At 64.2% G+C, this 224,426-nt stretch carries 214 protein-coding genes, 4 tRNA genes, 1 other RNA gene and 3 pseudogenes (2 of these 222 only partly in view); 91 read left to right on the top strand and 131 right to left on the bottom strand.

The features are described 5' to 3' along the window. The 4 genes from AN401_RS05720 to AN401_RS05705 form a co-directional block, all read left to right on the top strand. Nucleotides 1–557, top strand: the 3' portion of a protein-coding gene (locus AN401_RS05720; protein ID WP_096778755.1) for an ornithine cyclodeaminase. Its footprint begins 493 nt before the window's first position; 557 of the gene's 1,050 nt are visible here — the last part of the coding sequence; the start codon falls outside the window, past its left edge; the stop codon is at nt 555–557. Nucleotides 558–587: 30 nt separating this feature from the next. Further along, entirely contained in the window at nt 588–1,904 is a 1,317-nt protein-coding gene (locus AN401_RS05715; RefSeq protein WP_198401813.1) for an amidohydrolase, read from the top strand. Nucleotides 1,905–2,106: 202 nt separating this feature from the next. Beyond that, complete coding sequence (locus tag AN401_RS05710; RefSeq protein WP_096778753.1) at nt 2,107–3,468, top strand: OprD family outer membrane porin; 1,362 nt, start codon at nt 2,107–2,109, stop codon at nt 3,466–3,468. 107 nt (nt 3,469–3,575) lie between these two features. Then, the gene (locus AN401_RS05705) at nt 3,576–4,043 is read left to right on the top strand and encodes an Lrp/AsnC family transcriptional regulator (protein ID WP_096778752.1); all 468 of its coding nucleotides are present in this window, start codon (nt 3,576–3,578) and stop codon (nt 4,041–4,043) included. A gap of 10 nt (nt 4,044–4,053) precedes the next feature. On the opposite strand, the gene AN401_RS05700 is transcribed toward AN401_RS05705, so the two are convergent. The 6 genes from AN401_RS05700 to AN401_RS05675 all read right to left on the bottom strand — a co-directional run bounded on the left by AN401_RS05700 (nt 4,054) and on the right by AN401_RS05675 (nt 13,238). Beyond that, entirely contained in the window at nt 4,054–7,476 is a 3,423-nt protein-coding gene (locus AN401_RS05700; protein WP_198401812.1) for a mechanosensitive ion channel domain-containing protein, read from the bottom strand. Nucleotides 7,477–7,689: 213 nt separating this feature from the next. Then, nucleotides 7,690–9,633, bottom strand: a complete 1,944-nt coding sequence (locus AN401_RS05695) for a bifunctional metallophosphatase/5'-nucleotidase (RefSeq protein ID WP_096778750.1) — start codon at nt 9,631–9,633, stop codon at nt 7,690–7,692. 187 nt (nt 9,634–9,820) lie between these two features. Beyond that, nucleotides 9,821–10,690 carry a formyltetrahydrofolate deformylase gene (gene purU, locus AN401_RS05690; protein ID WP_094040643.1) on the bottom strand — a complete coding sequence of 290 codons (870 nt, stop codon included), beginning with the start codon at nt 10,688–10,690 and terminating at the stop codon, nt 9,821–9,823. Nucleotides 10,691–10,776: 86 nt separating this feature from the next. Then, nucleotides 10,777–11,259 carry a GNAT family N-acetyltransferase gene (locus tag AN401_RS05685; RefSeq protein ID WP_094040644.1) on the bottom strand — a complete coding sequence of 161 codons (483 nt, stop codon included), beginning with the start codon at nt 11,257–11,259 and terminating at the stop codon, nt 10,777–10,779. 36 nt (nt 11,260–11,295) lie between these two features. Further along, nucleotides 11,296–11,610 (bottom strand): hypothetical protein, encoded by a 315-nt coding sequence (locus AN401_RS05680; protein ID WP_142995643.1) that lies wholly within the window; start codon nt 11,608–11,610, stop codon nt 11,296–11,298. Then, a complete protein-coding gene (locus AN401_RS05675) occupies nt 11,607–13,238 on the bottom strand; it encodes a Na/Pi cotransporter family protein (protein ID WP_142995644.1) in 1,632 nt (543 codons plus the stop codon). The genes AN401_RS05680 and AN401_RS05675 overlap by 4 nt, the downstream gene beginning before the upstream one ends. 158 nt (nt 13,239–13,396) lie before the next feature. Here AN401_RS05675 and AN401_RS05670 point away from each other — a divergent pair, with 158 nt between their 5' ends. Then, nucleotides 13,397–14,047: a phosphoribosyltransferase gene (locus tag AN401_RS05670; protein WP_096778749.1), complete on the top strand. Its 651-nt coding sequence runs from the start codon at nt 13,397–13,399 to the stop codon at nt 14,045–14,047. 17 nt (nt 14,048–14,064) lie between these two features. On the opposite strand, the gene AN401_RS05665 is transcribed toward AN401_RS05670, so the two are convergent. Further along, complete coding sequence (locus AN401_RS05665; protein ID WP_094040653.1) at nt 14,065–14,748, bottom strand: type 1 glutamine amidotransferase domain-containing protein; 684 nt, start codon at nt 14,746–14,748, stop codon at nt 14,065–14,067. A 191-nt stretch (nt 14,749–14,939) separates the two neighbouring features. Here AN401_RS05665 and AN401_RS05660 point away from each other — a divergent pair, with 191 nt between their 5' ends. Next, entirely contained in the window at nt 14,940–16,202 is a 1,263-nt protein-coding gene (locus AN401_RS05660; RefSeq protein ID WP_096778748.1) for a lytic murein transglycosylase, read from the top strand. Nucleotides 16,203–16,402: 200 nt separating this feature from the next. On the opposite strand, the gene AN401_RS05655 is transcribed toward AN401_RS05660, so the two are convergent. Both AN401_RS05655 and AN401_RS05650 read right to left on the bottom strand, forming a co-directional pair. Beyond that, nucleotides 16,403–18,223 (bottom strand): methyl-accepting chemotaxis protein, encoded by a 1,821-nt coding sequence (locus AN401_RS05655; RefSeq protein WP_198401811.1) that lies wholly within the window; start codon nt 18,221–18,223, stop codon nt 16,403–16,405. Nucleotides 18,224–18,333: 110 nt separating this feature from the next. Further along, nucleotides 18,334–18,951, bottom strand: coding sequence for a LysE family translocator (locus AN401_RS05650; RefSeq protein WP_096778746.1), 618 nt, complete (start codon nt 18,949–18,951; stop codon nt 18,334–18,336). A 105-nt stretch (nt 18,952–19,056) separates the two neighbouring features. Here AN401_RS05650 and AN401_RS05645 point away from each other — a divergent pair, with 105 nt between their 5' ends. After that, nucleotides 19,057–20,070, top strand: coding sequence for a GlxA family transcriptional regulator (locus AN401_RS05645; RefSeq protein WP_096778745.1), 1,014 nt, complete (start codon nt 19,057–19,059; stop codon nt 20,068–20,070). Here AN401_RS05645 and AN401_RS05640 read toward each other — a convergent pair. Next, the gene (locus tag AN401_RS05640; protein WP_096778744.1) at nt 19,979–20,338 is read right to left on the bottom strand and encodes a cupin domain-containing protein; all 360 of its coding nucleotides are present in this window, start codon (nt 20,336–20,338) and stop codon (nt 19,979–19,981) included. The two genes, AN401_RS05645 and AN401_RS05640, sit on opposite strands and share 92 nt — an antisense overlap. A gap of 99 nt (nt 20,339–20,437) precedes the next feature. Here AN401_RS05640 and AN401_RS05635 point away from each other — a divergent pair, with 99 nt between their 5' ends. After that, on the top strand, nt 20,438–20,641 hold the full coding sequence (locus AN401_RS05635; protein ID WP_094040434.1) for a hypothetical protein: 204 nt from the start codon (nt 20,438–20,440) through the stop codon (nt 20,639–20,641). Here AN401_RS05635 and AN401_RS05630 read toward each other — a convergent pair. Next, nucleotides 20,638–21,543, bottom strand: coding sequence for a LysR substrate-binding domain-containing protein (locus AN401_RS05630; protein ID WP_198401810.1), 906 nt, complete (start codon nt 21,541–21,543; stop codon nt 20,638–20,640). The genes AN401_RS05635 and AN401_RS05630 overlap by 4 nt on opposite strands. Nucleotides 21,544–21,807: 264 nt before the next feature. On the opposite strand from AN401_RS05630, the gene trhO reads away from it, so the two are divergent. Together trhO and AN401_RS05620 are read left to right on the top strand one after the other, a co-directional pair. After that, on the top strand, nt 21,808–22,791 hold the full coding sequence (gene trhO, locus AN401_RS05625) for an oxygen-dependent tRNA uridine(34) hydroxylase TrhO (protein WP_094040435.1): 984 nt from the start codon (nt 21,808–21,810) through the stop codon (nt 22,789–22,791). 147 nt (nt 22,792–22,938) lie between these two features. After that, on the top strand, nt 22,939–23,823 hold the full coding sequence (locus AN401_RS05620; protein ID WP_096778743.1) for a DMT family transporter: 885 nt from the start codon (nt 22,939–22,941) through the stop codon (nt 23,821–23,823). 474 nt (nt 23,824–24,297) lie between these two features. Here the strand turns inward: AN401_RS05620 and AN401_RS05615 are convergent, their stop codons facing one another. Together AN401_RS05615 and rarD are read right to left on the bottom strand one after the other, a co-directional pair. Continuing rightward, a complete protein-coding gene (locus AN401_RS05615) occupies nt 24,298–25,164 on the bottom strand; it encodes an oxygenase MpaB family protein (protein WP_096778742.1) in 867 nt (288 codons plus the stop codon). Between the two features lies 1 nt (nt 25,165). Further along, nucleotides 25,166–26,056: an EamA family transporter RarD gene (gene rarD, locus AN401_RS05610; protein ID WP_094040438.1), complete on the bottom strand. Its 891-nt coding sequence runs from the start codon at nt 26,054–26,056 to the stop codon at nt 25,166–25,168. A 286-nt stretch (nt 26,057–26,342) separates the two neighbouring features. On the opposite strand from rarD, the gene AN401_RS05605 reads away from it, so the two are divergent. After that, on the top strand, nt 26,343–27,194 hold the full coding sequence (locus AN401_RS05605) for a hypothetical protein (protein ID WP_096778741.1): 852 nt from the start codon (nt 26,343–26,345) through the stop codon (nt 27,192–27,194). Between the two features lie 7 nt (nt 27,195–27,201). On the opposite strand, the gene AN401_RS05600 is transcribed toward AN401_RS05605, so the two are convergent. From AN401_RS05600 to AN401_RS05585, 4 genes are all read right to left on the bottom strand, one after another. After that, entirely contained in the window at nt 27,202–27,912 is a 711-nt protein-coding gene (locus AN401_RS05600) for a GNAT family N-acetyltransferase (protein WP_096778740.1), read from the bottom strand. 3 nt (nt 27,913–27,915) lie between these two features. Next, a complete protein-coding gene (locus tag AN401_RS05595) occupies nt 27,916–28,356 on the bottom strand; it encodes a DMT family transporter (RefSeq protein WP_096778739.1) in 441 nt (146 codons plus the stop codon). Nucleotides 28,357–28,517: 161 nt separating this feature from the next. Beyond that, nucleotides 28,518–29,129, bottom strand: a complete 612-nt coding sequence (locus AN401_RS05590; protein ID WP_198401809.1) for a Crp/Fnr family transcriptional regulator — start codon at nt 29,127–29,129, stop codon at nt 28,518–28,520. A 142-nt stretch (nt 29,130–29,271) separates the two neighbouring features. After that, nucleotides 29,272–30,027, bottom strand: a complete 756-nt coding sequence (locus AN401_RS05585; protein ID WP_096778738.1) for a UTRA domain-containing protein — start codon at nt 30,025–30,027, stop codon at nt 29,272–29,274. A gap of 184 nt (nt 30,028–30,211) precedes the next feature. Here AN401_RS05585 and AN401_RS05580 point away from each other — a divergent pair, with 184 nt between their 5' ends. The 13 genes from AN401_RS05580 (at nt 30,212) to AN401_RS05520 (ending at nt 43,418) form a co-directional block, all read left to right on the top strand. Further along, complete coding sequence (locus AN401_RS05580; protein ID WP_096778737.1) at nt 30,212–31,258, top strand: ABC transporter substrate-binding protein; 1,047 nt, start codon at nt 30,212–30,214, stop codon at nt 31,256–31,258. A gap of 2 nt (nt 31,259–31,260) precedes the next feature. Further along, nucleotides 31,261–32,064, top strand: coding sequence for an alkaline phosphatase family protein (locus AN401_RS05575; protein WP_198401808.1), 804 nt, complete (start codon nt 31,261–31,263; stop codon nt 32,062–32,064). Between the two features lie 23 nt (nt 32,065–32,087). Beyond that, on the top strand, nt 32,088–33,020 hold the full coding sequence (locus AN401_RS05570) for an ABC transporter permease (protein ID WP_408645771.1): 933 nt from the start codon (nt 32,088–32,090) through the stop codon (nt 33,018–33,020). After that, nucleotides 33,013–33,795 carry an ABC transporter permease gene (locus AN401_RS05565; protein WP_096778735.1) on the top strand — a complete coding sequence of 261 codons (783 nt, stop codon included), beginning with the start codon at nt 33,013–33,015 and terminating at the stop codon, nt 33,793–33,795. Before AN401_RS05570 ends, AN401_RS05565 begins: the two co-directional genes overlap by 8 nt. Beyond that, the gene (locus AN401_RS05560) at nt 33,795–34,811 is read left to right on the top strand and encodes an ABC transporter ATP-binding protein (protein ID WP_096778734.1); all 1,017 of its coding nucleotides are present in this window, start codon (nt 33,795–33,797) and stop codon (nt 34,809–34,811) included. Before AN401_RS05565 ends, AN401_RS05560 begins: the two co-directional genes overlap by 1 nt. Beyond that, complete coding sequence (locus AN401_RS05555) at nt 34,811–35,464, top strand: HAD family hydrolase (RefSeq protein ID WP_096778733.1); 654 nt, start codon at nt 34,811–34,813, stop codon at nt 35,462–35,464. Before AN401_RS05560 ends, AN401_RS05555 begins: the two co-directional genes overlap by 1 nt. A 289-nt stretch (nt 35,465–35,753) precedes the next feature. Further along, a complete protein-coding gene (locus tag AN401_RS05550; protein WP_096778732.1) occupies nt 35,754–37,490 on the top strand; it encodes a bifunctional diguanylate cyclase/phosphodiesterase in 1,737 nt (578 codons plus the stop codon). A gap of 252 nt (nt 37,491–37,742) precedes the next feature. Next, a complete protein-coding gene (locus AN401_RS05545; RefSeq protein ID WP_096778731.1) occupies nt 37,743–38,762 on the top strand; it encodes an amino acid ABC transporter substrate-binding protein in 1,020 nt (339 codons plus the stop codon). 69 nt (nt 38,763–38,831) lie between these two features. Continuing rightward, complete coding sequence (locus AN401_RS05540; protein WP_096778730.1) at nt 38,832–40,016, top strand: amino acid ABC transporter permease; 1,185 nt, start codon at nt 38,832–38,834, stop codon at nt 40,014–40,016. 1 nt (nt 40,017) lies between these two features. Beyond that, nucleotides 40,018–41,118: an amino acid ABC transporter permease gene (locus tag AN401_RS05535; protein ID WP_096778729.1), complete on the top strand. Its 1,101-nt coding sequence runs from the start codon at nt 40,018–40,020 to the stop codon at nt 41,116–41,118. 27 nt (nt 41,119–41,145) lie between these two features. After that, complete coding sequence (locus AN401_RS05530) at nt 41,146–41,898, top strand: amino acid ABC transporter ATP-binding protein (RefSeq protein WP_456300615.1); 753 nt, start codon at nt 41,146–41,148, stop codon at nt 41,896–41,898. Between the two features lie 242 nt (nt 41,899–42,140). Next, nucleotides 42,141–43,091 carry a collagen-like domain-containing protein gene (locus AN401_RS20260; protein WP_269769027.1) on the top strand — a complete coding sequence of 317 codons (951 nt, stop codon included), beginning with the start codon at nt 42,141–42,143 and terminating at the stop codon, nt 43,089–43,091. Nucleotides 43,092–43,112: 21 nt separating this feature from the next. After that, complete coding sequence (locus tag AN401_RS05520) at nt 43,113–43,418, top strand: hypothetical protein (protein WP_094040447.1); 306 nt, start codon at nt 43,113–43,115, stop codon at nt 43,416–43,418. Nucleotides 43,419–43,544: 126 nt separating this feature from the next. On the opposite strand, the gene yiaY is transcribed toward AN401_RS05520, so the two are convergent. Both yiaY and exaC read right to left on the bottom strand, forming a co-directional pair. Then, nucleotides 43,545–44,696 carry an L-threonine dehydrogenase gene (yiaY, locus tag AN401_RS05515; protein ID WP_096778727.1) on the bottom strand — a complete coding sequence of 384 codons (1,152 nt, stop codon included), beginning with the start codon at nt 44,694–44,696 and terminating at the stop codon, nt 43,545–43,547. 304 nt (nt 44,697–45,000) lie between these two features. Continuing rightward, a complete protein-coding gene (gene exaC, locus AN401_RS05510; RefSeq protein ID WP_094040449.1) occupies nt 45,001–46,518 on the bottom strand; it encodes an acetaldehyde dehydrogenase ExaC in 1,518 nt (505 codons plus the stop codon). A gap of 239 nt (nt 46,519–46,757) precedes the next feature. Here exaC and AN401_RS05505 point away from each other — a divergent pair, with 239 nt between their 5' ends. Further along, entirely contained in the window at nt 46,758–48,482 is a 1,725-nt protein-coding gene (locus AN401_RS05505; RefSeq protein ID WP_096778726.1) for a sigma-54-dependent Fis family transcriptional regulator, read from the top strand. Here AN401_RS05505 and AN401_RS20385 read toward each other — a convergent pair. From AN401_RS20385 to AN401_RS05495, 3 genes and pseudogenes are all read right to left on the bottom strand, one after another. Then, on the bottom strand, nt 48,479–48,853 hold the full coding sequence (locus AN401_RS20385; RefSeq protein ID WP_232513438.1) for a CZB domain-containing protein: 375 nt from the start codon (nt 48,851–48,853) through the stop codon (nt 48,479–48,481). The genes AN401_RS05505 and AN401_RS20385 overlap by 4 nt on opposite strands. A 33-nt stretch (nt 48,854–48,886) precedes the next feature. Further along, nucleotides 48,887–49,294 (bottom strand): annotated as a pseudogene (locus tag AN401_RS20380) (methyl-accepting chemotaxis protein); the annotation flags it as partial. A gap of 452 nt (nt 49,295–49,746) precedes the next feature. Next, a complete protein-coding gene (locus AN401_RS05495; protein WP_232513393.1) occupies nt 49,747–50,397 on the bottom strand; it encodes a L,D-transpeptidase family protein in 651 nt (216 codons plus the stop codon). Between the two features lie 253 nt (nt 50,398–50,650). Between AN401_RS05495 and AN401_RS05490 the strand changes: the two genes are divergently transcribed. Further along, nucleotides 50,651–51,217 carry a hypothetical protein gene (locus AN401_RS05490; protein ID WP_096778724.1) on the top strand — a complete coding sequence of 189 codons (567 nt, stop codon included), beginning with the start codon at nt 50,651–50,653 and terminating at the stop codon, nt 51,215–51,217. 31 nt (nt 51,218–51,248) lie between these two features. On the opposite strand, the gene AN401_RS05485 is transcribed toward AN401_RS05490, so the two are convergent. The 19 genes from AN401_RS05485 to AN401_RS05395 all read right to left on the bottom strand — a co-directional run bounded on the left by AN401_RS05485 (nt 51,249) and on the right by AN401_RS05395 (nt 75,471). Further along, nucleotides 51,249–51,335: transfer RNA gene (locus AN401_RS05485), tRNA-Leu, on the bottom strand. Nucleotides 51,336–51,358: 23 nt separating this feature from the next. Next, nucleotides 51,359–51,432: transfer RNA gene (locus AN401_RS05480), tRNA-Cys, on the bottom strand. Nucleotides 51,433–51,589: 157 nt separating this feature from the next. After that, on the bottom strand, nt 51,590–52,138 hold the full coding sequence (pgsA, locus tag AN401_RS05475) for a CDP-diacylglycerol--glycerol-3-phosphate 3-phosphatidyltransferase (protein ID WP_094041283.1): 549 nt from the start codon (nt 52,136–52,138) through the stop codon (nt 51,590–51,592). Nucleotides 52,139–52,186: 48 nt separating this feature from the next. Next, complete coding sequence (uvrC, locus tag AN401_RS05470) at nt 52,187–54,016, bottom strand: excinuclease ABC subunit UvrC (RefSeq protein ID WP_096778723.1); 1,830 nt, start codon at nt 54,014–54,016, stop codon at nt 52,187–52,189. 6 nt (nt 54,017–54,022) lie between these two features. After that, nucleotides 54,023–54,664, bottom strand: coding sequence for a UvrY/SirA/GacA family response regulator transcription factor (gene uvrY, locus AN401_RS05465; RefSeq protein WP_094041281.1), 642 nt, complete (start codon nt 54,662–54,664; stop codon nt 54,023–54,025). Nucleotides 54,665–54,869: 205 nt separating this feature from the next. Then, entirely contained in the window at nt 54,870–56,765 is a 1,896-nt protein-coding gene (locus AN401_RS05460; protein ID WP_096778722.1) for a SurA N-terminal domain-containing protein, read from the bottom strand. Between the two features lie 119 nt (nt 56,766–56,884). Then, the gene (gene hupB, locus AN401_RS05455) at nt 56,885–57,241 is read right to left on the bottom strand and encodes a nucleoid-associated protein HU-beta (RefSeq protein ID WP_269769026.1); all 357 of its coding nucleotides are present in this window, start codon (nt 57,239–57,241) and stop codon (nt 56,885–56,887) included. Nucleotides 57,242–57,366: 125 nt separating this feature from the next. Beyond that, nucleotides 57,367–59,718: an endopeptidase La gene (gene lon, locus AN401_RS05450; RefSeq protein WP_094040430.1), complete on the bottom strand. Its 2,352-nt coding sequence runs from the start codon at nt 59,716–59,718 to the stop codon at nt 57,367–57,369. A 137-nt stretch (nt 59,719–59,855) separates the two neighbouring features. Then, entirely contained in the window at nt 59,856–61,136 is a 1,281-nt protein-coding gene (clpX, locus tag AN401_RS05445) for an ATP-dependent protease ATP-binding subunit ClpX (RefSeq protein WP_094040429.1), read from the bottom strand. 80 nt (nt 61,137–61,216) lie between these two features. Continuing rightward, the gene (clpP, locus tag AN401_RS05440) at nt 61,217–61,840 is read right to left on the bottom strand and encodes an ATP-dependent Clp endopeptidase proteolytic subunit ClpP (protein WP_094040428.1); all 624 of its coding nucleotides are present in this window, start codon (nt 61,838–61,840) and stop codon (nt 61,217–61,219) included. An 87-nt stretch (nt 61,841–61,927) separates the two neighbouring features. Next, nucleotides 61,928–63,238 (bottom strand): trigger factor, encoded by a 1,311-nt coding sequence (gene tig / locus AN401_RS05435; protein ID WP_094040427.1) that lies wholly within the window; start codon nt 63,236–63,238, stop codon nt 61,928–61,930. Nucleotides 63,239–63,453: 215 nt separating this feature from the next. After that, nucleotides 63,454–64,434, bottom strand: a complete 981-nt coding sequence (gene oppF, locus AN401_RS05430) for a murein tripeptide/oligopeptide ABC transporter ATP binding protein OppF (protein WP_096778721.1) — start codon at nt 64,432–64,434, stop codon at nt 63,454–63,456. Next, nucleotides 64,427–65,398, bottom strand: a complete 972-nt coding sequence (gene oppD / locus AN401_RS05425; protein ID WP_096778720.1) for an oligopeptide ABC transporter ATP-binding protein OppD — start codon at nt 65,396–65,398, stop codon at nt 64,427–64,429. Before oppD ends, oppF begins: the two co-directional genes overlap by 8 nt. A 10-nt stretch (nt 65,399–65,408) precedes the next feature. Continuing rightward, on the bottom strand, nt 65,409–66,317 hold the full coding sequence (gene oppC, locus AN401_RS05420; protein WP_096778719.1) for an oligopeptide ABC transporter permease OppC: 909 nt from the start codon (nt 66,315–66,317) through the stop codon (nt 65,409–65,411). Nucleotides 66,318–66,330: 13 nt separating this feature from the next. Next, nucleotides 66,331–67,251, bottom strand: coding sequence for an oligopeptide ABC transporter permease OppB (oppB, locus tag AN401_RS05415; protein ID WP_094040423.1), 921 nt, complete (start codon nt 67,249–67,251; stop codon nt 66,331–66,333). Between the two features lie 416 nt (nt 67,252–67,667). Next, a complete protein-coding gene (locus AN401_RS05410) occupies nt 67,668–69,293 on the bottom strand; it encodes an ABC transporter substrate-binding protein (RefSeq protein ID WP_096778718.1) in 1,626 nt (541 codons plus the stop codon). Nucleotides 69,294–69,539: 246 nt separating this feature from the next. Beyond that, a complete protein-coding gene (adhE, locus tag AN401_RS05405) occupies nt 69,540–72,206 on the bottom strand; it encodes a bifunctional acetaldehyde-CoA/alcohol dehydrogenase (RefSeq protein WP_094040421.1) in 2,667 nt (888 codons plus the stop codon). Between the two features lie 374 nt (nt 72,207–72,580). Continuing rightward, nucleotides 72,581–74,278, bottom strand: a complete 1,698-nt coding sequence (locus tag AN401_RS05400) for an NAD-dependent malic enzyme (protein ID WP_094040420.1) — start codon at nt 74,276–74,278, stop codon at nt 72,581–72,583. Between the two features lie 107 nt (nt 74,279–74,385). Further along, nucleotides 74,386–75,471 (bottom strand): GGDEF domain-containing protein, encoded by a 1,086-nt coding sequence (locus AN401_RS05395; RefSeq protein ID WP_094040419.1) that lies wholly within the window; start codon nt 75,469–75,471, stop codon nt 74,386–74,388. 221 nt (nt 75,472–75,692) lie between these two features. On the opposite strand from AN401_RS05395, the gene AN401_RS05390 reads away from it, so the two are divergent. Genes AN401_RS05390 through AN401_RS05375 form a run of 4 tightly spaced genes read left to right on the top strand, consistent with a single transcriptional unit; the run spans nt 75,693 to nt 78,088 of the window. Next, nucleotides 75,693–76,043 carry an ArsC family reductase gene (locus AN401_RS05390; RefSeq protein ID WP_096778717.1) on the top strand — a complete coding sequence of 117 codons (351 nt, stop codon included), beginning with the start codon at nt 75,693–75,695 and terminating at the stop codon, nt 76,041–76,043. Nucleotides 76,044–76,055: 12 nt separating this feature from the next. After that, nucleotides 76,056–77,189: a succinyl-diaminopimelate desuccinylase gene (gene dapE, locus AN401_RS05385; protein ID WP_096778716.1), complete on the top strand. Its 1,134-nt coding sequence runs from the start codon at nt 76,056–76,058 to the stop codon at nt 77,187–77,189. After that, nucleotides 77,186–77,860 (top strand): M15 family metallopeptidase, encoded by a 675-nt coding sequence (locus tag AN401_RS05380; RefSeq protein WP_096778715.1) that lies wholly within the window; start codon nt 77,186–77,188, stop codon nt 77,858–77,860. Before dapE ends, AN401_RS05380 begins: the two co-directional genes overlap by 4 nt. Before the next feature lie 3 nt (nt 77,861–77,863). Then, the gene (locus AN401_RS05375; protein ID WP_096778714.1) at nt 77,864–78,088 is read left to right on the top strand and encodes a hypothetical protein; all 225 of its coding nucleotides are present in this window, start codon (nt 77,864–77,866) and stop codon (nt 78,086–78,088) included. Nucleotides 78,089–78,134: 46 nt separating this feature from the next. On the opposite strand, the gene AN401_RS05370 is transcribed toward AN401_RS05375, so the two are convergent. The 3 genes from AN401_RS05370 to dapA form a co-directional block, all read right to left on the bottom strand. Beyond that, nucleotides 78,135–80,483, bottom strand: coding sequence for a DNA polymerase II (locus tag AN401_RS05370; RefSeq protein WP_096778713.1), 2,349 nt, complete (start codon nt 80,481–80,483; stop codon nt 78,135–78,137). Between the two features lie 102 nt (nt 80,484–80,585). After that, entirely contained in the window at nt 80,586–81,578 is a 993-nt protein-coding gene (gene bamC / locus AN401_RS05365) for an outer membrane protein assembly factor BamC (RefSeq protein ID WP_232513392.1), read from the bottom strand. A 4-nt stretch (nt 81,579–81,582) separates the two neighbouring features. After that, nucleotides 81,583–82,470, bottom strand: a complete 888-nt coding sequence (gene dapA / locus AN401_RS05360) for a 4-hydroxy-tetrahydrodipicolinate synthase (protein WP_094038059.1) — start codon at nt 82,468–82,470, stop codon at nt 81,583–81,585. A 130-nt stretch (nt 82,471–82,600) separates the two neighbouring features. Here dapA and AN401_RS05355 point away from each other — a divergent pair, with 130 nt between their 5' ends. Both AN401_RS05355 and bcp read left to right on the top strand, forming a co-directional pair. After that, the gene (locus AN401_RS05355; RefSeq protein ID WP_094038058.1) at nt 82,601–83,128 is read left to right on the top strand and encodes a glycine cleavage system protein R; all 528 of its coding nucleotides are present in this window, start codon (nt 82,601–82,603) and stop codon (nt 83,126–83,128) included. Nucleotides 83,129–83,145: 17 nt separating this feature from the next. Next, on the top strand, nt 83,146–83,613 hold the full coding sequence (bcp, locus tag AN401_RS05350) for a thioredoxin-dependent thiol peroxidase (protein WP_096778711.1): 468 nt from the start codon (nt 83,146–83,148) through the stop codon (nt 83,611–83,613). A gap of 378 nt (nt 83,614–83,991) precedes the next feature. On the opposite strand, the gene AN401_RS05345 is transcribed toward bcp, so the two are convergent. After that, complete coding sequence (locus tag AN401_RS05345; RefSeq protein ID WP_094038056.1) at nt 83,992–84,435, bottom strand: DUF6691 family protein; 444 nt, start codon at nt 84,433–84,435, stop codon at nt 83,992–83,994. A 2-nt stretch (nt 84,436–84,437) separates the two neighbouring features. Then, complete coding sequence (locus AN401_RS05340) at nt 84,438–84,857, bottom strand: YeeE/YedE family protein (RefSeq protein ID WP_094038055.1); 420 nt, start codon at nt 84,855–84,857, stop codon at nt 84,438–84,440. A 171-nt stretch (nt 84,858–85,028) separates the two neighbouring features. Between AN401_RS05340 and AN401_RS05335 the strand changes: the two genes are divergently transcribed. After that, the gene (locus AN401_RS05335; protein WP_096778710.1) at nt 85,029–88,001 is read left to right on the top strand and encodes a sensor domain-containing phosphodiesterase; all 2,973 of its coding nucleotides are present in this window, start codon (nt 85,029–85,031) and stop codon (nt 87,999–88,001) included. On the opposite strand, the gene AN401_RS05330 is transcribed toward AN401_RS05335, so the two are convergent. Then, nucleotides 87,982–88,452 carry a GlcG/HbpS family heme-binding protein gene (locus AN401_RS05330; RefSeq protein ID WP_096778709.1) on the bottom strand — a complete coding sequence of 157 codons (471 nt, stop codon included), beginning with the start codon at nt 88,450–88,452 and terminating at the stop codon, nt 87,982–87,984. The two genes, AN401_RS05335 and AN401_RS05330, sit on opposite strands and share 20 nt — an antisense overlap. A gap of 150 nt (nt 88,453–88,602) precedes the next feature. Here AN401_RS05330 and AN401_RS05325 point away from each other — a divergent pair, with 150 nt between their 5' ends. Beyond that, the gene (locus AN401_RS05325; protein WP_094038052.1) at nt 88,603–89,277 is read left to right on the top strand and encodes a winged helix-turn-helix domain-containing protein; all 675 of its coding nucleotides are present in this window, start codon (nt 88,603–88,605) and stop codon (nt 89,275–89,277) included. After that, nucleotides 89,258–90,595, top strand: a complete 1,338-nt coding sequence (locus AN401_RS05320; protein ID WP_096778708.1) for a sensor histidine kinase — start codon at nt 89,258–89,260, stop codon at nt 90,593–90,595. Before AN401_RS05325 ends, AN401_RS05320 begins: the two co-directional genes overlap by 20 nt. A gap of 136 nt (nt 90,596–90,731) precedes the next feature. On the opposite strand, the gene tkt is transcribed toward AN401_RS05320, so the two are convergent. Further along, the gene (tkt, locus tag AN401_RS05315) at nt 90,732–92,729 is read right to left on the bottom strand and encodes a transketolase (RefSeq protein WP_096778707.1); all 1,998 of its coding nucleotides are present in this window, start codon (nt 92,727–92,729) and stop codon (nt 90,732–90,734) included. A gap of 228 nt (nt 92,730–92,957) precedes the next feature. On the opposite strand from tkt, the gene metK reads away from it, so the two are divergent. From metK to ruvX, 8 genes are all read left to right on the top strand, one after another. Next, nucleotides 92,958–94,115: a methionine adenosyltransferase gene (gene metK / locus AN401_RS05310; RefSeq protein WP_094038049.1), complete on the top strand. Its 1,158-nt coding sequence runs from the start codon at nt 92,958–92,960 to the stop codon at nt 94,113–94,115. 426 nt (nt 94,116–94,541) lie between these two features. Then, complete coding sequence (locus AN401_RS05305; RefSeq protein WP_094038069.1) at nt 94,542–95,054, top strand: SprT family zinc-dependent metalloprotease; 513 nt, start codon at nt 94,542–94,544, stop codon at nt 95,052–95,054. Further along, nucleotides 95,051–95,521 (top strand): peroxiredoxin, encoded by a 471-nt coding sequence (locus AN401_RS05300; RefSeq protein ID WP_094038048.1) that lies wholly within the window; start codon nt 95,051–95,053, stop codon nt 95,519–95,521. Before AN401_RS05305 ends, AN401_RS05300 begins: the two co-directional genes overlap by 4 nt. 172 nt (nt 95,522–95,693) lie before the next feature. Then, nucleotides 95,694–96,341 carry an endonuclease gene (locus tag AN401_RS05295; protein ID WP_408645770.1) on the top strand — a complete coding sequence of 216 codons (648 nt, stop codon included), beginning with the start codon at nt 95,694–95,696 and terminating at the stop codon, nt 96,339–96,341. Beyond that, nucleotides 96,319–97,050 (top strand): 16S rRNA (uracil(1498)-N(3))-methyltransferase, encoded by a 732-nt coding sequence (gene rsmE, locus AN401_RS05290; protein ID WP_096778706.1) that lies wholly within the window; start codon nt 96,319–96,321, stop codon nt 97,048–97,050. The genes AN401_RS05295 and rsmE overlap by 23 nt, the downstream gene beginning before the upstream one ends. Beyond that, nucleotides 97,047–97,994, top strand: coding sequence for a glutathione synthase (gene gshB / locus AN401_RS05285; RefSeq protein ID WP_094038045.1), 948 nt, complete (start codon nt 97,047–97,049; stop codon nt 97,992–97,994). The genes rsmE and gshB overlap by 4 nt, the downstream gene beginning before the upstream one ends. Before the next feature lie 65 nt (nt 97,995–98,059). Continuing rightward, nucleotides 98,060–98,614 carry a YqgE/AlgH family protein gene (locus AN401_RS05280; RefSeq protein ID WP_094038044.1) on the top strand — a complete coding sequence of 185 codons (555 nt, stop codon included), beginning with the start codon at nt 98,060–98,062 and terminating at the stop codon, nt 98,612–98,614. Beyond that, entirely contained in the window at nt 98,611–99,027 is a 417-nt protein-coding gene (gene ruvX, locus AN401_RS05275; RefSeq protein ID WP_094038043.1) for a Holliday junction resolvase RuvX, read from the top strand. The genes AN401_RS05280 and ruvX overlap by 4 nt, the downstream gene beginning before the upstream one ends. Nucleotides 99,028–99,225: 198 nt before the next feature. Here the strand turns inward: ruvX and AN401_RS05265 are convergent, their stop codons facing one another. From AN401_RS05265 to AN401_RS05230, 8 genes are all read right to left on the bottom strand, one after another. Continuing rightward, nucleotides 99,226–99,429 (bottom strand): cold-shock protein, encoded by a 204-nt coding sequence (locus AN401_RS05265; protein ID WP_094038042.1) that lies wholly within the window; start codon nt 99,427–99,429, stop codon nt 99,226–99,228. Between the two features lie 272 nt (nt 99,430–99,701). After that, nucleotides 99,702–102,929, bottom strand: coding sequence for a carbamoyl-phosphate synthase large subunit (gene carB, locus AN401_RS05260; RefSeq protein WP_094038041.1), 3,228 nt, complete (start codon nt 102,927–102,929; stop codon nt 99,702–99,704). 19 nt (nt 102,930–102,948) lie between these two features. Next, nucleotides 102,949–104,085: a glutamine-hydrolyzing carbamoyl-phosphate synthase small subunit gene (carA, locus tag AN401_RS05255; RefSeq protein WP_096778704.1), complete on the bottom strand. Its 1,137-nt coding sequence runs from the start codon at nt 104,083–104,085 to the stop codon at nt 102,949–102,951. A 418-nt stretch (nt 104,086–104,503) separates the two neighbouring features. Continuing rightward, the gene (gene dapB / locus AN401_RS05250) at nt 104,504–105,316 is read right to left on the bottom strand and encodes a 4-hydroxy-tetrahydrodipicolinate reductase (RefSeq protein WP_096778703.1); all 813 of its coding nucleotides are present in this window, start codon (nt 105,314–105,316) and stop codon (nt 104,504–104,506) included. Between the two features lie 128 nt (nt 105,317–105,444). Then, on the bottom strand, nt 105,445–106,056 hold the full coding sequence (locus tag AN401_RS05245; RefSeq protein WP_094038038.1) for an FKBP-type peptidyl-prolyl cis-trans isomerase: 612 nt from the start codon (nt 106,054–106,056) through the stop codon (nt 105,445–105,447). Between the two features lie 51 nt (nt 106,057–106,107). After that, on the bottom strand, nt 106,108–107,028 hold the full coding sequence (locus AN401_RS05240; RefSeq protein ID WP_096778702.1) for an ROK family protein: 921 nt from the start codon (nt 107,026–107,028) through the stop codon (nt 106,108–106,110). A gap of 8 nt (nt 107,029–107,036) precedes the next feature. Next, a complete protein-coding gene (locus AN401_RS05235) occupies nt 107,037–107,828 on the bottom strand; it encodes a M48 family metallopeptidase (protein ID WP_232513391.1) in 792 nt (263 codons plus the stop codon). 86 nt (nt 107,829–107,914) lie between these two features. Further along, nucleotides 107,915–108,175 carry a helix-turn-helix domain-containing protein gene (locus tag AN401_RS05230; RefSeq protein WP_094038036.1) on the bottom strand — a complete coding sequence of 87 codons (261 nt, stop codon included), beginning with the start codon at nt 108,173–108,175 and terminating at the stop codon, nt 107,915–107,917. Between the two features lie 396 nt (nt 108,176–108,571). On the opposite strand from AN401_RS05230, the gene AN401_RS05225 reads away from it, so the two are divergent. The 3 genes from AN401_RS05225 (at nt 108,572) to purU (AN401_RS05215) (ending at nt 110,970) form a co-directional block, all read left to right on the top strand. Next, nucleotides 108,572–109,525, top strand: a complete 954-nt coding sequence (locus AN401_RS05225; RefSeq protein WP_096778701.1) for an OmpA family protein — start codon at nt 108,572–108,574, stop codon at nt 109,523–109,525. 108 nt (nt 109,526–109,633) lie between these two features. Continuing rightward, nucleotides 109,634–110,092, top strand: coding sequence for a YchJ family protein (locus AN401_RS05220; RefSeq protein WP_096778700.1), 459 nt, complete (start codon nt 109,634–109,636; stop codon nt 110,090–110,092). Nucleotides 110,093–110,133: 41 nt separating this feature from the next. After that, nucleotides 110,134–110,970, top strand: a complete 837-nt coding sequence (gene purU, locus AN401_RS05215; RefSeq protein WP_094038033.1) for a formyltetrahydrofolate deformylase — start codon at nt 110,134–110,136, stop codon at nt 110,968–110,970. A 655-nt stretch (nt 110,971–111,625) separates the two neighbouring features. Here the strand turns inward: purU (AN401_RS05215) and AN401_RS05210 are convergent. Then, nucleotides 111,626–111,916 carry a DUF1244 domain-containing protein gene (locus tag AN401_RS05210; RefSeq protein ID WP_094038032.1) on the bottom strand — a complete coding sequence of 97 codons (291 nt, stop codon included), beginning with the start codon at nt 111,914–111,916 and terminating at the stop codon, nt 111,626–111,628. Nucleotides 111,917–111,984: 68 nt separating this feature from the next. Here AN401_RS05210 and yfbR point away from each other — a divergent pair, with 68 nt between their 5' ends. Further along, nucleotides 111,985–112,578: a 5'-deoxynucleotidase gene (gene yfbR / locus AN401_RS05205; protein ID WP_096778699.1), complete on the top strand. Its 594-nt coding sequence runs from the start codon at nt 111,985–111,987 to the stop codon at nt 112,576–112,578. Here yfbR and AN401_RS05200 read toward each other — a convergent pair. The 13 genes from AN401_RS05200 to AN401_RS05140 all read right to left on the bottom strand — a co-directional run bounded on the left by AN401_RS05200 (nt 112,575) and on the right by AN401_RS05140 (nt 123,534). After that, on the bottom strand, nt 112,575–113,096 hold the full coding sequence (locus AN401_RS05200; protein ID WP_094038030.1) for a DUF3833 domain-containing protein: 522 nt from the start codon (nt 113,094–113,096) through the stop codon (nt 112,575–112,577). The two genes, yfbR and AN401_RS05200, sit on opposite strands and share 4 nt — an antisense overlap. Nucleotide 113,097: 1 nt before the next feature. Next, nucleotides 113,098–113,580 (bottom strand): chalcone isomerase family protein, encoded by a 483-nt coding sequence (locus AN401_RS05195; RefSeq protein ID WP_094038029.1) that lies wholly within the window; start codon nt 113,578–113,580, stop codon nt 113,098–113,100. A 2-nt stretch (nt 113,581–113,582) separates the two neighbouring features. After that, nucleotides 113,583–114,065 (bottom strand): DUF2878 domain-containing protein, encoded by a 483-nt coding sequence (locus AN401_RS05190; RefSeq protein WP_094038028.1) that lies wholly within the window; start codon nt 114,063–114,065, stop codon nt 113,583–113,585. Next, the gene (locus AN401_RS05185) at nt 114,035–115,288 is read right to left on the bottom strand and encodes an SAM-dependent methyltransferase (protein WP_096778698.1); all 1,254 of its coding nucleotides are present in this window, start codon (nt 115,286–115,288) and stop codon (nt 114,035–114,037) included. The genes AN401_RS05190 and AN401_RS05185 overlap by 31 nt, the downstream gene beginning before the upstream one ends. A gap of 10 nt (nt 115,289–115,298) precedes the next feature. Continuing rightward, complete coding sequence (locus AN401_RS05180) at nt 115,299–116,018, bottom strand: DUF1365 domain-containing protein (protein ID WP_096778697.1); 720 nt, start codon at nt 116,016–116,018, stop codon at nt 115,299–115,301. Further along, nucleotides 116,015–117,262, bottom strand: coding sequence for an NAD(P)/FAD-dependent oxidoreductase (locus AN401_RS05175; RefSeq protein WP_096778696.1), 1,248 nt, complete (start codon nt 117,260–117,262; stop codon nt 116,015–116,017). Before AN401_RS05175 ends, AN401_RS05180 begins: the two co-directional genes overlap by 4 nt. After that, a complete protein-coding gene (locus AN401_RS05170) occupies nt 117,259–117,987 on the bottom strand; it encodes an SDR family NAD(P)-dependent oxidoreductase (protein ID WP_096778695.1) in 729 nt (242 codons plus the stop codon). The genes AN401_RS05175 and AN401_RS05170 overlap by 4 nt, the downstream gene beginning before the upstream one ends. Beyond that, nucleotides 117,984–118,406, bottom strand: a complete 423-nt coding sequence (locus tag AN401_RS05165; protein ID WP_094038023.1) for a nuclear transport factor 2 family protein — start codon at nt 118,404–118,406, stop codon at nt 117,984–117,986. Before AN401_RS05165 ends, AN401_RS05170 begins: the two co-directional genes overlap by 4 nt. Beyond that, nucleotides 118,403–119,812, bottom strand: a complete 1,410-nt coding sequence (gene phrB / locus AN401_RS05160; RefSeq protein WP_096778694.1) for a deoxyribodipyrimidine photo-lyase — start codon at nt 119,810–119,812, stop codon at nt 118,403–118,405. Before phrB ends, AN401_RS05165 begins: the two co-directional genes overlap by 4 nt. Then, nucleotides 119,784–120,629, bottom strand: a complete 846-nt coding sequence (locus AN401_RS05155) for a MerR family transcriptional regulator (RefSeq protein WP_096778693.1) — start codon at nt 120,627–120,629, stop codon at nt 119,784–119,786. Before AN401_RS05155 ends, phrB begins: the two co-directional genes overlap by 29 nt. Continuing rightward, nucleotides 120,619–121,572, bottom strand: coding sequence for a YbgA family protein (locus AN401_RS05150; RefSeq protein WP_094038020.1), 954 nt, complete (start codon nt 121,570–121,572; stop codon nt 120,619–120,621). The genes AN401_RS05155 and AN401_RS05150 overlap by 11 nt, the downstream gene beginning before the upstream one ends. 149 nt (nt 121,573–121,721) lie before the next feature. After that, nucleotides 121,722–122,000: a YeaC family protein gene (locus AN401_RS05145; protein ID WP_096778692.1), complete on the bottom strand. Its 279-nt coding sequence runs from the start codon at nt 121,998–122,000 to the stop codon at nt 121,722–121,724. A gap of 103 nt (nt 122,001–122,103) precedes the next feature. After that, complete coding sequence (locus AN401_RS05140) at nt 122,104–123,534, bottom strand: glyceraldehyde-3-phosphate dehydrogenase (protein ID WP_094038018.1); 1,431 nt, start codon at nt 123,532–123,534, stop codon at nt 122,104–122,106. 58 nt (nt 123,535–123,592) lie between these two features. Between AN401_RS05140 and AN401_RS05135 the strand changes: the two genes are divergently transcribed. From AN401_RS05135 to trhP, 7 genes are all read left to right on the top strand, one after another. Further along, on the top strand, nt 123,593–124,474 hold the full coding sequence (locus AN401_RS05135) for a DUF2989 domain-containing protein (RefSeq protein ID WP_094038017.1): 882 nt from the start codon (nt 123,593–123,595) through the stop codon (nt 124,472–124,474). A gap of 259 nt (nt 124,475–124,733) precedes the next feature. Then, nucleotides 124,734–125,729 (top strand): glyceraldehyde-3-phosphate dehydrogenase, encoded by a 996-nt coding sequence (gene gapA, locus AN401_RS05130; protein ID WP_094038016.1) that lies wholly within the window; start codon nt 124,734–124,736, stop codon nt 125,727–125,729. 76 nt (nt 125,730–125,805) lie between these two features. Next, complete coding sequence (locus AN401_RS05125) at nt 125,806–126,654, top strand: aldose epimerase family protein (RefSeq protein WP_096778691.1); 849 nt, start codon at nt 125,806–125,808, stop codon at nt 126,652–126,654. Next, nucleotides 126,635–127,291 (top strand): response regulator, encoded by a 657-nt coding sequence (locus AN401_RS05120; RefSeq protein WP_094038014.1) that lies wholly within the window; start codon nt 126,635–126,637, stop codon nt 127,289–127,291. Before AN401_RS05125 ends, AN401_RS05120 begins: the two co-directional genes overlap by 20 nt. Continuing rightward, nucleotides 127,288–128,592: an ATP-binding protein gene (locus tag AN401_RS05115; protein WP_094038013.1), complete on the top strand. Its 1,305-nt coding sequence runs from the start codon at nt 127,288–127,290 to the stop codon at nt 128,590–128,592. The genes AN401_RS05120 and AN401_RS05115 overlap by 4 nt, the downstream gene beginning before the upstream one ends. A gap of 56 nt (nt 128,593–128,648) precedes the next feature. Next, nucleotides 128,649–129,011 carry a YgiW/YdeI family stress tolerance OB fold protein gene (locus tag AN401_RS05110; protein ID WP_232513390.1) on the top strand — a complete coding sequence of 121 codons (363 nt, stop codon included), beginning with the start codon at nt 128,649–128,651 and terminating at the stop codon, nt 129,009–129,011. Between the two features lie 92 nt (nt 129,012–129,103). Continuing rightward, nucleotides 129,104–130,480, top strand: coding sequence for a prephenate-dependent tRNA uridine(34) hydroxylase TrhP (trhP, locus tag AN401_RS05105; RefSeq protein WP_096778689.1), 1,377 nt, complete (start codon nt 129,104–129,106; stop codon nt 130,478–130,480). Nucleotides 130,481–130,583: 103 nt separating this feature from the next. Here trhP and pnp read toward each other — a convergent pair whose 3' ends face one another. From pnp to rlmE, 15 genes are all read right to left on the bottom strand, one after another. Continuing rightward, nucleotides 130,584–132,731, bottom strand: coding sequence for a polyribonucleotide nucleotidyltransferase (pnp, locus tag AN401_RS05100; protein WP_094038010.1), 2,148 nt, complete (start codon nt 132,729–132,731; stop codon nt 130,584–130,586). Nucleotides 132,732–132,832: 101 nt separating this feature from the next. Then, the gene (locus tag AN401_RS05095) at nt 132,833–133,606 is read right to left on the bottom strand and encodes a dioxygenase family protein (protein WP_096778688.1); all 774 of its coding nucleotides are present in this window, start codon (nt 133,604–133,606) and stop codon (nt 132,833–132,835) included. Between the two features lie 165 nt (nt 133,607–133,771). After that, the gene (rpsO, locus tag AN401_RS05090) at nt 133,772–134,041 is read right to left on the bottom strand and encodes a 30S ribosomal protein S15 (protein ID WP_094038008.1); all 270 of its coding nucleotides are present in this window, start codon (nt 134,039–134,041) and stop codon (nt 133,772–133,774) included. Nucleotides 134,042–134,191: 150 nt separating this feature from the next. Further along, the gene (gene truB / locus AN401_RS05085; protein WP_094038007.1) at nt 134,192–135,127 is read right to left on the bottom strand and encodes a tRNA pseudouridine(55) synthase TruB; all 936 of its coding nucleotides are present in this window, start codon (nt 135,125–135,127) and stop codon (nt 134,192–134,194) included. A 1-nt stretch (nt 135,128) separates the two neighbouring features. Next, nucleotides 135,129–135,530: a 30S ribosome-binding factor RbfA gene (rbfA, locus tag AN401_RS05080; RefSeq protein WP_094038006.1), complete on the bottom strand. Its 402-nt coding sequence runs from the start codon at nt 135,528–135,530 to the stop codon at nt 135,129–135,131. A gap of 79 nt (nt 135,531–135,609) precedes the next feature. Beyond that, on the bottom strand, nt 135,610–138,309 hold the full coding sequence (infB, locus tag AN401_RS05075; protein WP_094038005.1) for a translation initiation factor IF-2: 2,700 nt from the start codon (nt 138,307–138,309) through the stop codon (nt 135,610–135,612). A gap of 19 nt (nt 138,310–138,328) precedes the next feature. After that, nucleotides 138,329–139,831 (bottom strand): transcription termination factor NusA, encoded by a 1,503-nt coding sequence (nusA, locus tag AN401_RS05070; protein WP_094038004.1) that lies wholly within the window; start codon nt 139,829–139,831, stop codon nt 138,329–138,331. Between the two features lie 14 nt (nt 139,832–139,845). Next, nucleotides 139,846–140,304: a ribosome maturation factor RimP gene (gene rimP, locus AN401_RS05065; RefSeq protein ID WP_096778687.1), complete on the bottom strand. Its 459-nt coding sequence runs from the start codon at nt 140,302–140,304 to the stop codon at nt 139,846–139,848. Between the two features lie 177 nt (nt 140,305–140,481). Continuing rightward, nucleotides 140,482–140,558, bottom strand: a tRNA-Met gene (locus AN401_RS05060). Nucleotides 140,559–140,616: 58 nt separating this feature from the next. Further along, nucleotides 140,617–140,703 (bottom strand) — tRNA-Leu (locus tag AN401_RS05055). 7 nt (nt 140,704–140,710) lie between these two features. Next, nucleotides 140,711–141,046, bottom strand: a complete 336-nt coding sequence (secG, locus tag AN401_RS05050; RefSeq protein ID WP_096778686.1) for a preprotein translocase subunit SecG — start codon at nt 141,044–141,046, stop codon at nt 140,711–140,713. Between the two features lie 319 nt (nt 141,047–141,365). Next, complete coding sequence (glmM, locus tag AN401_RS05045; protein WP_096778685.1) at nt 141,366–142,691, bottom strand: phosphoglucosamine mutase; 1,326 nt, start codon at nt 142,689–142,691, stop codon at nt 141,366–141,368. Nucleotides 142,692–142,696: 5 nt separating this feature from the next. Then, on the bottom strand, nt 142,697–143,530 hold the full coding sequence (folP, locus tag AN401_RS05040) for a dihydropteroate synthase (RefSeq protein WP_096778684.1): 834 nt from the start codon (nt 143,528–143,530) through the stop codon (nt 142,697–142,699). A 68-nt stretch (nt 143,531–143,598) separates the two neighbouring features. Continuing rightward, nucleotides 143,599–145,548, bottom strand: a complete 1,950-nt coding sequence (gene ftsH, locus AN401_RS05035) for an ATP-dependent zinc metalloprotease FtsH (RefSeq protein ID WP_094037999.1) — start codon at nt 145,546–145,548, stop codon at nt 143,599–143,601. A 44-nt stretch (nt 145,549–145,592) separates the two neighbouring features. Further along, entirely contained in the window at nt 145,593–146,222 is a 630-nt protein-coding gene (gene rlmE / locus AN401_RS05030; protein WP_094037998.1) for a 23S rRNA (uridine(2552)-2'-O)-methyltransferase RlmE, read from the bottom strand. A gap of 85 nt (nt 146,223–146,307) precedes the next feature. Between rlmE and yhbY the strand changes: the two genes are divergently transcribed. Both yhbY and AN401_RS05020 read left to right on the top strand, forming a co-directional pair. Beyond that, a complete protein-coding gene (yhbY, locus tag AN401_RS05025) occupies nt 146,308–146,604 on the top strand; it encodes a ribosome assembly RNA-binding protein YhbY (RefSeq protein WP_094037997.1) in 297 nt (98 codons plus the stop codon). A gap of 158 nt (nt 146,605–146,762) precedes the next feature. Then, nucleotides 146,763–147,365, top strand: a complete 603-nt coding sequence (locus AN401_RS05020; protein ID WP_094037996.1) for a PilZ domain-containing protein — start codon at nt 146,763–146,765, stop codon at nt 147,363–147,365. A gap of 35 nt (nt 147,366–147,400) precedes the next feature. Here the strand turns inward: AN401_RS05020 and greA are convergent, their stop codons facing one another. The 4 genes from greA to grpE all read right to left on the bottom strand — a co-directional run bounded on the left by greA (nt 147,401) and on the right by grpE (nt 151,876). Continuing rightward, on the bottom strand, nt 147,401–147,877 hold the full coding sequence (gene greA, locus AN401_RS05015) for a transcription elongation factor GreA (protein WP_094037995.1): 477 nt from the start codon (nt 147,875–147,877) through the stop codon (nt 147,401–147,403). Between the two features lie 135 nt (nt 147,878–148,012). Continuing rightward, nucleotides 148,013–149,143, bottom strand: coding sequence for a molecular chaperone DnaJ (dnaJ, locus tag AN401_RS05010; RefSeq protein ID WP_094037994.1), 1,131 nt, complete (start codon nt 149,141–149,143; stop codon nt 148,013–148,015). Between the two features lie 90 nt (nt 149,144–149,233). Continuing rightward, complete coding sequence (gene dnaK / locus AN401_RS05005) at nt 149,234–151,153, bottom strand: molecular chaperone DnaK (protein WP_094037993.1); 1,920 nt, start codon at nt 151,151–151,153, stop codon at nt 149,234–149,236. A 120-nt stretch (nt 151,154–151,273) separates the two neighbouring features. After that, nucleotides 151,274–151,876, bottom strand: a complete 603-nt coding sequence (grpE, locus tag AN401_RS05000; protein ID WP_096778683.1) for a nucleotide exchange factor GrpE — start codon at nt 151,874–151,876, stop codon at nt 151,274–151,276. Between the two features lie 190 nt (nt 151,877–152,066). Between grpE and nadK the strand changes: the two genes are divergently transcribed. Together nadK and recN are read left to right on the top strand one after the other, a co-directional pair. Next, nucleotides 152,067–152,951, top strand: a complete 885-nt coding sequence (gene nadK / locus AN401_RS04995; RefSeq protein ID WP_094037991.1) for an NAD(+) kinase — start codon at nt 152,067–152,069, stop codon at nt 152,949–152,951. Nucleotides 152,952–153,031: 80 nt separating this feature from the next. Continuing rightward, nucleotides 153,032–154,705, top strand: a complete 1,674-nt coding sequence (gene recN, locus AN401_RS04990) for a DNA repair protein RecN (RefSeq protein ID WP_094037990.1) — start codon at nt 153,032–153,034, stop codon at nt 154,703–154,705. Between the two features lie 32 nt (nt 154,706–154,737). Here recN and udp read toward each other — a convergent pair whose 3' ends face one another. Further along, on the bottom strand, nt 154,738–155,496 hold the full coding sequence (gene udp / locus AN401_RS04985; RefSeq protein ID WP_094037989.1) for a uridine phosphorylase: 759 nt from the start codon (nt 155,494–155,496) through the stop codon (nt 154,738–154,740). Between the two features lie 166 nt (nt 155,497–155,662). Here udp and AN401_RS04980 point away from each other — a divergent pair, with 166 nt between their 5' ends. Then, a complete protein-coding gene (locus tag AN401_RS04980; protein ID WP_094037988.1) occupies nt 155,663–156,001 on the top strand; it encodes an outer membrane protein assembly factor BamE in 339 nt (112 codons plus the stop codon). Nucleotides 156,002–156,041: 40 nt separating this feature from the next. Here AN401_RS04980 and AN401_RS04975 read toward each other — a convergent pair whose 3' ends face one another. Both AN401_RS04975 and AN401_RS04970 read right to left on the bottom strand, forming a co-directional pair. Beyond that, nucleotides 156,042–156,389 (bottom strand): RnfH family protein, encoded by a 348-nt coding sequence (locus tag AN401_RS04975; RefSeq protein WP_094038067.1) that lies wholly within the window; start codon nt 156,387–156,389, stop codon nt 156,042–156,044. Further along, nucleotides 156,370–156,813, bottom strand: coding sequence for an SRPBCC family protein (locus AN401_RS04970; RefSeq protein WP_094037987.1), 444 nt, complete (start codon nt 156,811–156,813; stop codon nt 156,370–156,372). The genes AN401_RS04975 and AN401_RS04970 overlap by 20 nt, the downstream gene beginning before the upstream one ends. 136 nt (nt 156,814–156,949) lie before the next feature. Between AN401_RS04970 and smpB the strand changes: the two genes are divergently transcribed. Both smpB and ssrA read left to right on the top strand, forming a co-directional pair. Then, the gene (gene smpB / locus AN401_RS04965; RefSeq protein WP_094037986.1) at nt 156,950–157,435 is read left to right on the top strand and encodes an SsrA-binding protein SmpB; all 486 of its coding nucleotides are present in this window, start codon (nt 156,950–156,952) and stop codon (nt 157,433–157,435) included. 45 nt (nt 157,436–157,480) lie between these two features. Continuing rightward, nucleotides 157,481–157,841, top strand: a transfer-messenger RNA (tmRNA) gene (ssrA, locus tag AN401_RS04960). 124 nt (nt 157,842–157,965) lie between these two features. Here ssrA and AN401_RS04955 read toward each other — a convergent pair. Next, on the bottom strand, nt 157,966–158,181 hold the full coding sequence (locus AN401_RS04955) for a helix-turn-helix transcriptional regulator (protein ID WP_096780301.1): 216 nt from the start codon (nt 158,179–158,181) through the stop codon (nt 157,966–157,968). A gap of 83 nt (nt 158,182–158,264) precedes the next feature. Beyond that, nucleotides 158,265–159,389 (bottom strand): Fic family protein, encoded by a 1,125-nt coding sequence (locus AN401_RS04950; protein ID WP_096778682.1) that lies wholly within the window; start codon nt 159,387–159,389, stop codon nt 158,265–158,267. 222 nt (nt 159,390–159,611) lie between these two features. On the opposite strand from AN401_RS04950, the gene AN401_RS04945 reads away from it, so the two are divergent. Together AN401_RS04945 and AN401_RS04940 are read left to right on the top strand one after the other, a co-directional pair. Continuing rightward, entirely contained in the window at nt 159,612–161,705 is a 2,094-nt protein-coding gene (locus AN401_RS04945) for an AAA family ATPase (RefSeq protein ID WP_198401806.1), read from the top strand. A 120-nt stretch (nt 161,706–161,825) separates the two neighbouring features. Continuing rightward, the gene (locus AN401_RS04940; protein ID WP_096778680.1) at nt 161,826–162,845 is read left to right on the top strand and encodes a helix-turn-helix transcriptional regulator; all 1,020 of its coding nucleotides are present in this window, start codon (nt 161,826–161,828) and stop codon (nt 162,843–162,845) included. Here AN401_RS04940 and AN401_RS04935 read toward each other — a convergent pair. Then, nucleotides 162,827–163,477: a HEPN domain-containing protein gene (locus AN401_RS04935; RefSeq protein ID WP_198401805.1), complete on the bottom strand. Its 651-nt coding sequence runs from the start codon at nt 163,475–163,477 to the stop codon at nt 162,827–162,829. The two genes, AN401_RS04940 and AN401_RS04935, sit on opposite strands and share 19 nt — an antisense overlap. Nucleotides 163,478–163,608: 131 nt before the next feature. Between AN401_RS04935 and AN401_RS04930 the strand changes: the two genes are divergently transcribed. Continuing rightward, entirely contained in the window at nt 163,609–163,920 is a 312-nt protein-coding gene (locus AN401_RS04930) for a hypothetical protein (RefSeq protein WP_096778679.1), read from the top strand. Further along, nucleotides 163,902–164,516: pseudogene (locus AN401_RS04925) on the top strand (transposase); the annotation flags it as partial. The gene AN401_RS04930 and the pseudogene AN401_RS04925, both read left to right, overlap by 19 nt. A gap of 58 nt (nt 164,517–164,574) precedes the next feature. On the opposite strand, the gene AN401_RS04920 reads toward AN401_RS04925, so the two are convergent. After that, on the bottom strand, nt 164,575–167,256 hold the full coding sequence (locus AN401_RS04920) for an EAL domain-containing protein (protein WP_096778678.1): 2,682 nt from the start codon (nt 167,254–167,256) through the stop codon (nt 164,575–164,577). Nucleotides 167,257–167,534: 278 nt separating this feature from the next. Here AN401_RS04920 and AN401_RS04915 point away from each other — a divergent pair, with 278 nt between their 5' ends. The 4 genes from AN401_RS04915 (at nt 167,535) to AN401_RS04900 (ending at nt 170,852) form a co-directional block, all read left to right on the top strand. Further along, the gene (locus AN401_RS04915; protein WP_096778677.1) at nt 167,535–168,560 is read left to right on the top strand and encodes a DUF2817 domain-containing protein; all 1,026 of its coding nucleotides are present in this window, start codon (nt 167,535–167,537) and stop codon (nt 168,558–168,560) included. After that, entirely contained in the window at nt 168,557–169,330 is a 774-nt protein-coding gene (locus AN401_RS04910) for an alpha/beta fold hydrolase (RefSeq protein ID WP_096778676.1), read from the top strand. Before AN401_RS04915 ends, AN401_RS04910 begins: the two co-directional genes overlap by 4 nt. Nucleotides 169,331–169,371: 41 nt before the next feature. Then, nucleotides 169,372–170,019 (top strand): hypothetical protein, encoded by a 648-nt coding sequence (locus AN401_RS04905; protein ID WP_096778675.1) that lies wholly within the window; start codon nt 169,372–169,374, stop codon nt 170,017–170,019. Between the two features lie 233 nt (nt 170,020–170,252). Continuing rightward, nucleotides 170,253–170,852 (top strand): Yip1 family protein, encoded by a 600-nt coding sequence (locus AN401_RS04900; protein WP_094037965.1) that lies wholly within the window; start codon nt 170,253–170,255, stop codon nt 170,850–170,852. A gap of 78 nt (nt 170,853–170,930) precedes the next feature. On the opposite strand, the gene purF is transcribed toward AN401_RS04900, so the two are convergent. From purF to AN401_RS04885, 3 genes are all read right to left on the bottom strand, one after another. Then, nucleotides 170,931–172,451 carry an amidophosphoribosyltransferase gene (gene purF / locus AN401_RS04895; protein ID WP_094037964.1) on the bottom strand — a complete coding sequence of 507 codons (1,521 nt, stop codon included), beginning with the start codon at nt 172,449–172,451 and terminating at the stop codon, nt 170,931–170,933. Between the two features lie 20 nt (nt 172,452–172,471). Next, nucleotides 172,472–172,960, bottom strand: a complete 489-nt coding sequence (locus tag AN401_RS04890; protein ID WP_094038065.1) for a CvpA family protein — start codon at nt 172,958–172,960, stop codon at nt 172,472–172,474. A gap of 152 nt (nt 172,961–173,112) precedes the next feature. Continuing rightward, nucleotides 173,113–174,729 carry an AbgT family transporter gene (locus AN401_RS04885; protein ID WP_096778674.1) on the bottom strand — a complete coding sequence of 539 codons (1,617 nt, stop codon included), beginning with the start codon at nt 174,727–174,729 and terminating at the stop codon, nt 173,113–173,115. Between the two features lie 340 nt (nt 174,730–175,069). On the opposite strand from AN401_RS04885, the gene AN401_RS04880 reads away from it, so the two are divergent. Then, the gene (locus AN401_RS04880) at nt 175,070–175,297 is read left to right on the top strand and encodes a DUF2798 domain-containing protein (protein ID WP_096778673.1); all 228 of its coding nucleotides are present in this window, start codon (nt 175,070–175,072) and stop codon (nt 175,295–175,297) included. A 48-nt stretch (nt 175,298–175,345) separates the two neighbouring features. On the opposite strand, the gene serS is transcribed toward AN401_RS04880, so the two are convergent. The 5 genes from serS to lrp form a co-directional block, all read right to left on the bottom strand. Continuing rightward, nucleotides 175,346–176,644 (bottom strand): serine--tRNA ligase, encoded by a 1,299-nt coding sequence (gene serS, locus AN401_RS04875; protein ID WP_096778672.1) that lies wholly within the window; start codon nt 176,642–176,644, stop codon nt 175,346–175,348. A 72-nt stretch (nt 176,645–176,716) separates the two neighbouring features. After that, the gene (locus tag AN401_RS04870) at nt 176,717–178,066 is read right to left on the bottom strand and encodes a replication-associated recombination protein A (protein ID WP_096778671.1); all 1,350 of its coding nucleotides are present in this window, start codon (nt 178,064–178,066) and stop codon (nt 176,717–176,719) included. 73 nt (nt 178,067–178,139) lie between these two features. After that, complete coding sequence (gene lolA / locus AN401_RS04865; RefSeq protein ID WP_094040812.1) at nt 178,140–178,748, bottom strand: outer membrane lipoprotein chaperone LolA; 609 nt, start codon at nt 178,746–178,748, stop codon at nt 178,140–178,142. A 6-nt stretch (nt 178,749–178,754) separates the two neighbouring features. Beyond that, the gene (locus AN401_RS04860) at nt 178,755–181,325 is read right to left on the bottom strand and encodes a DNA translocase FtsK (RefSeq protein WP_094040811.1); all 2,571 of its coding nucleotides are present in this window, start codon (nt 181,323–181,325) and stop codon (nt 178,755–178,757) included. A gap of 169 nt (nt 181,326–181,494) precedes the next feature. Continuing rightward, complete coding sequence (lrp, locus tag AN401_RS04855) at nt 181,495–181,998, bottom strand: leucine-responsive transcriptional regulator Lrp (protein ID WP_094040810.1); 504 nt, start codon at nt 181,996–181,998, stop codon at nt 181,495–181,497. A 217-nt stretch (nt 181,999–182,215) separates the two neighbouring features. Between lrp and AN401_RS19675 the strand changes: the two genes are divergently transcribed. Together AN401_RS19675 and trxB are read left to right on the top strand one after the other, a co-directional pair. After that, the gene (locus tag AN401_RS19675; protein ID WP_157772157.1) at nt 182,216–182,461 is read left to right on the top strand and encodes a hypothetical protein; all 246 of its coding nucleotides are present in this window, start codon (nt 182,216–182,218) and stop codon (nt 182,459–182,461) included. 189 nt (nt 182,462–182,650) lie between these two features. Then, nucleotides 182,651–183,607 (top strand): thioredoxin-disulfide reductase, encoded by a 957-nt coding sequence (trxB, locus tag AN401_RS04850; RefSeq protein WP_094040809.1) that lies wholly within the window; start codon nt 182,651–182,653, stop codon nt 183,605–183,607. A 2-nt stretch (nt 183,608–183,609) separates the two neighbouring features. On the opposite strand, the gene dauA is transcribed toward trxB, so the two are convergent. Further along, nucleotides 183,610–185,397, bottom strand: coding sequence for a C4-dicarboxylic acid transporter DauA (dauA, locus tag AN401_RS04845; RefSeq protein ID WP_094040808.1), 1,788 nt, complete (start codon nt 185,395–185,397; stop codon nt 183,610–183,612). 109 nt (nt 185,398–185,506) lie between these two features. Between dauA and AN401_RS04840 the strand changes: the two genes are divergently transcribed. The 4 genes from AN401_RS04840 (at nt 185,507) to infA (ending at nt 187,382) form a co-directional block, all read left to right on the top strand. Then, complete coding sequence (locus AN401_RS04840; RefSeq protein ID WP_094040807.1) at nt 185,507–185,680, top strand: CopG family transcriptional regulator; 174 nt, start codon at nt 185,507–185,509, stop codon at nt 185,678–185,680. Nucleotides 185,681–185,690: 10 nt separating this feature from the next. Continuing rightward, complete coding sequence (gene aat, locus AN401_RS04835) at nt 185,691–186,386, top strand: leucyl/phenylalanyl-tRNA--protein transferase (RefSeq protein WP_094040806.1); 696 nt, start codon at nt 185,691–185,693, stop codon at nt 186,384–186,386. Beyond that, nucleotides 186,380–187,087 carry an arginyltransferase gene (locus tag AN401_RS04830; RefSeq protein WP_198401878.1) on the top strand — a complete coding sequence of 236 codons (708 nt, stop codon included), beginning with the start codon at nt 186,380–186,382 and terminating at the stop codon, nt 187,085–187,087. The genes aat and AN401_RS04830 overlap by 7 nt, the downstream gene beginning before the upstream one ends. Nucleotides 187,088–187,163: 76 nt before the next feature. After that, a complete protein-coding gene (infA, locus tag AN401_RS04825; RefSeq protein ID WP_037439960.1) occupies nt 187,164–187,382 on the top strand; it encodes a translation initiation factor IF-1 in 219 nt (72 codons plus the stop codon). 169 nt (nt 187,383–187,551) lie between these two features. On the opposite strand, the pseudogene clpA reads toward infA, so the two are convergent. Continuing rightward, nucleotides 187,552–189,811, bottom strand: a pseudogene (gene clpA / locus AN401_RS04820) (ATP-dependent Clp protease ATP-binding subunit ClpA). 48 nt (nt 189,812–189,859) lie between these two features. After that, the gene (gene clpS, locus AN401_RS04815) at nt 189,860–190,177 is read right to left on the bottom strand and encodes an ATP-dependent Clp protease adapter ClpS (RefSeq protein ID WP_094040803.1); all 318 of its coding nucleotides are present in this window, start codon (nt 190,175–190,177) and stop codon (nt 189,860–189,862) included. A 382-nt stretch (nt 190,178–190,559) separates the two neighbouring features. On the opposite strand from clpS, the gene cspD reads away from it, so the two are divergent. The 3 genes from cspD (at nt 190,560) to AN401_RS04800 (ending at nt 191,671) form a co-directional block, all read left to right on the top strand. Further along, nucleotides 190,560–190,766 (top strand): cold shock domain-containing protein CspD, encoded by a 207-nt coding sequence (gene cspD / locus AN401_RS04810; protein ID WP_094040802.1) that lies wholly within the window; start codon nt 190,560–190,562, stop codon nt 190,764–190,766. Nucleotides 190,767–190,931: 165 nt separating this feature from the next. Then, a complete protein-coding gene (gene mscL / locus AN401_RS04805) occupies nt 190,932–191,342 on the top strand; it encodes a large-conductance mechanosensitive channel protein MscL (RefSeq protein ID WP_094040801.1) in 411 nt (136 codons plus the stop codon). An 8-nt stretch (nt 191,343–191,350) separates the two neighbouring features. Further along, nucleotides 191,351–191,671, top strand: a complete 321-nt coding sequence (locus AN401_RS04800) for a heavy metal-binding domain-containing protein (protein WP_096778669.1) — start codon at nt 191,351–191,353, stop codon at nt 191,669–191,671. Nucleotides 191,672–191,673: 2 nt separating this feature from the next. On the opposite strand, the gene treC is transcribed toward AN401_RS04800, so the two are convergent. Beyond that, nucleotides 191,674–193,347 (bottom strand): alpha,alpha-phosphotrehalase, encoded by a 1,674-nt coding sequence (gene treC, locus AN401_RS04795; RefSeq protein ID WP_096778668.1) that lies wholly within the window; start codon nt 193,345–193,347, stop codon nt 191,674–191,676. 71 nt (nt 193,348–193,418) lie between these two features. Further along, complete coding sequence (gene treB / locus AN401_RS04790; RefSeq protein ID WP_094041412.1) at nt 193,419–194,834, bottom strand: PTS trehalose transporter subunit IIBC; 1,416 nt, start codon at nt 194,832–194,834, stop codon at nt 193,419–193,421. 138 nt (nt 194,835–194,972) lie between these two features. On the opposite strand from treB, the gene treR reads away from it, so the two are divergent. The 4 genes from treR (at nt 194,973) to dbpA (ending at nt 201,346) form a co-directional block, all read left to right on the top strand. After that, complete coding sequence (gene treR, locus AN401_RS04785) at nt 194,973–195,932, top strand: trehalose operon repressor TreR (protein ID WP_096780299.1); 960 nt, start codon at nt 194,973–194,975, stop codon at nt 195,930–195,932. Between the two features lie 71 nt (nt 195,933–196,003). After that, nucleotides 196,004–198,634: a bifunctional uridylyltransferase/uridylyl-removing protein GlnD gene (glnD, locus tag AN401_RS04780; protein ID WP_094040856.1), complete on the top strand. Its 2,631-nt coding sequence runs from the start codon at nt 196,004–196,006 to the stop codon at nt 198,632–198,634. A 157-nt stretch (nt 198,635–198,791) separates the two neighbouring features. Next, the gene (gene dapD, locus AN401_RS04775; RefSeq protein WP_094040857.1) at nt 198,792–199,823 is read left to right on the top strand and encodes a 2,3,4,5-tetrahydropyridine-2,6-dicarboxylate N-succinyltransferase; all 1,032 of its coding nucleotides are present in this window, start codon (nt 198,792–198,794) and stop codon (nt 199,821–199,823) included. Nucleotides 199,824–199,969: 146 nt separating this feature from the next. Then, nucleotides 199,970–201,346 carry an ATP-dependent RNA helicase DbpA gene (gene dbpA / locus AN401_RS04770; protein ID WP_096778667.1) on the top strand — a complete coding sequence of 459 codons (1,377 nt, stop codon included), beginning with the start codon at nt 199,970–199,972 and terminating at the stop codon, nt 201,344–201,346. 19 nt (nt 201,347–201,365) lie between these two features. Here the strand turns inward: dbpA and AN401_RS04765 are convergent, their stop codons facing one another. From AN401_RS04765 to AN401_RS04755, 3 genes are all read right to left on the bottom strand, one after another. Continuing rightward, nucleotides 201,366–201,740, bottom strand: a complete 375-nt coding sequence (locus tag AN401_RS04765) for a DUF4870 domain-containing protein (protein WP_198401804.1) — start codon at nt 201,738–201,740, stop codon at nt 201,366–201,368. Nucleotides 201,741–201,754: 14 nt separating this feature from the next. Then, nucleotides 201,755–202,018 (bottom strand): DUF3081 domain-containing protein, encoded by a 264-nt coding sequence (locus AN401_RS04760; RefSeq protein WP_096778666.1) that lies wholly within the window; start codon nt 202,016–202,018, stop codon nt 201,755–201,757. Between the two features lie 129 nt (nt 202,019–202,147). Further along, nucleotides 202,148–203,980 carry an SLC13 family permease gene (locus tag AN401_RS04755; protein WP_096778665.1) on the bottom strand — a complete coding sequence of 611 codons (1,833 nt, stop codon included), beginning with the start codon at nt 203,978–203,980 and terminating at the stop codon, nt 202,148–202,150. A gap of 142 nt (nt 203,981–204,122) precedes the next feature. Here AN401_RS04755 and AN401_RS04750 point away from each other — a divergent pair, with 142 nt between their 5' ends. Continuing rightward, nucleotides 204,123–204,956, top strand: a complete 834-nt coding sequence (locus AN401_RS04750) for a CvfB family protein (protein WP_094040862.1) — start codon at nt 204,123–204,125, stop codon at nt 204,954–204,956. 2 nt (nt 204,957–204,958) lie between these two features. Here AN401_RS04750 and AN401_RS04745 read toward each other — a convergent pair whose 3' ends face one another. The 4 genes from AN401_RS04745 to AN401_RS04730 are packed head-to-tail and all read right to left on the bottom strand — an operon-like array spanning nt 204,959 to nt 207,440. Then, nucleotides 204,959–205,399: a flavodoxin gene (locus tag AN401_RS04745; protein ID WP_096778664.1), complete on the bottom strand. Its 441-nt coding sequence runs from the start codon at nt 205,397–205,399 to the stop codon at nt 204,959–204,961. A gap of 11 nt (nt 205,400–205,410) precedes the next feature. Further along, nucleotides 205,411–206,325, bottom strand: a complete 915-nt coding sequence (gene glsB, locus AN401_RS04740) for a glutaminase B (protein WP_094040864.1) — start codon at nt 206,323–206,325, stop codon at nt 205,411–205,413. Between the two features lie 9 nt (nt 206,326–206,334). Continuing rightward, complete coding sequence (gene truC / locus AN401_RS04735; RefSeq protein ID WP_096778663.1) at nt 206,335–207,108, bottom strand: tRNA pseudouridine(65) synthase TruC; 774 nt, start codon at nt 207,106–207,108, stop codon at nt 206,335–206,337. Beyond that, entirely contained in the window at nt 207,105–207,440 is a 336-nt protein-coding gene (locus AN401_RS04730) for a YqcC family protein (protein WP_094040866.1), read from the bottom strand. The genes truC and AN401_RS04730 overlap by 4 nt, the downstream gene beginning before the upstream one ends. Before the next feature lie 87 nt (nt 207,441–207,527). Between AN401_RS04730 and AN401_RS04725 the strand changes: the two genes are divergently transcribed. The 6 genes from AN401_RS04725 (at nt 207,528) to AN401_RS04700 (ending at nt 211,643) form a co-directional block, all read left to right on the top strand. Continuing rightward, nucleotides 207,528–208,565 (top strand): DUF3549 family protein, encoded by a 1,038-nt coding sequence (locus AN401_RS04725; RefSeq protein ID WP_094040867.1) that lies wholly within the window; start codon nt 207,528–207,530, stop codon nt 208,563–208,565. Then, a complete protein-coding gene (locus AN401_RS04720; RefSeq protein WP_094040868.1) occupies nt 208,558–208,860 on the top strand; it encodes a DUF3301 domain-containing protein in 303 nt (100 codons plus the stop codon). The genes AN401_RS04725 and AN401_RS04720 overlap by 8 nt, the downstream gene beginning before the upstream one ends. 76 nt (nt 208,861–208,936) lie before the next feature. Then, the gene (locus tag AN401_RS04715; protein WP_094040869.1) at nt 208,937–209,164 is read left to right on the top strand and encodes a DUF2789 domain-containing protein; all 228 of its coding nucleotides are present in this window, start codon (nt 208,937–208,939) and stop codon (nt 209,162–209,164) included. Between the two features lie 17 nt (nt 209,165–209,181). Beyond that, a complete protein-coding gene (locus AN401_RS04710) occupies nt 209,182–209,463 on the top strand; it encodes a DNA-binding protein (RefSeq protein WP_094040870.1) in 282 nt (93 codons plus the stop codon). Beyond that, the gene (locus AN401_RS04705; RefSeq protein WP_096778662.1) at nt 209,463–210,236 is read left to right on the top strand and encodes a Zn-ribbon-containing protein; all 774 of its coding nucleotides are present in this window, start codon (nt 209,463–209,465) and stop codon (nt 210,234–210,236) included. The genes AN401_RS04710 and AN401_RS04705 overlap by 1 nt, the downstream gene beginning before the upstream one ends. 108 nt (nt 210,237–210,344) lie before the next feature. Then, entirely contained in the window at nt 210,345–211,643 is a 1,299-nt protein-coding gene (locus tag AN401_RS04700) for a DEAD/DEAH box helicase (RefSeq protein WP_232513388.1), read from the top strand. A gap of 255 nt (nt 211,644–211,898) precedes the next feature. On the opposite strand, the gene AN401_RS04695 is transcribed toward AN401_RS04700, so the two are convergent. After that, nucleotides 211,899–213,047 (bottom strand): benzoate/H(+) symporter BenE family transporter, encoded by a 1,149-nt coding sequence (locus AN401_RS04695; protein WP_232513387.1) that lies wholly within the window; start codon nt 213,045–213,047, stop codon nt 211,899–211,901. A 103-nt stretch (nt 213,048–213,150) separates the two neighbouring features. On the opposite strand from AN401_RS04695, the gene AN401_RS04690 reads away from it, so the two are divergent. Beyond that, entirely contained in the window at nt 213,151–213,711 is a 561-nt protein-coding gene (locus tag AN401_RS04690) for a helix-turn-helix domain-containing protein (protein WP_094039846.1), read from the top strand. Between the two features lie 434 nt (nt 213,712–214,145). Here AN401_RS04690 and AN401_RS04685 read toward each other — a convergent pair whose 3' ends face one another. The 14 genes from AN401_RS04685 to AN401_RS04620 all read right to left on the bottom strand — a co-directional run. Beyond that, on the bottom strand, nt 214,146–214,931 hold the full coding sequence (locus tag AN401_RS04685) for an MlaA family lipoprotein (RefSeq protein ID WP_232513386.1): 786 nt from the start codon (nt 214,929–214,931) through the stop codon (nt 214,146–214,148). A gap of 73 nt (nt 214,932–215,004) precedes the next feature. Further along, a complete protein-coding gene (ccmI, locus tag AN401_RS04680) occupies nt 215,005–216,216 on the bottom strand; it encodes a c-type cytochrome biogenesis protein CcmI (protein ID WP_094039848.1) in 1,212 nt (403 codons plus the stop codon). A gap of 1 nt (nt 216,217) precedes the next feature. After that, nucleotides 216,218–216,691, bottom strand: coding sequence for a cytochrome c-type biogenesis protein (locus AN401_RS04675; protein WP_094039849.1), 474 nt, complete (start codon nt 216,689–216,691; stop codon nt 216,218–216,220). Nucleotides 216,692–216,694: 3 nt separating this feature from the next. Beyond that, nucleotides 216,695–217,228: a DsbE family thiol:disulfide interchange protein gene (locus AN401_RS04670; protein WP_094039850.1), complete on the bottom strand. Its 534-nt coding sequence runs from the start codon at nt 217,226–217,228 to the stop codon at nt 216,695–216,697. Next, a complete protein-coding gene (locus AN401_RS04665; protein ID WP_094039851.1) occupies nt 217,225–219,180 on the bottom strand; it encodes a heme lyase CcmF/NrfE family subunit in 1,956 nt (651 codons plus the stop codon). Before AN401_RS04665 ends, AN401_RS04670 begins: the two co-directional genes overlap by 4 nt. Further along, nucleotides 219,177–219,671: a cytochrome c maturation protein CcmE gene (gene ccmE / locus AN401_RS04660; protein ID WP_094039852.1), complete on the bottom strand. Its 495-nt coding sequence runs from the start codon at nt 219,669–219,671 to the stop codon at nt 219,177–219,179. Before ccmE ends, AN401_RS04665 begins: the two co-directional genes overlap by 4 nt. Then, the gene (gene ccmD / locus AN401_RS04655) at nt 219,668–219,874 is read right to left on the bottom strand and encodes a heme exporter protein CcmD (RefSeq protein WP_094039853.1); all 207 of its coding nucleotides are present in this window, start codon (nt 219,872–219,874) and stop codon (nt 219,668–219,670) included. The genes ccmE and ccmD overlap by 4 nt, the downstream gene beginning before the upstream one ends. Then, complete coding sequence (locus tag AN401_RS04650) at nt 219,864–220,610, bottom strand: heme ABC transporter permease (protein ID WP_094039854.1); 747 nt, start codon at nt 220,608–220,610, stop codon at nt 219,864–219,866. Before AN401_RS04650 ends, ccmD begins: the two co-directional genes overlap by 11 nt. A gap of 89 nt (nt 220,611–220,699) precedes the next feature. Next, nucleotides 220,700–221,368 carry a heme exporter protein CcmB gene (gene ccmB / locus AN401_RS04645; RefSeq protein ID WP_094039855.1) on the bottom strand — a complete coding sequence of 223 codons (669 nt, stop codon included), beginning with the start codon at nt 221,366–221,368 and terminating at the stop codon, nt 220,700–220,702. Continuing rightward, nucleotides 221,365–221,997: a cytochrome c biogenesis heme-transporting ATPase CcmA gene (ccmA, locus tag AN401_RS04640; RefSeq protein ID WP_096778660.1), complete on the bottom strand. Its 633-nt coding sequence runs from the start codon at nt 221,995–221,997 to the stop codon at nt 221,365–221,367. Before ccmA ends, ccmB begins: the two co-directional genes overlap by 4 nt. Nucleotides 221,998–222,181: 184 nt before the next feature. Further along, nucleotides 222,182–222,589, bottom strand: a complete 408-nt coding sequence (locus tag AN401_RS04635; RefSeq protein WP_094039857.1) for a DUF2802 domain-containing protein — start codon at nt 222,587–222,589, stop codon at nt 222,182–222,184. After that, complete coding sequence (locus AN401_RS04630) at nt 222,589–223,077, bottom strand: chemotaxis protein CheW (RefSeq protein WP_094039858.1); 489 nt, start codon at nt 223,075–223,077, stop codon at nt 222,589–222,591. The genes AN401_RS04635 and AN401_RS04630 overlap by 1 nt, the downstream gene beginning before the upstream one ends. Nucleotides 223,078–223,096: 19 nt before the next feature. Then, nucleotides 223,097–223,921, bottom strand: coding sequence for a chemotaxis protein CheW (locus AN401_RS04625; RefSeq protein WP_096778659.1), 825 nt, complete (start codon nt 223,919–223,921; stop codon nt 223,097–223,099). Further along, nucleotides 223,918–224,426, bottom strand: the 3' portion of a protein-coding gene (locus tag AN401_RS04620) for a ParA family protein (protein WP_096778658.1). 277 nt of this gene lie beyond the right edge of the window; 509 of the gene's 786 nt are visible here — the last part of the coding sequence; its start codon lies beyond the right edge, outside the window — the gene reads right to left on this strand; it ends in the stop codon at nt 223,918–223,920. Before AN401_RS04620 ends, AN401_RS04625 begins: the two co-directional genes overlap by 4 nt.

The raw sequence follows: 224,426 nt of genomic DNA, 5'->3' as shown, positions 1-224,426 counted from the left end.
CCGCCACCGCCAAGTTCATCGACAACCTGTCCGGAGTCGAGGGCCTGCGCCTGGTGCATTGCCACTCGGCCAGGGACGCCTGCGAGGGCGCCGACATCGTCACCACCGTCACCGCCGACAAGCGGCTGGCCACCATCCTCACCCCGGACATGGTCGGCCCCGGCATGCACATCAACGCCGTGGGCGGCGACTGCCCGGGCAAGACCGAAATCCATGCCGATATCCTGCGCCAGGGCCGCATCTTTGTGGAGTTCGAGCCCCAGACCCGCATCGAGGGCGACATCCAGCAACTGGCCCCGGATCACCCGGTGACCGAGATGTGGCGGTTGATCGCCGAGCACCGCTCGGGCCGCGCCAATGCCGGGGAAATCACCATTTTCGACTCGGTCGGCTTTGCCCTGGAGGACTATTCCGCCCTGCGCCTGCTGTTCGACCTGGCGGAAAGCGACGGCATCGGCCGTTTTATCGAGCTGGTGCCCAATCTGGACGATCCCCGGGATCTGTTCAGCCTGACCCGGGGCGGCAAGAAGCGCGCCCGCCTGCGCAAGGTGGCCTGACCACCTATTTTTACACTCAAGGAGATCACCATGAAAGGAATTCCGTCATTGAAGCGCGCCCCCCTGGCGCTGGCCCTGGCCGGCCTGCTCGCCCTGCCCCTGCCGGGCCTGGCGGACAGCCATGACACCCTGCCCGCCGGCGTGCAGCAGCGCATAGAGCAGCTCACGCCCCAGGTGGTGTCCTGGCGGCGAGACATCCACCAGCATCCGGAGTTGGGCAACCGGGAATTCCGCACCGCCGGCCTGGTGGCGGATCACCTCCAGTCCCTCGGGATGGAGGTGCGCACCGGCATCGCCCACACCGGGGTGGTGGGCATCCTCAAGGGCGGCAAGCCCGGCCCGGTGGTGGCGCTGCGCGCCGACATGGATGCCCTGCCGGTTACCGAGGAAACCGGGCTGCCCTTCGCCTCCACCGTGCGTACCCAGTACAACGGGGAAGAAGTGGGGGTATTCCACGCCTGCGGCCACGATATGCACGTGGCCATACTGATGGGCACCGCCCAGGTGCTGGCGGAAATGCGGGACGAGCTGGCCGGCACCGTGATCTTTGTGTTCCAGCCCGCGGAAGAAGGGGCGCCCGCCGGCGAGGAAGGCGGCGCCGAGCTGATGTTGAAGGAAGGGATCTTCGCCGATCTCAAGCCCGAAGCCATGTTCGGCCTGCACGTGATGACCAGCCCCTTGGGTGAGATTTCGGTACGGACCCAGGGCCAACTGGCGTCTTCGGATCAGTTCAGGATCACCATCCAGGGCAAGCAGACCCATGGCGGCATGCCCTGGAACGGCGTCGATCCCATCGTCACCGCCAGTCAGGTGGTGTTGGGCCTGCAGACCATACCGGCCCGCCAGTTGGATGCGACCAAAACCCCCTCGGTCATCTCCGTCGGGGCCATCAACGGTGGTGTGCGCGGCAACATCATTCCCGATACCGTGGAACTGGAAGGCACCATCCGTACCTTCGACAACGCCACCCGGGAGGAGATCCACCAGCGCCTGGAACGCACCGCGGTGAGCATTGCCGAAAGCGCGGGTGCCAGCGCAGAAGTGGTGATCAACAAGGGCTATCCGGCCACCATCAACGACAGTGAGCTGGTCAAGGCCATGGCGCCGACCCTGCAGCGGCTGGCCGGCGACCAGTTCAAGGAGGCCAGCCGCAGCATGGCGTCCGAGGACTTCGCCTATTTCGCCGGCGAAGTGCCCAGCATGTATTTCTTCCTGGGCACCACACCGGCAGGTCAGCCCCTGGCCTATCCCAACCATTCGCCCAAATTCAACCCGGACGAAGGGGCCCTGCCCATAGGGGTAAGCGCCATGACCGCCCTGGTGCTGGACTACGGCAAGCGTCAATAACGACAACAGGGGCCATGGGTGCCATGGCTCCTCCTTTTTCACCCGATGGAGCAGACACCACCGCCATCATCTTAGATTTCGTCAATCAAAACGCTACTTCAAGGATGAAGACAATGCCGAAACCGCCCATGGCAGATTCCGGCCGGTTTTTTTCGTCCTTTTTATTTGAAAACAACCTGTTGGTAATAAACGGATTTTTTATATGCAAATGAGACTGTCACCACCCGCCGCCTTTTCCGTTTCCCTGCTCGCCCTGCTGGTGTCCGGCCAGGCCCGGGCCACCCTGTTCACCGAGGGTGACGAGCTGACCCTGACCTACAAAAACGTCTACTTCAATGAATCCGCCGATGCCATCGACCAGCGCATCTGGGGCGCCGAGCGGGATGAATGGGTGCACGCCCTGTTCGTGGACTACAAGAGCGGCTTTCTCGGCGACTGGATCCAGTTTGAATACGGCCTGGCAGGGGTAGAGGACCTGCACATCGGCTCCCGGGCCAATAACGTCACCAACCTGCCGGGCGCCACCGCCGCCAACGGCTTTAAGCCCGATACCCTGTTCGGCACCCAGACCGCCTATATCAGCACCCGCTACCCAGGCGAGGGCTTCAGCCTGCACGCCGGCGCCGGCAAAAAAGCCCGCAAGTCCGCCATCTACCAGGACAGCCTCTCCCGCATTCAGCCCGCCACCTCGGTCGGTTTCGATCTTGCCGCGGACATCGGCGCCCTGCAGCTGTATTACACCGAGCTGTACAAGATGAGCCAGCGCGACGCCGACAACTGGGGCGAGTCACTTCGCACCTACAGCGGTGCCAGGGTCGATGCCCTGCGCTACTACGGCGGCGGCTACGACTTCGGCCATGGCCTCAAGCTGGAGCTGGCGGAAGCCGAGTCCGAAAGCTATATCAAGGAGCGCAAGGCCAGGATCAGTTATCTGCACCCGCTGGAAAACCGTCATGCCCTGCTGCTGAAGGCGACCTACGGCACCATGCAGGACAATGGCGACCTCTATGAGCTGAACGGCGTCGCTCTGGGCACCATCAATGGCGAGGACTATGCCCTGGCGGAAGCCGGCCCGCTGGATGCCCGCTATTACGAGCTGAGCGCCGGCTACCGCTGGCCCGACTACGGCCTGACCCTGAACTACTCCAGGGTCACCGGTGACGACTGGAACCATAACCTGGTAGCCAACGAGTTCCGCCTGTGGGACACCAGCAGCCAGTACGCCTGGATCTGGTACGGGCTGGAGGACGAGGCCGCGCTCAGCCTGCTCGGCAGCGCCGACTTCACAGCTCTGGGCCTGCCCGGACTGAGCTGGAACGGCGGCGTCTGGTATTCGGACCAGGCGCGGGGCTACACCGGCTTTCGGCGCGCCGAGCTGACCAATATGCTCAGCTACCGTTTCTCCGGCGCCCTGGAGGGGCTTAGCCTGAGCTGGCTCAACAGCTACCACAGATCCCAAGGTGAGCTGGACCAGGTCACCCGCACAGCCCACCCGGTGGGGCCGGCCATGCTGGAACGCAAGGACGTGAACCGGCTCTACCTGACCTGGACCAGGGCCTTCTGATCACCCCTGGCAACAAAGGGCCCGGCCACCATGACGGGCCGGGCCCTTTGGGATACACTGCCCGGGCGGCGCCACCCGGGGCGCGGCATGATAAGGATATTGGCCCGATGAACGCCCTCGACAAATTCGATCTGAACATTCTGCGCCTGCTGCAACAGGACGCCACCTTCTCCAACGCCCAGCTCTCGGAGCGGGTCAACCTCTCCCCCTCCCAATGCCACCGCCGGGTCAAACGGCTGGAGCAGGAAGGCTTTATCCACCACTATGTGGCGCTGCTGGATCACCGCAAACTGGGGATCAGCGTGCATGCGGTGGTGATCATCAAGGTGCGCGACGTCAGCCGGGAAGCCAAGGAGACCTTCAAGCGGCAGATACAGCACTATGATCTGGTCACCGAGTGCTGGGCCATCGCCGGCGACAAGGATGTGATGCTGAAAATCGTCGCCCCCAGCCTGGAGGTCTATTCCGACTTCCTGAGCGAGCAGATACTGAGCATGCCCAACGTCGCCTCGGCGGAAAGCTACCTGTTGCTCGACAACATGAAATACACCACCGAAGTGCCCATACAGCCCTGAGCAGCCGGCCTCAGGCCGGCTGTGCCGGTGCCTCCTTGTCGCTGCCGCCACCACGGGGCAGGTTGCGCACATGCAGATCCAGCTGCGGAAAGGCGATCTCGATGCCGGCTTCGCGGAAGGCCTTGAGGATAGCGAAGTGCAGCTCGCTGGTGGTGACCATGCGATCCTTCATCTTGTCCACGTAGACGCGCAGCTCGAAATCCAGGGTACTGGCCCCGAACAGGGTGAAGAACACCGCGGGCGCCGGCTCCTCCAGGGTCAGGGGGTGGGCCACCGCTATCTGCTCCAGCAGCGCCTTGGCCTTGTCCACGTCGGCGTTGTAGCTCACCCCCACCTTGATCACGATGCGGGTCACGTTGTCGGACAGGGTCCAGTTGATCAGCCGCTCGGTGATAAAGGCCTTGTTGGGCACCACGATTTCCCTGTTGTCCCAGTCGATGATGGTGGTGGCACGGGTGCGGATGCGCGCCACCGTGCCGCTGTATTCGCCGATGGTGATGGTGTCCCCCACCCGTACCGGACGCTCGAACAGCATGATGATGCCCGACACGAAGTTGGCCACCACCTCCTGCAGGCCGAAGCCCAGGCCCAGGGTCAGGGCCGCCACCATCCACTGCAGCTCGCTCCAGCGCAGGCCGAGCAGGGAGAACACGGTGATCACCGCCATCACCGCCAGGGCGTAGCGCAGCAGGGTGGTGACGGTGTAGCTGTGGGCCGCGTCCATCAGGCTGCTGCGGGCCAGCAGTATCTCCACCAGGCCGGGCAGGTTACGGGAGGCCAGCAGGTAGACGCCGCCGAGAAAGAAGGCCAGCAGGAAGTCCTGCAGGCTGACCGCGCTCAGTACCTCCGCCTCCCCCACCGTGATGGTGCGGGACCAGAGCGTTATGCCATCGAGCCAGGTCAGGGCCGGCAGCACGTCGGCCCAGACCCAGAGCAGCGCCACCACCAGTCCGGTAGCGGTGGCGGTGCGCAGCAGGGTACGGGTCTGCTGGTTGATGTGTTCCAGGCTGAGGTGGGGATCGGGCAGTTCGACACCGCCTTCGGCCGGTGTTTTCTCCTCTTCCGCTTCCCTCGCCTTCTGCTCGCGCCGGCGGCGGATCAGCAGGTGCACCTCGCTCAGGATCAGGGCCCGGGCCGCCAGGCTGTAGGCCAGCCACACCAGCGCCAGCACCACCAGGCTGTCGATAAAGCGGGGCAGCAGTTCGGCCACGGTGAGCAGGTAACCGCTCAGGATCAGCACGCCCATCACCGCGAACAGCAGGCTCATGCCGACACGCAGCAGGCGCCGCTTGTGCTCGCTGATAAAGCCCGTTTGATGGCGGGGAGGCGGTGCCAGCAGCTGCCAGGTGGCCAGGCCGTTCACCAGGGTGCTCAGCAGCAGGTTGATACGCCCGAACACGTCGTAAACGCCTTCGTCCGGGTGGGCGAAGCTCAGGGACAGCAACAGGATGAACAGCAGTTGCAGCGGCAGGAACCAGGACAGCACGATGCGCAGCCGGGACATCAGCAGGGGATGCCAGTCGAAGTGCACCGGGCCCAGCCCGCCCTTGCGGGTGAAGGACAGGAACAGGTGGCCGACCAGCCACCAGAGGGCGATATTGCGCAGGGTCACGGCCAGCACGTCCACCGCCGGATCCGATTCGGACAGCCCCGCCGGTTGCAGGGACGCGGCCAGCAGCAACACCGGCACCGGCAGCACCCGCAGCAGGCTCCAGCCGATGGCCTTGAAGGTCAGGTTGATGTTGTCGGTGTAACGGTGGGAGCACTGCTCCGCAATCTGCCCGAGCTGCGCCCGGCTGTTGCGCCCCCACCAGGCGAGCAGGGCCGCCAGCGCCACCACCAGCACGGTCCCCAGGGGATTGGCCGTCACCACCAACCAGAGCACGGCCACCAGCGAACGCCAGTTGCCCGGGGTGAGCAGGCTCAGGGTGGCGTCGGGCAGGCGCTTCAGCCAGTCCAGATCGATCACCGAATGGCTGGGCCACCACAGCAGGCTCTCGCCCAGCACCTGATCCAGCTCCGTCACCAGCCGGTTCACCTCCCGCAGCCGCACCTCGTTCTGGCGCAGCTGCTCACTGAGCTGCTCTTCCGCCTGCAGTTGCAGGCTCAGGATCTGGAACTTGATCCGGTTCAACTCGCTCCGGGCCGGGTCCTCGGTCAGCAGGGGCGGCTGGGCCTCCAGCTCGCGGAGCTGGTCACGCAGGGAAATGCTGCGCAGCCGGGACTGGGCCAGCTCCCGCTCCAGTTCCCGCAGGGAAAAGCGGGATTCCTTGTATTCGTTGAGCCGGCGCTTCTCATCCAGGAACTGGACGCCCAGGGCCTCGGTCAGGCCGCCGATCTCGAGCCGCTCCCGAATGCTGCCCAGGGTCTGGGCCAGGCGGGTTTCCCGCTGGCCGTAGTCGTCCCGTCGCGCCTGCAGTACCCGCAGCTGCTCATAGGCCGCCGCCACGGCGTCGATGTTGCCGCGCAGCGCCGTCAACTCGGCGGAGAACCGGCTGGCGGCCTCCGGCTCACGCTCGGTCAACTGGTGCAGCTCCACGCTGAGCGCCCGCAGCTCGGCGGATGAGCGCTGGTTGAACTCCGCTTCCAGCACCTGCAGGTGCAGCCCGAGCAACTGCTCCGCCAGGCCCAGGGCCTGGATCTCCAGCCGCAGCAGTTCCAGCCGCACCGGTATGGTCCTGGCATCGAGTTCGGCGGCCAGCAACCGGGCTTCCTGCTGCCGCCGGGCCGCCAGTTGCAGTTGCTCCACCGCCTCGGCCAGGCCCGGTTGCTCTTCCCCGGCCGCCGGCACCGCTATCTCCTCCACCGGCTGACGCCGGATCTCCTCCAGGCTCTGCTGCTGGCCACGTAACTGCTCTTCGAGCCGGGCCTGGGCCTGCTGTTTCTGCTCCAGCTCGCTCAGCAGCCGGTTGTGGCGAACCTGGTACTCGCCGATGTCGCTCTCGATGCGGGTGAGGGAAACCTCCTGCTGGTCAAACTCGGTGAGCAGGCGACCGAATTCGTCCAGCTGCTGGCGGGCCTGGCCCAGGCGCTCATCGAAACCGCGGGCCAGCTCGACCCGCTCCAGCGCGCCCTTGAGCCGGGCCGTGGCGGCTTTCTCAACATCCAGCACCTGCTGCCAGAGCTGGCGCTCCGGCTCGGACAGCGCCTCGTTTTCCAGCTGCTGTCCGGCCCGGGTCGCCAGTTCTCCGTTCAGCCAGGCCTGGGCCGGCGCATCGTCGATGGCCGCGACCTGGGTTTCCAGTTGTTCGCGCCCCTGGGCCAGGGCCGTGCGCAACTCGGGCAGTTGCCGAGTCAGCAGCAAGGCGGCCGTGTTGGGATCCTGGTCGAGAACCCCGGCCTGAGCCTGCACCTCGGCCTGAGCCTGGGCCTGGGCCTGGGCCTGGGCAGGCAGGCCCCACCATAACAGCAGACAAAGCAACCAGCCGGTCACACCCACACCGGCACTAGCGGAACGACGCATAGACAGCCACGCACTCGAGGAGAAAAAACAGGGCTAGATAATACGCCAGAAGGGACGGGGCCGGCGAGCCCCGGAATGAAATGGGGATTGGGGATTGGGGATTGGGGATTGGGGATTGGGGATTGAAGACCGGAACCGGGAACCGGACAATCCCCGGTTCCCGGTTCCCAGTCCCAGTCTCGGTCAGAGCCGGTTAAGGGTAATACCCGACTCCGGCAGGGCGGTCAGTACCGGTCGCTGGCTGCGCACGTAGTCGACAAAGGCCTGGGCGTCGGTGTTGCAGCGCACGCCCTGGGCCTTGCAGTCCAGCGGCTGGTTGATGTAGTGCACCTGCACCCGGCCGCCGTCGGTCTTGCTCAGGCGGGCCACCGGGAAGGCGGCAAGCTTGCCGTTGACAAAGGCCAGATCCAGCCGGTCGGTCAGCACCTGCTGGGTCGCGAACAGGGTGTTCCAGCCGTCGTTGCCGGAGGCGTTGTAGCTGGTCATCACCACCTGGTAGCTGGCTTCGGGGTCAAGCCGCTGCCACTGGCCGTCGCGCCGGACCTCGATACGGCTGAGAAAGCCCCTGTCCCTGCCGGTTTCGTCAAACTGGTAACGCAGGCCCGCCACATAGGGGAACTTGCCGGTGTGGGCGCCCTCGGGCAGGGAGGCGTTGATGGTCTCCAGCAGCAGGCCCGCCACCTGGCGGCCGGTGAGGGAAACGATGCTCATGGCGTTGGCGAAGGGCAGCAGTTCCAGGGTGACGTGGCCTTCCTTCAGCTCGCCGGGCTCCAGGCTGGTGCGCACGCCGCCGGCGCCGACCAGGGCGATGTCGGCGCGCCGGCCGGTCACCGCCTGCACCGCGGGGGTATTGGCCCAGTACAGCTGGCTGGCCGCCACCAGGGGAGCCACTTCGGAACCCTCGCCATTTACCGGCAACCGCACGTGCCTGAGCGCGGCGGGCACATGGCCGATCACCCGGCCATAGGCCCGGTCCAGGGCCGGCTTGTAGTTCTCGTCGATATGGGCGCGCAGGGCCGGATCTTCCTCCACCAGGGCGATATTGGGCTGGGCCTCGATATAGGCGGCGACCCGCTCGGCGTCCTGTCCGGACAGGCGGTGCTGCTCGGCGCGGCGGATATCGCGGAAGAAGGCGTTGTCGGACAGCAGGGTATTGCCGCCCTCGCAGCGCAGCAGCCGGCCGTCGGGGGTCAGGGTCAGGTCCACCCGGCCCATGGCCTGGGCATACTGGCCGGCCTGCACCACGCAGGTCTTGCCACGGCCGTCCTGGTTGGTGAACACCTGGGCATAGGGCTCATTTTGCTCCCAACCCAGGTTGCGGAAGTCGCCGAGCAGGCTGTGGGAATGGCCGCCCACGATCAGATCGATGCCGTTCACCTCTTTTGCCAGGCGCTGATCCCGCTCCAGCCCCAGGTGGGTGATGGCGATGATGTTCTTCACCCCCATCTCGCGCAGGTGGCGCACGGTGCGCTGGGCGCCCTGCACTTCCTGCTCGAACCGCAGTTCGCCCACGTTGGGGGCGATGTCGGCCATGTCCTCCAGCACCACGCCCATCACCGCCACCACCGGCCGGCGACCGGCGTCCTTCAGGGTCTCGACCCGGCGCTTCTTGTTGCCGTCGAAGGCGTAGAGCACATAGGGCTTGAGGTTGCCCGCCTCGGCCAGGTGCGGATCCCGGCTGGCGTCCAGGTTGGCGGCCAGCACCGGGAACTCGACGCTGCCGATAAAGGCGGCCAGGCGCTCGTTGTCGAGATCGAACTCGTGGTTGCCGAGCGCCATGGCATCGAGCTGCATCCGGCTCAGCACGTCGGCGTTCATGGCGCCCTGGTTGAGCTTGAAGTAGCCGGTGCCCTGCCAGGCATCGCCGCCGTGCAGGAAGAGGATGGGCTGATCGGCGGCGGCGGCCTGCTCCTTGAGTCCGTTGGCGAAACTGAGCAGGCGGGGATGGCCGCCCAGGCGGGTGAACAGGGCCCGGTTGTCGAGTTCCAGCCGCGCATCGCTGGGATCGAAGTGGGAATGGGTGTCGTTGATGTGGGCCACGGTCAGGGTAAAGGGCTGATCCGGCTGCTGGCTGGCACAGCCCGCCAGCGCCAGGGCCAGTACCCCGGCCACTATGCTTTTATTCATGGATGGATAAACTCCGTTTATTGATAAATGTCGTGCTCTTGGGTTCTGCGTGCCTGGTCGACTGAAGTCGACCCTACAAAATGCACCGGGGCCTGCCGTAGGGTCCACTTCAGTGGACCACTCGCCATCGGCATCGTGGTTCGGTCGAATAAATTCGGCCCTACGGCGGCCGTACCTGCCGCAGGGCTCAACTGGTAAAGACCACCGTCTTGCCGTTGTGCAGGAACACCCGCCGCTCGATATGGTACTGCACCGCCCGGGCCAGGGTGATGCATTCGATGTCCCGCCCCTTGGCGATCAACTGTTCCGGGTAATGGCTGTGATCCACCACCTCCACTCCCTGGGTGATGATGGGGCCCTCGTCCAGATCGTTGTTGATGTAGTGGGCGGTGGCCCCCACCAGCTTGACCCCCTTGTCGTAGGCCTGGTGGTAGGGTTTGGCGCCCTTGAAGCCGGGCAGCAGGGAATGGTGGATATTGATGGCCCAGCCCTCGAGCGCGGCGCACATGGCGGGGCTCAACACCTGCATGTAGCGCGCCAGCACCACCAGATCCGCCTCGCATTCCCTGATGATGGCGAGCACCTGTGCCTCCTGCTCCGCCCGGTTGGCGTCGTTCACCGGCAGGTGATAGTAGGGAATGTGATGCCAGTCGGCCAGGCGCTGCAAGTCCGGGTGGTTGGAGATGATGGCCGGGATCTCGATGGCCAGCTGGCCGGTACGGTAGCGGTAGAGCAGATCGTTGAGGCAGTGATCGAACTTCGACACCAGTATCACCACATTGGGCCTGTGGCGGGTGGCGGTCAGTTCCCACTGCATCCCGAACTGTTCGGCCCGGGGGCGGAAACCGGCCCGGAAACCGTCTTCGTCGAAGGCCGGCTCCCGGGGCGGGCGGAATTCCACCCGGATAAAGAAGTGTTCGCTGATGACGTCGTCGAAGGTCTGCATTTCCACCACGTAACAGCCCTGCTCGCGCAGGTAACGGGTCACCACGTCCACGGTGCCCAGGCTGCCCCGACAATGGGCGGTCAGATAATAGGTGTCTCTCGGCTTGGCCACGGATGCCCTCCCTACCCAGATAAATGATGTACCCTCACGGCGCGAGCCCGCTATTTTGCGGCAATCCGCGCCATTGTGCCAGTGGCTCAGGCAGACGGTGGCGCCAGCGGTTTTTCCATCAGGAAGCGGGTGAACACCAGCCCGCCCCGGTTGACCTCCTGCCGGCTCAGCAGCAGGAAGCCGCGCTGCTCGAACAGGGGCTTGGACAGCAGGCTGGCATCGGTGCGCAGCCGCGCCACGCCACGCCGGGCCGCCTCGGCCTCGATATCCGCACAGAGCCGGCCGGCCAGGCCCCGCCCGGTATGCTCGGCCAGCACGTAAAGCAGGGCCAGGTGATCGTCCGGGTGCAGGGTGGCGAAGGCCACGGGGATCTGCTGGAAGGCCATGATGCGGGTGTAGCCGTCCCGGATCAGGGCCTTGAATTCATCCGGGTACAGATAGGGAAAGGAGGCCCACACCGCGACCTGGTCGTCGCTGTAGCCCTGCCGCCCCTGGGCCATGACCGCATCGTGGTAGATCAGCTCCAGGCTGCTGAGATCGGTCTCTTGATAGTCTCTGATCAGATACATGTCGGCTCCGAGAGCATGGTCGGTCCGGGCGGTCTGTTAATTCTTGTCCGCCCCGTCGGGCTTGTCCAACCAGCGCAGCTTCATCTCCCTGTTGCGGGCGACCAGGGCCATGACCCCGCCCGCCAGGCACACCATGACGCCGAAGATCCAGGCCGGCGCCGGCCCCCACAGCATGACGCCGGAGCCGGACAGCAGCAGCACGAAGCCCATCAGCTTGGCGCGGGTGGCTCGGCCGTTGACCGACAGGCGCGCACCGCAGTGGGGGCAACGAAAATGCACATCGAGCCCCCGGCTTTCCCGTTCGGTCACCTGGGCGGGGCGGATCACTTGCTCACAACTGGGACACTTCACACGTTTTCCTCATCTGCTATGGGTTCGGGGCCGGCCTCGACCAGGCTGCCCGGGGCGATTTTGTCCTTGCCGGCCAGGCCCTGCAAGTAAAACAGGCAGCGTTCGCCATGGTAACTGAGCCGCTCGCAACTGCGCGCCAGGGTCAGGCCGTCGAGGGTGGCCTCCATCGCCAGCTTGCGGGTGGCCGAGGCCTGCAAAATGGACAAGCGGATATCCTGGTTGTGCTGGCGCAGGGCCTGCAAGGCCTGCTCGATATCCTCTTCCTGCCGGTGGTCGGTCAGCGCCTGGGCGGCGTTGAGCAGCAGCGCCGCCAGCTCCCGGGCGTGCTGGCTGAGCGGGATGATGGCCTGCACCTGGGGCTCCCAGCGGATCTTGAGCGCCTCGTGGGCGCTCTGGCGCACATGATCGAGCAGGTGCAGGCAGGCGTTGAGCCGGTTGAGCACCTCCCCTTCCGCCTCCGGCAGCCGGGCCAGGTAACGGGCCACCACCTCGGTGGCGTCCCGGGCCTCGTCCAGGTTGGCCACCACGAAACCGGCCTCCTCGTTGCGCAAGCGGGCGGCGGCGTTCTGCAGCACCACCTGGGCGCACTGGCGCAGGGTGCCGTGGGCCGCCTCCACCGCCAGGGAGGGCACCACCTGCATGCTGGCGTCGAGGTGGCGGGTCAGGGCGGGCCGCGGCTCCGGCAACAGCCGCTCGGCCAGGGCCGCCAGCTGGGCGGTAAAGGGCAGGAACAGCGCCGCCCCCAGCAGGTTGAACAGGGTATGGAAGGCGGCCAGGGTCAGGGCCTGGTGGTCGCCCAGGCCGTCGCCGGTGAGCCAGTCGGCCAGCCAGATCAGCAGCGGCAGAATAAAGAAAGCCAGGGTGCCGGCCCCGATATTGAACAGGATATGGATAAGGGCGGTGCGCTTGGCGGCGATGGTGGCGCCGATGGCGGCCAGGGCGGCGGTAAAGGTGGAGCCCAGGTTCTGGCCGATGACCATGGCCCCGGCCTGCTCCAGGGACAGGGTGCCCGTGGCCAGGGCGGTCAGGGTGATGGCCAGGGCGGCGCTGGAGGACTGCATCAGCAGCGTCATCACCAGTCCCACCAGCAGCAGCATAAAGCGCGCGCCCAGGGTGGCGGCGCCGAACCGGCTGAGGTCGATGCGCTCCGCCAGCCCGCCCATGCCGCTTTGCAGCAGGTCCAGCCCCACGAACAGCACCCCGAAGCCGGCCAGGGCGATGCCGGCCGAGGCCAGCCGTCCCTTGCCCAGCAGCCGCAGCAGCACGCCGACGCCGACCAGGGGCAGCAGCAGGCTGCCGATGGACAGCTTGAGCCCGAGCAGGGACACCAGCCAGCCGGTGCTGGTGGTGCCCAGGTTGGCGCCGATAACCACGCCGATGGCCTGGCTCAGGGAGAGCAGGCCGGCGGACACGAAACCGATGGTGGCCAGGGTGGTGGCATGGGAAGACTGCACCAGGGCGGTGATGGCCGCCCCGCTCAGCACCGCCTTGATCCTGGAGCCGGTCAGCCGGCCCAGGGTGGTGCGCAGCCGGTCCCCGGCCAGGGCGGTCAGCCCCTCGGTCAGCAGTATCATGCCCAACAGGAAGAGGCCGATGCCGCCAAGCAGGGTGCCGATGGTGGTGAACATGGTGAAACCGCTCCCGGTGCCGATGATGCCCACGGGCCGCCTCGGGGCCCGACAAAACAGCGATGATAACAAAGCCTGGCCGGGCTAGCTGCCGGGGCAGGCGGATTTTGCCGGATTTTTGCTAGGGTTAAGACAGGAGTCAGCACAGGAGCACCGCCATGTCCCCCTTCCTCCATCGACGCGCCGCCGGCCAGGCCCTGGCCAGGGCCCTGCGGCATTACCGGGGCCGCCCCGACCTGCTGGTGCTGGGCCTGCCCCGGGGCGGGGTACCGGTGGCCTTCGAGGTGGCGAAGGACCTGGGCGCGCCCCTCGACGTGCTGCTGGTGCGCAAGCTCGGCCATCCCCACCACGAGGAACTGGCCATGGGCGCCATCGCCTCGGGCGATATCCTGGTGTGGAACCCGGAGATCCGCGGCCGCCTTGAGCAGGAGCGGATCGAGGCCGTGCTCCGCCGGGAGCGGGCGGAGCTCGAACGCCGGGAACACGCCTACCGGGGCGATGCCCCGCCCCTTGCGCTGGCCGGCGCCACCGTGCTGCTGGTGGACGACGGCCTGGCCACCGGCGCCACCATGGAGGCGGCGGTACGGGCGGTAAAAAGCCGGCGGCCGGCACGGCTGGTGGTGGCGGTGCCGGTCAGCTCAACCGAGGCGGCGGCCCGGATCCGGGCCCTGGCGGACGAGTTCGTCGCCCTGCTGGTGAGCCCGGCATTCGGCTCGGTCGGCCAGTATTATCTCGACTTCGGCCAGACCGAAGACCAGGAGGTCCGTGACCTGCTGGCCGAGGCGGCCAAGCCGGGTACCTTGCCGTAAGCGGACGACAACCGGGGTCATCCCTCCAGCTCCAGCAAGACCAGCTCGGCCACCGGTCCGCCGGAGGCCGGGTTCTGCCCGGTGATCAACCGCTGATCGCTCACCGCCAGGGGCAGCCAGGGTGCCTCCGCCTTCTGGTAGAGGGCGCCGCGTTTGACCAGTTCATCCTCGGTGAGAAAGGGCACAAACCGATCCAGCTCGGCCAGTTTTTCCTCCTCGTTGGAAAAGCCGGTCACCTCCTTGCCCTTGATCAGCAGGGAGCCGTCGCTCAGCCGGATATTGAACAGGCCGGCGGCCCCGTGGCAGACGGAAGAGACGATGCCGCCGCTCTCGTAGATGCGCTGGCCGATCAGTTGCAGCGACTCGTTGTCGGGAAAATCCCAGATGACGCCGTGGCCACCGGCGTAATAGATAGCGACATAATCGTCCGGATCGACCTCGGCGGGGCTGAGGGTCGCCCCCAGCCGGTTCATAAAGGCCTTGTTCTGGTACCAGCGCCAGTCCAGCTCGTCGGCCATGGCCAGGCTGTGGGGATCGATGGGGGTATAGCCGCCCCTGGGGCTGACATAGTCGACCTGGTAGCCGGCCTCCTCCATCCTGCTGACGAAATGCACCGCCTCGCCCAGCCACAGGCCGGTGGCCCGGTTCAGGTTGGGATACTTTTCCACGCTGGTCACCACCACCAGAATTTTCTGTTTCATCACACCTTCTCCCTGCCATCGGCAACCGGTTACCAGTGCAAGCTTAGTCCCGCTGCCGTCAAAATGGGCCGGGGCGGAACGATTTACGTGGCCAACGGCAAGGCAACGCGGGCGACAGCCCGCAAACCCCTTTAATTTTTTCCGGCTTGGGATATGCTGCGGGCAGTCAAGCCAACCGACGGGATAAGAATTTGAAACAAGCTTACCTCAGTGCCCTGGTGATCGGCGCCGTGCTCAGCGGCTGCGCCGGCCAGGCCGAAACCTCGCAGCCGGCCCCCGCCGCCGTCCAGCCACCGCAGCCGGCGGCCAGCACTGTGCCGCCCGGCGCCGCCGAGCAGCAGAGCTTTTCCGCCTGGCGGCAGGGTTTCCGCGGTCGCGCCCTGGCCGCCGGCATTCGCCCGGCGGTGTTCGACGCCGCCTTCAGGGACGTCAAACTGAACCAGGAAGTGATGCGCCTGGACGGACGCCAGGCCGAGTTCACCAAGCAGATCTGGGAATACCTGGACACCGCCACCTCCGCCACCCGCGTCAGCAACGGTCGCCAGAAATGGCAGGAACTGGCCCCCACCCTCAAGGCCATCGAAACCCGCTACGGGGTGGACGCCAAGGTGGTGCTGGCCATCTGGGGCATGGAAACCAACTACGGCTCCTTCCGGGGCAACACCGGCATCATCGAGGGCCTGGCCACCCTCGCCTTCGAGGGCCGCCGCCGCAGCTTTGCCGAAGAGCAGCTGATCGCCGCGCTCAGGATACTGCAGTCGGGCGACACCAGCCCCGAGCGGATGCGCGGCTCCTGGGCCGGCGCCATGGGCCACACCCAGTTCATGCCCACCAGCTACCTGCAGTATGCCCAGGACTTCACCGGCGACGGCAAGCGGGACATCTGGGGTGAAGACCCCACCGATGCCCTGGCCTCCACCGCCTACTACCTGGCCCGTTTCGGCTGGCAGCAGGGCGCGCCCTGGGGACTGGAAGTGAAACTGCCGGCCGGCTTCGACTACGGCCTGGCGGATCAGGACAACCGCCAGCCCGTGGCCTACTGGCGCGGCAGGGGCATCACCACCCTCGACGGCCGGCCGCTGCCGGATCACGGCGAGGCCGCCATACTGGTGCCCGCCGGCGCCCAGGGTCCGGCCTTCGTGATCTACAACAACTTCCGGGTGATCCGTCGCTACAACAACGCCACCTCCTACGCCATGGCGGTGGGCCACCTGGGCGACAAACTGGCCGGCGGCGGCGAGTTCCGCACTCCCTGGCCACGGCACGAGCGGGCCCTGAGCCGGGTCGAGAAGGAAGAGCTGCAGCGCCGGCTCACCGCCCGGGGCTTCGACACCCGGGGCGCCGACGGGGTCATCGGCCCCAACACCATCAGCGCCATCCGCGCCTTCCAGCAGTCCCGCGGCCAGGTGGCCGACGGCTACGCCAGCGAGTCGCTGCTCAAGCAACTGCGCTGAGGCCGGGAGCGCAGGCGGCCCGCCTGCCTTCGCGCGAAGCGCGCATCCTCGGGTTGGCCTGGCACATCCCAGGCTTAAAAGGGCTCGGGGCAGAACAGGCATCGCGGGTTGGGCTCTGTCTAACCCACCTCGGTGCCTCCTGATGCGGGCGGGCCGCCCGCGCCCCAAGAAGGTGGTGGAACGCAGGCGGCCCTGTTTTTTCAGGCCGCCTTGTCCGCCAGCAGGTGGCCGGCGTCGAAGCCGAGGATCAGCGAGCCCCAGTGCCGGCCCTTGACGTAAAGGGGAATGGACAGATCGTTGATCACCTCGCCGGTGTTGCGGATATAGCTCTGCAGCAGGAAGGGCTTCTCGTGGTTGCAGCGGCGCCGCTCCTGGCGGCTCTGGTTGTAGAGCCGGCGATGGCGGCAGTGGATATTGTCCCGCTCCCGGTCGCCGCTCAGGGGCTGGGAGTGTTTGCCGTGGTGCACCGGGATATAGCCCTTGGTGTCCACCCCCACCACGTAGACGAACTCCGGATGCGCCTTGATGAAACTGTCGTAGAGTGCCTGCAGTTCGCCCTCCACCGCCGCGACGTAGCCGGTCAGGAACTGGGCCGGCTCCTGGCCCGGGTTGACCGGCCGGTAGTTCTGGTCGAACAGGTTGACGCCCTGGTCCGCGAAGCGCCCCAGCAGGCTGCCCACTTCATCCGCCCAGCGGGTTCCCAGCCGGGTGATCCGCTCGAAATCCCCCTGCCCCACGATAAACTGGGACAGCAGCTCCAGAGTGGCCTCGGTGGCGCCTTCCAGCGACGAGGAAAACTCCCGGGACCGGCTCATGTTGTCCTTCATGGTGACGGAGAGCCCGGCGATGGACTCCACGTGCTGGTGGGATTCCTTATTGGTGTAGGAGAGTTCGTCCAGGGCGGCGGAAATGGTGGTGAGCTGCTGGTTCATCTGCTCGAAATCCGTCACCATGGCGCCGAACTGATCCCGGTTGCGGCTCATAAACAGGTCCGTTTCCTGGATGTGCTGGCTGATGCTCTCGGCCCCCTCGCGGGTGCTCTGCACCAGGCTGGTCATCTCGCCGATATTGCGGTGTATTTCCTGGGTGGCCTCCCCCACCTTGCGGGCCAGGTTGCGCACCTCGTCCGCCACCACCGCGAAGCCCCGGCCGGCCTCGCCGGCGCGGGCCGCCTCGATGCTGGCGTTCAGGGCCAGCAGGTTGGTCTGCTCGGAAAAGTCCTGCACCAGCCCCAGTATGTTCTGGATATTGCGGGAGTTCTGGCTCAGGGTATGGACCGTCTTGCCGAACTCCCGGGTCAGTTGCTCCACCGCCTTGATCTTGTCCACCGCCAGCCGCAATTCCTCGCTTGACTGGCGCACCTCCGCCAGGTTGTGGCTGGTCTGCTGGCTGATGTCCACGGTGTTGGCGGCGATCTCCTCCACCGCCAGGGTCGCCTGCCGGCTGGACTCGAAGATCTGCTGGGCGATCTTCTCCTGGCCGGCGGAGGAATGGCCGGCATGGCCTATCATCTGCTGCAGGTGGGTGGCGTTGACGGCCACCCTGATCGAGTTCAGCCGGGCTTCGCTGATCATCGCCCGCAGCTTGTCGGCGAAGTCGTTGTAGCTCCTGGCCATGGTGGAGATTTCATCGAAGGTGTAGTCGGGCAGGGTCGCCGAGATGTCCCCGTTCCTGTCCTTCACCGCCTGCAGGGCCGCGGTGATGTCCTTGATCGGCCGGACAAAAATCTCGCGCATAAAGAACACGATAAAGACGCCGACGGCCAGGGCCAGGCCGCCGCAGGCCAGGATCAGCCAGCCGAACTGTCGCAGCACCGGCTCCAGGGCGGCGGCGTCCAGGCCGGCCAGCTCGATGTCGTGGCGTACCCGGCCCAGATAGTACAGCGACAGGCCGACCAGCAGCAGTTGCGGCAACAGCAGGGCGCCGACATTGCCCACTATCTTGCGGGTGAGGGTATACCAGAAGGTTTTTTCTATGGTGCGGTAGAGGTTCATCCTGATGCTCTCGTGGTCTGATTCCATGGTGCGGACGGCGCTAATCTGTCATCTCAGCTGCAACATAGTAAGCCATCCCCGGCACCAGGCTACAGTTTCATGCGGAAACTTTGACCTGGTGCACGACAAGGGCGGGATCAGGATGAGCGGCTGAGCGGCAGCCAGGCGCCGATCAGCATGAAGACGCCGCCGCAGGCGCGGTTGAAGCCCCTTCCGCTGCGGGCCAGCCAGCCGGACAGCCGGCCGGCGAAGCCGGCGATCAGGAGTTCGGTCAGGCACTCCACCAGGGCGAAGGTCACCGCCATGATGACAAACTGCCACCAGAGGCTGGCCGCGGGATCGATAAACTGGGGCAGGAAGGCGGCGAAGAACAGGATGGCCTTGGGATTGGCCAGGGCCGACAGCAGCCCCTGGCGGGCCATGGCCCAGCCGGAGGCCCCGCCCTCCAGGGCGCCGAATCCGCCGCCCGGCGCCGGCGAGCGCCAGACCTGCACCCCCAGCCACACCAGGTAGAGGCCGCCGACGACCTTCATCACCAGCAGCAGTTCGCCCGCCAGGCTCAGCACGGAGGCGATGCCGAACATCGACAGGCCGATCACCCCCATAAAGCCCAGGGCGCCGCCGCCGATGGTGGCCAGGGTCCGGCCCGGACCGTAGAGGGCGCCGTGGGTCAGGGCAAGCAGGCCGTTGGGGCCGGGGGTGAGGGAAAGGCCGATGCTGGCGGCCAGGTAGACGAGCCAGGTTTCCAGGGTCATGAGGATCTCCGTGGTGGGTGATGGCCCCATTATGCCGCCCCCGCCCCTTCCCTTTACCGGAGAAATAGGACATAAAAAGGGAATATCTGGACCTATGGATCCCCCATGCCAAGCCCCGACGTCGGTTTTCTGCTGCTGCCCCTGCCCGGCTTCGCGCTGCTGCCCTTCGGCGGCTTTCTCGACAAGCTGCGTTTTTCCGCCGACGACGAGGATCACAGCCGCCAGCGCTATTGCCGCTGGCGGATACTGGGCCTGGCGCCGGAGGAAAGGGTGACCGCCAGCTGCGGGGTAGAGGTCTGCACCCAGGCCACGGCCCGCGAGCTGGACTGGTCCCGTTACCAGTACCTGGTGATCTTCGGCGGCCGCGAAGCGGGCCAGACCCGGCACCTGGCCCCCCGCTACCGGGCGCTGCTGCGCCTGGCCCGGGCCCACGGCCTCAGCCTTGCCAGTATCGACAACGCCTGCTTCCTGCTGGCCGAAGCCGGCCTGCTGGCGGGGCACCGGGTGGCGGTGCACTGGCGCCACGCCCGGGAGTTCGCCACCGCCTTTCCACAGCTCCCCATGACCACGGAGCAGTTGTACCTGCTGGACGGCAAGCGCATCAGCTGCGCCGGCGGCAGCGCCGCCATCGAGCTGGCCACCGAGCTGCTCGCCCGCCACTGCGGCCGGGAGCGGGCGCTGAAGGGGCTGGCGGACATGCTGGTGGACGAGGCCCGAACCCCGGGGCAACGGCCCAGATCCCTGGACGCCGGGCCTGGCGCCGGCCGCCACCTGAGCCGCGCCCTGGCCCTGATGCGCCAGTACCTGGGCGCGGCCATGACGGTGGAGGAGCTGGCCGAGCGGGTGGGCGTGGGCCGGCGCCAGCTGGACCGGCTGTTCCAGGCCCGCTTCGGCCACCCGGCCCGGGCCCACTGGCAGGAGCTGCGCCTGCAGCACCTGGCCTGGCGGCTGCTGCACAGCCACCACGATCTGGCCCGGCTCGCCGAGGAGGTCGGCATCCGGGACACGGGCTACCTGGGCAAGCTGTTCAAGCGCCGCTTCGGCCTGACGCCGGCCCGCTATCGTCGGCAAAAAACACCGCCAGCCAGAGGGTATCCTGCTCCGGATGGGTCCAGTTGACCCGGTGACGGCGGTGGGCGGCGATGGTCAGGTAATCGCCGGGGCCCAGTTGCAGCCGCTCGGACGGCGCCGCCAGCTCCAGCTCCGCCGCCCCCGCCACCAGCAGCACGAACTCGTGCTCGGGCTGATCGTACCAGAAGCCCGCGGGGGAACCGTGCCCCCGGGAGACGATGCGCTCGATGCGCACTCCGCCGTTGCCGGCCAGGGTCTGGATCAGCTCCTCGGGCAGCAGGGCGGGAATGGCGTCCTTCAGGTTGTGTCGAGGCATGGCGGCTCCTTTCAAAGATCACAAAAATGAAACATACATTCGACAACCGGCGCCGGGCATGGTTAACTGGACCAGATCGTGAACCGGGGAGCCACCGCCATGAAAGAAAAGGACCTGCTGTTTTTCCAGCCGCTGTGGCGGCGTATCGCCGTCACCCTGTTCTGCGCCGGCTGGGCCGGCTGGGAATGGCTCAACGGCCAGCACCTGTGGGGCCTCATCATCACCGGCGTCACCCTCTACTGCTACTGGACCCTGTTCCATACCTTCGAGCCCATCAAGCCGGACGCTGAAAAGCGGGACTAGCCGTTTTCCAGCAGCCAGTGGCGGAAGCGCCCCGCCGCCGCCGACAGCGGCTTGTGCCTGTTGTGCACCAGGTAGTCGGCCCGGCCGGTGTTGTAACAGAAGGGCCCCACCCGCCGGAGCAGGCCCGCCTCCAGTTGCTCCCGGGCCATGAAGTCCCAGCCCAGCCCCACCCCCATGCCCTGCAGCACGCCGTTGAACGCCAGGGTCACCTGGTTGAAACTGGGGGCATTGGCCGGCGGGCGGTAGTCCACCCCGAAATGGCGGAACCAGTCCGCCCAGTCGAGGCAATTCCAGGCCGAGGAATCGAGCTGGATCAGCGGTAGCTCCCGCAACTGGGCCACCTCGGCGGGCTCCTCCAGCGCCAGATCCCGGCTGCGGATGGGATAGACCCGCTCCTCGAACAGCAGCTCCGCCCGCAGCGAGGGCCAGTTGCCGTCGCCGTAGAGGATGCCCAGATCGTGCTCGTCCAGGCTGTATTCGTTGATGTCGTTGGTGGAATTGACATGCACCGCCAGCTCCGGACAGACCTTGCTGAACTCCACCAGCCGGGGAAACAGCCAGTAGTGGGCCACCGCATGGGTGCACACCAGGGTCAGGCTGCGGCTGTTGTGGGCCGCCTTCAGCCGCTCGACGCTGCGCTGCAGCTGTTGCAACAGCGGCGGCAGCTCGCCGAACAGCGCCTGGCCGGCCCGGGTCAGGGCGATGCCCCTGGGCTGGCGCTCGAACAGCACCAGCCCCAGGCTGCCCTCCAGTACCTTGATCTGCTTGCTTACCGCGCTCTGGGTCAGGCACAGCTCGGCGGCGGCCCGGGTAAAGCTGCCATGGCGGGCCACCGCCTCGAAGAACAGCAGGCTGTCGAGGGGCGGCAGGGTCTTGAAGGGGCGATACATCTTGGCCTCCATGGCGGGGTTTCCTGCCCCTAACATAGCACCGGGGCATTCCGTTATGGAATGCCGGAAGGGGGATTTATCTCCATCTATCAGCCTCTTGCCTCGGGGAGCCCGCCGGCCCGGCATAAGCGCAGGGCAAGCCTGGCCCGTCGTCCGGCAAACCCCGGGTGCAGAAAGCCGGCCAAGTTTGCTATGATCCCCGCCCTGTTGCGTCCCGCCCCCGGGCCGGCGCGAAAACCCCGTTAAAGCGGCGCTCGGCCGGCGCCGGAGGAAAGCATGTCCCAGTTTGTTGTGTGTGCCCTGTATAAATTCGTCGCCCTGGAACACCACGAGGCGCTGCGCGAGCCGCTGCTTGCCCTGCTCGAAGCCGAGCAGATCCGCGGTACCCTGCTGCTGGCGGCCGAGGGCATCAACGGCACCGTGGCCGGCTCCCGCGCCGCCATCGACCGGCTTCAGGCCTGGTTCGCCGCCGATCCGCGCTTTGCCGGCATCGACTACAAGGAATCCCTGAGCGAAGCGCAGCCCTTCTACCGCACCAAGGTCAAGCTGAAGAAGGAAATCGTGACCCTGGGGGTCGAGGGCATAGATCCCCGCCGGGTGGTGGGTACCTATGTGGAGCCCAAAGACTGGAACGCGCTGATTTCCGACCCGGAGGTGGTGGTGATCGACACCCGCAACGACTACGAGGTGGAGATCGGCACCTTCAAGGGCGCCGTCAATCCCCATACCGAGAGCTTTCGCGAGTTTCCGGACTATGTGAAAAACAACCTGGATCCGGCCAAACACAAAAAGGTCGCCATGTTCTGCACCGGCGGCATCCGCTGCGAGAAGAGCACCGCCTACCTCAAGGAACAGGGCTTCGACGAGGTCTATCACCTGCACGGCGGCATCCTCAAGTACCTGGAGGAAGTGCCCGAGGAAGACTCCCTGTGGCAGGGCGAGTGCTTCGTGTTCGACAACAGGGTGACGGTGGATCACCGGCTGCAACCGGGCCATTACCAGCTGTGCTCCGCCTGCCGGGCGCCGTTGTCCCAGGACGACCTGCAAAGCCCCCACTATGAGCACGGCGTCAGCTGTCCCCATTGCCACGACCGGCAGACCCCGGAGCAGCGCCGCCGCTACGCCGAGCGCGAGCACCAGCTGCAACTGGCGCAAGCGCGGGGCGAGGCCCATATCGGCAGCGACGCGGTCGAGGCCGCCGAGCGGCACCGGGCGGAAAAACTCGCCCGCAAGCGGCAGCAGCAGGCCCGCAAGGGCTGAGCGCGGCGGTACTTTTCCTCGACGGAAAGGGCGAGTGTCATCTATTGCGGCGTGTCGGCAGAGTTGGCCCTTTGGCCGACTTGCCTGGAAGATCAGGGCATTGTCAATAAACAAAAGAATCAGAAATCACTAAATCAGAGCCCATTGATGTTGTGGATCCCCTTTACCCTGTTCGCCGCCCTGATGCAGGCCTGGCGCAACGCCTTCCAGAAACAGCTGAGCCAGGAGGCCGGCGCCACCGCCGTGACCCTGGCGCGCTTCGTGCTGGCCGGGCCCATCGCCGCCCTCTACCTGTGGCTGCTCTACCGCTGGCAGCCCGAACAGCCGCTGCCCGGGGTAACGGCCCCCTTTCTCGGTTACATAGTGGCGGCGGCGCTGAGCCAGATCCTGGCCACCGCCCTGATGGTGCGGCTGTTCCAGCTGCGCAACTACGCGGTGGGGGTGGGGCTGGCCAAGAGCGAGGCGATACTGGCGGCGGCCCTGGGGGTGTTCTTTTTCAGCGCCCCGCTCACCGCCCTGGGCTGGCTGGGGGTGCTCGTCGGCGGCCTGGCGGTGTGGCTGCTGAGCGGCCTGCGCCGGGCCGTGGGCGGTCCCGTCCCGCCGGCCACCCTGCTGATGGGCCTGGGCAGCGGCCTGGCCTTCGCCCTCACCTCTCTGTGGGTGCGGGAAGCCAGCCTGGTGCTGGGCCTGCCCTTTCCCTTCGGCGCCGCCTGGGTATTGCTGCTGGTGATTTCCCTGCAGACCCTGGTGCTGCTGCTCTGGCTGGGGCTCAAGGATCCCGCCGGCCTCACCGCCCTCTGGCGCCGGCCGGGGCTGACCTTGCTGATCAGCCTCAGCAGTTGCCTGGGTTCCATCGGCTGGTTCAGCGCCATGAGCCTGGAAAGCGTGGCCCTGGTCAAGACCCTGGGCCAGATAGAGGTGCTGTTCACCCTGATGATCTCGGCCTGGTACTTCCGGGAGAAGCTGGGCCGCCAGGATCACTGGGGCCTGCTGCTTATCGTGCTGGCGGCCCTGTGCGTGATGTGGGCCTAGAGCACCATATAGTTTAAAACTTAGGCAACGCTTTACCCCTTTGTCGGAGGCGTCGATGGCTTCTGACGAGATGCAGGCTGTCAGCCAAAGGGCACTCCTCCTCCGGCACGCCGTAAACCCATCAATGGGGGCTCCGCCGCGCCCTCCCTGGCGCGGAGGGCCGGCGGAGCTGCGCTCTTTGTCCTCCCTATCGCCCCCGCTGCCGCCTGTTGGCACCACCTTCAGACGGCGCCGGAACTTGGAAGAGGCAACAGGGATGGCCTCCGCCGACCGTCACCTGCCAGGGGGCGCGAAGCGCCTTGCACCGCCGCCAGCATCGCGAAGCGATGATACGGCGGTTTCCGCGACATTCGGCAGGTGCGAGCCTACAGGGACGTACTTGCGGCGTGTCGGCGGAGGTGGCCCTGTTGACTCTCTCTACGTTGCAACAGACAACAAATAGCTGATTGGCCGATTTTTAAACTGATCGGTGCTCTAGCGGCCCATGCGCCGGCGTGCCCGGTGGGAGGCGCCGTTGCGTACCGCCCAACGCAGCACCAGGGCCAGGGCGTGCACGCCAAGGCGCACGCCGCGCCGCTCCAGCCCGCCCAGTTGCCGGCCGCTCATCGCCAGTGCCCAGGGCGGCAGCAGATCCATGCCCGCCTTCATCAAGAGCCCCACCAGGGGCCGGGCCGCCGGACTGGGCGCCGGTGCCGCCAGCAGCAGCCGGAAGATCTCGGCAGTGCGTTCATCGAACACCAGCTCAGGAAGCATCCGCTGCAGGTACAGCTCGATATCATGCCGGGTTTTGGGCACGCCTTGCGCCCCCAGCGCCTCGGCCACCCGGGCGGCCTCGGCGAAGTAGCGGTCCTGCCCGGCCAGGCTCAGGTCGGGGTTGCAGTAGCGCAGGTGGGCCGCCATAAAGCAGCTCACCTCCGCCACGTGCACCCAGGTCAGCAAGGCCGGATCGTCCGCCGCATAGGGCCGGCCGTCCGCCGCCACCCCCGTTACCCGGAGGTGGATGCCCTTCACCCGTTCGATCAGTCGCTCGGCGTCGGCCCGGGGCGCGAAGGTGGTGGCGGCGATAAACTGGCTGGTGCGGCGCAGCCGGCCCGGCATGTCCTCCCGGAAGCGGGAGTGCTCCCAGACCCCGGCCAGGGCTAGGGGGTGCAGCATCTGCAACATCAGGGCACCGATGCCGCCGCACAGCATGGCGGTAAAGTCGCCGTGCACCCGCCAGATCACCGACTCCGGGCCGAACAGGCCGGGATCCCCCCGGGGGTGCTCGTAGTCGATGTCACCCAGCGCCAGTCCGGTCACCCCCATCACCTGGCGCTCGATACGTTGTCTCAGTCTGTTCATCTCATCGGAAAGGATAACGCTTAAAGGTCCACAATCGTTTGACCCCCTCCAGCACCAACAGTCCCACCGCCATCCAGATGGCGATATAGGTGGCCCACTGGCCGGGGGCGATGCGCTCGCCCAGCAGCAGGGACACCAGCACCAACAGCACCGGCTCCACATAGCCGAGCAGGCCGAACAGCACCAGGGGCAGGCGCCGGCTGGCCAGGATATAGGAGATCAGGGCCAGGGCGCTGACCAGCCCCAGGCCCAGCACCAGCCAGGGCAAGACGGGTCTTTCGGTGAAGGGCGCCAGAGGCGCCCCGGCGGCGAACAGGAAGCCGCAGGCCAGGGGCAGCAGCAACGCCATGTCGAGCCAGAGCCCGCCCAGGTTGTCGTTGCCCAGGAAGCGGCGCCAGACGAAATACAGCGGATAGCCGACGGCCACCACCAGGGTCTCCCAGGAGATGCCGCCGGCGCGCCACAGCTCGTTGGCCACCCCGGCGGCGGCGCAGGCCACCGCCAGCCATTGCAGCCGGCTCGGCCGTTCCTGGTAGAGGAAGCGGCCGATCAGCACCAGCGCCAGCGGCATCATAAAATAGCCGAGCGACACCGGCAGCCCCCGGCCGTTGAGCGGCGCCCACATAAACAGCCACAGCTGCACTCCCACCAGGGCGGACGACAGCGGCAGGCCCAGCCACAGCAGCGGCCGCCGCCTCAACTGGCCGAGCAGGCCGGTCACCAGCCGCCAGTCGCCGCTCAGCAGCAGGAAAAGCCCCATGCAGGGCAGGGTCAGCAGCATGCGCCAGCCGAAGATCTGCTCGCCGTCGAGCGGCCACAGCAGGCTGGCGTAGTAATACAGCACCGCGAACAACAGCGACGACAATACCGACAGTGCAACACCCCTGGTCACTCTGGTTTCCCCTGCTTCATTGTTATTATCGGATCGGCCGGCAGCTTAACAGCTTTGCGCACAAAGATTGAGCTGGCCTGAAAAATAAAACCAGCACCCGCCACCACCAGGCTCAAAGATAACAGCAGATACTGCTACTCGCCCAGGCTCCTTTATGCTAACCAACCGCCGCCGCCCGGCCATGGGCGGCGGCGACGCCGGGATACCGGAAACCGACCCGCCCGGGCTTGTGCCCTTCCCGGCAAAACCGCTATAACAACGGCTCGCTGACCGACAAGGAAACACCATGCGCCTGCTCTCCCTCGCCCTGCTCACCTGCTGGCTGGCCGGCTGTGCCCTCGCCCAGGGCGAGCGGCTCGACCTCCTGCCCCTGGCCGATCTCTCGCCGCGGCTGGCGGAAAGCTCGGGCCTGGCCGCCTGGCGGGGCGGCCTGCTCAGCCATAACGACAGCGGCAACGCCGCCGAGCTGTTCAGACTGGAAAACGATGGCGCCATCACCCGGGTGTGGCCGGTGCCGGCCCCCAACCACGACTGGGAAGACATCGCGGTGCACGGCGACCATCTCTACCTCGCCGATATCGGCAACAACGGCGGCCGCCGCCGGGATCTGGCGGTATACCGGCTGCAACTGGCGGAAGAGGCGCTGCAACTGCAAAAGCGCCTGCCGGTGGCCTACGCCGAGCAGAGTAACTTCCAGCCGCCCCGCCACCAGCACAACTTCGACGCCGAGGCCCTGGCCTGGGTGGAGGGCGAGCTGTGGTTGCTGACCAAGCGCTGGCTGGACGAAGAAAGCGCCCTCTACGCGCTGCCGGCGGAAGGCGGCGAGGCACCGCTGGTGGAGCGGCAGCGGCTGGCCACCGCCATGCTGGTGACCGGTGCCGAGTACGACGCCGCCAGCCGGACCCTGCTGCTGCTGGGCTACAGCCGCAACTGGCTGGACCGGCGCGCCTTTCTGTGGTTCTACCCGGTGCGGGACGGCCGGGTCGAAGAGGCGCAAGGGCGGCGCTGGCAACTGAGCGAGGACGGCCAGTTCGAGGGGGTCACCCTGGGCGAGGACGGCTTTATCTACCTGAGCCGGGAAGGCGGCGGCATCAACCTGTTCCGCAGCCGCCTCCCCCTGGCCGAGCTGCTGCCCTGAATCCCGCTCAGCCGCGCCGGTAGCTGCTGATCGAAAAGCGGGGGGCGAAGCCCAGCCGCCGATAGAGCCCCTCGCCGGCGGCGGAAGCCTGCAGGGTCAGGTAACGGGCGCCCTGCTCCCGGGCCAGGGCCATCAGCTGCAGCATCAGCTCATGGGCGATGCCCTGGCCCCGGTGCTCCGGCACCACCCCGACCTGGTGAATCCCCGTCACCTCCCCGGTGTGGAACAGCAGCGCCGTGGCCACCGGGCCGCCCTCCCGGCTTGCCAGCAGCAGGCAGGCCCCGCCCGCCCCGAGCAGGCGGCGGACGGTCGCCGCCGCCACCTCGTAGCCGAAGGCCCGGCCGCACAGCGCCGCCCAGCACTCCGCCTGGGCGGGCGTCAGCACCCGGCTCAACCGCAAGCGGCCTTCCGGCCTACTTCCCTCGCCAGCCAGGCGCAGGTGCATGGCCCTTTGCTCCAGCACCAGGCCGAAGCCCTGGCTTGTCAGCGCCCGCTCCAGCGCCGAGCCGGCGGTCCAGACCGGCACCAGGGCCCTCGGTGGCAGCCGGGCCAGTTCATGGCCCTCGAGCTCCGGTTGATGGCCCCAATCGAACCAGAAACGATGCGGCCAGCCCCGGCTGGCCTGCAGGCCGGCCATGCCGGCGGGCTCGGAACCCATGGCCCGCCACAGGGCGGTCAGGTTGTCGATATTGGCCTTGTCCAACTGCGTGTCATTCATGCTTTACTCCCGGTTTATCAGGATGATCCCCGCCACCAGCGCCACCGCCCCGAGCAGCTTCAGCGGGGTGAGCGGCCGCACCGGCAGCTCGAACCAGCCGTAGTGGCTGACGATCAGCGCCACCGCCAGTTGGCCGGTCAGGGCGAAGGACATCATGGGGCCCACTCCCATGCGCGGGATCAGAAAATAGAACAGGCCCACCCCCAGGGCGCTCAGGGCACCGCCGAACCAGAGGTGGCCCGGCACCGCCTGCAGGGTATCCGGGCCCGGCCAGCTTCGCGGCAGGGCCAGGCTGGCCAGCAGGGACGTCCCGGCCGCCACCCCGAAGGCGATGGTGGTGCCCAGCAGCACATGGCGCAGCTGGACCCCGAGCTGGGCATTGAGGCCGGCCTGCACCGCGATGGCGGCCCCCGCCAGCAGGGCCAGTACGGGTAACAGGCTCATGGCAAGAACCACCGTGCCACCGGCTCCGGTGCGAACCGCTTGACCGAATAACGCCATTGCAGGGCGCTGATAATGTTCATTCGACTGACTCCCGACAGGCAGGCGAACCCCCATGGCCGCCCGATGTCCGCCAGCATAGGGGGAGCCGGAGCCGGCTTCCTTTACATAGGTTGAGTGCCCTCGATTTTTTTGCGGATGCGGCTGAGCTGGGTGGGCGTGATGCCCAGGTGGGAGGCGATATGGTACAGGGGCAGGCGCCCGGCCAGGGCCGGAAAGTCGCGCAGAAAGCGCAGGTAGCGCTCGGCCGCCTCCTCCTGCACCAGCTCTATCTCGCGGGCGTCCTTGTCCAGCAGCCAGTGATGCTCCAGGTAGTGGATCTGGAACAGGGCGAGATCGTGGTGCCGGTGCAGCAAACGGCGGAAACTCGCGAACGAAATGTCGATGACCACCGCCGCTTCCAGCGCCTCCAGGGTCACCCGCGACGGCTCACCGCGCAGCAGGGCGGTCATGGCTCCGGGAAAGCGTCCTTCCTCGAAGAAGGCCTTGTTGTACTCGTTGCCTTTCTCGTCGAGCACGAAGGCCCGGAACAGGCCCCGGTAGACAAAGGAGAAGGAAGTGGGCGTTTCGCCGGCCCGGCACAGCAGCTCATGCCTGCGCAGCTCCCGGTAGTTGCAGGCGGTCTGCAGCGCCGCCCAGCTCTGGTCGCCGAGCGGGTGATAACAGTCCAGGGTCCGGCGCAAGGCGGCGAAGGCTTCTGTCTTCAAGGGGGTCAAACGGCATGCTCCTGGCGGGCCGGCCTGTTGGTCACGAGTAAGACAGTGTGCGGTGACCGCGGAGCAGAGGCAATCCCTGTTCCCTCTTTCAAGCCCTCCGGCAGCGGAGCGGCTATCCTGCCCGGGGCTAACCTGCCCGGGGCTAACCCGCCGAGCGCAGGGGCACGCTCAGGGACGACGGACACTCGTTGCTGTCGATGCGGATGCGCACCGCGTCGTGGCGCCAGATTTCCCGGTCGCAGTCGATCGGCCGGCCGAACTGATCGTAGTTGATGCGGGTCACCGCCAGCACCGGGCTGCCCGGGGCCAGGTTGAGCACCCGGGCCGCCTCACCCCGGGCCGCGGTGGGGCAGATGTCGAAGCGGGAGCGGCCGTATTCCAGCCCGTATTCGCGCCGGTAGAGCTCGGTCAGGGACTGGCTCAGATCCTGATGCTCTATGCCCGGAAACAGATGTGGGCGCAGGAAATGGGTCACATGGAGCACCACCCGGTCGTCGATGCGCCGGGCCCGGCGGATGCAAAACAGCGGGCTGAGCGGCGCCAGCTCCAGTTCGGCCACCAATTCGAAAGGCGCCACCACCACCTCGGCGCCCAGCACCCGGGTCTCGGCCCGGCGGCGCTGGGCCGCCACCAGGGCGTGGAAATGGGAGCGGCTGGCCGGGTTGTAGACCAGGCGCGGGCGCGACACGAACCAGCCGCGCCGCTCCTCCCGGTAGATGAGCCCCTCGGCCTCCAGCATGGACAGGGCGTCCTTGAGGGTGATGCGGGTGGTATCGAACAACGCGGCCAGCTCCCGCTCGGCGGGCAACTTGGCCCCGGACGGGAGGGCGCCGGCCGCGATCTGGCGGCGCAGGGTCTCGGTGATGTGGGCAATCTGGGTGTTGGGAAGCGGCTCCATGACGATGGCCTAGTCCAGCAGACAAGAGCGCCAGTATCGGCCCCCGCCATGACAGCCTTATGACAGAAAAACGGAGAAAACATCATCAAAACGGCACCGAATTGCCATGAAACTGTCGCCGTTCTGTCACACAGCCCTCCTAGCATGAATCCCGAACCTGACCTAGTCCAGAGGATTGGAACTGATGAAACATCTGTTTACCGCAAGTCTGCTTACCCTGGCCCTGAGCGCCACCGCCCAGGCCACCGACATCAGCGAGCTGGAAGCCAAGGCCCGGGCCGAGGGCCGGCTCAACAGCGTGGGCATGCCCGATTCCTGGGCCAACTGGAAGGATACCTGGCGGGATCTGACCGAGCAGTACGGCATCCGCCACCAGGACACCGACATGAGCTCGGCCCAGGAGATCGCCAAGTTCGCCGCCGAGAAGGACAACGCCACCGCCGACATCGGCGACGTGGGCGCCGCCTTCGGCCCCATCGCGGTGCAGCAGGGCGTAACCCAGCCCTACAAACCCAGCACCTGGAGCGAGATCCCGGACTGGGCCAAGGACGAGGACGGCCACTGGATGCTGGGCTACACCGGCACCATCGCCTTTATCGTCAACAACGAACTGGTGACCAGGGCACCCGGCTCCTGGGCCGAACTGCGCCAGGGCGATTACAAGGTGGCCCTGGGGGACGTGGGCGTGGCGGCCCAGGCCAACAGCGCCGTGCTGGCCGCCGCCTTCGCCCTGGGCGGGGACGAGTCCAACCTGGCGCCTGCCCTGAATCTGTTCGCCGAGCTGGCCAGACAGGGCCGGCTGTCGCCGGTGGACTTGAACATCGCCAACCTGGAAAAGGGCGAGATCGAGCTGGCGGTGATGTGGGACTTCAACGCCCTCAACTACCGTGACCAGATAGACCGCGACCGCTTCACCGTGGTGATCCCGAGCGACGGCTCGCTGATCTCCGGCTACGCCACCATCATCAACAAGTACGCCAAGCACCCCAATGCCGCCAAGCTGGCGCGGGAATACATACTGAGCGACGCCGGCCAGATCAACCTGGCCCGGGGCTACGCCCGCCCCATCCGCACCAATGTGACCCTGCCCGAGGACGTGCAGGCCAAGCTGCTGCCCAACGACATGTACGCCAAGGCACGCCCCATCGGCGACTTCGACGCCTGGGAGCAGACCACCCGCACCCTGTCCCGGCTGTGGCAGTCCGAGGTGCTGCTGCACCAGAAGGGCTGAACATGAACAAGGTCATACTGGTCCTTGTCGACGGTCTGGCCCATGAGGTCGCCCAGCACAGCCTGGGCTACCTGCTGGCCATGAGCGAAGCCGGGCGGGCCACCGGCTACAAACTGCAGTGCGAGCTGCCGGCGGTGTCCCGCCCCCTGTACGAGACCATCCTCACCGGCACCCGGCCGGTGGATCACGGCGTGGTGCACAACCAGGTGGTCCGCCCGAGCCGCGAGCAGAGCATCTTCACCCTGGCCCGCGCCGCCGGCCTGACCACGGCGGCGGCGGCCTACCACTGGCTGAGCGAGCTGTACAACCGCGCCCCCTACCAGGCGGTGCGGGACCGCTTCACCCAGGACGAGCGCCTGGCCATCCAGTACGGGGTCTTCTACCACAGGGACGACTACCCGGACTGCCACCTGCTGCTGGATGCGGAATGGCTGCGCCGGCGCTTCGATCCGCACTTTTTGCTGATCCACCCGATGAACGTGGACGACGCCGGCCACAAGCACGGCCTGGACTCCGCCCAGTACCGCAACAGCGCCCGCCGCCTCGACCTCTGGCTGGCGGACTACCTGCCGGGCTGGCTGGAAGAAGGCTACCAGGTGCTGGTGACCAGCGACCACGGCATGAACCGGGACCACAGCCACAGCGGCACCCTGCCCGAAGAGCGGGAAGTGCCGCTGTTCGTGCTGGGCGAGGCCTTCAGCCACGACCGCCACGCCCGCCCCCGCCAGCTCGAACTGTGCGGCACCCTCGCCAGCCTGCTGGGCCTTGCGCACGACAAGCCGGTCTGCGGAGAGTTATTGAAATGAATGAACAAGCTATTTCCGGCAACTTGCGGGATGCCGATAAAAACGTAGCGGAACTTCCGCCAAGCACCTCAGCGTCCGATGAGCGGACAAAGGGAACGGCTCCGCCGACCGTCTCTTCAGCCAAACCTGCCCCCTGGCGCCGCTTGATGCCGCTCGCCCTGGGGCTGCCCTTCGCCCTGGCGTTCGGCCTGTTCCAGCTCGCGCCCATGGCCTGGGTGCTGATCCACAGCTTCCAGGCCGGCGGCGACTGGAGCCTGGCCAACTTCGGCCAGATCCTGGGCTCCCCCTATTACCGCCAGTCCTTCGCCAACAGCCTGGATCTGGCGCTCTGGTCCAGCCTGCTGGGGCTGGCCATCGCCCTGGCCGGCACGGCGGCCCTGCGCCAGGTACCGAGCCGGCTGCGGGACGCCGTGGTGGCCTTCACCACCATGGCCAGCAACTTCTCCGGCGTGCCCCTGGCGTTCGCCTTTATCGTGCTGCTGGGCATGAACGGCGCCGCCACCCTGCTGCTGCAGGAGCTGGGCCTGGTCGAGGGGTTCCACCTCTACTCCCGGGCCGGGCTTATCCTGCTGTACACCTACTTCCAGATCCCGCTGGCGGTGCTGCTGCTCTACCCGGCCTTCGATGCCATCAAGGCCGACTGGCGCGAGGCCGCCGCCCTGCTCGGCGCCGGCCCGCTGCACTACTGGCTGCGGGTGGCGCTGCCGGTGCTGAGCCCGGCCCTGCTCGGCACCTTTATCATACTGCTGGCCAACGCCCTCGGCGCCTACGCCAGCACCTATGCGCTGATGACCAGCAACTACAACCTGGTCACCATCCAGATCGCCGGCCTGGTGGCGGGGGACATCTTCCTCGAGCCCGAACTGGCGGCGGCCCTGTCGCTGCTGCTGATGGGGCTGCTGTTGCTGGTCACCGCCGTCAACCAATGGCTGATCGCCCGGAGTCGTTATGAATAAGGCCCCCCTGTCCGCCCGGCTCACGGTCTGGGCCCTGGTGGCGCTACTCGCCACCCCCATCCTCATCACCCTGGTGTATTCCCTCTCCGCCCAGTGGGGCGCGCAGATCCTGCCCCGGGGCTTTACCCTGAACTGGTACCAGACGCTCTGGTCCGACGGCCGCTTCCTCGCCGCCTTCGGCCGCTCCCTGCTGGTGTGCGCCGCCGCCCTGGCATTGAGCCTGGCGTTGATCCTGCCCACCCTGTTCATGGTGTTCTACCACTTCCCCCGGCTCAAGGGGCTGATGAACCTGCTGGTGCTGCTGCCCTTCGCGGTGCCGCCCGTGGTGTCCTCGGTGGGCCTGCTGCAGCTTTACGCCGGCGGCCCCCTGCCGCTGGTGGGCTCGCCCTGGATACTGGTGTTCTGCTATTTCGCCCTCGCCCTGCCCTTTATGTACCGGGCCCTGGCCAACAACCTGGAGGCGGTGAACCTGCCAGACCTGATGGACGCCGCCCACCTGCTGGGGGCCGGCACCACCCGCGCCTTCTTGCAGGTGGTGCTGCCCAACATCAGGAATGGCCTGCTCAGCGCCCTGTTCCTGGCCTTTTCTTTTTTGTTCGGGGAGTTCGTATTCGCCAACCTGCTGGTGGGCACCCGCTTCGAGACCCTGCAGGTCTACCTGTACAGCCAACGCACCAACAGCGGCCACTTTACCAGCGCCATGGTGATGTCCTATTTCCTCTTTATCGGCGCCGCCACCTGGCTGGCCCTGCGCCTGCAATCCCGGAGAGCCTGATGTTTTATCTGGAAGTTGCCCACCTCGCCAAATCCTTCGGCGACACCCCCGTGTTCAGCGATATCAGCTTCGACATCCGCCAGGGCGAGTTCATCACCCTGCTCGGACCCTCGGGCTGCGGCAAGTCCACCCTGCTGCGCAGCCTGGCGGGGCTGGTGCCCCCCGACACCGGCCAGATCCGGGTAGCGGGGGAAGACATCACCTGGCTCAAACCCCAGCAGCGGGGCATCGGCATGGTGTTCCAGAGCTACGCCCTCTTCCCCAACCTGACGGTGGCCGGCAATATCGCCTTCGGGCTGCGCATGCAGAAACTGGACAAGGGCGAGATCGCCCGCCGGGTGGCGGAAGCGGTGGAGCTGGTAGGCCTGACCGGCCGCGAGCACCACCATCCGGCCCGGCTTTCCGGCGGCCAGCGCCAGCGGGTGGCCCTGGCGCGGGCGCTGGTGGTGCGTCCGCGCATCCTGCTGCTGGACGAGCCGCTCTCCGCCCTCGACGCCCCCATTCGCAAGCGGCTGCGCGAGCAGATCCGCGCCATCCAGCAGCAGCTCGGGCTGACCACCGTCTTCGTCACCCACGATCAGGAAGAGGCGCTGACCCTGTCGGATCGCATCTTCGTGATGAACCAGGGCAGCATAGTGCAGGCCGACACCGCCGAGGCGGTCTATACCCGCCCGGCCAGCGACTTCGTGGCCGGCTTTATGGGCAGCTACAACCTGCTCTCGCCCGAGCAGGCCAGGGCCTTGCTCGGGCTCGAGATCGACGGCAAACTGGCCATCCGCCCCGAGTCCATCTACCTGCGTGAACCCGGGCGGGACTACGGCCCGGCCATGACGGCCCCGATACCGGCACGGATAGCGCAGCACCAGCTGCTCGGCAACGTGGTCCGCTACCGGGTACAGACGGCGGGCGGCGAACTCATGGTGGACCGGCTCAACCGCGGCGCCCGCACCCTGTTGCCGGCGGGCCGGCAGGTGGAGCTGCTGTTCGACACCGCAGAACTGAACGAGGTGGCCTGATGACCCTGGCAATTTTCGACCTGGACGAGACCCTGATTGCCGGCGATTCCGCCAGCCTGTGGCTGGAATTCCTGGTACGGCGCAAGCTGGCGCCGGCGGCCATACTGGAGCAGGAGCGCGTCCTGATGAGCGCCTACTACCAGGGCCGGATGGACATGGACGCCTATATGGCGCTGACCCTCTCCCCCATCCGCCACTGGCAGCCGGCGGATCTGGCCCCGCTGGTGGAGGAATTCATCGAGCAGGACATCGCCCCCCTCGTCTACCCCGAGGCCCGGGACCGGCTGGACTGGCACCGGCGCCTGGGCCACGAGCTGCTGATCATCTCCGCCACCGGCGAGCACCTGGTCAAACCCATCGCCCATTCTTTGGGGGTGAACCACGCCATCGGCATCCGGCTCGAGTGCTGCGACGGTATCTACAACGGCCGCACCCGGGGGGTGTACAGCTACCAGGAAGGCAAGATCACCCGGCTGCAGGAGTGGCTGGCCGAGCGGCAGTTTGCCCCCGCCCTGACCTACGGCTACAGCGACTCGCTCAACGATCTGCCGCTGCTGGAATACGTGGACAGGCCGACGGTGATCAACGGCGGCGACCACCTGGCCCGGCTGGCCGCCGAGCGGGGCTGGGGAAATCTGCGCTGGCGGCTGTAGTACAGGGATGACAAACCTTCGGCGTTACCCAGATAAACAACACCCATGCCCAAACAGGCGGACAAGGGATAGGCTCCGCCGACCGTCACATGCCATGGATGGCATGTGCGAGCGTACAGGGATGTATTCATAGCGTGTCGGCGGAGCCTATCCCTTTGGCCGACTGATGCGACCATGACAACGGCGGTGTCATCAAGCTGAAGGGTGCTAAACAGCACCCTTTTGTCATCCCATCTTCATATTACCGCCATACACTGCCACCCATTGTTGCGGTATATGGTGCCCCCCCATGACGGTGTTGACCTGCTTGAGCGATTCCCTCGCCTCCCTGATAGCCCAGCGCGGGCTGCGGCCCCTGTTCCAGCCGATAGTGGATACCCGCCAGGGGCGGATCCTCGGCCACGAGGCGCTGATCCGCGGCCCGGCCGGGCACCGGCTGGAGTTCCCGGGCGCCCTGTTCGGCGAGGCCAAGCAGACCGGGCTCCTGTCCGATCTCGACCTGGCCTGCCGCGAAGCCGCCATGCAGGCCTATTGCCAGCGGCGGATGGATGGCCTGCTGTTCATCAACGTCAACCCCAATGTACTGCTCGACAAACAGCATCCCCGGGGCTGTACCCAGCGCCTGGCCCGTGAACTGGGCTTGCCGGCGGAGCGCATCGTCATCGAGTTGTCGGAGCAGTATCCCATCCAGGATACGGAAGAACTCAAGGCCGCGGTCAACCGCTACCGGGAGCTGGGTTTCCGGATCGCCATCGACGATCTGGGCGCCGGCTATTCCGGCTTGCGGCTCTGGTCCGAGGTGAAGCCCGACTACGTGAAAATAGACCGCTACTTTATCCAGGACATCCACCAGGATCCGATCAAGCGGGAATTCGTGCAGAGCATTCTCGCCCTGGCCAGGGGTATGCAGTCCAGGGTGATCGCCGAAGGCATAGAGCGCCAGGAAGAGCTGCGGCAGCTGCAGGACATGGGCATCCACTACTGCCAGGGCTACCTGCTCGGTCGCCCCCAGGCGGAGCCGGTTCGGCATCCTGGCGGCGAGCAGGCGATACGGAGCCGGGTCGGCTTGCCCGGCCGGCACAAGGAAACCGTGGCCATGCTGGCCCGACCCGGCGTGCCCATCAAGCCGGACGAGAAGATCCACCAGGTGTTCGACACCCTGCTGGCCGACGGCAGGCTGCTCTCGCTGCCGGTGCTGGACCAGGGCGTGCCGGTCGGGTTGGTGCGCCGGGAAAAGATCATGGAGCTGTTCTCCGCCGCCTTCGGCCGGGCCCTGTACGCCAACAAGTGCGTCCGCCACGTGATGGACAGCCCGGTGGTGGTGGACTGGCAGTGCTCGCTGGAGCAGGCCAGCCAGTTGCTGACCGACGACGAGGACGCCTCGGCCCAGCGCCACTTCATCGTCACCCGCCAGGGCCGCTACCATGGCCTGGCCTCGGCCCGCGGCCTGCTGCGCACCATCACCGAGCAGCGGCTGCTGCATGCCCGCTACGCCAACCCGCTCACCCTGCTGCCGGGCAACGTGCCCATCTACCGGGAAATCGACGAAGCCCTGAGCCGGGGGCGGGACTTCCACGTGGCCTACTTCGACCTGAATCACTTCAAGCCCTACAACGACGTCTACGGCTACGCCCAGGGCGACCGGGTGATCCTCTGGGTGGCCCGCCTGCTGCAGGAAGTGATCGTCGGTGCCGGCCAGTTCCTCGGCCATGTGGGAGGCGACGACTTCGTGGCGGTGTTCGATGAAGATTGTGACTGGCGCCCCCTGTGCGAGCGGATACTGCGCCGTTTCGACGAGGAGATCCCCCGCTTCTACCATGCCCGGGACCGGCTGCGCCAGGGCATGGAGGCCCACGCCCGCAACGGTGAACTCCGCCACTATCCCCTGCTCGGTCTGGCCATCGGCGTGGTCGCCCCGGACGCCCGCTCCTGCCACTCCCACTTCGATGTGGCGGCACTGGCCAGCGAGGCCAAGCACCAGGCCAAGCGCTTGCCCCACAGCCACTGCTATTTTAGCCCCAAATGAAAATCATCCCTGACTGGATAAACCACGACAATCGCCCTGCAATAATCAATAACCCATAATAAATGACTATTTTTTGAACATTAAAATGACTAATTCATCAGGCTGGGGCGTTTTTACTGGATCATCCTCTAATTTTTACCATCAATTAACAAAATCATTTTTTCTTTGTGCTAAAACTCTAGCAAGGCATCGGTGTTTTATGCCTTCTATCAATAACGCTCATCTGCCCGTGCAATTCAAGAGGAAGTGATTATGACAGGCAAAGGAAAAACGGCTCTGCTGATCGCCGCCACCCTGGCGGCGGGACTGTCCCAGGCCCAGGCGGCGACCCTGGATTCGGTCAAGCAAAGAGGTGTGTTGAAATGCGGCGTAAACAGCGGCTTGCCCGGCTTCTCCAACCCGGATGACAAGGGCGTCTGGAAAGGGCTGGACGTGGATCTGTGTCGGGGCATTTCCGCCGCCGTCTTCAACGATCCGGACAAGGTGCAGTATATCCCCCTCAACGCCAAGGAGCGCCTCACCGCCCTGCAGTCCGGCGAAATCGACGTGCTTTCCCGCAATACCACCTGGACATCGAGCCGCGACACCGATCTGGGCGTCAATTTCACCGGCATCAACTATTTCGACGGCCAGGGCTTCCTGATCAAGAAGGATCTGGGCGTGGCCAGCGCCAAGGATCTGGACGGCGCCGCCATCTGCATCCAGTCGGGCACCACCACCGAACTGAACGTGGCCGACTACTTCCGCCGCAACGGCATCAGCTACAGCGCCGTGGTGTTCGATACCTCGGAGCAGACGGTGCAGGGACTGGAGGCCGGCCGCTGCGACGTGCTGACTTCGGATCTTTCGCAACTCTATGCCCTGCGCATCAAGCTGTCCGATCCCGACGGCGCCGTTGCCCTGCCCGAGGTGATCTCCAAGGAACCCCTGGGCCCGGCGGTACGCCAGGGCGACGACCAGTGGTTCAACGTGGTCAAATGGACTCACTTTGCCATGGTCAACGCCGAGGAGCTGGGCATCACCAAGGCCAATGTGGACGAGATGAAGGGCAGTGAAAACCCCGATATCCGTCGCCTGCTGGGCGAAGACGCCGATTTCGGCAAGGGCATGGGACTGAGCAAGGACTGGGCCTACCGCATCATCAAGCACGTGGGCAACTACGGCGAGATCTTCGAAGCCAACGTCGGCCAGGGTTCTCCGCTCAAGATCGACCGAGGCCTCAACGCCCTGTGGACCGAAGGCGGCCTGCAATACGCGCCCCCCGTCCGCTAACCGGTTATCCCGCTATGGGCTGCGCCAGGGCGCAGCCCCTTTCGCAGACTCAGTACGAGGATAGGGCTTATGTCCTCATCGGCGAACCCCAAGCATACTCATGTTAAATTCTGGCGGGATCCGGCCAAGCGGGCCCTGCTGTTCCAGGCTGTGCTGCTCACCGCCGTGGCCGGCGCCATCTGGTTTATTGTCGACAACACCCTGACCAACCTGGCCACCCGCGGCATCACCACCGGCTTCGGCTTTCTCGACGATCCGGCCGGCTTCGCCATCGCCCAATCGCTGATCCCCTATACGGAAACCGACACCTATGGCCGCACCTTCGTGGTGGGCCTGCTCAATACCCTGCTGGTGTCCTTTCTCGGCATCATCGGCGCCACCCTGCTGGGCTTTATCATCGGCGTGGCCCGGCTTTACCCCAACTGGCTGATCAGAAAGCTGGCCTCGGCCTATGTGGAGATCTTCCGCAACCTGCCGCTGCTGCTGCAGATGTTCTTCTGGTACTTTGCGGTGCTGCGCGCCCTGCCCGCCCCGCGCAACAGCCTGAACATCAACGACAGCATCTTTCTCAACGTACGCGGCCTCTACCTGCCCGAGCCGGTAGCGGGCGGCGGCTTTCATCTGGTGTGGCTGGCGCTGCTGCTGGCGGTGGCCATCTCGGTATGGCTGTTCCGCTTCAACCATCGTCGCCAGGATGCCACCGGCAAGCGGCTGCCGGTGTGGTCGCTGTCGCTGGGGCTGGTCATCGGCCTGCCCGGGCTGCTGTTCCTGCTGCTGGGCGCCCCGCTCAGCTGGAACTACCCCGAGCTGGTGGGCTTCAACTTCCGCGGCGGCATGACCATCATCCCCGAATTCCTGGCGCTGTGGCTGTCGCTCACCATCTACACCGCCGCCTTTATCGCCGAAATCGTGCGCTCCGGCATCCAGGCCATCTCCCACGGCCAGACCGAGGCGGCCCACGCCCTGGGCATCAAGGACAGCCTGACCCTGCGGCTGGTGATCATTCCCCAGGCGATGCGGGTGATCATACCGCCGCTGACCAGCCAGTACCTCAACCTGACCAAGAACTCGTCCCTGGCCACCGCCATCGGCTATCCGGACCTGGTCTCGGTGTTCGCCGGCACCACCCTCAACCAGACCGGCCAGGCGATAGAGGTGATCGCCATCACCATGCTGGTGTACCTCACCATCAGCCTGACGGTGTCCTTCTTCATGAACTGGTTCAACAGCCGCATGGCCCTGGTGGAGCGATAATATGTTCAAAGACACTCTCATCCCCGAACGGCCGGCCCCCCTTGCCAGCACGGGCCTGATCGGCTGGCTCAGGGCCAACCTGTTTTCCGGCCCGATCAACAGCCTGTTCACCCTGGCGGGACTTTACGGCCTTTATCTGCTGCTGGTCCCCATCATCGACTGGGCCTTTATCCGGGCCGACTGGGTCGGCGCCAGCCGCGACGCCTGCGTCAGTGGCGGCGCCTGCTGGGTGTTCATCGGCAACCGGCTGCAACAGTTTACCTACGGCTTTTATCCCTCGTCTGAACTGTGGCGCATCAACCTCACCTTCCTGCTGTTTGTAGGCCAGTTGCTGTGGCTGGCACTGCCCAGGCTGCCGGGCAAGCTGTGGCTGGCCCCCTTTATGGTGGTCATCTTCCCCTTCATCGCCTATGTGCTGTTGTACGGCGGCTGGTTCGGCCTGGTGGAGGTGCCCACCCACCAGTGGGGCGGCCTCACCCTGACCCTGATCCTCGCCGTGGTCGGCATTACCGCCGCCCTGCCCATCGGCACCCTGCTGGCCCTGGGCCGGCGCTCCAACATGCCGATAGTGCGCAGCCTGTCGGTGGTGTTTATCGAGTTCTGGCGCGGGGTGCCGCTGATCACCGTGCTGTTCATGTCGTCGGTGATGCTGCCGCTGTTCGTGCCCCAGGAGCTGACCCTCGACAAACTGCTGCGGGCCATGATCGGCATCATCTTCTTCCAGTCCGCCTACATGGCGGAAGTAGTGCGCGGCGGCCTGCAGGCCATTCCCAAGGGTCAGTACGAGGCGGCCGAGGCGCTCGGCCTGAACTACTGGAAGATGATGGTGCTGGTGGTGCTGCCCCAGGCGCTGAAGCTGATGATACCGGGCATCGTCAACACCTTTATCGCCCTGTTCAAGGACACCAGCCTGGTATTGATCATCGGCCTGTTCGACCTGCTCGCCATCGTGCAGGCGGGCCTGGCCGATCCCAACTGGCTGGGTTATGCCACCGAAGGTTATGTCTTTGCCGGTCTGGTGTTCTGGCTGTTCTGTTACGGCATGTCCAAGTACAGCCAGTACCTTGAACGCAAGCTGCACACCGGCCACAAGAAACGCTAGCCGTACACCGGCACTGGAGTTGAATGAATGGAACAACAAAACAAGGAAGCCATGGTGACCCTGCGCGGGGTGAACAAGTGGTACGGCGACTTTCATGTGCTGCGCGATATCGATCTGACCGTGACCAAGGGCGAGCGCATCGTGATCTGCGGCCCCTCGGGCTCGGGCAAGTCGACCCTGATCCGCTGTATCAACCGGCTGGAGGAACATCAGCAGGGCGACATCATAGTGCGCAACACTCCGCTTACCAACGACCTCAAGAACATCGAGACCATCCGCCGGGAGGTGGGCATGGTGTTCCAGCACTTCAACCTGTTCCCGCACCTGACGGTGCTGGAAAACTGCACCCTGGCGCTGATCTGGGTGCGCAAGATGCCGCGCCGCCAGGCGGAAGAGATCGCCATGAAGCTGCTGGCCCGGGTCAAGATCCAGGATCAAGCCAAAAAATATCCGGGCCAGCTCTCCGGCGGCCAGCAGCAGCGGGTGGCCATCGCCCGCAGCCTGTGCATGAACCCGGAGATCATGCTGTTTGACGAGCCCACCTCGGCGCTGGATCCGGAGATGATCAAGGAGGTGCTGGACGTGATGATCGAGCTGGCGGAGGAAGGCATGACCATGATGTGCGTCACCCACGAGATGGGCTTCGCCCGCACCGTGGCGGACCGGGTGATCTTTATGGACGCGGGCCAGATCATCGAGGAAAACGATCCGGAGACCTTCTTCCACCACCCCCAGTCGGAACGCACCAAACTGTTCCTCAGCCAGATACTGGGGCATTGAGCAAAGCAACAGCGTCGAAAGGAAAACCGGCTTTACACGAGTCTATTTCTGTTGGCCGGTTTAACCGAAAAAACCAAAAGTGAGAGTCAATTGAAGCAAATCATCTGCTGTTGACTCGAATTTCCCCTCTTTTTACCGATTTCGTCCTGCCACTTTTTAGCCTTTGGTCAATACTGATCTTCAAGCATGGCGAAGCTCATGCGTTAACCACCAACAATTCCATGCATATTAAGGATGATATTATGGATAAGCACCATGGACGTGATCTGCCTTCGCGGGCAAGTCGGGCAGCCCTGCCTGCACAACGCTCAATTCTTGCCACCCTGCTCCCCTCCGCTTCCGGTTTTGCCGCTACCGCCCTGCTGTCGGTGGCCTTGATGAGCCATAGCGCGCCGGTATTGGCCGACCATGATGTGACTCACTCGGTAGCCAACCTGAAAGGCGGGCTGGGTGCCCTGGAACAACGGGTCTGGGATTGCGAAAACGGCCGGAATGGCTGCAAGGGGATAGTGGGCGAGCAAGGGCTCCAGGGCGAACAAGGACTCCAGGGCGACGTCGGACCGGCAGGTCCCCAGGGTGACGTCGGACCGGCAGGTCCCCAGGGCGACGTCGGACCGGCAGGTCCCCAGGGCGACGTCGGACCGGCAGGTCCCCAGGGTGACGTCGGACCGGCAGGTCCCCAGGGTGACGTCGGACCGGCAGGTCCCCAGGGCGACGTCGGACCGGCAGGTCCCCAGGGCGACGTCGGACCGGCAGGTCCCCAGGGCGACGTCGGACCGGCAGGTCCCCAGGGCGACGTCGGACCGGCAGGTCCCCAGGGCGACGTCGGACCGGCAGGTCCCCAGGGCGACGTCGGACCGGCAGGTCCCCAGGGCGACGTCGGACCGGCAGGTCCCCAGGGTGACGTCGGACCGGCAGGTCCCCAGGGCGAAACCGGGCTAACCGCTTGGGAAAAGGTTTCAAATACCTGCACAACTACAGCCGGCAATACCAGCAATATCAGCTGTACTGCAACATGCAGCAATGAGGATAAAAAGGTGCTTGGTGGGGGAGTAGCAAACGGTGACAGTGCCTGGCGAGTGGTTCAGAGCTATCCCGGCACCGACAGCGGTTGGTTCGTCTCACTGACACGGCAAAGCGGCAACAACCTGCTCAACGCCACCGTTTACGCCATCTGCGCCTATACCAACTAAGCCGGAGCAAGGAGACTGGTTATGACCAACTATATACTTCTGGCCTGCGCTTCCACGGCCTTGCTGCTGGCCTCACCGGCCAGTGCCAACCACTGCGACAACGATATGATTGAAGTGCAGTGGTTACTGGACGGCAGTGGCAATCTCGAGCCCAATCGGGTCGACGCCGCCGAACATCTGCTGGTACGCGCCGATCAGGCCTGTCTGCAGGAAAACGAGCTGATCATGAATGCCGAGCTGGATTCTCCCCTGCTGGATCCGGGCTACGTGACCGTAGGGCAATCCATGCTGATCAATGCCAAGGAGCTGCTGAGCGACCAGCACTGAGCAATAAACTGCCGCTGTTCTGCTCTACCTCGAAACAAAGCCGCCGGTATTGCCGGCGGCTTTTTATATTCACCCCAGAAGATTCAGTGGCCGCCTCCTTTCCACTGGCAAGAGGCAGAGCTCACCTCAGTAGGCGGCGCGGAAGATGGCGACCACTTCCTCATGGCTGGGTTGTATCGGGTTGGTCAGGCCGCAGGCGTCCTTCATGGCGTTGCTGGCCAGCACCGGGAAGTCCTCCTCCTTCACCCCGAGGCCGGCCAGGCCGGCGGGAATGCCCACCTGCTCCGCCAGGGCCACTATGGCCTGGATGGCGCGGTCGGCACCTTCCTCATCGGTCAGGTAATCCACGTCCTGGCCCAGGGCGGCGGCGATGTCCTTCAGCCGGGCGCCGGCGGCGCGGCTGTTGAAACGCTGCACATGGGGCAGCAGTATGGCGTTGCAGACCCCGTGGGGCAGGTCGTAGAAACCGCCCAGCTGGTGCGCCATGGCGTGCACATAGCCCAGCGAAGCATTGTTGAAGGCCATGCCCGCCAGCAGCTGGGCGTAGGCCATCTGGTTGCGGGCCGCCATGTCGCTGCCGTCCGCCACCGCCCGGGCCAGGTTTTGGCTGATCAGGGTCACCGCCTTCAGCGCGCAGGCGTCGGTGATGGGGTTGGCGGCGGTGGACACATAGGCCTCCACCGCATGGGTGAGGGCGTCCATGCCGGTGGCCGCGGTCAGCGACTTGGGCATCTTCTTCATCAGTTCGGGATCGTTGACCGACATGACGGGGGTGACGTGCTTGTCGACGATGGCCATCTTGATGTGGGTGTGCTCGTCGGTAATGATGCAGAAGCGGGTGATTTCCGAGGCGGTGCCGGCGGTGGTGTTGATGGCCACCAGCGGCAGTTGCGGCTTGGCGGACTTGTCCACCCCTTCGTAGTCGCGGATGTCGCCGCCGTTGCTGGCCACCAGGGCGATGGCCTTGGCGCAGTCGTGGGGCGAGCCGCCGCCGAGGGAGATCACCGAGTCGCAGCCTTTCTGCCGCAGCAGTTCGAGCCCCGCCTCCACGTTGCCGGTGGTGGGGTTGGCCTGTACCTGGTCGAAGACGCTGGCCTGGATATCCTGGGCCGCCAGGGCCTGCTGCAGCTGGCCGGCATAGCCCAGCTCCACCAGGGGCTTGTCGGTGACGATCAGGGCGTGGCGGAATCCGGACTGGCTCAGTTTGGTGACCGCCTGTTCCACCGCGCCGGCGCCGATCAGGTTGACGGAGGGCATATAGAAAGTTGCTGTAGTCATGATGCTTCCCTATGAGTTATTCCAGGTTGAGTGTGTGGCCGCCTCTCCCCTGCGACCGGATAAAAACCGTGCTCTTGAAATGGGTCCGGCACTGCTAATGCTCGGGCCAGGCTATCGCCACGCCAACACGCAGCAAGTACATCCCTGTATGCTCGACGATGGCGGTGTCGCGGTAACCGCCGTATCATCGCTTCGCGATGCTAGCGGCGGTGCTAGGCGCTTCGCGCCCCCTGCCATCGACGGTTGGCTTAGGCAACAGCCTGCCCCTCTTGACTGTTCTGCATTACCGCGGCAGTACCTGTTATCAGAAGAAACCGAGCGGGTTGCTGTCGTAGCTCACCAGCAGGTTCTTGGTCAGCTGGTAGTGATCCAGCATCATCTTGTGGGTTTCGCGGCCGATGCCGGACTTCTTGTAACCGCCGAAGGCGGCGTGGGCCGGATAGGCGTGGTAGCAGTTCATCCAGATCCGCCCGGCCTGGATGCCCCGGGCCATGCGGTAGGCGCGGTTCACGTCCCGGGTCCAGACGCCGGCGCCCAGGCCGAACTCGGTGTCGTTGGCGATGGCCAGGGCCTCGGCCTCGTCCTTGAAGCGGGTCACCCCCACCGCCGGACCGAAGATCTCTTCCTGGAACACCCGCATCTTGTTGTCGCCCTGGAAGATGGTGGGCTGGATATAGAAGCCGTTCTCCAGGCCGCTGATGCGGTTGGCCTGTCCGCCGAGCAGCATCCGGGCGCCTTCGTCCCGGCCGATCTGCATGTAGCTCAGGATCTTGTCGAACTGTTCCTGGGACGCCTGGGCGCCGACCTGGGTCTCGGTATCCAGCGGGTTGCCCTGCTTGATCTGGCGACCGCGCACCAGCACCCGCTCCATAAAGTCGTCGAAGATGCTGTCCTGCACCAGGGCCCGGGACGGGCAGGTGCAGACCTCGCCCTGGTTGAAGAAGGTGAGCAGCATGCCCTCGATGCACTTGTCGACGAACTCCGGCTCGTAGCGCATCACGTCTTCGAAGAAGATGTTGGGGGACTTGCCGCCCAGCTCCACGGTGGAGGGGATCAGCCGCTCGGCCGCCGCCTTGAGGATATGGATGCCGACCGGGGTGGAGCCGGTAAAGGCCAGCTTGGCAATGCCCGGGTGACGCAGTATGGCCTCGCCCGCTTCCCGGCCCAGGCCGTTGACCACGTTGATCACGCCGGGGGGCAGCAGGTCGCCAATCAGCTCCATCATCACCAGGATGGAGGCCGGGGTCTGCTCGGCGGGCTTCAACACGGTGCAGCAGCCCGAGGCCAGCACCGGCGCCAGTTTCCAGGCCGCCATCAGCAGCGGGAAGTTCCAGGGGATGATCTGCCCCACCACGCCCACCGGCTCGTGGAAGTGATAGGAGGCGGTGCTGGCGTCCAGCTCGGCGGCGGTGCCTTCCTGGGCGCGGATGGCGCCGGCGAAGTAGCGGAAGTGATCCACCACCAGCGGGATGTCGGCGGCCAGGGTTTCACGCACCGCCTTGCCGTTGTCCCAGGTTTCCGCCACCGCCAGCAGCTCGCGGTTCTGCTCGATGCGATCGGCGATGCGCAGCATGATGTTGGCCCGCTCCGCCACGGCGGTTTTGCTCCAGGTCACGAAGGCCTGTTGGGCCGCCTGCACCGCCAGATCGATATCCTGGGCATCGGAGCGGGGCACCTCGCAGAACACGGCACCGTTCACCGGCGAGACGTTTTCCATGTAGCGGCCATTCACCGGCTCGCGCCACTGACCGCCGATAAAGTTCTGGTAGCGGGCCTTGAAGTTGACCACGGCTCCGGCTTGTCCTGGTTGCTGATAAATCATCACGGCTCTCCTTGCGGGTAATCTCGGTTGACGTTGACGCCAGTCGGCGTTTGCAAGAAGGTAAGTGCAAGGTCGGTGCCAGTTGTAGCAGATCAAGTAAACAAGGTTAAAAAGTCGTTACAATCGGGCCTTCGAAAGACTAACCTAAGGGAGTCCGCTCCCCGGTTGGCAGCTTGCCTTGTCCAGGGTCTGGACAGGGTGTTCAGTACAGGTGTTCAGTTTCTTAACAGGCAGGGATCATGACCATCAGCACAGTGCTTACTCAGCCCCAGGATCTGGCTTTACTTGAACGTTCATGGCAACGCAGCCGCGACTACGGCCTGCTCCGGGCCGGCCGCACCGATCCCCGCTGCCTGGCGCCCTCGGCCCTGAACCAGAAACAGCAGCAGCATGAGTTGCTGCTGCGCTACCTGCGCCACAGCCTGCCGCTGTTCGAGCAACTGCAGCAGGGCCGCCACTGCCGCCTGATCTTCTCCGATGCCGAGGGCACCATCCTCTTTACCAGCGGCGATCCCCACTTTGGCAGCAGGGCCCAGAAGATGGCCCTGGCCAGCGGCGCCAGCTGGCATGAGCAGAGCATGGGCACCAATGCCATCGGCACCGCCCTGAGCGAGCAAAAGGAAGTCTGCATCCTGGGCAGTCAGCATTTTCTGGCCGCCAACCAGGGCATCAGCTGCAGCGCCAGCCCGGTGCTGTCGCCGAGCGGCGAGCTGCTGGGGGTGATCGACATCTCCAGCGAGGCCGGCGAGCACTGCCAGGACATGCTGCTCACCGCCCGGTTGCTGGCCCTGTCGGTGGAAAACGCCCTGGTGATGAACCACAGCGACACCCACTGGATCCTGAGCCTGGCCCCGGATGCGGGCAGCCTGCAACAGCCCTGGTCCGGCATCATCGCCCTGCGGGAAGACGGCCAGTTGCTGGGCGCCAACCGCAGCGCCCGCCACTGGCTGCCGGAGCTGGACATCCCCGCCATGCTGAACGATTTGCGCCAGGGCGAACTCACCCCCGTCGGCTCGGGGCTGGCCCTGCTGAGCCGCCAGCCCGGGCGACGCCCGGCTTCCCGCCCCGAGCCGGTGGCGAGTTCCGGCCTGGAAGCCACCGCCCTCAAGCTGATGGCCCGTTGCATTCCGCTGCTGATCCAGGGCGAAACCGGCACCGGCAAGGATCACCTGGTGCGCCGCCTGCACCGCCAGAGCGGCCGTGCCCGGGGGCCGCTGGTGGCGGTGAACTGCGGTGCCCTGCCCGCCGAGCTGCTCGAAGCCGAGCTGTTCGGCTACCTTCCCGGCGCCTTCACCGGCGGCAGCCGTCAGGGCCGCCCCGGCTATATCCGCGCCGCCCAGGGCGGCATCCTGTTCCTGGACGAGATCGGCGAGCTGCCGCTGGCGGCCCAGACCCGGCTGCTGCGGGTATTGCAGGAAAAGGCGGTGACCCCGCTCGGCAGCCACAGCCCCGAGCCGGTGGACTTTCAGCTGGTGGCGGCCAGCCACCGGGACCTGGCCGCCATGGTGGCGGAGGGCGGTTTTCGCCAGGATCTGTACTTTCGGATGAACGGTTTTTCGCTGCGCCTGCCGCCGCTGCGGGACTATGAACACGACGACTTCGTGCGGCTGGTGCAGGAGCTGCTGGCGGAGCTGGAGGAAGAGGTCACGCTGGATGAGGCCGCCCTGGCCCGGCTCGGCGACTACAGCTGGCCGGGCAATGTCCGCCAGCTGAAACAGGTGCTGGAAGTGGCGGCGGTGCTGGCCGACGGCGGCCGCATCACCCCGGCCCAGTTGCCCGAGTTGCCGAATTTCGAGGGGAATGCCAAGGCCGCCCCGGCCACGGGGGATTTAAAATCCCATGCCGACAGATTGATAACGCAGACCCTGGACGAGTGCGGCGGCAACGTCAGCGCCGCCGCCCGCCGCCTGGGGCTGAGCCGCACCACCCTCTACGCCCGGCTCAAGGCGCTGAAAAACAACTAGCTCAGCACTTCCCGCTCCAGGGAAGCCAGGGCCCGCGTCACCTCCATGCTGGCGCTTTCCATCGCCTGCAGGCAGTCCAGCCCCTGTTGCTGATTGCCGGCGGCAAAGGCCTGCAGCGCCCTGGCCCCCTCGCCGTGCACCCGCTTGTGGCAGGCTTCCAGGCTCTTGAATGCCGGCAGGTGGCTGTACAGACGGGCGCCGCGCCCCTCGTAGTACCACTTGCCCAGCCGGCACTCGGTATGGCTGCTCACGCCCTGGCCGAACTGGCGTTGCTCGATGCGCTGGTAGATATCGGTCTTCCATACCGCATGGTCCAGCTTTACCGCCTCCAGAAAGGCGGTGGCGGCGTTGCGCTGGATCACCAGCCGCATGCCCTCGGCATGGGTCAGCACCTCGCGGGTGACCTCGTCGATCTGCTGGGCGGAGGCGGAGATCTCGTCGGTGCTCTCCAGCGACTGGCTGACCATGCTGTTGATGGCCTTGCTCTGCTCCAGCACCTGCTGCACCAGCTTGTTGATATTGCCGCTGGCCTCGTGGGCCTTGCCCGCCAGGGTGCGTACCTCGTCGGCCACCACCGCGAAGCCCCGCCCCTGCTCGCCGGCCCGGGCCGCCTCAATGGCGGCGTTGAGCGCCAGCAGGTTGGTCTGCTCCGAAATTTCCTGGATCACCGACACGAAGTTGCTGATCCTGCCGGCGGTGTCGGTCAGTACCGCCGCGCTCTCGGCGCTGTGCCCCACCTCGGTGTTGATCGCCACGGCGCGCTGCTTGAGCACATCGGTCGCCTGGTAGGTGTGGGCAAAGACGCCTTCCATCTCGGTCAGCTTTTCCCGCTCGCCCAGCAGCGCCTCGGCGTTGGACACCATGCCCTCGCGGATGGCGGACAGCATCTCGGCACCCTGCAGCACCACCTGCACCAGTTGATGGGCCAGCCGGTTTTCGGCCTTGAGCCCCGCCAGCTCGGTTTTCAGGGCCGTAAGCTGACTCTCCTTGGCCGACAGCCGCGTTTCATAGTCGGCGACCTGGGCCGCCAACTGCTGCTCCAGTTGCAGCACCCGCTTCTTTACTTTGGTGGAAAACATGCTTGGCCTCTGAAAACCGCCGGAAAGGGCACCATTAGGCACCACTTAAGTAGTAACCACAAGATGACCGGAGAGAAAATCGGGACTTTTTGGCGCTTATGTGAGCCCGAGTGCAAAAGGTGGGCAAAAAGGGATGACAAGGCTGCCGGAAGAGGGCCGGGGCCGGCGATTGCCGGCCCCGGAATTCAGATATCGTTCCTGGGAAAACGGGCGAACTCGCGGGAGATGTCCGCGTACAGCTCCACCGCCCACAGGGGCAGGTGGGAGGCGAAGCCGTCCAGGGGCCGGCGGCGCGGATCATGGGGAGCGATGATCACCGACGCCTGCTCGGTGCCGATGGTGTTCACCAGCACGAACAGCTCCTCGATGGCGATGTCGCCGATGGCCAGGCAACCGGTGGACTCGGCCTTGCCGTGGATAAAGATGCTGCCCCCCAGGTTGGTGCGGCCCTCTTTGCGGGCACGGACCAGGTCGAAGGAGTTGGGGTAGTTCAGCCCCATGGACAGATGGAACTGGCTGTTGGGGTTGAGGTGGGTGATGCGGTAGATGCCCTCGGGCACCTGTTTGTCCCCTTCCCTGAGCTTGGGGCCGGGGCCGCCGCTCGCCTTGCGGATGGGATAGCTGCGGATGAACCTGAAGTCACCCTCGTTGCGGGCCCACAGCTCGAGTTCCTTTTCTTCCTTGGTGGCCAGCAGCACGATTTCTTTGGGCGGGTAGCTCACCTCGGCCCGCATGAAATGCGGCCGCATACGGATTTCGGCCAGGGGGCCGTAGGCGGCCAGCACGTTGTCGATGCTGCCGTGATAGAGGTCGGCGGCAGCCGGGGCGGGATTCACTAAAGCGGCCAAAAGCAGGGCTGAAGCAGAAAATCCGTTTAAAAGTCGCATAAGTGATGGATTGATCCGGTGTTGAAACTATATCTCAATGATAGCCCGAGCCGTGGCCGGTTGGAATCTGGCGCCGCCAAAATAATCACTTTTCCCGCCCGGTCAGCCTTTGGCGCAGCGCCGCCGCCGGAGTACAACAGGCCGTTGTGCCCGGCCGGGGCGGGTACCACAATAAGGCTTTGTAGCCACCACCGAGAACACCATGACCAAGGCCAGCCTCTTGTTGCCGATACTGCTGCTCACCGGCTGCGCCGCCCTGGAGCTGCCTTTCTCCCCGGGCGGTCAGCAGGGGCGCGTTTCGTCCACCACGCCGGGCATCGCCGTCAGCCGGACCCAACCGCCCCGGCTCGAGAGCATCTCCTTCCTGTCGGAGCGCGCCTTTGTCCCCGCCCGGGCCCGGCACTGCCTCACCGAACTGATCCCGCCGGCCGGGGAAGACACCGAGGTGATCCAGTTCCTGGGGCAAGACGTGCTCAATGCCGGCGGCGAGATTGCCGCCGCCGGCAGCCGATGGGGCATTATCCCGAGCCAGTACCGCATTCGCTTTCAGCTCAGCGCCCTGGCCCACCATAACGGCACCACCTACGGCTTCAGCCGGATAAGCCTGGCCCGGGAAGACGCCTGGGGCCTGGGCGACCACGACTTCGCGCCCCTGCCCCCCACCGGCGCCCGCACCCAGAAGGTGTATGGCGAGCTGCAGGCCCTGTACCGGCGGCTGGATGAGTGCCTGGCGGAGCCTGACTCAGACAGGCAGCGCAAGGATACATGATCAGATGATTTGGTAACTGCTTGATTTTCAATGGTGCCCGGAGCCGGACTTGAACCGGCACGCTGTTACCAGCGAGGGATTTTAAATCCCTTGTGTCTACCGATTTCACCATCCGGGCAGTAGACGAACTCGAGGAGGAGATGGAGGCGCGTAGCGGAGTCGAACCGCTCTAAACGGATTTGCAATCCGCTGCATAACCGCTTTGCTAACGCGCCGAAAGAGGTTGTTCTGATGCCTGAGCATTCTAATGGCCGGGGCCTGCCAGTCAACTGGTATCTGGTTTTTTGGGTCCGTTCGCACACTTTTTATGCGCAAGGCCCGTTTTTCACGCCTCGGTGCCTGTCCGGCAGGCGGACTGTCGCCGGCAGGCGCTCAGCCTTGCCGGGTGAGATCGGTCCAGGCCGCCCTGAGATAGTCGTAGGCGGAGAACAGGGTCAGGCCGGTGGCCGCGTACAGCAGCACATAGCTGCCCCAAATCATGTAGATGCTCTGCTGCCAGATCAGGCCGATCAGGGCCAGCATCTGGATGGTGGTCTTCCACTTGCCGATCCAGCTCACCGCCACCCGGGAGCGCTGGCCGATTTCCGCCATCCATTCGCGCAGGGCCGAGATGATGATCTCCCGCCCTATCATGATCATGGCGGGAATGGTGACCAGGGGGCTGCTGTAGTCTTCCACGATCAGTACCAGGGCGGCGGCCACCATCACCTTGTCGGCCACCGGATCGAGGAAGGCGCCGAAGGGCGTGCTCTGCTCCAGCTGGCGGGCCAGGAAGCCGTCGAACCAGTCGGTCACCGCCGCCAGGGTGAACACCGCCGCCGCCCAGAAGTAGGCCCAGTGGAACGGCAGGTAGAACAGCACTATGAATACCGGGATCAGCAGGATACGGAAAAATGTCAGGGAATTAGGGACGTTTATCATTGTTATTCAAGCCATGGAGTGATGCCGTTACATGGTGCATGATGCGCCTCAGTGATGCAACGCATCATGTATTTTTTCTGCCAGGGCCAGGCTGATGCCCGGTACCTTGGCCAGCTCGTCCACGCTGGCCCGCTTCACCTCCTGGATGCCGCCCAGGTATTTCAGCAGCGCCTGGCGGCGCTTGGCCCCGATGCCGGGGATGCTCTCCAGGCTGCTGGTGGTGCGCGCCTTGCCGCGCTGGGCGCGGTGGCCGGTAATGGCGAAGCGGTGGGACTCGTCCCGGATGTGCTGGATCAGGTGCAGCGCCGGCAGATCGGCGGGCAGGTGCCGCTCTTCGTGGCTGCCGCCCATGACGAGCGTCTCCAGCCCCGGCTTGCGGGTCACGCCCTTGGCCACGCCCACCAGCAAGGGCTTGCGCGGGCTGTCGGCCAGCTCCCGGGCCACCACTTCCTCGGCCCGGGCCAGTTGTCCCAGGCCGCCGTCGATAAACAGGATATCGGGCAGCTTGTCGGCATCGGCCTGGTGAAAGCGCCGGCTCAGGGCCTGCTCCATGGCGGCGTAATCGTCGCCGGGGGTGATGCCCGCGATGTTGAAGCGGCGGTATTCGCTCTTCTGGGGGCCTTCCCGATCGAACACCACGCAGGAGGCCACCGTCTTCTCGCCCATGGTATGGGAGATGTCGAAACACTCCAGGCGGCCGACGGGGCCGCAGGCCAGCACCTCTTCCAGTTGCTCCAGGCGCTGGCGCAGGGTGCTCTTGTGGGCCAGCCGGCTGGCGAGCGCCGTCTGGGCGTTGGTCCGGGCCAGCCTGATAAAGCGCGCCCGCTCGGCGCGCAGGCGGCTGCGCAGCTTGACCTTGCGGCCATAATGCTGGCTCAGGGTGTCGCTCAGCACTTCTTCATCGGGCAGGGTCCGGTCGAGCAGGATCTCGGCGGGGGCCTCCCGGCCGCCGATGCCGGAAAGATAAAACTGCAGCACAAAGCTCTGCAGTATTTCTTCCGCGTCCGTGTCCGGCGGCATCCTGGGAAAATAGCTGCGGCTGCCCAGCACCTTGCCCTGGCGGATGAACAGCACCTGCACGCAGGCCAGGCTGCGTTCCAGCGCCAGGCCGATCACGTCCAGGTCGTCCAGGATGTTGCCACTCACAAACTGCTGCTCCTGCACCCGGCGCAGGGCCTGCAGCTGATCCCGGAAACGGGCCGCATCCTCGAAGCGCAGCTCCCGGCTGGCCTGCTCCATGCTGTCCGCCAGGTCGGCCAGCACCTGCTGGTTCTTGCCCAGCAGGAACAGCCGCGCCAGCTGCACCTGGTGGGCGTACTCCTCGTCGCTCACCAGGCCGGCCACGCAGGGGCCGGCGCAGCGTTTGAGCTGGTACTGCAGGCAGGGCCGGGAGCGGTTGGCATAGAAGCCGTCCTCGCACTGGCGCACCGGAAACAGCTTCTGCATCAGGTGCAGGCTCTCGCGCACCGCCACGCCGCTGGGATAGGGGCCGAAGTATTCGCCCTTGTGCTTGCGCGGCCCGCGGTGGATGCCGATGCGGGGATGGCGGTGCTCGGTGATCAGGATATAGGGGTAGGACTTGTCGTCCCGCAGCAGCACGTTGTAGCGGGGCAGGTGCTGCTTGATCAGGTTGTGCTCGAGGATCAGCGCCTCGGTCTCGGTGTGGGTCACCGTCACCTGCACCTCGGCAATCTGGCGCACCAGGGCCCGGGTCTTCTCCCCGCCGACATTGGCGCGGAAGTAGGAAGACAGCCGTTTCTTCAGGTTCTTGGCCTTGCCCACATAGATGACCTCCCCGGCGGCATCGTGCATCAGATACACGCCGGGCTGTTCGGTCACTACCTTGAGGAAGGCCTTGGCATCGAAGGACTGGCTCATTGGCCGTCAGATCTTCTCCGCGTCCAGCATGCCGTAGCGGATGGCCAGGTGGGTCAGCTCCACGTCGCCGTTGATGTTGAGCTTGCTGAACAGGCGGTAGCGGTAGCTGTTGACCGTTTTCGGGCTCAGGTTGAGCTGTTCGGAAATATCGGTCACCCGCTGCCCCTTGGTGATCATCAGCATGATCTGCAGTTCCCGCTCGGACAGCTGCTTGAAGGGGTTTTCCTCGTTGGAAAACTGGCTCAGCGCCATGCGCTGGGCGATTTCCGGCGAGATGTAGCGCTGGCCGCTGTGTACCAGGCGGATGGCGTTGATCATCTCTTCCGGCCCCGCGCCCTTGGTCAGGTAGCCGGCGGCACCGGCCTGCATCACCTTGGTGGGAAACGGGTTTTCGGTGTGGATGGTGAGGACGATGATCTTCACGTCCGGGCTGAAGCGCAAGATTTTGCGGGTGGCCTCGAGGCCGCCGATGCCCGGCATGTTCATGTCCATCAATACGACGTCGGGGTGCTGTTCGCGGCACCATTGCACGGCTTCTTCGCCGCTCTTGGCCTCGCCTACCACCTTCATTCCCTTGACGTCTTCTAGAATGCGTCGGATCCCTGTGCGCACTAACTCATGGTCATCAACCAGGAATACGTTAATCAAAGTTGTTCTCCGACTGCGTTAACCTGCTTAGCATATAACACTTTCCCCATGGATGGCATCATAGCGGAGATACCGGCGGAAAAAAACGCGCGCCGACGGGCACACTGTATTATCAAATCAAATACATATTGGCAACATGGATAAGGCGCGCGGGGCCGGGATATTTCAAAAATGAGACAAAAGGCGCCGAAGCGCCTTTTGGTGATCAGAAGTTGTCGGTCTGGGAGCTCAGCCGGCGGTACTCGATCTTGCCCGCGGCCTTGAGCGCCGCGAGCAGGCTCTGGTATTCCCGCTGTCCCAGCAGACTGCTCTGGCCTTCCCGGATCTGGGCCAGCAGTTCGGAGCTGTCTTCCGGCGTGGTCACCCCGTTCAGCCTGAGCACCAGCTGATCGCCGCCGGCCAGGGCCAGGGTGCGCAGGCTGGGCTGTTCGGTCGGCGCCGGCATGGCAAACAGGGCATCCAGCAGGGCCGGATCCTCCTCGCTCTCCCGGGTCAGGCCGCTCAGCTCGGTCACCGCCAGGCCATGCTGCTCCAGCCAGGCCTGCTCTTCGCCATCGCGCCAGGCGGCCAGCAGGGCGTCCGCCGCCTCGGCGGCCAGTTCCCGGGCCTTGGCGGCCAAGGCCAGTTCCCGCGCCTGCTCGCGCACCTCGGCGAAGTCGCGCACCGCGGCGGGCCTGTACTCGGTCACGTGGATGACGATGGCCCTGTTGCTGCCCAGCTCGATCAGATCCGAGTTCACGCCCTGCTGACGCAGCCGCTCGGAGAAGGCCTGGGTCAGCACCCGCGGATCATTGATCTCGGCCGGGGCGTCCTGGGTGGAGAAGTAGTCGGTCGACTTGACTTCCAGCCCCAGTTCCTGGGCCGCCATGTCCAGGGAGTCGGGGAACTCGAAGGCCAGCTCGGCCAGGCGCTGCTCCCGGGCATAGAAGGCGTTGGCCGCCTCGTCCCGGGCCAGTCGCTCGGCGATGCTGTCGCGCACCTCGGCCAGGGGCCGGGTCTGGGCGGGCTGGACCTCCAGCAGGGTGATCAGGTGCAGGCCGAACTCGCTCTCGACCACCCCGGAAACGTCGCCCACCTGAGCCAGGGCGAAGGCCGCCTGGTCGAAGGCCGGATCCATGGTGCCGGCTTCCATCCACTCCAGTTCACCGCCCCGGGCGCCGGAGAAGCTGTCGTCCGACTCGGTGCGGGCCAGCTCGGCAAAGGCTTCGCCGGCGGCCAGGCGCTCGGCGATGGCCTGGATCTTCTGCTCGGCATCCCGACCCTTGTTCACCATGATATGGGCCACCTTGCGCTGCTCCGGCCGGCTGTAGGTCGCCAGGTTGGCCTGGTAGTAGTCCGCGATGGCCTGCTCGTCGATGTCGGCGCTGGAAACGGCGCCCGCATCCAGCAGCAGGTAGTTGATCCTGACCTGCTCGGGGCGCTGGAACTGCTGCGGCTGCTGCCGGTAGTAGGCTTCCACCTCCTCGTCGCTCGGCTCGGCCCGCTCGCTGAAGTCGCTCAGGGGCAGGCGCACGTATTGGGCATCCCGCTGCTGGCGGCTCAGCCGATCCAGCCTGCCGGCCTCGGCTTCCAGGGTAAAGCTGGAGCCGACCAGGGCGCTCAGCAACATCTGCCGGCTCAGATCCTGGCGCACGCTGTCGCGCAACTGCTCGGGGCTGATGCCGCTGCGCGCCAGCAGCTGCTGGTAGCGCTCGTTGTTGAAGCGGCCATCCTGCTGGAACTCCGGCAGGTTACGGATGGCGTTGCGCACCTGCTCGTCGCTGGCGCGCAGCTTCAGCTCCGCCACCTTCTGGTCGATCAGGCGCTGCTCCACCATCTGCTCCAATACCGAACGGCGGATCTGCTCCACATAGGCGGGATCACCCAGCAGTTGGTTGAACTGGGGGCCCAGCTGGCTTTCCAGGCGGGCACGTTCGTTGCGGTAGGCATTTTCCAGCGCCTGGGCGCTGATCTCGTCACCGTTGACCACGGCGGCCACTTCCACCACCGGCCGGGTGACATAACTGCCCACCCCGGCCAGGGCGAAGGACAGGATGATCAGCCCCAGTACGATCTTGGAGGTGGTGCCCTGGGCACCCGCCCTTAGCTTCTCAAAAAACATAAGTTGTCGTTACTCCCGATAGACGGCTGCGCCGTCTTGCCCGAAAAAAAAGCGCACCACTGGATGCGCCTTTCCGGATCATGACCCGCCGGACCCCGAGGTCCGATAACAGCAGCCGCTTAGTTGACGGCGTCTTTCAGCGCTTTACCGGCCTTGAATCCCGGTGTCTTGGCCGCGGCGATCTCGATGGTGGCGCCGGTTTGCGGGTTGCGGCCGGTGCGGGCGGCGCGCTCACGCACGGCAAAGGTACCAAACCCAACCAGCGATACCTGATCCCCTTCCTTCAGTGATTCGGTTACCGCTTCAACGAAGGCATCCAGCGCCCGGCCGGCCGCGGCCTTGGTGATGTCGGCGCCGTCCGCAATTTTGTCGATCAGTTGAGATTTATTCACTGTCATTCCCCTTGTCGTTTTTTTACGGGTCGGATAACGCAACCCTGACCTTGATTCATTATTGGTTGGTGGCGGCGCCTTCATGGTGCCGCCGGCTATTTCCGGGCGATGCCGGCATCATCCATGCCGGGCCCCCAACAAAATCCACCCAAGGCTACTGCGACTCATGGCCGCTGACAAGCCTGAAACCGTGACTTGCGGTGAAAAAGCTAGCTCTGGACGACCGAAAAGCCTTCCGGCGGTTGCTCCAGGGCCAGTTCCAGCACTTCTTCTATCCAGCGCACCGGATGGATCTCCAGATCCTGCTTCACGTTTTCCGGAATTTCCTCCAGGTCCCGCTCGTTTTCCTTGGGGATCAGCACCCGCTTGATGCCGCCTCGGTGGGCCGCCAGCAGTTTCTCCTTGAGGCCACCGATGGGCAGCACCTCGCCGCGCAGGGTGATCTCGCCGGTCATGGCCACGTCGGCCCGCACCGGGTTGCCGGTGAGGCTGGACACCAGGGCGGTGCACATGGCGATACCCGCGCTGGGGCCGTCCTTGGGCGTGGCCCCTTCCGGCACGTGTACATGGATATCGCGCTTCTCGTGGAAGTCGGCGTTGATGCGCCATTTCTCCGCCCGGGAACGCACCACGGTGAGCGCCGCCTGGATCGACTCCTGCATCACGTCGCCGAGCGAGCCGGTGTAGGTGAGCTTGCCCTTGCCGGGCACGTTGGCCACCTCGATGGTGAGCAGATCGCCGCCCACCTCGGTCCAGGCCAGGCCGGTCACCTGCCCCACCTGGTTGTGCTCCTCGGCCTTGCCGTAGTCGAAACGGTGCACGCCCAGGTACTTTTTCAGGTTGTCCTGGTTGATCACCACCTGTTTGAGATCCTTGTTGAGCAGGATCTCCTTCACCGCCTTGCGGCACAGCTTGGAAATTTCCCGCTCCAGGCTGCGCACCCCGGCTTCCCGGGTGTAGTAACGGATGATGCCGAGGATGGCCGAATCCTCCACCACCAGTTCCCCGTCCTTCAGGCCGTTACGGCTGATCTGCTTGGACAGCAGGTGGCGTTTGGCGATGTTGAGCTTCTCGTCCTCGGTATAGCCGGACAGCCGGATCACCTCCATCCGATCCAGCAAGGGCCCTGGAATGTGCATGGAGTTGGAGGTGGCCACGAACATCACATCGGACAGGTCGTAGTCGACTTCCAGATAGTGGTCGTTGAAGCTGTGGTTCTGCTCCGGATCCAGCACCTCCAGCAGGGCCGAGGCCGGATCGCCGCGCATGTCGGAGGACATCTTGTCGATCTCGTCCAGCAGGAACAGCGGGTTGCGTACCCCCACCTTGGCCATCTTCTGGATAAGCTTGCCGGGCATGGAGCCGATGTAGGTACGACGGTGGCCGCGGATTTCCGCCTCGTCCCGTACCCCGCCGAGCGCCATGCGCACGTACTTGCGGCCGGTGGCCTTGGCGATGGACTGGCCGAGGGAGGTCTTGCCCACTCCGGGTGGCCCCACCAGGCACAGGATGGGACCTTTCAGCTTGTTGATCCGGCTCTGCACCGCCAGGTATTCGATGATGCGCTCCTTGACCTTCTCCAGGCCGTAGTGGTCGGCGTCGAGGATTTCCTCGGCCTTGGCCAGGTCCTTCTTCACCTTGGAGCGTTTCTTCCAGGGCACCGAGATCATCCAGTCGATATAGCCGCGCACCACGGTGGCTTCCGCCGACATGGGCGACATCATCTTCAGCTTGGCCAGTTCGGCCTCGGCCTTCTGCCGGGCCTCGTCGGTCATGCCGGCGTCTTCGATTTTCTGTTGCAGCGCCTCGAACTCGTCGGGTACCTCGTCCAGCTCGCCCAGCTCTTTCTGGATGGCCTTCATCTGTTCGTTGAGGTAATACTCGCGCTGGCTCTTCTCCATCTGCTTCTTGACGCGGGAGCGGATGCGGCGCTCCACCTGCAGCAGATCGATCTCCGACTCCATCATCGCCATCAGGAACTCGAGGCGTTCGCCCACCTGGGCGAATTCCAGCACCTTCTGCTTGTCTTCCAGCTTGAGCGGCATGTGGGCAGCCATGGTGTCGGCCAGGCGGGCCGCGTCCTCGATGGCGGACAGGGAGGTCAGCACCTCGGGCGGGATCTTCTTGTTGAGCTTGATGTAGCCTTCAAACTGGGTGATGGCCGAGCGCACCAGCACTTCCTGCTCGCGCTCGTCCAGCGGCTCGGTGGCCAGGTACTGGGCGTCGGCCACGAAGTAGCCGTCCTGCTCGCGCAGCTGCTCCAGCCGGGCGCGCTGGCCACCCTCCACCAGCACCTTGACGGTGCCGTCGGGCAATTTGAGCAGTTGCAGTACATTGGCCACGGTACCCACCTGGTAGAGGTCGTTGGCCCCAGGATCATCGGTGGACGCATCTTTCTGCGCGATCAGCAGCACCTTCTTGTCCTGCTCCATGGCCGCTTCCAGGCAGCGAATGGATTTTTCCCGTCCCACGAACAGCGGGATCACCATATGGGGATACACAACCACGTCACGGAGAGGCAGGACGGGGGTTTCGATGCGTTCGGAACGCTCTAGGGTCATAGTGTCCTCTCGGCTTGAATGCAATTTGTTAGCGCTTGGGCAGTATATGGGGGCGGGATCACAAGATTCAATCGCCGCAGGTACAAAAACAGAAAAAGGGGCCAAAGGCCCCTTTTAACCGCTTAAAAATACCCCAATCAGTCGCCGGAGGCGGCCTGTGCCTCGCCTTTCTGGTAGATAAGGATAGGCGCGGATTCGCCCTTGATCACGGTTTCGTCGATCACCACCTTGGCCACGTCACTCATGGACGGCAGGTCATACATGGTGTCGAGCAGCACGCCTTCCACGATGGAACGCAGGCCGCGGGCGCCGGTCTTGCGCTCCATGGCCTTGCGGGCGATGGCACGCAGGGCGTCGTCACGGAACTCGAGATCCACGTCTTCCAGGGAAAACAGGGCCGCGTACTGCTTGGTGAGGGCGTTCTTGGGCTCGGACAGGATCTGCACCAGGGCGTCTTCGTCCAGCTCGGTGAGGGTGGCGACCACCGGCAGACGACCGATAAACTCGGGGATCAGGCCGTACTTGACCAGATCCTCGGGCTCCACCCGGGTGAAGATCTCGCTCAGGGAGGCCTTCTCGCTCTTGGTCTTGACCTCGGCGCCGAAACCGATGCCGGTCCCCTTGTCCAAGCGCTGCTCGATCACCTTGTCCAGGCCGGCGAAGGCGCCGCCGCAGATGAACAGGATCTTGGAGGTGTCCACCTGCAGGAACTCCTGCTGGGGATGCTTGCGCCCGCCCTGGGGCGGTACCGAGGCGACGGTGCCCTCGATCAGCTTCAGCAGCGCCTGCTGTACCCCTTCACCGGACACATCCCGGGTGATGGAGGGATTGTCGGACTTGCGGGAAATCTTGTCGATCTCGTCGATATAGACGATGCCGCGCTGGGCCTTTTCCACGTCGTAGTCGCATTTCTGCAGCAGCTTCTGGATGATGTTCTCCACGTCCTCGCCCACGTAACCGGCTTCGGTCAGGGTGGTGGCGTCGGCCATGGTGAAGGGCACGTCCAGCAGCCGGGCCAGGGTTTCGGCCAGCAGGGTCTTGCCCGAGCCGGTGGGGCCGATCAGCAGGATGTTGGACTTGCCGAGTTCGACGCCGTCGGTGCTGCCGGCATTGCGCAGCCGCTTGTAGTGGTTGTACACCGCCACCGCCAGCACTTTCTTGGCGTGATCCTGACCGATGACATAGTCATCCAGGTGGGCGCGGATCTCGTGGGGCGTGGGCAGGGCGCTGCCTTCCCGCTTGGGCGAGATGTCCTTGATTTCTTCCCGGATGATGTCTTCGCACAGTTCGACACATTCGTCGCATATATAGACGGAAGGGCCGGCGATGAGCTTACGCACTTCGTGTTGGCTTTTACCGCAAAAAGAACAGTACAGCAGTTTGCCGCCATCCCCTTCGCCCCTGCGTTTGTCTGTCATTCAGTCACCTCGTATGCGTACAGGCTGAGGAGCGTCTACCAGCTCTTAACAAGAGTGTACAGCACCCCTCCCCGCTTTGCTCAATCGCGCTTGAACAGGACCTCGTCGACCAGGCCGTATTCTTTGGCCTGGGCCGCCGACATAAAGTTGTCGCGGTCGGTATCGCGCTCTATTACCGCCAGCTCCTGGCCGGTGTGCTCGGCCAACAGCCGGTTGAGCTTCTCTTTGATATACAGAATTTCCTTGGCGTGGATCTGGATGTCCGACGCCTGGCCCTGGAAGCCGCCCAGGGGCTGGTGGATCATCACCCGGCTGTTGGGCAGGGCGAAGCGCTTGCCCGCGGCACCGCCCGCCAGCAGGAAGGCACCCATGGAGCAGGCCTGGCCCATGCACACCGTGCTGATGTCCGGCTTGATGAACTGCATGGTATCATAGATGGACATGCCCGCGGTCACCGAGCCACCCGGCGAGTTGATATAGAGGTAGATGTCCTTCTCCGGGTTTTCCGACTCCAGGAACAGCAGCTGGGCACAGATCAGGTTGGCCATGTGGTCTTCGACCTGGCCGGTCAGGAAGATCACCCGCTCTTTCAGCAGGCGCGAGTAAATATCGTAGGAACGTTCCCCCTTGGCGGTCTGCTCCACCACCATGGGGATCAGGGCAGCCAGGGGCCCGTCCATCATCGGATTATGATTGCTTGACATAAGATATTGTCCCCAAAACAAAATGGCCCAAGTGCACTCACACTGGGGCCATTATACGCAAGAGCTTAATGCTTAAGTCAAATGTTCTTAAGCACCGACGCCCGGCTTGTTCATCAGTTCGTCGAAGCTGACCTGCTTGTCGGTCACCTTGGCCTGGGCCAGCACGAATTCGATGGCCTGATCTTCGATGGCCAGGTTACGCACGTTTTCCAGCAGTTGCTGGTTTTCGTTGTAATAGGCGATCACCTCGGCCGGGTCCTCGTAGGCGGACGCCATGGAAGCGATGATTTCCTGGACCTTGGCGTCGTCGGCCTTGATCTCGTTCTGCTTGATCACTTCACCCAGCAGCAGGCCCACGCGTACGCGACGCTCGGCCTGCTCCTTGAACAGCTCGGCGGGCAGCTGCGGGGCGTTCTTGGGATCCAGGCCGCCGAAACGCTGCAGCGCCTGCTTGCGCAGGGTGTCGATTTCGCTGTCGATCAGGGACTTGGGCACGTCCACCGGGTTCTGCTCCAGCAGACCGTCGATCACCTGATCCTTGACGGAGGCCTTCAGGGCCTGGGCCAGCTCGCGCTCCATGTTCTTGCGCACTTCGGCCTTGAGGCCGTCGACGGAGCCGTCGGCAATGCCGAAACGCTGCACGAATTCCTCGGTCAGCTCGGGCAGTTGCTGGGCCTCGACCTTGGTCACGGCGATGGCGAACTGGGCCGGCTTGCCCTTCAGGTGTTCGGCGTGGTATTCCTCGGGGAAGGTCACTTCCAGGGTAAAGTCATCACCGACTTTCTTGCCCAGCAGGCCTTCTTCGAAGCCGGGGATCATGCGGCCGGAGCCCAGCACCAGCACGAAGTCTTCGGCGGCGCCGCCTTCGAACTCTTCACCGTCCACGGAGCCCACGAAGTTCATGGTCACCCGGTCGCCGTCGGCGGCTTCGCGCTCAACGGCTACCCAGTCGGCGTGCTGCTTGCGCAGGGTGTCGATCATCTTGTCCAGATCGGCCTCGGTCACCTCGGCCTGGGGCTTCTCGACGCTCACCGCGTCCAGGCCCTTCACTTCCACTTCCGGGTAAACTTCGAAGGTGGCGGTGAAGGTGAAGTCTTCGCCGGCCTTGATGGCGGCGGGCTCCATGGTCGGCATGCCGGCCGGGTTCAGCTTCTCGCTGATCACGGCTTCGAAGAAGTTGCGCTGCATCAGCTCGCCGGCCACGTCGGCTTCAACGGAGGGGCCGAACATCTTCTTGATGATGGAGAAAGGCGCCTTGCCCGGACGGAAACCGTCGATACGACGGGTCTTGGCCAGCTGACGCAGGCGGCTGTTCACTTCGCCTTCTACCTTGTCGGCCGGTACTGTGATGGTCAGACGGCGCTCCAGGCCTTGGGTCGTCTCTACAGAAACTTGCATTCTCTTACCTCAATTTTCTTCAGCACCGTGGTGCTGACCCTGTGATATGTGGGAAGCAGCCCGGCTGCTCCTTGAATTCTGTCGAAGACCCGGGGCCTTCATGGCAAATTAAGACGCGGCATTATAGCGAGGCAGAAAACCAGCGTCGAGCGGCAGTCCGCTCCCGTTGGGCAATATGAGGCATAAATAGCGCTTTTCAACCCCAACGGCTGCGCTCAACCCGCCTTCAGGCAGGACACCAGGTGTTCGCCCTCGCCGGCGAGCCGCGGCCGTTCCTTGGCGCACCGCTCGTCCGCCAGGGGGCAGCGGGTGCGGAACACGCAGCCCGAGGGTGGCGCCATGGGCGACGGCAGCTCGCCCGCCAGCAACTGGATGGCCTTGCCCCGTTCCAGATCCGGATCCGGGATGGGCACGGCGCTGAGCAGGGCCCGGGTATAGGGATGGCCGGGAGCGGCGTACAGCGCCGGTTTCCGGGCCAGCTCCACCCCGTTGCCCAGGTACATCACCAGCACCCGGTCCGCGATGTGCTTGACCACCGACAGATCGTGGGCGATGAAGATGAGCGACAGTCCCATCTCCCGTTGCAACTGCTTCAGCAGGTTGACCACCTGGGCCTGGATGGACACGTCCAGCGCCGACACCGGCTCGTCGCAGATCACCAGTTTGGGCTCCAGGATCAGGGCCCGGGCGATGCCGATACGCTGACACTGGCCGCCGGAAAACTCATGGGGATAGCGGTTGATAAGGTTGGGCAACAGACCCACCCGGCTCATCATGGCCCTCACCTTTTCCTTCACCTGCGCCTTCGGCAGGCGTGGGTAATAGGTGACGAGCGGCTCGGCGATGATGTCCCCTATGGTCATACGCGGATTGAGGGAAGCCAGGGGGTCCTGGAAGATCATCTGGATGTCCTTGCGCCGCTCCCGCAGCTCGGCGTGGGACAACTGGGTCAAGTCCTCGCCCCGCCACAACACCTGGCCGGCGCTGGCCGGCACCAGGCCGATCACCGCCCGGGCGAAGGTGGACTTGCCGCAGCCCGACTCACCCACCACGCCCAGGGTTTCCCCCTGGTGGAGATCCAGGCTGACCCCGTCCACCGCTTTCAGCACCCGGGGCGGCTCCCAGGGCCAGGATTTCTCCGCCCTGATGTTGAAATGCACCTTGAGATCGCGGATTTGCAGCAGCGGCTCAGACATGGCTCACCTCCAGTTCGCGGAAACAGGCCCGGCGGCGACCGTCGCCGAACGGGATCAGCGCCGGCGCCTGTTGCCGGCAACGGGACTGCACCTGGTCGCAGCGCTGCTGGAAGGGACAGCCCGGCGGCAGCCGCAACAGGTTGGGCGGGTTTCCGGCGATGGTGGGCAGCTCGGCCGCCTCCCCGTCCAGCCGGGGGATGGCCTTGAGCAACCCTTCGGTATAGGGGTGGCTCGGCCGGTAGAAGATATCCCGCACCGGGCCGTATTCCATGGTGCGGCCGGCGTACATCACCAGCACCTTGTCGCAACTGCCGGCCACCACCCCCAGATCGTGGGTGATAAGGATGATGGCGGTGTTGAACTCGGTCTTGAGTTCCTGCAGCAGGCTCATGATCTGGGCCTGCACCGTCACGTCCAGGGCGGTGGTGGGCTCGTCGGCGATCAGCAGTTTTGGCCGGCACAGCAGCGCCATGGCGATCATCACCCGCTGACGCATGCCGCCGGAAAACTCGTGGGGATAGCGGTTCATGCGGTTGCGGGCCTCGGGGATCTTCACCGCCTCCAGCATCCGCACCGACTCCACGAAGGCCCCGGCCTTGCCCATGCCCTTGTGCAGCATCAGCACCTCCATCAGTTGCTCCCCCACCTTCATATAGGGATTGAGGGAGGTCATGGGATCCTGGAAGATCATGGCGATGTCTTCGGCCCGGATCTTGTTGAGCTCCCGGGTCGGCAGGCCGAGCAGTTCCCGGCCCTGGTAGCGGATCTGGCCGGCGGTGCGGCCGTTTTTGGCCAGCAGGCCCATGATGGCGAAGGCGGTCTGGCTCTTGCCCGAGCCGGACTCGCCGACGATGCCCAGGGTCTCGCCGGCGGCCAACCCGAAGGTCAGGTCGTTGACCGCCACCACCCGGCCTTCGGGGGTGGCGAATTCCACCCTCAGCTCGGTCACATCAAGCAGATTCATGGCGCTCTCCTCAGCGGTCCTTGGGATCCAGGGCGTCGCGCAGACCGTCGCCCAGGAAGTTGAAACAGAACAGGGTCACCACCATGAACACGGCGGGAAACAGCAGTTGCCAGGGGGCGATTTCCATCGCCTTGGCCCCTTCGTCCAGCAGCGCCCCCCAACTGGTCATGGGCTCCTGCACTCCCAGGCCGAGGAAGCTCAGGAAAGACTCGAACAGTATCATGCCCGGCACCAACAGGGTGGCGTACACCACCACGATGCCGAGCACGTTCGGCACTATGTGGCGTACGATGATGTTGAGCTTGCTCACCCCGCACACCTCGGCCGCCTCGATGAACTCCTTGCCCTTGAGGCTCAGGGTCTGGCCGCGCACGATACGCGCCATGTCGAGCCAACTGACCGCGCCGATGGCAAAGAAGATCAGCAGGATATTGCGGCCGAAGAAGGTCACCAGCAGGATCACGAAGAACATGAAGGGGAAGGAATAGAGGATCTCCAGCAGCCGCATCATCACCCGGTCGGTCCGCCCGCCCACAAAGCCCGCGGTGGCGCCGTAGAGGGTGCCGATCACCACCGCCACCAGGGCACCGAGCAGACCCACCATCAACGAAATCTGCCCCCCCATCAGGGTGCGTACGAACAGATCCCGGCCCAGGGAGTCGGTGCCGAAGTAGTGGCGGCTCTCCAGGCTGGGAGCCGCCATCATGGCGCTCCAGTCGGTTTCATCGAAGGCATAGGGAGCGAAGCGCGGCCCCAGTACCACCAGCAATGCCATCAACACCAGTATGATCAGGCTGACCAGCGCCGCCCTGTTGTGCAGGAAGCGGCGGCGGGCGTCGGCCCAGAGCGAACGCCCCTCCACGTCCAGTTGCTCGGCAAACTGCAGCACCGCCGCTTGCTTGTCTTTGGTTACCACCATGGCTCACCTCGGCTCAGTAACGGATCTTGGGATCGATCACCGCATACAGGATGTCGACCACCGCATTGAAGGTAATGGTGAGGGCACCCACCAGTATGGTCAGCCCCAGCACCATGGAGTAATCCCGGTTGAGGGCGCCATTGACGAACAGCTGGCCGATGCCGGGCAGACCGAAGATGGTTTCGATCACCACGGATCCGGTGATGATGCCGACGAAGGCCGGGCCCAGGTAGGACACCACCGGCAGCAGCGCCGGACGCAGGGCATGGCGCAGCACGATGCGCGCCATGGGCAGCCCCTTGGCCCGGGCGGTACGGATGAAGTTGGCGTTCATGGTCTCGATCATGGAGCCGCGCGTGATGCGGGCGATGGCGGCGATATAGTGCATCATCATGCCCACCACCGGCAGTACCATGAACTGCCAGCCGCCCCCCTGCCAGCCGCCGGCGGGCAGCCATTTCAGGTGGATGGCGAACACCAGGATCAGCACCGGCGCCAGCACGAAGGAAGGGATCACCACCCCCAGCATGGCGGTGGACATCACCGCATAGTCGAGCCAGCTGTTCTGCCGGAGCGCCGCCATGATGCCGGCGCCCACCCCCAGCAGCACGGCGCCGCCGAAGGCGAACAGGCCAATTTTGGCGGACACCGGCAGCGCCTGGGCCACCAGATCGTTGACGCTGAAGTCCTTGTACTTGAAGGAAGGCCCCAGGTCACCCTGGGCCAGGTTGCCGAGGTAGCTGAAATATTGCTGCAGTACCGGCTTGTCGAGACCGTACTTGGCCTCGATATTGGCCATCACTTCCGGCGGCAGGGCCCGCTCCGAGCTGAAGGGGTTGCCCGGCGCGAAGCGCATCATAAAGAAGGAAACGGTGATCAACACCAGCAGGGTGGGAATGGCTTCCAGCACCCGCTTGAGAATAAATTTGAACATCCTGAACCTCTGCTCACAGGCAGTTGGCAAATCACGAAGGGGCCGCCACCGGGCGGCTTCCCCTGGTCTCTTGGAGCCTGTTTGAAATCTTTTTACTCGGCCAAAGCGCACTACTCCGCCGACTCGCCGTAAACCCATCCCTGGGGGCTCCACCGCGCCATCCATGGCGCGGTGGGTCGGCGGAGCAGCACCCTTTGTCCTTCCTCACGCTTCAGTGTCGCCTGTTAGCGTGCCCCGCAGATAACAGCGGAGCCTGGAAGAGGCGACAGGGATCGCCTCCACCGACCGGCACATGCCAGGGATGGCATGTGCCGAGCGTCACAGGGATGTGCTTGCAGCGTGTCGGTGGAGGTAGCCCTGTTGACTCTTCGTTGTGTCGTTACAGACAAGCTTCGTAAAGATGTTAAACAGATTCTTTAGTTAGCCTGGATATAGAGATCCTTGCTGTAGATATTGTCCAGCGGGTTGTCCGGGTAGCCGCCCACATGGGGCTGCACCAGCCGCGCCTTCACATACTGGTAGATGGGGGCGATGGGCATGTCCACCGCCAGGATTTCCTCGGCCTGGGCGTAGAGTTGGTTGCGCGTCTCGTCGTCAGTGGCCAGACGGGAGTCGGCCATCAGGCGGTCGAATTCGGGATTGGAATACTTGCCGTCGTTGTTGCCGTGGGTGGTCTGCATCAGATCCAGCATGCTGGACGCTTCGTTATAGTCGGCGATCCAGCCGGCCCGGGCTACCTCGAAGTTGCCCTGGGTCTTGGTATCCAGGTAAGTCTTCCATTCCTGGTTGACCAGCTCCACTTCCACTCCCAGGTGCTTCTTCCACATGGAGGCGATGGCCACCGCCACCTTGCGGTGGTTGTCGTTGGTGTTGTAGAGCAACTGGAATTTGAGCGGCTTGCCCTTGCCGTAGCCGGCCTCTTCGATCAGCGCCTTGGCCCTGGCATCCCGCTCGGCCTGGGACCAGTCCGCCCAGGCCACCGCCGGCGGGGTGAAACCGTCCACCACCTCGGGCGCCAGGGTGTAGGCGGGGATCTCCCCCTGTCCCATCACCATGTTGGCGATGATGTCCCGGTCGATGGCGTAGGACAGGGCGTTGCGCACCCGGGCGTCGTCGAAGGGCGGTTTACGGGTGTTGAACTGGTAGTAATAGGTGCCCACGTAGCCGCCCACCCGCACCTTGTCCGGATGCTGGCTCGAGAGTCGTTTGAAATGCTCGAGGGGGATTTCATAGGTCATGTCCAGCTCGCCGGACAGGAAGCGGTTCATTTCGGCGTTCTGGGACGGGATGGGCAGGTAGGTCACCTGCTCAACCACGGTGCTGGCGTTGTCCCAGTAGTGTTCGTTACGCTTGAGTTCGATGCGTTCGTTCACCACCCAGTTGGACAGGGTGTAGGCGCCGTTGGACACCATGTTGCCGACCCGGGTCCACTCGTCACCGTATTTTTCCACGGTGGCGCGGTGCACCGGGTAGGTGGTGGTGTGGAACATCATGCCCACGAAATAGGGCACCGGCTTGGCCAGGGTCACCTCCAGGGTGTGGTCGTCCAGGGCCCTGACCCCCAGCGCCTCGGGTGGCAGTTTGCCGTTAACCACCTCGGTGGCGTTCTCGATGGTGGCCTTTTCCATGTACCAGGAATAGGGTGACGCGGTCCTGGGATCCACCGCCCGCTTGAAGGCATATTCGAAGTCATGGGCGGTAACCGGATCGCCGTTGGACCAGCGAGCGTCCTCGCGCAGGTGGAACCGATAGACCTGGTTGTCGGCGGTTTCCCAGCGCTCGGCCACGCCGGGCAGGATCTCGCCATTGGGGCCCGAGGTGACCAGGCCTTCGAACAGATCCCGCAGCACATTGGACTCGGGCACCCCCTCGGTCTTGTGGGGATCCAGCGAGGCGGGTTCGGAGCCGTTGCCCCGCACCAGTTGCTGCACCTCGGCCAGCCGGGTGCCCTCGGGCACCTCCGCCGCCAGCGCCTGGCCGGAAAGACCCAGGCTCAGCAGGGAAAAGAGGGAACTGGCCAGGATGGTTTTCTGGAAGGTCATTGTTTTTCTCTCCTTGAAGGGGCCCGGACAGACGCCGACACCGCGGCTACCCTGCCGACCCGTGCTATAGTTCCATCTGATTATACCACGACAAAACACTAAAACAAGATCAAAACAAAGCTTACAAAACCGCTGTAAAACGTTTTCGCAGCAAAATAATCCAATAACAACGACTACGTCACAGTTTCAGTTGTTACTAAAAACAAAAAACGCCGGCTGGGCCGGCGTTTTTTGAGCGAGGCTGGGTCAGCTCGCCTTGGTCTTCAGTTTTTTCACATTGCTCTTGCGGGCGTCCGGCTCCCGTTCCACACCTTCCTGGTAGGCCAGGCCGTAGAAGCTGTCGTGCAGCAGTTGCCTGAGTTCCGCTATCAGCGGGTAGCGCGGGTTGGCACCGGTGCACTGATCGTCGAAGGCGGCGATGGCCAGTTCGTCGAGTTTGGCGAGGAAGTCGGCCTCGTTGACCCCGGCGTCGCGGATGGAGGCCGGAACCCCAAGCTCGGCCTTCAGGCCGTCCAGCCAGGCCACCAGCTTCTCCACCTTGGTGTCGTTGCTGTCGTTCACCGCGGCCAGGCCCAGGTGCACCGCCACCTCGCCGTAGCGGCACTTGGCCTGGGGCCGGTCGTACTGGCTGAAGGCGGTCTGCTTGGTCGGGTTGTCATTGGCGTTGTAGCGAATGACGTTGCTGATCAGCAGGGCGTTGGCCAGGCCGTGGGGCAGGTGGAACTCGGCGCCGATCTTGTGGGCCATGGAGTGGCAGACCCCGAGGAAAGACTGGGCGAAAGCCACACCGGCCAGGGTGGCGCCATTGTGCACCTTCTCCCGCGCCTGCGGATCCTGGGCCCCCTTGTGGTAGGCCGCCGGCAGGTAGTTCTTCAGCAGGGTCAGGGCCTGCAGCGCCTGTCCGTCGGCGTATTCGTTGGCCAGCACCGACACATAGGCTTCCAGGGCGTGGGTGACCGCATCCAGGCCGCCGAAGGCGGTCAGGGACTTGGGCAGGTTCATCACCAGATCCGCATCGATGATGGCCATGTCCGGGGTCAGCTCGTAGTCCGCCAGCGGGTACTTGATGCCGGTCTGGTCGTCGGTCACCACCGCAAAGGGGGTCACTTCCGAGCCGGTGCCCGAGGTGGTGGGGATGCACACCATGGCCGCCTTGCCTCCCATTTTCGGGAAGCGGTAGATGCGCTTGCGGATATCCATAAAGCGCATGGACAGCTCTTCGAAGTGGGTGTCGGGATGCTCGTACATCACCCACATGATCTTGGCCGCGTCCATGGGGGACCCCCCGCCCAGGGCGACGATGACATCGGGCTGGAAGTGCAGCATGCGCTCGGCCCCCTTGCGCACCGTGGCCAGCGTCGGATCCGCTTCCACCTCATGGAACACCTCCACCTCCATGCCCTGCTGCTTCAGCAGGCGGCCGACCTTGTCGGCGTAACCGCTGTTGAACAGGAAGGAGTCGGTCACCACCATGGCCCGGCGCTTGCCGCCCAGATCGGTCAGCGCCTCGGCCAGGCAGCCCCGGCGGAAGTAGATGGACTTGGGAAGCTTGTGCCACAGCATGTTTTCCGCCCTCTTGGCCACGACTTTACGGTTGATCAGGTGCTTGGGTCCCACGTTTTCGGAGATGGAGTTTCCGCCCCAGGAGCCGCAGCCCAGGGTCAGGGACGGCGCCAGCTTGAAGTTGTACAGGTCGCCGATGCCCCCGTGGGAAGCCGGGGTATTGACCAGGATGCGGGCGGTCTTCATCCGATCGCCGAACTGGCGGATGCGCTCGGCGTTGAGATCCTGGTCGGTATAGAGGGTGGAGGTGTGGCCGATGCCACCCAGGATCACCATCTGCTCCGCCATGTCCAGGGCCTCAGCGAAGTCGCGGGCGCGGAACATGCCGAGCGTCGGCGACAGTTTTTCGTGGGCGAAGGGCTCATCGTGACCGATGGCCAGCCCTTCGCCGATCAGGATACGGGTGCTGGCTGGCACCTCCACCCCCGCCATGGCGGCGATGGTCTGGGCCGACTGACCCACGATATCGGCGTTGAGGGCACCGTTTTTGAGGATCACCGCCCGTACCTTGTCGGCGTCGGCGGCAGGCAGCACATAGCCACCGTGGCTCTGGAAGCGGGCCCTGACCTGGTCGTAGACCTCGTCCAGCACGATCACCGCCTGCTCGGAGGCGCAGACCACGCCGTTGTCGAAGGTCTTGGACATGACGATGGACGCCACCGCCCGCTTGATGTCGGCGGATTCGTCGATCACCACGGGGGTATTGCCCGCGCCCACGCCGATGGCCGGCTTGCCGGAGGAATAGGCGGCCTTCACCATGCCGGGCCCGCCGGTGGCCAGGATCAGGTTGATGTCCGGGTGCTGCATCAGGTGGTTGGACAGGGCCACCGAGGGGGTGTCAATCCAGCCGATGATGTCGCGCGGCGCGCCGGCCTCGACCGCCGCCTGCAGTACCAGGCGGGCGGCTTCGCAGGTGGCACCCTTGGCCCGCGGGTGGGGCGAGAAGATGATGCCGTTGCGGGTCTTGAGCGCGATCAGTGCCTTGAAGATGGCGGTGGAAGTCGGGTTGGTGGTGGGCACTATGCCGCAGATCAGGCCCACCGGCTCGGCGATGGTGATGGTGCCGAAGTCACTGTCTTCCTCCAGCACGCCGCAGGTGCGCTCGTCCTTGTACTTGTTGTAGATGTACTCGGAGGCGAAATGGTTCTTGATCACCTTGTCTTCCACCAGGCCCATGCCGGTCTCGGCCACCGCCTGCTGGGCCAGCGGAATACGGGCGTTGTTGGCGGCCAGGGCCGCGGCGCGGAAGATCTTGTCCACCTGCTCCTGGCTGAAGCCGGCATAACGGTGCTGGGCTGCCTTGACGCGGGCCACCAGGGTGTCCAGCTCTTGCAGGGTTGAAACGGCCATAGGGATACTCCTCACTCGAAAATAAAAAACCTTGGCTAAAACCTGAGCCCGAGGGCTTAACCAAAGATTTGATACCAGTGTAGAAGATACCCTTTAATGGGTATTGATCCGGATCAGCATTTCACTCAGTTACGTAATTAAATTACAAAACGCAACCAGCAACTCCCAGACTGACTTAAAGCCTGTTCAAGGTCTCTGCAAGGCTTGTCTATAACGACGGTACGAAGAGGCAACAGGGCCGGCTATTCTGGAAGTGATCAGACGTTGCCAGCGAATTGACAGAAGGTCAGTAATAACGGCGGGGAATAAAGAATAAGGTAGGAAAATAACAAGGCATGCCGGAGCATGCCTTGTGTTTCAGAATCCGCGGAGCCTTAGAAGGACACCCGGCGGTACTTGCGGTATTCGGGCCGCCAGAAGTTGGCTTCTATCGCCTGCTCCAGCACCTCGTCGGAGGTCTGCAGCGCCTGGCCTTGCAACTGGGCGGTCTTGGCCACCATCTTGGCTATCTGCCGGCTGACTTCCTGGATCGCCGACAGCGGCGGCAACAGGGCACCTTCGCCGTTCTGGGCCAGGGGCGAGCAGGCGGCCAGGGCCCGGCTGGAGGACATCAGCATGGCATCGGTGACCCGGCGGGCACCGCAGGCCAGCACGCCCAGGCCGATGCCGGGGAAGATGTAGGAGTTGTTGCACTGGGCGATTTCATACAGCTTGCCCTTGTACTCCACCGGCGCGAAGGGGCTGCCGGTGGCGACCAGGGCCTGGCCGTCGGTCCAGTTGATGATGTCTTCCGGCGTCGCCTCCACCCGGGAGGTGGGGTTGGACAGGGGGAAGACGATGGGCCGCTCGCAGTGGGCGTGCATGGTCTTGATCACCTCCTCGGTGAACAGTCCCGGCTGGCCGGACACCCCGATCAGGATATCGGGCCTGGCGTTTTGCATCACCTCCAGCAGGGAGATGTTCTCGCCCGCCACCTGCCAGTCCCGGATGTGGTCGAGGGACTGGGCCAGGGGACGCTGGAAGTCAACCAGGTTGGGCATGTTGTCGGTGATAAGGCCGAAGCGATCCACCATGAACACCCGCTCCCGGGCCTTGGCGTCGCTCAGGCCCTCGGCCTTCATCTGCGCCACTATCTGCTCGGCGATGCCGCAGCCGGCGGAGCCGGAGCCGAGGAAAGCCACTTTTTTCTCGGACAGCTTGCTGCCGCTGGCCTGGCAGGCGGCGATCAGCGACCCCAGGGTCACGGCGGCGGTGCCCTGGATGTCGTCGTTGAAGCAGCACAGCTCGTCCTTGTAGCGGTTGAGCAGGGGCATGGCGTTCTTCTGGGCGAAATCCTCGAACTGCAGCAGGGCGTTGGGCCAGCGGCGCTTCACCGCCTTGATGAAGGCATCCACGAACTGCTCGTATTCTTCTCCGGTCACCCGCGGGTTGCGCCACCCCATGTACATGGGGTCCTTCAGCAGTTGCGGGTTGTTGGTGCCCGCATCCAGCACCACCGGCAGGGTGTAGGCCGGAGAGATACCGCCGCAGGCGGTGTACAGGGACAGCTTGCCGATGGGAATGCCCATGCCGCCGATGCCCTGGTCGCCCAGGCCCAGGATACGCTCGCCGTCGGTCACCACGATGACCTTGACGTTGCGCTTGGTGGCGTTTTGCAGGATGTCGTCGATGCGCTCCCGGTCCGGATAGGAGATGAACAGCCCCCGGGCCCGACGGTAGATGTTGGAGAACTCCTCACAGGCCTGCCCCACGGTCGGGGTATAGATGATGGGCATCATCTCGGTCAGGTGGTTCTGCACCAGGCGATAGAACAGGGTTTCGTTGGTATCCTGGATATTGCGCAGGTAGATGTGCTTGTCGAGGTCGTTCTGAAAGGCGGTGTACTGCTTGTAGGCGCGGGAAGCCTGCTCTTCGATGGTTTCGATGTTGTGGGGCAGCAGGCCGTCGAGGTTAAAGGCGATCCGCTCTGCCTTGTTGAAGGCGCTGCCTTTGTTCAGCAGTGGGGTTTCAAGCAGGGCCGGGCCTGCGTAGGGTACATATAAGGCTCGTTTTTCTTGATGCTCTTGGGGCATAAGACATCTCGCTTTGTTTTAATCCCTGGGTGGGTCTTTTTGGGGTTATGGGGGCTGGGCCGCAGTATAAGCCAAGCCCCCTTTCCAGACCACCACCAAGGCAGGGATCAGCGCACCGCCACCACGCAGTTGCGGCCCCGGCTCTTGGCGCCGTAGAGGGCCTCGTCCGCCTGGCGCAACAGCTCCTGGATGATGCTGTCCTGGTTGCCTTCCACCACGCCGGCGCTGACGGTGACCGACACCTCGCTCTGATCCAGCGGGTTTTCCACCGGCTGGGACTCCACCGCCAGCCGCAAGGTTTCGGCCTGGCGCGCCCCCTGCTCGAGCGGGGTATCGGGCAGCAGCACGATAAACTCCTCGCCGCCGTAGCGCGCCACTATGGCCTCGGGACCGAAGATGTCCATGATGGTGTTGGCCACGCTGACCAGCACCTCGTCCCCCATCAGGTGGCCCTGGTCGTCGTTGATGCGCTTGAAGCGATCCAGATCCAGCAGGATCAGGGTATAGGGCCGGTCGGGGCTGCTGTGGTGGCGCACCTCCTCCAGCTGGCGCACGAACAGCCGGCGGTTCATCAGCCGGGTCAGGGGATCCCGGGTCGACTCCCGGTACAGATCAAGCAGCATGCGCAGTTGCCCCGCCTGCACCCAGATCATCGCCAGGCTGAAGGCCAGCAGCAGCCAGATACGGTCCACCAGGGCGCCGTTGCTCAGGCTGCGGGAGTCGAGCCAGTAGTCGGTGGCCAGCACCGCCAGGGTGATGACCCCGGCTACCCGCAGGCCAGACTTGATCGGCAGCGGCAGCACCCCCAGTAGCGCCAGCAGGAAATAGGGAAAGGCGATATAGCCCACGGGGATGGGCACCCCGTCCCGGAAACTCCACAATCCGACAAAATTGAAGGCCAGCAGGATGCCGAGCAGGGAGTAGAGCGAGAGTATCATCCAGCGGCGGTTGAGCTTGCACAGGTAGCTTAACGGCAATAAAGGAGTGAGCATGACGCCGGTGATCAACCGGACTTTCCACAGCAGCTTGAAGTGGGCCGGATCCAGTACCCACCAGTCGACGGCAATCCAGCCGGCGATGCCGATGATAAGCAGAGTGACCAGCCAGCGGAAACGGATGGCGACGAAACCGATGCGGGTGAGCTTAAAGTCCCGGGAGTGACAGCTATCGCTCCAGTATTCCTTGAGTTCCAACCCATACCCCTTTTATTTCTCGTTGAACGGCGAACAGCATCGAAGTGCCTCGGGCAGTGCCTTGGTCAGGCACCGGTGCGGCTGCGACAGGAAGTGCAAAAACGCTAACACTACCCAAAGCCCGCAGGATGCGCCAGTGTATTTTGGCCTCCTGCCCCGGCCGGTTGCAGGCCCGGGGCTTAAGTGCCAAAATCCCGCCCAAGCAATCACAGGACTGTTTCATGACCATCAGACTCTACGGCATCAAGAACTGCGACACCGTCAAGAAGGCCCGCAAGTGGCTGGAGCAGCAGGGCATCGACTACCGCTTCATCGATCACCGGGCCGATGGCCTGGACCCGCTCCAGCTCGAGCACTGGCTCGACCAGCTGGGCTGGGAGCAGCTGGTCAACAAGCGCGGCACCACTTACCGCGCCCTGCCGGAGGCCGACAAGACCGCCCTGGGCCCGGACACCGCCGCCGCCCTGCTGCTGGCCCATCCGGCCATGATCAAACGCCCCCTGCTGGAACTCGATGGCCAGCTGCACCTGGGCTTTAATGCCGAGCTTTACTCGCGCCTATTCAACATCTAATTAAGGACAACAATGACTGACTCTGCCGTGCTGGCCCTGACCAAGGATCTGATCAACCGCCCCTCGGTTACCCCCGAAGACGAAGGCTGCCAGGAGTTGATGGGCGCGCGCCTCGAAGCCCTGGGCTTCAGGCTCGAGACCATGGTGTTCGAGGACACCACCAACCTCTGGGCCCGCAAGGGCACCGAGGGCCCGGTGTTCTGTTTTGCCGGCCATACCGACGTGGTGCCGCCGGGCCCCCTCGACAAGTGGCATACCCCGCCCTTCGAAGCCACCGAGATCGACGGCTACCTGCACGGCCGGGGCGCGGCCGACATGAAGGGGTCGCTGGCCGCCATGGTGGTGGCCACCGAGCGCTTCGTCGCCAAACACCCGGACCACCAGGGCTCCATCGCCTTCCTGATCACCAGCGATGAAGAAGGCCCCTTTATCAACGGCACCACCCGGGTGGTGGACACCCTCGAAGCCCGTAACGAGAAAATCACCTGGTGCCTGGTGGGCGAGCCCTCCTCCACCAGCGAGGTGGGCGATGTGGTCAAGAACGGCCGCCGCGGCTCCCTCACCGGCGATCTCCTGGTCAAGGGCGTGCAGGGCCATGTGGCCTATCCGCACCTGGCGGACAACCCGGTGCACAAGGCGGCGCCGGCCCTGGCCGAACTGGCCAACACCGTCTGGGACAAGGGCAACGAGTTCTTCCCGCCCACCAGCTTCCAGATCGCCAACATCCACGCCGGCACCGGCGCCTCCAACGTCATTCCCGGCGAAATGAAGGTGCAGTTCAACTTCCGCTTCAGCACCGAGCTGGACCAGGACAAAATCCAGGCCAAGGTGCACAGCGTGCTCGACGCCCATGGCCTGGACTACGAGCTGCACTGGCTGCTCAACGGCAAGCCCTTCCTCACCGATCAGGGTGATCTGCTGGCGGCCACGGTGGCGGCGGTACAGGCGGTACGCCACCAGGAGCCGGCCCTGCTTACCACCGGCGGCACCTCCGACGGGCGCTTTATCGCCCAGACCGGGGCCCAGGTGATCGAACTCGGGCCGGTCAACGCCACCATCCACAAGCTCAACGAATGCGTGAAAATCGCCGATCTGGAGCAGCTCACCGACATGTACGAGGGCATACTGGAGCGCTTGCTGGCATGACCCCCGAGGCCCTGCTCGGCCTGACCGAGGACCACCTGGTGGCGCTGGCCGAGCCGGGCCACCGGCTGCAACCGGAAGCGGCGGCGGCCTTCGCCGCCCTGCAGGCGGCGGCGGCCGGGGCGGGCTTTACCCTGACCCCGGCCTCGAGCTTTCGCGGCTTCGACCGCCAGCTGGCGATCTGGAACGGCAAGTTCGAGGGCAGCCGCCCGCTGCTGGACGCGGCCAGCCAGCCGCTGGACGCCCTCGCCCTGCCCGAGCCGGAGCGCATCCTGGCCATCTTGCGCTGGAGCGCCCTGCCCGGCACCAGCCGCCACCATTGGGGCACGGATCTGGACGTCTACGATCCGACCCTGCTGCCGCCGGGGCAAAGGCTGCGGCTGGAGCCCTGGGAGTATCAGGAAGGGGGCTATTTTTACCCGCTCAGCCGGTGGCTGCAGGCCAACATGGGCCGCTTCGGCTTCTACCTGCCCTTTGCCCGGGACGACGGCGGCGTGGCCATGGAGCCCTGGCACCTGAGCTACCGGCCCCTGGCCGGCGCTTGCGCCGCCGCCCTGACCCCGGCCCTGGTGGCCGAGGCCATCCGCACCCGGCCGGTGGCCGGAAAAACGCATATCCTTAACTTACTGGACGAGATTTTCGCCCGCTTTATCCGTCCCACCACCGAGGAGTAAACCATGAGCGTCTGGCTCTGGATCGCCCTGCCCCTGCTGTTCCTTGTCGGCCTCTTCGTCAGCGCCCTCAAGGACACCAAGCAGGTGGAAAAAACCGTCATGAAAAACCGTGACAAGATGAAACTGCGCCAATGGGACGACGAGGAAGAAGAGCGCAAGAAGGACGACGACTGGGGCGTGCCCCCGGGCAGTTACCACCCGGACGACAAGGATAGCGATAAAAAATAACAAAAGCCTGGGGATTATCCGATCTCCGGCAGCCCTTTCCGGCTCGTTAAAACAGCCCCAGTTGCTGCCCGCTCAGGGCATCGAAACTCAGGCCCGCGAAGGGCAGAATGGCGTCGGCCACCGGCTTCAGCTGGCGGTCGATATAGTGCTGGTAGTCGATGGCCGACAGGCGGTATTCCTCGGGCTCTGGCCCGTTCACCGTGATCAGGTAGCGGATGACGCCCTTGTGCTGGTAGCGCAGGGGCAGGCCCCGCCGGACGTTGTGCTCGTCGGCCAGGCGCGCCGCCCGCACCTGGGGCGGCTGGGATTTCACGTACTGGGCCAGGGGCCGGCGCAGCCGCTTGCGATAGACCAGATCCGCATCCCGTTCGCCGGCCAGGGTCTGGGCCAGGGTCTGGCGGATAAAGTCGCTGGGATCCCGGTCCGCGAACACCAGCCGGTACAGCTCGGTCTGGAACTGCCGGGCCAGGGGCGTCCAGTCGGAGCGCACCGTTTCCATGCCCTTGAACACCAGCTCGCCCACGCCGTTTTTCAGCTGCAGCCCCGCGTAGCGTTTCTTCGAGCCCTGCTCCCGTCCCCGGATGGTGGGCATCAGGAAGCGGGCGAAATAGCTCTCGAACTGCAGTTCGAGAAAGCTCTCCAGTTGCAGCTGCGCGGCCAGTTTCTCCCGCCAGCGTCCGCTGACCAGGGCCGCCAGCCGCCGTCCCTCGCGGCTGGCCGAAGCCTCGTCGTGATCGCCTTCCAGCAGCACGAACACCGAGTCGGTATCGCCGTAGATCACCTCGTGACCCTCGCCTTCGATCCAGCGCGCGCTCTGCTGCATGATCTCGTGGCCGCGCAGGGTGATGGACGACGCCAGCCGGGTGTCGAAAAAGCGGCAGCCCCCCGAGCCCAGTACCCCGTAGAAGGAATTCATCAGGATCTTGATGGCCTGGGAGCGGGGTCCGTCCCGCTCCCGCTTGGCCTGATCCCGCTCCCGCCACAGCCGCTCGATGATGGCGGGCAGGAAGTGGTGGTGGCGGGAAAAGCGCCCGCCGCGAAAACCGGGAATGGCGTCTTCTTCCTCGAGGCCCAACACCAGGCCGAGGGGATCGATGCGGAAGGTGCGGATGATGGAGGGATAGAGGCTTTTGAAGTCCAGCACCAGCACATGGCGGTAGAGGCCGGGCCGGGAGTCCATCACATAGCCGCCGGGGCTGGCCAGGCCGCCGCCCGCCGGCAGGTTGGGGGCCACGAAGCCGGCCCGGTGCAGGTGGGGCAGGTAGACCTGGGTAAAGGCGGCCACCGAGCCGCCGACCCGGTCCAGCTCCAGGCCGGTAAGCTGGCTGCGCAGGCGCAGGAAATCGAGCAGCCGGGTCTGCTCGAAGATGTCCCACACCAGGCGGCAGTCCTCCAGGTTGTAGGCGGCGAGTTTCGGCTTGTTGTGGCGAAAATCCCGGCTGATGGCCGCCAGCCGGTTGGCCACGTCCTCGGTCTGCTTGCCCCGGCCCAGCAGCTGTTGGGCCACCGATTCCAGGCTGAAGCTGTCGAACTGGTAGCAGGCGGTCTTGAGCGCCTCTATGCCATCGATGGCCACCCGCCCGGGCAGGGTGAGGAACACCTGGCCGGTCAGGCTCTGCTCCCGCAGGTGCGCGACCTCGCCGCCCCGCCCCAGGCGCAGTTTCAGGTGGTGACAGGCCGCTCGCGCCAGCAGGGTGCGGAAGTCGAAGCCCACCAGGTTCCAACCGATGAGGATATCCGGGTCATGGGCGCTGATCTCCTGCTCCAGCGCCCGCAGCAGGGCCGGCTCGTCGGCCAGCCAGCGGATGTCGGTATCGGCAGGCTCGGGCTCGCCTATCATCAGCACCCGGGCAAGCTGCTCGCCGTAGAGGCCGATGGAATAGAGCTCGCCCCGGGCGGAGCATTCGATGTCCAGGGACAGCACCCGAAAGCGCGGGCGCCAGTCGGCCGCCTTGAGCCGGGCACCGACCAACTGGCGGTAGCCGTCCCGCCGCTGTTCCTGGCCGGTGAAGGCCAGGCTGCCGCGGATAAAGCGGCTGATCAGAAAACGCTCGTGCAGGCGGAAATCGTCCTCGTAGACCGTCACCCCTTCCCGGCGAAGCCACTGGGCCGCCGCCCGGTGCGCCGCCAGGGTGGGAAAGTAGAGCACCGCCACCGGTTGGTGCTCGAAGCTCTGCAGCCCGGGCTCGGCCCACTGGGAGTCGATACCCGCTGCCGTCAGCAGGCCCGTCACCCGCTCCCGTTCCGCCACCGGCACCATAAACAGCGGCCGCTCGCCGGCCAGCAGCAGCCGTACCGGGCCCTGCTCGGTGCAGAGCCAATAGCAGATTTCGGTGTGTCCCTGGACATCCCGGCTGTGGCGGCTGAGGATAAAACCCTGTTCTATCTGGTTCATGGACCCATTATAAGGAAGAACAAGGAGGGATCTCCTTGTGACGGGCGTGATAACAGAAAAGGGCCTGACGGCCCTTTTCTATCCGGTGGCAACAGGTTCGCCTTAACGGATGAGATCGGTACGCCGGAAGGCCTCGCCCAGGGTCGCGGCGAACCCGCCCAGCACCTCGGCCGACACCGGTATCCTGTCCTTGTCGCTCAGGGTGATGCTGCTCTGATTGCCCAGATCGCCCAGCTGGATGCGGTACTCCCGCTCGGGAATATCCAGCTCCGGCAGACCCAGCTCACGCCATTTGGAGGCACTCAGGCCGTCGTAGTCCACGTCCACGTAACCCAGCGCCTGCTGCCGGTTGGTCAGCTTGAAGCCCAGTTGGGGCAGCAGGGTGACCAGCCGTTTCCAGGTGCGATCATAGCCCTCGGCGGCCAGCAGGCGACCCTGGGGCTGATCCAGCTCCAGGGTGATGGGGCTGCGATCCAGCCGCTCCTGCTGCTGGGTCAGCTCACGCTGATAAGAGAGGGAAAAGGCATTGAGCATGGCCGCCTCGGCCCGCTGCCGATCCTGGGCCAGGCCCTCGCTTCCCACCAGGTTCACCTGCACCGCCACCGCTCGCCGCACCGCGTCCGGCACCAGCTGCCAGCCAAACCGTTGATCGGCATTGCCGATGGGCCGGCCGTTGCTCTGCCAGCCCTGGCCGTCACGGCCGGAGTCCGCCTTCTGGGCGGCGAAGAACGCCTCCAGCGCCTGACTCAGCTCCTGCTCCAGCGGCTGATCCAGCCGCTGCTGGTAAAACCAGAGCCCGGTTCCCCCGTCCATGGCTTCGGAGCCACGCACCAGGGGCAACACCTGGGTGGGGGGGCGGATGTCCAGCTCCCGGCCGGTCACGCCACGCTGGGCCCCGTCGGACAGGGCCGGCACCACGTAGTCGTTGTTGAAGGCAGGGGCTTCCAGCCCCCCCGGGATCAGCAGCGGGGTGCTCCTCAGGCGTTCGCCCTCGTAGTCGAAGCCGCGATTGGCCTGGCTGCGGGTTTCCGGGTTGCTGCAGCCCGCCAGCACACTGATGGCCAACAGGCCCACTACCATGTTTCTTGCATTCAAAGGTTTATCCACGCCCTATTAACTCCGCTTTGACTAACGCTGCCCTCACCTGCTCCCGCCCCGACATTTCCAGGGGGATCAAGGGCAAACGCGGCATTGGTGATGCAATGAGCCCGAGCTCGGCACAGGCCCATTTCACCGGTATGGGATTGGTATCACAAAACAAGGCCTGATGCAGGGGCAACAGCCGCCGCTGCATGGCCTCGGCCTCCGGCCAGTCGCCGGTCAGGGCGGCCCTGAACAGGGCCGCCATCTCGGCCGGTGCCACGTTGGCGGTGACCGACACCACCCCATGGCCACCCAGGCGCACGAAATCGAGCGCCAGGTGGTCGTCGCCGCTGAACAGCAGGAAATCGTCACCGCAACAGGCCTTCAGCTGGCTGACCCGCTCGAGCCGACCGCTGGCCTCTTTGATACCGATCACCGCCGCAAGTTCCGCCAGCCGCCCCACGGTGTCCGGCAGCAGATCGCAACCGGTGCGGCCCGGCACGTTGTAGAGGATCTGGGGCAGGCCACTGGCCTCGGTGATGGCGGTGTAATGGGCCCTGAGCGCGGCCTGGGACGGCTTGTTGTAGTAAGGCGTGACCGACAGCCCCGCCGTCACCCCCATCTCCTCCATGGCCCGGCTCAGGCGAATGGCCTGGCGGGTGTTGTTGGAGCCGCAGCCACCGATCACCGGGATGCGGCCGTCGGCCTGCTCCACCACGGCCCGCACCACCTCCAGGTGTTCGGCGGTGCTCAGGGTCGGCGACTCGCCGGTGGTGCCCATGGCGGCGATGGCGCCGGTGCCGCAGGCCACATGATGGTCGACCAGCCGGCGCAGGCTGGAAAAGTCGACTTCACCCTCTGCCGTCATCGGCGTGATCAAGGCCACTATGCTGCCGCTGAACATGGAAAATCCCGTTAGGTTTCAAGTGCTCGTATGGTAGTGGCGACACCACAGGAATACAAGAGAGGCGCTGGAGCCCCCCTCGATTTGTGCTACCATGGCCGCTCTCTTCCACTGATCTTTCGGACCGCCGATGACCCATCATCTCGTGGTGACCGCCATAGGCGAAAACAGACCCGGTATCGTGAACGAAGTGGCCCGCCACGTCACCGACTGCGGCTGCAACATCGTCGACAGCCGGCTCGGCATCTTCGGCAACGAGTTCACCTTTATCCTGCTGCTGTCCGGCAGCTGGAACCAGATCACCCGGCTCGAGACCACCCTGCCCCTGTTTGGCCAGAGCCAGGAGCTTATCACCATGATGAAGCGCACCCAGGTGCTGAGCCAGCCCAGCTACGCCCTGAGCGCCGACGTGGAAATGGTGCTGGCCGACAGGCCGGGCATCGTCAACCGCTGCACCCAGTTCTTCAGCGACCGGGGCTGGGACATCCAGGCGATGCAGAGCCAGACCCTGTCCGGCAACGAGGCAGGAAAGTTCAGCGCACATTTCCAGCTCAACCTCCCCGAACGGCTGGCCGATGGCGAGGCGGAAGACACCTTCTCTCAGTTGTGCCGGGAGCTGGAGTGCGAACGCCACAGCTTTCGCCTTAAACGCAAATAACCCACAGGAAAGCGCAGATGACTTATCTTCCCGAAGGCAGCCAGGCCCCGGCCTTCACCCTGCCCGATCAGAATGGCGCACCGGTCAGCCTGGACCAGTTCCGGGGCAAAAAGGTGCTGGTGTATTTCTATCCCAAGGCCATGACCCCCGGCTGCAAGGTGCAGGCCTGCGGCCTGCGCGACAGCCGGGCGGAGCTTGACGCTCTGGGCATGGTGGTGCTCGGCATCAGCCCGGACCCGGTGGCCCGGCTCAAGAAGTTCGAGGAAAAGGACAACCTCAATTTCACTCTGCTGTCCGACGAGGATCACGCCGTGGCCGACGCCTTCGGGGTCTGGGGGCCGAAGAAGTTTATGGGCAAGGAGTACGACGGCATCCACCGCATCAGCTTCCTCATCGACGAGGCGGGCAAGGTGGCCAGGGTATTCGACAAGTTCAAGACCAAGGATCACCACCAGGTGGTGCTGGATCACCTGAACCAGGCGTAGGCTGGAAGCTGGAAGCCTGACTCTTGGTCACAAGTCCGGCCGTCTGATTCAGCGCAGGGAAGAGGCAGCAGGGCTACCTCCGCCGACACGCCGCAAGTACGTCCATGTAGGCTCGCACATGCCGTCCCTGGCATGTGACGGTCGGCGGAGGCAATCCCTGTTGCCTCTTTCCAGCTCCGATGCTGCTTGAAGGTGGTGCCAACCGGCGGCTGCGAGGCGATAGAGAGGACAAAGGGCGCAGCTCCGCCGGCCCTCCGCGCTAGGGAGGGCGCGGCGGAGCCTCCAGGGATGGATTTACGGCGTGCCGGAGGAGCTGTGCACTTTGGCCGATGTTTTGCTGATCTAAAGTCAACAAAAACTTGTGACTAAAAGTCAGGCTTACGGCTTCCCGCTTCCAGCTGCCGTGCCTCCCGCTGCCGTCAGGCGCCCCGCCAGCCAGAAGCCGGCCACCATGGCGGCGATAAAGAGCCCGGCCTGCCACTGCAGGCTGCCCGCCAGGCCGATGGCCGGCCCGGGGCAGATCCCCGCCAGGCCCCAGCCGATGCCGAAGATCAGCGCCCCGCCGACCAGCCGCGCATCGATGGTCGGCGCCGGCACCTTGGGCAGCTCGGTACCCAGCACACAGCGGTCATGGCCCTTGCGCCAGAGCAAATAGCCCGGCGTAAACACGGCCAGGGCGCCCCCCATCACCAGCACCAGGCTGGGATCCCAGTCGCCGAACAGGTTGAGAAACCCCAGCACCTTGGCCGGATCTATCATGCCGGACACCACCAGGCCCAGTCCGAACAGGCCGCCGGACAACAACGCGATCAGCATCAACATGATCAACCTCCCCAGCCAAGCAGGGTGACGGTGGCAATACCGGCGGCGATAAATACCAGGGTCGCCACTACTGAGCGGAGCGAAAAGCGGCCCATGCCGCAGATGCCGTGGCCGCTGGTGCAGCCGTTGCCCAGCCGGGTGCCCAGGCCTACCAGCAGGCCGGCCAGCACCAACTTGAGCACCGAAAACCGTTCCAGAGACGGCGCCTCGGCCAGACCGCTACCGAACAGGACAAAGGGCACCAGCAGCAGGCCGGCGACAAAGGCGATACGCCAGCCCTTGTCGGGCTGGGCGCCGATACCGGCGACGATGCCGCTGATGCCGGCGATGCGGCCGCCCACGATCAGCAGCAGCAGGGCGCCGCCGCCGATCAGCAGGCCGCCCAGCAGGGCGGTCCAGGGGGTGAAGTTCACTATGGTCATCAGGTCACTCCATTAAATTAGTATGAACTAATGATACAACACCCACCTTATTTAGCAATAACTAATATAAAAGCAACCAGCTCGTCGCTGCCCCGTTATTTACAACACCGCCGCCAGTCGTCAATATGATGCCCATTCGGCAAGCGTGCACTCACAAGGACTCTCAGTATCATGCAGTTGCCTGCATTCCACAGGACCCGGCACCAGTTGTGCTTTTTCAGGCTGGATCCCCAGTTTTGCCTCTATCCGCTGACCCCCTTGCCCCCTGCCGATATTCCGCTTCCCGATCCCCAGCGCTCCCTGCTCAGCCAGCTCGGTGACCTTGAGCGCCGGCAACTGGAACAACTGTGCGCCGCAGGGCACGCGGCCAGCATCGGCCTGACCATAGGAGGACGGCGCTGGCAATGCCACCTGGCTCCGACCGAGCCCAACGGCTGGCTGCTCAGCGCCGACATGGGCCAGTTCCAGCACCAGGACGCCCTCGGCCTGATGGAATGGCAACTGCAGCAGAGCTGGCACCAGCCGGCCCCCCTCTCGGCCAGGCTGCCGGCACTGATGGACACCCTGCTCAACCAGTTGCAGGCGGACAGGATCATCCTGTGGCGCCATTACCCGGAAGAAGAGCTGCTGCGCCCGCTTTACAGCCAGGGGCTGCCCTTTCTGCTGCATCCGGTCAGGGCCGAGCGCCGCTACCTGCGCACCCTGCAGCAGCGGGGCGGCCTGAGCTACAGCCACTGCGCCCAGCAGCCCCTGCTCGGCGCCTTCGACTACCTGGCGAAGGACGGCATCCAGCACCGGCTGGACGTGCCCCTGCCGGCCAACAGCAAGGTGGCCGGCCTCGTCAGCCTGGAATACGCCCGCCCCCGGGCGCCGCTGGCGGCCTCGGACCTGCAGTTTGCCGCCGCCCTGGCCGGCCGGTTGGCCGAGCTTGTCGCCGCCCCCGCCGAGACCGTACCGGCCGATGGCACAGCGACGGATATCTCGTCCCTGATCCCCCTGCTGTGCCGCCACACCGGCCAGGATTTCTTTAACCAGCTGATGCTGCAACTGGCCGAACTCTGCGGCGCCGACCTGGCCCTGGTCGGGCTGCAGCACCGGCGGCAGGACAAGGTACGGGTGCTGTCCTGCTATGAAGGGGGACAGCTCCAGCCGCCCTTCAGTTACCCGCTGGCCGGTACCCCCTGCACCTTCAGCCATGACACCGACAGCCGCATCTGTATCTACCCCCGCGATGTCGCCGAGCTGTTCCCGCAAGACAGCCTGCTGCGGGAAAAGGGCCTGCAGGCCTATATCGGCCTGTCGCTCAAGGATGAGGAGCACAAACCGGTGGGACTGGTGGTGCTGCTGTTCAAGCGGCCGCTGGCAGCCGGCGCCGCCATCCAGACCCTGCTCGAGCAGCTCGAGCCCAGGGTCAGGGCCGAGCTGCTGCGCCGGCGGGATCAGGAAGCCCTGATGGTGGCGGCCGCCGCCTTCGAAACCCAGGAGGGGCTCTTCATCACCGACAACCGGCTGCGCCTCCAGCAGGCCAACCGGGCTTTCGCCGAAATGAGCGGCTACGGCCGGGACGAGCTGGTGGGCTGCTCCGCCCTCGAGTTCAGGGCCGAAGATCCCCATACCGCCACGGTGGACGCCATCGTCCAGGCCATGGAGCAACGACACCAGTGGCAGGGAGAGCAGCGGCTGCGCCGGGCGGATGGCCGGGAGCTGGCGGTCAATATCCATATTACCGAGGTCCGGGACGGTCTCGGTATGGTGCACTATGTGTGCTGCGTGGAGGACATTTCCGGACAGAAGGCCGACAAGCAGCGCATCGAACAGATGGCCTATTTCGACGAACTCACCGGCCTGCACAACCGCCGCTTCATGGTCGAGCATATCGCCCATACGGTGGCCCTGGCCGAACACGAAGCCAGCCGGGGTGCCCTGCTGCTGCTCGACCTGGACGATTTCAAGAACATCAACGATTCCCTCGGCTACGCCCTCGGCGACGCCCTGCTGGTGCAGGTGGCCGAGCGCCTGGGGCTCTTCGCCGAACAGATCGAGGGCGCCAGCCTGGCGCGCATCGCCAGCGACGAATTCGTGCTGCTGTGCCCCAACCTGGGCCACGGCTACTCGGCGGCCAAGACCCGGGCCGAGCAACTGGCCAACGCCCTGCGCGAGCAGTTCCTGCTGCCCTTCCAGCTCGACCAGTTGCGCCTGCACCTGAGCGCCAGCCTCGGCATCAGCCTGTTTCCGGTGGCCGGCCTGGGGCTGGAGGAGTACATGCGCCAGGCGGACACCGCCAACCACATGGCCAAGCGCATCGCCCCCGGCAGCCATGTGTTCTTCAGCCAGGAAATGGCCGACGAGGTGCAGGAACGGCTGGGTCTGTCCAATGCCCTGCAGCAGGCGCTGAAGGATCAGGCACTGGAACTCCACTTCCAGCCCCAGCTGGGCGTGGACGACGACCGCCAGCTGGGGCTGGAAGCCCTGCTGCGCTGGCATCCCCCCGGCGGGAGCCCGATACCGCCGGCACATTTTATTCCGGTGGCGGAGGAAACCTCGCTCATCTGCGACATCGGCGACTGGGTATTGCAGCAGGCCTGTGCCCGTATCCAGGCCTGGCAGGCAGCAGGCCTGCAGCCCGGCCGGGTCTCGGTCAATATCAGCGCCCGCCACTTCCACGGGCCGGATTTTGTCACCCGGCTCTCGGCCCTGCTGCAACAATACCCCGCCGGCAGGAACAGACTGACGCTGGAAGTCACCGAGGGAGTGATCCTCGAAAACCTGCAGGAAAGCCGGGCCCGCATGTCCCAGATCAAGGCCCTGGGCGTGGGGCTGTCCATCGACGACTTCGGCACCGGCTATTCCTCCTTTGCCTATCTGCGGGAACTGCCGGTGGACGAGATCAAGCTGGATCGCTCCTTTATCCAGCACATCGACAAGCGCCCCCAGGACAAGGCCATCATCGCCTGCCTGCTGGAGCTGGCCGCCATCCTCAAACTGACGGTGGTGGCGGAAGGGGTGGAAACCGAGCAGCAGTTGGCCAGCCTGGCCGAGCTCGGCTGCCCGGCCTACCAGGGCTACCTGCGCGCCCGCCCCATGCCGGAGCCGCAACTGATGGCCTGGCTGGCGGAGCAGGCGCCTAGTTCAGTACGGCGTTGAGCGCGGCCTCGGCACAGGCCTGGTCCAGGTGGCCGCCGGGCGCCCCGCCGATGCCGATGCCGCCCACCAGTTGCTCCTTCACCCGCACCGGCACGCCGCCGCCCAGGATCAGCAGGTCCGGATGCATCTCGCGCAGGCCGAACAGCGCCGGCTTGTCGGCGATGTTGTTGGCCAGCTCGGCGGTCACCACCCCCATGGAAGCGGCGGTAAAGGCCTTTTTGCGCGCGCTTTCCACCGTGTGGGGACCGGCCTGTTCGTGGCGCGCCAGTGCCTTGAGCACGCCCGAGCGATCCACCACCGCCACCGTGACGTGGTAGCCGTCCTTGGCGCACTGGTTCAGGCCGGCGGTCACCAGCTGCTGAGCGGTGTCGGTGTCGAGCACGGCGGTGTCCAGGGTTTGCGCCTGGGCGCCAAGGCCGGCCAGGGCCAGCAGGGCAAGGTATTTTTTCATCGTTCGTTCTCCGCTGTGAATGAGGAGCCGACTATAGCCCCCCTCGCTTGCCGCCACCTTGCCGCCGCATTACAAGTTGGAAAGGTTGGCGGCAAGCAGCGGTCGCGGCGCTACAATGGCAGCCTTTCTCATTCCCTCGGAGCGGAACACATGGAACTGCTGCTGGTCGAAGACGACCATAAAATTGCCGCCTTCCTCGACCGGGGCCTCACCGAGCAGGGTTACCGGGTGCATCATTGCAGCCGGGCGGAAGACGCCGCCGGCCGGGCCCTGGAGCAGGCGCCCGATGTGGCCATCGTCGACATCATGCTGCCGGGCCGGGACGGCCTCAGCCTGGTGCGGGAATGGCGCGGCCAGGGCGTCGATTTTCCCATCCTGCTGCTGAGCGCCCGGCGCTCGATCGACGACAGGGTGCAGGGCCTGCGCCTCGGCGGCGACGACTACCTGACCAAGCCGTTCGCCTTCAGCGAACTGCTGGCCCGGCTGGAGGCCCTGCTGCGCCGGCGCCAGCCGGCACCGGCCGACACCCTGTTGCAACTGGCGGATCTGCGGCTGGATCCGCTGCGCAAGCAGGCCTGGCGCGGCGAGCAGAAACTGGCGCTGCAACCCCGCGAACTGGTGCTGCTCGAACTGCTGCTGCGCCACCAGGGTCGGGTGCTGTCCCGCACCCAGATCCTGGAGCGGGTCTGGGATTACCGCTTCGATCCCCAGACCAATGTGGTGGACGTGCTGGTGTGCCGGCTGCGCAACAAGATAGACAAGGACAGGCCGCAGAAACTGCTGCACACCCTGAGAGGCATCGGCTATGTCCTGCGCACCGATTGAGCCCCGCTTTGCCACCGGGCGCATCCTCACCCTCTGGTACCTGCTGCTGATGACCCTGGTCACCGGCGGCCTGTTGCTGGCCGGCGATCATCTGCTCGGCAAGCGGTTGCTGGAAAAGGACCGGCAACTGGTCGCCACCCTGCTCGACAACTACCAGCGCGTCGGCCTGGATGCCGGTCCCGACAAGCTGGTGCACGTGCTGCAACGGGACCGGGACTTTCTCGAACTCAGCCACTACCGGGTGCGCTACCGCGCCCCGGACGGGCACTTGCTGTTCAGCGCCGGTCCGGCGCTGCCTTCGGCCGGTGACGGACGGCTCGCCGACGACAGCTGGAGCCAGGGGTACCGGTGGCAGGGATACCGGTTGCAGGTGGCGCTGGCGGCACAGCCCCGGCACCAGGATCTGGCCCGCTACCGGCAGACCATGCTGCAGCTGATGCTGCCCATGCTGCTGTGCAGCCTGCTGCTGGTGGCCTGGCTCACCCGGCGCACCCTGCGCCCGATACGGGCGCTGATCCAGCGGGTGGCCGGCCTGCAACGGGACGGCCTGGAGCAGCAGGTACCCGCGACCGCCTCGCCCCGCACCGAGCTGGGGCAGTTGACCCTGCTGTTCAACCAGCAGATGGCCCGTATCCACCGCCTGGTCAGCGGCCTGCGCCACGCCCTGGACAGCGCCGCCCACGATCTGCGCACCCCCCTCACCCGCCAGCGCCTGAGCCTGGAGCAGGCCCTGGCCAGTCCGGATCCGGCCCGCTGGCATGAAAGCCTGCTCGACTGCGCCGAGGAAAACCAGCGCATGGAGGCCCTGCTCGGTTATCTGCTGGCGATCACCGCCGCCGAGCAGGGCCTGGATCCCGCCCGCCGCCAGCGCTGCGAGCTGGGTGCACTGCTGCGGGAGGTGAGCGAGCTGTACGAACTGGCCGCCGAGGACAAGGGCCTGCACCTCGACACCGAGCTGGCGCCGGCGCTGTGGCTGCAGGGCGACGCCCAGGCCCTGCGCCAGGCCTTCGCCAACCTGCTCGACAACGCCGTCAAGTACACCCCGCCAGGCGGCCGGGTCCGGATCCGGGCCGCACGGTTCGACACCCAGATAACGGTGGTGGTCGAAGACTCGGGGATGGGTATCGATCCGGTCGACCTGCCCCATATCTTCGAACGCCTGTACCGGGCCGACCGTGGCCGCCACAGCCCGGGCCACGGCCTCGGGCTGGCCCTGGTCAAGGCGATTCTCGACGGCCACCAGGCCCGCATCGAGGTCGAGTCCGGCACGCAGGGCAGCCGCTTTCGCTGCCTCTTTCCTCTAAACAACTCATCCTAATGGTGCGACAGCGACCGGCCACCGTCCGCTCGCTGCCGATAGCGATCTGGTAGTCGGAAACATTATTTAGCAGGCCGGATCCCGGGCATAAAAAAACCGGCTGCAGCAGCCGGTTTCTTACGGGATGGGGGAAGGCTCAGGCCAGCAGGGCCTTGGCCTTTTCCACCACGTTGTCGACAGTAAAGCCGAACAGCTTGAACAGGTCGCCGGCCGGGGCCGATTCACCGAAGCTGTGCATACCGATGATGTCGCCACCGAAGCCCACGTACTTGTACCAGTAGTCGGCGATGCCCGCTTCCACCGCCAGGCGCTTGGTGACGGCGGCGGGCAGCACGCTTTCCTTGTAGTCGGCGGACTGGGCGTCGAACACATCGGTACAGGGCAGGGACACCACCCGCACCGCGCGGCCTTCGGCGCTCAACTGCTCACAGGCGGCCACCGCCAGCTCCACTTCGGAGCCGGTGGCGATGATGATGAGCTCGGGAGTGCCGGCGCAGTCCTTCAGTACATAGCCGCCCTTGGCCACGTCGGCCAGCTGGGCCTCGGTGCGCTCCATCTGTCCCAGGTTCTGGCGGGAGAAGATAAGAGAGGTCGGACCGTCCTTGCGCTCGATGGCGTGTTTCCAGGCCACGGCGGACTCGACCTGGTCGCAGGGGCGCCAGGTGCTCATGTTGGGGGTCAGGCGCAGGGAGGCGATCTGCTCCACCGGCTGGTGGGTGGGGCCGTCTTCGCCCAGGCCGATGCTGTCGTGGGTGTAGACGAAGATGGAGCGCTGCTTCATCAGGGCCGCCATGCGCACCGCGTTGCGGGCGTATTCCACGAACATCAGGAAGGTACCGCCGTAGGGCACGAAGCCGCCGTGCAGGGCGATGCCGTTCATGATGGCGCTCATGCCGAACTCGCGCACCCCGTAGTGCAGGTAGTTGCCGCTGGCGTCTTCGGCGCTGATCGGCTGGGAGCCCTTGTGCATGGTCAGGTTGGAAGGCGCCAGGTCGGCGCTGCCGCCGAGCAGTTCGGGCAGGATGGCGCCGTAGGCGTCCAGGGCGTTCTGGGAGGCCTTGCGGGTGGCGATCTTGGCCGGGTTGGCCTGCAGGGTCTTGATGAAATCGGCGCTCTGGGCGGCCCAGTCGGCGGGCAGTTCACCGCTCAGGCGACGCTTGAGTTCGATGGCCAATGCCGGATGGGCGGCGGCGTAGGCGGCGAATCTTTCGTTCCAGGCGGCTTCGGCAGCCTGGCCCTTGGCCTTGGCGTCCCACTCGCCGTAAACGTCGGCAGGGATCTCGAAGGGGGCGTGGCTCCAGCCCAGTTGCTCGCGGGTGGCGGCGATCTCGGCGTCACCCAGGGGCGCGCCGTGGCAGTCGTGGCTGCCGGCCTTGTTGGGAGAGCCGAAACCGATCACGGTCTTGCAGCAGATCAGGGTCGGGCGGGAAGTATCCGCACGGGCGGCGTCGATGGCGGCGGCCACGGCGGCGCTGTCATGGCCGTCGACATTGGCGATCACCTGCCAGCCGTAAGCTTCGAAGCGTTTGGGCGTGTCGTCGCTGAACCAGCCGTCGACGTGACCGTCGATGGAGATGCCGTTGTCGTCCCAGAAGGCGATAAGCTTGCCCAGCCCCAGGGTGCCGGCCAGGGAGCAGGCTTCGTGGGAGATGCCTTCCATCAAGCAGCCGTCGCCCAGGAAGCAGTAGGTGTAGTGGTCCACCACCTCATGGCCGGGGCGGTTGAACTGGGCGGCCAGGGCCTTCTCGGCGATGGCCATGCCCACGGCGTTGGTGATGCCCTGGCCCAGGGGGCCGGTGGTGGTTTCCACGCCCGGCGCATAGCCGTACTCGGGGTGGCCCGGGGTCTTGGAGTGCAGCTGGCGGAACTGCTTGAGATCGTCGATGGACAGCTCGTAACCGGTCAGGTGCAGCAGGGAGTACAGCAGCATGGAGCCGTGGCCGTTGGACAGGATGAAACGGTCGCGGTCGGCCCAGTTGGGGTTGGCGGGGTTGTGCTGCAAGTAATCACGCCACAACACCTCGGCGATATCCGCCATGCCCATGGGGGCTCCGGGGTGGCCGGAATTGGCTTTCTGCACCGCATCCATACTCAATGCGCGCACGGCATTGGCCAGCACTTGACGAGAAGGCATCGACATCTCCTGAGAACATTTACATGTAGGGTTAAATAGACGGCGGTATTGTCCCAAAGACTGCCGGAGGGCGCAAATTATTCTCCCCCGCCGGGGTGGCCCGCCCCGGCACATTTTGCTGGCAATCGGCAAGGCGCCTCACTAGAATAGCCATCCAGATGTTAATACCGCTATGTTGGCGGTATCATGACAGCGACAGATTAATTCAAGTTTAGGAACCGAAGCATAATGGCCAGACTGTTTACCTCCGAGTCCGTATCCGAAGGTCATCCGGACAAGATTGCCGACCAGATCTCCGATGCGGTGCTCGACGCCATCATCAAGCAGGATCCCAAGGCGCGGGTCGCCTGCGAAACCTACGTCAAGACCGGCATGGTGATCGTGGGTGGCGAAATCTCCACCAGCGCCTGGGTCGACATCGAAGAGCTGGCCCGCCGCACCGTGCGCGATATCGGCTACACCAGCTCCGACATGGGCTTCGACGGTGACAGCTGCGCCGTGCTCAACGCCATCGGCAAGCAGTCCCCGGATATCGCCATGGGCGTGGATCGGGAAGGGGACGACCCTTACGCCCAGGGGGCCGGTGACCAGGGCCTGATGTTCGGCTACGCCTCCAACGAAACCGAAGTGCTGATGCCCGCCCCCATCACCTACGCCCACCGTCTGGTCAAGCGCCAGGCCCATGTGCGCAAGGCCAAGGAGCTGCCCTGGCTGCGCCCGGACGCCAAGTCCCAGGTGACCTTCGTCTATGAAGACGGCAAGCCGGTGGCCATCGACGCCGTGGTGCTGTCCACCCAGCACGGCCCCGACATCGACCAGGCCACCCTGCGCGAAGCGGTGATGGAGCTGATCATCAAGCCGGTACTGCCCGCCGAGTGGCTGACCAGCAAGACCAAGTACTTCATCAACCCCACCGGCCAGTTCATCATCGGCGGCCCCATGGGCGACTGCGGCCTGACCGGGCGCAAGATCATCGTCGACACCTACGGCGGCATGGCCCGCCACGGCGGCGGCGCCTTCTCCGGCAAGGATCCGTCCAAGGTGGACCGCTCCGCCGCCTACGCCGCCCGCTACGTGGCCAAAAACATCGTCGCCGCCGGCCTGGCCGATCGCTGCGAGATCCAGGTGTCCTACGCCATCGGCGTGGCTGAGCCCACCTCCATCAGCGTGGAAACCTTCGGCACCGGCAAAGTGGCCGAGGAGCTTATCGACGCCCTGGTGCGCGAGCACTTTGATCTGCGCCCCTATGGCCTGATCCAGATGCTGGATCTGAACCGGCCCATCTACCAGGCCACCGCCGCCTACGGCCACTTCGGTCGGGAGGAGTTCCCCTGGGAAGCCACCGACAAGGCCGAGCTGCTGCGCGACGCCGCCGGCCTCAAATAACCACCCGAGGGGAAGCGCAGGCTTCCCCTCCGACTGCTGACAAAGCTTCGGGCTTATTCAGAAGGCAACACCCATGCCAAAACAGGCGGTCAAAGGGAGCGGCTCCGCCGACCGTCACCTGCCAGGGATGGCAGGTGCGAGCCTACATGGGGTGAGCTTGTCTCGCCGTGACGAGCGGTTTCGGCCTGACCGAACATCCAGTGAATGTTCGCAGCAGGCTGAAACGGCGAGTGTCATCTCTTGCAGCGTGTCGGCGGAGTTGGCCCTTTGGCCGACTCATCCCTGTGAAGCAGACAACGTTGTCATCAAGCGGAGGGGAAGCGCAGGCTTCCCCTTTGCTTATCCTTATGAGCAGCCGTCTGTCAGTTTTGAGCCAAGTGGTCCAAGGGACACTTATCGGCTAACGTCTTGCGTGTTTCCATCGCCATGAGCCAACCCAGTGACACCCTGTGCCAGCAGGTGAGGGACAGAGTCGACCAGTGCCTGGCCCTGGCCGGGCAGCGGCTGGGACAGGATTTTCCCGCGCCCCGGGTGCGCTTCGATCAACGCGGCCGCATCGCCGGCTCCGCCTGGCTGGAACGCGGGGAGCTGCGCTTCAACCCGGTGCTGCTGGCCGACAACGCCGTCGATTTCCTCACCGAAATCGTGCCCCACGAAGTGGCCCACCTGGTGGTGTTTCACCGCTTCGGCAAGGTCCGCCCCCATGGCGCCGAGTGGCAAGCCGTGATGCGCGATGTCTTCGGGCTCGAACCGAGGACCCGCCACCGCTTGAATACCGCCAAGGTGGCCCCCACCTTCCCTTACGACTGCGGCTGTCGTCTGCACCAGCTGAGCCTGCGCCGCCACAACAGCATCCGGCGCGGCAAACAGCGTTACCTGTGCATGCACTGCGGCCAGTTGCTCAAACCCCATCTCCCCACCAGAAGGAAAAACCCATGATCCAGATTGGCGACCGCCTGCCCGAGCAGGAATTCACCTTTATCACCGAGGCCGGCAAACACACCGCCACCAGCGCCGAACTGTTCGGCGGCAAAAAGGTGGTGATCTTCGCCGTGCCCGGCGCCTTCACACCCACCTGCTCCCAGGCCCATCTGCCCGGCTTCGTGGTGCTGGCCGACCAGTTCAGGCAGAAAGGCGTCGAGCTGTACTGCCTGTCGGTCAACGACGCTTTCGTGATGCGCGCCTGGCAGCAGGCCCAGAATGCCGAGGCCATCACCATGCTGGCCGACGGCGCCGGCCACTTCACCCTGGCCCTGGGGCTCGACAAGGACACCGGCGACTTCGGCGGCCTGCGCGCCCAGCGCTTCGCCCTGCTGGCCGAAGACGGGGTGGTCACCGCCCTGCAGGTGGAAGCCCCGGGCAAGTTCGAGGTGTCTTCCGCCGAAGCCATGCTGAAGCTGGTGTGAACCACGCCGCACGCCGGGAGACCCGCCCCGGCGTGCGGCACAGGCCGCTCTTTCCCCTGCCCCGTCCCGAGTGATAAGCTTGCCCCGCTGTTACCTAACCAAACAATAACGAGTCGTGCGCTATCTTATTCTGTTACTGGGCCTGAGCTCCTGGCTGGCTTATGCCGACGCTTTGTCTTTCAGCCAGGCCAAACGGGTGGCCACCCGGATTTATGAACAACATCCCGTGTCCTTCTACTGCGGCTGCGAAATCAAACGGGAAGGCAAGAAGCTGGTACCGGAGCTGGACGGCTGCGGTTACCAGGTGCGCAAGCAGCAGGTACGGGCCAGCCGCATCGAGTGGGAGCACATAGTGCCGGCCTGGGAGTTCGGCCATCAGCGCCAGTGCTGGCAAAGCGGCGGCCGCAAGAACTGCACCCGCAGCGACGAGCTGTTCAACCGCATGGAAGGCGATCTGCACAACCTGGTACCGGCCATCGGCGAGGTCAACGGCGATCGCTCCAATTACCGCTTTTCCGAGTGGAACGGCCGGCCGGATCAATACGGCCAGTGCCGGATGCTGGTAGACTTCAAGGGTCGTCGGGCCCAGCCGCCGGCAGAAACCCGGGGCGCCATCGCCCGCACCTACCTCTATATGCAGCAGCAGTACCGTCTCGGTATCGCCAAGCAGCAGTTGCGGCTGTTCGAGGCCTGGAACCGCCAGTATCCGGCCAGCGACTGGGAATGCGAGCGGGATCACCGCATCAATGAGGTACAGGGCAACCGCAACCCCTTTGTGAAGGAGCAGTGCGAACACTATGCGTATACCCCGAATCCATGAGCCCGGCCCGCTCGGGCCCGGACTCGAGCTGTCACTCTCGGAGGACGGCGCCAACCACGTGGGCCGGGTGCTGCGAATGCAGCCGGGCCAGGCGCTGGTACTGTTCAACGGCGCAGGCGGCCAGTATCCCGCCGAGATCCTGAGCGCCGACAAGAAATCGGTGCGGGTACGGCTGGGCGACTTCGACGCCACCGAGGCCGAATCGCCGTTGTATTTCCATCTGGGCCAGGTGATCAGCCGGGGTGAGAAGATGGAATTTACCATCCAGAAGTCGGTGGAGCTGGGGGTCAACGTCATCACCCCGCTGTTTTCCAGCCGCTGCGGCGTCAAACTCGGCGGCGAGCGGCTCGACAAGAAGCTCCAGCAGTGGCAGAAGATCGCCATCGCCGCCTGCGAGCAGTGCGGGCGCAACCGCATCCCCGAGATCCGCCCGGCCATGGATCTTTCACACTGGCTGGCGGAAGAAACCACCGAACTCAAGCTCAACCTGCATCCGCGCGCCCACCACAGCGTCAACACCTTGCCGCCGCCGGACAGTGGCGTTAGGCTGCTGGTAGGCCCCGAAGGCGGGCTTTCCGACGAGGAAATCGAGCAGGCCCGCGCCAGGGGCTTCGTCGATATCCTGCTCGGCCCCCGGGTACTGCGCACCGAAACCGCGGCCCTGACCGCCATCACCGCCCTGCAATGCCGTTTTGGAGATCTCGCATGACCATCAAGTTGGGAATAGTGATGGACCCCATCCAGTCCATCAACATCAAAAAAGACACCAGTTTCGCCATGCTGCTGGAAGCCCAGCGCCGGGGCTATGAACTCTGGTACATGGAGATGAGCGATCTCAGCCTGCGCGACGGCGAGGCGTTCGGCAACATGGCCCGGTTGTCGGTGAAGGAGGACGCCCGGCAGTGGTTCGCCCTGGCCGAGCCCGAACTCCGCCCCCTGCACAGCCTGGATGTGATCCTGATGCGCAAGGATCCCCCCTTTGACACCGAATATATCTACGCCACCTACCTGCTGGAACGGGCCGAAGGCGAAGGCGTGCTGATCGTCAACAAGCCCCAGAGCCTGCGCGACGCCAACGAGAAGCTCTATACCGCCTGGTTTGCCGAGCACACCCCCAGCACCCTGGTCACCCGCAAGGCCGGCGACATCCGCGCCTTCCACGCCGAGCACAAGGACATTATCCTCAAGCCGCTGGACGGCATGGGCGGCGCCTCCATCTTCCGGGTGAAGGAGGACGATCCCAACCTCGGCGTCATCATCGAGACCCTGACCGAACACGGCCAGCGTTACTGCATGGTGCAGAGCTACCTGCCCGCCATCAAGGACGGCGACAAGCGGGTGCTGGTGGTGGACGGCGAGCCGGTGCCCTACTGCCTGGCCCGTATTCCCCAGGGCGGCGAAACCCGCGGCAACCTGGCCGCCGGCGGCCGGGGCGAGGCCCGTCCCCTGAGCGACAGCGATCGGCGTATCGCCGAGGCCCTGGGCCCGGTGCTCAAGGCCAAGGGCCTGATCTTCGTCGGTCTCGACATCATCGGTGACAAGCTGACCGAGGTGAACGTCACCAGCCCGACCTGTGTGCGCGAGATCGAAGCCGCCTTCCCGGTCAATATTACCGGCATGCTGATGGACGCCATCGAAAAACGACTATCCTGACAATAAGACGCCCTTAATGCCCGGGGCCATTACCACCGCCCCGGGTTCAACCGATACGAGACGCCATGGACTCACTGCAACATCACTTCCTTATCGCCATGCCCAGCCTCAAGGACCCCTTCTTTGCCGGCTCCGTCACCTATATCTGCGAGCACAACGACGACGGCGCCATGGGGCTGGTGATCAACATCCCCATCGATATGAAGGTCCATGAGCTGCTGCACCAGCTGGAGCTGGAGCCGGAAGACAGCCCCAGCCTTGACAGGCCGGTGCTGCAAGGCGGCCCGGTGGCGGCGGATCGGGGCTTCGTGCTGCACAGCCCGGTCGAGGGCTTCAGCTCCAGCCAGCAGTTGGCGGAGGATCTGATGATCACCACCTCCCGCGATGTGCTGGAGGTGCTGGGCACCGAGCAGGAGCCCGAGCACTACCTGGTGGCCCTGGGCTATGCCGGCTGGACCCCGGGCCAGTTGGAGCAGGAACTGGTGGAGAACAGCTGGCTGACCATCCCCGCCGACACCGCCCTTATCTTCGACACTCCCCTGGGCCAGCGCTGGCACCAGGCCATCGGCCGGCTGGGGGTGGACTCGCGCCAGCTGTCCTCCCAGGTGGGCCACGCATGAGCCGGACCCTGCTCGGCTTCGACTACGGCCTGAAGAGCATCGGCGTGGCCGTGGGCCAGGAGATCACCGCCTCGGCCCGGCCGCTGACGGCGCTGAAAGCCAACGACGGCGTGCCCGACTGGAACCAAGTGGAAAGACTGCTCAAGGAATGGCAGCCGGCGCTGCTGGTGGTGGGCTTGCCCCTCAATATGGACGGCACCGAACAGGACATCAGCCGGCGGGCGCGCAAGTTCGCCAACCGGCTGCACGGCCGTTTCGGCCTGGCCGTCGAGCTGCAGGACGAGCGCCTGACCACCACCGACGCCCGCGCCCGGCTGTTCGAGGCCGGCGGCTACAAAGCCCTGGGCAAGGACGCGGTGGACGCGGTCTCGGCCCAGCTGATCCTCGAATCCTGGATGGAAAGCCGGCTATAAGCTGGAAGCTGGAAGCTGGAAGCTGGAAGCTGGAAGCTGGAAGCTGGAAGCTGGAAGCTGGAAGCTGGCATCATGGATGTGCTGTGATCCAGTCTGTCCAGCACCGTTCGCACCAGTAACCGCCTCTCTGTCCCGGTTAGGGGTACAAAAAAACCCGCCGCAGCGGGTTTTTTATGTTCCGGTATTATCCGAAGATAATTACAGAACCTGGATTTGGGACGCCTGCGGGCCCTTGGCACCCTGGGACGGGGTGTAGGAGACCTGCTGGCCTTCGGCCAGGGTCTTGAAACCACTGCCGACGATTTCGGAGAAATGGGCGAACAAATCCTTGCTGCCGTCAGCCGGAGTGATGAAACCAAAACCTTTTGCTTCGTTGAACCATTTTACGGTGCCGTTAGCCATTTTATCTTACCTTTATTTATTTCAATGATGAGCCATGCTCGGCTCGGTAACGCAACAACAATCAAATAAGGGAAGCTTGGTGACTGAAGAACCGCAAAGGAACCAACAATATACAAAGGCCGCGCTGACTTGAAAATCTTGCTGGAGTGCACTCTACGGGAGTCGCGGGGTGGCGTCAAACACTATCGCCAATATCTTTGGATAAATTTTATACAGCAGCAAAAAGGCGCCCGCAGGCGCCTTTTCCATTTCCGATCAGAGAGACCGCCGGCTTACTTGCCGTTGGCCACCCGCTCGTGCATTTCCTGAACCGAAATCACCGAGGCGGTGGCGTCGTGGGCCATGGCCATGACGGTGGCGAAGGCCCCGTTCAGGGTGGTGGTGTAGGACACCTTCTGGCTCAGGGCACCCCGGCGCAGCTGGCGAGAATCCTCGATGGCCTGGCGGCCCTCGGCGGTGTTCACGATATAGCTGTACTCGTTGTTCTTGATCCGATCCAGAATGTGCGGACGACCTTCATGCACCTTGTTCACCAGCCGCGGGTTGATGTTGGCTTCGCCCAGCACCACGGCGGTGCCGTGGGTGGCGTCCAGCTGGTAGCCGGCTTCCAGCAGGCTGGCGGCCAGGTCGACCACCCGCTGCTTATCGCTGTGGCGAACCGACAGCAGGGCGCGGCCTTCCTTCGGCACCGCCTTGCCGGCGCCCAGATGGGCCTTGCCGAAGGCCTCGGCGAAGGTCTCGCCCACGCCCATCACCTCGCCGGTGGAGCGCATTTCCGGCCCCAGCAGCGGATCCACGCCCGGGAACTTGTTGAACGGCAGCACCACTTCCTTGACCGAGTAGTAGGGCGGGATGATCTCTTTGGTCACGCCCTGCTCGGCCAGGGACCTGCCGGCCATCACCCGGGCCGCCACCTTGGCCAGCGGCACACCGGTGGCCTTGGACACGAAGGGCACGGTACGGGCCGCGCGCGGGTTCACCTCGATGAGGTAGATGTCGTTGCCCTTGACCGCGAACTGCACGTTCATCAGGCCGACCACCCCCAGCTCCAGGGCCAGCTTGCGCACCTGTTCGCGCATCTCGTCCTGGATCGCCTTGGAGAGGGTGTAGGGCGGTAGGGAGCAGCCGGAGTCGCCGGAGTGCACGCCGGCCTGTTCGATGTGCTCCATGATGCCGCCGATGACCACGTCCTTGCCGTCGCAGATGGCGTCGATGTCCACCTCGGTGGCATCATCCAGGAAGCGATCCAGCAGCACCGGCGACTCGTTGGACACACTCACCGCCTCGTTGAAGTAACGGCGCAGATCCTGCTCGTCGTAGACGATTTCCATGGCCCGGCCGCCCAGCACGTAAGAGGGGCGCACCACCAGCGGGTAGCCGATTTTCTCGGCCAGGGACACGGCCTGCTCCAGGGCGGTCACGGTGGCGTTCTGGGGCTGCTTGAGGCCCAGACGCTCCACCGCCTGCTGGAACCGTTCCCGGTCCTCGGCCCGGTCGATGGCGTCCGGGCTGGTGCCGATCACCGGCACACCGGCGGCTTCCAGGGCGCGGGCCAGTTTCAGCGGGGTCTGGCCGCCATACTGGACGATCACGCCCTTGGGCTGCTCGACCCGCACGATTTCCAGCACGTCCTCCAGGGTCACTGGCTCGAAGTAGAGGCGGTCAGAGGTGTCGTAGTCGGTGGACACGGTTTCCGGGTTGCAGTTGACCATGATGGTCTCGAACCCGTCCTCGCGCAGGGCCAGGGCCGCGTGCACGCAGCAGTAGTCGAACTCGATGCCCTGGCCGATGCGGTTGGGGCCGCCCCCCAGGACGATGATCTTGTCCTTGTCGGTGGGGTTGGCCTCGCACTCCTCGTCGTAACTGGAGTACATGTAGGCGGTATTGGTGGCGAACTCGGCGGCGCAGGTGTCCACCCGCTTGTACACCGGGAAGATCTCGTGGCGGTGGCGCAGCTTGCGCACCTCGCCCTCGCTCACGCCCAGCAGCTTGCCCAGACGCGCATCGGCAAAGCCCTTGCGCTTGAGCGCCCGCAGGAATTCGGGGGTCAGGCCGGCAAACCCGCCTTCCTTGACCTGCTCTTCCAGCTTGATCAGCTCTTCGATCTGCACCAGGAACCAGCGGTCGACATTGGTCAGCTTGAACACGCCGTCCACGCTCATGCCGGCCCGGAAGGCATCGGCGATGTACCAGATCCGCTCGGCGCCGGGCTCCTGCAGCTCGTGGCGGATGCGGGCCAGGCTCTCGGGATCGTTCAGGTCGACGATGGGATCGAAACCGTGCATGCCGGTCTCCAGGCCACGCAGGGCTTTCTGCACCGACTCCTGGAAGTTGCGGCCGATGGCCATCACCTCGCCCACCGACTTCATCTGGGTGGTCAGGCGGTCGTTGGCGCCGGCGAACTTCTCGAAGTTGAAGCGCGGCACCTTGGTGACCACGTAGTCGATGGCCGGCTCGAACGAAGCCGGGGTCAGGCCGCCGGTGATGTCGTTCTGCAGCTCGTCCAGGGTGTAGCCGATGGCCAGCTTGGCCGCCACCTTGGCGATGGGGAAGCCGGTGGCCTTGGAGGCCAGGGCGGAGGAGCGGGACACCCGCGGGTTCATCTCGATGATGACCATGCGGCCATCCTTGGGATTGATGCCGAACTGGACGTTGGAGCCGCCGGTTTCCACCCCGATCTCGCGCAATACCGCCATGGAGGCGTTGCGCATCAGCTGGTATTCCTTGTCGGTCAGGGTCTGGGCCGGCGCAACGGTGATGGAGTCGCCGGTGTGCACGCCCATGGCGTCGAAGTTCTCGATGGCGCAGACGATGATGCAGTTGTCGTTGCGATCCCGCACCACTTCCATCTCGTACTCTTTCCAGCCGATCAGGGACTCGTCGATGAGCAGCTCATTGGTGGGCGACAGATCCAGGCCGCGGGTACAGATCTCCTCGAACTCTTCCCGGTTGTAGGCGATACCGCCGCCGGTACCGCCCATGGTGAAGCTGGGGCGGATGATGCAGGGGAAGCCCACCTGATCCAGCACCCCGTAGGCTTCTTCCATGTTGTGGGCGATGCCGGCGCGGGGGCACTCCAGGCCGATGCTCTTCATCGCCTGATCGAAGCGGTAACGGTCTTCCGCCTTGTCGATGGCGTCGGCGGTGGCGCCGATCATCTCCACTCCGAACTCGGCCAGTACGCCGTGCTTTTCCAGCTCCAGGGCGCAGTTGAGCGCGGTCTGGCCACCCATGGTGGGCAGCACCGCGTCGGGGCGCTCCTTCTCGATGATGCGACGCACCACTTCCCAGTGGATGGGTTCGATGTAGGTGGCGTCGGCCATCTCCGGATCGGTCATGATGGTGGCCGGGTTGGAGTTGACCAGGATGACGCGGTAGCCTTCTTCCCGCAGGGCCTTGCAGGCCTGGGCGCCGGAGTAGTCGAATTCACAGGCCTGACCGATCACGATGGGGCCAGCGCCCAGGATCAGAATGCTCTGTATGTCTGTACGTTTTGGCATGACTCTTCCCTACTCCTAATTACGCGCGGTACTGCTTAATCAAATCGATAAAATGGTCGAACAGGTCGGCGGCTTCGTGCGGACCCGGGCTCGCTTCGGGGTGGCCCTGGAAGCTGAACGCCGGCCTGTCGGTGCGGTGGATCCCCTGCAGGGAGCCGTCGAACAGCGACTTGTGGGTCACCCGCACATGGGCCGGCAGGGTGTCTTCGTCCACCGCGAAGCCGTGGTTCTGGCTGGTGATCATCACCACGCCCTTGTCCAGATCCTTGACCGGGTGGTTGGCACCGTGGTGGCCGAACTTCATCTTCACGGTCTTGGCACCGCTGGCCAGGCCGAGCAGCTGGTGGCCCAGGCAGATGCCGAACACCGGAATATCGGTCTCGAGGAAGGTCTTGATGGCACTGATGGCGTAATCGCAGGGCTCGGGATCGCCGGGACCGTTGGACAGGAAGATGCCGTCCGGCTTCATGGCCAGCACCTCGGCGGCCGATGTCTGGGCCGGCACCACGGTCAGGCGGCAGCCGCGGTCGACCAGCATGCGCAGGATATTGCGCTTGACGCCGTAGTCGTAGGCCACCACGTGGTAGGGCAGCTCGCTCTCGGCCGGCTGGCTGTGGCCCTGGCCCAGGGTCCAGCTGCCTTCACGCCAGGGATAGGGCTCGCGGGTGGTCACTTCCTTGGCGAGATCCATGCCCTTGAGGCCGGGAAACGCCTTGGCTTCGGCCAGGGCGCGGGCTTCGTCCAGCTCGGGGCCGGCGATGATGCAACCGGCCTGGGCGCCTTTCTCGCGCAGGAGTCGGGTCAGCTTGCGGGTATCGATATCGGCAATACCCACTATGTTATGGGCCTTGAGGTAGTCGGACAGGGAACGCTGGTTGCGGAAGTTGGAGGCGACGAGGGGGAGATCGCGGATGATCAATCCCTGGGCATGGACCCGATCGGACTCTTCATCTTCGGCGTTAGTGCCGGTATTGCCTATATGAGGATAAGTAAGCGTAACGATCTGGCGGGAATAGGACGGGTCGGTAAGGATTTCCTGGTATCCCGTCATCGACGTATTGAATACCACTTCACCTACGGAACAACCGTCGGCACCGATGGCTGTACCGCGGAAGACCGAGCCATCTTCCAATACGAGCAGCGCTGAGTGAGTCAAGACAACCTCCAAGTTAATTCTTATAAATCAACAATTTACCTGGCTGTCCCGAGCTGCAGACAAAAAAATTTTACTGCATCTCGGCTAATACTGGGCAAATTCTGCGTATTTTATATAAAAGCGCCGTTTTCGACAAACTTTTTTGGCGGCGAGCGCCGCCGGCGGCCGGGCCACCGTCAAATCAAGAATGAAAAGACAAAAAAATCGCTTAAAAACGCAGAATGGATTCACTGGCAACAAAAAATGGGGCATTGCTCCTGTTTCTTGGTCAACACCTTGAAGAATCAAAGAATTGTTCAACTACTTCTTATATAACAACACCTTGCAAAATTTCACATCAAAATAATACCCCAAATCCAGGCCCGGCAACCCGGCAGGAAGCACTGCTCCCGGCTTGCCGGGCTGCATAAGGGACAACTTATTTCAGGTTGAGCACGTCCTGCATGTCGTACAGGCCCGGTTGCTGGCCGGCGATCCAGGCGGCGGCCCGTACGGCGCCATTGGCAAAGGTCAGGCGGTTGGACGCCTTGTGGGTGATCTCCACCCGCTCGCCGATGTCCACGAACATGGCGGTATGTTCGCCCACGATGTCGCCGGCCCGCACGGTGGCGAAGCCGATGGTGTTGCGATCCCGCTCGCCGGTGATGCCTTCCCGGCCATAGACGGCGCACTGCTTCAGATCCCGTCCCAGGGTGTCGGCAATCACCTCGCCCATGCTGAGCGCGGTGCCCGACGGCGCATCCACCTTGAAGCGGTGATGGGCTTCCACAATCTCGATATCGGTGTAGTCTCCCATCACCCTGGCCGCCTGCTCCAGCAGCTTGAACACCAGGTTGACCCCGACACTGTAGTTGGACGCCATCACCATGGCGGTGTCGGCGGCGGCGACGTGGATCTCGGCCTTCTGCGCCTCATCGAAGCCGGTGGTGCCGATCACCAGCCGCTTGCCATGCTGGCGGGCCAGGGCGATATTGGCCAGGGTCGCCTCCGGGCGGGTAAAGTCGATGATGACATCGACCTGGTCGATCACCCTTGCCAGATCGGCGCTAACCATTACCCCCAAACGGCCCACATTGGCCAGCTCACCCGCATCCACGCCCAGTACGCTGGAGCCCGCATGCTCGATGGCGGCGGCCAGGGTAACGCCTTCGGTATTGGTTACGGACTCCACCAGTACCTTGCCCATGCGTCCGTTACAGCCGGCGACGGCGATGCGAACCGGATTTGTCATGCTGTTGTTTCCTTAAAGTATGCGATTAACAAGAATAGCCCGGAGTTTGCCAGATAAGCGCCCGCTTGCAAATTTTCCGTTTGCCCCGGCGCGGGCGTAAAAAAACCGGCGGCTGCCGGTTTTTGCTATCAGGCGATGTCGAGCAACTCGACTTCGAACACCAGGGTGGAGCAGGGCGGGATGGAGCCGGCACCCTGTTCGCCGTAGGCCAGGTGATGGGGCACGTACAACTTCCACTTGGAGCCGACCGGCATCAGTTGCAGGGCTTCGACCCAGCCCTTGATCACGCCGTTGACCGGGAACTGGGCCGGCTCGCCACGCAGTACCGAGCTGTCGAACACGGAGCCGTCGATAAAGGTGCCGTGGTAGTGCACGCGTACGGTGTCGGTGGCGGCGGGCTTGGCGCCCTCGCCCTGGGCCAGCACTTCGTACTGCAGGCCGGAGGCGGTCTGCTCTACTTCGGCACGCTCGCCGTTGGTGGCGAAGAAAGCCGCTTCTTCTTCCCTGGCCTTGGCAAACTGGGCGGACTGCTGCTCCTGCATGCGCTGGGTGATCACCTGGAAGGCACCGTTGATGTCCTCGCGGGACACGGCGAACTCCACCCCGCCGAGGGCGTCGGCCAGGCCTTGCTGTACGGCGGACACATCCAGCCCTTCGAATGATTGCTGGCTCAGTTGATCACCGATTTGACGACCGATACCGTAGCTGGCCTTCTGCTCTACTGTCTCATATGACGACATGCCATTCCCTCTGTTTGGGTACAAAAAAGCCATGCTAACAAAATAAGCCGGTCAGCTAAATGGCAAGGCGACGTGCCTGGCCAATAATGCGGCACCCCGCACGCCGCCGGCACCGCCGAAGGCCGGCGGCCGCACCGGCGCCGGCTTGACGCCCGCCATCAGCCAGGCCGGCAGGCGCGGGCCGAGTTCCCGGTAGAGCCAGGAGGATTCCCCGAGGCCGCCACCGATCACCACGGCGTCCGGATCGAGCTGGGTCATCAGGATCCCCAGGCCGGCGGCGAGGATATCCAGGTACAGGGAAACACAGCGCCGGGCCGTGGCCTCCCCCTGCCGCCAGGCCTCAATCACCGCCTTGCCGGGCAGCTCTCGCCCGCTGCAATGGCCATAGAGCCGGCTCAGGCCGGTGCCGGATACATAGGTCTCGAGACAGCCCTGCAGGCCGCAGCCGCAGGCGAACAGCGGCAGCTCGGGATGGCGCCGGAGCAGCGTTGCCGGAATGCCGCCGTGGCCGAACTCGCCGCTGCCGCCGCGACGGCTGTTGACCAGGCGCCCCCGGTGGATAAGGGCGCCGCCGACCCCGGTGCCCAGGGTCAGCCCCAGGGCCAGCTCGGTCCCGGCCACCGCGCCCTGGTGATATTCGGACAACAGAAAGCAGTTGGCGTCGTTGTCCGCCTGGACCGGACGCCCCAACAGGCGCTGCAGGTCCCCGCCCAGATCACGGCCGTGGATCACCGGCACATTGGGTGCCAGCAGGCGCCCTTCCCCATCGAGAATACCGGGAAAGCCGACGCCGACGCTGCCCACGCCCTGCCAGCGGCTGTCCGCCGCCGATACCAGGGAAGACAGCAGTCGCAGAAATGCCGGGTAATCCTGGTGCGGGGTAGGATGCAAGGCGCGCTCCCGCTCGTTCAGGGACTCATCGAAGACGGCGAATACCACCTTGCTGCCGCCGATGTCGAAACCGTAATACATGACGCTCCCTAGCGGCGGCAGGCCGGGGTCTTGCCCTGGGCCCTGGCCTGCTGGTACAGGGCCAGGGCATTGGGCATGGCTGCATTCAATTCCTGGGTCCGGGTACCGTGGGAGGGGTGGGTAGACAGCAGTTCCGGCGGTTGCTGCCCGGAGGACGCAGCCGACATATTGCGCCAGAGCGCGATGGAAGCCTGGGGATCGAAACCGGCCCTGGCCATCAGCTCCAGTCCCAGCCGATCGGCCTCGCTTTCCTGCTCGCGCCCATAGGGCAGCAGGTAACCCACCTGTACTCCCAGGCCCAGGGCGGCCATGGCCGGCTCGCGCAGGCCGGACTGGCCCAGGGCCATGTCGGCGGCACTCAGCCCGAGGTTGCTGAGCTGGGTGCGTGATACCCGCTCGTTGCTGTGGCGGGCCAGGACATGGGCGATTTCGTGGCCGACCACTGCCGCCACCTGATCCTGATCCCTGGCCACCTTGAGCAGGCCGCTATACACTCCGATCTTGCCGCCGGGCAAGGCGAAAGCGTTGATCTGGGGGGAGTCGAACACCACCACTTCCCATTGGTGCTGGCCGAAAACGGGCGGCAGCTCGGCCACCAGCTGGTTACTGATGCACTGCACATAGGCGGTATCGGCCCGGTTGCCGCTGACCTTTTCCTGCTCCTTGATCTGGGCAAAAGACGACTCTCCCAGCCTGGCCATGTCATTCTCGGAAAACAGCAGCACCTGGCTGCGCCCGGTGGGCGACTGGGCGCAACCCAACAGGGCACCACATACTAGAAGGGCAACAATTGAACGCACGGTGACAACCTCATTTACGGACAATGGATCAGGTCCGCTCTTTTAGCACAAAGCAGGCCTGGAGGGCAGCCTGCTCGGCACTGCCTTCAGAGGTCCTGTTCGGGGCTTACCTGGCCGGCGCTCTCCATCGTCTTGTCCGACAGCAGCCAGAGGGTGAACTTGTGCAGTTCGGGATGCTGGGCCAGGGCGACCAGAAAAGCCCCTCCTACTTCCCGATAACCCAGTTCGTAATTCTTGAGGGTAGTGGGAGGTACCTGGAGCAGCTCAGCGAACTTGGGACGGCTGAGCCCCATCGCCTCGCGGATTTGCCGGATTTTTTTTCCGACCAGACTGGTGTCAGGATTCATAACCTTGCTACTCCTATCGACAATTCCCGATAACAACCGGTACAACTTTATATTAGTTTAACACCGGTGAAGAGACTCGTTATGAACTGGTCAATCTTTGACAAAAATAATTTTAGAAAAGACTCATATAAGACCCTATCTCGGCCGCACTCTGCTCACCCGAAATGCAAAAGCTGCGACAAATTTAGCCCGGCCACCTGCCGCCCAGCTTGTGAGGCAGGTCAAAAACCGCTAATCTTGGTGTCGTGCGGGTACACTTATTGGGATATTGGAGTCCTGCCGGACAGTCCCTAAACAACTAAAATATCAAAGGACTTCCCGCACAGCACTGGTCCTGTTGACCGGTGTTACCTTTATTTCGGCACCGCCGAGTTCTCATAAAATGAGGAAGACAAAATGAAAAAGACAGTGGCTCCTTCTCTGATTTCTATCGCGCTGGCAACCGCCGGCATCTCTTCCGCCGTACAGGCCAACGACTGGTATCTGGGTGCCGGCGCCGGTTACGCCAACTATGAAGACATCGACAGCCACATCGCTGACGCCGATGAAGATGCCGAAGCGGTCACCATGTTCGGTGGTTACAACTTCAACCAGTACTTTGGCGCCGAGCTGGGCTTCAATCACTTTGGTGGTGACGCCGATGCCAAGGCACTGAACCTGTCCGCTATCGGTCGTCTGCCCCTGAACAACCAGTTTTCCGTGTTCGGCGAGCTGGGTGCCCTGGGTTGGGATGTTGACACTGCCCACGGTGACCGTGGCGTCTCCCCCCTGGCCGGCCTGGGTCTGACCTACCGCGTTTCCGATCTGGTGGATGTACAGGCCCGTTACCGCCGCATCGAAGACATGGGCGACCTGTCCAAGAACGGTTTTGAAACCGACGTCAACAACGTCATGCTGGAACTGGTGCTGCACCCGAACCGCGGCACTCCCGCCCCGGCTCCGGTCGCTCCGGTCGCTCCCCAGCCCCAGCCCGAAGTCACCTACGAAACCCGTACCGTGACCGCCGACGGCTCCATCTACTTCGCTTTCGACAAGTCCGATCTGTCCGCCGAGTCCCGCGCGACCCTGGACGAAGTCGCCCGTTTTGCCCAGCAGAACCCCGACTACCAGGTTGAACTGGCCGGTTATGCCGACCGTCTGGGTACCGCCGAGTACAACCGTCGCCTGTCCGAGCGCCGCGCCATGGCCGCCAAGGATTACCTGATCCAGCGCGGCGTGGCCGCCCAGAACATCCAGACCGCCTGGTACGGCAGCGAACTGGCCGAAGGCGTGACCGAAGCCGAGCGTCAGCGCGACCGCCGCGTGGATGCCAAGGCCCAGGCCACCATCCAGGTAGAGATCATCGAGTAATTCCTGCTCTGACGGGATTCGAAAACGGCTCCTCGGAGCCGTTTTTTATTTTTCGCATCCCCTCCCCCCATGGCATACTGAGTTTCTTTGACTTGCGGGTCCATAGCCATGCTTTGCCATTGCGACAGCCAACAGCCGTTCAGCCTCTGCTGCGAGCCCCTGCTGCGGGGCGCCCCGGCGCCGACTCCGCTGGCCCTGATGCGCTCCCGCTACAGCGCCTACCGGCTGGGCCTGGGTGACTACCTGGTGCAGAGCTGGCACCCGGATACCCTGGGCGGACTGACCGCCGGCGAACTGGCCCAAACCGGGCTGGACACCGACTGGCTGGGCCTTGCCATCGTCTTTGCCCGGGGCACCCCCGTCGACGAGGAAGGCGAGGTGGAGTTCAGGGTGCGCTACCGGGACGCCGGCCGGGTGGTGCTGCTGCACGAGCGCTCCCGCTTCCTGCGCCACCAGGGCCGCTGGGTCTATCACTCCGGCCAGTTCAACCCGCCCAAAATCGGCCCCAACCAGCCCTGCCCCTGCGACAGCGGCAAAAAATACAAACAGTGCTGTGGCCGGCGCTGACTCGACCAATTCTCATCACCCTCAACACCGACAAGACCATAATGGAACGAAAAATACTGCTGACTCATTGTCCCGACGCCAAGGGGCTGATCTCCAAGATCACCAACATCTGCTACAAGCACCAGCTCAACATTATCCGCAACGATGAATTCGTGGACTACGACAACGGCCATTTCTTCATGCGCACCGAGCTGGAAGGCATCTTCAACGATCATACCCTGCAGGCCGATCTGGACGACGCCCTGCCCCAGGGCAGCCAGCGCCGGCTGGTGCCGGCCGGCAGCAAGCGGGTGGTGATACTGGTGACCAAGGAAGCGCACTGCCTGGGCGACATTCTGATGAAGAACTATGCCGGCGCCATGAACATCGATATCGCCGCCGTGGTGGGCAACTACGACACCCTGGCCAGCCTGACCGAAAAGTTCGACATTCCCTACCACACCGTGTCCCACGAGGGGCTGAACCGGGCCGAACACGAGCAGCGGCTGGCGGACATCATCGACCGCTACCAGCCGGACTACGTGGTGCTGGCCAAATACATGCGCATCCTGAGCCCCGAGTTCGTGGCCCGCTACCGCCAGCGCCTCATCAATATCCATCACTCCTTCCTCCCCGCCTTCGTCGGCGCCAGCCCCTACCGCCAGGCCTATGAGCGCGGCGTGAAGATGATCGGCGCCACCGCCCACTTCGTCACCGACGATCTGGACGAAGGCCCCATCATCGAGCAGGACGTGACCCACGTGAACCACACCTTCTCCGCCCAGGACATGGCCAAGGCCGGCCGGGACGTGGAAAAGTCGGTGCTGAGCCGTGCGCTCAACCTGGTGCTGGAAGAAAAGGTCTTCGTCTACGGCAACAAGACGGTGGTGTTCAAGTAACGGGCCCTTCGGGGAGCTTGAAGCTGTCAGCTGTAAGTGGTGGCGGCTGAAGGTTCTCAGCCGCGCTGATTAATGAGGCGTTGTTTGCAGAATGGGTTCCGAGTCCGTCATGCTGAACTTGATTCTGTAGCGGAATAACGAAGTATTAAATCTGCAGGTACAACGCCGTACCTGCAGACAAAACCGGGCTGCTTACAGCCTGACTCTTGGTCACAAGTTTTTGTTGACTTTTGATCAAGCAAAACATCGGCCAACGCGCACAGCTCCTCCGGCACGCCGTAAACCCCTCCCTGGGGGCTCCGCCGCGCCCTCCCTGGCGCGGAGGGCCGGCGGAGCTGTGCCCTTTGTCCTCTCTATTGCCTCGCAGCCGCCTGTTGGCACCGCCTTAAGGCAGCGTCGGGGCTGGATAGAGGCAACAGGGATGGCCTCCGCCGACCGTCACCTGCCAGGGGGCGCGAAGCGCCTTGCACCGCCGCCAGCATCGCGAAGCGATGATACGGCGGTTTCCGCGACATTCGGCAGGTGCGAGCGTACAGGGATGTATTCACAGCGTGTCGGCGGAGCTGGCCCTGTTGCCTCTTATCTGCGTCAAATCAGACAGCCGGACTTGTGACTAAGAGTCAGGCTTACAGCTTAAAGCTGACCGCTTACGGCTTTATTTGTGGCTCTTCTCAAAGGCCGCCTTCTGCTCGGGCGTGGCCTCCTGCTGGTATTTGGCTTTCCACTCCTCGTAGGGCATGCCGTACACCCGTTCCCGGGCCTGGTCGTAGTCCATCTCCAGACCGCGCTCTTCGGCGGCGGCCAGGTACCACTTGCTCAGGCAGTTGCGACAAAAGCCGGCCAGGTTCATCAGATCGATGTTCTGCACGTCCTTGCGCTTGTCCAGGTGCGCCAGCAGGGCGCGGAAGGCGGCGGCTTCCAGCTCGGTTTGGGTTTGCTTGTCCATTCTCTTCTCCATTGGGGTCGGTTAGTGCCATTATAACGGCATCGCCCCGCAACGACACAGGCAAGCCCATGAACCGCAGCCACTTCTTCGCCCATATGGCGCGCATGAAACTGATCCAGCGCTGGCCGCTGATGCGTAACGTCGAGCCGGAAAACGTGGCCGAACACAGCCTGCAGGTGGCCATGGTGGCCCACGCCCTGGCGGTGATCCGCAACACCCTGTTCGGCGGCGCCCTGGATCCGGCCCAGGCCGCCATGCGCGCCCTCTTCCACGACGCCAGCGAGGTGCTGACCGGCGATCTGCCCACTCCGGTGAAGTATTTCAACGAGGACATCGCCCGGGCCTACAAGGACATCGAAAAGAACGCCGAGGCCACCCTGCTGAAGATGCTGCCCGCCGAGCTGCAGGGCGCCTACGCTCCCCTGCTCAGCAGCCCGCCGGATGACGACTACGGCCAGTTGGTCAAGGCGGCGGACATCCTCTGCGCCCTGCTCAAGTGCGAGGAGGAGCTGACCGCCGGCAACCGGGAGTTCGCCCCGGCCAGAAAGCGGCTCACCGCCATGCTGGAGCAACGGATGAACCAGGAGATCCGCTATTTTCTCGAGGTCTTCGTGCCCAGCTTTTCCCTGTCCCTCGACGAGATTTCGGCCCCGGAGTTCTAGCCTCCCCGGCGCTCTATCCAGAGGGTGACCTCGCCGACCCTGAAGCCCCACTTGCTCATCACGGCCCTGTTGATCAGCCGGTCTTCATCGAGCAGGTACATCCAGTCGTTGAAGTCGAGGTGCCAGACCCTGCCGTCCACCGGCACCGCCAGGGTATAACGCCAGTTGAGGGCATAACCCCGGGTCTGGCCCGAGGCGGGCCTGACCACATCGGCGGCGGTGCCGCTGTAGCGGCCGTCCGGCCCCTTTTCCAGATACCAGACCCGGCGCTGGGTTTCGCCGTCATCGTAGAAGAAGTCTTCCTCCAGCACCCCCCGGTTGCCCTCCCAGTGGCCGACCATGTCCACCTTGAAACGGCGCAACACCTTGCCCGTCCTGTCCTGCACCATGCCGTAGGCGACCAGCTCGCCCTCGAAGAAGCGGTCCAGCGCCAGGGCCGGGCTGGAGGCCTCGTAGTCGTTGATATCAGTGCTGCACGACATCAGCAGCAGGCTTACCGCCAGTATCATTGACTTCATTTCAGCTCCCCTTGAGTTTCCGGGTCAGGGCCGGATCCCGGCTGTCCGGCGACAGCCAGATGGCCAGAAAGGCGGGGGCGAAGTCCGGATCCGCTATCTCGCCCAGCAGCCGCCAGTTGAAATAGAAGCGGCTGACCCCGTCCGCCTCCACCCGCAATACCAGTTCGTCCTGCCTGCGCACCGAGGGCCAGAGCCGGCCCAGCTGTTGCGGCCATTCCGGCTTCCAGTCCACTCCCAGCCGGCGCCACTCCTCGACGGTGGCGTTCAACAAGTCTTCCTGCCTGATGTCCCGCTGGTAACGCAGGGCCAGGGCCTGGGGAAAATCACCGGGCCGGTAACGGCCATCGTCGCTGTAAAAGCGGGCCTGGTAGAGATCCCAGAACAACCAGCGCATCTTGCCTTCCCCCACCAGGGTCAGATCCGCCACCGGGCTGGCCCAGACGGGGGCCGCCAGCAACATCAGTATCGATAACCACTTTTTCATCTTCAGTCACTCCTTAAACGCCGGTCCAGGCGCACCAGCAGCGGCAGCAAGGCCGCCCACACCAGCGCCAGCACCAGGGCGCTGACCCAGAAACCGAGCGGCAGTTGCACCGCCCCCAGCCGCCAGCCGGCGAGATAGGAAGAGGCCCCGGCCAGGGCGCCGGTCAGCGCCAGCAGCCAGGGGGCAAAGCCACGCAGCCAGACCAGGCTGTGGCCCAGGGTCAGCACGAAGCCGGCCCACAACAACGCCAGCCACCAGGGCGGATGGTCGAAGGCGAACACCCCGGCCCAGGCCAGGACGCCATCGACCGCCAGCCCCAACAGCGCCAGCGAGAGCACCCGGCTGTCGGCCCGGCGGCTGGGCGTGAACACGAAATGCACCAGCAGCAACAGGACGACCGGCGCCAGCCAGCGGTTCTGTCCGGCCACCGCCAACAGCCAGAAGCCCTCGAAGGCTAGCAGCTGGATCCACTGCCATCTGGACATGTCCGCGCTCCCGCTTTGGCCGCCTCGAAATGCACCAGGCCGATGCTGCCCTCGCGAAATCCGCCCTCGCAATAGGCGAAGTAGAAGGCCCAGAGCCGCTGGAAGTCCTGGCCATAGCCCAGCGCCTTGAGCCGCGCCTCCGCCTGGCGGAAGCGCTCGGCCCAGATGTTCAGGGTCTCGGCATAGTGCAGGCCGTAGTCGTGCAGCCGGGTCAGCGTCATCCCGGTCTGCTCCTTCAGGTGCCGGCACATCTCGCTGACCGAAGGCAGGCAGCCGCCGGGAAAGATGTAGCGCTGGATAAAGTCCACGCTCTTGCGATACTGATCGTAGCGCTGATCGGTGATGGTGATGGCCTGGATCAGCAGGCGGCCATCGGGCTTGAGCAGCCGGTCCAGGGTACGGAAATAGCCGGGCAGGTACTGGTGTCCCACCGCCTCTATCATCTCCACCGACACCAGCTTGTCGTAGCGGCCTTGCAGATCCCGGTAGTCCTCGAGCAACAGGGTCACCCGCTCCGCCAGGCCCTCCCGCGCCACCCGCGCCCGGGCATGTTCGAGCTGGGCCCGGGACAGGGTGGTGGTGGTCACCCGGCAGCCGTAGTGCCTGGCGGCAAAGCAGGCCAGCCCGCCCCAGCCGGTGCCGATCTCCAGCAGGTGATCGGATTCCTTCAGTTCCAGCCGCTCGCAGATCAGCCTGAGCTTGTGCTCCTGGGCCTGCTCCAGGCTGGCGCCCGGCGCGGGAAACACCGCCGAGGAATACTGCATCAGGGGATCCAGGAACAGCTGGTACATGTCGTTGCCCAGATCGTAGTGGGCGGCGATATTGGCCCGGCTGCCGCTCCTGGAATTGCGGTTGCGCCGGTGCCGCAGCCGCTGCCAGGGCGCGGTAAGCCAGCCCAGGCGCCGCTCCAGCCGGTCGAGCACCTGGAGGTTGCGGGCAAACAGGCGCACCAGGGCGGTCAGATCCGGGCTGTGCCAGCCCCCCTCCACCCAGGATTCCGCCGCCCCTATGCTGCCGCCCGTCATCAGCCGGCGGTAAAAACGGGGATCGAATACCCGGATGCAGGCCTGCAACGCCGCATGGCGATCACCAAACTCGAATCTGTCCTCGCCATCCAGCACGGTCAGTCCGCCCCCTTCCAGGCCGGACAGCAGGGAAAACGCCAGCCGGCGGGCCCAGCGCTCCAGCCGACGGGGTTCCGATATGCTCAGGGTCGTTTCCATAAGGCTTCCTTCAGGGATGGGGATGATAGGGAACGCGCTTCACCAGCAGGCGCAGCGCCTGCCAGTAAATGCCGCGCACTATGGTCAGCGTCACCACCGGCCATTGCCGCAGTGCCGCCTTCAGGGCCGCGCCATCGAAAGGATGCCGGCGCAGGGCCAGGGTGGCGTCGAACAGCAGGGCCGGGTCCCGGTTCTCGATATGGATCAGTACCCGCCGGCCGGGCGGCTGGATGCACCAGTGGTACTGCATCGCCAGGCCCATAAAGGGCGAGACGTGAAACACCTTGTCGGAAGGCGCGGGCCGGGCCAGATCCACCAGGTAGCAATGGCGTTCCCGCCAGGGGGTGTTGCGCACCTCCGCCAGCAGGTAGCGGGCCTGCCCGCCCCGGTAACAGAAGAAGAAGTTGACCGGACTGAAATACAGCCCGAAGCAGCGTACCTGGCCAAGCATCACCACCCGATCGAGCCCGAGGGTATCGCCGCCCAGGCCGGCCACTTCCATCAGCACCGCCTCCTTCAGCGGCACGGCCGGATCGCCCAGGTAGTCCCGGCGGCGAAAGCTCAGGGGGGCGAAGCGTTCGCAGCCGAACAGCCGGCTCTCCCGGTCGAGCCGTTCCAGCTCGTCCAGATCCAGCGCCAGCATGTAGAGGCCGTAACTGAAACCGTGCTCGCTGGGGCGGTAGCGACGGTGGCGCACCAGGCCCTGGTAGATGGCACTGTGCAGGCTCATAGCGCCTCCCCGAAGCGGGCGCAGACGTCCAGCGCGCTGCGCACCCCGTCTTCATGGAAGCCGTTGTACCAGTAGGCGCCGCAGAAATGGGTGCGGTCGCGGCCGCAGATCTCGCCGCGCCGTCCCTGGGCGCGGATGGCCTCCCGGTGGTAGACCGGATGAGCATAGGTAAAGCGGCGCAGGATACGGGCGGGATCGATGTCCCGGCTGCGGTTGAGGGTGACGCACAGGGTCTCGGCCGCCTGCAGCCCCTGCAGTATGTTCATGTTGTAGGTCACCGACGGCAGCGCCTCCTCGCCGCCGTCCAGCCAGTAGTTCCAACTGGCCCAGGCCCGCGGCTCCCGGGGCAGCAGCCGGGTGTCGGTGTGCAGCACCACCTCGTTGTCCCGGTAGGGCAGGCCGCCCAGCACCTGCCGCTCGGCCTCGCTGGCGTCGCTCAGCAGCCCCAGGGCCTGATCCGCATGGCAGGCGAGGATCACCTGGTCGAATGTTTCCTCCCCCGCACGGCTGTGGATGCGCACCCCGTCCGCCTGCCGCCGGATGCCCAGCACCGGGCTGTTGAGGCGGATATCCCGGAGCGAGGCGGTCAGTGCCGGAATGTAACTGCGCGAGCCGCCCTCGATCACATACCACTGGGGCCGGTCCACCAGGTTGAGCAGGCCGTGGTGGTTGAAAAAGCGCAGGAAAAAGGCCAGGGGAAAATCCCGGCTGTCGGCCAGGGAAGACGACCAGATGGCCGCCACCATGGGCAGGATATAGTGGCCGGCGAAGAAATCGGAGAAGCCATGCCGTTGCAGGAAATCGCCCAGGCTGTGCTCGTCGTCCAGGGTGCCGGCCTTCAGCACCCGCTTGCACAGCAGGTTGAAGCGCACTATCTCGGCCAGGAAGCCATGGAAGCGCGGGCTGAGCAGGTTGCGGCGCTGGGCGAACAGGGTGTTCAGGGTATGGCCGTTGTACTCCAGCCCGGTGCCGGCCTGGTGCACGCTGAAACTCATCTCGGTGGGCCTGGCCCGCACCCCGGTCTGCGCCAGCAGTTGCCGGAAGCGGGGATAGGTTCTGTCGTTGAACACGATAAAACCGGTGTCCACCGCATGATGGCGACCGCCCAGCTCCACGTCCACGGTGGCGGTGTGGCCGCCCAGGTAGTCGTTGGCCTCGAACAGGGTGATCTCATGGCGCCGGCCCAGCAGCCAGGCGCAGGTCAGGCCGGAAATGCCACTGCCGATGATGGCCATCTTGCTCATGTCGTGCTCCTCGGGGTTCGGCGTGCCAGCCGCAGCCAGAGTCCGCGCGGCAGCCAGGACAGCAGGCGCAGGGCCTGCACAAAGAAAAAGGGAAAACCGATCTCGGCCCGTCCCCGGGCCAGGCCGCGACGGATGGCGCGGCTCGCCTGCCCCACCTCGATGCGTCCGGGCATGGGAAAGTCGTTCTTGCGGGTCAGGGGGGTGTCGACGAAGCCGGGGCGGATCAGACTCACCCCTATCTGGTGGCGAGCCAGATCCAGGGCCAGGCTACGGGCCAGGTAATCCAGCCCCGCCTTGGAGGCGCCGTAGGCCTCGGCCCGGGTCAGGGGCAGCCAGGTGACCGAGGAACTCATCAGGGCCAGCCGGCCGCCCGGCTTGATCCGTGCCAGCAAGGGCGCCAGGCAGTTGGCGGTGCCGATGAGGTTGGTGCGGATCACCCGCTCGAACAGGGCGGCATCGAAATGCAGGGCATCGTCGATGTACTCGCAGCCGCCGGCGTTGAGGATGACCAGATCCAGTTCGTCCTGGGCGGACAGCACCCGCGCCGCCTGCTCCCGGTTTTCCATGTCGAACAGGCACAGCTCGGCCTCGACGCCTTCCAGGGCCTGCTCCAGCCGGCTCCGGTCCCGGCCACAGGCCAGCACCCGCCAGCCGTCGGCGGCATAGTCCCGGGCCAGTTGCAGGCCGATGCCGGAGCCGGCCCCGGTGATAAGTACGCGTTTCATGAGGCCAGCCTCCGCTTGAGGGCGCGGATCAGCGCGCCCAGCACCGGCACCTGCTCGTAGAGCAGGGCACCGAGATCGAAATAGTCCCTGTGGTAATGCACCCGCTCGCCGAAGCGCAGGTGGCTGACCCCGGGCACCTGCACGGCCCGGCCGCCGTTCAGCCGGGGGTGGCTGAAGACCATCTGCCAGCGCACGAAGGCCTCGCCCTGCTGTTCCATCACCTGTTCGATGTCGAACCGGCATTGGCCGACATGGGTAAAGAGCCCGGCGAAATAATCGACCAGGGCCTCCAGGCCGTGGAGATCGTGGGCCGGATCGCAAAAATGCACCTCCTCGGCGTAGACCTGGCGCAGGCCCGCCAGCCCGTCCGGGCCGAGCCGCCGATACAGCTCGCAGAAGGCGGACAGGGCCGGGCTCATGGCGCCTCCCGCTCTTTGAGGGCGTCGAACATGGCGATGGCCCGCAGCCGGGCCCGGCCGTGATCCACCACCGGGGGCGGATAGCCATGGCCGGGGTGGTGCCGCGCCAGCCAGTCATGGGGCGCGTGGATGGCGCCGGCGGGCACCTCGGCCAGCTCCGGCACCCAGCGGCGGATAAAGTCGCCGTCCGGGTCGAAACGCTCGCCCTGGGTGGTGGGGTTGAACACCCGGAAATAGGGGGCGGCATCGGCACCGGTGCCCGCCGCCCACTGCCAGCCGCCGTTGTTGGCGGCCAGCTCGCCGTCGATCAGCCGGGACATGAACCAGGCCTCGCCCCAGCGCCAGTCGATGTGCAGATCCTTGGTGAGGAAGCTCGCCACTATCATGCGCAGCCGGTTGTGCATCCAGCCGGTGTCGTGCAGGCAGCGCATGGCGGCGTCCACGATGGGGTAGCCGGTCTGGCCCCGGCACCAGAGCCCGAACCGCTGTTCGTCGTTGTCCCACCGCAGGGCCTCGGTTTCCGGCTTGAAGGCCCGGTGCATGGACAGGGCGGGAAAGACCACCAGCAAATGCCGGTAGAACTCGCGCCAGATCAGCTCGTTCAGCCAGCTGAAGCCCCGCTCGCCCCGGCTCAGGGGCAGGGAGCCCAGCTCCGCCTCGATGGCGGCCAGGCACTGGTTGGGAGACAGCACCCCCAAGGCCAGGTAGGGCGACAGGCTGCTGGTGGCCGCCAGGGCCGGGTAGTCGCGCCGCTCGCCATAATGGCGCAGCTGCTCCCGGCAAAAGGCGGTGAGCCGGCGGGAAGCGGCCGCCTCCCCCGCCGGCCAGGCCTCGCTGGCAACGAGTTCGCCCTCCAGCTGGATGGGGGCCGGGGGCAGCGCCTCTCCCTGGCGGGGCGGTGCCGGCAGCAGCCGGTAGCCGCTGCCGCGCAACCGCCCCAGCCAGGCCTTGGCAAAGGGGGTGAACACCCGGTACATGTCGCCGCCCCGGGTGGTCAGGCTGCCGTGGCTGACCACACAGTCGCCGTTGAACACCCGGCAGGGGAAGCCCAGGGCCTGCTGTACCGCCTGGTCGCGCCGGCGCTCGTTGATGCCGATGTCCCGGTTGGCGTAGAGGGCATCAATGCCCCGGGCGGCGCTCCACTCGGCCAGCAGCGCCGGTACCTGGTCGAAGCGGTCGGTGCGCAGCAAGGTAAAGGGAATACCGAGCACCGCCAGCCCCTCGGCCAGCTGCTGCAGGTTGCGGCGCAGAAAGTCCCGCTGGATGGGAGCGTTGCCATGCCGGCGCCACTGCTCCGGGCAGTCCACATAGACCGCCTCCACCCGGGCGCCACCCGCCGTCGCCTCGTACAGGGCCGGGTTGTCGGCCAGCCGCAGATCAGTTCTGAACCAGACCAAATGCCGCATCATGCTTCCTCACAATGTCACTCAGGCTCGCGGCATAGGGCCGCGCCAGCCAGCCCTGTTGCCGGTAAAGCTCCCCCAGCTCGCCCACGAAAAAACACGCCTCAGGCAGGTGCGCCTGGGCCTCCCGGAACCAGCCCTGGGTCAGGCCGGCCCCGAGCAGCACCACCAGCACCGGGCTCTTCAGCCGCTCCATGGCCAGGGGCAGGGCCTGGGCATCGAGCACGCCCAGATCCAGGCTGCGGCATTCCAGCCCCTGCAGCTCGAACTGGGCCAGGGCAGCGTGCAGCTCCCCCACCTGCCCGGCCCGGGCCAGGGCGATGCGCGGCCCGGTCTTGATGGTCAGCAACTGGTAGCAGAGCCGCAGCAGCAGGGCACGGGCACTCTGCTCGATAAGGCCGGCGTCCGGACGCGCCTGGCCGGCCAGGGTCTGCAACCAGGGCTCTATCACCCGGCGCAGCAGCAGCTCCGCCGGATAGAGGCTGGTCAGCTCGACCAGCTCGGCCTCCAGCCGGCCCAGGTTGAGCTCCTGGGCGGCGGCCAGCAACCGGGCCTGGGCCTGCTCCCAGTTGGAGCCTTCCGCCACCGGCGCCGGGCTGGCCAGCAGCCCCTTGACCTGGCCGATGCTGACGCCCTGCTCCAGCCAGTGCAGGATCTGGCGGATCAGGGCGATGTCGTCCTCGGAATAGAGCCGGTGGCCCTTGTCGGTGCGCGCCGGCTTGAGCAGGCCGTAACGGCGTTGCCAGGCGCGCAGGGTAACGGGGTTGATGCCGGTGAGGCGGGACACCTCCCGGATCGGATACTTGGGATCAGATGCCATAGCGCAGCCGCAATGCCTCCGGATGGGGGTTGAGATAGACCTGCTGGCGCAGGTAGTCGTTGGGATGTTCTTCCAGGTAGTGGCGGAACAGGGTGATGGGCGCCAGCAGGGGCAACTCGCCCTCCCGGTACTGATGGATGGTGCGGGCCAGCGCCTGGCGCTGGCGGGAGTTGAGCTGATGCTTGAAATAGCCCTGCAGGTGCTGCAGCACATTGGTGTGCCCGCGCCGGCTGGCCCGCCGGGCCAGGGCCGTCATCATGCCGGCGATGTAGGCGTCGGCCTTCTGCCCGACCCCGCCGGACAGATCCGACAGCAACAGCCCCAGGGCCTGGTAGCTGTCGCGGTGGTGGGCCATCAGCAGGTACTTGTAGCGGCTGTGAAAGGCGATCAGCCGCGACGGCGTCAGCCCCCGGTGCAGCAGGCACTGCCAGTCGTGAAAGGCGTAGATGCGGGTCACGAAGTTTTCCCGCAGCACGGGATCCTGGAGCCGGCCGTCTTCCTCCAGGGGCAGCAAGGGCAGGGCCCGCATCAGCTCGGCGGCATAGAGGCCGATGCCTTCCTTGGCGTTGCCCTTGCCGCTGTCGTGGTAGACCCGTACCCGCTCCATGCCGCAGCTGGGCGACTTGGCGCAGAGGATGTAGCCGCTCACTCCCCCGAGCCGGACGGCCATGTCGCGGCCGTAGGCCTGCAGCCGCTCGGTCAGATCCTCCCCCCGGGCGGTCAGGGCCCGCACCTCTCCCGCCTGGTTGACCAGGCGGATACTGGGCCTGGGCGCACCCAGGCCGATGGCCATTTCCGGACAGAGGGGCACGAACTCGACGAAACGGGCCAGCTCTTCGGTGCAGAAGTCGGAACGCTTGTGGCCGCCGTCGAAACGCACCTGCTGCCCGACCAGGCAGCCGCTGACGCCGATCCGGATCACGCCGGGGTCAAACTTGTACATAAATATCTCTCTTGTACAACCATGCCTATACCATAGCGGTAGTTGTACAAAACGATCAAGCATGTACAAGAAAAATTTCGGCCAGGACCGGAAACGCAAAAACCCGGGCCGGGCCCGGGTTTTTGGAAAACAGCATCAAGAAGCCAGGCTCAGTTCAGCTTCTGGCGGGTGATCTCGGCCTCGTCGCGGAACTGGCGGCGCAGCTCGGACTTGCTCTTCATCACCAGCTCGCCCCCCTTGCCGATGGTCATGTGCTCGGGGTTGTCGTTGTGCATCGCCTGCCAGGCCAGCACCGCCTGCATGGTGGTGTCCTTCTGCTCGGGGCTCAGCACCGAGCCGTCGGGCCATTTGCCGAGCTCCACCGCCGTCTTCAGGCGTTCATAGACTTCCCTCGGCATGGCGGCGATGGCTTGCTGAAAAGATGACATGGGCATTTCTCCTCTGTTGGCGGCCTTCACTCTACCACCACAAATACAAAAGGGGCAGCCGCTGGCCGCCCCTTGTTCAACGATGTTGCCTGCCAGCCGCCGATCAGGCGGGCAGATCCATCAGCTCGATACCGGCCATCTTCTGCATCACGCGTACCACCTGGCAGCTGTAGCCGAACTCGTTGTCGTACCAGACGTAGAGCACGGCACGATCACCCTCGACGATGGTCGCCAGGGAGTCGACGATGCCGGCGAAGCGGGAGCCGACCATGTCGCTGGACACCAGCTCGCTGCTGGTGCTGAAGTCGATCTGGTTGTGCAGGGGCGAGTCCAGGGACACCTGACGCAGGTAGTCGTTCAGTTCCTCGACCGTGGTGGCCTTTTCCAGGTTCAGGTTCAGCACCGCCATGGACACGTTGGGGGTGGGCACCCGGATGGCGTTGCCGGTCAGCTTGCCTTTCAGTTCGGGCAGCGCCTTGGCCACCGCCTTGGCGGCGCCGGTGCTGGTCAGCACCATGTTCAGCGCCGCGCTGCGGCCGCGACGGTCACCCTTGTGGTAGTTGTCGATCAGGTTCTGGTCGTTGGTGTAGGAGTGCACGGTTTCCACGTGGCCGTTCTTCACGCCGTAGGCGTCGTTCACCGCCTTCAGTACCGGGGTGATGGCGTTGGTGGTGCAGGAGGCGGCGGACATGATGCGGTCATCCGCTTCGATCATGCTGTCGTTCACCCCGAACACGATGTTCTTGATATCGCCCTTGCCCGGCGCGGTCAGCAGCACCTTGGCGGCACCCTTGGCCTTGAGGTGCAGGCCCAGGCCGGCCTCGTCGCGCCACTTGCCGGTGTTGTCGACCACCAGGGCATCGTGGATGCCGTACTGGGTGTAGTCGATCTCCTCCGGGCTGTTGGCGTAGATCACCTGGATGTAGGTGCCGTTGGCGATGATGGCGTTGTTTTCGGCATCCACTTCGATGGAGCCGTTGAAAGGACCGTGCACGGAATCACGGCGCAGCAGGCTGGCGCGTTTTTCCAGATCGTCGCCGGAGCCACGCACCACGATGCCGCGCAGGCGCAGGCCGTTGTTGCTGCCGGCACGCTCGATCAGCAGGCGGGCCAGCAGGCGGCCGATGCGGCCAAAGCCGTACAGTACCACGTCGGTGGGCTTGGCGTTGTGCTCGGCCCCGAGGGCCGGTGCCAGTTCGCGCTGCAGGAAATCGGCCAGGCCGGACTCGTCCTGGTGATCTTTCCAGTAACGCACCGCCAGCTTGCCCAGGTCGATGCTGGCCGGGGCCAGATCCAGCTCGCTCAGGGCCTTGAGCACCGGATAGCTCTGGGCGACAGGCAGCACCTGGCCTTCGTGGCGACGCACCACACGGTGAGCCTTGAGAATGTCAATGGTAGAGGCGTTCAGCAGGGGGCGGGCATAGACGCAGGTCTCGACGCCCTGGTTGCGGTACAGTTTGCCGATCAGGGGCTGCATGGACTCTGCCAGTTCCTGGCTCTGTTGCCAGGCGGACAGGTAACTCTCGTGGGTCATCGACCAGATCCTTTTAATTCACGTAACCGTCGTTAGTATCGGATAGCGGGCAAAAAACATGCCCCGCTCGCTTTATTTAAGCGCGCCCATTTTAGTGGATAGGGGGTATGATTACCAGACTAAGGACAGCCACAAAGAGCTTCAAATGAATATCAAAACACCCTTTGTAATGCTTCTTCCCCTCCTCTTTTTGGCAGGTTGTGAGCAAGATCGCATCAAGACCCTTTGCGATTCCAACCCCAGCCTTTGTGCGGATCTACATGTGGACAGCTGGTGTAAATTTGAACGCTCCGATCTTATCAGGGCCCGTCGCCAGTATTCGATCAGCCCCGATGATGCCAGCGCCTATTCTCTTATGGTCGAGCTGGACCGCTACCACGACTGCCTGGAACCCCTGCTGGGCATCGAGTATACCAAGCGCAAGGAACGCAAGAACGACAAGCTGGATGCCGTGATCAAGGCCAGGGAGGATCTCCGGCAGCTAGAGCAGGAAACCCGCACTTCCGATTATCCCTACCTGCAGCTCTGGCACTGGCAGCGGCATGGAGATCACCAGGCCAGGATCGGGTTTCTCAACCAGGCCGGCAACCCGCTCATGCAGCAGCCCGAGCTGCAAAAAGCGCTGGCCGAGCTCCTGGCTCCCCGGGACAAGCAGGCTGCCGAGCAAGCCCTGCACCAGGCGCTGGGGCTCTATCCGGCTGGTGCAACCATAGATACCGGCATTATCGCCAACCTGATCAACCTCTACATCAGCGGCAAACGTTACAGCGACGCCTGGGTCTGGGCCCGGGTACTGGTATCTCTGGACCAGCAGGCAGGCGTCAACCTGAACCGGATGGATGCTTATGCCCGCTTCGATGAACAGCAGCAACAGGACATGCAGCAGCAGGCCGACCATATCGTGCAGCGGCTGAAAAATGGCACTTATCTCCAAAGATAAAACCACAGATCCACTTCTATACTGACTTCATGGCCGGATACAGCCAATCCCTGTACCCGGCCCGCTGCAGCCCTCATTCAAAAATGGCGTGGTCACGGTATTTTTTCCGTGCACAAACGAAATAAAATTTCAGTAAATCATGATCCAGCACAAAACCGCCGAGGTTTTGGGTTGACGCCGCGTCTTTTTTTTGTAATTTTACAACCAATAGATTTTTTCATAACGTAATTCTTCACAACTTAAAGAGTCAGGTGAACTTATGACTATCAAAGTAGGTATCAACGGTTTCGGTCGCATCGGCCGCTTCGTGTTCCGTGCAGCTTGCGAGCGTGATGACATCGAGGTGGTGGCCATCAACGATCTGCTGGATCCGGAATACATGGCGTACATGCTGAAGTACGACTCCACCCACGGCCGTTTCAAGGGCACCGTGGCCGTTGAAGGTGGCCAGCTGATCGTCAACGGCAAGGCCATCCGCGTGACCGCCGAACGCGATCCCGCCGCCCTGAAATGGGACGAAGTGGGCGTGGACGTGGTGGCCGAAGCCACCGGTATCTTCCTGACCGACGACACCGCCCGCAAGCACATCCAGGCCGGTGCCAAGAAGGTGGTACTGACCGGTCCGTCCAAGGACGACACCCCCATGTTCGTGATGGGCGTGAACCACGATGCCTACGCCGGCCAGGACATCGTGTCCAACGCCTCCTGCACCACCAACTGCCTGGCGCCCCTGGCCAAGGTCATCAACGACAAGTTCGGCATCGTCGAAGGCCTGATGACCACGGTGCACGCCACCACCGCCACCCAGAAGACCGTGGACGGCCCCTCCGCCAAAGACTGGCGCGGCGGCCGCGGTGCCGGCCAGAACATCATCCCCTCCTCCACCGGTGCCGCCAAGGCCGTGGGCAAGGTGATCCCCGAGCTGAACGGCAAGCTGACCGGCATGGCCTTCCGTGTCCCCACCCCGGACGTGTCCGTGGTTGACCTGACCGTACGCCTGGAGAAGGCCGCTTCCTACGCCGACATCTGCGCCGCCGTCAAGGCCGCCGCCGAAGGCGAACTGAAGGGCATCCTGGCCTATACCGAGGACGATGTGGTCTCCAACGACTTCATCGGCGAAGTGTGCACTTCCGTGTTCGACGCCAAGGCCGGTATCGCCCTGAACGACAACTTCGTCAAGCTGGTATCCTGGTACGACAACGAGATCGGCTACTCCAACAAGGTGCTGGATCTGGTCGCCCATATCTCCAAGTAACATTCGGGGATATAACCCGTTAATATTAAAAGCGGCCTTCTGGCCGCTTTTTCGTTTTTATCGACGAGTACCACCCATGACACTGACTCCGCTTCGCTCCCTCTCGTCCAGCTGCCGGCTGATGAACAACGCCCCCGGTCTCGAGTTTATCCTGATAGAGCACCCCAGGGTCCGGGCCCTGCTCAGTCTGCTGGGCGGCCAGTTGCTGCAGTACCGCCCGGCAGGCCAGCCAGAGCTGCTCTGGCTGAGCGGCCAGGCCGTGCTGGACGGCAGCAAGCCGATCCGCGGCGGCATCCCCCTGTGCTGGCCCTGGTTCGGCAAGCAGAACCAGGGACCCCAGCACGGTACCGCCCGCCTGGGCCACTGGCAGCTGGAGCGGGTGGAAGAAGACGAGCAGGCCGTGACCCTGACACTCACCTTTCAGGATGGAACGCTCGAACTGCGGCAACGGCTGTGCCTCGGCGCCGAACTCGAACTCGAGGCCACCACCATCAACCTGGGCGGCGCGGCGGCCAGGGTCCAGCTGGCCCTGCACAGCTATTTCGCCGTGCCCCGGGTGGCGGACTGCCGCATCGAGGGGCTGGGCCCGGACTACCGGGACAGCCTGAAAGACTGCCACGTCAGCGGTGACGACAGCTGTCGCTTCACGCCCCCCTTCGATCGCATCTATACCGCCCCCCGGGGCAAGACCCTGCTGCACGCCGGCGATCGACGGCTCCGGCTGGAACACCGCTACCACGATAGCCTGGTGCTGTGGAACCCCGGCCCGGCGCTGCCGGCCGACATGACGGACGCCTCGGGTTTCGTCTGTGTGGAAAGCGCCCGCCTGCGCGCACCCTGGCTGCTGCCGGGCCAGAGCACCAGTCTGGTGCTGCATTGCCGCTTCGAGCCCCTGGAGACTGCCTATGTACCTGCTGCTGGTTGAGGACGACCTGGCCCTGGGCCGTGCCCTGCTGAAACTGCTGCAGGGCCACTACCGGGTCGACTGGGTGCGTACCCTGAGGGACGCCAGGACGCATTTTGCCGCCGCCGAGGTCGATCTGGTGCTGCTCGATCTGGGCCTGCCCGACGGTGACGGCCTGGCCTGGCTGCAGCAGTTGCGCAGTACGGAGCAGCCGGTGCCGGTGCTGATCCTCTCCGCCCGGGACCAGCTGGACGACCGCATCCAGGGCCTGGATACCGGCGCCGACGACTACCTGGTCAAGCCTTTCGAGCCTGATGAGCTGCTGGCGCGGATCCGGGTGCTGCTGCGCCGCCGGGCCGGCCGGGCCGGTGCCGTCATCCGGGTGGGCGATCTCTGCTTTTATCCCGACCGCCGGCAGTTCCTGCTGGCGGATCAGCCCCTGGAGCTGCCACCCAAGGAGCTGCAGCTGCTCACCGTGCTGATCATGGCCGCCGGCAAGGTGGTCAGCCGGGAGCGGCTGACCCAGCAGCTCTACGGCCTCGGCAACGGCGCCGACTCCAACACCCTGGAAGTCCATATCCATGCCCTGCGCCGGCAACTGGGCAAGGAGCGGATCCAGACCCTGCGCGGCCAGGGCTATCGGCTGGTGGCGCCATGAAGGTTCGCCTGAGCCGGTTGGCCTGGCTGCTGGCCCTGTCCACCCTGCTCGCCGGCCTGCTCGGCATCGTCAGCACCTACCGGGTGGCCGACGCCGAATTTCGCGAGCTGATCGAGGAGGATCTGCAGCAACAGAGCCGAGTGCTGGCCCGCCTGCTGGCTGCCACCGACGGCGGCCTTTCTCCTGCCCGCCTGGAGCAACTGCTGCGCGACGGCTTCCGGGAAGACGACGAAGACACCCTGCTGGTCAATGTGATCGATCTCGATCAGCGCCGGTTGGTCAGCAACCTCGGCCAGCCGCCCTGGCCGCAGCGACACGACAGCACAGGGATCCGGCTCGAGTTCGACGGCCACACCTGGTTCGGCCACCAGCACCGGCACGGCCGACTGCTGGTGCAGCTGCTGCGCCGGGACGACCTGTACCGGGAGCTGCAGGAGGACATCCTCGAGGACATCATCACCCCGGCCCTGCTCGGCAACGGCATCAACCTGCTGCTGCTGGCCCTCTTGATCAGCCTGGTGCTCTGGCCCCTTTCCCGGCTGGTAAAACAGCTGGAACAGCGCTCGGCCGACAGCCTGACACCGCTTCGGGTGCAGACTCCCCTGCGCGAGATAGCCCTGCTCGGCGACAGCCTCAACCAGTTGATCAAGGACGTGGACGAGGTGCTCGGCCGGGAGCGGCGCTTTGCCAGCGATCTGGCCCATGAACTCAGGACGCCGCTGGCCACCCTCAAGCTGGAGCTCGCCGGTCCCGAGCCGGAGCTGCCGGTCGTGCGGGCGGAAATCGATCGCATCGCCCGGGTGGTGGAACAGTTGCTGATCCTGGCCCGGCTGGATCAGGGCCGCTGGCAGCATCGTTTTGCCCCCCTGCAGCTCGACCTGCTGTGCCGGGAGGCGATCACCCGCTGCCGTCACCGCGCCGAGGCCGGTGGCATCGAGCTGACCGCCAGCCTGACGCCTGCCCCCTGCCGGGGCGAGGCTACCCTGCTCGGCATCCTGCTCGACAACCTGCTCGGCAATTGCCTGCGGCACTGCCCGGCCGGCACCGGGGTCAGCCTGTCCCTGCAGGCCGCCGCCGGCGGCTGGGTGCTGGAAGTCGAAGATAATGGCCCCGGTATCCCCCCGGTGCTGCGCCAGCACATGGAGGCCGGCCACACCCGCCTCGACAGCAAGAGTGAAGGGCTGGGACTGGGGCTGGCCATCTGCCAGCAGATAGCCCAGGCGCACGGTGCTCGGCTGCGCTTTCTGGAGCGCCACGACGGGCAAGGGGGGCTGCGGGTCCGGCTGGAGCTGCCGACTTAAGGTTGAGTTAAGCTTTAGCGGCTAAGATGAGGGCTATTCAACGACACCGGAGTACCATGATGAACAAGACCTTTATCGCCGCCCTTATCGGCCTCACCACCCTTACCGGCTCCGCCTTCGCCGCCACCGAACCGGGCGGCTTCCAGGGGCCGGACCGCACCGAGGCCGTCAGCGTCGCCCAGGCCCTGGAACTGTCGGACGACGCCCAGGTTCGCCTGAGCGGCGTGATCACCGAATCCCTGGGAGACGAGAAATACCGCTTCCAGGACGACAGCGGCAACCTGGTGGTCGAGATCGACGACGACGAATGGCGTGGACTGGAGGTCACCCCCGAGACCCGGGTCACCCTCTGGGGCGAGATCGACAAGGATTGGAACCAGGTGGAACTGGACGTGGAGCGCATCGAACTGGCCCGGTAGCCTGCTCGAATTTCTCGCCGGGGAGGAGTAAAATGCCCGCCCCGGCCGCCATCTGGTGGCGGCCGCTGACCTGAGATCAGACGAGAAATTCCATGTTTACACCCGAACTGCTGTCCCCCGCCGGCACCCTCAAGAACATGCGCTACGCCTTCGCCTATGGCGCCGACGCGGTGTACGCCGGCCAGCCCCGCTACTCGCTGCGGGTACGCAACAACGAATTCAACCACGAAAACCTCAAGATCGGCATCGACGAAGCCCATGCCCTCGGCAAGAAGTTCTACGTGGTGGTCAACATCCAGCCCCACAACGCCAAGCTCAAGACCTTCCTGCGCGACATGAAGCCGGTGGTGGAGATGGGCCCCGACGCCCTTATCATGTCCGATCCCGGCCTGATCATGCTGGTGCGCCAGCATTTCCCGCACATGCCCATCCACCTGTCGGTGCAGGCCAACGCGGTCAACTGGGCCTCGGTGAAATTCTGGCAGGACTACGGCATCGAGCGGGTGATCCTCTCCCGCGAGCTGTCGCTGGAGGAAATAGAAGAAATCCGTTCCCAGTGTCCGGAGATCGAGCTGGAGGTGTTCGTGCACGGCGCCCTGTGCATGGCCTATTCCGGCCGTTGCCTGCTGTCGGGCTACATCAACAAGCGCGATCCCAACCAGGGCACCTGCACCAACGCCTGCCGCTGGGAATACAAGGTGCACGAGGCCAGGGAAGACGACGCCGGCCAGATAGTGCACAAACAGGAGCCGATCCTGGTGCAGCCGGTGGCGCCCACCCTGGGCGCAGGCCAGCCCAGTGACCAGGTGGTACTGCTGGAGGAAGGCAACAGGCCCGGCGAATACATGGCCGCCTTCGAGGACGAGCACGGCACCTACATCATGAACTCCAAGGATCTGCGCGCGGTGCAGTACGTGGAGCGCCTGACCCGGATGGGCGTGCATTCGCTCAAGATCGAGGGACGTACCAAGTCCTTCTACTATGTGGCCCGCACCGCCCAGGTCTATCGCAAGGCCATCGACGACGCCGTGGCCGGCCGTCCCTTCGACGCCACCCTGATGAGCACCCTGGAAAACCTGGCCCACCGGGGCTATACCGAGGGCTTTCTCAAGCGCCATGCCCACAGCGACTACCAGAACTACGACTACGGCTACTCGGTGTCTACCAGCCAGCAGTTCGTGGGCGAGATCACCGGCCGTGACGGCGACTGGGTGGAAGTGGCGGTGAAGAACAAGTTCCTGGTGGGCAACAGCCTGGAGCTGATGACCCCGCGGGGCAACCTCAGCTTTACCCTGGAAGCCATGAAAAACCGCAAGGGCGAACGCGTGGAGGTAGCGCCCGGCAATGGTCATGTGGTCTACCTGCCGCTGCCCGCCGAGGTGGAGGTGGAGTTCGGCATACTGCTGCGCAACCTGGAGCAGGAGCAGAACACCCGCCAGCCCCACGGCCCACAGGCCGCCGAAGTCTGAGGCCGGAAGCTGGAAGTCATTAGGGGCGGAGAATGCCGCCCACTGAAAATAAAAAAGCCGGGATGGTTCCCGGCTTTTTCGTTAATGCTTTCAGGCGATTCGCTTATTCGGCGTTTTCGGCCGGCGCTTCCACCTTGGCTTCTTCCGCCGCCGGCGCCTCGGCGTCGGCCGGCTTGTTGGCTTCCTTGATGGACAGGCGGATACGGCCCTGACGGTCCACTTCCAGCACCTTGACCTTGACCTTGTCGCCCACCTTCAGGTGATCGGACACATTCTTGACCCGCTCTTCGGTGATCTGGGAGATGTGCACCAGACCGTCCTTGCCGGGCAGGATGTTGACGAAGGCACCGAAGTCGGCCAGGCGCACCACCTGACCTTCGTAGATGGTGCCGCTTTCCACTTCCGCGGTCAGCTGCTCGATGCGGCGGATGGCCAGCTTGGCGGCTTCGCCGTCGACGGCGGCGATCTTGACGGTACCGTCGTCATCCAGCTCGATGGTGGTGCCGGTTTCCTCGGTCAGGGCGCGGATGGTGGAGCCACCCTTGCCGATCACGTCCTTGATCTTCTCAGGGTTGATCTTGATGGTGTGGATGCGCGGGGCGAAATCGGAGATCTCGGCACGGGGCGCATTGATGGCCTCGTCCATCACCTTGAGGATGTGCAGCCGGGCGTTGCGCGCCTGCTTGAGCGCCACTTCCATGATTTCCTTGGTGATGCCTTCGATCTTGATGTCCATCTGCAGGGCGGTCACACCCTCGGTGGTACCGGCCACCTTGAAATCCATGTCGCCCAGGTGATCTTCGTCACCCAGGATATCGGACAACACCACAAAACCTTCTTCTTCCTTCACCAGCCCCATGGCGATACCGGCCACGGACGCCTTGATCGGCACGCCCGCGTCCATCAGCGCCAGGGAGGTGCCGCAGACGGAGGCCATGGAGGAAGAACCGTTGGATTCGGTGATTTCAGACACCACCCGTACGGTATAGGGGAAGGCTTCCGCACTCGGCATCACCGCCGCCACGCCACGCTTGGCCAGGCGGCCATGGCCGATTTCCCGACGCTTGGGGCTGCCGACCATGCCGGTCTCACCCACACAGTAAGGGGGGAAGTTGTAGTGCAGCATAAAGCGGTTGGTACGACCGCCGGTCAGTTCGTCGATCAGTTGGGCATCCCGCTCGGTGCCCAGGGTAGCGGCAACCAGGGCCTGGGTTTCGCCGCGGGTGAACAGGGCCGAACCGTGGGTACGGGGCAGCAGGCCGGTGGCCACGTTGATGGCGCGGATCATGTCCGGCTCACGGCCGTCGATGCGCGGCTCGCCACGAACCACCCGGCCACGGACGATGTTCTTTTCCAGCTTGCCCAGTTGGTCCTGGATTTCCTTGATGCCCTGTTCCGGGCTCTCGGTCAGGATGGTTTCCTGCACCCGGGCCTTGATGTCGCTGATGGCATCGCGACGGGCAGTCTTGTCGATGATGCGATAGGCTTCGCCCAGATCCTGGGCGGCCAGCTCGGCTATCTTGGCCTTGAGCGCCTCGTTTTCGGCGGCCGGCTGCCAGTCCCAGGGCTGGGTGCCGACTTCGGCGGCAAACTCGTTGATGGCGGCGATGGCGGTCGCCATCTGCTCGTGGCCATAGACCACGGCGCCCAGCATCACTTCTTCGGGCAGGATATTGGCTTCGGACTCCACCATCAGCACGGCGTTGGCGGTACCGGCCACCACCAGATCCAGCTCACTGTTTTCCAGCTCGCCGATGGTGGGGTTGAGCACGTATTGACCGTTCATGTAACCCACGCGGGCGGCACCGATGGGGCCGGCGAAGGGGATGCCGGAAATGGCCAGGGCGGCGGAGGTGCCGAGCATGGAGATGATGTCCGGGGCGATTTCCGGGTTGGCGGAAACGACGGTGGCGATCACCTGGACTTCATTCTTGAAACCATCGGGAAACAGCGGACGGATGGGACGGTCGATCAACCGGGCGGTCAGTGTTTCCCCTTCCGTCGGACGGCCTTCGCGCTTGAAGAAGCCACCGGGAATACGGCCGGCGGCATAGGTCCGCTCCTGGTAGTTCACGGTGAGCGGGAAGAAGTCGCGGCTTTCGTCGGCTTCGCGCTTGCCGACCACGGTCACCAGCACGGCGGTGTCGTCCATGCTGGCCATGACGGCGCCGGTGGCCTGGCGGGCCATCACGCCGGTCTCGAGGGTGACGGTATGCTGGCCGTACTGGAAGGTTTTTACGATAGGATTCACGTTGTCGATTCCTTAAACTGTTTGGGCTCTCAATTTGCCCGCACAGTATACTGGATCCGCGTTCAAAGGACAGAATCGACGGCAAAAATCCCGGTTTCCGGTTAGCCGAACAGATAAGACTCCATCGACAGCATGCCGTAGCGCATATCCCCTTCCAGTACCTCGACCTCGCCGTCCGGGCTGGCCGCTCCCGCCGCCATCAGCAGCGGCAGATAATGGTCCGGGGTGGGGTGGGCCCGTCGCCCGTGGGGCGCATTCAGGTAATCGAGCAGCGCCGCCTTGTCGTGGCGACGGACCGCCTCCCGGGCCCAGCTTTCGAACGCCAGGGCGTAATCCGCCGGTGCGGTGACGCCCTGGCGAAATTCGTAGAGGTTGTGGGTCAGGCTGCCCGAGGCGACGATCAGTATGCCCTGCCCCCGCAAGGGCCGGAGCGCCTCCCCCAGCGCCCAGCTCGAGGCGGGATCCAGCCAGGCCGGCATCGACAGCTGCAGCACCGGCACGTCCGCCTCGGGATAGAGAAAGCGCAGCGGCACCCAGGCGCCGTGATCCAGGCCGCGCCCCTTGTCCAGCTCCGCCCGGTAGCCTGCCTCCCGTAGCCAGGTGGCCAGCGCGGCGGCCAGGGCCGGAGCACCGGGTGCCGGGTACTGCAGCCGGTAGAGTTCGTCGGGAAAGCCACCGAAATCGTGGATGGTCTCGGGCCGCGCCGCACCGGTGATCCTGGGCTCCCGGCTGATCCAGTGGGGCGAGAGTACCAGCACCGCCTTCGGCCTGGGCAGGCGCTCGCCCAGGCGCACCAGTCCCGCCCCGGCCAGGCCGGGTTCGAGGGCATAGGTGGGGGCGCCGTGGGCAACGAATAGCACCGGCATCGGGATCATGCTGCAACTCCTGAAACAAAGGGAATGCCACTACTTTAGATCCCCTGCCGGCGTGAATAAATCAGCCAGAAGGAAAAGAATTATCTACTCATGGTTAACAGTAATAGCCGTGCGGAAACGAAAAAAGGAGCCGAAGCTCCTTTTTTCTTAAAGCGGAGGGGTCGATTAACGACGCAGGCCCAGCTTCTCGATCAGTGCACGGTAGCGCTCAACGTCCTTGCGCTTCAGGTAGTCCAGCAGGTTACGACGCTGGGATACCATGCGCAGCAGGCCGCGGCGGCTGTGGTGATCGTGGATGTGCTGCTTGAAGTGACCTTGCAGGTGGTCGATCTGGGCGCTCAGCAGGGCGACCTGTACTTCGGGGGAGCCGGTGTCGCCTTCGCCGCGGGCAAAGTCGGCAACGATCTGGGCCTTGATTTCAGCACTTAGTGACATAGTGATGTACTCCAAAAACGATGAATGATTTTCCCAGCCGATCACTAATTCAGCCGGAAACGAAGCTGCGCATTCTACCAGTTAAGTTCGCCTTGGCAACCAGAAAATACGCAGCCGCCAGGACGGTGGCGCGGGCCGCCGCCCTGGTGCTCAGCGCACCAGCCGGCGCGGCGCCACCTTGCCGTCGTCGTCGATTTCGCCGACGCCGACAAAACGGTGCTCGGGCCCGACGGTAAGGCGCACGAAGCCTTCCAGCGGCGCGCCGGCCACCTGCACCGCCTGGCCCTGCAGCAGGTAGCCCGCCACCAGCTCGGACAGGTTGATCTCGGGCAGGCCCTGCACCGCCGTGTCCATCGGCAGCAGCAGCGGATCCAGCTCCAGCCGGGGAGAAACGTCGTTGGCCTTGCAGTTGTCGAGGATGCACTGCAACTGCTCCAGGGTGAGCATGCGCTCCGCCGGATAGCCGGCCACCGCCAGCCGCCGCAGCATGGTCACGTGGGCACCGCAGCCCAGGCGCTCGCCCAGGTCGTCCACTATGGTGCGGATATAGGTGCCCTTGCTCGCGTGCACCTCCAGCTCCACCTCGTCCCCTTCGAAGCGGATCAGCTTGAGCTCGTAGACGGTGATGGGGCGGGATTCCCGCGGCACTTCAATGCCTTCACGGGCGTACTGGTACAGAGGCTTGCCCTGGTACTTGAGCGCCGAATACATGGAGGGCACCTGCTCGATGTCGCCGCGGAAATGATCCAGCGCCTCGATAAGCTCTCCGGCGGAGACATTCACCGGCCGGCGCTCGACCACCTCGCCGTCGGCGTCGCTGGTGTCGGTACGCTCGCCCAGCTTGGCCACCACCCGGTAGCGCTTGTCCGCCTCCAGCAGAAACTGGGAAAACTTGGTCGCCTCCCCCAGGCAGATCGGCAGCATGCCGGTGGCCAGGGGGTCCAGGGCGCCGGTGTGCCCCGCCTTGGCGGCGGCGTAGATACGCTTGACCTGCTGCAGGGCATCGTTGGAGGTGATGCCCGCCGGCTTGTCCAGCAACAGGATGCCGTCGACTTCACGGCCACGAAAACGACGCTGACGCCCCATCTCAGTTTTGTTCCTCTTGTTCATCGTCACGGCCGACACTGCGGCGCTTGTCTTCGGCAATGGTGCTGGACACCAGGGTGGAGATGCGCATGCCTTCCACCAGGCTCTGGTCGTAGACGAAGCGCAGCTCGGGCGTCACCCGCAGCCGCACCGCCTTGGCCACCAGGCTGCGGATGTAGCCGCTGGCATCCTTCAGGGCCGCCATGCCCTTTTCGATCCGCTCGGGATCATTTTCCAGGAAGGTGACGAACACCTTGGCATAGTTCAGATCCCGGGACACTTCCACCCCGGACACGGTCACCATGCCCAAACGCTCGTCCTTGATTTCCCGCTGCAGGATAACGGCGATTTCTTTTTGCAATTCCTGCCCGACCCGGCGGGTACGGCTGAATTCTCTGGCCATAAATGCTTTCCAAGACAAAGGGGGCCCAAGGCCCCCATCGATTAACACTGTGCGTGGTTCAGGGGCGAATACCGCGCCCTCAGAGGGTGCGTTGCACTTCCACTATCTGGTAGACCTCGATCTGGTCGCCCACCCTGACGTCATTGTAGTTCTTCACGCCGATACCGCACTCCATGCCATTGCGCACTTCGGACACGTCGTCCTTGAAGCGGCGCAGGGACTCGAGCTCGCCTTCGTAGATCACCACGTTGTCGCGCAGTACCCGGATCGGGTTGCTGCGCTTGACCACGCCCTCGGTGACCATACAGCCGGCGATGGCACCGAACTTGGGCGAACGGAACACGTCGCGCACCTGGGCCAGGCCGATGATCTCCTGCTTGAACACCGGGGCCAGCATGCCGGTCATGGCCTGCTTCACCTCGTCCAGCAGTTCGTAGATCACGCTGTAGTAGCGCAGATCGATCTCTTCCGCCTCGATCACCTTGCGCGCGGCCGCGTCGGCACGCACGTTGAAGCCCAGGATGATGGCATTGGAGGCCGCCGCCAGGCTGGCGTCGGTCTCGGTGATGCCACCCACGCCGGAGCCGACGATCTTGACCTTGACCTCGTCGGTGGAGAGCTTCTGCAGCGAATCGGAAATCGCCTCAATGGAGCCCTGCACGTCGGCCTTCAGCACCAGGTTGATCTCGGCTACTTCGCCTTCGTTCATGTTGGCGAACATGTTCTCCAGCTTGGCCTTCTGCTGACGGGCCAGCTTGACTTCGCGGAACTTGCCCTGACGGTACAGCGCCACTTCCCGCGCCTTCTTCTCGTCGCGCACCACGGTGGCTTCGTCACCGGCGGTCGGCACCCCGGACAATCCCAGGATTTCCACCGGGATGGAAGGACCGGCGGACTTGACCTCGCGGCCCAGCTCGTCCTTCATCGCCCGAACCCGGCCGTATTCCAGGCCGCACAGCACGATGTCGCCCTGATGCAGGGTACCGTCCTGAACCAGCACGGTGGCCACGGGGCCACGGCCCTTGTCCAGGCGGGACTCGATCACCACGCCCGAGGCCATGGCGTCGTAGACCGCGGTCAGTTCCAGCACCTCGGCCTGCAGCAGTATGGCTTCCAGCAGTTCGTCGATGCCCATGCCGGTCTTGGCGGAGATATGGACGAACATGTTCTCGCCGCCCCAGTCTTCGGACATGACGCCGTGCTGGGACAGTTCGCTCTTGACCCGGTCCGGATCCGCTTCCGGCTTGTCCATCTTGTTCACCGCCACGATCAGCGGTACACCCGCCGCCTTGGCGTGCTGGATGGCCTCGATGGTCTGGGGCATGACGCCGTCATCGGCCGCCACCACCAGGATCACGATGTCGGTGGCCTTGGCACCGCGGGCACGCATGGCGGTAAAGGCCGCGTGACCCGGGGTGTCCAGGAAGGTGATCATGCCGTTGTCGGTTTCAACGTGGTAGGCACCGATATGCTGGGTGATGCCGCCGGCCTCGCCCGCCGCTACCTTGGTCCGACGGATGTAGTCCAGGGTGGAGGTCTTGCCGTGGTCGACGTGACCCATGATGGTCACCACCGGGGCGCGCGGCCTGCGCTCGGCATCGGTATCCCGATCCGACAGCACCCGCTCTTCCAGCTCGTTCTCCCGGCGCAGCACCACCTTGTGACCCATCTCTTCCGCCACCAGCTGGGCGGTTTCCTGATCGATCACCTGGTTGATGGTCACCATGGCGCCCATCTTCATCATCGCCTTGATCACTTCGGCACCCTTGACCGCCATCTTGTTGGCCAGTTCCGCCACCGTGATGGTCTCGCCGATCTCCACGTCACGGCTGACCGGCTGAGCCGGTTTCTGGAAACCGTGCTTCATCGACTTGGGCGTCATCACCTTGGCGCGCTTGCCCTTGGTCTTCAGGCGCTCGTTCCGGCTTTCGCGATCTTCCCGGTCTTCCTTGGACTTGCCACCCTTGCGCTTCTTGCCACCGGTGCGGCGGGCGCGCTGCTCTTCGGTCTGATCGGCTTCGTCTTCCGCTTCCTGGGCATGGCGGTTGGTGGTGACGTGGTAGTCACCCTCTTCCTGCTGCTTCTTGGCGGCTTCCTCGGCCCAGCGTTTTTCGTTTTCTTCCGCCAGTCGGCGTACTTCTTCCGCCTTCTGCTGGGCTTCCAGCTCGGCTTTACGCAAGGCTTCTTCCTCACGCTGACGTTTCAGATTTTCTGCTTCGCGTTTGGCCATTTCGTCCGCCTTTTTCTGCTCTTTGCTCTGGGGCTTGGCGGCCCCTTGCTCCGTGGTGTCCTGAGCTTGCAGCTGAGCTTGGCGGGCCTTTTCTTCCGCTTCACGCCGGGCTTTTTCTTCCGCCTCGCGTTTGGCCTTTTCTTCGGCTTCGCGTCTGGCTTGTTCTTCGGCCTCACGACGGGCCTGGGCTTCCGCCTCCAGACGCGCCTGCTCTTCTGCTTCCTGTTGACGCTGCTGCTCTTCCAGCGAATCACGTCTTACGTAGGTACGTTTCTTGCGCACCTCGACCTGTACCGCCTTGTTCTTACCACCGGCACCCTGCACACTCAGGGTACTCTTGGTCTTGCGTTTCAGGGTCATCCGTTTGGGTTCATTATCGTCGTTAGCGCCGTGCTGTTTTTTCAAGAACGCAAGCAGGGCGGCCTTTTCGGTTTCGGATACCATGTCGACGCTGGATTTTTCCATGCCGGCTTCCCGAAACTGCTGGACAAGACGATCAACCGGTGTGTCGATGTCACTGGCAAGTTGTGTTAATGAGACTTCTGCCATTCATTTACCTCCGTTGATCTTATTCTTCGCTCTGGTCCCCGAACCAGCAGATGTTGCGGGCGGCCATGATCAGCTCGCCGGCCAGGGCTTCATCCAGACCTTCGATGCCTTCGAGGTCGTCAATGCCCTGTTCTGCCAGTTCTTCCAGATTCGCAATACCACGGGCGGCAAGCTGGTAGGCCAGCTCCCGGGTCATGGAGGGCAGGGTCAGCAGATCTTCTGCCGGCTCCACCCCTTCGAATGATTCTTCCTGGGCCAGGGCCCGGGTGGTCAGTGCATCCTTGGCGCGATTGCGCAGTTCTTCCACCATGTCTTCGTCCAGGCCTTCGACGCTCAGCAGCTCGCTGACCGGGACATAGGCGATCTCCTCCAGGGTGGAGAAGCCTTCTTCCATCAACAGGGCGGCGAAATCCTCGTCGATGTCCAGGTACTGGACGAAGAGGTTCATGATCTTGTCGCTTTCCACCTGATGCTTCTGCTGCAGATCCTCGACCGTCATCACGTTCAGCTCCCAGCCGGTGAGCTGGGACGCGAGGCGTACGTTCTGGCCGTTGCGGCCGATGGCCTGGGCCAGGTTGCCCGACTCGACCGCGATATCCATGGAGTGGGCGTCTTCGTCCACGATGATGGAAGCCACGTCGGCCGGCGCCATGGCGTTGATCACGAACTGGGCCGGGTTGTCGTCCCACAGCACGATGTCGACCCGCTCACCGCCGAGCTCGCCGGACACCGCCTGCACCCGGGCGCCACGCATGCCGACGCAGGCACCGATGGGATCGATACGCCTGTCGTTGGTCTTCACCGCAATCTTGGCGCGGCTGCCGGGATCCCGGGCGGCACCCATGATCTCGATGATTTCCTCACCGATTTCCGGCACCTCGATGCGGAACAGCTCCTTCAGGAAGTCCGGATGGGTGCGGCTGACGAACAGCTGGGCACCGCGGGCCTCGGGGCGAACGGCAAACAGCAGGCCACGCACCCGGTCACCGGCACGGAAGGATTCGCGCGGCAGCAGATCTTCGCGGAAGATCACCGCCTCGGCATTGTTGCCCAGATCCAGGATGACGTTGTCGCGGGTCGCCTTCTTGACCACGCCGGTAATGATCTCACCTTCCTGATCCTGGAACTGCTCCACCACCTGCATGCGCTCGGCTTCGCGCACTTTCTGCACGATGACCTGCTTGGCGGTCTGGGTGGTGATGCGATCGAAGGTGATGGAGTCTATCTGATCTTCCACGTAGTCACCCACCTGGATCTCCGGCTCATCGATCTGGGCCGCTTCCAGGGTGATCTCCCGGTAGGGGTTGGTCAGGACGTCCTGACTCTCCACCACCTGCCAGCGGCGGAAGGTATCAAAATCGCCGCTCTTGCGATCGATGGCCACCCGCACATCGATGTCGCCTTCGTATTTTTTCTTGGTGGCCGTGGCCAGGGCCGTTTCCAGCGCCTCGAAGATTTTTTCACGAGGCACCGCCTTCTCGTTGGAAACGGCGTCTACAACCAGCAATATTTCTTTATTCATGTCCGATAGCCTCGTTAGTCAAAGTTCGGAACCAGATTTGCTCTTTGGATATTGGCGAAAGCGACAGGAAACTCCGTTCCTTCCACTTCCAGCCTGATCATGGTGTCTTCCACCGCCAGCACCTTGCCTGTCAGCTTGCGGCGATTATTTACGGCCATGCGCAGGGTCAGCTCCACTTCCTGGCCGATGATGGCCTGGTAATGGGCCGGCTTGAACAGGGGACGAGCGAGCCCTGGGGATGAGACTTCCAGATCATATTCGGTGGAAATGGGATCTTCCACATCCAGCACGGCGCTGACCTGACGACTGACTTCGGCACAGTCGTTCACGTCGATACCGTTTTCATGGTCAATGTACAAACGCAAGGTCGAATGCCGGCCGGCGCGTACAAATTCGAGCCCCAGCAGTTCAAAGCCCAGGGCCTCTACCGGCTCTGTCAGCATCTCGGTCAATCGTTGTTCCAATGTAGCCAAAGCTACCCCCTCCGAAAACAAAAAAAGGGCTCGCAGCCCAGTGAATTCCCATCGACCATGCCGATGGCAAAGTGCAGATAACAAAAAGCCCCGATCTTCAAATCGGGGCTATTCACCTGGACCCTGATTGTCGCCTCGCGACGACCATTCACCGCGAGCAGGCGGTGAACGTGAAATTGGTTGCGGGGGCCGGATTTGAACCGACGACCTTCGGGTTATGAGCCCGACGAGCTACCAGGCTGCTCCACCCCGCGTCCGAAATCGTGCGAGATTATAGTCAAACCGAGAACCAATCTCAACCTGACTATGACTTGGTGCCGAGAGCGGGACTTGAACCCGCACGCCCATACGGGCACTACCCCCTCAAGATAGCGTGTCTACCAATTCCACCATCTCGGCAAAAACCTTAATTGGGTACGTCGCTTCCGCCAGTTGCGGGAACATCACCCTGGGGTACGCTTTCCACCACTTCGGGTACGGAAAGGTCATCCCATTCGCTTCCTTGTTTGGTACTGTGTGTGGACATATTGCCCAACACCAGACTCACGATAAAGAAGCCTGCCGCCAGCAGCGTGGTTGCCTTGGTCAGGAAATTACCCGAGCCACTGGAGCCAAAAACCGTATTCGATGCACCTGCGCCGAAAGACGCGCCCATGTCGGCACCCTTTCCTTGCTGGATCAACACCAGGCCAATCAGGGCCAGTGCGATAAGCAGATACACCACCAAAAGAATTTCGTACATTTGAGCCTACCTTCGCTTGGCGTTGCCGCCCCTTTTTCAGCCCTGCTGTCCGGAGCGGGGCTAATACTAACGACCCCGCCGGCCGGATACAAGCGCAATTTTCAAAAAATCGCTCGACTGCATAAAAAGGCGGCAAAGCGATGATTACACAATCGTTTTACCCAAGCTGGAAGCCGAAAGCTTGAAGCAGCCCGGCGTTGCTTGTGACATGAGTACGGCCGACTGCAATTCATGACCCGCATGCAAAAACGCCAAACCACGTCGGGCAACTGATCGCTTCCGGCTTCCAGCTTATGACGTCCAGCTCCGGCGTAGCCGGTCAGGCTACCGCCTCGGCGATATGGTGCGCCAACCGTTCGACCTGGGCCTTGTCCGCTCCTTCCACCATCACCCGGATCAGCGGCTCGGTACCGGACTTACGCAACAGCACCCGCCCGGCGCCGGCCAGTTCCGCCTCGGCCTCGGCCACCCGCCGCCGGACTTCCTCGCTGGCCAGGGGATCGGTGCCGGCGTTAAACCGCACATTGACCAGCACCTGGGGAAACAGGGTCAGGCCCTTGCACAGTTCATGCAGGCTGCGCCGCTCCCCCACCATGGCACGCAGCACCTGCAGCGCGGCCACTATGCCGTCGCCGGTGGTGTTGTGATCCAGGCTGATGATATGACCCGAGTTTTCCCCACCCAGTTTCCAGCCATGCTCCTTGAGCAGCTCCATCACATAGCGATCGCCCACCTTGGCCCGCACGAAGGGGATGTCCAGTTTGGCCAGGGCCAGCTCCAGCGCCATGTTGCTCATCAGGGTACCCACGACGCCACCGTGCAGGGTCCCGCGCCGCTGGGCGTCGCGGGCCATGATATAGAGCAGTTCGTCGCCATCCACCAGGGCGCCGGTATGATCCACCATCACCAGGCGGTCGCCGTCACCGTCGAAGGCGATGCCCAGATCCGCCTTGTGGGCAAGCACCGCCTCGATCAGCGCCTGGGGCGCGGTGGAGCCAACCTGGTCGTTGATATTGAGCCCGTTGGGCTGGACGCCGGTGCGGATCACCCTGGCCCCCAGTTCCTCGAACACCGCCGGTGCTATGTGGTAGGTGGCGCCATGGGCACAGTCGATCACCATGGTCAGCCCGTCCAGATGCATCTCGGAAGGGAAGGTGCTCTTGCAGAACTCGATATAGCGTCCGGCGGCGTCGTTGATGCGGCTGGCCTTGCCCAGTTGATCCGACGGCACGCAGTCCATCGGTTGCTCCAGCAGGGTCTCGATGGCCAGCTCCACCTCGTCCGGCAACTTGGTGCCGTCGTGGGAGAAGAACTTGATGCCGTTGTCGTAATAGGGATTGTGGGAGGCACTGATGACGATGCCGGCCTCGGCACGGAAGGTGCGGGTCAGGTAGGCGATGGCCGGGGTCGGCATGGGGCCGAGCAGGGCCGCCTGCAGACCGGCGGCGGACAGCCCCGCCTCCAGGGCCGCCTCCAGCATGTAGCCGGAGATGCGGGTATCCTTGCCGATCAACACCTTGCGGGTGCCAGTCTGGGACAGCACCTTGCCCGCCGCCCAGCCCAGCTTCATCACGAACTCGGGTGTGATGGGATAGTCACCCACCTTGCCGCGCACCCCGTCGGTACCAAAATATTTTCTCGTCATCGTTGTTATCCCTGATAGTGTGCGGCCTGCTGCCATACCCGTACGGCATCGGCCATTGCTTTTACATCGTGTACCCGTACTATGTGCGCGCCCTGATTGATGGCGAACAGGTGCGCCGCCAGGCCGCCGGCCAGCCGTTCATCGACCGGGCGCTCCAGCAACTGTCCCAACATGGACTTGCGCGACATGCCCACCAGCAGTGGCAGTTCCAGTTGCCGCAGCCGGCCGAGGCGGCCGAGCAGCTCGTAGTTGTGTGCCAGCGACTTGCCGAAGCCGTAGCCGGGATCCAGGCAAAGCCGCTCGCGCGGAATTCCCGCCGCCATGCAGGCCTGCACCCGCTCCTGCAGAAAATCGCCCACCTCGGCGGCAACATCCCGATAGTCGGGCGCCTGCTGCATGGTCCTGGGCTGGCCCTGCATGTGCATCAGGCACACCGCCGCCCCGCTGGCCGCCGCCACCGTCAGCGCGCCGGGCTCGCGCAGGGCGCGGATGTCGTTGATCAGATCGGCGCCGGCCGCGACCGCTTCCCGCATCACCGCCGCCTTGCTGGTATCGATGGAGATCCAGCAATCCAGCTCGGCACGCAGCCGTTCGATGATCGGCAGTACCCGCTCCAGCTCCTGCTGCTCCGCCACCTCGTCGGCTCCCGGCCGGGTGGATTCCCCGCCCACATCGATAATGGTCGCGCCGTCGGCCACCATCTGCAGGGCATGGCGCAGCGCCTGCTCCCGCTCGAGGAAGCGGCCGCCGTCGGAAAAGGAGTCCGGCGTCAGGTTCAATATCCCCATGACCTGGGGAGTGGAGAGATCCAGGGTTCTGGACGAGCTCGATAACAGCATAAGCAGAGGATTCCCAAAAACAAAAAGCCCCGGCCAGAGATGGCCGGGGCTTAATTTATCACAAAACATCAGTTACTGGTGGCATCGCCGGGTTTATTCAACTCGGGTGAGGCAGCTTTGGTCTCATCCGCCTTTTCCTCTTTCTGCTCGCCGGTGCTGGCCGCAGGCCCCTGGGGCTTGTCGTCCTGCTCGTCCTTCCAGTCCGCCGGTGCCCGGACATCGCGGCGCGCCATGAGATCGTCGATCTGGCGGGCGTCGATGGTCTCGTACTTCATCAGCGCTTCCTTCATGGCATGCAGGATATCGATGTTCTCCATCAGGATATTCTTGGCACGCTGGTAGTTGCGCTCGATCACATCCTTCACTTCGGCATCGATGGCCTTGGCGGTTTCATCGGACATGTGCTTGACCTTGGCGGCGGTGCGGCCGAGGAAGACCTCGCCTTCTTCATCCGCGTACAACAAGGGCCCCATCTTCTCGGACAGGCCCCACTGGGTCACCATCTTGTGGGCGATTTCGGTGGCTCGCTCGATGTCGTTGGATGCGCCCGTGGTCACCTTGTCGAAGCCGTAGATGATCTCCTCGGCTAGACGGCCGCCGTAGAGGCTGGAGATCATCGACTCCAGGTGTTGCTTGCTGTAGCTGAAACGGTCCTGCTCCGGCAGGTACATGGTTACCCCCAGGGCCCGGCCACGGGGAATGATGGACACCTTGTACACGGGATCGTGCTCGGGCACCATGCGACCGACGATGGCGTGACCGGCCTCGTGATAGGCGGTCATTTCCTTCTCGGACTCGGACATCACCATGGAGCGGCGCTCGGCGCCCATCATGATCTTGTCCTTGGCCTTCTCGAACTCTTCCATCGATACCAGCCGGCGGGCGGAGCGGGCGGCAAACAGCGCCGCCTCGTTGACCAGGTTGGCCAGATCGGCCCCGCTGAAGCCGGGGGTACCGCGGGCGATCACGCTGGCGTTGACGTCGTCGGCCAGCGGTACCCGGCGCATGTGCACCTTGAGGATCTGCTCGCGGCCGCGTACATCGGGCAGGCCCACCACCACCTGGCGGTCGAAACGGCCGGGGCGCAGCAGCGCCGGATCCAGCACATCGGGCCGGTTGGTGGCGGCGATGACGATCACGCCCTCGTTGCCTTCGAAGCCGTCCATTTCCACCAGCATCTGGTTCAGGGTCTGCTCGCGCTCGTCGTGACCGCCACCGAGGCCGGCGCCCCGCTGGCGACCCACAGCGTCGATTTCGTCGATGAACACGATACAGGGGGCAGACTTCTTGGCCTGCTCGAACATGTCGCGCACCCGGGAGGCACCGACACCCACGAACATCTCGACGAAGTCGGAGCCGGAGATGGTGAAGAAAGGCACCTTGGCCTCGCCGGCGATGGCCTTGGCCAGCAACGTCTTACCGGTGCCGGGCGGGCCCACCAACAGGATGCCGGTGGGAATGCGGCCACCCAGCTTCTGGAAGCGGCTGGGGTCACGCAGGTAGTCCACCAGCTCTTTCACGTCTTCCTTGGCCTCGTCGCAGCCGGCCACGTCGGCAAAGGTGGTCTTGACCTGGTCTTCGCTCATCAGCCGGGCCCGGCTCTTGCCGAAAGTCATGGCGCCCTTGCCACCACCGCCCTGCATCTGGCGCATAAAGAAGATCCACACGCCAATCAGCAGCAGCATGGGGAACCAGGAGATGAAGATGGAGGTCAGCAGGCTCGGCTCTTCCGGTTTCTCACCCACGACGCGAACGTTGTTGTTGAGCAGATCGTTGAGCAGCTGAGGGTCTTCCGCCGGCAGTATGGTGGTGAAACGGTCACCGCTGCGCTTAACGCCATTGATGGTCTTGCCATCCATGCGCACTTCACGGATCTGCCCTTGGGCTACTTCCTGCACGAAGGTGGTATAGTCCGTCTGGCGTCCGCTCGGTTCACTCGGGCTGAAGCTCTGGAAAACCGACATCAACACCACGGCTATGACCAACCACAGGATCAAATTCTTCGCCATGTCACTCAAATTACTAACCTCACCGGCTGACAGTTTATGACTGGGACAGGGTACTACAGTTTAAAACCGGTAGCCACAATGTAGACTTCCCGTGAACGGGCCCGGGATGAGTCGGGCTTGCGCACCTTGACCACATTGAAAGACCGGCGAACGTCCTGAAGAAATTCATCGAAGCCGGCCCCCTGGAACACTTTCACCACAAAACTTCCCTTGGGCGCCAGCACCTGGCGGCACATGTCCAGTGCCAGTTCGACCAGGTACATGGCCCTGGGCTGATCCACCTCGGGGGTGCCGCTCATGTTGGGCGCCATGTCCGACAGCAGCACGTCCACCTTGTCTTCGCCGACCCGCTCCAGCAGGGCTCCCAGCACCGCCTCTTCACGGAAGTCGCCCTGCAGGAAGTCGACGCCGGCGATGGGATCCATCGGCAGTATGTCACAGGCGATCACCTTGCCCTGCAGACCGACCTGCTCTACCGCATACTGGCTCCAGCCACCGGGCGCGGCCCCCAGGTCGACCACCGTCATCCCCGCCCTGAGCAGGCGATCACGGCCTTGTAATTCTTCAAGTTTAAACACGGCACGCGAGCGCAGGCCTTTTTTTTGCGCCTGTTGTACATATTTATCGTCAAAATGCTCCTTGAGCCAGCGGGTCGAGCTGGCCGAGCGTTTCTTCTTACCCATTAAATTATCGCTCTGCTATTACCATTGAAGCCTAGATGGGGGTACAATGCCCCCCTTTCAACCTATTTAACCGAAGCATTTTGCAATGACCCTGAATAATAAGCAAAGACAATACCTCAAGGGACTGGCCCACAGCCTGAAGCCGGTGGTATTGCTTGGCCAGCATGGCCTGACCGAAGGCGTACTGGCCGAGATCGATCTGGCCCTGAATTTCCATGAACTGATCAAGGTCAAGGTTGCCGCCGAAGACAGGGAAGTCAAAACGCTGATCATGGATGCCATCGTGCGCGAGACCGGTGCGGTCAAGGTGCAGACCATAGGCCACATCCTGACGCTGTACCGCCCCAGCGAGCAGAAGAAGATCACCCTGCCCAGGGCCTGATCTGCGGGGGTCGGTTCACCCGGCCCGCCTCGCCTTCCCTTACGCTGTCACTCACGCTCCGCTATCCCCTTCTTCCCCTTTGAATTATTTCCCTTTCGCGCTGTTATCCGGCAGGCTGGAGGACAATACTATTAGCTTTTAGCCACGGTGTGATTGCCATGCCCGTCCATCCCTACCTGACCGACGAGGAACTCGCCCTGCTGAATGAGCTGTATCAGCAGGAGCAGCCGGAATCATTGCTCAGCCTGACCATCGCCATCGATGCCAATATCAGGCCCCTGCTCGAACAGGCTTCGCACCTCGAGCTGAAACTGGCCCTCGGCGAGGTCAAGCTGCATTTTCCGGTCACCCTCAAGCACCAGGAGGCCAGCGAGGAGCAGGCGGAGCTGAGCCCGCCCAGCATCATCACCGACGGCTTTCATCCCCGCGCCTGGCGTCTGCCCAGCCCGCAGGAGCTGCAGCTCTACCAGCCCAACGGCCGGCCCCTGGCCGCCGAAATCCGCGATTTGTCGATAAACGGCATGCGCCTGCTCTCCCGTCGCCGCCTGTTCACCAAGCAGCAGAGCAAGCGGGTATTGCTGAGCCTGGGGCAGGAGCAGCAGATCCCGCTCAGGCTGCAGCTGGTCCGCCAGCACAGGGGGCACCACTTCTGGCTGACGGCGGTGCGGTTTGAACTGCCTGTCGCCGAGCGGATGACCTTGTCGGATTTCGTGTTTCGGGGCTTTCTGCAGGAGATAAGCAGAAGGCAGCCGGAAGACTAGACCGGCCGCCTTGAACAGCGGGAATGGAGAGGCTATTACAGGTATTCGACCTTGATGACTTCGTATTCCACATCGCCGGAGGGGGTGCGCACCACCACCACGTCGTCTTCTTCCTTGCCGATCAGGGCGCGGGCGATGGGCGAGTTCACCGAGATCATGTTGGCCTTGATATCGGACTCGTCGTCACCGACGATGCGGTAGCTGATTTCCTTTTCGTCATCCAGCTTGAACAGGGTCACGGTGGCCCCGAAGATCACCTTGCCGTTGTTGGGCAGTTTGGTGATATCGATGATCTGGGCGTTGGACAGCTTGGCCTCGATCTCCTGGATCCGCCCTTCGCAGAATCCCTGCTGTTCCCGCGCGGCATGGTACTCGGCATTTTCCTTCAGGTCGCCGTGTTCGCGCGCGTCGGCAATCGCCTCGATAATTTGCGGGCGACGCACAGACTTCAGGTGATCCAGTTCTTCACGCAGTTTCTGGGCACCGCGGATGGTCATCGGTGTTTGCTTCATAGTGGAAACCTGGTTCCTTTCAGACAATAAAATAACAAGAGCCCTGCCGAAGCCGGCCTAGGGCTCATATCACACTCTGTTTTGCTGCGGCCGCCGGGCCGTTTCGTCAAGACGGCCCAGACTAATACAGCCGGCTCAGCGGGTCAAATCATCGAAAAACCGCTTTACGCCTTCGAAGAAACCTTCGGACTTGGGCCTGTGTTTCTTGGCCGCCAGGCCACCGCAGGAGACCTCGAGCTGGCGCAACAGCTCTTTCTGTTCGTCGGTCAGGTTGACCGGTGTTTCAATATAGACCTTGCACACCAGATCGCCCAGCAGGCCGTTGCGGGCCGAGCGCACCCCCTTGCCCTTGAGCCGGAACATGCGCCCGGTCTGGGTTTCGGCGGGGATCTTCAGCTTGACCCGCCCGTCCAGGGTCGGTACTTCCACCTCGCCGCCCAGGGCGGCGGAGGTGAAGCTTATCGGCACCTCGCAATAGAGGTTGTTGCCGTCGCGCACGAAGATATCGTGTTCGCGCACATGCACCTGCACATAGAGATCGCCGGCCGGCGCTCCCGCCTCTCCCGCCTCGCCCTCGCCGGACAGGCGGATGCGATCGCCGGTGTCGACCCCGGCCGGGATCTTGACCGACAGGGTCTTGGTCTTCTGGTAACGCCCCTCGCCATGGCACTGATGACAGGGATCGGTGATGATCTTGCCCCGCCCGCGGCAGTGGGGACAGGGCTGCTGCACGGTGAAGAAGCCCTGTCGCATCTGCACCTGGCCGTGGCCATGGCAGGTGGGACAGGTCTTGGCCTGGGTACCGGGCTTGGCGCCGCTGCCGTCGCAGACGTCGCAGCCCACCAGGGTCGGCACCTTGATCTCTTTGGTGACGCCCCGCACCGCTTCTTCCAGCGTCAGTTCCATGTTGTAGCGCAGATCCGCCCCGCGGGACGCCCGTTGCTGACGGCGCTGACCGCCACCGAAGATATCGCCGAAGACGTCACCGAAAATATCACTGAAGTCGGCTCCGCCGCCGAAGCCGTGACCACCCTGCTGGCCATCCACGCCGGCATGGCCGAACTGATCGTAGGCGGCCCGCTTCTGGCTGTCGGTCAGCACTTCGTAGGCTTCGGTGGCTTCCTTGAACTTGTCCCCCGCATCCGCATCTTCTTTATTGCGATCCGGGTGGTATTTCATCGCCAGCCGTTTATAGGCCTTCTTGATTTCGCGTTCGTCGGCTCCCTTGGAGACGCCGAGCACCTCATAATAATCTCGTTTCGACATAGGCTGCTTGCTTACCTGAGTCCTAATTACACAAAGGCGGGCGTTGGCAGCCCAACGCCCGCACTGTCGGCGTTTGCGCCGGCGCGACTGTTACTTCTTGTCGTCCTTCACTTCTTCGAACTCGGCGTCGACCACGTCGTCGTCGGCCTTGCTGCCGCCGTCCTGGGCACCGGCGTCGTGAGCCTGCGCCTGGGCCTTGGCCTGGGCCGCCTCCATCAGCTTCTGGGAGGCTTCCAGCAGCGCCTGCTGCTTGGCCTCGATCTCGGCCTTGTCCTCGCCACGCACGGCGTTTTCCAGGGCGCTCAGGGCCGACTCGATGGCGCTCTTGTCGCTGGCGGCCAGGGCATCACCGGCTTCGGCCAGCTGCTTGCGGGTGGCATGCACCAGACCGTCGGCCTGGTTGCGCACCTGGACCAGCTCCTCGAACTTCTTGTCCTCGGCGGCGTTGGCCTCGGCCGCCCGCACCATGGCTTCGATCTCCGCCTCGCTCAGGCCGGAAGAGGCCTGGATGGTGATCTTCTGCTCCTTGCCGGTGTCCTTGTCCTTGGCGGACACATGCAGTATGCCGTCGGCGTCGATGTCGAAGGTCACCTCGATCTGCGGCAGGCCGCGCGGTGCCGGGCGGATGCCTTCCAGGTTGAACTGGCCCAGGGACTTGTTGTCGCTGGCACGCTTGCGCTCACCCTGCAGTACGTGGATGGTGACCGCGGACTGGTTGTCGTCGGCGGTGGAGAACACCTGGGACTTCTTGGTCGGGATGGTGGTGTTCTTCTCGATCAGCGCGGTCATCACCCCGCCCATGGTCTCGATGCCCAGGGACAGCGGGGTCACGTCGAGCAGCAGCACGTCTTTCTTGTCGCCGGACAGCACGGCGCCCTGGATGGCGGCGCCCACAGCCACGGCTTCATCCGGGTTCACGTCCTTGCGCGGCTCCTTGCCGAAGAAATCGCTCACCGCCTTCTGCACCAGCGGCATCCGGGTCTGGCCGCCCACCAGGATGACGTCATCGATGTCGGACACGGACAGGCCGGCATCCTTGAGCGCGATGCGCACCGGCTCCAGGGACTTCTTGACCATGTCTTCCACCAGGGACTCCAGCTTGGCGCGGGTCACCTTGATGTTCAGGTGCTTGGGCCCGGTGGCGTCGGCGGTGATGTAGGGCAGGTTGACCTCGGTCTGCTGGGCGGAAGACAGCTCGCACTTGGCCTTTTCCGCCGCTTCCTTGAGGCGCTGCAGCGCCAGCATGTCATTGCGCAGATCGAAGCCCTGCTCGCGCTTGAACTCTTCCACCAGGTAGGTGATCAGGCGGTTGTCGAAGTCTTCGCCACCCAGGTGGGTATCGCCGTTGGTAGCCAGTACCTCAAAGGTTTTCTCGCCTTCCATGTCATCGATTTCGATGATGGAGATGTCGAAAGTACCACCGCCCAGATCGTATACCGCCACCTTGCGGTCACCCTTGGCCTTGTTCACGCCATAGGCGAAGGCGGCCGCGGTCGGCTCGTTGATGATGCGTTTCACATCCAGGCCGGCGATGCGACCGGCGTCCTTGGTGGCCTGGCGCTGGGCGTCGTTGAAGTAGGCCGGCACCGTGATGACCGCTTCGGTCACCGGCTCGCCCAGGTAGTCCTCGGCGGTTTTCTTCATTTTCTTCAACACCTCGGCGGAGATCTGCGGAGGTGCCATCTTCTTGTCCTTCACTTCCACCCAGGCGTCGCCATTGTCGGCACGGACGATGCTGAACGGCATGATCTTGATGTCGCGCTGCACTTCTTCGTCTTCGAAACGGCGGCCGATCAGACGCTTGATGGCGAACAGGGTGTTCTTGGGGTTGGTCACCGCCTGGCGCTTGGCCGGCTGGCCGACCAGGGTCTCGCCGTCATCGGTATAGGCGATGATGGAGGGAGTAGTACGAGCACCCTCGGCGTTTTCAATCACCCGGGGGGTATCCCCATCCAGGATGGCCACGCAAGAGTTAGTTGTACCCAGATCGATGCCGATGATTCTACCCATAAAATCCTCTCTCAAATTTCTTTCTGCAATTCGGTGATAAGCATTTGGTGTTTTGCTTTAGTGCCTATATGTGGTTGCCGCTACCGGCTTTCAAGACAGGCATCACATTTTTTTGGCGGCTCAGGCCTGGGTATCGATGGACGGCCCCTTGGCCACCATCACCATGGCGGGACGCAGCACCCGGCCGTTCAGCTCGTAGCCCTTCATCATTACCGCCAGCACCGAGTTGGGGGCCACCTCGTTGCTCTCGACCATGCTCATGGCCTGGTGCTTGTTGGGATCGAAGGGCTCGCCCTGGGGATTGATCTGCACCACGCCGAATTTCTCCACCGTGCTGAGCAGGGATTTCAGGGTCAGCTCCACCCCTTCGCACACCGCCTTGAAGGCGTCGTTTTCCTTGTCGGTATGCTCCAGCGCCCGCTCCAGGCTGTCTATCACCGGCAGCAGCTCGCTGGCAAACTTCTCCAGCGCGAACTTTTGCGCCTTTTCCACGTCCTGGGCGGCGCGGCGGCGAATGTTCTCCATCTCGGCCAGGGCCCGCAGGGCATTGTCTTTCTCGTTCTGGGCGCTGGCCTCGGCGTCGGCCAGCTTCTGCTCCAGCTCGGCCACATAAGCCGCATCCGGTTGCCCGCCCTCGGCTTCGGTACCCGCTTCGGCCTCGGTCATCATCGGCTCCTGCTCGGCGGCCTGCTCGGCGTCAACCTGGTGTTGTTTGCTGCTCATGTCGTCTCCCGTCATCTGTGTTAACTCAACTTGCTCCCTATATGGGGGCGGCCGGGATGATTTCAAGGGGGGGATTTCATCGTCACGTGCTCGGCCCGGTGGCGCCGGGAACCCGGCTTCTTTAGAATGGAGTGACTCGTTCAGCCAGGGAATGCGCCATCGCATTGCTCCTCAGCAAGGCCAGCCAACAATGGAAACCGACTTCAATACCATAGCGCTTATCGGCAAACCCGATCACCAGGGCGCCAACCAGACACTGGTGGACCTCTATCATTACCTCGTCCGACTGGGACTCAAGGTGGTGATAGAGCGACGCGTGGGCGAGCAACTGCGGCTCGAGCAGGCCGAATTGCTGGAAATGGTGGAACTGGGCGAACGGGCCGATCTCGCCATCGTCGTGGGCGGCGACGGCAACATGCTGGGCGCGGCCCGGGTGCTGGCCCGTTTCGATGTGGCGGTAGTCGGTGTCAACCGGGGCAACCTCGGCTTTCTCACCGATCTGTCGCCGGACAGCTTCGAACAGCCGCTCGAGCGGCTGCTGGCCGGGGATTACCAGGCCGAGCACCGCTTCCTGCTGGAAGCCCAGGTGCATCGCCACGGCCAGCTCAAGGCCAGCAACACCGCCATGAACGAAGCGGTGCTGCACCCGGGCAAGATCGCCCACATGATCGAGTTCGAGGTCTATATCAACGGCCACTTTATGTACAGCCAGCGGGCCGACGGCATGATAGTGGCCACCCCCACCGGCTCCACCGCCTATTCCCTGTCCGCCGGCGGCCCCATCCTGACCCCCAACCTCAACGCCATCACCCTGGTGCCCATGTTTCCCCATACCCTGAGCTGCCGGCCCATCGTGATCGACGCCGACGCCCAGGTGAAGCTGGTGGTCGCCCCCACCAACAAGACCGAGCAGATGCTGGTGAGCTGCGACGGACACGTCTCGCTGGCGGTACAGCCCGGCGACGAGATCCATATTTACAAGAGCCCCTACAAGCTCAAGCTGCTGCACCCGCGCGGGCACAATTATTTCGAGGTACTGCGCAGCAAGCTCGGCTGGGGCAGCAAGCTGTTCTGAAGCTTCAGCAGCCCTTGCTACTGTACAAATCCACAGTATACTGTATTTTCATACAGACTTGTTTTGTGCAGGAGTCCACTATGCTGCTTCAGCTCACCATCAGCAATTTTGCCATTGTCTCCTTCCTCGAGCTGGACCTGCGTCCGGGCATGACCAGCATCACCGGCGAAACCGGCGCCGGCAAGTCCATCGCCATCGATGCCCTGGCCCTGGCCCTGGGGGAGCGGGCCGATGCCGACTCGGTCCGCCCCGGTGCCGACAAGGCCGATATCAGCGCCCGGTTCCGTATCGACAAGTTGCCCAGGGTAAAAGCCTGGCTGAGCGAGCAGGAGCTGGATGAGCAGGATGAATGCATACTGCGCCGGACCCTGAGCCGCGAAGGCCGCTCCCGGGGCTACATCAACGGCACCCCGGTGCCCCTGTCCCAGTTGAAGGCCCTGGGCGCCCTGCTGATCAACATCCATGGCCAGCATGCCCACCAGGAGCTGCAGAAGTCCGACTACCAGCGCAGCCTGCTCGACGCCTACGCCGGCCACCACCAGTTGCTGCAGCAGACCAGCCTGGGTTACCAGCACTGGCGCCAGCTCGGCAACGAGCGGCGGCAGCTGCAGCAGGAGCAGGCCCAGTGGCAGGCCCAGCGCCAGTTGCTGGAATACCAGGTGGCGGAGCTGGACGAACTGGCCCTGGCGGAGGACGAATTTCCCGAACTCGAAGCGGAGCACAAGCGCCTGGCCAATGGTGCCGAGCTGCTCAACGACTGCCAACAGGCCCTGGATGTGCTGGCCGACGGCGAGGAAACCAATGCCTTGCAGTTGCTGCGCCAGGGCCTCAGGGTCGTGATCGAACTGAACCGGATGGACGGCCGCCTGGGTCCGGTACAGGAAATGATAGAAAGCAGCCTGATCCAACTGGAAGAAGGGCACGGCGAATTGAGCCGCTACCTCGACAGGCTGGAGCTGGATCCGGAGCGCCTGCACGAGGTGGAAACCCGCCTGGGCAAGGTGATGGAGCTGGCCCGCAAGCACCATGTTCCACCGGCGGAGCTGGCTACCCATCACCAGCAGCTCAGAACCCGGTTGGCGGAAATGGCCGATAACGACTCCCGCTTGCAGGAACTGGAGCAGGAAGTCGAGCTGGCCAGAAACGACTTCCTGCAGGCGGCGGAGCGGCTCAGCCAGAGCCGGCAGCGCTACGCCGAGTCGCTCAACGGCCTGATCACCCAGGGCATGCACCAGCTCAGCATGGAGCACGGCCGCTTTGAAATCCGGGTCAGCGCCGATGACAACGGCGGCTACTCACCCCTCGGCATCGACAGGGTCGAGTTCCTGGTCAGCACCAACCCGGGCCAGCCGCTGAGCCCGCTGGCCCGGGTTGCCTCCGGCGGTGAGCTGTCGCGCATCAGCCTGGCCATCCAGGTGATCACCGCCCGCAAGGTGGAAACCCCGACCCTGATCTTTGACGAGGTAGACGTCGGTGTGAGCGGGCCGACCGCGGCCGTGGTGGGCAAGTTGCTGCGCCAACTGGGCGAGTCCACCCAGGTGCTGGTGATCACCCACCTGCCCCAGGTAGCCGGCAATGGCCACCAGCATTTCTTCGTCAGCAAGAGCAGCGCCGACAACGACACCCAGACCCGGATGCGGGAGCTGGATGAACACAGCCGGCTGCAGGAGCTGGCGCGCCTGCTCGGCGGCAACAAGATCACTCCCAATACCCTGGCCAATGCCAGGGAACTGCTGGTGTGCGGTGAGGCGTGAGAATAAGCCCGGCTGCGCCGGGCCAACAAGCATTAAACCAGCCGGCGGGCGGCGCCGATGACGATGTCGATGGCCTGCTGCTCGGCTTTCTTCATGGTGGTTTCGTCCGGGATCTCCTGCTGGGTTCGGTTGACGATGACCCCGGCCACGCAACCGGCACGCAGCCCCTGGCTGGCGCACATGGTGAACAGGGTGGCCGATTCCATCTCGTAGTTGAGCACGCCCATGGCCTGCCACTCCTTCATGCTGCCCTGGAACCGGCGCAGCACCCGGGCCGAGTGGGTATCGTAACGCTCCTGGCCGGGATAGAAGGTGTCCGACGAGGCGGTGATCCCCACATGGGGGCTGATGCCCATGTCGCGGGCCGCGTCCACCAGGGCACAGGTACAGTCGAAGTTGGCCACCGCCGGAAACTCCATGGGGGCGAAATGGCTGCTGGCGCCGTCCAGCCGCACCGAGCCCATGGTCACTATCATGTCACCGACCTGGATGCCGGGCTGAATGGCCCCGGTGGTGCCGATGCGCAGGAAGCTGGATACCCCCAGCTGCGCCAGCTCTTCCACCGCGATGGACGTGGAAGGCCCCCCGATGCCGGTGGAGCAGACCACCACCGGCTTGCCGTCCAGTTCCCCCAGCCAGGAGGTGAACTCCCGCTTGCTGGCCAGGTGACGGGGGTTGCTCAACTGTTCGGCTATACGCTGCACCCGCTCCGGATCGCCGGGTATGATGGCCAGCCGTGCACCCTGCAGATCCTCATCGGTAATTCCCAAATGAAATACATGTTTTGTCATCGTCTTGTCCCGATAGGTATAGTTACAGGTGAAGATATTAGGTCAGTTGCAGGAAAATGACCATGACACAGCTCACTGAACCAATCGACGGTTTGGGGGTCTAGCTTTTACAAGCCCATCACCAACGGCTATGATGCCCCCAGGTCACACAGGATATAATGCAGCCATGCAACTCAAAACCTTGATTTTACCTTTATTTTTAGCCCTCCCCCTGGCCGGCTGCGGCCTGGTTTACAAGGTGGACATCCCCCAGGGCAACTACATCGAAGAAAAGCAGGTGGCCCAGTTGCGCCAGGGCATGAACAAGGAGCAGGTCCGTTTCCTGCTGGGCAATCCCATGAGCCTGGATGGCTTCAACCATGACAAGTGGGTCTATCTCTACTATTTCAAGCCCGGGCGGGGAGAGGTGGAACAGAAACAGCTGACCCTGGACTTCAGCAACGACGCCCTGGTGTCGGTACAGGGTGATTATTCGGTGTCAGAAGACTTTCACCGGGGCATATAACGCCGAGGTGGCGGGAGCCCGCTGGGGCGGGTTCCCCGGTCTATTTTTTGGTTCTCTTGGGATCGGGTCGGCCACCGGTTACCTTGTCGGCTCTCCCCTCTTCCTTGGCCTGTTCGGCGCGCCGGCGGCGGATCTCCTTGGGATCCGCCAGCAGGGGACGGTAAATTTCGATTCGGTCACCGTCGTGTAAGTGCTGCTCCAGCTTCACCTGACGGCCGAATACCCCGACCATGTTGCTGCCGAGGTCAATCTCCGGAAACTGCTGCAGAATGCCCGACTGTTCGATGACCTGCCGGACGGTGTCGGCGGCCGCCACTCTCATGCTCAGTACCGTCTGCTGGTGCGGCAGGGCATACACCACTTCCACTCTAATAAGATTCACGGCCATACACCTCTCTTGCCCGCTCGCTGAAGGCATGCACCATGGCATTGGCGAGTTCCTTGAAAACTCCGCCGAAGGCCAGTTCCACCAGCCGGGAGGTAAACTCGAAATGCAGCTTCAGCTCCACCTTGCAGGCATCCACGTCCAGAGGGGTAAAGGTCCAGCCCCCGCTCAGCGACTTGAAGGGACCATCCACCAGCTCCATCTCGATACGCTGATTGGGTTCGAGCAGGTTGCGGGTGGTGAAGGTCTTGCGGATACCGGCCTTGGCTACATCCAGCGCCGCGGTCACGCTGAGTTCCGACTCGGACAGGACTCGACTGGCCACGCAACCCGGTAAAAACTGAGGGTACGAATCCACGTCGTTCACCAACTCGTACATCTGTTGCGCGCTGAACATCACCAGTGCGCTGCGGGTAATACTGGGCATAACCTCTCCTGCCACCAAAACCTTTTGATTTTAACATCAATCCGGGCCCGGCTCATCGTCGCATCTGTGCAAAAAGCAGGCAATTGCCATGCCGCCAATTCCCAAGACCCCATCGGGCCCGTATAATGACGCCACTATGACAAAAAACAAAGCCAAGAAGAAACCCGGCTCCAACACCATCGCCGTTAACCGCAAGGCACGGCACGAATACTCCATCGAGGAAAAATTCGAAGCCGGTGTCGAGTTACAAGGATGGGAAGTCAAAGCGCTGCGGGCCGGCAAGGTCAACATCGGCGAGGCCTACGTGTTCATGCGAAACGGCGAGGCCTTCCTGTTTGCCGCTACCATTACCCCGCTCAACATGGCCTCCACCCATGTGGTCTGCGATCCCTTGCGCACCCGCAAGCTGCTGCTGCACAAGCGCCAACTGGATCGCCTCACTGGCCTTGTTGAACGGGAAGGCTACACCCTGGTGCCGCTGTCCCTGTACTGGTCCAAGTCCTGGGTCAAGGCCGAGATTGGCCTGGTAAAAGGCAAAAAGGCCCACGACAAGCGTCAGGACGTGAAAGAGCGCGACTGGCAGCGGGAAAAAGACCGGATGATGAAACACAAGGCCCGCTAGGGCTTGTTATTTAGCAACCATTGAAATATCATGGTTGCACAGCTTGGGGCTGATTCAGGATTCGACGAGATTCTCGAACTCCAAGGTGCATGCCGAGGTGCGATAGGCCTCGTTAAACAATCGCAAAAAAATAGTCGCAAACGACGAAAACTACGCACTCGCAGCTTAATAACCTGCGCTGAGCCCTTCTACCCTAGCTTGCCTGTGACTTAGGGAATCGGAAGGTCATCCTTCACAGGATCGCGTGGATGCCGTGCCTGACGGTTGAAGCGTTAAATCCAATTCAGGATAGTCATTCTGTGGCGTGTCTGTCCGCAGCAGGTGGCGAAATTAATGACTGACTAAGCATGTAGTACCGACGACGTAGGTTTTTCGGACGCGGGTTCAACTCCCGCCAGCTCCACCAATCGATTGGAAGGGCCCCGCAAGGGGCCTTTTTCTTTTTAATAACAAGCACTTAGCGATTCATTAGCTTTTCCTGAAAAACCACCCAAAAACCCGCTTACTGTCACACCTACTGGCTGACGAATTCAACTGGACCGGGCATGAGCAGCAACCGACTGGCTGGTTGATACCTGCAAGCACGACTCCTCGTAGACCTCGACATCGACTTGACGGTAAGCCACCCGAGCACAGAGCTTCAGGAATTTTGGTCCGATCCCGATGCTGTGCCAGCGCTCCAGGGTGGCTTCGCTGATGCTCCAGCGGGCAGCCAGTTGTTTTTGGTTCAGATGAACGACATCCATCTTGGTCTCCTTCCGAATGAGTTGGCAGGAGTCCATGAAGGCGCTGTTCCGCCCACGAGCCAAGGCAATTCCAGGAAACGTCGCTACTCCGGCAGATCGTTCAGCTCGTAGCTGGTACTGCGCCCGCCCGCATCCGATTTCCGCAGCATGCCCCGCGCCAGCAGCTCGTTAATATCGCGCAGCGCCGTGTCCGGCGAACACTTGGCAATGGCCGCCCACTTGCTGCTGGTCAGCTTGCCTTCGAAGCCGTCGAGCAGCCGATTGAGCAGCTTCACCTGTCGCTCGTTCAACGGCGTGGCCGTCCAACGCTGCCAGAACCGCGCCTTGGTCAGCACGGCATCGAGCGTGTGCTGGGCCTGATCGACGGCGCGATGGAGTGTGTCGAGGAACCACATGAGCCACTCGGTGACATCCATCGACCGCTTCTGCGTCCGCTCCAGGATGTCGTAGTACGCCTTGCGTTCGCGCTGGATCTGCGCCGACAAACTGTAGAAGCGCTGCGGGCTGCCGTCGGCTCGCGCCAGCAGCAGATCGCCGATGGCCCGGGCGATACGGCCATTACCGTCATCGAACGGGTGCAAGGTGACAAACCACAGATGGCCGAGGCCGGCCTTGATGAGCTGGGGTTCATTCGATGTGCCATTCAGCCAGTCGATGAGGCGGCTGGTTTCGGCATCCAGACGATCAGCAGGCGGCGCCTCGAAATGCACCCGCTGCCGACCGATGGGGCCGGACACCACTTGCATCGGGCCACTGGCATCATTGCGCCAACCGCCGACCTTGATCCTGGAGAGGCCGGAGTAGCCTGTCGGAAACAGCGCGGCATGCCAGCCAAACAGACGCTCCTGCGACACCGGCGCATGGCAGTTGGCGGTGGCATCGAGCACCATCTCGACCACGCCCTCGACGTGGCGATCGACCGGAGCAAGTGCGCCGATGTCCACGCCCAGCCTGCGCGCGATGGACGAGCGCACGGATTCGACGTTGAGCTGCTCGCCCTCGATCTCGCTGGTCTTGACCACGTCCTCGGTCAGCGCCGCGAGGCTCGCCTGATCGCGCAGCGCCATCCCCACGTCGGCCAAGCGTCCTATCAAGAGCCCCTGGGCACGACTGACCTCGGCCATGGGGCCAGCGAGCGCCGCCAGGTCGAAGCGCCAGGTCGGCCAGTCGTTGGCCTGCCAGATGTATTTGTAATCACCGCTGTTCATGCGGAGATTATGGGCCGCAATCTCCGCGTGTGCAAGTTATTCGCCGCACATCATGCGGCGATAGAGGACGTCATTCGCCGCACGGCGGGCTACATTAGCCCGAAATGGGTGTAAATGGATGTGACACCGACGCATGTCGGGTGCCAGGGCACCAACCCAAACGACACAAAACGTCGCCCCGGTCCGTACTCTGATGGCTCCTCCCCAGATCAGGAGCAGCCCATGCCACCACTGCACACCCTTCCCCACCATCCGCGCAAACGCCGGCAGTCTTGCGCGCAGTCGCACTCGCCTCATCCGCCACTGCCCTTGCTGTGGGCGCTGCGCCTGCTGGTGCTGGCCGACGGGGCCCGGCTTGCCCTGAGCAAACGTCGCCACGAGCTGGACGAACTGCTGCAATCCCTGGAGCCCGGGCTGGACGCATCCGAACTGGTCCCTTCCGAAGTGACCCGGTTGTTGAAAACCCTGTTGGCGGAGCAGGAAAGCCGCGCCATCCCGGTTCCCGATCCCCTGGCGAGCAACCTGCGCCAGCTGGGCGACAGCCTGGGACTGGAAGATGCCGAACTCGACGTGCTGGCTTTTCTGGTGCTGGTGCAGCAGGACAATGTGCTGACCAACACCCTGGAGTTGTTTCACCAGCACTGGATGGGCGGCCAACAGCTTATCGGCCTGCTGGCCACCGCCCTTGGCCGCCCCCGTCGCCAGGTGGCACATGCCCTGGCACCGGAAATGACGCTGCTGGCCTGTGGCCTGGTACAGACCGAGCGCCATGGCAACGGCCTGGAGCTGATGCGCGGCCTGGATGACATTCTGCTGTATGAGGAAAACGGGCCTCGCAGCCTGCTGACCACCTTTTCCAACAGCCAGCAACCGGCACAGCTGACGCTGGACGACTTTGCCCACCTGCAGCCCTTTATCGACCGCCTGCTGCGCTACCTGAGCCGGGCCGGGGGCCGGCAAAGTGGAGTGAACGTGCTGATTTATGGCGCGCCCGGCACCGGCAAGACCGAGCTGGCCCGCGCCCTGGCCGCTCACCTGCACTGGAGCCTGCACGAGGTGAAATTCGCCGACCCGCGCGGCGAGGCGCTCAACGGCCGCGAGCGCTTCGCCCGCTACCAGCTGTGCCAGCAGGTATTGCGCCAGGATAACCACAGCCTGGTGCTGTTCGACGAGGTGGAAGACGTGTTCAACGAGCAGACCAGCGAAGGCCGGAAGGCCTGGGTGAACCAGTTGCTGGAAAGCAACCCCCGTCCCACCCTCTGGCTGAGCAACGAGGTGTCGTGCATGGATGCGGCCTACCTCCGCCGTTTCGACCTGGTGCTGGCCATGCCCGAGCTGACGGCGGAGGTACGCCTGGGCATGGCACGCCGGCTGCTTGGGGGGCTGAATGTGCGCGAGCCCTGGCTGGAACAGCTGGCCAGCCAGCGCAGGCTGGAGCCGGCACACCTGGCACGGGCGGCCAGGGTGGTAAAAAAACTCGGATATCGCAAGGCAGAAAAAGTGGAGAGCGCTATGGAAGACATTCTGGCCAACCTGTATCAGGCCCTGGGCTATCGTTGGAAGCGGCTGAATCAGCAGCGCCAGCCTTCCCTGTTCAACCCGGCGCTGTGCGCCACCGACACTGCCCTGGAGCCCATCATCCGGGGGCTGAAACGCAGCGGCATGGGCCGGCTGTGCCTTTATGGTCCCCCCGGCACCGGCAAGAGTGCCCTGGCGGGCCACCTGGCCGACGCGCTGGAAAGACCCCTGGTCGCCAAAAAAGCCTCCGACCTGCTCGACCCCTATGTGGGGGGCACCGAGCAAAAGCTGGCCGCCGCCTTTGCCGAGGCCAAAGCCTGTGGCGGCATCCTGCTGATTGACGAGGCCGACAGCCTCCTCGCCAGCCGCGTCGGCGCGGTGCGCAACTGGGAAGTGAGCCAGGTCAACGAATTGCTGGTTCAAATGGAGCAATATCCCGGCATTCTGGTGATGGCCACCAACTTTATGGATCACCTGGACGCGGCCGCCCTGCGCCGGTTCGACTTCAAGATAGGCTTTGGCTATTTCAACGCCGAGCAGGCCTGGATGTATTTCAATACGGTACTGGGCCAGCAACTGCAGGGGGAATTCCGGGAGCAGGAAGCCGCCCACCTGCATCCGGCCCTGATCCAGCTTAAGCAACTGACTCCAGGCGATTTCGCCGCCGTGCTGCGCCGACATGGCGTGATGGGCGAGCGCCTGAGCCCGGAAAACCTGCTCGCCGGGCTGGAGCAGGAACATGCCCTGAAAACCCGGGGGCAGTCCAGGCCCATCGGCTTTGTAGCCACCGGCGACTGAGGCCGACAGTGGCGGGCCTGGCGGGCGGTGTGAACGGCCCGCAAACCACAGACACAAACGACACTTTATGGGGTATGCTGGCGTTTCCGTCAGGATGCCGACACCCCAACAGGAGCACTCATGGACACCCTTTTCCGCTACATTGCCATGTTGCAATTGATCCCGCGCGCGCCCCAATACAAGGCCACCACCACCCTGCAAACCCTGCTGGAAGAAAAGGGCTTCACGGTCAACCTCCGCTCCATTCAGCGGGATCTGGAAAGAATATCGGGCCATTACCCGCTTATCTGCGACCAGAGCGAACGGCCCTACCGCTGGTCGTTCGACCCGAATTTCAAAAGTACGCTGCCCGCCATGGACACCGCCACCGCCCTGACCCTGGTGCTGGCGGAGGAATACCTCAAGGGCCTGTTGCCCCAGATAGCGGTGGACAAGCTCAGCCCCCAGTTTCACGACGCCCGCAAGTTTCTGGACGGCCTGCGGGAAAATGGCTTTGCCGACTGGGCCCGCCAGGTACGCGCCATTCCCAACGGCAAGGCGCTGCTGCCGGCGGCCATCGCCCCGCCGGTGTGGCAGGGCATCAGCGATGCCCTGCTCCAGCGCCAGGCGATAGAGGTGCATTACCTCAGCCGGCAAAAAAAGGAAGTGAAACAGTTCACCCTGCATCCCCAGGGGCTGGTGGTGCGCCATAGCGTCAGCTACCTGCTGGCCACGGTGAACGACTATGAAGACATTCGCCAGTTCGCCCTGCACCGCATTCAGCAACTGGCACCGAGCGAAGCGCCGTTTCGGCCGCATCCGACCTTCAGCGTGGAAAACTATATTGCCGACGGCGCCTTCGGCTATCCGCTGGACCGGCAACAGGTGCAACTGGTGGCCAGAATCGATCCCAGCGTGGCCTGGACACTGGCGGAAACCCCGGTCAGCGAACAGCAACAGCTATCCGACCCCGACGAGGATGGCTGGGTCACCCTCACCGCCACCGTGCCCAACGATCAGCAAACCCAGTGGTGGCTGATGGGCTTTGGCGCCCGGGTGGAAGTATTGGAACCGATGGAATGGCGGAAGGCGATTGCAGAGCAGGCCAACAATATGCTGGCCATGTATTCCCGGGAGGAATGTCAGCTTACCGGCGGATAGCTGGCCTCACCCCATACCAGCTCGGCATGGTCCATCATGATGGCGATGATCACCGGCACCAGCTCCCCCAAAATGGCATTGGCGTCGCGCAGCTGCTGTCGGTTCATGCGGCTATTCCAGGTGGCCCCGCCGTGGATCAACTGGTTGCGCAGGGTATACAGCCGGTTGAATACCACCGCCAGCACACTGGCCGTGTCTTTGCCGGCCAGCGCCGTATTGGCAAACCGCTTGGCGGCGGCAAAACGGCTTTCCCAGTTTTCTCCCGTGGCCAGGCCATTGCGATGATCCCAGAACGGCTGATAGACATAGGGGTTGTCGAGCAGCACCCGGATGGCGCCGGAATAACGCTGCCAGACCAGATCGTAAAGCTGCTGACTCGCGTCCAGCTCCACCAGCCGGGCCAGATAACGGTTGAATTTCTCCCCTTCCAGCATGCGCTGTTCGCCCAGCTCGTTGGCATAGGCGGCGTTGAAGGCAATCCACAAAAAAACAAAACGGCCGTCTTCGTCGTCGCATTGCTCGGCCCGGTGCAGCCAGCTCAGGGCTCGGTGTACCCGCAGGGCCAACCCTTCCGGGTGGCTGTCTCGTTCTCTGCGCTGGCGTTCCTTCAGGATCTCGTGGGTCAGTGCCATTCCCTGCTCCGTTATCTTGTTGTTGTTGCTCCACAGAGTAACGGCCCTGGCACGGCTTAACAAGCGACACTGAATGTCGCCCGAGTACCTTATCGTCCAGTCAGCGCCTTACTGCATTCAGGAGACGAGTCATGGCCATCCCACTGGAAATGCTGAATTTTATCGTGCCCATTCACCTTATTGAAAAAACCTACCCCGGTGGCTGGGAGCAATGCCGGCTGGATCATCAGGACAGGCTTGGTCATGGCGCCTGGCATGACGAGCACCTGTTTCGCCTGGGCGGCATGAATGGCATGGACATGCTGCTGTTGGTCGAACACTGGCAAGGGCTGGGGTTCAATACCCACTACGGAACCACCAGGCCCATCAAGTGGCGAGACGTCTGTATTGTTGAACTCTTTTCCGGCGGTCCCACCCTGCCTTGTTGCGCATGGTGTGCCTGATGGAGCTGAGCAGCCATTTATTGGTGGACAGCGTCTTTGACAGCGTTGCAGTCAATGAAATGCAGCCGGCGGCCCGCTTGCTGCCGAGCATACCGGACCATAGCCTGACGCTGTTTGATCAAGGGTTCTACTCGTTGGGGTTGCTGCATGCCTGGCAACAAGGGCAGCAACGGCACTGGTTGCTGCCGCTGCGTAAAGGCACACAGTATGAGGTAATGCGCAACCTGGGCCGCGATGACAAACTGGTGCGGTTGACCGCTAGCCCGCAGGCAAGAAAAAAGTGGCCCGGATTACCGGAGACGCTGGAGGCGAGACTGCTGAATAAAACCGTCAAGGGAAAACCCGTTCATATCCTGACCTCTCTGACCGATGCCCTGGCCTATCCGGGTCGGGATATTGTGGATTTATATGCCCATCAGCTGAGCCAACTGCCCAGTGTAGCACCGGGCAACTTGCCAAGAGAGGTGTTTGCCCCAGAGAAACAGGCCAAACAGTTCAAGCTGGAGGGGAAACGAGAACGAAGTTATCCAAGGGTGTTGAAAGCTTCCAAAAACACCTATCCGGTCAGAAAGAAATACGCCGCTCACCTTAAGTGAACGGCATTAGCGCAAGGCGGCTTTTTTTTATTTTAAAATCAGCCAGTTGGATACAGCCTCAGGCGCTCGGTTCAACTTCCTCAGGCTCCGCCGGCCTCCGGCTTGGCGAGAGCTCCGCCTCGTGCAACGGCATCATCGCTGCTATCTCCTCCGCCGGGGCCGGCCGGGCGAAGAGGTAGCCCTGGTAGAGATGGCAACCGTTCTGCTGCAGCAGGTCGCGCTGGGCCTGGTTTTCCACCCCTTCGGCGATGACTTCCAGGCCCAGGCTGCCGGCCATGGCGATGATCGCCCGGATGATGCCGAGGCTGTTGGCGTCGTCGGGCAAGGCCCGGACGAAGGACTGATCGATCTTCAGCTGATCCAGGGGCAGTTGCTGCAGGTAATGCAGCGAAGAATAACCGGTGCCGAAGTCGTCGATGGCAAAACGGATGCCATGCTGCTTGAGGGTCCGCATTCGCTCCGTCGCCTTCGGCATGTCGGTGATCAGCATGGACTCGGTCAGTTCCAGCTTGAGTCTGGCCGGATCGGCTCCGGTCTGCGCCAGCACCTGCAGCACATCGTCGATAAAGCTGTCCTGGTACAGCTGGGCGGCGCTGATGTTGACCGATACCGTCACCCCGCTCAACGCCGGCAGCCGGGCCCACAGCGCCATCTGTTCGCAGGCCCGCAACAGCACGATACGATCGATGCGATCCATCAGGCCGGCGGCATCGGCCACCTCGATAAAGGCGCCCGGCGCCAGCACACCGCGCTCCGGATGGCGCCAGCGCACCAGGGCTTCGGCGCCCACCATTTTCTGCCGCTCATCGAACTGGGGCTGGAAATACACGCAGAACTGGCGTGCCTCCAGTCCCCGCAGGATCTCTTCTTCCAGTCGCAGCCGGCGGGCAATCGCCTCCTGCATAACGGGATCGAAAAAGCGCAGCCGGCCCTTGCCGGCCGCCTTGGCCTCATACATGGCCAGCTCCGCCTGTTGCAGCAGCTCATCGGCGGACTGGCGGTGATCGTCCAGGGTCACCAGGCCCAGGCAGGCACTGCCACGCAGGACATGGGCCTCGTGCACATAGGGCTGCTCAAGCACTTCCAGCAGCTTGTGGCCAATCTGCTCCAGCCGGGCCGCGGCCAGGGTCGGCTCCTCGGCCAGATCCCCCAGCAATACCACGAACTCGTCGCCCCCCAGGCGGGCCACGGTATCTGTTTCCCTGACCACCTTGTTGAGCCGTTGCGCCGCCTGTTGCAGCAGTTGGTCTCCCACCTGGAGCCCCCAGAGATCGTTGATGTCCTTGAAGTTGTCCAGATCGATGAATATCAGGGCACCCAGCTTGCCGCCGCGGCTGCTCACCGCCTGGGCCTGCTTGATCCGCTCTGCCAGCAGGCGCCGGTTGGGCAGGCCGGTGAGGGCGTCGTAGAAGGCGAGGTGATTGATCTTCTCGGCGTCCCGCTTGCGCTCAGTGATATCGCTGATGGCGGCCACATAATGGCTTACCCGGCCCTTGGCATCCTTGACCGCGCTGATGGACAGCCACTGGGGATAGAGATGGCCGGACTTGCGCTTGTTGTGGATCTCCCCCTGCCAATGCCCCTGCCGCTCTATGCTCTGCCACATCTGGCGGTAGAATTCGGGTCCGTGCTTGCCGGAGCTGAAGAGGTTGGGCGTCCGGCCTATCACCTCGTCGGGGCTGTAACCGGTGATCTCGGTAAAGGCCCGGTTCACCCGGAGAATGCGGTTCTGGGCGTCGGTCACCAGCATGCCCTGGAAGCTCTCGAAGGCCACGGCCGCGATGCGCAGCTCGGTTTCATGCCTGACCCGGGCGCTGATGTCCCGGCTCAGCAGCACCACCGCCGGCTTGCCGCCCAGGCGGCCGTCCAGGGCCTGGCCCCGGCACTCGAAGGTACGCGGCCCGCTGCGGGTTTCAAGCTCGTACACCAGGGTGTTCACGGTTTTCTGCCGCAGGGTCTGGCGGATAAAATCGAGAAAGCGACCGGCCAGCTCGGGCGCGAACAGATCGTCCACCCTTTTGCCGATCACCGGCCCGTCGGCAAACAGCAGGCCGGGATCCGACGCCGCCACTTCCAGGCAGCGTCCTTCCTCGTTCATCACAAACAACAGATCAGGCAAGGCGCCGGTAATGGCCCTGAGCCGGGACTCGTTCGCACGCAAGGCCAGCTGCTCCCGCCGGCGCTGTTCCGCATCCTTAAGGATAAATACCAGCATCAGGGTCAGGGGCACCATCACCAGCAGGAAGGGGCCGATCAGCGGCTGCAGCAGGGCGCGCTCGGCGGGGGACAGCAGCCAGGAGATCAAGGCCACCGTGGTCAGGTGCAGCAGCACCACCACCGGCAACAGATGCCAGAGCTCAAGCCGGGCCCAGCCCCGCCTGAGGGCATGGCGCATCCCCAGTCCCAGCGCCAGCGCCAGTGCCAGGTTGAACAGCCCGGGTGTGGCCCCTTCCCCGCCCAGCCAGAGCCGGAAGCCGCCGGCCATCGCCAGCGTCATTCCCCCGGAAAAGGGCCCGCCAAAAAGGCCGGCCACGAACAACACCGTATTGCGCGCATCCAGCAGCACCCCTGGCGTTACCGTAAAGGGCATCAGCATGCAGACGATGGCGATGACACCGAACCAGAGACCGGAAGTCAGGATCAGCAGCCGGGGATAATGCTGCCCCCGGCGAATATTGAGGGTCAGCAACCAGCCCAGGGCAAGGAGGAGGATGGCTTGTTCGATGATGGCTGTCAGCATGAGCGATGGCGTAGGGGCAACAGGGTAGATGGACGGAGTCCGGTCTGCGACACGGTTTCTGGTTATTTTTAGCAGCTACTAATAAAGCGGTAGGAGTGTAACATTTAATCCCCATACAAAGCACGGGCCGTCATCATTTTGTCATGGACATCTGCCTTGCCGGCCAGGATGGCGACGCCCTCCGGGAACCGGGGTTGGTTCCATCAGGAAACGCCTGTCCTCAAAGCGTCATGCTTTATTGCATACACTGGAGAGAGTCCCCTTTCATGGAGGGCCCGATGCCGGCTCCCTCGCCTTCCCTGCTGCCCGAACTCGACGAACTGGCCGAGCTGGCCCGGCGTGCCGGCGCCCAGGCCCGGCTGGAAACCCTGGGCTGGCTGCCATACGCCGGCCAGCAACTGCCGCTGCAACTGCTCCGGCTCGGCACCCGTGCGGCCGGGGCCCCGGCCCTGGGGCTGTTCGGCGGCGTCCACGGCATAGAGCGGATCGGCAGCGCCGTGGTGCTGGCCTACCTGCATTCCCTGGTCGCCAGCCTGCGCTGGTCCGGCCTGACCCACAGCCTGCTGGAGCGGGTCAGCCTGGTGTTTATGCCGGTCGTGAACCCGGTCGGCATGCTGAGGGGCACCCGGGCCAACGTCCATGGCGTGGATCTGATGCGCAACAGCCCGGTCGAGGCCAGCGAAAAGGTCCCCTGGCCCCTGGGCGGCCAGCGCCTGAGCCGGCGGCTGCCCTGGTACCGAGGGCAAGCCCTGGAGCCGGAAGCCGCCGCCCTGTGCCAGGCGGTGGAGCGCCATCTGATCGGTCGCCCCTTCGCCCTGGCGCTGGATTGCCACTCCGGCTACGGCCACCGGGACAGGCTCTGGTTTCCCTTTGCCGGCAGCAAGGCGGCGCCGCCCCGCCTGGCGGAAACCATGGCCCTGCGGGAGCTGTTCCTGAGCACCTATCCCAACCACAACTACTACGATATCGAGCCCCAGTGGCTGCACTACATGACCCATGGCGACCTCTGGGATCATCTCACCCTGCAACACAGGGACAGTCCCGGCATCTTCCTCTCCTTCACCCTGGAAATGGGCTCCTGGCTGTGGGTGCGCAAGAACCCCCTGCAACTGCTGCGCCTGACCGGCCTGTTCAATCCGGTCAAGCCCCATCGCCATCAGCGGGTGCTGCGCCGCCACCTTGTCCTCATCGACTTTCTGGCCCGGGCGGTGGAAAGTCACGCCCTCTGGCTGCCGGACGCGCCGCGGCGGGATCGGCTCCGGCAGGAAGCGCGCCGGCTGTGGTTCGACGGGGAGCAACGATGACCAGGCGCTGGATACTGCTGCGGGGGCTGATCCGAGAGCGGCGCCACTGGGAAGACTTCCCCGATCGCTTCCGGCAGTATTTTCCGCAAGACGAGCTGCTCCTGGCGGATCTGCCCGGTTTCGGCGCCGAGCATGGCGAACCCGGCCCCCTGTCCATCGCCGGCATCACGGAGCGGTTGCGACTGCGCTGGCATCCCTGGTTGCGACAGGGGCCGGTTCACCTGCTGGCCCTGTCCCTGGGCGGCATGGTCGCCATCGACTGGGCCAGCCGGCATCCACGGCAGGTTGCCGGCCTGGTGCTGCTCAACACCAGCCTCGCCGGATTCAGCCCCTTCTACCAGCGGCTCAGGCCCCGCGCCTACTGGCCCCTGCTGAAATGGCTGCTGTGGCAGCGGGATCCGCAGGCCCAGGAAGCCACCATACTGCGCCTGACCAGCCGGCGCTTCGCCACCGACCCGGATCTCCTCGCTCGCTGGGCCGGCTATGCCCGGGAGCTGCCCGCCAGCCGGCGCAGCACCCTGTGCCAGCTGCTCGCCGCCCTGCGCTACCGAGCGCCCGCACAACCTCCTCCGGTGCCCACGCTGGTGCTGAACGGCCTGGCGGACCGGCTGGTCAGCCCCCGTTGCAGCCAAGCCCTGGCCGAGGCCTGGCGCCTGCCGCTGCGCCGCCACCCGGATGCCGGCCATGACCTGACCCTGGACGAGCCGGACTGGGTATGCCGGCAGCTGGCCGACTGGCTGACGGAGGGGCGCCAAGCGGACGCGACTTGAGTTACAATCCGGTTACCATTCATTAACCCGACGGAACCATCATGCACGACTGGCAGTCCGCCTTTATCCAACAGTTTCAACTGCAACCCGATGCCGGCCGGCTGCGGCTGGTGGTGGCCAGGACCCCCTATGCCCTGCGGCTGGGCGCACAGAGCCTGGCTGTCGGCGGCAAGGGTGCCGAGACCCCCTATTACCGGGAAACCGACAACGTCGCCATGCTGGTGGCGAACTGGGCAAAAATGGAGCCCGGCATGGAAGTGCTGCTGAGCCTGCTCGCGGGCCGCCCCCAGCGGGGCTGGGCCATCGCCGCCTGGCTGGCCGACAGCGGCGTCAGTCCCCTCGCCTTTGCCGACTTCCTCCATGCCCGCTGCGGCGTGCTGCTGGCCAACCGCCGCACCCGGGAAGGGGATCAGAAGGCAAGGCTGCAGCAACTGCTGCGTGCCGAGCAACGCCCGGTTTCCCTGCTGTTTGCCGGCGAGGACGCCTGCCGGGACTTCTTCGACGACGAGACCCCCGCCGTTCCCTTCGGGGTGGCCATCCATCCGGGCAGCGCCGATCTCGGCCTGGAGCGGGATGCCCGGCTGATGCTGCACCACTGGTACAAAGCCGACGGCCAGGAAATGCTGATCTCGGGGCCGGATTTTTCCCTCGACCACTTTCGGGTGCTGGCGCCCGCCGGCCAGGGCTGAGTCGCTCCTTATCGCTCCCGCGCCAGGGAGCAGCCGGGCCCCGGTTGTTCCCTGAAGTGGGCACAGGCCTTCTTCCCCACTATTTGAGCCAGGTTGCAAAATTGTGGTTTATCGGTAACCAGGCTTGACGCTCCGCGGAGTCCGACCAAACTTAGGTAGAGGTAAAAACGGTAAGGCGGTTTTTACCCTTGGGCCAGCCGCTGGGCGGCAAAGATAATTAAGGGGATAACGCTATGATTCTGAACCATATCTGGGGCCTGTATGCACACCCCAAAGAAGAGTGGCATACCATAGACCACCACCACGAAAGCCTGACCTACAGCCTGACGCATCTGGCGTTTATCGCCCTGATACCGGCGGTCTGTACCTTTATTTCCGCCACCTACATCGGCTGGAACTTTGGTACCAGCAACACCATCATGCTGACCACCCAGAGCGCCCTGGTGATGTCGGTGGGCATGTACCTCACCCTGATCGCCGGCGTCTTCGCCCTGGCCTACCTCACCTTCTGGATGGCCAAGACCTTCGGCGCCAACCCGAGCTTCACCCAGAGCATGGAGCTCGCGGCCTACACCGCCACGCCCCTGTTCATGACCGGCCTGGCGGTGCTCTACCCCGAGCCCGTCTTCCTGATGCTGGTAGGCCTGGCGGGGCTGGCCTACTCGGTCTACCTGCTCTATTCCGGCGTCCCTATCATCATGCACATTCCCGAAGAGCGCGGCTTTATCTATGCCAGCTCGGTGGTCACCTGTGGCCTGATCCTGCTGGTGTGCATCATGGTCGGCTCCGTCATCGTCTGGAGCTGGGGATTGGGGCCCATCTATACCCAGTAGTGCCGAATGGCAGATACAAAAAAGGGGTCTGACGACCCCTTTTTGCTGTCCGGATATTTGCTGTCCGGATAACTACACTCAGGGCTGGCCTTCGTTGTAGATCTCCAGGTGGCTGTTGTCGATGCTGTCTTTCTGCTTGGCGCCGTCGTTGCGCAGGGCGTTCAGCGCGTCCAGGTATTCCTGGTTGACGTCCTGGGTCACGTATTCCCCGGTGAACACCGAGGTCTCGAACCGGCGCAGCTCCGGGTTGAAGTGGCGCACCGCGTCTTCCAGATCCTCCAGGTCCTGGAAGATGAGGCCGTCGGCACCGATCAGCTTGCAGATCTCGTCCACTTCCCGGCCGTAGGCGATCAGCTCGTTGGCGGTGGGCATGTCGATGCCGTAGACGTTGGGGAAGCGGATTTCCGGGGCGGCGGAGGCGAAATACACCTTCTTGGCGCCGGCCTCCCGGGCCATCTGGATGATCTGCTCGGAGGTGGTGCCGCGCACGATGGAGTCGTCCACCAGCAGCACGTTCTTGCCGGCAAATTCGGAGGGAATGGCGTTCAGCTTGCGGCGCACCGACTGCTTGCGCTGCTGCTGGCCGGGCATGATGAAGGTACGGCCGATGTAGCGGTTCTTCACAAAGCCCTGGCGGTAGGGAATGTTCAGGTTCTGGGCGATCTCCAGGGCGATGTCGCAGGAGGTCTCCGGGATGGGGATCACCACGTCGATGTCCAGATCTTCCCATTCCCGGGCGATCTTGGCGCCCAGCTTCTGGCCCATGCGCACCCGGGCGGCATAGACCGATACCTTGTCGATAAAGGAGTCGGGCCGGGCGAAATAGACATACTCGAAGATGCAGGAGTGGTGCTGGGGTTCGGCGGCGCACTGCTGGGTGAACAGCTCGCCCTGCTCGGTGATGTAGACCGCCTCGCCCGGCGCCACGTCGCGGATCAGGCTGAAGCCCACCGCGTCCAGGGCCACGCTCTCGGAGGCCACCATGTACTCGATGCCGCCGTCTTCCGCATCACGCTTGCCCAGCACCAGCGGGCGAATGCCGTTGGGATCCCGGAACGCCAGCATGCCGTGACCGATGATCACCGCCACCACGGCGTAAGCGCCCCGCACCTTCTCATGTACCCGGCCGACGGCGGCGAACACATGATCAGGCTCCAGGTGCAGCGTCTGGGTCTGCTGATCCAGCTCGTGGGCCAGCACGTTGATCAGCACCTCGGAGTCGGAGGTGGTGTTGATATGGCGGCGCGCCACCCGGAACTGCTCTTCCTTCAGCTCCTTGGCGTTGGTCAGGTTGCCGTTGTGGGCCAGGGCGATGCCGAAGGGCGAGTTCACGTAGAACGGCTGGGCCTGGGCCACGCTGCTGCTGCCGGCGGTGGGATAACGCACATGGCCGATGCCCACGTTACCGATGAGCCGCTCCATATGGCGCTCTTCAAATACGTCCCGTACCAGACCGTTGGCCTTGCGCTGGCGGAAGGTGTCACCGGAAATGGTGACGATACCGGCCGCATCCTGACCTCTGTGCTGAAGTACCGTCAGGGCGTCATACAGCGCCTGATTTACCGGGGTCGTGCCTTGAATACCGACAATCCCACACATGTCCTAATTTCCTCAACTCGCTATGGCTTGGGGGGTAAAAAGCTGGATGAATTCTGTAACAGGCTGAAAAACCACTGGATCACTATGCCAAACTCCGGGATCAGGCGGGAGTCGCGCCACCACTGACTCTGCGGAAAGGCGGTCATGGTATCGATGAACAGCAGCATGGCGGCCACGATAAAGACGCCCCGCACGGCGCCGAAGCAGACACCCAGCACCCGGTCGGTGCCGGACAGGCCGGTCTTGGTGACCAGTTCACCGACGATGTAGTTGACCAGGGCACCCAGGATCAGGGTCAATACGAACAAAATGGCAATGGCCGCGCCATTGCGGAACAGCGGGTCGGAGATATCGAGATGCACCGCCAGATCGGCGTAAAAGCGGCTGGCGACGAAGAAGGCGGCGACCCAGGTGGCCAGCGACATCGCCTCCTTCACAAAGCCCCGGACCAGGCTGACGAGGGCCGACAGGCCGATAATGCCGAGAATTGCGTAGTCTATCCAAACCATCATTTATTGCCGGGGCCCTCTCAATTGCCGCGCATTCTACCAAAGGAGCCCGGCAAAAGGCGAAGAAAAAGCGGATAAATTTCATTCAACATCAAACTATCCCCTGATGCAAGAGGGGCCCGGGATCTTGTCATCCCGGGCCCCGGCAAGGATCAGAGACCGTTATAGAAAGTAGCCGCACCCGGGCCCACCGGCAGTCCGAACACGAACACCCACAGGTAGAAGAGCGCGCTCCAGCCGATCATGAAGACGATGGAGTAAGGCAGCATCATCGCCATCAGGGTACCGATGCCCATGTTCTTCTGGTAACGGGCCGCCACCGCCATGATCAGGCCGAAATAGCTCATCATGGGGGTGATGATATTGGTGGTGGAATCCCCGATGCGGTAGGCCGCCTGTATGGCCTCGGGGGCATAGCCCACCAGCATCAGCATGGGCACGAAGATGGGCGCGGTCACCGCCCACTGGGCGGAGGCGGAACCGATCATCAGATTGATGAAGCCGCACAGCAGGATAAAGCACAGCATCAGTACCGGCCCGGTCAGGCCGATGCTCTGCAGGAAGGTGGCGCCCTGCACCGCGATCACGGTGCCGAAGTTGGTCCAGCTGAAAAAGGCCACGAACTGGGCGGCGAAGAACACCAGCACTATGTACATGCCCATCGAGCCCATGCTCTTCGACATGGCGTCGATCACGTCGCGATCGCTCTTCATGGAGCCCATCATGCGGCCGTAGACATAGCCGGGGATGGCGAAAAACACGAAGATGAACACCACTATGCCCTGCAGGAAGGGCGAGCCGGCCACGGCGCCGGTAACCGGGTGACGCAGTATGCCGCCTTCCGGCACTATGGTCAGGGCCAGCAGGGCGCTGACCACCAGGGCGGCCAGGCCGGCACCTTTCAGCGCCCGTTTTTCCTGGGCGCTGACCTTGCCCATGTCGGCGGCATCGAGATCGGCGGCGGCGTCGTCCTTGTTGTACTTGCCGAGCTTGGGCTCGACGATTTTTTCGGTGACGAAGGTGCCCAGGGCGGAGATCACGAAGGTACTGACGAACATGAAGTACCAGTTCACCTCGGGCCCCACCACATAGTCGGGATCGATGATGCGGGCCGCGGTCTGGGTGATGCCCGACAGCAGCGGATCCACGGTGCCCAGCAACAGGTTGGCGCTGTAGCCGCCGGACACCCCGGCAAAGGCCGCGGCCAGGCCGGCCAGCGGATGGCGGCCCAGGGAGTGGAAGATCATCGCCGCCAGCGGGATCAGCACCACATAGCCCAGCTCGGAGGCGGTGTTGGAGACGATGCCGGCGAAGACGATGGTGACGGTGACCATGCGCTTGGAGGCGTTCATCACCAGGGCGCGCATGGTGGCGGACAGCAGCCCGGAGTGCTCGGCGATGCCGACCCCCAGCAGGGCCACCAGCACGGTGCCGAGCGGGGCGAAGCCGGTGAAGTTGGTCACTAGGCTGCTGACGATGCGGGACAGGCCCTCGCCGTTGAGCAGGCTCACCACCTGGATCATGCCGTCGGCGGCCCGGCCGGGCGCCCCTTCGGGCCGGGGATCGGCCACGCTGACCTCGAAGTAGCCGGCGATGCCGGAGGCCACCAGGATGACGCCGCAGAAGATGGCGAACAGGGTGATGGGATGGGGCAGCAGGTTGCCCAGCCATTCCACGGTATCGAGGAAGCGGGTGAAGGCGCCTTTTTTCGGCGCCAGGGCGTCGTTTCCGGACGGGCTGCCGTTGTAGTCGGTTGAACGGGACGTCATGTCTTTTTCTCCATCAATAAGCACCCTGGCCAAAGCAGGCCAAGAAACCACAAAACAATAATTTAAGAGATAAAAAAACCAGCAATTAAATTAATATCGAATGGAAATGCTAAACCATATCGAACAGGCGACGGATTATACACATGTAGTCACGGTCATCAATAAAATATGATGCCAATTTGTTTAAAAAAACCAGAGCTATTAACTGAAATGTTACCGGGATGGCCGGATGATTGTTCGGCTCTTGCGCCGACAACGGGGCTTTCGCTCCCGGGGGTGCCGGGGAGGGTGGGAACTGTTAAGATTAAACTTCAGTGAAAACTAATATAATGAGGTAACCATGCGTTTCCCCGCCCGTCATGCCCGGCTGCTGTTCTCGGTGCTGATGTCTCTCTACATGGTGAGCATCATGACCGGGGTGATCACCTGGGTGAATACCGGCCTGGCCGGTGACTTCCTCGCTCGCTGGTGGCGGGCCTTCTACATCGCCTGGCCGGTGGCCTTCACGCTGATCCTGGCGGGCGCTCCCCGGCTGCAGCAGCTGGTCGGCCGCCTGGTGCGCCAATAAAAACAAAGCCGGGGCGCATGGCCCCGGCTTGTTGGCTCGCTCAAAGGCTCAGCCGATCTGCTTCAGCCCGCCCATATAGGGCTGCAGCGCCTCGGGCACCATGATGCTGCCGTCGGCCTGCTGGTAATTCTCGAGCACCGCCACCAGGGTGCGGCCCACCGCCAGACCGGAGCCGTTCAGGGTATGCAGCAACTGCGGCTTGCCATCGGCGCCTCGCACCCGGGCCTGCATCCGGCGCGCCTGGAAGTCGCCGCAGTTGGACACGGACGAGATCTCCCGGTAGGTGTTCTGCGCCGGCAGCCAGACTTCCAGATCGTAGGTCTTGGCGGCACCGAAGCCCATGTCGCCGGTGCACAGGGCCATCACCCGGTAGGGCAGGCACAGGCTCTGCAGCACCTTCTCGGCGTGGCCTACCATCTCCTCCAGCGCGTCCCAGGATGCTTCCGGGTGCACCAGCTGCACCATTTCCACCTTGTCGAACTGGTGCATGCGGATAAGACCGCGGGTATCCCGACCGTAGGAGCCCGCCTCGGAGCGGAAGCAGGGGGTATGGGCGGTGAACTTGAGCGGCAGCTGATCCGCCTCGAAGATCTCGTCCCGGCCGATGTTGGTCAGGGGCACCTCTGAGGTGGGAATCAGCGAAAAGCGGCGGGTCTTGCCCTCTTCCTCCCCCTCGCCCTCGATGGCGGTATGGAACAGATCGGCGGAAAACTTGGGCAGTTGGCCGGTACCGAACAGGCTGTCGCTGTTCACCAGGTAGGGCACATAGCACTCGGTGTAGCCGTGCTCGCTGGTGTGCAGATCCAGCATGAACTGGGCCAGGGCCCGGTGCAGCCGGGCGATCTGGCCCTGCATGATCACGAAGCGGGAACCGGCGATCTTGACCGCGCCCTTGAAGTCGAGGCCGGCCAGGGCTTCGCCCAGGGCCACGTGATCCTTGGGCTCGAAGCCGAGCTCGATGGGCTCGCCCCAGCTGCGCACCAGCTGGTTGTCTTGCTCGTCCCGGCCCACCGGCACCGACGCGTGGGGCAGGTTGGGAATGGCGGCGCAGAAGGCCTCGATCTCCGCCAGCAGGGCATCCAGCTCGACCTTGCACACATCCAGCTCGTCGTTGATTTGCGACACCGCCGCCTTCAGCGGGGCGATATCCTCGCCGCTGCGCGCCGCCTGGCCGATGGCCTTGGAGCGGGCGTTGCGCTCGGCCTGCAGCTCCTGGGTACGGGATTGCAGGGACTTCCGCTTTTCCTCGAGCCGGTTGAACAGCTCGACATCCAGAATAAAACCACGGCTTGCCAGCCGCGCGGCCGTGTCGGCGATATCGCTGCGCAGGTATTTGGGATCCAGCATGAGTTACCTTATTTGATGCTTGTAATGCGTATGACACGCAGGGTCGGAAGTCACTAAGTCGACCTCAGTTTATCAGCTTCGCCGCCCCGGGGCCAACTGGCCGCCGGCCTGCTCATCCAGGGTTTTGAGGTAGTCGAGCTTGGCCTTGATCTTCTGCTCGAAGCCCCGCTCGTTGGGCACATAGTAGCGTCGCTCCCGCAGCGCCTCGGGCAAATAGGTCTCGCCGGCGGCATAGGCGCCGGGCTCGTTATGGGCATAGCGGTATTCGGCGCCGTGGCCCAGCTCCTTCATCAGCCTGGTGGGCGCGTTGCGCAGATGGAGGGGCACCTCGAAGTCCGGCTGCTCCCGGGCGTCCTGCAGCGCCGCCTTCCAGGCGGTATAGAGGGCATTGCTCTTGGGCGCGCAGGCGAGGTAGACGATGGCCAGGGCGATGGCCCGCTCCCCTTCCGCCGGCCCGACCCGGGTGAAGCAGTCCCAGGCCGCCAGCGCCACCTCCATGGCTTTCGGATCGGCCAGGCCGACGTCTTCCGAGGCGATGGCCAGCAGCCGGCGGGCGATATAGAGCGGATCGCAGCCGGCGCTGATCATGCGTGCATACCAGTACAGGCCGGCGTCCGGGTTGGAGCCGCGAATCGACTTGTGCACCGCCGAGATCAGATCGTAATAGAGATCGCCCTGGTTATCGAAGCGGGCCAGCCGTTCGCCGGTCACCTCCGCCAGCAGCGTCTTGTCGATCCGGCGCACCCCGTCCTGTTCCCCGGCCATGTCCGCCAGCAGCTCCAGGTAGTTGAGCGCCTTGCGGCCGTCCCCGTCCACCAGCTCGGCCAGGGCCCGCCGCACGCCGCTCGCCAGTTCGATGGCCTGGCCGCCCAGGCCCCGCTCGTCGGTCAGCGCCTGTTCGATCATCGCCTCCACCTCGGTCGTTTCCAGCCGCTTGAGCAGATAGACCCGGGCGCGGGACAGCAGGGCGTTGTTGAGTTCGAAGGAGGGATTTTCGGTGGTGGCACCGATAAAGGTGACGGTGCCGTCCTCGATATGGGGCAGGAAGGCGTCCTGCTGGGACTTGTTGAAGCGGTGCACCTCGTCCACGAACAGGATGGTGCGCCGTCCGGCGAGCTTGTGCCCGCGCGCCCGCTCGATGGCGGCGCGGATCTCCTTGACCCCGGAGGTGACCGCCGATACCCGCTCCACCTGGGCGTCGCAGTAAGCGGCCACCAGCTCGGCCAGGGTGGTCTTGCCGGTGCCCGGCGGCCCCCACAGGATCATGGAATGGCAGTGCCCCGCCTCCAGCGCGCGGCGCAGCGGCTTGCCCGGCCCCAGAATGTGCTGCTGGCCCAGGTACTGCTCCAGCCGCTCGGGGCGCATCCGCGCCGCCAGGGGACGAAAATCCTCCTGCTCGAAATCCAGGCTCAGGGTGCTCATCCCGTCATTCTCCCATAAAACAAAGCGGTAAGCCGACAGCTTACCGCTTATCACTCCCTCTGCAGACCCTTTCTTAACGCTGGTCGTCGATCATCACCCCGGCCGGCGCCGTGAACTGGAAACTGTCGGCCGCGGTGGCCGGGGCGGTATTGATGTTGCGCAGGCTGAACTCGCTGCGCTGGCCGCCGGATTCCAGTACGGTAAAGCGCTCGATGCGGTTGGCCCCGTCGAAACGCAGGCTGAACTGATGGATCAGTTCCCCCGGATCCTTGCTGGTCACCACATAGTCGGCGCCGTTCCTGGCCACCTCGTACCGCTGCCAGCGCCGGCCGTCACCGCCCGAGATCAGCAGGAAGGGGGTATTCTGCACCGCCTGCTCCAGGGGCACTATGCTCACCTGCTCCACGAAGGGATCGTAGATCCACACATCGGTGCCGTTGGACACGATCAGGCTCTCGTCCGGCGAGGCGGTATGCCAGCGGAAACGATCGGGGCGGGACAGCAGCATGCTGCCCTCGGCGCTCTGCATGGGTTCGCCCCGCTCGTCGAACACCTGCTGGCTGAAATCGGCGGAAAAACGCTCGAAGGTCGCCAGCTTCTGCTGCAACTCGGCGCGGGCATCGGCCAGGGCCACGGCGCTCACCGACCACAACAGCACACCCAAGGTTGCCAGTTTTTTCATTCAGTCCTACTCCCTGGCCGGCGCTGGCGCCAGCACTTCACGTTGACCATTTCCGCCCGCGGGGCTCACTATGCCCTGCTGCTCCATCTGCTCGATGATACGGGCGGCCCTGTTGTAGCCTATTTTGAACTTGCGCTGCACGCTGGAGGTAGAGCCGCGACGGCTCTCTACGACAAAAGCCACCGCTTGGTCGAACAGCTCGTCCAGCTCGCCATCGTCGCCTCCTTCCGGCACTTCCCCGGGCAACAAGCCATCGGCGCCCACGTCGCCGTTCAGGATTTCCTCGATGTAATTGGGCTCGCCCCGCTCCTTCCACGCCGCCACCACCCGGTGTACCTCGTGGTCGTCGACGAAGGCGCCGTGCACCCGGGTCGGGTTGCTGTCGCCGGCCGGCAGGTAGAGCATGTCGCCCATGCCCAGCAACGACTCGGCCCCCTGCTGATCGAGGATGGTGCGCGAGTCTATCTTGCTCGACACCTGGAACGACATCCGGGTCGGAATGTTGGCCTTGATCAGGCCGGTGATCACGTCCACCGAGGGCCGCTGGGTCGCCAGTATCAGGTGGATGCCCGCCGCCCGCGCCTTCTGGGCGATGCGGGCGATCAACTCTTCCACCTTCTTGCCGACGATCATCATCATGTCGGCGAACTCGTCGATCACCACCACGATATGGGGCAGTTTCTCCAGCGCCGGCGGATAGGTGTCCATCGACTGGGTCGGTTGCCACAGGGGATCCCGCAGCGGCTCGCCGGCATCGATGGCCTCCTGCACCTTGGTGTTGAAGCCCTTGAGGTTGCGTACCCCCATGGCCGACATCAGCTTGTAGCGGCGCTCCATCTCGCCCACGCACCAACGCAGGGCATTGGCCGCCTCCTTCATGTCGGTGACCACTTCGGTCAGCAGGTGGGGAATGCCCTCGTACACCGACAGCTCCAGCATCTTGGGATCGATCATGATAAAGCGCACGTCTTCCGGCGTGGCCTTGTACAGCATCGACAAGATCATGACGTTGACCCCCACCGACTTGCCCGAGCCGGTGGTGCCCGCCACCAGCACGTGGGGCATCCTGGCCAGGTTGACCACCACCGGCTCGCCGGCGATATCCTGGCCCAGCACCAGGGTGAGCGGGTGCTCGCTGCGGCGGAAGGGCTCGCTGTCGAGCACTTCGCGCAGATAGACGGTCTCCCGCCGGGTATTGGGCAGCTCCAGCCCCACATAGGGCTTGCCGGGGATCACCTCGACCACCCGCACGCTGATGGCGGACAGGGAGCGGGCCAGATCCCGCGCCAGGTTGGTGATCTTGCTGACCTTGACCCCGGGGGCCAGATCCAGTTCGAAACGGGTGATCACCGGCCCCGGGTAGACGCCCACCACGTTGGCCTGGACGTTGTAGTCGGCCAGCTTGGCCTCCACCAGGCGGGCGATGCGCTCCAGTTCACTTTCGCTCACGGCGTGCTGCCTGGGCTTGGGCTTGTCCAGCAGTTCCACCGACGGCAGCGGCGTCAGATCGCTGCGCCGGGGGCGTGCGGGTGGAGCGGGCTTGGGAGACGGGGCCGGGGCGGCTGCCGCCACCGGCTCGGGATCGTCACTCAGCCAGGGCAGCTCCAGCTCCTCGTCGTCGTCCAGGTTCCAGCCGTTGGTCTCGGCGATGGTGGCGATGGGATCGGGATCCTGCTCGTCCACCCCGCCCAGCACCGGCTCGCGGCGCACCGGCGGCGCTTTTTTCAGCGGTGCCGGCCGCTTCTCGGCGGCGGGCACCGGGGCCAGCAGGGGATCCTCGGCGGCCTCCTCCCATTCCTCATCGGTTTCCCGCGGGCTGCCGAGGCGATCCTTGAACCGGCGCCAGCCGACGAAACCGGACTCGGCTGTTGTCGTCGCGGGTGCGGGCGTCGCTGCCACCGCCAGCGGCTCCGCCTCGGCCTGTTCCCGGGCACCCGGCCGGCGCTGGCGGCGCTCCAGCTGCCAGTCCAGCAGGCGGGACGGCGCCGAACTCAGCCAGTTGGGAAATTCCAGCACGGCTCCTCCCAGGCGTTCCACGATCAGCAGCCAGGACCAGCCGGTAAAAAAGGTCACCCCGGTGGCAAAACCGCACAGCAGCATCAGGGTGGTACCCAGGGAGCCGAACAGGCCGTTCAGCGCCGCCGCCAGCATATCGCCGACCAGGCCGCCGGCGGAGAAATAGTAAATGTTGCCCACGTTCATGCTGGCCAGGCCCAGCAGGCTGAGCAGCAACATGAGGAAACCGATGATGCGCAGGCTCAGGGTGAGGTAGCAAATCTCGGTCAAGGCCCTGGGACGCCAGAGGGTCACCCAGCCGAAAAACACCATGAACGGCGGTACCAGGTAAGCCGAAAAGCCGAACACGAACAGCAGTATGTCGGCCAGCCAGGCACCGGCGGGACCGGCTGCGTTGCTGATCTCACCGCCCCAGGCGGTTTGCGACCAGCCCGGATCGGAGGGATGGTAGGACACCAGCGACAACATCATGAAGATCGCCAGTAAAATGATAATGATCAATCCGGCCTCAAACAGACGCTGTAAACCAGACATGGGAGTAAACAGCTTTTTCTCCGCCAAACGCCCGCTCCTCGCTCTTTTTTGTTGTGTCATGCTATCGAAAGTCTGCGACAGGAAAAGTCGCCAGGCACCAAACGACAAGCGAGCGGCCGGGGCCGCTCGCAGGTACAGGTTCGAGATGGAACCCCGCCCGGCATAAAAATACCAGAGCCGGGCAGATTAGCACAGTTTATCGGGTATTTATCACCAGCCGGTTGCTCTGCTTGACCTCTTCCATCACCACATAGGTGCGGGTGTCGTTCACCCCCGGCAGCCGCAGCAGGGTTTCCCCCAGCAGCTTGCGGTAGGCGGACATGTCCGCCACCCGGGTCTTCAACAGGTAGTCGAAATCACCGGACACCAGGTGACACTCCTGGATTTCTTCCAGTTTTTGCACCGCGTCGTTGAATTCGTCGAACACGTCCGGTGTGCCGCGGTTGAGGGTGATCTCCACAAACACCAGCAGGGAGGCATCCAGGAACTGGGGGTTGAGAATGGCGGTATAGCCTTCGATATACCCCTGGCGTTCCAGGCGACGAACCCGTTCGAGGCAGGGGGTGGGACTCAAACCAACCCGCTTGGACAACTCCACGTTGGAGATGCGACCGTCCTGCTGAAGCTCATTGAGTATGTTGCGATCGATGCGGTCCAGCTCTTTCACCGGCCTGTTGTTCGCATCAAGTACTTCATCCATCCTTTGACTCATTTTCGATACATTCCACTATGAACATAAAACTTATATGGCACAAAACCATGCTTTCTTGCAACCCGCCTTTAGGCTATCGGGACACTGCCGTCCGCTGGAACGGGTTGCAACCAAGGCCGGTCTCGCCTGCTGCAAGGCTGCTCAAATCAAATAAAAAACCAAGAAAAATGACTATATATACATTTTAGGCATGCAGTAGCTTAGCATGATAAAAGGTAAACAGGTAGCACATATGTTTGCCTTTCCCATAAAAAAAGTACCAAAACTAAATTTTTACGCCGAAGAATGGGGCTTTTGCCTGAAAAAATCCTCAGCCGACTCAACTCCCACCCCAACAGAAGATGTCCCTGAAAATCCGCAATCCGATAACAACTCCCCCTGGCTCCAAGTCAGGATAAGCGCCGCAGGCAGTGCTTTTATCTTTGATGCTGCCGGCTGTTGCCGGCAATAGCCCAGATTTGGTTATATTGCATAACTATTCGTTATAACCCTCCGGGGGCAGATAGCGCCATGCGAACCCGCTCTATTCCGGCCAGGCCCGATTGCCCCAATCGTTTTCTTGCGCTTTATTCCATCAGGGCTATCCCCTACAATCGGTTCCACTTTTTATCTGCCTATTTTGCCAAGGTTGGAGAAACACATGAGCCAAGCCAAACACGCCAAACTGCTGATCCTGGGCTCCGGCCCCGCAGGTTACACCGCCGCCGTCTATGCGGCCCGGGCCAACCTGAACCCGGTGCTGGTCACCGGTATCCAGCAAGGCGGTCAGCTGACCACCACCACCGATGTGGAGAACTGGCCGGGCGATGCGGAAGGACTGACCGGACCGGCCTTGATGGAGCGCATGAAGGAGCATGCCGAACGTTTCGACACCGAAATCCTGTTCGACCATATCAACAGTGTCGATCTCAAACAGCGCCCGTTCCGGCTCAAGGGCGACAGCGGCGAGTACAGCTGCGACGCCCTGATCATCGCCACCGGCGCCTCCGCCAAGTACCTGGGCCTGCCCTCCGAACAGGCTTACCAGGGCCGCGGCGTGTCCGCCTGCGCCACCTGCGACGGTTTCTTCTACCGCAACCAGAAAGTGGCCGTGGTCGGTGGCGGCAACACCGCCGTGGAAGAGGCGCTCTACCTGGCCAATATCGCCGCCGAAGTCCATCTGGTGCACCGCCGCGACCAGTTCCGCTCCGAGAAGATCCTGATCGACCGGCTGATGGACAAGGTCAACAACGGCAACATAGTGCTGCACACCGATCGCACCCTGGACGAAGTACTGGGTGACGAGATGGGCGTGACCGGCATCCGCCTGAAGGACACCCGCAGCGAGGCCACCGAGCAACTGGACGTGACCGGCGTCTTTATCGCCATCGGCCATCAGCCCAACACCCAGATCTTCGAAGGCCAGCTGGAAATGGAAAACGGCTACCTGAAGGTGCAGTCCGGCCTGCATGGCAACGCCACCCAGACCAGCATCCCCGGCGTGTTCGCCGCCGGTGACGTCATGGATCACGTCTATCGCCAGGCCATCACCTCCGCCGGCACCGGCTGTATGGCCGCCCTGGACGCCGAGCGCTACCTGGACGCCCTCGGCAAATAAAGTCAGGACAGGGCGTCCGGGGCCAGCCCCGCCGCCCCGTCTTCATCCGGCCGCGGCTTCGCGGCCTCCCCCTCCCCCAGGCTCTCCAGCGCCTCCCTCAGGGTCGGATAAAAGGCCAGCACGCCGGGAATGGGCTGTACGCCAGCCCTGGCCAGGGTCTTGAGCGGCTGGAACTGCAGATCGGCAATCAATACCCGGATCCCCTGTTTACGGCACTGGTCGACGAACTTGTTCAGCGCCGCCAGGCCGCCCGCGTCCAGGATGGACACCCCGTCCATATAGAGCACCACACCGTCACGCCCCCCCAACTGGGTGGACAGCTCCCCGAACACCCGATCGGCGGCGGCGAAGAACAGCGGGCCATTCACCTTGAACACCGACCAGCCCGCCGGCAAGGGAGTCTCGAGCAGGCGCCGGTGCCCGGATATATCGCTCACCCGGGTCATCTCCGCGATCTCCCGCACAAACAGCACCGCCGCCACCAGAATACCGGCGGTAATCGCCAGCACCATATCGAACAGTATGGTGAGCGAGAAACAGGTGAGAAACACCAGGATATCGCCGAGCGGAGCCGTCTTGACCAGATGCACCGCCTTGTGGGCCTCGCTCATGTTCCAGGCCACCACCATCAGCAGCGCGGCCATGGCCGGCATCGGCAGCCAGGCCAGCCAGGGCGCCAGCAGCACCAGTCCCGCCAGCACCACCAGCGCATGCACCATGGCCGCCACCGGCGATTCGGCCCCGGCCTTGAAGTTGGCCGCCGAGCGGGCAATGGCGGCGGTGGCGGTGATGCCGCCGAAGAAGGGGGTGACCAGGTTGCCTATCCCCTGCCCCAGCAGTTCACTGTTGGCGCTGTGCCGCTTGCCGGTCATACCGTCCAGCACCACGGCGCAGAGCAGTGACTCGATGGCCCCGAGCATGGCGATGGCGAAGGCCGCCGGCAGCAGATCCCGCAGCAGGGCCCAGCCGAACTCGAGGGGAGCGCCGTCCGGCCCCGGCTGTAGCCAGGGCCAGACGAAATCGGGCAACACCGGCGGTATGCCCTGGCCGCTGCTGCCGTCGGGCAGCAGGTAGCTGAAACGGCTGCTGATGGTGTCTATCTCCAGCCCCTGCTGGTTGAGCAGCAGTGTCGCCAGGCTGGCCAGGATCACCGCCGGCAGGTGCGCCGGCACCCCGGTCTTCAGCCGGGGCCAGAGCAGCATGATGGCGAGGGTGAGCAGGGCCACCGCCAGGCTGGGCCAGTGCAGATCGGGCAGGCCGCCGGCCAGGGCCGAGACCTTGCCCAGATAATGCTCGGGCAGGTCGGTCAGGGTCAGCCCGAAGAAATCCTTCAACTGCAGGGTGGCGATGACCACGGCGATACCGCCGGTAAAGCCCAGGGTAACCGGTTCCGGGATATACTCGATCAGCCGCCCCAGGCGCAGCAGCGCCATGCCGATCAGCAGCAGGCCGGACAGGGCGGTGGCCAGCAGCAGGCCGCCCAGGCCGTATTGCTGGGCGATGGGATAGAGGATCACCACAAAGGCGGCGGTGGGGCCGGAAATGCTCAGGCGGGAGCCGCCGGTGAGGGCGATGACGAAACCGGCGATGATGGCGGTATAGAGGCCATATTGGGGCGCCACCCCGCTGGCGATGGCCAGGGCCATGGCCAGCGGAATGGCGATGATGCCCACCGTGATCCCGGCCAGCAGGTCTCGCAGCAGGCGTCGGCGGCCATAAGGCTCTTGCAGGCAGCTTTCGCGCAGGGCATGGCCGATACGCAGGGAAAACAGGTGGGCACGGTGCGACATGACGCTTCTCCCGGGAGCAGGCTATATTAGAATAGTATGATGATTATATGCTCACTAATTATTCATTCAATGTTAATATGATTAACATGACCATTGCGCCGGAGGCCCCATGGAACAACGCACCGCCCGCCTGACCCTGCTGATCGATCCCAGGAAGAAGGCGCTGTTCGAACAGCTCTGCGCCCAGGAGGACGTGACTCCCTCCCAGAAGGTGCGGCAGTTCATCCGCGACTACATAGAGCAGAAGACCGGCAAGGACTGGCTCGAACTCGATCAGGACTGAGGAAGCCGCCATGCTGACCCTGCTCGACGAGCATCTCTGGTTTCCGGATCCCATGCTGGCGCTGGACGAGCCCAACGGCCTGCTGGCCATGGGCGGCGATCTGTCGCCGGAGCGGCTGCTGCTGGCCTACCGCATGGGCATCTTTCCCTGGTTCGATCAGAGCCAGCCCCTGCTGTGGTGGTCACCCGATCCCAGGGCGGTGCTGGAGCCGGCCAGCCTCCATGTCAGCCGCAGCCTGGCCAAACTGGCCCGCCAGGGCCGCTACCGGCTGACCATCAATACCGCCTTCGAACAGGTGATAGGCCAATGCCGCCAGTTGCGGGAAAGGCGCGAGGGGACCTGGATCACTCCGGGCATAGAGAAGGCTTACTGCCGCTTGCATCATCAGGGGCAGGCCCACTCCATCGAGGTATGGCAGCAGGACCGGCTGGTGGCCGGTCTCTATGGCCTCGGCCTCGGCCGCCTGTTCTGCGGCGAGTCGATGTTTCACCGGGTCGACAACGGCTCCAAGCTCGCCATGCTCGGCCTGTGCCGGCATTTCGCCCGCCATGGCGGGCGGCTCATCGACTGCCAGCTGCCCAACCCCCACCTGCTGAGCCTGGGGGTGACCACCTGGCCGCGGGCCCGGTTCTTACGTAAACTCAAAGAGCTGCAACAGCAGCCCTTGGCGTTATCCTGCTGGCAACCGGGTGAACTGACATTATGAGGGAAGTGAATCTCAAGGTGGGGCTGACCCCCAAGCATCTGTGCAGCTACCTGCCCGGGCGGCAGGAGCAGTTGCTGGTGCTGCTCGACAAGGAGCTGCTCTGCCCGGAAGGCTACGAGCAACTGCTCGGGGCCGGTTTCCGCCGCAGCGGCGCCGACATCTACCGCCCCCACTGCCAGTCCTGCCGGGCCTGCGAGTCACTGCGCATCGCGGTTCCCCGCTTCACCCCCAGCCGCAGCCAGAAGCGCATACTGCGCCTCAACCGGGATATCGAGGTCCGCCTGAGTGAGCAGGACAAGCCCGAGTATTTCCGGCTCTACCAGCATTACATCAACGAACGGCACCGGGACGGCGCCATGTATCCGGCCAGCCGCCAGCAATACGAAGGTTTCCTGCTCTGCCACTGGCTGCCGCCGGTATTTGTGGAGTTTTACCTGGCACAACAACTGGTGGCGGTGGCGGTGACCGATCTGCTCAGCAACGCGCTCAGCGCCATGTATACTTTCTATGACCCCGGCCTGGAACACAGATCCCTGGGCACCTTCGCCATCCTGAGCCAGGTACGGCTGGCGGCGGAGCTGGACAAGGAGTGGCTCTACCTCGGCTATCAGGTCGACGGCTGCAAAAAGATGAACTACAAACAGCATTTCCATCCGCACCAGCGCCTGATCGCCGGCCAGTGGCGGCCGATCAAAGACTGAGCGGAAACTTTACACCCGGGGCGAAATCCGGCATGATCCCTGCCGTTTTTATTGCCTGCGTTAACAAGAGGACTCAATGGCTAAAGAAGACAGTATTGAAATGCAAGGGACCATACTGGAAACCCTGCCCAACACCATGTTTCGCGTTGAGCTGGAAAACGGCCATGTGGTCACCGCCCATATCTCCGGCAAGATGCGCAAAAACTATATCCGCATCCTGACCGGCGACAAGGTCACCGTCCAACTGACCCCCTACGACCTGTCAAAGGGACGCATCGTCTTCCGCGCCCGCTGATTGCCGCGCCACTCACTCCGAGTTTGCAGACGGCTGCCAACACCGACAGCTGCCCTGTTTCGCACCCTCATTTCGTACCCCATTCCGGCAGGCATGCACCTCTTGGATAAATAAATGCCCGGGCCTGTCAGGGCTCCGGGCATGGTGACAAGCGCCTGGCGTCGTGGCCTCAGTGGGCCAGCGACGCCTCCGACTGGTAGTCGAAGTGCAGCTTGTCGTCTTCGAGGGTGACCTTGACCGAGCCGCCCCCCCACCAGCTCACCGAACAGCAGTTCGTTGGCCAGCGGCTTTTTCAGCTGCTCCTGGATCACCCGACTCATGGGGCGGGCCCCCATGGCCTTGTCGTAGCCCTTTTCGGCCAGCCAGTGCCGGGCCTGCTCGCTGACTTCCATCGACACGCCCTTGGCATCCAGCTGGGCCTGCAGTTCGACGATGAACTTGTCGACCACCCGATGGATGATGTCCATATCCAGGTGGTTGAACCAGATGATATGGTCGAGCCGGTTGCGGAACTCGGGCGCGAAGGTCCGGTTGATTTCGGTCATGGCGTCGTGGCTGTGGTCCTGTTGCTGGAAGCCGATGGACTTGCGCACCGTTTCCTGCACCCCGGCGTTGGTGGTCATCACCAGTATCACATTGCGGAAATCCGCCTTGCGGCCGTTGTTGTCGGTAAGGGTGCCGTTGTCCATCACCTGCAGCAGCAGGTTGAACACGTCCTGGTGCGCCTTCTCGATTTCGTCGAGCAGCACCACCGCATGGGGGTGCTTGATCACCGCATCGGTGAGCAGGCCGCCCTGATCGAAGCCGACATAACCGGGAGGCGCCCCGATCAGCCGGGACACAGTATGGGACTCCATGTACTCGGACATGTCGAAACGGATAAGCTCGATGCCGAGGATCCGCGCCAGCTGCTGGGTGACCTCGGTCTTGCCCACCCCGGTCGGACCGGCGAAGAGGAAGGAGCCGATGGGCCTTTTCTCGTTGCCGAGGCCGGAGCGGCTCAGGCGGATGGCGTCGGTGAGTACCTCGATCGCCCTGTCCTGCCCGAACACCACCATCTTGAGGTTGGGCTCCAGGTTCTTCAGGGCCTCCTTGTCGGAGCTGGACACGGATTTCTCCGGGATGCGGGCAATCTTGGCGACGATGGCCTCGATATCGCCCACGCCGATGGTCTTCTTGCGTTTGGACGGCGGCAGCATCCGCACCTGGGCGCCGGCCTCGTCGATCACGTCGATGGCCTTGTCCGGCAGGTGGCGATCGTTGATGTACTTGGCCGCCAGCTCGGCGGCGGCCCGGATCGCCTTGTTGGTGTAACGCACGTCGTGATGGGACTCGTAACGGCTCTTCAGCCCCAGCAGTATCTTGGTGGTGTCGTCCACCGAGGGCTCCAGGATGTCGATCTTCTGGAAGCGGCGCGCCAGCGCCCTGTCCTTTTCGAAGATCTGGCTGTATTCCTGGTAGGTGGTCGAGCCCACGCACCGGATCTGGCCGCTGGACAGCAGTGGCTTCAGCAGGTTGGCCGCATCCAGCTGGCCGCCCGAGGCGGCGCCGGCACCGATGATGGTGTGGATTTCATCGATGAACAGGATGGCGCCCTTCTGCTTTTCGAACTGCTTGAGCAACGCCTTGAAGCGTTTTTCGAAATCCCCCCGGTACTTGGTGCCCGCCAGCAGGGAGCCCATGTCGAGGGAATAGATGGTGCTGCCGGCGATGATCTCCGGCACGTCCTGATGCACGATGCGATAGGCCAGGCCTTCGGCGATGGCGGTCTTGCCCACCCCGGCCTCGCCCACCAGCAGCGGGTTGTTCTTGCGCCGGCGGCACAGCACCTGGATGGTGCGGTTGAGCTCCTGATCCCGACCGATCAGCGGGTCGATGCGGCCTTCCTTCACCCACTGGTTGAGGTTGATGACGAAACCTTCGGTCTGGTTGTTGGCGGCTTCCTCGGTGTTCTCCTCCTGTTGCTGGGAGGAGGGCGCCTCTTCCTGCTGGCCGTCCTTGCGGACACCGTGGGACAGAAAGTTGACCACGTCCAGCCGGCTGACATGGGCCTTTTTCAGCAGGTAGGCCGCCTGGGACTCCTGCTCGCTGAAGATGGCCACCAGCACGTTGGCGCCGGTGACCTCGGCATTGCCGGAGGACTGCACATGGAACACGGCCCGTTGCAGCACCCGCTGGAAGCCAAGGGTGGGCTGGGTTTCGAGTTCGTCGTCCCCCACCGGGATCAACGGCGTGGTCTGCTCGATAAAGGTATGGGTTTCACGGCGCAGCTGCTCCAGATCGGCACCACAGGCAACCAGGGCCTCCTTGGCAGAGGGGTTGTCCAGCAGGGCGAGTAACAGGTGCTCCACCGTCATGAACTCGTGGCGAGCGCGACGGGCTTCGTTGAAGGCTTCGTTCAACGTGCTCTCAAGGTCTTTGTTCAACATAGGCACCTCCCCTAAAAACTGCGGTGTCCCGTTGCGGCGGGTCTTGGCTCATGCCTGCTCCATGGTGCACAACAACGGATGTTCGTGCGTACGGGCAAACTTGTTCACTTGCGCTACCTTGGTCTCTGCAATTTCCGCGGTAAAGAGACCGCAAACCCCCTTTCCCTGATAATGTACCGCCAGCATCACCTGCGTGGCCTTGTCCACATCCATCGCAAAGAATTTTTGCAGCACCTCCACGACAAAATCCATGGGGGTGTAGTCGTCGTTATTCAAGATGACCTTGTACATAGGAGGGGGCTGCAGCGCAGTTTCTTCCACCTCTTTGACCCGATCACCGACCGTCTGCTGTGTTCTCCTGCTCATATATTTACTCTAAATCACTGTTCCGAATCGTGCTACAGAAGCCGGCCTCCTGGTGGAAGCCGCCATGTCCGCCGTTCAAGGCAAAGAAGCCAAGGGCCGCTTAACCCCGAGGGTATCAGGAACGGTTATTTAGCCTTTCCTTCACACTACCGCTTAAGCTGGCGCTGTCAATAGTCTTCCGCTTCGGGGGCCTGGGTGCAAACAAAGGCTTGACTGCCCCCAAAGTTGGACTAGAGTGGTTGATTGGTGACCATTGTCGAAAGTGTCGTATGGCACCCAAACATGGTCACCGCATCCGGCGGGAAATCGCCTGTAGTTATAATTGGCAGCTGCCAATTTCTCAATGTTGTTTAGGATGTTTGAGCAAAAAGGATGCAAGGGTATGACAACCGGTACGGTGAAGTGGTTTAACAACGCTAAGGGATTTGGCTTTATCTGTCCGACGGAGGGCGGCGAAGACGTGTTCGCACACTTTTCCACCATCCAGATGGACGGATACAGAACCCTGAAAGCGGGCCAGGTCGTTCAATACGAAATCCAGAAAGGGCCCAAGGGCAACCATGCGGTCAGCATAGTGCCCTGCGGCTGATAACGATAAGCACAGGATACACAGTATCAGAGCACCAAGGCGCTGCGGCGCCTTTTTTCGTTTCAGGGACACAGATGAATATTTCCCTTCTCCCCTACCTCCTCGCGGCCAGCCCCGCCTAAACTTGATCCACCTTGGGTATTTTTATTTCAGCGGTGGTGCAACATGAACATAATCAAAGAGTTCAAGGAGTTTGCCGTCAAGGGCAACGTGGTGGACATGGCGGTGGGCATCATCATCGGTGCCGCCTTCGGCAAGATAGTCTCCTCCCTGGTCAACGACGTCATCATGCCGCCCATCGGGGTGCTGATCGGCGGTGTCGATTTTTCCGACCTGGCCATCGTGCTCCAGGCGGCGGCGGGAGAAGTGCCGGCGGTGACCCTGTCCTACGGCCGCTTTATCCAGACGGTGCTGGACTTCACCATAGTGGCCTTCGCCATCTTCATGGTGATCAAGGTCATCAACCGGCTCAAGCGCAAGGAAGAAGCCAGCCCAGCAGCCCCGCCCGCGCCATCGAAGGAAGAGCAGCTGCTGACCGAAATCCGCGATCTGCTCAAGCAGAAGAACAACCTCTAGGAGTCCCCATGGAAATGACCACAACACCGTCCATCGAAGGCAAGCGCATCCGCAAGTACTGCGGCGTGGTGGCTGGCGAGGCCATCCTCGGCGCCAACCTGTTCAAGGATCTGTTCGCCAACATCCGCGACCTGGTGGGCGGCCGCTCCGCCACCTACGAGCGGGAACTGCAGCGGGCCCGGGATCTCGCCCTGCAGGAGCTGGAGCAGAAAGCCCGGGATCTGGGCGCCAATGCGGTAGTCGGCATCGACCTGGACTACGAAGTGCTGGGCCAGAACAACGGCATGCTGATGGTCTCCGCCAGCGGCACCGCCGTCATCGTCGAATAAGGCTACTCCAGCAGCCAGGCCTGGCACTGGTAGGGCGCCAGCCGCAGGCCGCAGGGGGCGGCCGGGGCCGCGCCGGTGTTGTCGACCAGCAACTCGGCCCGGCGCCAGGGCGCCAGCGCCGGCGGCGCGAACGCCTGCTCCTCCCGCCCCAGGTTGGCCACCACCAGTAGCCGCCGCTCCCCGTCATCCCGCTGGTAGCACCAGATGGACGGGTGTTCGGGCAGCAGGTCCCGGTAGTCGCCGCGCACTATCACCGGGTGCCGCTTGCGCAGCCGGATCAACCGCCGGTAGTGGTAAAACACCGACACCGGATCCGCCAGCGCCGCCGCCACGTTCACCCGGGCCTTGCTCGCCCCCGGCGCCAGCCAGGGCGTGCCGCGGGTAAAGCCGGCCTGCTCGCCGTCGTCCCACTGCATGGGTGAGCGGGCATTGTCCCGGGAGCGGGCCGCCAGTATCGCCAGCACCTCGTCTTCCGCAAGGCCCCGCTCGCGCAGGATCCGGTACATGTTGCGGCTTTCCACGTCGGCGTACTGCCCGATACGCTCATAGCCCGGGTTGGGCATGCCGATCTCCTCCCCCTGGTAGACATAGGGGGTGCCCTGCATCAGGTGCAGCACCGTGGCCAGCATCTTGGCGGAGCGCTCCCGGTATTCCCCCTCGTCGCCGAAGCGGGACAGGATGCGCGGCTGATCGTGGTTGCACCAGAACAGGGCGTTCCAGCCGCGCCCGTGCAGGCCCTGCTGCCACTCGCTGAACAGCCGCTTGAGCTCGACAAAATCCGGCGGCGCCAGCCGCCACTTGTCGCCGTCCGGGTAGTCCACCTTGAGGTGGTGGAAGTTGAACACCATGGACAGCTCCTCGCTGTCCGGACTCGAGTAGCGCTGGCAGTGGGCCAGGCTGGTGGAAGACATCTCCCCCACCGTCATCATGCCGTTCGGGGCAAACACCGCCCGGTTGAGTTCGTGCAGGAACTCGTGGACACGGGGACCGTCGGTATAGAAGCGCCGCCCGTCGCCCCGCTCGTCATCGGGAAAGGCCTGATCCTTGGAGATCAGGTTGATCACGTCCAGGCGCAACCCGTCGACGCCCTTGCCGGCCCAGAAGCGGACGATGTTGTTCACCTCCTGCCGCACCCTTGGGTTTTCCCAGTTCAGATCCGCCTGCTCCGCCGCAAACAGATGCAGGTAATACTGGCCCGAGGCGGCATCCCGTTGCCAGGCGCTGCCGCCGAACTTGGACTGCCAGTTGTTGGGAGGGCCGCCGTCACGGCCGTCGCGCCAGATGTAAAAGTCCCGGTAGGGGCCGCCCGGATCGGCGATGGCGGCCAGGAACCAGGGATGGGCGGTGGAGGTATGGTTGACCACCAGATCCATGATCAGCCGGATGCCGCGCCGGTGGGCCTCGGCCAGCAGTTGTTCGAAGTCGGCCATGGTGCCGTAGGCCGGATCGATCCGGTAGTAGTCGGCGATGTCGTAGCCGTTGTCCACCTGGGGCGAGACGTACACCGGCGTCAGCCAGATGGCGTCCACCCCGAGATCGGCCAGGTAGTCGAGCTTGTCGATCACCCCGCGCAGATCGCCGGTGCCCCTGTCTCCCGAATCGTAGAAGGACTTGGGGTAGATCTGGTAGATGACGCCGCTATGCCACCACTGGTCGTACTGCTCTTCTTTGTTCATCTGTGTGCTCTTGGTTCCATCTTGATAGAAAGGGCCCGGGCGAATGCCGCGCCGGGCCTTGTATATGATTCTCAGCCCAGGGCTACCCCGGCCCGTTGCCGGCGCTGGTACATCAGCACCGTCAGCAGCATGGGCACCACCACGGCGATGGCCATGGCCAGCAGGTAGATCAGCCAGTAGCGGGGCTGGATGGAGAGGATGCCCGGCAGGCCACCCACCCCGATGCCGTTGGCCAGCACCCCGGACAGGCCGCACAGCAGGGCCGCCAGGGCGGAGCCGGTCATGGCGCAGAGCATGGGAAACTTGTACTTGAGGTTGATGCCGTACATGGCCGGCTCGGTCACCCCCAGGTAGGCGGAAATGGCCGCCGGCACCGATATCTCCCGCTCGTTGGCCTTCTTGCTGACCCAGATGATACCCACCACGGCGGAGGCCTGGGCGATATTGGACAGGGCGATCAGCGGCCAGATGGGGGTACCGCCCATGCTCTGCATCAGCTGCAGATCCACCGCGTTGGTGGTGTGGTGGATGCCGGTGATCACCAGGGGCGCGTAGAAGAAACCGAACAGGGCCGCGCCGATGGGGGCGAAATCGCCGGTCATCGCCGCCCTGGCGACCAAGGCCACGCCGTCCCCCAACAGACGGCCGAAGGGACCGATCAGGGTATGGGCCAGGGTGACCGCCACCAGCAGGGAAACGAAGGGCACTATCACCAGGTAGAGGTAGTCCGGCACCCATTTCTTCAGCCGGAGCTCGATCATCGCCAACACCAGCCCGGCCAGCATGGCGGGGATCACCTGGGCCTGGTAGCCGACCTTCTCGATCGCGAAGAAGCCCAGATCCCAGATCTCCGGCGCCTGCTGGCCGATCAGGTAGGCGTTCATCAACTGGGGCGAGACCAGGGTCACCCCCAGCACGATGCCGAGGATGGGCGTGCCCCCCATCTTCTGCACCGTGGACCAGCACACCCCCACCGGCAGGAAGAAGAAAATTGCCTCGCCGATCAGCCAGAGGAAGGAGTGCACCTCGGCCCAGAAGGGGCTGATCTGGGTCAGGGTCCGGCCGTCGAACAGGGCGATATCGCCGATCAGGTTGCGAAAGCCCAGGATCAGGCCGCCGGTGATGATGGCCGGCAGCAGCGGCACGAAGATCTCCGCCAGGTGGGAGATGGCCCGCTCCCAGACGCTCATGTTCTGCCGGGCCGCCTGCTTGGCCTGCTCCTTGCTCTGTCCCTCCTGGCCGAGCAGGCTGTTCAGCGCCTGATAGTAACCGTCCACATTGGTGCCGATCACCACCTGGAACTGGCCGGCATTGGTGAAGCAGCCCTTGACCGCCGACAGGGTTTCTATCTTCTTCAGGTCGGCCTGTCCCGGGTTGTTCAGCACAAACCGCAGCCGGGTCAGGCAGTGGCTCACCGCCGCTATGTTGCCCTTGCCGCCGACGTGTTCAATCAGGGTCGCCATTTCCTGGCTCTTGCTCTGGCTCATGGGGTTTTCCTTAACAGTGGAATCGATACCGCAGAGTGTATCCCAATGCCGGAAGAATAAAATGGTATCGATACCATTTTGTGCAAGCGCTCACACTTGGGGCACAATCCCGCCACCGCGAGCAAGTTGACGACCATGATGAAAAAACGCCTGACGATTTCCGATATTGCCCGGCTGGCCGGGGTGGGCACCACCACCGTCTCCCGGGTACTGAACCAGGATCCCAAGGTCAAGCCGGAAACCCGCCACAGGATAGAGCAGATCATCGCCGAGGCCGGCTATGCCCCCTCCCCTTCGGCCCGGGCCATGCGCACCCGGCGCCAGCAGGTGGTGGGCATCATCGTCTCGCGCCTGGACTCCGCCTCCGAGCACCAGGCGGTGCGCGCCATGCTGCCGGTGCTGGAGCAGGCCGGTTACGAGGTGCTGCTGATGGAGTCCGGCTTCAGCAGCGCCAAGGTGGCCGAGCACCTCGACTGGCTGCGGCAGCGCCAGGCCGACGGCGCCATCCTGTTCGCCTTTACCGGCCTGGCGCTGGATGGCCAGGCCGACTGGCAAGACAAGCTGGTGGTGATGGCCCGCCGCTACCCGGGCTTTTCGTCGGTCTGCTACGACGACAAGGGCGCCATCGGGCTGATGCTGGAACACCTGTGGCGGCAGGGCGTGCGCCGCCCGGCCTATGTCGGCGTCGAGCGGCAGGACAGCACCACCGGCCGGCAGCGTCTGGAAGCCTACCTCGACTTTTGCCAGGCCCGGGGCATCTCGCCCGGCTACCGGCTGGGGGGCCTGTCCTACCATGCCGGCCAGGAGGGCGCCCGCCTGCTGCTGGCGGAGCGGCCGGATACGGATGCCCTGGTGTGCGCCAGCGACACCCTGGCCCTGGGCGCCGCCAAGCACCTGCAGCAGAGCGGCAAGGCACTGCCCCTCACCGGGGTCGGCAACAACGAGTTGCTGCGCTTCCTGTTTCCGGCCGTGGCCAGTGTCGATCTCGGCTATCCCCAAGCCGGCACCGCCGCCGCCCGCCAGTTGCTGGCCCAGATCGAGCAGGGCCGGGCCGTCGCCGAGCTGGCCCTGCCCTGCCGGCTGGTCGCGGCGGACTGATGTCCTTTCCCCCCCGGGCCGACTTTGCTAACTTAACCTCACCCCTGAAGATGTAAGGAAGTCACCGCCCTATGGATGCCAGCCCGCTCGCCCCGGCCCTGTTCCCCCCCGACCAGCTCAGCCTAGCCACCTGCAAGGACATGCTCGCCCGCCTGCAGGACTGGCTGGAGCAGCGCTTCCATGCCGGCGACGACATCATGGAGCTGGTGGCGACCCGCTCCCAACACATGGATCAGCTGCTCACCGGCCTGTGGCAGCGTTTCGGGCTGGACCGGGATGCCCGGCTGGCGCTGGTGGCGGTGGGCGGTTATGGCCGCGGCGAGCTGCACCCCTATTCCGACATCGACCTGCTGATCCTGAGCGAGGCTCCGGCCGGAGAAGAGCTGGGCGAGCGCATCGGCGCCTTTATCACCCTGCTGTGGGATCTGCGCCTGGAGGTGGGCCACAGCGTGCGCTCGGTGGCCGAATGCGTGGAGGAAGGGGAAAAGGACATCACCGTGGCCACCAACCTGATCGAGGCCCGGCTCATCACCGGCTGCTACGACACCTTCGCCGCCCTCACCCGGGCCACGGCACCGGATCGCTTCTGGCCCAGCCAGGCCTTTTTCGAGGCCAAGCGCAAGGAGCAGGAGGAACGTCACCGCCAGTTCCAGGACACCAGCTACAAGCTGGAGCCCGACATCAAGAGCAGCCCCGGCGGCCTGCGCGACATCCAGACCATCAGCTGGGTCGCCCGCCGCCACTTCGGCGCCGCCACCCTGAGCGAGATGGTCAGCCATGGCTTCCTTACCCGGGCCGAATACCGGGAGCTGCTCGACTGCCAGAACTTCCTGTGGAAGCTGCGCTTCGCCCTGCACCTGGTGATCCGCCGGGCCGACAACCGGCTGCTGTTCGACCGCCAGCGGGCGGTAGCCACCGCCCTGGGCTTCGCCGGCGACGGCAACGAACCCGTCGAACAGATGATGAAGCGTTTCTACCAGACGGTGCGACGGGTGGCCGAACTCAACGAGATGCTGCTGCAGCTGTTCGACGAGGCCATCCTCGGCCATATCGCCATGGACGTGCGCATGCTCACCCCCGAGTTCCGCCTGCGCGGCCGGCTGATCGACGTGGTCAGGCCGGATCTGTTCAAGCAGGAGCCCGCCGCCATACTGCGGCTGTTCTACCAGATCGCCGCCCACCCCCAGATCAGCGGCATCTATTCCACCACCCTGCGCCAGCTGCGCGACGCCCGCCGCCGGCTGCCCGGCTTTCTGTGTGAGCGGGCCGACTGCCGCCGGCTGTTCATGATGCTGATGCGCCACCCCAGGGGCAGCGACCTGGCCCTGACCCTGATGCACCGCTACGGCATCCTCGCCGCCTACTTTCCCCAGTGGAGCAAGATAGTGGGCCAGATGCAGTTCGACATGTTCCACGCCTACCCGGTGGACGAGCACACCCACCGGTTGCTGAAGAACATCTACCTGTTCCGCGAGCCCGCCGGCAAGCGCAGCCACCCCCTGTGCCACGAGATCAGCACCCGGCTGCGCAAACCCGAGCTGCTCTACCTCGCCGCCCTGTTCCACGACATCGCCAAGGGCCGGGGCGGCGATCATTCGGAGCTGGGCGCCGAGGACGCCCTCGACTTCTGCCTGCAGCACGATCTGGACAAGTCCGATGCCCGCCTGGTGTCCTGGCTGGTGCGCCAGCACCTGCTGATGTCGGTCACCGCCCAGCGGCGGGACATCTACGATCCGGACGTGATCCGCGAGTTCGCCACCCAGGTGCGGGACGAACTGCACCTGGACTACCTCTACTGCCTGACGGTGGCGGACATCTGCGCCACCAATGATCACCTGTGGAACGACTGGAAGGGCAGCCTGCTGCGCGAACTCTACTTCGCCACCCAAAAGGCGCTGCGCCTGGGGCTGGAAAACCCGCCCGACCTGCGCCTGCGCATCCGCGAGAACAAGCTGCAGGCGCGCCAGCTGCTGGAGCACCTGGACACCTCCTATGAACGGGTCAAGCCGCTGTGGGCGCGCTTTACCGCCGACTACTTCCTGCGCCATACCCCGGAGCAGATCGCCTGGCACAGCCGCCATATCCTGGCCCACGGCGACAGCCGGCGGCCCCTGGTGCAGATCAGCCAGCAGCCGGGCCGGGGCGGCAGCGAGCTGTTTATCTACAGTCCCGACTCGCCCAACCTGTTCGGCCGGGTGGCGGCGGCCCTGGATCAGAAAAACCTCAATATCCACGATGCCCAGATCATGACCTCCAAGGACGGCTACGCCCTGGATACCTTTATCGTGCTGGAGCCGGACGGCCAGCCGGTCAGCGGCGATCGGCTCAGCGATCTGTGCCACAGCCTGAGCGAGGCGCTGCTCGACACCGCGCCGCCGGCCATCCGCCGGCGGCCACCCTCGCGCCGGCACCGGGAATTCGACGTGCGCACCCAGGTCAGTTTCCTCCAGCCCCAGCGGCTCACCAAGCGCACCCTGATGGAACTGGTGGCGCTCGATACCCCCGGCCTGCTGGCCCGTATCGGCGCCGTGTTCAGCCGCCAGGGCCTCAACCTGCACGCCGCCAAGATCACCACCATCGGCGAGCGGGTCGAAGACTTCTTCAGCCTCACCAACAGCGAGGATCGGCCATTAAGTGAGCAGGAGCAGGCGCAATTGCGAGAAAAGTTGGTCGACGAACTCAACCAGGGCGGCAAAATATGATAAAAGATGCGCCAGTTTTGAATTAAGAAACGGATCGGCCGAGCGCTTCGCCGAACCGTGGTGCAAGCCGCCAGCTCGGCCTGCAGCGGATTTACACCCGGCTGGCCGCCGTGCGACAGCCGATTAGGTATGCAAACCAATTAATGGAGTGAACAGGATGGCAAACTTTGCTTTCGGTCTGGGTGTGGGCACCAAGTCCGCCAAAGGGGAATGGCTGGAGGTTTACTACAACCAGCCGCTGCTGAATGCCGACGACGCATTGATCGGCGCGGTGGCCGCCAAGATCGGCTACCAGGGCGGCAACGCGGCCATCGAAATCGACGCGGCCCAACTGAAAGATCTGGAAGCAGCCTTCCTGTCGGTGGACGCCAAGGCCCAGGCCGAGGTAGTCGAGGTGCTGGCCGGCACCCGCCAGCCGCTGGTGGTGACCATACTGGAAACCGACGCCGCCCCCGCCAGCACCGCCGAGGTGTACCTGAAGCTGGCCCTGCTCTCCCACCGCCTGGTGAAACCGCACGGCCTGGATCTGTCCGGCATGTTCGGCCTGCTGCCCAACGTGGCCTGGACCTCCGAGGGCGCCATCGCGGTGGACGAGCTGGCCCGTCGCCAGCTGGCCGCGCGCGCCCAGGGCCGCACCCTCAGCGTCAACTCCGTCGACAAGTTCCCCAAGATGACCGACTACGTGGTCCCGGCCGGCGTGCGCATCGGTGACGCCTCCCGCATCCGCCTGGGTGCGCACGTGGGCGAAGGCACCACCGTCATGCACGAAGGCTTTATCAACTTCAACGCCGGCACCCTGGGCGTGAGCATGGTCGAAGGCCGCATCTCCGCCGGTGTGGTGGTGGGCAACGGTTCCGATCTGGGCGGCGGCTGCTCCACCATGGGCACCCTGTCCGGCGGCGGCAACATCGTCATCTCCGTGGGCGAAGGCTGCCTGCTGGGCGCCAACGCCGGCCTGGGCATCCCCCTGGGCGATCGCTGCACCATCGAATCCGGCCTCTACATCACCGCCGGTTCGAAAGTCACGGTGCTGGATGACAAGAACAACGAGGTGCAAACCGTCAAGGCCGCCGATCTGGCCGGCAAAAACGACCTGCTGTTCCGCCGCAACTCCCAGAACGGCCGCATCGAGGTGAAAACCAACAAGTCCGCGATCGAACTGAACGCCGAACTGCACAAGCACAACTGAGCGGCTTCCGGCCCGAGGGCGGCCCTGCCGCCCTTCTTTCCCCTCCTTCCTTCCTCCGCTGCAAAAAACCACAGCCGCGCCCGCTTTTCTGCTATCATGCCCCCCGCCTGTCGGCGCCCTATTTTACCCGCTATCGAGAACCTGCCGTGAACCACACCGAATTTTCCGCCCTGCCCCTGGCCCCGGCCCTGGTCGACAACCTGGCCAGCCTGGAATACACCCAAATGACGCCCATCCAGGCACAGAGCCTGCCCCTGGTGCTGGCCGGCAAGGACGTCATCGCCCAGGCCAGCACCGGCAGCGGCAAGACGGTGGCCTTCGGGCTCGGGCTGCTGGCCCGGCTGGATGTGAACCGGCTGGCGGTGCAGGCCCTGGTGCTCTGCCCCACCCGGGAGCTGGCCGACCAGGTGGCGCGGGAACTGCGCCGCCTGGCCAGGGCCATGGCCAACGTCCGCCTGGTCACCCTGTGCGGCGGCTCGCCCAACGGCCCCCAGCTCACCGCCCTGGCCGGCGGCGTGCACATAGTGGTCGGCACCCCGGGCCGGGTGCTCAAGCACCTGGACAAGGGCACCCTCAAGCTGGATGCCCTCAACACCCTGGTGCTGGACGAGGCGGACCGCATGCTGGACATGGGCTTTGCCGACGATATCCAGCGGGTGGTGGCCTGCGCGCCCCGGGAGCGCCAGACCCTGTTGTTCTCCGCCACCTACCCGGACGGCATCGCGCAGATGAGCCAGGGCCTGCAGCGCCGGCCCGAGCGGGTGTCGGTGGTCGAGCCGCAACGGGCCGACGCCATCGTACAGACCCTGTACGAGGTGGAGCCCGAACAGCGCAGGCAGGCCCTGGCCAGCCTGCTCGGCCATTATGCGCCCGCGTCCTGCGTGGTGTTCTGCAACACCAAGCGGGCCTGCCAGGAGGTGGCGGACCACCTGAACAACCTGGGCTTCGCCGCCCTGGCCCTGAACGGCGATCTGGAGCAGCGCGAGCGGGACCAGGTGTTGATCCGCTTCGCCAACGGCAGCGCCAATGTGCTGGTGGCCACCGACGTGGCCGCCCGCGGCCTGGATATCAAGGAGCTGGCGATGGTGGTCAATTACGAGGTCACCCAGGACCCGGAAGTGCATGTGCACCGGGTCGGCCGTACCGGCCGCGCCGGCCAGCAGGGCCTGGCCATCACCCTCTACAGCCCCAGGGAAGCCTACCGGGTCAACATGATAGAGGAATACCAGCAGGCCCCCATTCCCCAGGGCAACCTGGCCGGGCTCGATGCCGGCTCCACCCCGCGGCAACCGGAGATGGTGACCCTGTGCATTGCCGGCGGCCGCAAAATCAAGATCCGCGCCGGCGACATCCTCGGCGCCCTGACCGGCGAGGCCGGCATCATGGGCAGCCAGGTGGGAAAAATCGATATCACGGAAATGCAGTCCTACGTGGCGGTGCACCGGGACGCGGCCCGCCAGGCGCTGAAGCACCTGCAGCAGGGCAAGATCAAGGGCCGCAGCGTCAAGGCGCGCAAGATTTAATCCGGGGCCCCGGGGGGCCTCAACTCACCAGCCGCAGGCTGAGGGGATAGCGCCAGCATTCGCCCCGGCTGGCCCGGACCAGGCCGATGATGGTCAGCACCAGGGCCGCCAGGGCCAGCACCACCATCAGCACCAGGCCGATGATCACCAGGGTGAGCACCCAGCACACCGCAAAGCCCAGCAACAGGGTGATCTGGAAGTTCAGCACCTCCTTGCCGTGAAAATCCACGAAGGCCGACTCCCGTCGCTTCAGCAGCCACAGCACCAGGGGGGCAATGACATTGCCGAAGGGGAACAGCAGGCCGGCGAACACCGACAGATGGCAGAACATGGCCCAGTTCCGCTCATCCGGTCCGGGATCGTACGGCAGCTCCTCCGACGGGGCCTCGATCATGACAGCGCCCTGCTTCAACCGTTGTAGTGACGGTGGATATACTCCACCTTGGCCATAAACTGCTCCTTGAGCTTGTCGCTGGCGTAGTCGAAATGATAGCTCTGGTGGAAGTTGAGCTGCAGGGTGACGCCGCTGCCGGAAAGGTGCACGCTGTAACCGTCGAAATCGCTGCGCGCCACTATCCCCTCCAGCATGTGGCCATCCTCGTAGGGCTCGCCGAAACGGCGGATTTTGTCGAACACTTCCAGTACGACCCTGTTGTCCAGTTCATTGTGCATGGTGATGTCCTCATCGTGGCCAAGCGCCTGCCTTACCCCTGACAGGTTCCAACAGGCACCGGATTTGGCTGAGTTAAGTATGGTCGAACAATGGCCCCAAGGGGCTGCCGCTCTATCTTTATTGTTGTCTCATAAGGGCCACACCAACAGCAACATGGGGATACCGATCAGCACCACCACGATTTCCAGAGGCAACCCCAAACGCCAATAGTCGCCGAAACGAAATCCCCCGGGTCCGAGGATCAGAGTGTTATTCTGGTGCCCTATCGGCGTCAGGAAGGCGCAGGAGCCGCCGATGGCCACGGCCATCAGAAAAGGATCCGCGTTGGCTCCCAACTGAGCGGCGGTCCCCAGCGCGATGGGACACATGACGGCGGCGGTAGCGGCATTGTTCATCAGATCGGACAGGGTCATGGTCACCACCAGGATCAGGGCCAGCGCAAGCACCCCGTGTCCCTGAACCAGTTGCTCCAGCAGAAAGCGGGCGACCAGGCCGGCGGCACCGGTGGTTTCCATCGCCGCAGCCACCGGAAACAGCGCACCCAGTAGCACCACTACCGAGCCATCGATAGCGGAATACACCGAGCGGGGCGGCACAGTCCCCGCCGCCATGGAGGCCAGCACCCCGGCAGAAAAGGCAATGGCGGCAGGCAACAGCCCCAAGGTCACGCAGAGGATGGTACCCGCCATGATGGCGCAGGCCTGCACCAGCTTGCGTTTGTCGGGAATACGCAGTTCCCGCTCCGCCAGCGGCACACAGCCGGCAGTGGTGGCAAACTCGCCCAAGGCCTCCGGGGATCCCTGCATCAGCAGCAGATCGCCGGCGGTGAAAGCAAAGGCACGCAGCCGGGCCACCGAACGCTGTCCCTGACGGGACAGTGCCAACAAATTGATGTTATAGCGGCTGCGCAGGCGGATCTCCCGGGCCGAACGCCCGATCAACTCGGAATCCGGCAGCACCACAAACTCCATTAATACCGGCTCCTCGCCCTTCTCCCTGGCAGCCTTGTCCTCGGACGACTCGGCGGACTGGTCCTCAGCATCTGCGGCCACTCCGTCTTTGTCCGAGTTGGCTTTTTCTGCGGCCAGTTTCAATCCCAGGCTGGACAAGACATTGGACAAGGATTCGGCTTCCGCCTCGATCAGGAGAATATCCCTGGCCTGCACCCGCCGACGCAGGCTGGGCGCCGTCACCCTCACCTCGTTGCGCACCAGGGCCAATACCTGGGCCCCGGCCTGCTCCAACTCGGCCTCCACCTCCCGCAGGCTGAGCCCGACCGCTTTGGCTTCCTCCGGGACCCGGGCCTCGGTGATGTAGGCCGCGCTGTCGAACCCCTCCATGCCGGATGGCTTGCGCCGGGGCACCAGCCGCCAGCCCAGTAGGGTCACGAACAACACCCCCGTGCAGGCCACCGCCAGGCCCACGGGAGCAAAGTCGAACATGGCGAAACCTCCCGTCCCGTTTGCCGCCCGAAAACCGGACACGATAAGGTTGGGCGGAGTACCGATCAGGGTCGTCATGCCCCCCAGTATGGTGCCGAAAGCCAGGGGCATCAGCACCACCCCCGGCGCCAGTTGCTGGCGGCGGGCAATCTGAATGGCCACCGGCATCAGCAGCGCCAGCGCCCCCACGTTGTTCATAAAGGCCGACAGGGCCGCCCCCAGGGCGGTCAGGGCTACGATGGACAGGGTGACTCCGGCTTCGGCCGGCAATAGCCGGCGGGCCAGCACATCGATCGCCCCGGATTGCTGCAAGCCTCGGCTCAAAACCAGCACGCATGCCACGGTGATCACCGCCGGATGGCCGAACCCCATAAAGGCGTCCTCCGGTGGAACCAGGCCGGCGAGCACACAAGCCAGCAGGGCGGCCAGCGCCACCATGTCGTGACGCCAGCGCCCCCATAAAAACAGCACGACCGTGACCAGTAAGATAAGGAGAACTGTGGTTTGCTCCGCTGTCATGGTGCTCCCCTGCTCCGATGTTGTTCACCTGATGGTAGACGCTGTATCGCCGGTGCACACCCTCTCATCCTCCCCTTCCTCTCATCTGGCCTTTGAACCCGGCACAGGCTAAGATCTGCCTTTTGCAACCAGGGTAACCACCATGATCAAGCTTGGCGACTACAACAACCTGCCCCTGCTGCGCCTGGACGACAAGGGCGGCTGGCTGGACGGAGGCGATTACGGCGAGCTGTTCCTGCCCCGTCGCCAGTTGCCCGAAGGCATCCGGCCCGGTGACGAGGTCGCCGTCTTCATCTACCTGGATGCGGACCTGGCACCGGTGGTAACCACCGACGCCCCCAAGGCCAGGGCCGGCCAGTTCGCCTCCTTGCGGGTGGTGACCACCAACCGCCTGGGCGCCTTTCTCGACTGGGGCATGAAGAAGGACATCTTCGTGCCGGCGCGCCAGCAGGCCCAGCCCATGCACGAAGGCCGCCACTATGTGGTGTACCTCTACCTGGATCATGAGGGACGCATGGTGGCCAGCAGCAAGCTGGAACCTTTCCTGAGCCAGGAGCGCCCCCGCTACCAGCCCGGCGACGAGGTCAGCCTGCTGATCGCCGGTGCCACGCCCCTGGGATTGAAGGCGGTGGTCGACGGCCGCCACTGGGGGGTGCTGTTCAAGTCGGAGCTGCCCGAACGCCTGCCCATGGGCCGGGCCATCAAGGGCTACATCAAGCAGGTGCGGGACGACGGCAAGCTCGATCTGAGCCTGTTCAAGCCGGGCCCGGGCCGGGTGGACGACGCCGCCCAGAAGGTGCTCGACAAGCTGACCCAGGCCGGCGGCTTTATGGCGGTGAGCGACAAGACGGATCCGGATACCCTGTTCCGCCTGTTCGGCACCAGCAAGGGCACCTTCAAGAAGGCCATCGGCGGCCTCTACAAGAAGGGCCTGATCCAGATTGAAGAAGACGGTATCCGGGTGACGAAGGAATAAGCTTATATCTTCCCCATCCAGCCCTTCAGCCACTCCAGGGCCGGCTCTTCCGGCTCCAGGGTTTCGCTGGCATCCACCTCCAGGCGCGGAGCCAGGGCCTGGGCCTGCAACTCCTGCAGCAATTCGTCGAACTGGCGGCCGCCGCCGCAGAAGTTCTCGTAGCTGCTGTCGCCCAGGGCCACCACCGCATAGCGCAGCGCCGGCATGGGCGGGCAGCGTTCGCGGATCTCCTCAAACAGCGGCACCAGGTTGGGGGGCAGGTCGCCCTGGCCGGTGGTGGAGGTGACCACCAGCCACAGCCGCTCCTTGTCCAGCTCCGACAGCACCGCATCCTCGTGCAGCCGGACGCTGTGCCCGGCGTCCCGCAGGGCCTGCTCCAGGGTCTCGGCCACCAGCACCGCCGAACCGTAGACACTGCCGATAATAATCTCTACCGCCGCCATATTTTCTCCCGTCAGAAAAGTCGTAAGTCCAGGGCCCGGGACAGCTCTTCCAGCGCCCAGATCCCCGCCACCGAATTGCCGTAACCGTTCAGCTCCGGCGACCAGACGCACACGGTGAAGCGCCCCGGCACCACCGCCACTATGCCGCCGCCCACCCCGGACTTGGCCGGCATCCCCACCCGGTAGGCAAAATCCCCGGCCGCGTCGTAGAGTCCGGAGGTGAACAGCAGGGCGTTGAGCTGCTGGGTCTGCAGCCGGGGCAGCCACTGCTCGCCAGTCACCACGCAGCGCCCGCCGTTGGCCAGGAAGCTGAAGGCCCGGGCCAGATCCACGCAGTTCATGGACAGGGCGCAATAGCTGAAATAGGCCTTCAGCACCTCGTCCACCTCGTTGTGGAAGTTGCCGAAGCTCTTCATCAGGTTGGCCATGGCCGCGTTGCGAAAACGGTGCTCGTATTCCGAGTCGGCCACCTTGTGATCGATGCGCAGCGCCGGGTTGCCGGCCCGCAGCCGCATCGTCTCCAGAAAGGCGTGCACCGGGGCCGACAGCCGGGAGCTGAGCGCGTCCACCACCACCAGGGCGCCGGCGTTGATAAAGGGGTTGCGCGGTATGCCCTGCTCGAACTCCAGCTGCACCAGGGAGTTGAAGGCATTGCCCGAGGGCTCCTTGCCCACCCGCTGCCACAGCTCGTCGCCATAGCGTTGCTGGGCCATGGCCAGGGCGAAGGCCTTGGAAATGCTCTGGATGGAAAAGGGCTCCCGGGCGTCGCCGCTGCAATAGAGCCCGCCATCCAGGGTGCAGATGGCCATGCCGAAGCGCTCGGCCGGCACCCGTGCCAGGGCGGGAATGTAGTCGGCCACCTTGCCCTGGCCAAAAAGCCGGCGGGCCTCAAGGTCTATCCGATCGAGTAGGGGTTGAAGTGTCACACTATGCGCCTAAGCCACTGAAAGCGCGGATTTTACCCCGTCAGGCTCCCCGGGTGCGAGCGCACTTTCCCAACCGAACTCACAGATCAGCGATCGCCAGCCCTGATCCAGGGGCGCCTCGAGCCGCAGCGGCTCACCGGTGATCGGATGCGCCAGCGCCAGGCCGGCGGCGTGCAGCAGCAGGCGGCCGCAGCCGTACTGCTCCCGGAAGAAGCGGTTGTGGCGGCCGTCGCCATGGGTGGTGTCGCCCACTATGGGATGGCGCAGGTGGGCCAGGTGGCGGCGTAGCTGGTGTTTGCGCCCGGTTTCCGGCTCGAGCCGGGCCAGGCTGTAGCGGCTGGTGGCGTGCTTTTTCGACACCGCGAAGGGCAGCTCCACCCGGGCCAGGCTCTGCCAGTGGGTCACCGCCGGCTGGGGCGGTTTGTCGGGGTCGTCAAACTTGTCGGCAATGGCGTCCGGCCGGTGCTCCAGGGCGTAATCCAGGGTGCCGGCCGGCGCCAGGTAGCCACGCACCACCGCCAGGTAGTGCTTTTCCACCCGCCGCTCGGTAAAGGCCTGGGTCAGGGTTCGCGCCACCTCGGCGTTCCTGGCGAACAGCAACACCCCCGAGGTGGGCCTGTCCAGCCGGTGCACCGGAAACACATGCCCGCCCACCGCGTCGCGGGTAAGCTGCATGGCGAAGCGGGTCTCGTGCCGGTCGAGCCAGCTGCGGTGCACCAGAAGCCCCGCCGCCTTGTTCACCGCCACCAGCCAGTCGTCCTGGTACAGGATGTCGATGCTCATGGTTCGCGGGACACCGGCTGGCCGGACAGCGCCTCGTCCAGGCGGGCGATGGCTTCTTCCAGCGCCCGGGTATCCTCGGCCAGTTGCCTGAAGCTCTCGGTGGCCATGGGATAGATGGAAATCCGCGTCGGCAGGGGGGAGCCCGCGTCGATCAGCGCCTGCATGCGCGGGATCAGCACGAACTGCAGCCACTGGGGAAAACTCAGGGTGTCGAGGCAGAACGGCTCCGTGCTCGCCAGCGCCTCGGCGGAGGGCGGCGAACTCTCCCACCAGGACAGCACCTTGAGTTCGCGCTCGATGGCATAAAGCAGCGCTCGGGGTTCGGCAGACATCGGCATCCTCCTCTTAAAACACCGGCCCACTATACCATCTTGGCGCCCGACTCCCTATAATTCCGCCCTGGTCGACAGGAGGAGCCGATGCAGATAGATACCTTGAGCGAGTTTTTGAGCCAGGCGGGCACCGAGTTCCGCCTCTACGATCTGGGCCGCCGCCTGCAACCCCTGGCCACCGAGGATTTCGCCGCCATCGAGGCCGGCCGCCGGCCCTACCCCTGGCCCCTGCAGCGCCACGCCTGGCTGGCGGTCTGCTACCACCAGCACGGCGACGAGCGCCAGCACTACCTCTGGTTTCTGAAGATCCCCCTGGACGAGCGCGGCCTGTTCAACAACGCCGCGGTCAAGCATTTCCTCGCCGCCCTGGTCGAGCAGCTGGGCCAGGATCCCACCGCCCCGCTCGGCGAAGAGCAACAGCAACGCCTGGCCCAGACGCCCTTCACCTTCCAGCCGGCCCAGGACAAACTGGCCGCCCTCCATGCCCGGCTGCGGCGGGATCTGGCCCTGCCGCCTTCCGCCTACTACCCGGCGGTGCTCGACTACCTGGCCGAGCCCGAGCGGCACGACTGGCAGCAACTGGGCCTGCAGGGGCTGGCGGATCTGGCGGCCCGCCTGGCCACGGAGCCGGCCCTCGGCCAGTTGCTGGCGTCCCGGCTGTTCGGCCTGCCCCTGCCGGTGCAGCAGGCCCTGCTGGGCCAGTGCGAACATCAGCCCCTGCCCGCCGAGCTGGCCGAATGCCTGCTGGCCGCCATCAGCGCCGAGCAGGAGCGCGCCACCCCCGATGAAGAGCGCATCGGCCTGCTGCTGCGCGCCACGGCGGGCACCACGCCCCTCGCGGCCCGCAGCCGCAAAATCGCCAGCCTGCTGGCCCTGGCGCCGGGCCAGACCCTGATGCTGAGCCTGGCGGCCCGGCTGTGGCAGGAACTGACCGACGAAGCCCTGCTGCTGGCCTACCTGGAGCAGCTCGCCGAACGGCACCCGGAGCTGTTCAACGGCCTCTTCGCCGAACTGGTCTCGACCCCGGCCCTGCGCCCGCTGATCCTCGCCAATCTGCACAACCCGGCGCTGGCACCGGCCCTGCGGGACGCCATCGGCAAGCTGTTCGCGGCCGCCCGTGACTGAGCTGCTGCTCCTGCTGGGCTTGTTCCTGCTCGGTGCCGGCTACTGGCAGGTGCGCCGCCAGAGCGAATTCGCCCGCCGCTGGCTGGAGCACTATTGCAAACGCCGGCAGCTGCAGCTGCTCAGCGTCTACCGTTACCGCTACGTGTGGCAGAAGGGACGGTTGCTGGCCCAGTTCAGGTTCGAGTTCAGCCACGACGGCCTGCAGAAGGACGAAGGTACCCTCTGGCTGGCCGGCCTCAGGGTGCTGGACGTCTCCCTGCCGGTGCTGCGCGAGCCACCATCGCCTATGCTGTAAGAGCAGGAACTGCAAAGAGTTCCGAACGCCACCCTACCTGGTGGTTTTTCATAGACGGTTTGCCGAGGAGATCCCCATGGAACACATTACTCACCCGTTCAGTGAGCTGTTTGAACAACTGGGGCTGGACGCCAGCCACCAGGGCATAGAGCATTTTCTGGCGGCCCACCGCCTGCCTCCCGAGGTGGAACTGGTGGACGCCCCCTTCTGGAACAAGGCCCAGTCCAGCTTCCTGAAGGAAGGGCTGCAAAACGACTCGGACTGGGCGGAAGTCATCGATCAGCTGAACGCCAGCCTGAGATAACCCCACACGGAGCCAAGATGTCCAGTCAGGAAATCATCAACGCCATTCACAGCCTGGTGCGTGAAGGCAAGAGCATCACCACCGCCGCGGTCAAGGCCAGGGTCGGAGGCCAGGTCAGCATGCCCCAGCTGCTGCAGCTGATCAGCCGCTACAAGCAGTCGCCGGACAGCCTGCCGCCGGCTTCCGATATCCCCGCCGCCCCCGTGGCGGCAGCGGATCGGCCCGATCTGCTCGAACGGATCCAGGCGCTGGAAGCGCGTCTGGCCCGGCTTGAGCAGTTGCTGGAGCAAAAACGCTGATGTGGGTATGCGAACTCAGCTTCGACTGTTACCAGGACATCGTGCTGGCCGAGGCCGAGCCGGCGGTGCGCCAGTTGCTGGACGCCCTGCGCTACAACGGCCAGATCCTGGGGCGGGAATTTCCCACCAGCATCCACCAGGGCTGGCTCGGCTGTCGGGTGGTCTGCCCGGAGCAGGACAGCCTGCATCCTCGCCACTACAGCCGCCAGGTGGAGCTGGCCATCGACCGGCTGCACCAGGTGGGGCTGACCAGCCCCCGGGTGCAGTGTCGGGGCCAGGATCTCAACTCGGACAGCACGGACCCTTGCGAAAGCCGTTCCTGGCAGTTGCTCTACACCAGCTACCTGCACAGCTGCTCGCCCCTGCGCTGCGGCGAGCATTTCGCCCCCGTGCCCCTGTACCGGATACCGCCGGTGGCCAACGGCGACTTCAAGCAGGTGCTGAAGTGGCAGGAAGACTGGGAAGCCTGTGATCAGCTGCAGATGAACGGCTCCATCCTGGAGCACGGCGCCGTGCTCGAACTCGCGCTGCCGGACAGCCGCCTGGCCCGCCGCGGCCGGGATCTGGCCAAGCGCATCGAGTACCTGAGCGGGATACCGACCTTCTACTACCTGTACCGGGTGGGCGGCGACAGCCTGGCCGCCGAGCAGGAACGCCCCTGCCCCAGCTGTGGCGGCGACTGGCGGCTGGCCGAGCCGGTGCACGACATTTTCGACTTTCTGTGCGAACCCTGCCGGCTGGTGTCCAACCTGTCCTGGGACTTCAAGGACTGAGCCCCAAGGTCTTTTTTATGCCCGGTCCCGCTTTTCTGTTATCATCCCGCCATTGCAAGCCGTTTTTGCCTCATCCGTCCGTCAGGACCCTTATTACCCCGGAGTTTCATGTCTTTTGCTTCCCTGGGCCTGAACGACAAGCTCGTTCAAGCCATCAATGAATGTGGTTACACCGAACCTACCCCCATCCAGCGCCAGGCCATTCCGCTGGTGCTGAAAGGCGGCGATCTGCTCGCCGGCGCCCAGACCGGCACCGGCAAGACCGCCGGTTTCGGCCTGCCCATGCTGCAGCGCCTGGGCGAAACCAGGGCCCAACCCCTGGCCAACGGCCGGGCGCCGGTGCGCGCCCTGGTGCTCACCCCCACCCGCGAGCTGGCCGCCCAGGTGGAGGAAAACCTGCGCGCCTACGCCAAACACACCGATCTGCGCACCCTGGTGATGTTCGGCGGGGTCAGCATCAATCCGCAGATGAAGGCCCTGGGCCGCAAGGTGGACGTGGTGGTGGCCACCCCGGGCCGGCTGCTGGACCATGTGTCCCAGCGCTCCATCGATCTGTCCCGGGTCGAAATGCTGGTGCTGGACGAAGCCGACCGCATGCTGGACATGGGCTTTATCCGCGACATCCGCCGCATCCTGGCGCTGCTGCCGAAAAAGCGGCAGAACCTGCTGTTCTCCGCCACCTTCTCCGACGAGATCAAGGCACTGGCGGAAGATCTGCTGCACCAGCCCGAGCACATCGAGGTGGCCCGGCGCAACACCACCGCCGAAACCATCGCCCAGCGCTTCGTGGCCGCCGACAAAAACCGCAAGCGCGCCCTGCTCAGCTACCTGATCGGCCACAACAACTGGCGCCAGGTGCTGGTGTTCACCCGCACCAAGCACGGCGCCAACCGGCTGGCAATGCAGCTCGACAAGGACGGCCTGCCGGCCATGGCGATCCATGGCGACAAGAGCCAGGGGGCACGCACCCGGGCCCTGAGCCAGTTCAAGGACGGCCAGCTGCGGGTGCTGGTGGCCACCGACATCGCCGCCCGCGGCATCGACATCAGCGAGCTGCCCCACGTGGTCAACTACGAGCTGCCCCATGTGGCGGAAGACTATGTGCACCGCATCGGCCGCACCGGCCGGGCCGGAAGCACCGGCGAGGCGCTGTCGCTGATCAGCCACGAGGAAAAGCCACTGCTCAAGGCCATCGAAAAGCTGATCAAGCAGGATGCCACCCTGGAAGTGCTGCCCGGCTTCGAGCCCGGCCCTGAAGAGGCCCAGCCCGCCACCAAGCCGCCGGCCAACAACCGGGGCCGGGGCAACGGCGGTGGCCGGGGCCGCAACGCCGGCGCCGCCAACAACCGGCCGCCGCGCAGCAACAAACCCAACCGGCCCCAGCGCCACGGCCGCCACGACGGCTAAACCCACAACCCCGGCACCCGCCGGGGTTTTCACATCTGACAAAGCTCAGACAGCTAAACAGGCAATTCCGATGTCAAAACAGGCGGACAAGGGGAACAGCTCCGCCGACCGTCACCTGCCAGGGATGGCAGGTGCGAGCTTACATGGATGTACTCGTAGCGTGTCGGCGGAGCTGGCCCTTTGGCCGACTCATTGAGTGATAGCAAACGACTTTTTCATCAGACATGCTTCCCTCGCTATCTGCCGGGGTTGTTGTTAGTGCCGCCGCCGGTTGAGCCAGTGCACGCCACCGCCGATCACCAGCCCCCAGAAGGCGCTGCCGATGCCGAACAGGGCCAGGCCCGAGGCGGTGATCATAAAGGTGAGCAGGGCCGCGTCCCGCTCCCGCTCGTCGGCCAGGGCCACCGTCAGGCTGTTGCCGATGGTGCCGAGCAGCGCCAGGCCGGCGATGGCCATCACCAGCTCTCCCGGCAACGCGGCGAACAGCCCCACCACGGTGGCGCCGAACAGCCCCATCAGCAGGTAGAAGACGCCGGCCCATACCGCCGCCTTATAGCGCTGTTTGGGATCCGGGTCCACCTCCTTGCCCATGCACACCGCCGCGCTGATCGCCGCCAGGTTGAAGGCGAAGCCGCCGAAAGGCGCCAGCAGCAGGCCGGTGAAGCCGGTCCAGCCGACCAGCGGCGAGGCCGGGGTGTGGTAGCCGTGGGCCCGCAGCACGGCGATGCCGGGCACGTTCTGGGAGGCCATGGTCACCATAAACAGGGGGATGCCGACGCCGAGCAGGCTGGTGAGGGAAAACTCGGGCGTCATCAGCACCGGCCGGGCCAGCTGCCACTCGAAGTCGTCGAAACGCAGCAGGCCGTCACCGCCGGCGACCAGCAGCCCGGCCAGCAGGCTGAGCGGGATCACGTAGCGCGGCAGCCGCCGGCGCAGGGCCAGGTAAGTCGCCAGCATCGCCGCCACCAGCAGCGGCTGGGTCTGGGCCGAGGCGAACAGATCCAGGCCGAACTTCAGCAACACCCCGCCCAGCATGGCCGCGGCCAGTCCCGCCGGCACCAGCCGCATGATCTTGTCGAACCAGCCGGTCAGGCCACACAGCAGGATCAGCGCCGAGCTAAACAGGAAGACGCCGATGGCCTCGCTCATGGGCACCCCGGCCAGGGCCGTCACCAGCAGCGCCGCCCCCGGGGTCGACCAGGCGGTGAGCACCGGCTCCCGGTAGCGCAGGGAAAAACCGATGCAGGTCAGCCCCATGCCGATGCCCAGCGCCCACATCCAGGAGCCGGTCTCGGCCTGGCTGGCTCCGGCGGCAGCGGCGGCCTGGAAGATAATGGCCGCCGAGCTGGTGTAACCGACCAGCACGGCGATAAAACCGGCGGAAAGATGGGACAGGCTGAACATGGCGGGCTCCTGGTTGTGCGTTATAACGCATAAGAAAGCCATGCTAGCAAATGTATGCTATAACGCACAACAGCGAGCCAAGCAGGAAAAGCGGGAAACTGTGATGAAAGAGCCGAACCAATACCTGGCGGACACCCTCAAGGCCCTGCGCCAGGAGCGGGGCTGGAGCCTGGACGCCTGTGCCCGGGAAACCGGGGTCAGCAAGGCGATGCTGGGCCAGATAGAGCGGGGCGAGTCCAGCCCCACGGTCGCCACCCTGTGGAAAATCGCCGGCGGCTTCCACACCTCCCTGTCCACCTTCCTGGAGCCGGTGCCCGAGCCGCATCCCGGCCCCCTCTACCGGCAGACGGACGCCCTGCGCCGGCAGCCGGCCGGCGACGGCATGCTGGTGGCGCCGCTGTTTCCCTTCGAGACCCGCTTCGGCTTCGAGATGTTCGAACTGACCCTGCTGCCGGGCCATGAGCAGTTATCGGATCCGCACGACAGCGGGGTGATCGAGCATGTGATAGTGCAGCGCGGAGAGATGGAGCTGCTGCTGGACGGGGAGTGGCAGCGGCTGGGGCCGGGCGCGGCGGTGCGCTTTCACGCCGACCGGCCCCACGGCTATCGCAACCCGGGCAACGAGCCCGCCGTGTTCTACAACCTGATCCATTATCCGGCTTGAGGCTGGAAGCCTGACTCTTGGTCACAAGTTTTTGTTGACTTTTGATCGAGCAAAACATCGGCCAAAGCGCACAGCTCCTCCGGCACGCCATAAACCCCTCCCTGGGGGCTCCGCCGCGCCCTCCCTGGCGCGGAGGGCCGGCGGAGCTGAGCCCTTTGTCCTCTCTATCGCAGCCTCCTGTTGGCACCACCTTCAGGCAGCGCCGGGGCTGGAAAGAGGCAACAGGGATGGCCTCCGCCGACCGTCACCTGCCAGGGATGGCAGGTGCGAGCGTACAGGGATGTATTCACAGCGTGTCGGCGGAGGTGGCCCTGTTGCCTCTTATCTGCGTCAAATCAGACAGCCGGACTTGTGACTAAGAGTCAGGCTGGAAGCTGGAAGGAGTTTGAGTGTTCTCTCTTCCGGCTTCAAGCTCCAGGCTTAGCACTTTCTTTTTACCCGTCGATCTCGTCCATAAAGTCGCTCAGGTCCTCATCCGACATCTCCGCTTCCCGGCCCACCTTGGTCGCCTGGTACTGCAGATAGAAATCCTTGGTCAGGCCGTAGGGATCCAGGGAGTTGTCGATAATGGCTTCGCGCTCGATCAACTGGCTGCGGCTGTAAAGCCCCATCAGCGCCCATTTGCCGGCGCGCATGGCGAGGGTCATGGCATCGTAGGGGAAGTAGAGGCTGTCCACCACGTCGCCGGACAGCTGCCGCAGGGTGTAGGGGCCGGCAAAGGGCAACATCAGGTAGGGGCCGTCCTCGATGCCCAGCCCGCCCATCACCTGGCTGAAATCCTTGGGCCGGGCCGGCAGCGAGATTTTTTCCGCCACGTCGAAAAAGCCCAGCACCCCGACCGTGCTGTTGACGCCGAAGCGGGCCAGGTTGGTGCCCGCCCCCGGCAGATCGCCGGTGATCAGGTGGTTGACGAAGCTGGCCGGCTCCTCCAGATTCAGCATCATGTTCTGCACCCCTTCCTTGAGGGGATCCGCCACATAGTCCGCATAGGCATGCACCACGGGACGCACCGCATAGGGCTCCAGGATATCGTAGTTGAGCACCCAGGTGGTCCGGTTCACCGGCTCGAAAGGATCCCGGGGATCGTCCGCCCTGGCCATGGCGTAATCCGCCGGCTTGCTGGAAGAGAAGGGATCAGTCACCCGGGGCTGCTCCACGCCCTGGTGCGCGGCGCACCCCGTCAGGGCCACGCCCGCCGTCAATATCAGCACTCGCCACATAATGTAACCTTATGATTCTTGTTATGGTGTCAGTCTAGCTCAGAAGCGGCCGGCAAGGCCGGCCGCATTCCCCTTACAGGGGAGTATCTATCATCACGCTGAGCCGGCGATCCTCGTCGGTCGCCAGCGTCCCGCTGCGCCCTTCCCAGGCATGGGTGGTGTCGGCCACGTTGCCGCTGGGCGCCAGCCGGGCCTTGATGATCACCGCCTCCCGGCTGCTCAGGTTATTGTCGGGCACCATGGCGTCGGCGTTGGACAGGGTGATGGTCAGCGGAAAGGCCGGCTGCTCGATGCGGCGGGCCACCAGCGGCATCTCGCCGCCCTCGGCATCCACCGCGAACACGAACAGCACCGAGCCCGGATGATAGGGCACCGAACTCGAGGTGTTGATCTGCACCTCGTAGCGGGGCCCGCTCACGGGAGCGCTGTCGGCGGCGGCCAGCCGCTGCTCGGCAAAGGCCACCGAGCGCTCTATCATGGCATAGCGGGGATTGTCCGGCGACATCCGCGCCAGCATCGCCTTCCAGCGTTCGGCGGCGGTGGCGAAATCGTCCTGCTGCAGGGCCATAAAGGCGAACACCGACCAGGCTTCCAGGTTGTCCGGGTTCTGCTCCAGCACCGCCTCGATCAGCCCTTCGGCACGCAGGGTTTCACCGGTCATGGCCAGGGCTTCCGCATAGGGCACCGCCACCGACTGCATGTCGCCGCTCAGGTTCATGGCCTTTTCCAGGGATTCCCTGGCGGTTTCACCGTCACGCATCTCCAGCGCCAGCCGGCCCAGCAGCAGCCAGCCGCGGAAGTCGTCGCCGTCCCGGTGCAGCCGGGTACGCAGGCCCAGCATCAGCTCGCGCACGTCCTGCTCGGTCAGACTCTCGTCCTGCTCCACCAGCATCCGCCGGGACAGCTCGCCCAGGCGCTCGCTGGCCTGCTGCCACTGGGCCACTTCCCGGTGGGCGCCCAGTTGCCAGTAGGCTCCATAGCTGATGGCGATCACCATCAGCACCGCCGGCAGCCACAGCAGCGGGCTTCTTCCCGTGCTCAGTTTCGGCTCCTGCACCATGTCGTCCAGCAGGCTTTTCTGCAGCTCCCGCTCGGCCGCCTCGCCGTCTTCCAACAGGCCCTGTTCGCTGTCCTGTTCCAGTTCCCGTAACCGTTGCCGGTACAACCGGGTATTGAACTCGTTGCGGCTCTGGCTCGACTCGGCCCGGCCCCGGATCAGGGGCAGTATTATCACCAGCGCCAGCAGGGCGGTCAGCCCGGCGCTGAAGATCCAGAATAAGGTCATATCAGCTCTCTTTGTCTTTGTTCAGCAGTTCAGCCAGGCGTTTTTTCTCTTCCGTACTCAACGCCTCGCCTTGGCCGCCTCCCTTGCGGCGGGTACGCACCAGCACTACGCAAAGGCCGAGCAGGATCACCAGCACCGGGCCGGCCCACAGGATCAGGGTCGAGGCCATCAGCGGCGGCCTGTACAGGATGAAGTTGCCGTAACGGGCCACCATGAAATCGATGATTTCCTGCTTCGAGTTCCCCTCGCGCAGCATTTCATAGGTCTTGTCACGCAGATCCTTGGCCAGCTCCGCGTTGGAGTCGGAGATATCCTGGTTCTGGCACTTGGGGCAGCGCAGCTCGCGCACCAGCTCGCGGAACACCGCTTCCTGCTCGGGGCTGTCGAACTCATACACATCGATGGCGGCCCGGGCCGGCAACGGCGCCGTCAGCACCAGGCCGGCCAGCAGGACCAGGAAGGACAGAAAACGCATGGCTTACTCCATCTGCTCGAAAATGGGCCTGAGGGTCTGGGTCCATACCTGTTCGTTCACGTCCCCCACATGGCGGTAGCGGATGACCCCCTTGCTGTCGATGAGGAAGGTCTCCGGCGCCCCGTAGACGCCCAGATCCAGGCCCAGCATACCGCGCGGATCGTAGAGGTCGATGGCATAGGGATTGCCCAGGTTGGTCAGCCAGCGCAGGGCCTTGTCCCGCTCGTCCTTGTAGTTCATGCCGATGATGTGGATACCTTCCTTCGCCTTCAGCTCGTTCAGGTATTCGTGCTCGGCATAGCAGGTGGGGCACCAGGTGGCCCAGACGTTGAGCAGCATGGGCCGGCCGGTGAAGATGTCCTTGCTGTGCTCCTTGTCGAGATCGTGCAGATCCTGCAGGGTGAACTCCGGGATCGGCTGATCGATCAGTACCGATTCCAGTTTGGTGGGATCGGAGAACAGCCCCTTGTACAGGAAGACGCTGGCGCCCAGGAACAGCAGCAGCGGAATGGACAGGATCAGAATGCGGCGGTTCATGCAGCCTCCCCGGCTTGTTTGCGCCCGAAACGATAACGGCGGTCGGCAATGGCGATGGCGCCGCCGATCGACATCAGCACGGCGCCGAACCAGATCCAGCGCACGAAAGGCTTGTAGTAGAGCCGCACCGCCCAGGCGCCGTCGTTCAGCTCTTCGCCCAGGGCGGCATAGAGATCCCGGGTAAAGCCGGCGTTGATGGCCGCCTCGGTCATGGGCATGCGCTGCACCACGTACATCCGCTTCTCGGCGCGCAGTTCAGTCAGCGGCCGGCCGTTCTTGGCCACGCCGATCACCCCCTTGAAGCCCTCGTAGTTGGGGCCGTCGGCCCGGCGGGTGCCCTCGAAGGTGAAGGTGTAACCGGCAAAGGTCACGCTGTCACCCTTGCTCATGCGTACGTCCCGCTCGATGCTGTAGATCTGGGTGCAGGCAATGCCGATGATGGACACCGCCAGGCCGACATGGCCGAGGATCATGGCCCAGTGGCTGTTGCCGAGCTTGCGTACCCCCACGCCAAAACTGTGCTTGTGGGTGGCGCGGATCCAGGTTTCCTGCAGGCTGGTGACGACGATAAAGACCCCGAGGCCGATGCCCACCGCCGCCCAGATCTCGAAGTTTTCGGCGAACCACCAGGGCAGGCCGAGGCCCAGCACAACGCTCACCGCCAGGGCGAACAGCAGCTTGCCGTTGACTTCCTTCATCTGCTGGCGGCGCCAGCGGAACAGGGGACCGGCGCCCAGCAACAGGGCGAAGGGGATGATCAGCCAGGCGTAGAGGCTGTTGAAGAAGGGCGCGCCGATGGAAATGCTGCCCAGGCCCAGCTCCTTGTGCACCAGGGGAAGCAGGGTACCGATCAGCACCACCACCAGCCCTGCCATCAGCACGATATTGTTGCCGAGCAGCATGGTCTCCCGGCTGGCCAGTTCGTGCTTGCCGTGGCTGCGCACCTCGGCGCCCTTGATGGCGTACAGCAGCAGCGAAGAGCCCACCACCAGCATCAGGAACACCAGGATAAAGAGCCCGCGGGTCGGATCCGAGGCGAAGGCATGCACCGACACCAGCACGCCGGAGCGGACCAGGAAGGTACCGAGCAGGCTGAGGGAGAAGGCCAATATCGCCAGCAGCACCGTCCAGGCCTTGAAGGTGGCCCGCTTCTCGGTCACCGCCAGGGAGTGGATCAGGGCGGTGCCCGCCAGCCAGGGCATGAAGGAGGCATTTTCCACCGGATCCCAGAACCACCAGCCGCCCCAGCCGAGTTCGTAGTAAGCCCACCAGGAGCCGAGCGCGATGCCGAGGGTCAGGAAGATCCAGGCGGCCATGGTCCAGGGCCGGGACCAGCGGGCCCAGGCCGCGTCCAGCTTGCCGGTCATCAGCGAGGCGATGGCGAAGGCGAAGGCCACGGAGAAGCCCACATAGCCCATGTACAGCATGGGCGGATGGAAAATCAGCCCCGGATCCTGCAGCAGCGGGTTGAGATCCCGGCCGTCGACCGGGAAGTACGGCAGGGTTCGCTCGAAGGGGTTGGAGGTGAGCAGCACGAACAGCAAAAAGCCGATGCCGACCATGCCCATCACGCTCAGCACCCGGGCCACCGCCTCCAGCGGCAGGGCGCGGCTGAAGCGGGCCACCGCCGCGGTCCAGCCCGCCAGGATCAGCACCCACAGCAGCAGCGAGCCCTCATGGGCGCCCCACACCGCCGAAATCCGGTACTCCAGCGGCAGCAGGCTGTTGGAGTTGGAGGCCACGTAGAGCACGGTGAAGTCGTGTTCGATAAAGGCCCAGGTCAGGCAGAGGAAGGACACCAGCAAAAAGCCGAACTGGGCGTAGGCCAGGGGCCGGGCCAGCAGCATCATGCTGACGTTGCCGCGGGCCGCGCCCAGCATCGGATAGATACTGAGGATGACGGTCGCCGCCAGGGCCAGGATCAGGGTGAATTGGCCTATCTCAGGGATCATGAACGGCTCCCTTTCAGCTGTTCCTCGGTGTACTCCGGCTTGAAGTGCTCCATCCCTTTGAGCGCTTCCGCCACCTCTGCCGGCATGTATTCCTCGTCGTGCTTGGCCAGCACCTCGAAGGCGCTGACGGTGCGGGCGTTCTCCAGGTGGCCCTGGGCCACGATGCCCTGCCCTTCCCGGAACAGGTCCGGCAGTATGCCGTCGAACAGCACCGTCACCTTTTCACCGCCCGCGTCGATCAGATCGAAACTCACCTTCAGGCTCTGCTGATCCCGGCTCACCGAGCCCGGTACCACCAGGCCGCCGATGCGCAGGCGCTGGCCCACCTCCGGCTTGAGGTTGTCCTTGCCCTTGCCCTGCACCAGTTCGGTCGGGGTATAGAAGAGGTCGATGTTCTGCTGCAGCGCGTAGAGCACCAGCCCTATCATCACCGACAGCCCGGCCACCACGGCCACCAGCAGGGTCATCCGCTTCTTACGTCTTGGGTTCATAAGGTGTTCTCCAACTTCTGGGCGGCCTTGCGACGGGCGGCCCTGGCTTGTTTCTGTTTGACCTCGCGCAGCAAGCGTTTCTTCGTTGTTATGGTCGCCGCCACCAGCCCGAGCAGGGCCAGCAGGGTAACGGCAAAGGACAGCCAGACGTAAAAGCCGTAGCCGCCCATGGCCCAGAATGCGGACCAGCTATCAAATTTCATCCTGTTCCTCCGCCATCGTCAAAACCCAGGGTCGGTGGGATTCCCGCCGGATCAGCTCGTTGCGCAGCCGCATCAGGGTGAGCGCGCCGAGGAAGCAGATAAAGGCGAAAATCATGATCAGCAGCGGCCAGAGCATGTCGTTGGAAATGGACGGCTTGGCGAACTTGGTGATGGTGGCGCCCTGGTGCAGGGTGTTCCACCACTCCACCGAATAGTGGATGATGGGCAGGTTGATCACCCCCACCAGCGCCAGTATGCCGGCGGCCCGGCCGGCCAGTACCTTGTCTGAAATGGCGTTGTACAGGGCGATGACGCCCAGGTACAGGAACAGCAGGATCAGCTCGGAAGTCAGGCGGGCATCCCACACCCACCAGGTGCCCCACATGGGCTTGCCCCAGGCCGCGCCGGTAAAGAGCGCGATAAAGGTGAACACCGCCCCCACCGGGGCGATGGCCGCCACCGCCATGTCGGCGGTCTTGATCTGCCACACCAGGCCGATAAAGGCGGCCACCGCCATGGAGGAATAGGCGCCCATGGACATGATGGCGGACGGCACGTGGATATAGATGATGCGGAAGGCATCGCCCTGCTGATAATCGGCGGGGGCAAAGGCCAGGCCCCAGGCCAGGCCGACGGCGAACGAAACCACGCTGAACACGACGAACCAGGGCAGCCAGAGCCCGGCCAGCCGGTAAGCCTCTTCAGGCTTGGCATAAGGGTGCAACCATTTCCACATCTTGCTCACAAACCTTTTTTTGTATTACCTATTGTTCACACGGATTCAAGATACCTTAAATCCGCCGCTCAAAAAACCGCTGGCGCCAACTAGTTGACGCTGACCCGCAGCGCCGCCGCGATGGCGAAGGGCGCCAGGGTGACACTGCCCGCCAGCATGGCACCCAGTATCGCCAGCTGACCGTTGTAGGGAATGCCCAGGGTGGCCGCCTCTATCGCCGAGGTGGCGAAGATCAGCACCGGTATGTACAGCGGCAGGGTCAGCAGGCTCAGCAGCACGCCGCCCTTGCCGATGCCGACGGTCAGCGCCACCCCGATGGCCCCGAGCAGGCTCAGGATGGGGGTACCCAGCAACAGGGTCCAGAACATGCCCCAGAAACCGGCCATGTCCAGGCTCAGCAACACCGCCACCAACGGCGACAGCAGCAGCAGCGGCAGCCCGGTCAGCAGCCAGTGGGCCAGCACCTTGGCCAGGGCCAGCACCCCTAAGGGACAGGGCATTAGCATTAATTGTTCCAGGGTTCCGTCAATAAAATCGTCCCGGAACAGCCGCTCCAGCGCCAGCAGCGACGACAGCAGCGCCGCCACCCAGACAATGCCCGGGGCGATGCGCGCCAGCAGGGCCGGCTCGGGACCGATGCCCAGCGGAAAGAGGGTGATGACGATCAGGAAAAACCACAGCGGGTTGAGGATATCGGCCCGGCGCCGCAGGGCCGAGACCAGTTCGCGCCGGACCACGCCGGTAAACAGGGTTCTCATGCGTCGCTCTCCTGAAAGGGGGTCAGCTGCAGGGTACGCACCCGGTCGGCGCTCAGGGACAGATCCTGGTGGGTGGTGATCAGCACCATGCCGCCGGCGTCGGTGTGTTCCAGCAGCCGTCGCTCCAGCACCTTGACCCCGTGCTTGTCGATGGCGGTGAAGGGCTCGTCCAGTATCCACAGGCGGGGACCGCCCAGCCACAGCCGGGCCAGGGCTACCCGCCGCTTCTGCCCGGCCGACAGCTGGCCGGCGTATTGATCCTCGAGCCCCGCCAGCCCGACCCGGGCCAGCACTTCCCACAGGTTGGCCTGGCTGCCCGCGTGATGCATGCGGCGGAAAAAGGCCAGGTTTTCGAAGGCGGTCAGTTCGTGCTTGATGCCGGCCTGATGACCGAGGTAGAACAGATCCTGGTGGTAGCTGTCGCGGCACTGCTCGATGTTCTCGCCGGACCAGCACACCTCCCCGCCGTAGGGACGGGACAGGCCGGCCAGCAGCCGCAGCAGGCTGGTCTTGCCGACGCCGTTGGGGCCGGCCACCTGCACCAGATCGCCGGGGGAAACCGTCAACGACAGTTCGCTGAACAGGGTGCGTTCTTCGCGGACACAGGTTAAAGCGCGGGCTTCAAGCATGGAACCGTATTCTGGCCGTTAAAAATGGGCGCCAGTCTAGCACATGGCGCCCATCATGGCCCTAGTTTCGCTCGGGTTAAGACCAAAATCGGTGGATTTATTGCGCTGGAACAAGAGATGGCTGGAAGCGAATCCACTCTCCTCTTCTTCCGGCTTCAAGCTTTTTGCTTCAAGCTACTGCAGGCTACTTTTGCTTGCGATGCAGGGAGAGCAGCAGTTCGGCTTCGGCCCTGGGCATCTCGCACTCGGCCATGATCTCCTCCACGTCGGCCCCCAGCTGCACCATGCGCGCCGCCCGGCTGTAGAGCTTGCCCTGGGGATCCTTGAGCGCCAGCTCCTGCTGCTGCTCATGCAGCTGGCCCAGTTGCCGGCCCAGCTCGGTCACCTTGTTGCCCATGCCGATATTGGCCGCCTGCAGCTCTTCCAGCTGCTTGCGGTAGCTGTCCCGGGTGCGGGTCAGCTCGCGCATCAGCCGGCTCATGGCATCGAGCTTGCGCTGGCACAGCCGCCACATCATCCAGGCCACCAGCAGGGCGACCATGGCCAGCATCAGCGCAACCATGGCCAGGATTAAGGCCGGTTCCCACCACATCAGAGCTGGCCCAGCTCGTCCCACTCGTCGTCGGACAACAGCTTGTCCAGATCCACCAGGATCAGCAGTTCGTTCTCCCGGTTGCAGACGCCCTGGATAAACTTGGCACTCTCATTGGTGCCCACATTGGGCGCGCTTTCAATTTCGGAAGACTTGAGGTAAACCACCTCGGCCACGCTGTCGACCAGGATGCCGATCACCTGCTTCTCCGCCTCGATGATGACGATACGGGTATTGTCGGTCACCTCGGCCGGCTCCAGGCCGAAGCGCAGCCGGGTGTCCAGCACCGTCACCACGTTGCCGCGCAGGTTGACGATCCCCAGCACATAGTCCGGCGCCCCCGGCACGGGAGCGATGTCGCTGTAGCGCAGCACTTCCTGTACCTGCATCACGTTGATGCCGTAGGTCTCGTTATCCAGGCGGAAGGTGACCCACTGTAATACTTCACCCTCTGCCAGATTTTCCGCTACATTGCGATGACTGCTCATAGGCTTCCCTTATGTCTGCTCAGACTTGTTGACCGTCGATATTCTTACCCTGCTCCAGCAGCCCGATCAAGGCGTCCACATGCAGCAGGGCACACATTTTTTCTTTTACCATGCCCGCCAGCCAGGGCCGGGTGCCCGGCACGGCGCGCCATTTGACCTGATCCCGGTGCAGCAGGGCGGTGCCCTTCAACTGATGGCACCCCAGCCCCCAGTTGCTCTCGCCCAGGGTCACCAGGTACTGGTATTCCTCTTCCGCCCGGTGGCCGGGCATGGCCCAGCGGGCGGTGTCCACCACATAGAGCTGGCGCTGGCGCTCGGTGAGCACCCCGGCAAACCAGTCCGGCTTGCCGAACAGGCTGGTAAGCCGGGACATCTGGTAGATGCCGCCCAGGTGGGTCAGGGGCACCGCGAAGGTCATGCCCGCCACCTCGAAGAACAGGGCCTGGAAGCTGTTTTCGGTATCCATATTGCGCCATGCCGGCTCGGCGGGCCCGGCTTGGGCCGGCAGCAACGGTGCCGGCTCGGCGAGTTCGGGCGGGTCGCAGACAACGACCGGCTCGGGCTCGGGCTCGGGCTCGGGCTCGGGCTCGGGCTCGGGCTCGGGCTCGGGCTCGGCGAGCGTTGCGTCGGGCGGGGGGACCGGCAAGGGGGAACTTTCCTCCTCCTTCAGCTCGGCCACCCGGGCCAGCAGGGTTTCCAGGGCCTGGCGGCGCTCCTCTTCCGCCGGATCGGCGAAGGCCGGTGCCGGCACCTCGGGCACCGCCTCGGGTTGCCGCCGGGGGGCGCCTTCCTCCAGCAGGGCATCGAAGTAGTCGTCAAGGGCGTCAAACTGTCGTTGATTCATAGCGGCTGATCCACGCCGTCGAGGCGCCACAGGTAGCGCAACAGGGTCTGGTAGGCGTAAACGCCCCGGCAGCCCCTGGCGAAATAGGAAGGAGGCTCATGGCGCAGGCTGGCATCGCGGAACTTGGTGTCCACCGGGATCACCGAGGGCCAGACGTTGCTGCCGTAACGCTGCTTCAGGCTGTCCAGGCTCTGTACCGAGGCCCGGGTGCGCTGATCGTACATGGTGGGTACCACCGTATAGGGAAAACCGTCCTTCCGGGCCTTGTGCATCAGCTGGAAGGTGCTGACCATGCGCTCCAGCCCCTTGAGCGCCAGGAATTCGGTCTGCACCGGCACCAGGATGCGATCGCAGGCGGCCAGGGCGTTGACCATCATCACCCCCAGCACCGGCGGACAGTCGATAATGGCCACGTCGAAGTCGTCCTTCACTTCCGCCAGCAGCCGCTTGAGCACCAGCCCCATGCCTTCCCGGCTGCTGGAGGTCCGCTCCAGGGTCGCCAGGG

Origin of the sequence: Zobellella denitrificans (genome assembly GCF_002407485.1) — a bacterium.
Lineage (GTDB): Bacteria > Pseudomonadota > Gammaproteobacteria > Enterobacterales > Aeromonadaceae > Oceanimonas > Oceanimonas denitrificans.
Note: the sequence above shows the minus strand (reverse complement) of the source record. Positions and strands in the feature narration are given on the sequence as shown.

Excerpts from the sequence above, each read along its gene's own strand:
- AN401_RS05715 (WP_198401813.1), top strand. The coding sequence starts at position 588 with ATGAAAGGAATTCCGTCATTGAAGCGCGCCCCCCTGGCGCTGGCCCTG.
- AN401_RS05710 (WP_096778753.1), top strand. The coding sequence starts at position 2,107 with ATGCAAATGAGACTGTCACCACCCGCCGCCTTTTCCGTTTCCCTGCTC.
- AN401_RS05705 (WP_096778752.1), top strand. The coding sequence starts at position 3,576 with ATGAACGCCCTCGACAAATTCGATCTGAACATTCTGCGCCTGCTGCAA.
- AN401_RS05695 (WP_096778750.1), bottom strand. The coding sequence starts at position 9,633 with ATGAATAAAAGCATAGTGGCCGGGGTACTGGCCCTGGCGCTGGCGGGC.
- AN401_RS05685 (WP_094040644.1), bottom strand. The coding sequence starts at position 11,259 with ATGTATCTGATCAGAGACTATCAAGAGACCGATCTCAGCAGCCTGGAG.
- AN401_RS05675 (WP_142995644.1), bottom strand. The coding sequence starts at position 13,238 with ATGTTCACCACCATCGGCACCCTGCTTGGCGGCATCGGCCTCTTCCTG.
- AN401_RS05670 (WP_096778749.1), top strand. The coding sequence starts at position 13,397 with ATGTCCCCCTTCCTCCATCGACGCGCCGCCGGCCAGGCCCTGGCCAGG.
- AN401_RS05665 (WP_094040653.1), bottom strand. The coding sequence starts at position 14,748 with ATGAAACAGAAAATTCTGGTGGTGGTGACCAGCGTGGAAAAGTATCCC.
- AN401_RS05655 (WP_198401811.1), bottom strand. The coding sequence starts at position 18,223 with ATGGAATCAGACCACGAGAGCATCAGGATGAACCTCTACCGCACCATA.
- AN401_RS05650 (WP_096778746.1), bottom strand. The coding sequence starts at position 18,951 with ATGACCCTGGAAACCTGGCTCGTCTACCTGGCCGCCAGCATCGGCCTT.
- AN401_RS05645 (WP_096778745.1), top strand. The coding sequence starts at position 19,057 with ATGCCAAGCCCCGACGTCGGTTTTCTGCTGCTGCCCCTGCCCGGCTTC.
- AN401_RS05640 (WP_096778744.1), bottom strand. The coding sequence starts at position 20,338 with ATGCCTCGACACAACCTGAAGGACGCCATTCCCGCCCTGCTGCCCGAG.
- AN401_RS05635 (WP_094040434.1), top strand. The coding sequence starts at position 20,438 with ATGAAAGAAAAGGACCTGCTGTTTTTCCAGCCGCTGTGGCGGCGTATC.
- AN401_RS05630 (WP_198401810.1), bottom strand. The coding sequence starts at position 21,543 with ATGGAGGCCAAGATGTATCGCCCCTTCAAGACCCTGCCGCCCCTCGAC.
- trhO (WP_094040435.1), top strand. The coding sequence starts at position 21,808 with ATGTCCCAGTTTGTTGTGTGTGCCCTGTATAAATTCGTCGCCCTGGAA.
- AN401_RS05620 (WP_096778743.1), top strand. The coding sequence starts at position 22,939 with ATGTTGTGGATCCCCTTTACCCTGTTCGCCGCCCTGATGCAGGCCTGG.
- AN401_RS05615 (WP_096778742.1), bottom strand. The coding sequence starts at position 25,164 with ATGAACAGACTGAGACAACGTATCGAGCGCCAGGTGATGGGGGTGACC.
- AN401_RS05605 (WP_096778741.1), top strand. The coding sequence starts at position 26,343 with ATGCGCCTGCTCTCCCTCGCCCTGCTCACCTGCTGGCTGGCCGGCTGT.
- AN401_RS05600 (WP_096778740.1), bottom strand. The coding sequence starts at position 27,912 with ATGAATGACACGCAGTTGGACAAGGCCAATATCGACAACCTGACCGCC.
- AN401_RS05595 (WP_096778739.1), bottom strand. The coding sequence starts at position 28,356 with ATGAGCCTGTTACCCGTACTGGCCCTGCTGGCGGGGGCCGCCATCGCG.
- AN401_RS05585 (WP_096778738.1), bottom strand. The coding sequence starts at position 30,027 with ATGGAGCCGCTTCCCAACACCCAGATTGCCCACATCACCGAGACCCTG.
- AN401_RS05580 (WP_096778737.1), top strand. The coding sequence starts at position 30,212 with ATGAAACATCTGTTTACCGCAAGTCTGCTTACCCTGGCCCTGAGCGCC.
- AN401_RS05575 (WP_198401808.1), top strand. The coding sequence starts at position 31,261 with ATGAACAAGGTCATACTGGTCCTTGTCGACGGTCTGGCCCATGAGGTC.
- AN401_RS05565 (WP_096778735.1), top strand. The coding sequence starts at position 33,013 with ATGAATAAGGCCCCCCTGTCCGCCCGGCTCACGGTCTGGGCCCTGGTG.
- AN401_RS05560 (WP_096778734.1), top strand. The coding sequence starts at position 33,795 with ATGTTTTATCTGGAAGTTGCCCACCTCGCCAAATCCTTCGGCGACACC.
- AN401_RS05555 (WP_096778733.1), top strand. The coding sequence starts at position 34,811 with ATGACCCTGGCAATTTTCGACCTGGACGAGACCCTGATTGCCGGCGAT.
- AN401_RS05550 (WP_096778732.1), top strand. The coding sequence starts at position 35,754 with ATGACGGTGTTGACCTGCTTGAGCGATTCCCTCGCCTCCCTGATAGCC.
- AN401_RS05545 (WP_096778731.1), top strand. The coding sequence starts at position 37,743 with ATGACAGGCAAAGGAAAAACGGCTCTGCTGATCGCCGCCACCCTGGCG.
- AN401_RS05540 (WP_096778730.1), top strand. The coding sequence starts at position 38,832 with ATGTCCTCATCGGCGAACCCCAAGCATACTCATGTTAAATTCTGGCGG.
- AN401_RS05535 (WP_096778729.1), top strand. The coding sequence starts at position 40,018 with ATGTTCAAAGACACTCTCATCCCCGAACGGCCGGCCCCCCTTGCCAGC.
- AN401_RS05530 (WP_456300615.1), top strand. The coding sequence starts at position 41,146 with ATGGAACAACAAAACAAGGAAGCCATGGTGACCCTGCGCGGGGTGAAC.
- AN401_RS20260 (WP_269769027.1), top strand. The coding sequence starts at position 42,141 with ATGGATAAGCACCATGGACGTGATCTGCCTTCGCGGGCAAGTCGGGCA.
- AN401_RS05520 (WP_094040447.1), top strand. The coding sequence starts at position 43,113 with ATGACCAACTATATACTTCTGGCCTGCGCTTCCACGGCCTTGCTGCTG.
- yiaY (WP_096778727.1), bottom strand. The coding sequence starts at position 44,696 with ATGACTACAGCAACTTTCTATATGCCCTCCGTCAACCTGATCGGCGCC.
- exaC (WP_094040449.1), bottom strand. The coding sequence starts at position 46,518 with ATGATTTATCAGCAACCAGGACAAGCCGGAGCCGTGGTCAACTTCAAG.
- AN401_RS05505 (WP_096778726.1), top strand. The coding sequence starts at position 46,758 with ATGACCATCAGCACAGTGCTTACTCAGCCCCAGGATCTGGCTTTACTT.
- AN401_RS20385 (WP_232513438.1), bottom strand. The coding sequence starts at position 48,853 with ATGCGGCTGGTGATCCAGCGCAACGCCGCCACCGCCTTTCTGGAGGCG.
- AN401_RS05490 (WP_096778724.1), top strand. The coding sequence starts at position 50,651 with ATGACCAAGGCCAGCCTCTTGTTGCCGATACTGCTGCTCACCGGCTGC.
- pgsA (WP_094041283.1), bottom strand. The coding sequence starts at position 52,138 with ATGATAAACGTCCCTAATTCCCTGACATTTTTCCGTATCCTGCTGATC.
- uvrC (WP_096778723.1), bottom strand. The coding sequence starts at position 54,016 with ATGAGCCAGTCCTTCGATGCCAAGGCCTTCCTCAAGGTAGTGACCGAA.
- AN401_RS05460 (WP_096778722.1), bottom strand. The coding sequence starts at position 56,765 with ATGTTTTTTGAGAAGCTAAGGGCGGGTGCCCAGGGCACCACCTCCAAG.
- hupB (WP_269769026.1), bottom strand. The coding sequence starts at position 57,241 with ATGAAGGCGCCGCCACCAACCAATAATGAATCAAGGTCAGGGTTGCGT.
- lon (WP_094040430.1), bottom strand. The coding sequence starts at position 59,718 with ATGACCCTAGAGCGTTCCGAACGCATCGAAACCCCCGTCCTGCCTCTC.
- clpX (WP_094040429.1), bottom strand. The coding sequence starts at position 61,136 with ATGACAGACAAACGCAGGGGCGAAGGGGATGGCGGCAAACTGCTGTAC.
- clpP (WP_094040428.1), bottom strand. The coding sequence starts at position 61,840 with ATGTCAAGCAATCATAATCCGATGATGGACGGGCCCCTGGCTGCCCTG.
- tig (WP_094040427.1), bottom strand. The coding sequence starts at position 63,238 with ATGCAAGTTTCTGTAGAGACGACCCAAGGCCTGGAGCGCCGTCTGACC.
- oppF (WP_096778721.1), bottom strand. The coding sequence starts at position 64,434 with ATGTCTGAGCCGCTGCTGCAAATCCGCGATCTCAAGGTGCATTTCAAC.
- oppD (WP_096778720.1), bottom strand. The coding sequence starts at position 65,398 with ATGAATCTGCTTGATGTGACCGAGCTGAGGGTGGAATTCGCCACCCCC.
- oppC (WP_096778719.1), bottom strand. The coding sequence starts at position 66,317 with ATGGTGGTAACCAAAGACAAGCAAGCGGCGGTGCTGCAGTTTGCCGAG.
- oppB (WP_094040423.1), bottom strand. The coding sequence starts at position 67,251 with ATGTTCAAATTTATTCTCAAGCGGGTGCTGGAAGCCATTCCCACCCTG.
- AN401_RS05410 (WP_096778718.1), bottom strand. The coding sequence starts at position 69,293 with ATGACCTTCCAGAAAACCATCCTGGCCAGTTCCCTCTTTTCCCTGCTG.
- adhE (WP_094040421.1), bottom strand. The coding sequence starts at position 72,206 with ATGGCCGTTTCAACCCTGCAAGAGCTGGACACCCTGGTGGCCCGCGTC.
- AN401_RS05400 (WP_094040420.1), bottom strand. The coding sequence starts at position 74,278 with ATGCCCCAAGAGCATCAAGAAAAACGAGCCTTATATGTACCCTACGCA.
- AN401_RS05390 (WP_096778717.1), top strand. The coding sequence starts at position 75,693 with ATGACCATCAGACTCTACGGCATCAAGAACTGCGACACCGTCAAGAAG.
- dapE (WP_096778716.1), top strand. The coding sequence starts at position 76,056 with ATGACTGACTCTGCCGTGCTGGCCCTGACCAAGGATCTGATCAACCGC.
- AN401_RS05380 (WP_096778715.1), top strand. The coding sequence starts at position 77,186 with ATGACCCCCGAGGCCCTGCTCGGCCTGACCGAGGACCACCTGGTGGCG.
- AN401_RS05375 (WP_096778714.1), top strand. The coding sequence starts at position 77,864 with ATGAGCGTCTGGCTCTGGATCGCCCTGCCCCTGCTGTTCCTTGTCGGC.
- AN401_RS05370 (WP_096778713.1), bottom strand. The coding sequence starts at position 80,483 with ATGAACCAGATAGAACAGGGTTTTATCCTCAGCCGCCACAGCCGGGAT.
- dapA (WP_094038059.1), bottom strand. The coding sequence starts at position 82,470 with ATGTTCAGCGGCAGCATAGTGGCCTTGATCACGCCGATGACGGCAGAG.
- AN401_RS05355 (WP_094038058.1), top strand. The coding sequence starts at position 82,601 with ATGACCCATCATCTCGTGGTGACCGCCATAGGCGAAAACAGACCCGGT.
- bcp (WP_096778711.1), top strand. The coding sequence starts at position 83,146 with ATGACTTATCTTCCCGAAGGCAGCCAGGCCCCGGCCTTCACCCTGCCC.
- AN401_RS05345 (WP_094038056.1), bottom strand. The coding sequence starts at position 84,435 with ATGTTGATGCTGATCGCGTTGTTGTCCGGCGGCCTGTTCGGACTGGGC.
- AN401_RS05340 (WP_094038055.1), bottom strand. The coding sequence starts at position 84,857 with ATGACCATAGTGAACTTCACCCCCTGGACCGCCCTGCTGGGCGGCCTG.
- AN401_RS05335 (WP_096778710.1), top strand. The coding sequence starts at position 85,029 with ATGCAGTTGCCTGCATTCCACAGGACCCGGCACCAGTTGTGCTTTTTC.
- AN401_RS05330 (WP_096778709.1), bottom strand. The coding sequence starts at position 88,452 with ATGAAAAAATACCTTGCCCTGCTGGCCCTGGCCGGCCTTGGCGCCCAG.
- AN401_RS05325 (WP_094038052.1), top strand. The coding sequence starts at position 88,603 with ATGGAACTGCTGCTGGTCGAAGACGACCATAAAATTGCCGCCTTCCTC.
- AN401_RS05320 (WP_096778708.1), top strand. The coding sequence starts at position 89,258 with ATGTCCTGCGCACCGATTGAGCCCCGCTTTGCCACCGGGCGCATCCTC.
- tkt (WP_096778707.1), bottom strand. The coding sequence starts at position 92,729 with ATGCCTTCTCGTCAAGTGCTGGCCAATGCCGTGCGCGCATTGAGTATG.
- metK (WP_094038049.1), top strand. The coding sequence starts at position 92,958 with ATGGCCAGACTGTTTACCTCCGAGTCCGTATCCGAAGGTCATCCGGAC.
- AN401_RS05305 (WP_094038069.1), top strand. The coding sequence starts at position 94,542 with ATGAGCCAACCCAGTGACACCCTGTGCCAGCAGGTGAGGGACAGAGTC.
- AN401_RS05300 (WP_094038048.1), top strand. The coding sequence starts at position 95,051 with ATGATCCAGATTGGCGACCGCCTGCCCGAGCAGGAATTCACCTTTATC.
- rsmE (WP_096778706.1), top strand. The coding sequence starts at position 96,319 with ATGCGTATACCCCGAATCCATGAGCCCGGCCCGCTCGGGCCCGGACTC.
- gshB (WP_094038045.1), top strand. The coding sequence starts at position 97,047 with ATGACCATCAAGTTGGGAATAGTGATGGACCCCATCCAGTCCATCAAC.
- AN401_RS05280 (WP_094038044.1), top strand. The coding sequence starts at position 98,060 with ATGGACTCACTGCAACATCACTTCCTTATCGCCATGCCCAGCCTCAAG.
- ruvX (WP_094038043.1), top strand. The coding sequence starts at position 98,611 with ATGAGCCGGACCCTGCTCGGCTTCGACTACGGCCTGAAGAGCATCGGC.
- AN401_RS05265 (WP_094038042.1), bottom strand. The coding sequence starts at position 99,429 with ATGGCTAACGGCACCGTAAAATGGTTCAACGAAGCAAAAGGTTTTGGT.
- carB (WP_094038041.1), bottom strand. The coding sequence starts at position 102,929 with ATGCCAAAACGTACAGACATACAGAGCATTCTGATCCTGGGCGCTGGC.
- dapB (WP_096778703.1), bottom strand. The coding sequence starts at position 105,316 with ATGACAAATCCGGTTCGCATCGCCGTCGCCGGCTGTAACGGACGCATG.
- AN401_RS05245 (WP_094038038.1), bottom strand. The coding sequence starts at position 106,056 with ATGTCGTCATATGAGACAGTAGAGCAGAAGGCCAGCTACGGTATCGGT.
- AN401_RS05240 (WP_096778702.1), bottom strand. The coding sequence starts at position 107,028 with ATGTATTACGGTTTCGACATCGGCGGCAGCAAGGTGGTATTCGCCGTC.
- AN401_RS05230 (WP_094038036.1), bottom strand. The coding sequence starts at position 108,175 with ATGAATCCTGACACCAGTCTGGTCGGAAAAAAAATCCGGCAAATCCGC.
- AN401_RS05225 (WP_096778701.1), top strand. The coding sequence starts at position 108,572 with ATGAAAAAGACAGTGGCTCCTTCTCTGATTTCTATCGCGCTGGCAACC.
- AN401_RS05220 (WP_096778700.1), top strand. The coding sequence starts at position 109,634 with ATGCTTTGCCATTGCGACAGCCAACAGCCGTTCAGCCTCTGCTGCGAG.
- purU (WP_094038033.1), top strand. The coding sequence starts at position 110,134 with ATGGAACGAAAAATACTGCTGACTCATTGTCCCGACGCCAAGGGGCTG.
- AN401_RS05210 (WP_094038032.1), bottom strand. The coding sequence starts at position 111,916 with ATGGACAAGCAAACCCAAACCGAGCTGGAAGCCGCCGCCTTCCGCGCC.
- yfbR (WP_096778699.1), top strand. The coding sequence starts at position 111,985 with ATGAACCGCAGCCACTTCTTCGCCCATATGGCGCGCATGAAACTGATC.
- AN401_RS05200 (WP_094038030.1), bottom strand. The coding sequence starts at position 113,096 with ATGAAGTCAATGATACTGGCGGTAAGCCTGCTGCTGATGTCGTGCAGC.
- AN401_RS05195 (WP_094038029.1), bottom strand. The coding sequence starts at position 113,580 with ATGAAAAAGTGGTTATCGATACTGATGTTGCTGGCGGCCCCCGTCTGG.
- AN401_RS05190 (WP_094038028.1), bottom strand. The coding sequence starts at position 114,065 with ATGTCCAGATGGCAGTGGATCCAGCTGCTAGCCTTCGAGGGCTTCTGG.
- AN401_RS05185 (WP_096778698.1), bottom strand. The coding sequence starts at position 115,288 with ATGGAAACGACCCTGAGCATATCGGAACCCCGTCGGCTGGAGCGCTGG.
- AN401_RS05180 (WP_096778697.1), bottom strand. The coding sequence starts at position 116,018 with ATGAGCCTGCACAGTGCCATCTACCAGGGCCTGGTGCGCCACCGTCGC.
- AN401_RS05175 (WP_096778696.1), bottom strand. The coding sequence starts at position 117,262 with ATGAGCAAGATGGCCATCATCGGCAGTGGCATTTCCGGCCTGACCTGC.
- AN401_RS05170 (WP_096778695.1), bottom strand. The coding sequence starts at position 117,987 with ATGAAACGCGTACTTATCACCGGGGCCGGCTCCGGCATCGGCCTGCAA.
- AN401_RS05165 (WP_094038023.1), bottom strand. The coding sequence starts at position 118,406 with ATGAGCCCGGCCCTGTCCGCCTTCTGCGAGCTGTATCGGCGGCTCGGC.
- phrB (WP_096778694.1), bottom strand. The coding sequence starts at position 119,812 with ATGCGGCATTTGGTCTGGTTCAGAACTGATCTGCGGCTGGCCGACAAC.
- AN401_RS05155 (WP_096778693.1), bottom strand. The coding sequence starts at position 120,629 with ATGGCATCTGATCCCAAGTATCCGATCCGGGAGGTGTCCCGCCTCACC.
- AN401_RS05150 (WP_094038020.1), bottom strand. The coding sequence starts at position 121,572 with ATGTACAAGTTTGACCCCGGCGTGATCCGGATCGGCGTCAGCGGCTGC.
- AN401_RS05145 (WP_096778692.1), bottom strand. The coding sequence starts at position 122,000 with ATGTCATCTTTTCAGCAAGCCATCGCCGCCATGCCGAGGGAAGTCTAT.
- AN401_RS05140 (WP_094038018.1), bottom strand. The coding sequence starts at position 123,534 with ATGACCCACGAGAGTTACCTGTCCGCCTGGCAACAGAGCCAGGAACTG.
- AN401_RS05135 (WP_094038017.1), top strand. The coding sequence starts at position 123,593 with ATGCCCCGCTCGCTTTATTTAAGCGCGCCCATTTTAGTGGATAGGGGG.
- gapA (WP_094038016.1), top strand. The coding sequence starts at position 124,734 with ATGACTATCAAAGTAGGTATCAACGGTTTCGGTCGCATCGGCCGCTTC.
- AN401_RS05125 (WP_096778691.1), top strand. The coding sequence starts at position 125,806 with ATGACACTGACTCCGCTTCGCTCCCTCTCGTCCAGCTGCCGGCTGATG.
- AN401_RS05120 (WP_094038014.1), top strand. The coding sequence starts at position 126,635 with ATGTACCTGCTGCTGGTTGAGGACGACCTGGCCCTGGGCCGTGCCCTG.
- AN401_RS05115 (WP_094038013.1), top strand. The coding sequence starts at position 127,288 with ATGAAGGTTCGCCTGAGCCGGTTGGCCTGGCTGCTGGCCCTGTCCACC.
- AN401_RS05110 (WP_232513390.1), top strand. The coding sequence starts at position 128,649 with ATGATGAACAAGACCTTTATCGCCGCCCTTATCGGCCTCACCACCCTT.
- trhP (WP_096778689.1), top strand. The coding sequence starts at position 129,104 with ATGTTTACACCCGAACTGCTGTCCCCCGCCGGCACCCTCAAGAACATG.
- AN401_RS05095 (WP_096778688.1), bottom strand. The coding sequence starts at position 133,606 with ATGATCCCGATGCCGGTGCTATTCGTTGCCCACGGCGCCCCCACCTAT.
- rpsO (WP_094038008.1), bottom strand. The coding sequence starts at position 134,041 with ATGTCACTAAGTGCTGAAATCAAGGCCCAGATCGTTGCCGACTTTGCC.
- truB (WP_094038007.1), bottom strand. The coding sequence starts at position 135,127 with ATGGGGCGTCAGCGTCGTTTTCGTGGCCGTGAAGTCGACGGCATCCTG.
- rbfA (WP_094038006.1), bottom strand. The coding sequence starts at position 135,530 with ATGGCCAGAGAATTCAGCCGTACCCGCCGGGTCGGGCAGGAATTGCAA.
- infB (WP_094038005.1), bottom strand. The coding sequence starts at position 138,309 with ATGGCAGAAGTCTCATTAACACAACTTGCCAGTGACATCGACACACCG.
- nusA (WP_094038004.1), bottom strand. The coding sequence starts at position 139,831 with ATGAATAAAGAAATATTGCTGGTTGTAGACGCCGTTTCCAACGAGAAG.
- secG (WP_096778686.1), bottom strand. The coding sequence starts at position 141,046 with ATGTACGAAATTCTTTTGGTGGTGTATCTGCTTATCGCACTGGCCCTG.
- glmM (WP_096778685.1), bottom strand. The coding sequence starts at position 142,691 with ATGACGAGAAAATATTTTGGTACCGACGGGGTGCGCGGCAAGGTGGGT.
- folP (WP_096778684.1), bottom strand. The coding sequence starts at position 143,530 with ATGCTGTTATCGAGCTCGTCCAGAACCCTGGATCTCTCCACTCCCCAG.
- rlmE (WP_094037998.1), bottom strand. The coding sequence starts at position 146,222 with ATGGGTAAGAAGAAACGCTCGGCCAGCTCGACCCGCTGGCTCAAGGAG.
- yhbY (WP_094037997.1), top strand. The coding sequence starts at position 146,308 with ATGACCCTGAATAATAAGCAAAGACAATACCTCAAGGGACTGGCCCAC.
- AN401_RS05020 (WP_094037996.1), top strand. The coding sequence starts at position 146,763 with ATGCCCGTCCATCCCTACCTGACCGACGAGGAACTCGCCCTGCTGAAT.
- greA (WP_094037995.1), bottom strand. The coding sequence starts at position 147,877 with ATGAAGCAAACACCGATGACCATCCGCGGTGCCCAGAAACTGCGTGAA.
- dnaJ (WP_094037994.1), bottom strand. The coding sequence starts at position 149,143 with ATGTCGAAACGAGATTATTATGAGGTGCTCGGCGTCTCCAAGGGAGCC.
- dnaK (WP_094037993.1), bottom strand. The coding sequence starts at position 151,153 with ATGGGTAGAATCATCGGCATCGATCTGGGTACAACTAACTCTTGCGTG.
- grpE (WP_096778683.1), bottom strand. The coding sequence starts at position 151,876 with ATGAGCAGCAAACAACACCAGGTTGACGCCGAGCAGGCCGCCGAGCAG.
- nadK (WP_094037991.1), top strand. The coding sequence starts at position 152,067 with ATGGAAACCGACTTCAATACCATAGCGCTTATCGGCAAACCCGATCAC.
- recN (WP_094037990.1), top strand. The coding sequence starts at position 153,032 with ATGCTGCTTCAGCTCACCATCAGCAATTTTGCCATTGTCTCCTTCCTC.
- udp (WP_094037989.1), bottom strand. The coding sequence starts at position 155,496 with ATGACAAAACATGTATTTCATTTGGGAATTACCGATGAGGATCTGCAG.
- AN401_RS04980 (WP_094037988.1), top strand. The coding sequence starts at position 155,663 with ATGCAACTCAAAACCTTGATTTTACCTTTATTTTTAGCCCTCCCCCTG.
- AN401_RS04975 (WP_094038067.1), bottom strand. The coding sequence starts at position 156,389 with ATGGCCGTGAATCTTATTAGAGTGGAAGTGGTGTATGCCCTGCCGCAC.
- AN401_RS04970 (WP_094037987.1), bottom strand. The coding sequence starts at position 156,813 with ATGCCCAGTATTACCCGCAGCGCACTGGTGATGTTCAGCGCGCAACAG.
- smpB (WP_094037986.1), top strand. The coding sequence starts at position 156,950 with ATGACAAAAAACAAAGCCAAGAAGAAACCCGGCTCCAACACCATCGCC.
- AN401_RS04955 (WP_096780301.1), bottom strand. The coding sequence starts at position 158,181 with ATGGATGTCGTTCATCTGAACCAAAAACAACTGGCTGCCCGCTGGAGC.
- AN401_RS04950 (WP_096778682.1), bottom strand. The coding sequence starts at position 159,389 with ATGAACAGCGGTGATTACAAATACATCTGGCAGGCCAACGACTGGCCG.
- AN401_RS04945 (WP_198401806.1), top strand. The coding sequence starts at position 159,612 with ATGCCACCACTGCACACCCTTCCCCACCATCCGCGCAAACGCCGGCAG.
- AN401_RS04940 (WP_096778680.1), top strand. The coding sequence starts at position 161,826 with ATGGACACCCTTTTCCGCTACATTGCCATGTTGCAATTGATCCCGCGC.
- AN401_RS04935 (WP_198401805.1), bottom strand. The coding sequence starts at position 163,477 with ATGGCACTGACCCACGAGATCCTGAAGGAACGCCAGCGCAGAGAACGA.
- AN401_RS04930 (WP_096778679.1), top strand. The coding sequence starts at position 163,609 with ATGGCCATCCCACTGGAAATGCTGAATTTTATCGTGCCCATTCACCTT.
- AN401_RS04920 (WP_096778678.1), bottom strand. The coding sequence starts at position 167,256 with ATGCTGACAGCCATCATCGAACAAGCCATCCTCCTCCTTGCCCTGGGC.
- AN401_RS04915 (WP_096778677.1), top strand. The coding sequence starts at position 167,535 with ATGCCGGCTCCCTCGCCTTCCCTGCTGCCCGAACTCGACGAACTGGCC.
- AN401_RS04910 (WP_096778676.1), top strand. The coding sequence starts at position 168,557 with ATGACCAGGCGCTGGATACTGCTGCGGGGGCTGATCCGAGAGCGGCGC.
- AN401_RS04905 (WP_096778675.1), top strand. The coding sequence starts at position 169,372 with ATGCACGACTGGCAGTCCGCCTTTATCCAACAGTTTCAACTGCAACCC.
- AN401_RS04900 (WP_094037965.1), top strand. The coding sequence starts at position 170,253 with ATGATTCTGAACCATATCTGGGGCCTGTATGCACACCCCAAAGAAGAG.
- purF (WP_094037964.1), bottom strand. The coding sequence starts at position 172,451 with ATGTGTGGGATTGTCGGTATTCAAGGCACGACCCCGGTAAATCAGGCG.
- AN401_RS04890 (WP_094038065.1), bottom strand. The coding sequence starts at position 172,960 with ATGGTTTGGATAGACTACGCAATTCTCGGCATTATCGGCCTGTCGGCC.
- AN401_RS04885 (WP_096778674.1), bottom strand. The coding sequence starts at position 174,729 with ATGACGTCCCGTTCAACCGACTACAACGGCAGCCCGTCCGGAAACGAC.
- AN401_RS04880 (WP_096778673.1), top strand. The coding sequence starts at position 175,070 with ATGCGTTTCCCCGCCCGTCATGCCCGGCTGCTGTTCTCGGTGCTGATG.
- serS (WP_096778672.1), bottom strand. The coding sequence starts at position 176,644 with ATGCTGGATCCCAAATACCTGCGCAGCGATATCGCCGACACGGCCGCG.
- AN401_RS04870 (WP_096778671.1), bottom strand. The coding sequence starts at position 178,066 with ATGAGCACCCTGAGCCTGGATTTCGAGCAGGAGGATTTTCGTCCCCTG.
- lolA (WP_094040812.1), bottom strand. The coding sequence starts at position 178,748 with ATGAAAAAACTGGCAACCTTGGGTGTGCTGTTGTGGTCGGTGAGCGCC.
- lrp (WP_094040810.1), bottom strand. The coding sequence starts at position 181,998 with ATGGATGAAGTACTTGATGCGAACAACAGGCCGGTGAAAGAGCTGGAC.
- AN401_RS19675 (WP_157772157.1), top strand. The coding sequence starts at position 182,216 with ATGATAAAAGGTAAACAGGTAGCACATATGTTTGCCTTTCCCATAAAA.
- trxB (WP_094040809.1), top strand. The coding sequence starts at position 182,651 with ATGAGCCAAGCCAAACACGCCAAACTGCTGATCCTGGGCTCCGGCCCC.
- dauA (WP_094040808.1), bottom strand. The coding sequence starts at position 185,397 with ATGTCGCACCGTGCCCACCTGTTTTCCCTGCGTATCGGCCATGCCCTG.
- AN401_RS04840 (WP_094040807.1), top strand. The coding sequence starts at position 185,507 with ATGGAACAACGCACCGCCCGCCTGACCCTGCTGATCGATCCCAGGAAG.
- aat (WP_094040806.1), top strand. The coding sequence starts at position 185,691 with ATGCTGACCCTGCTCGACGAGCATCTCTGGTTTCCGGATCCCATGCTG.
- infA (WP_037439960.1), top strand. The coding sequence starts at position 187,164 with ATGGCTAAAGAAGACAGTATTGAAATGCAAGGGACCATACTGGAAACC.
- clpS (WP_094040803.1), bottom strand. The coding sequence starts at position 190,177 with ATGAGCAGGAGAACACAGCAGACGGTCGGTGATCGGGTCAAAGAGGTG.
- cspD (WP_094040802.1), top strand. The coding sequence starts at position 190,560 with ATGACAACCGGTACGGTGAAGTGGTTTAACAACGCTAAGGGATTTGGC.
- mscL (WP_094040801.1), top strand. The coding sequence starts at position 190,932 with ATGAACATAATCAAAGAGTTCAAGGAGTTTGCCGTCAAGGGCAACGTG.
- AN401_RS04800 (WP_096778669.1), top strand. The coding sequence starts at position 191,351 with ATGGAAATGACCACAACACCGTCCATCGAAGGCAAGCGCATCCGCAAG.
- treC (WP_096778668.1), bottom strand. The coding sequence starts at position 193,347 with ATGAACAAAGAAGAGCAGTACGACCAGTGGTGGCATAGCGGCGTCATC.
- treB (WP_094041412.1), bottom strand. The coding sequence starts at position 194,834 with ATGAGCCAGAGCAAGAGCCAGGAAATGGCGACCCTGATTGAACACGTC.
- treR (WP_096780299.1), top strand. The coding sequence starts at position 194,973 with ATGAAAAAACGCCTGACGATTTCCGATATTGCCCGGCTGGCCGGGGTG.
- glnD (WP_094040856.1), top strand. The coding sequence starts at position 196,004 with ATGGATGCCAGCCCGCTCGCCCCGGCCCTGTTCCCCCCCGACCAGCTC.
- dapD (WP_094040857.1), top strand. The coding sequence starts at position 198,792 with ATGGCAAACTTTGCTTTCGGTCTGGGTGTGGGCACCAAGTCCGCCAAA.
- AN401_RS04765 (WP_198401804.1), bottom strand. The coding sequence starts at position 201,740 with ATGATCGAGGCCCCGTCGGAGGAGCTGCCGTACGATCCCGGACCGGAT.
- AN401_RS04760 (WP_096778666.1), bottom strand. The coding sequence starts at position 202,018 with ATGCACAATGAACTGGACAACAGGGTCGTACTGGAAGTGTTCGACAAA.
- AN401_RS04755 (WP_096778665.1), bottom strand. The coding sequence starts at position 203,980 with ATGACAGCGGAGCAAACCACAGTTCTCCTTATCTTACTGGTCACGGTC.
- AN401_RS04750 (WP_094040862.1), top strand. The coding sequence starts at position 204,123 with ATGATCAAGCTTGGCGACTACAACAACCTGCCCCTGCTGCGCCTGGAC.
- AN401_RS04745 (WP_096778664.1), bottom strand. The coding sequence starts at position 205,399 with ATGGCGGCGGTAGAGATTATTATCGGCAGTGTCTACGGTTCGGCGGTG.
- truC (WP_096778663.1), bottom strand. The coding sequence starts at position 207,108 with ATGAGCATCGACATCCTGTACCAGGACGACTGGCTGGTGGCGGTGAAC.
- AN401_RS04730 (WP_094040866.1), bottom strand. The coding sequence starts at position 207,440 with ATGTCTGCCGAACCCCGAGCGCTGCTTTATGCCATCGAGCGCGAACTC.
- AN401_RS04725 (WP_094040867.1), top strand. The coding sequence starts at position 207,528 with ATGCAGATAGATACCTTGAGCGAGTTTTTGAGCCAGGCGGGCACCGAG.
- AN401_RS04715 (WP_094040869.1), top strand. The coding sequence starts at position 208,937 with ATGGAACACATTACTCACCCGTTCAGTGAGCTGTTTGAACAACTGGGG.
- AN401_RS04710 (WP_094040870.1), top strand. The coding sequence starts at position 209,182 with ATGTCCAGTCAGGAAATCATCAACGCCATTCACAGCCTGGTGCGTGAA.
- AN401_RS04705 (WP_096778662.1), top strand. The coding sequence starts at position 209,463 with ATGTGGGTATGCGAACTCAGCTTCGACTGTTACCAGGACATCGTGCTG.
- AN401_RS04700 (WP_232513388.1), top strand. The coding sequence starts at position 210,345 with ATGTCTTTTGCTTCCCTGGGCCTGAACGACAAGCTCGTTCAAGCCATC.
- AN401_RS04695 (WP_232513387.1), bottom strand. The coding sequence starts at position 213,047 with ATGTTCAGCCTGTCCCATCTTTCCGCCGGTTTTATCGCCGTGCTGGTC.
- AN401_RS04690 (WP_094039846.1), top strand. The coding sequence starts at position 213,151 with ATGAAAGAGCCGAACCAATACCTGGCGGACACCCTCAAGGCCCTGCGC.
- AN401_RS04685 (WP_232513386.1), bottom strand. The coding sequence starts at position 214,931 with ATGTGGCGAGTGCTGATATTGACGGCGGGCGTGGCCCTGACGGGGTGC.
- ccmI (WP_094039848.1), bottom strand. The coding sequence starts at position 216,216 with ATGACCTTATTCTGGATCTTCAGCGCCGGGCTGACCGCCCTGCTGGCG.
- AN401_RS04675 (WP_094039849.1), bottom strand. The coding sequence starts at position 216,691 with ATGCGTTTTCTGTCCTTCCTGGTCCTGCTGGCCGGCCTGGTGCTGACG.
- AN401_RS04670 (WP_094039850.1), bottom strand. The coding sequence starts at position 217,228 with ATGAACCGCCGCATTCTGATCCTGTCCATTCCGCTGCTGCTGTTCCTG.
- AN401_RS04665 (WP_094039851.1), bottom strand. The coding sequence starts at position 219,180 with ATGATCCCTGAGATAGGCCAATTCACCCTGATCCTGGCCCTGGCGGCG.
- ccmE (WP_094039852.1), bottom strand. The coding sequence starts at position 219,671 with ATGAACCCAAGACGTAAGAAGCGGATGACCCTGCTGGTGGCCGTGGTG.
- ccmD (WP_094039853.1), bottom strand. The coding sequence starts at position 219,874 with ATGAAATTTGATAGCTGGTCCGCATTCTGGGCCATGGGCGGCTACGGC.
- AN401_RS04650 (WP_094039854.1), bottom strand. The coding sequence starts at position 220,610 with ATGTGGAAATGGTTGCACCCTTATGCCAAGCCTGAAGAGGCTTACCGG.
- ccmB (WP_094039855.1), bottom strand. The coding sequence starts at position 221,368 with ATGAGAACCCTGTTTACCGGCGTGGTCCGGCGCGAACTGGTCTCGGCC.
- ccmA (WP_096778660.1), bottom strand. The coding sequence starts at position 221,997 with ATGCTTGAAGCCCGCGCTTTAACCTGTGTCCGCGAAGAACGCACCCTG.
- AN401_RS04635 (WP_094039857.1), bottom strand. The coding sequence starts at position 222,589 with ATGTGGTGGGAACCGGCCTTAATCCTGGCCATGGTTGCGCTGATGCTG.
- AN401_RS04630 (WP_094039858.1), bottom strand. The coding sequence starts at position 223,077 with ATGAGCAGTCATCGCAATGTAGCGGAAAATCTGGCAGAGGGTGAAGTA.
- AN401_RS04625 (WP_096778659.1), bottom strand. The coding sequence starts at position 223,921 with ATGAATCAACGACAGTTTGACGCCCTTGACGACTACTTCGATGCCCTG.